The sequence below is a fragment of the Brucella sp. 22210 genome, assembly GCF_052045675.1.
Lineage (GTDB): Bacteria > Pseudomonadota > Alphaproteobacteria > Rhizobiales > Rhizobiaceae > Brucella.
The window spans coordinates 177,696-404,723 of record NZ_JBQEPD010000003.1 but is presented as its reverse complement, the minus strand read 5'-3'; the positions used below and the strand labels follow the sequence as shown (position 1 = coordinate 404,723).

Below are 227,028 nucleotides of genomic sequence, written 5' to 3'. Positions count from 1 at the left end.
CGCCGATGAAGAACGGAATGCGCCATGCGTAACCGGCAAGTTCCTCCGGGGTGAAAATCCAGTTGATGGCTGTTGCGATCAGCGAGCCGATCATGATGCCGAGCGTCAGGCCGGAACAGAGGAAGCCACAGGCCATGCCAACCCGATTGGCAGGCACATGCTCCGCCACAAAGGTCCACGCGCCGGGAACTTCGCCGCCAATGGCCGCGCCCTGCAACATGCGAAAAACGATCAGCAGGATCGGCGCGCCGACGCCCAGCGTCGCATAAGTCGGCAGGCAGGCCATGGCCAATGTCGAGATCGACATCAGAAACACCGAAAAGGCGAAAACCCGCTTGCGACCGAACTTGTCGCCGAAATGCGCCAGCACGATACCGCCGACCGGGCGCACCAGATAGCCAGCTGCGAAAATGCCGAAAGTCTGGATCATGACCAGCCAATCCGGCATGTCCGGCGGAAAAAACAGATGGCCGATCACACTGGCGAAAAATACGAAGATGATGAAATCATAAAACTCCAGCGCGCCGCCGAGGGCCGAAAGGCCAAGGGTGCGGAAATCCTGCCCATTGAGCGGACGGGGGCTATTGCCTTGCGCGTGTGTGTTCATCGATGCCATCGATCCTGTTCTTTCTGGCTTTTTCGTCTTGCCGTTGCTTGCAAACCCCCGTTTTACGGGGCCGAAATGTAATGCGCCAAACAGGACTGCATCGCAAGACTTGACTTTCAGCATGCTGATTATAAATTTAGAATAATTCTAAACTGATGGATTTGATTATGCTGAGTCGATTTTTCCGCAATGGTCGCCGCCCGTTCGATTCGCTTTCCGAACAGGAAGTACTGGCGCTTGCCATCTCGTCTGAAGAGGACGATGCGCGCATCTATCTCGCCTATGCCGATGGCCTGCGCGAAGAATTCCCGCAATCGGCCAAGATTTTCGAACAGATGGCGGAAGAAGAGCACGGGCACCGCGATGCGCTGATCGAACGGCACCGGGCGCGGTTTGGCGACCATATTCCGCTCATTCGCCGCGAACATGTCAGCGGCTATTACGACCGCAAGCCCGACTGGCTGGTGCGACCGCTCGGTATCGACAAGGTGCGCGACGCGGCGTCTGAAATGGAAGATCAGGCCTATCGTTTCTATGTCGAGGCGGCAAAGCACGTCACCGATGCGGGCACGCGCAAGCTTCTGGGCGATCTGGCGCTTCAGGAAAAGCAGCACGAGGTCAAAGCCGAATCGCTGGAACATGAACTGACACCCGAAAGCGTGCAGGACGAGGAACGCGCGCTTGAGCGCAAGCAGTTCATCCTCACCTATGTTCAGCCCGGCCTTGCGGGCCTGATGGACGGTTCGGTCTCGACCCTTGCGCCGATCTTCGCTGCCGCCTTTGCCACGCAGGATACCTGGCAGACGTTCCTCGTCGGCCTGTCAGCCTCGGTTGGTGCGGGTATTTCGATGGGCTTCACCGAAGCCATTCATGATGATGGCAAGCTGTCCGGCCGCGGATCGCCGATCAAGCGCGGCCTGTCCTGCGGTATCATGACGGCACTCGGCGGCCTCGGCCACGCATTGCCCTATCTGATCACAGATTTCTGGACGGCTACGTCTCTAGCGGTCGTTATCGTGTTCTTTGAACTCTGGGCCATCGCCTTCATCCAGAACCGTTTCATGGAAACGCCATTTTTCCGCTCGGTCCTGCAAGTTGTGCTGGGCGGCGCATTGGTTCTGGCAGCGGGTATTCTGATCGGCAACGCCTAGAGCGGTTCCAGTTAAAGCGGAATCGTGGAACCGCTCTATCTATTTGTTTCTACGCATTGTCCTACACAAAACCGCTACGCACTTTTGCTGGAAATGCTTTAGACCGTCGCAACACCTTGCGGGGGCGACATGGCCCCCTCAAAACCGTCAATGGCAATGCGGCCCTGCCGGGAGACAGTGACAAAACTGTTTGCCGGCACAGCCATCCAGTTGGCAGCTTCGCCATCCAGCGGCTCCGACACCACACAAATGCCGGACGACGCGCCAAGCGTCGCGGTATAAAGCGTGGGTGCAAAGGCGTCGGTGGCATAGCGGATTGCATAAAGCTGATTGCCGTCTGAAAAAGCCGCGGTCAGCCGCAGAAATGGCGGCACATCGGCCTTCCCGGCCTCGTCCACAATCGTGGCGACCATGCGCTTCATCGCCTGAACCGGATCGCTGTCGAGGCCGAATTCCAGCATCAGCAGAAAGATCAGTTCGGAATCGGTTGCGCCGTGCTTCTGCGCATAGACATGATCGCTCAGATGCGCTTCCAGCCTGCGGCGCAGCCGGTCGAAATTGCCGATCTGCCCGTTATGCATGAAGCTCCAGCGCCCGGAAACAAAGGGGTGGCAATTGGAGCGGCTGGTCAGCCCGCCTGTCGAGGCGCGCACATGCGCAAGAAAAAGGCGCGACCGGATTTGTCGCGCCAGGCTACCTAGGTTCTGATCGGACCAGGCGGGCAGAATATCCCGATACAGTCCAGGCTCGGTGCGATGCCCATACCAGGCGACACCGAAACCGTCGCCATTGGTGCGTGTTTTGGCTTCATGCGCATCGTGGCTCTGCGCCACGAGCGAATGACAGGGAGACGAAATAATGTCTTCCAGATAGGTCTCAGGTCCGAGATAGGCTGCCCAACGGCACATGTGCGATCCGATGCTTAAAAGCCAGTCTTAACGACCTCTGTTATGCGTCCGCTCATAGAGCTGACGAACAATGGTGCTTGCAGTCTTTTCGAACAAAAATGGCAAAAATGCATGGATCAAAGCAGCAAATGCTGCTCCGAACAGCTTGAATGAAAACCGCGATGCAAAAGCCATATGCTCGAAATAGGTCTCATCGACCGATGAGGGATGGTTGGTGAAAATGCGGGTAATACGCGTGGTCATTGCAAATGCTCCCGTTTGATTGAGAAATTCTTTCTCTTTTGCCCAGCGCTAAAGCGCCCTTCTGGAAAATCATTTTAGCAAGAATGAGAAAGATGAAATCTCAAAATATTCTTGAAATCCGCAAATAATTGGGACAATCATCCCACTATGATCGCTTCACTGGACGAGATAGACCGCAAAATATTGGGAGAACTGCAGATTGACGGCACGCTGTCTGTTGATTCTCTGTCGGAACGCGTCAACCTTTCGCGCAATGCCTGCTGGCGACGGGTGAAGCGCATGGAGGAAGAGGGCATCATCAAAGCGCGTGTCGCGCTGGTGGATGCCGAGATGGTGGGCTGCGGCCTGTCCGTTTTCATTCTGGTGCGCACATCCAGCCACGATCCGCAATGGCTGTCGAAGTTCCGCAACGCCACGGCGCGTTTTCCGGAAATCGTCGGCGTCTATCGCATGACCGGCGATCTGGATTACGTGCTGAAGGCGCGTGTCGCGGACGTGAAGGCCTATGACCGGCTTTACCAGCAGCTGATCGCCAGCGTTCCGCTGTCGGATGTTTCAGCGTCCTTCGTAATGGAGGAAATCAAGGAAACCACCGCCGTTCCGCTCGATATGCGCTAAAACCGTTGCTTCTCCCGTCAGCATGCCTACATGGCAAAATGCGCGCATTCTCGTTGACAGCGCATTGACGGAAGGAACCCTCATGAAAAGATTTGACGGAAAGCGGGTGCTCGTCACGGGCGGAACGAGCGGCATGGGGCTGGCTGGCGCCCGCCGCATCATTGCTGAAGGCGGCACGACCGTCATCACGGGACTGAATGACGAACGCCTCGCATCGGTCGCACAAGAACTGGGCGACAAGGCGCAGGTGTTGAAAAACGACGCTGCCGATCCGGCCTCGGCAGAAGCGCTGGCTGCAGCCATTCGCTCGAAGGGCGGACTGGACGGCTTGTGGCTGAATGCAGCCTTCGCAACCATCGGCGCTCCGGAACAGATCACGGTAGCCGCCTTCGATGAAATGATGGCTGCCAATGTGCGAGGGCCAGTGCTCCAGCTTGCAAGCCTGTCCGATCTTCTCAATCCCGGTTGTTCGGTGGTTCTGACCTCCTCCAGCTCCACATATGAAGGCGCTGCGGCGACGAGCCTTTATGCGGCCACCAAGGGTGCGGTTGTCGCCATGGCGCGATCCTGGGCTTCGGCGCTGGCCCCGCGCGGCATCCGGGTCAATGTTCTGGTGCCCGGCCCCATCGAAACCAACTTCCGGCATTTTCTGCCCGAGGAAGCCCGCACCGGTTTCGAGCGTTTCGTGCTGGATCAGGTGCCGCTCGGTCGCGCTGGCACCGCCGACGAGGCAGCCGCAGTGGCGCTGTTTTTGCTTTCCAACGACGCATCTTATGTGACGGGCAGTCAATATGCTGTGGATGGCGGCCTCATCATGCACTGACGGGGAGCACTCCATCCAGTAAAAACATGATCCTGTGCCGTACTATCATTGCAAAACGCCAAATAGGCGGTACACCTTTGATCTGTTTTCACGTATGAGCGTCGCCAATTTGAATCCCCGCAGGAAAGGCTCCCTCATGACCGCAGCATCCGCTCAAGCACCAACGCTCGGCATCATTCGCCTCGAACATGCGAATGGCCTTGATCTCCCCGCCTATGAAACCTCCGGTTCCGCAGGCATGGACTTGCGCGCGGCCGTTGCCGAAGACCGGCAGATCGTGCTGTTGCCCGGACGCCGGACGCTGGTGCCGACCGGCCTGATCTTCGAAATCCCGGAAGGCTATGAAGTGCAGATTCGCCCGCGCTCCGGCCTCGCCTTCAAAAACGGCATCACCTGCCTCAACACGCCGGGAACCATCGATTCCGATTATCGCGGCGAAGTGAAGGTCCTGCTGGTCAATCTGGGTGACGACGATTTCCGTATCGAACGTGGCATGCGCATCGCACAGGCGGTCTTTGCGCCGGTCGTGCAGCCAAAAATCGAGGAACGCGCCGAAGTGACCGAGACCGCACGCGGCGCTGGCGGCTTCGGCTCGACCGGCACGGCCTGATCGAGTGCGCAAAGACGATTGAAAAAGCCGGGTGAAATGCCCGGCTTTTTTGTCTGGAGTTTACTGTGTCAGCGCCGCCTGTTGGCAGATCACACCGGTAACCTGCACATCAGCTTCACCCAGCTTGACACCAAGGAGATCGAGTAGACCGAATAGAATACTATCAATGAGTCCAGACACCGGACTTAGAACTAGTCCTAGCAAATTCACTGCTTTGCCAAGCGGCAACGTGAAAAGTCCACTTATCAGCTTCACGTCGAGATCCATGCCTGCCATCAATGACGTCGTCAAAGATGAGACAACATTGTTCGAATAAGCGGTCTTCACCGTATGCTTATCTATATCGCTATAACTGAAACTGAGATTTGTTGCCTTATTATTGCCAAGAGATATATCCGCACGCGCAACTATATCAATCAGTGAGGGCAATCCTAATATTTCAAGAACGGAAACTTTGGCGATCCTCACTGCACTGACTGTCGGCTTAGCTTTAAACCCAAAAAAGTCATTCTCATTCAAACTTCCCAAGTAAACGTTGGCAAGACCTGGTATTGTTGCCACAGTGACTTGTGCACTTTTTGGGCCGGCCGGACAGCTTATGCTCTTTAACTGCCCTTCCGCGGAAGCGATATCGATATAGATTGGCAGTTCAACGCTTCCTATGGAGAGAATTCCATCGGCAGCCGATTTCAAAAGAGTGATGTACAGCTTAAGCCTGATTTGAGCAGTACGAACAAAAGACCCTTCAGCACCCACAGTGAAAAACGGAGTCTTTTGTGCTGGCTCTCCGATATAAAGCTTGAACGAAACCGTTATCAGTCCGAGCAAATTGATGGGCGCAGTGATCTCCGCTTGATGTTTCCCACCAAGCATCACGCTCGCCGAAATCATCTGCAAGACATTGGCCGTGATGCTGTAATTGCCAGCAGAGCCTATGCTGGCATTCGCCAGAGAACCAAGCCCCAACAGCTTACCCACAGGCAATTTGGCTGAAAGGGCGGCTGCATTTTTGCCCAAAACGTTTAGTGCTGCCTTAGCTGTGGCGTTGTTAGTCACGACATCAGCCATCACCTTTGCCAAAACGCCGACCGAGACGTCAGTGTTCAACAACTGATCATATGTCCCAGCGGTCAAGCCGACTTGCGGTGCAAGTTTGTCGAGAAAGCCCAGCAAGTTGATATCGGTGGCAGCAAGAGCGTTGTAGTCAACCAAACTCAGGTTCAGCGTTGTTCCCAGCAAGCCGCCCAATAGTCCATTGAGTACACTTTGATCCGTGTTCAGACTGGCCAGTCGCGAGCCGATGGAAAAGGCCGCTTCCGCATGCGACGCGGCCATGCCGCTCGCACTCACCGCAGGACGATCCATCAGCGCCTGACCAAAATAGAGGTTGCCGGGCTTTGCCAGCATCACCCGCACGGCATCGGGGTTCGTGCCGCCCGCCACGAAGCGCGACCCCACAGCCACCAATTTATCAGCGGTGTAATTGCCGGTCTCCACCCAGACACGTGTGAGATTGTCCGTCTTGCCCTTGACCACAGACGGGTCATACGTCCCCGTCATCATGACAGGATTGAGCCCATTGGCCAGCAATTGCTTTTTGACGGCATCACTGGCGGTTCCAATCGCGCTCGCACCGCTGATCGCGGCCAGATCGGCCATGTTCTGCAATTGTCGCCGCTCCAGATAGAGCGAGCTTGAATCGATGGTGAGCGCGGCAATTGCCAGAAATATCGGCGTGACAAGGGCCGCCATAGTGGCCAGATTGCCGTTGCGCGCCTGAAGAAAACGTAAGGCCCCCGCCCACATATCATGTTCCCCCGAGCCGGATTGTCGAAGCACGCGTGATCGTTTTGCCGGGTAACGGCAATCCGGTCATGAGATTCCAGATCGGCAGATTGGCCGCGTTATAGCTGATCGTAACCGTGAACTGGCTTGGATCCGACGCCGCATTGTCAATCGTGGTCTGTATCTGCGCCGGATTGATCAGCGAATATTTGGCCGCGTTTTTCTGGATGTAAGTCGCAGCCAGCGTCTGCCGCTCCGTCGCGTCGATCCCCGCAAGCGCCGTACGTGTTGCGTCCGCAGCAAGTTGCTGCACCGCGTTTGCCGCCCCCAGATAGATGCCGAAGGCGATGACGCCCATCAGCAGCAACAGAAAAACCGGTGCCAATATCGCAAACTCTACTGCCGCAGTTCCCGCTTTATTGCGGGAAAAAAGAACAGTCGTTTTTAAACTATCAGGAAGCCGTATTTTTCTTTTCAATAAGGGGAAAATAATCGTTCTAACTGTGCCCCCGCAGTCCATATGCCCTCCCGTCCAAGAGCAGATAAACTTAGTTGTATATACATGACGAATGAACGCGCTTCATGCACGCGCAATCAACTGTTCACCAGAAGAAATGCGTTCGATTTTATTATCGTAATTACTCATGATATCGCCGTCTACATCATATCAACATAAAATAATTTAATAAAAGCTAAATAGATAGAAGCAGAGAAACCTTATTCAACTCAAGGTAAATTATAACTACAGGTTGCATAAGAAAATAACTAAATAAGCGACAACCCTTGTCTTCCGGCTTCTGCTCCAAACGTCTCCCGCTTCCCGTTGCTGAGCGGGCGCAACGCCGACAATGGCTGGTTGCATGACAAATATTTAAGGTGAAATCTTGAGTGCGAAAGTTTAGATACCGCGAAGCAACAATTTGTTGGGAGGAACATTCGCGCGCACCAGTGATCAAGCGCTGCGGCTTTCATCCCTCAAGGGCGTTTTCAGGGACAAACGAGTGACTTCCCGCGTGGGTGGGGATTCAGAAATTCAGGGGGTTATCGTTGCGCACATCTTCCGCTTCATCCGGTTCTGGCCAGAAGGCTGCATCGCCGCAAAAGCGCGCATCCGTCAGGCGTCGCCGCTGGTGGCTGTGGCTGCCTGCTGCGGCAATTGCCGCAGGTGCTGGCTGGTATTTCTACGATGCACGGGCCGCCGTGAACGAAAAGGGCAGCTACCTCGCTGAAACGGTTACGCGTGGCGATATCGAGAACGCCATCACCGCCGTCGGCACACTCAGTGCCCTGCGCAGCATCAATGTCGGCGCACAGGTCTCGGGCCAGCTCAAAGCCGTGAAGGTGGAAATCGGCGATCAGGTCAAGGAAGGCCAGTTTATCGCCGAAATCGATCCCTCACCTTTCGAAAAGAAAGTCGAGATTGCCAGCGCGCAGCTCGACAATCTGAAAGCCCAGCTTCTCAGCAAGGAAGCCCAGCTCACGCTGAAAAAGCTCAGTGCGGCGCGGCAAAAATCCCTGCTTGCCACCCAGGGCGTGTCCCAATCGACAGTCGATCAGGCCGAAGCAGACCTTTCCATAGCCGATGCCGATGTGAAGGCGCTTGGCGCGCAGATTCGCCAGCAGCAGTCGCAATTGGCAAGCGACACGGTTGATCTCGGCTATACCAAGATCAACAGCCCCATGGAGGGCACGGTCGTCGACCAGTCCGCCAAGGAAGGCGAGACTCTGAACGCATCGCAGACAGCCCCAACCGTTGTGACGGTTGCCGACCTCAAGGTCATGACGGTTGAAGCACAGGTGTCCGAAGCCGATATTTCCAAGCTCAAGCCCGGTATGGAGGTTTATTTCACCCTGCTCGGCCAGCCGGAAAAGCGGTTCGCAGGCAAGCTGCGCCAGATCAAGCCGACACCCGCCACCGAAAACAATGTCGTGCTTTATTATGCACTGTTCGATGTGCCGAATCCGACCGGCGAACTCATGATCAACATGAGCGCGCAGGTCTATTTCGTGATCGATTCGGCCAAGGATGTGCTGCTCGTTCCCACCTCCGCGCTCAGCTTCAAGCGCCGCGATCCATCCGGCAGCCCGGAAGGCCAGCAAGCCGAACGCCCGCAGGGGCAGCGCAAGGGACCAGGCAACGGCGACCGCCCACGTGACGGTCAGCATCGCGGAAAGCCGCAAATCACCGTCAAGGTTGTCGACGCCAGCGGCACACTCACCGAGCGCACAGTTGAAATCGGCGTGCGGAACCGTGTGCAGGCCGAAGTGAAAAGCGGCTTGGAAGAAGGCGACAAGGTCGTCGTCACCAGCGCTTCCAGTGGCGGACCTGCCGGAAGTTCAAACGCGCGTGGCGGTCGTCGCCCCGGCGGCATGTCCTTCTTCTGATGGCTGCGCCCATGCAAGACGCGCCCCTCATCCGGCTTGAAAGCATCAGCAAGACCTATCACAACGGCGACCTCGCCGTTGAGGTCCTGCACGGTATCAGCCTCGACATCCATGCAGGCGAATTCGTCGCCATCATGGGTGCATCGGGTTCAGGTAAATCCACCCTCATGAATATTCTGGGCTGCCTCGACAGCCCAACCGGCGGGCAATATCTCCTCGACGGCGAGGATGTCTCGACACTCGATGCCGATGCACTGGCTGCCCTGCGCCGCCGCACATTCGGCTTCGTCTTCCAGAGCTATAATCTGATCTCGACATCAACCGCGCAGGAAAATGTCGAGGTTCCGGCGATCTATGCCGGAATGCCCGCTGCCGAACGTCATGAGCGCGCAGCCGAATTGTTGAACTCGCTGAAGCTCGGTGATCGTATCGACCACCGCCCCAACCAGCTGTCGGGCGGCCAGCAACAGCGCGTTTCCATCGCGCGCGCCTTGATGAATGGCGGGCGTATTATTCTCGCAGATGAACCGACAGGCGCGCTCGACAGCCAGAGCGGCGAGGATGTGATGGAACTGCTGCGCTCCATGCATCAGCAGGGCCACACCATTATCGTCATCACTCATGCCCGCGAAGTGGCGGAGCGCGCAGACCGGCTGATCGAGATCAAGGACGGCGAAATCCTTTCCGATACGACCAAGCGCGATATTCCCGACCGGCAGGCTCCGCAGCGTTTACAGCAGGCGGGCGACGGACATGCGGCGCGCATTGCCGATATTTCCGAAGCCGTGAAAATGGCCATGCGTGCCTTGCGGGCCAATATTTTCCGCACGGTGCTGACGCTTCTCGGCATCATCATCGGCGTCAGTTCGGTGGTGACGATGCTGGCCATCGGCACCGGCGCGCAAAACTCGATTCTCGACCGCATCAATGCCATGGGCACCGATCTGGTGCTCGTGCGCCCCTCCATGCCGGGCTTTCGCGGGGGCAGTATCGCAACGCTCGTGCCTGCCGATGCGGATGCGATTCTCGAACTGCCCAACATCAAATCGGCAGTGCCGGAAGTGACAGGCACGGTCACGCTCAGACGCGGCAATGTCGACTATCAGTCACAGGCCAACGGCACGGTCCCGGCTTTCTCGGAGGCCAAATCCTGGAAGCTCGCGACGGGCGATTTCATCACCCAGAACGATATGACGTCCTATGCGCCGGTCGCCGTTCTCGGAGCCACAGTGGTCAAGACGCTGTTTCCGGATGGCAGCAACCCGATCGGGCAACATATTCTGATCCAGAAAATCCCGTTCCAGGTCATCGGCACGCTGGAGCCGAAAGGTGCGGGCTTCGGTGGCACTGATCAGGACGATGTGGTTGTCGTTCCGCTTTCGACCGGCAATCTGCGGCTGTTCGGCCAGAAATATGTGCGCACCATCACCGTGCAGGTGAAGGATTCGGATCTGATCAACACAACGCAGGAACAGATTCAGGAATTGCTCGACCAGCGCCATAAGCAGCGTGACACGATGATCACCAACATGTCGTCGGTGCGTGACGATGCGGCGGCCATGGGCAGCACCATGACGCTGTTTCTCGGATCAGTCGCCGCCATCTCGCTTCTGGTCGGCGGCATTGGCGTGATGAACATCATGCTGGTCAGCGTGACGGAGCGCACCCGCGAAATCGGCGTGCGCATGGCGACCGGCGCGCGGCGGCGCGATATCCTCCTGCAATTCATCACGGAAGCGCTCACCGTCTCGGCCATTGGCGGCGCTTTCGGCGTGGTCATCGGCCTTGGAGCTGCTGCCATTGCCGGTTGGGCAGGCCTTTCGGTCGGTTACAGCATCGGCCCGGTTCTGCTGGCTTTCGCCTGCGCCTTCGCTACCGGCCTGGTCTTCGGCTTTCTACCGGCTCGCAAGGCATCGCGCCTGCTTCCAGCCGTGGCGCTATCGTCGGAATAGGCCAAAACAAAAGCCGGTCTGGAGAGAACCAGACCGGCTTTTCACTATCGATAATCTGACTGCTTTATTTGAACAGCATTGGCAAGCTGATCGATTTACGCGGCTCGGCAAGTGCGGGCGGAGGTGCTGGCACAGGCGAAGCACGACGCACCGCTTCCAGCGCCAGCTGATCAACCGCAGGATCACCTGACGAACCGGCGACACGGGCCGACAAAACGTTACCGGAAGGATCGATGACGAATGCCACCGTCACCAGCCCCTTGGCGTTCCGCATTTTGCGCTGCAAGTAACGAGCATTGCGGTTCATATGAGAAAAGAGCTTCGACTTCCACTTGTCGGAACTTACGCCAGCCGATGCGTTGTTTTCGCCACGACGGTTTGCAGCAGCGCGGGAACCATTGTCGGCATCCATGCGCGGTGCACTTGCCTGCCGGGTTTCCTGAGCCTTTTCAGCCTTCTTGGGCTTCGGCTTCTCAACCTTTTGCGGCTTTGGCTTTTCAACCTTCGGCTTTTCGACCTTCTTGGGTTCCGGCTTCGGCTCAGGCTTTGGTTCCGGCTTTTCAACCGGCATAGGCACGGCCACTTCCGGCTTTTCCGCCTCGACCACATCCGGAATGATCTCTTCCGGCTTCTCCTGAACTTCCGGCTCAGGTTGCAGCTCGGGTTCCGGTGGCGTCACCTGTTCTGGCTCCGGCGGCGTCGGTTCTTCAGGCTGCGGTTCCGGCTGAACAACGGGTTCAGGCTCGACTTCTTTCGGAGCTTCCGCCGTTTCCGGCTGCGCCTCATCGGCAACCTGCTCTTCCATCGGAGCCATAGGCTCCGGCGCAAGCTCAACCATCATGGCCGCAACTTGCCCGCCGTCCGGCTGATCTTCTTCCTGCGCCAGATGAATGGCGTAGGCTCCAGCCGCATGCACTGTCAGGACAAGAATGCCCGCGCCGATCCAGCGTCCCGCATCATGCCAAAAGGAATGATGATGGGCGTCGGCAGAAGCCACCTTCACGGGAGGATGATCGGGCGGAAGTGCATTCATTGGGCAACTCCGGGGGCAGCCCCAGGTGCGGTTCCTGCCGGGGCTGGCGTCTGAGCTGGCGCTTGCGCAGGGGCTGCCGCTGGTGCCGATGCACCGACTGTTTCAAGGCCGACCAGCGCGATCTTCAGAAAGCCCGCCTCACGCAGCAAATTCATGATGCGCATCAGTTCTTCATAAGGAACAGCTTTGTCGGCGCGCAGGAAAATGCGCGTTTCCTTGTTCTTTTCAGACAGGCCGTCCAGCGCAAGGCCGAGACGCTCACGTGCAACCACATCATTGCCGACGCTGATGCTCAGATCGTCCTTCAACGTCACATAAAGCGGCTTGTCGGGGCGCGGCGCAGCGGCAGCGGTCGACGCAGGCAGGTCGACCTTCACATCCACGGTCGCAAGCGGCGCTGCCACCATGAAGATGATCAGCAGAACCAGCATGACGTCGATGAAGGGCGTTACGTTGATCTCGTGATTAAGCTCGAGATCGTCACCGCCGCCTTCGCGAATTTTACTCGCCATGACGCCTACTCCGCTGCGTGCAGCGTGCCTTCACGCACGCCGGCTGCCCTGAAATCCAGATCGCGGCTGACCAAACGTTCAACGCCTGCCGATGCATCGGCCAAAAGCGAACGATAGCCGGTGATCGCGCGGGCAAAGACGTTGTAGATCACAACCGCCGGAATAGCGGCCACAAGGCCAATAGCGGTGGCGAGCAGTGCTTCAGCAATACCCGGAGCCACAACGGCCAGATTGGTCGTCTGCGCTTCACTGATATTGATGAACGAATTCATGATACCCCACACGGTGCCGAACAGACCGACAAATGGTCCGATGGAGCCGATGGTGGCCAGAATGCCCGTGCCCTTGGACAGGCGACGGCCAGCCTTGGCTTCGATACGCGACAGGCGCGACGAAACGCGCTCCTTGAGGCCTTCGCCGCCGGCACGTGCCAGCGCAGGGCTGGAGAGACGAACCTCATCTTCGGCAGCGCGCACCATGATGGCGCCCGGACCCTTGACACCATCGAGCGCACGGACAGCATCGGAAAGCGTTGCGGAATGACCGATCGTCTTCAGTGCCTTGTTGGCGCGGCGGCGTGCACCCGCCAGTTCGAGCGACTTGGCGACCCAGATGGTCCATGTTGCGAGCGAGGCAAGACCAAGACCGATCATCACAGCCTTCACAATCCAGTCGGCAGCCATGAACATGCCCCATGGCGACAGGTCATGCGGCAGGCTGGCATCTCTTTCTTCGACTGCTGGCTGGCCAGCGATGACGGGCTGCGGCTCTGCCTGTGGGGCCGGAGTTGAAGCGGGAGCCTGCGACTGTTGCTCTACAGGCGCTGGCTGCGCTGCCGGAGCGGATGGCGCAGACGCTGCTGGCGCTGGCTGGGTGGTCGGCTGAGCGGCTGCGGGAGCCGCTGAAGGATTGGGCTGCGTCGCCTCTTGAGCCAATACCGGACCAACGCCCAGCAAGACAATGCCCATCGCCGCAGCCATGAAGCCCTTCCGACAGAAACCAGTCATCTTGATCGCCTTTTGATTGTTCAACTCGGGCGCCAAGGACGACCCATCACGCAGGCCGTGGCGCTGCTTGTTGGCCTCTTTTTAACCCCCAATAATATGATGATGCAAGTCATGTTTTGTTGTGATTGCCTTTTTCTGCAACCTTTTGGGTAAGCGCGGCCTGTCAAACCCCTTATAAATAGCTGTTGCATAATGCGGGCAAATCAGACCTGATGATCGAGCCGGAAGCGTTCACCTCCCTCAAGAGGCGTATGGACCGGCAGGAGGAGCATGCACATGATGCACAAAGACATTCAGGCACTCGAACATGCGGCAAGAACCGCCATGGCGGGCAATGATGATCCGCTGCCGGCTCCGCAGCGCGCGCTGAAACCAGCCCATGTCGGCCTCGCCTTCCTGATGATCGCTGGCGCGGCCTATCTGTTTCTCGTCTGATACTGTCTGACAGGCCGCGATGAGCGCGAACGGACCTTGTTCTAAACAAGGCCTGTGGCGGACTTGCCCGTTTACCATGACGCATAAGAAGTGGTGCACGGCGTTGCCGCGATCCGCTATTGCGTGCAACCATTGGTGACGAAAAGCGTTGTTACAACGACAATCCGTTATGACAGGAGGCCAGATATGGCGCGTGCATCCGCGAAGACGAGCAAGATCGAAGAAAAGATCGAGGAAGCGTTGACCGATTCGACGACCGAAGACTTGCAGACGCAGGTCGAGCAGTTGAAGGAAGACATCGCAGCCATCGCCGCGACACTCGCCAATCTTGGCAACCAGACCGTCCGCGATGCCAAGCGCAGCGCGAAGGAAACCTATAAGAGCGCTTATCTGCAAGGCGGCGATGTCGTCGATGAACTATGCGGAAAGGCGCAGGATCTGGAAGCGCAATTGACAGCAACCGTGCGTGAACGTCCGATCACGTCGCTCGCAACCGCGCTCGGCATTGGCTATCTGCTCGCCCTTCTTTCCCGCCGCTGAGGCGTCCCATGCTTAAAGCTTTGGCCCCCATTCTGACCGCTCTGGCTGGCGAAGAAGTGAAATTTGCCGTCAGCCAGACGCGACGCGCAGCGATTTTCGGCGTGGCGATCGCCATTTTCGGCATTATCACGGTCACATTTCTCTGTGTTGCCGCCTTTCTGGCACTGGCGCAGGCCTATGGCGGCCCGCTTGCAGCGCTGATTCTCGCCGCGATTTCGTTGATTCTGGCGCTGCTTGTCCTCGCAGTTCTGAAAATTCAGGCCGCAGCCGAAGCCAAAAAGCGCAAGCAGCGGATCGAGGCTGACAAGTCGGCAATGATGGCGACAGCCGCACTGGCGACTATCCCTTCGATCCTGAAGCGGCCAATCCTGGCGGCAGCCCTGCCGCTTGCAGGCATAGCATTGGTGTCGCTGCTTTCAGACAAGAAGAAGCGCCCACCCAAGGCCTGATAACAGAGCCATGAAAACGAAAACACCGGAACATGTTCCGGTGTTTTTCTGTTTGCGACAAGAGTTCTTTTTACTGCGCAGCCGCGTCGGCGCTATCCACCAGTGAAGCAAGGCGTACCGATACACGTGAGCCGGGCCGACCTTCTGCCTCACCATAGACCGGCTTTTCACCGAACTGCATGCAAAGCTGCTCGACAACCAGCGTACCGAGACCGTTCTTGTCGCCGGGCTTCGCAGTCCCCTCCGCACCCCAGCCGACACCGTCATCTTCCACCGCCAGAACCGGCACACCATCCGCATCCGCCTGAAAACTGACGGCAATCTGCCCACCAGGTCTCCCCTTGAAAGCATGTTTGATGGCATTGGTGACCAGTTCGCCGACAATGATGCCGATGGTCGTCACATCGCGGGCTTTCAGATCAAGCTGCGCAAAATTCGTCACGATCTCGATCTGGCGATCCTGACCGATGGCGTTGCGGATATCGTTGATAACCGTGGTCAGAAACTCGTCGACACGAGCGGTTTCCATATCCTCACCCAGCCGCAAACGCCGGTGAGCCGTTGAAACCGTCTGAACCCGGTCGCGCGCTGCCGAAAGTGCCGCGCGCGCATCCTCGCTGCGCGCCTGTCGCATCTGCAAGCCCAGCAGGGACGAGACGGTCGCCAGCGAATTGCCGATACGGTGGTTGGTATCCTGAAGCAGAAGTTCGACGCGATAACGCTCGCGCTCCGCGATCCGGCGCTCCTCTTCCAGTTCGGCTGTGCGTTCGCGCACCCGTTGTTCGAGAATCTCGTTTTCAGACCGAAGGGCCGTCTGACCTTCGAACATGGTGCGCGCATAACGCTGCACACGGCTGAAAAGAAGCCAGCCCAGCACCGCTGCCGAAGCCAGCGCCACGATGGATGTCGCCGTCATCCAATAGCGCATCCGGTTGATACGATCATTGCGCTCGGCGAGCTGCTTTTCTTCCACATCGATGAAATCCGACACTGTGGTCGAAAGCTGGTCCATCAGGGCCTTGCCTTCGTCGCTACGCACCCGCTCCATCGCCGCCGCGACATTGCCGGACGACGCCAGCTCCACCGTCTCACGAACATCCGCCTCTTCCCGCTCGATCAAAGCGCGGATCTGCTTGACCCGCGCATCCTGCAACGGATTGGGGCCCGACAGGGCCTCCAGATCGGTCAATGTCTGATCGACGGAAAGGATCGAATTGCGATAGAGATCGAGATGCGCCTCGTCCAATGTAAGGAGATAGCCGCGACGGCTCATCTCGATATTGTTGGCCAGCCGCGCAACCTTGTCCACCTGCTGGCGCAGAGCATAATTGCGTGAAATATCGACAACCTGATGCGTAACGCTCGATGAAAGAAACAGCGTCATCACAGCCGAGAGCAGCACAAGTCCGAGTGAGACGATAACCGCTATCGGTTTCGGCGAAGACTGAAGCATTCTCTGCAACACGGCTGATGGCAAAACGCGCCCCAATACAAATTGATGACCCACCTCTGATAGCAAATATCAGTGACGGCTAACCTTCAAGTGGCTGGAGCAAAAAACTATCATTGCGAGCGAAAATAAATGTCGCCGGACGGCGGCATCGCGCTCTTTAGATCAAAACGGCACACAAACTGTGCTCTTTTGTCGAATTCTGGTCCCGTGACAGGGAAGCAGAACGCTAACCTTTTGTTTGAACCGCACTTATACCGCCGGATCAGAACGCCCGGCGGCAAAATAAATCAGGCAAAGCTTCTCAAGGTCACACGGGAAGAATCCGCATCCGGACCGTAATCGCCCTCACCCTCGATCTTGAGGATTTCCTGAAGACGGGTCCGCGCACGGCTGACACGGCTTTTGATCGTGCCGACGGCGCAACCGCAAATCTCGGCCGCTTCTTCATAAGCAAAGCCGGACGCACCGATCAGGATGATCGCTTCGCGCTGATCGTCGGGCAGTTGTTCCAGAGCCGCACGAAAATCCTGAAGGTCGAGCGTGCCATATTGCGACGGATGCACGGCAAGCTGTTCGCTGAATACGCCATCCGTATCCTGCACTTCGCGTCCGCGCTTGCGCATCTGGGTGTAGAACTCATTGCGCAGGATGGTGAAGAGCCAGGCCTTCATATTGGTGCCCATCTCGAAGGTTTCCTGTTTTGCCCAGGCCTTCATGATGGTGTCCTGCACCAGATCGTCTGCCTTGTCGTGCTGACCGATCAGCGACACGGCAAACGCACGCAAGCTCGGCAACGAAGCCAGAAGCTCGCGCTTGAACTGCGCCCCCTGCGGGGCATTGCCATCAACCGACGGACCGGGTGCTCTGTCCACGCATACTCTCCTGTTCAGCCTGATCGAGTTTTTCGAGAAGATCGAGGAAACGGTCCGGGATCGTCTCATCTTGAATCGAGGCGTATAACGCCTTGAGTTTCAATCCGACTTCACAATTGGGTCCTAATATGTCCTTCGGGACGCGCCGCGATACTGTGGCGCCATTCGTATGAAGGTTATCTTTATCTGTCATATTGTATCGTTCTAGGCGGGGAGCCCTGTCCTGTTTGTTACAAAGCTTCTGTTGGACGGGGAATGCACCAGCCCCAAGAAAGTTCCCGAAATTATGCCGTCACTTCGGAACTTTTTTCAAGCCGCGTCGTTTTGATCCGTAATGCCGCGCCCGATTGCGTGATGATCGCGCTTGGCCAAAAGCTGGTTCAAGCCGGTGATTCCAACCGGATTCATACGAATGTAAAACAAGGCGGCAGATGAGGAGTTCCATTATCATGACGTTATCGACGCGTATCGCGCCGCACCTTCCCTATCTTCGTCGTTTCTCCCGTGCCCTCACCGGTTCTCAGGCGTCAGGTGATGCCTATGTGGCTGCGGCGCTCGAAGCCCTGATCGCGGATGTGAGCATTTTCCCGGATACATCGTCGGACCGCATCGGGCTCTACCGCCTGTTCAGCGACCTTTATAAGACCGCATCGATCCGCGTACCGGAGCAATCGTCGGAGATCGGCTGGGAACAGCGGGCAAACCGCAATCTCGCACATATCGCACCTCTCCCGCGCCAGGCTTTCCTGCTGGTGGCCGTGGAAGGCTTCAATGACAAGGAAGCCGCCGAGGTTCTCAATGTCGACGACGCCGAACTCGGCCGTCTTCTTTCCTCTGCATCAACGGAAATCTCGCGTCAGGTCGCAACGCGCCTGATGATTATCGAAGACGAACCGCTGATCGCCATGGATATCGAGCAGATGGTCGAGAGCCTCGGTCACGAGGTCGTCGGCATTGCCCGGACCAAGGATGAGGCGGTTGCGCTTTATGAAAAAGAAAAGCCGCGCATGGTTCTGGCCGATATCCAGCTTGCCGACGGCAGCTCGGGCATCGATGCCGTGAACGAGATTCTGAAAGACGACACGATCCCGGTCATCTTCATCACGGCCTTTCCGGAACGCCTGCTCACTGGCGAACGTCCTGAGCCGACCTTCCTCGTTACCAAGCCGTTCAATCCTGACATGGTGAAGGCACTGATCAGTCAGGCACTGTTTTTCGAAGAGGCTTCTCAAGTCGCGGCTTGATATCGGTCCGCAATCAACAAGTTTGGTGAATTTAACCGTCTCCGGGAGTAGGAAAATCCCTCTCCCCGGAGCGGATTTTATTTCCTCTCTTGCAACCCAAAGGCAAACCCGCCTTCAACCTGAGATTATTCCTTTTTACACGCTGGGCAGGAACCGAATGCATAGCAAAGACGTTTATTCCTCACATACAAAAGAGGAGATTGAATATGCTTTACTACGCGCTCGTATTTCTCGTCGTGGCTCTGGTCGCAGGTGCGCTGGGCTTTGGCGGCATTGCCGGGGCATCGGCGGGTATAGCTCAGATTCTGTTCTTCGTGTTCCTCGCTTTGCTCGTGGTCTCGCTGATCGCCTCGGCAATCCGCAAGGCTTGATGAACCGACGAAAAGTCCAGCTCAAAACTGGTCTGTTTCTGGCCGCAAACCGGCCGCACCGATATGATCAACAGCATGCCGTCGCGCAAGAATGCGCGGCGGTTTGTCTTCTGAAGAGAAATGAGACCCACCGCATAGACCTTCAGTCAAAGCACGCCTTCCGGGCCAATCGACAGTCATCGAGACTATAATGAGCGCATCAGACCTGCCATTACGCGAAGCCGAACCGGATGCAGCCCGTCTGCGCGCGCTCCTTCGAGCTGTTCGTAACAGCAATGTCTGCGTGCTCTACCAGCGCCCCGATCTGGCCTATGCCTGGGGCGAAAATCTCCCCTCCTATTGGCAGAAGAGCTGGAAAGCCGGCGGCACGGATGATGATTTCATCGTTTCCACATCACTCGCCAAATTGAAGACCGCGAAGCAAATCGCGCTTGAAACCATGACAGCGCAAAATGTCGAACTCTCCGTCATGGATGGCAACAAGCTCCACTGGATGGAACTGCATATCGATTGTGACCGCGATACGGACGGCAATCTGCTCGGTCTGGTGACGACAGCGCTTGAAATCAGCGAGCTGAAGCGCCGCGAACAGGTGTTGAAAACCTTATTGCGCGAAGTCAGCCATCGTTCCAAAAACATGCTGGCCATCGTGCAGAGCATTGCCAGCCAGACGGCGCGCTTTACCGATACGATCGATGATTTTTTGCTGAAATTTCGCGGGCGCATCCAGTCGCTGTCCTATTCGCAGGATCTGGTGACGGATTCCAACTGGCGTGGCGCGCTCTTTCGCGATCTCGTCCATTCGCAGGTCGAAAAATATATCGATGTCACCGATGAGCGCCTGAGCCTCGAAGGCGACAATCCGTACCTGTTCCCCGGTGCGGCGCTCCATGTTGGCCTGGCGCTACATGAACTGGTGGTCAATGCCACGTCGTTTGGCGGGCTCTCCATACCCTACGGTCGTGTGGCAATCTCTGCGCATGTCATCCGGGCTGAAAACGAAGAAGAAAAACTGGTTTTTCTTTGGGAAGAAACCAATCCGGCTATGCCCGAAGTTTACCAGCACGACCCACGATTCGGCAGTGCTGTCCTGCAACGTATTGTGCCCGCCTCGGTCAACGGACAGGCGCAGTATCGCATCGATGGCACCGGCGCAGTCTATTCACTGACCATACCTGCCGAACAATTCGATTCCTGAGCTTCCAATCCGGCCAAATAAAAGCCGCCATGGGCGAACCATGACGGCTTATTAAAATGAGCGAAACGCCTGCTGGCACAACGGTTCACCGTTTGCGCGGCGTTCACGCCGTCCACCCTTTGGGGGAGTTCGGGCGAACTGTGAAGACCGTGTTGGGGGGCGGGGTCACGGCCTTCATGGATCAAAAACGCGACCGCCGAAAATTAGTTCCATCAGGATTTTATTTTTTTACAATAAAGTTCAAGACGATGATGAACGATCTCATAGCCAAGCGACCGGGCAATCTCTTCCTGCAATTTTTCAATCTTGTCAGAGCGAAATTCGACCACATCGCCGGAATCCATATCGATGATATGGTCGTGATGCGCACCGCTTGCCTGTTCGAAGCGTGACGGACCGCCGGCAAATGCATGACGATGAATGGCGCCGCGCTCTTCCAGAAGTTTCATGGTGCGATAAACGGTCGACAGGGAAATGCTGCTGTCGATCTCGACCGCCCTGCGGAAAATCTCCAGCGCATCCGGATGGTCTTCCGTTTCGGTCAAAATATTCAGGATGATCCGGCGCGGGCGCGTGATGCGCACGCCGGCCTGTCGCAGTTCCTGTTCGTAATCGGGCTTTTTGTATCGTTCGCTCATGCGGTGATTATGCACCTTCACGCCGCCAGTTGCAAATTTTCGCAACTGGAATGACGCCGATCTCCCCAACCCATTTTACCCCTACTCTTTGGTGCCCCACGCAGAAACACCTTGTTGAGCACCTTGTAATTTAAACTTGAGTATGCAAGACAACTTTTCGCATTTTGGGCGCGAAGGGGCTACCATGTACTGGTTCAATGTTGGGCTGACGTCATTTTTCGTCATGGTCATTCTGCCAGCTGTCATATTACTGGTTGTCGAGGAACTGCGCGGCAAGGAATAGCTCCGCCAGCGCGCGTTCGCATCAGTTGGACATGCGTCGAACCGCTGCTGTTGCTGCAGTGTAAACCTATCGGAAAAGTATCTCGGAGATGACTGGTACGCCCAAGGGGAATCGAACCCCTGTTTGCGCCGTTAGAGGGCGAGCGCTTTAAATTCCAGTATTTCATGATTCACCGCTGTTAACCGCCTTTGTTCCCTCCATGTTTTCATTGCGTTCACGGACTTGATAAATTATCTTCATGACTGATCGCCACTCTACGTGGCTGCTTATTTGACGGTTATTAGACGACTTTTACAAATCCATGTCCAAGACGCTGCAAGAATCTCCCCTCACCACGCCGAACGCCCGGAAAGGATTGCCGGTCGGTAATCACTGGCGCAGCGTGAGCGCAGACGTTCATCTTGGGTATCGCAAAGGCAAGCGCGCCGGGCGCTGGTTTGTGCGTTGGCGCCTGCCCGATGGCCGTTACAAGCAGGAGAGTATCGGCGCGGCTGATGACGGGCTATCGGCTGATGGTGTTGAAACGCTCAATTTCGAGCAAGCTAAGAGCAAAGCTGCCCAGCATGTCGAGCAAGAACGCCAACGTGAGCGGGATGCTGGCAAAGAACCTATCCCAACAGTGCGCGAAGTTGTCGAGACCTATGCAGCGAAGCGTAAGGCCAGAGCGGAAAGGCAAGAAGGCGCCCGCCCGCATGATGCTTCCGGCAGACTGACCTTGCATGTTCTCGAAAAGCCATTGGCCGATAAACGGCTAGACGCCCTATCGGATGAAGATTTGTCTGATTGGCGAGCCGATCTGCCGGAAACCTTAGCGACTTCAAGCGTTCAGCGAATCGTCAACGACCTCCGGGCGGCATTGAATGCAGTCCCTCCCCGTATTCTCAAGCGCTTACCCGCCTCTTATCTGACGATGATCAAGCTTGGCCTGAAAGCAGGTGAGGCTGAACCGGCAGCGGCCCGCGACGGCGCAGCACTCCCTGATGCTGATGTGCGACGTATCATTGAAGCTGCTCGAGCGATTGATGATATCGAAGATTGGTCAGGCGACTTGTTCCGGTTGGTGCTCGTTCTGGCTGCTACAGGAATGCGTTTTTCCCAGATCCGTAGAATTCAGGTTGGCGACGTGCAGCCGGAACAGTCGCGCCTTATGATTCCCACCTCTCGCAAGGGACGCGGCCAAAAGCGGACAACGCATATCGGTGTGAAGGTCGGCGGTGATGTTATCGAAGCGCTTAGGCCAGCCGTTGCGGGCCGCCGTCCTGCCGATCCGTTGCTAGAACGCTGGAAGCACAGACAGGAACGGCCAGCGGAAGGTGCAAAACCCATCTGGGTCAGAGACAAACGCGGCACATGGAACTCCCCAGCCGAACTTGCTCGGCCTTGGGCTTCCATAATTGAGCGTGCTGGTTTGCCCGCTGACACTGTACCGTATGCGCTGCGCCACTCATCCATTGTCCGTGGGTTACGTGCAGCCCTCCCCGTGCGGCTTGTTGCCCAGCTTCACGACACGTCGGATAAGATGATCGAACGCCATTATGCTTCAGCAATCGTCAACGCTCTCGATGACTTGGCTGCGCTCGCCGTTGTGCCACTAGTCGATACCGAGCGCGGCAAAGTGGTGAAGTTGAAGGCCGGAGAATAATCGAACACGCAGGGATAGGACGGCCATCCGATAAGCCGGAATGCACCTCCGGTTTCCCTGCGGTCCTCATAGGTGCTCAGCGCAGGTGCAGTGATGACTGAAGGACAAACGGAAGAAAACTGTCATACGACAAACGAGCAGTTCACTTTTATCCTGCGCTACGAAGATATCGAGAAAGGCCATTTTCTGTTTCTCGGACAGGCTATATTCTGGATCATGTCCCGTGGGCGATTGGTAAAATTCAACAATGCCGATGAAGAATGGGATAGATTCACAGAATGTGCCCACGAACTGTTTCGATTAATCGATCATATCAATCCTATCGTGGAGGGTTATCCAGATGGCGGTATCCGTAAATACGAACAAATTCCGAATGGAATATGGGACAGTATCGATTTAGAGCCCAACGGTTACAATGATCCATTTTTCTCACCAATAGATGAAAAACGCGAGGATGGAGGAAGCATCTATCTCGGAGATAAAGCGTGGGGGAGTGTACGTATACCGCGCTCGTTCGTCTTAGATCATTGGCCTTTAATTGAAGAAAGTCATTTTTTAGAGACAACCGTTTCACCACGCAAGGGAGCGCCTGCCCGTTACGATTGGGATGAGTTTGCGCGAATTGCAGCGGAAAAGCTGGAACTCGAAGGTTTCCCTGATCCGGCTGTAGATCCCAAATGGAACCAGTCCGCCCTCGAATTACACATGGCTGATTGGTGCTCTCGCGTCTGGGGCAAAGAGCCGAGTGAATCTACAATCCGCAAAAAGGTGGGTGAACAACTATCTCAATTCAAGAAAGGCCGAGAAAGCCGATAATTACTGGTTGGCCTTTTCGGCCTTATCGGCGGACCTAATTCCTACAATTAGCCATTCTTCGTCAGGTCAACCGCGCTCACTCACGGGCGCTGATGAAGAAAGGCAAAGAAGATGCCGGCAATTGCGCTGACGATTAAGGATGCTTCCGCAGCTTGTGGTCTTGGCCCCACCAAGATTTACGAACTGATCGGCAAAGGCAAAATCGACGCCCGCAAAGAGGGTCGTCGTACACTCATTCTCGCAGAAAGCCTCAAGCGATACGTTGAGAGCCTGCCTTCGGTGAAGGCGGCTTAGATGAGCGACAGAACAGAAACGCCGCACTTGCTGAACGGCAGCAAGAACGGCGGATCGGTAATTCATAATGCTTGGACAGCTTCTGAATACCGCAATCCGCCCCTCCCCGCAACAAATTTGACAGCATCGATCATCGCAAAGCGCTTTGGCCTTCCGATAGCGACGGCCCGCGTTGTGTGCGAACTCGCCGGAATTGGAGGCGCAGTATGAGTACCGATAAAGAACGTTGGGCATCTGCCGCATTCGCAGTCACGAACGGAACTTCGACCCCTTTCACCATTGCCGTTAAAGGCCGAGACCGTTGGGCGTTGGAAAGCCTCATCAATGCCGGTGATGCTGGTTGCACCCCGATTGACCATCCCGGCCCGCGCTGGTCGGCTTACGTGTTCAAGCTTCGCGGTTTCGGCGTCGATATTGAAACCATTCATGAAAAACATGAAGGCTCTTTCAGCGGGACTCATGCGCGGTATGTGCTGCACTCAGCGGTGACGCCCTTCGACAAAAAAGGCGCTGCGGCATGACGACCGGATCCAAAGCAACAGGGAGGCCTCGCGCCTCCCTACCTATCCGGGGAGGCGTTCATGGCGAAACATGACAGCCGTGGCCGTGGAAATAGTTCCCCGTATATTCAGCTTCACCGCTGGTTTCTCGATTGCGATGCCTGGCGCTCGCTGAGTGTCTATGCACGCTGCCTCTATGTCGAAATCAAGCGCCGCTATAACGGCAAGAATAACGGGGCAATTTCGATGAGCTATCGAGAGGCGCAGGAATTGGTGGGTTGCAGCAACAAGCCCATTCCAGCAGCGTTTCGCGACCTGATCGAGAAGGGTTTCATCAAGCAGGAACGCAGGGGAAGCTTCAAAGGCACTCCCTTTGCAACGACGTGGATTTTGACTGAGTTGCCACAGGATGAACCCGAACGCTCACTGGTTCCGTCGAAAGAATTCATGTCATGGAAACCCGACAGTACACCCGCGAAGAAAAAAACGCCGCACGCCCAGAGCGTACACGCAGCACGCTTAGAGCGTACAGCAAACGACACCACCGCACGCTTAGAGCGGGCTGTCAGCACGCCCAGAGCGTACAGTGAAGGCCCATTTTCGACCATTCCCTGCACGCCCATAGCGGGCACTATTAATATACCATATACAGGTAGCGAAAGCGGCCTTGAGCTAATCCCCACTCCGAGCCTCATTCGTAACCTTCAGCGCAGTGGCTGGAGTAAGCCCGGTCGCGAACAGCCAATCAAAAGGCAGGTGAGCGAACCGGGCGATAGCTCAAGCTTTCTCATTTCGAAAAAAGGTGGCTTCTGATGAGCGATCCAGTGAAACGGGCCGCTCTGTGGCTGGCAACAACGCCACAAGCTGAAAAGCCCCACCCCATCATTCCGCACCTTCGGAAACAATTCGGACTGACGCCACTGCAAGCAGTCGAGGCGATCAACGCCTCAAAGCTTCAAACTCAGAATGAGGCCGGCTGATATGACGAAGGAAAAAAAAGCGGGCGGCAAATGCTGCCAAGTTCCAAAGATTGCTGAAGGCGGCGCGATAGCTAAACCTGCTGCTGTCGATCCCTCAAAAGCTGCTATTTTTCATTATGACGAAACCGGCACACTGACCGTTCACCAGGAGCGAGCCGAGCAGGCATTCGGTTCATCCGATCCGAATTTCATTGTTGGCATCGCCAATCAGTTATTCGAAGCAGGCCAATCGTTGAGCGTTACCAGCCACGACGGAAGCGCTTTCACGGCGTCCATTGTGGCCGGAGTTCAGCCGAGGGATCCAGTCGAAGCGATGCTCGCGGCGCAGATGGCCGCAATCCATAACGCGACTATGAAATTGGCGAACCGGATCAATCGCACGGACACCATTCCGCAATATGACAGCGCGTCTCGGTCGCTCAATCAGCTTTCGCGCACATTCGCAGCCCAGGTCGAGGCGTTGACCCGATACAGATCCGGCGGGCAGCAAAAAATGACCGTCGAGCACGTTCATGTCCACGAAGGCGGACAGGCCATCGTCGGCAACGTGTCTCATGGCAAGAATGGAGGGGGTGACATTGGTCGATAACGTCACCCTCATGAATCTGGCACCTCGATGCCGTGCTAGAGCAAAGCACAGCGGCGTGCGGTGTAAGTCGCCAGCGGTGAAGGGATTTAACGTCTGCCGGATGCATGGCGCTCGGGGTGGAAATCGTTCCGGCACACAAAACAGCAATTACCGGCATGGCGCATATACCCGCGAAACCAAGGCCTTACTGGATGAGTACCGCAGCCTGATGAAGGTCTGCCGGGAAACAATCGAAGACTTGTAATCAGCACGAGGACGCAATGAGCGAGCAGACATTGAAAACTTCCTACGACGACGACCCGATCATGTTCGGCTTCTTTATGGGCTGCGTCCGCTGGGCGCTCGGAGAAAAACGGGTGATGGCCGAATATCGAAAACAAACTGGCGATGCATTTTCACCCGCCACCACAGCAGAGGCTCGCATGATTGACCAGGCGACTGGCGCAGACTTCGCATTCCTGCAAAGATTCTCGGATTGGGTGGAAGAGAACCTATTCGGCACACCAGATCAAATTTTCAGCGAGGACGCATGAATATTCACGCTGCGTCCAATTTGGACGTTGAGAAATTCCGCAAGGTTTATGCGCTGGTTACTGGCGGTGCGACAGATGGCGAGCGAGCGGCAGCTAAGGCGAGAGCCAGCAAGATTGCAGAGCGTGCCGGGATGACACTTTCCGAGGCTGCGTCGAAATTGGACACGCCAAAGAAGCCGAAAACTGCCAATTTCTTCGAAGGCTTCGATGATAGGATGGAAGCAAAATATCCGGGGGGGAAGGCGAGGGAAGCAGCAGCACGTGCAGAGCGGGAAAATGAACGGCTGCGGAAATGTCGAGAACTGTTGAAAGAATTCGGCAGTGAGGACGCCATATTTGCGGCAACAGAACAGGAGCACCTTTTACGAGCCATGCTCGAACCGCTGGCGGACCGATCTGAATATTCCAACAGCACTGATACCTATATCAGCGGCTATGCTGGCTGGATATGTCGCGAGCCAACGCCGAAGCTATGGGAAGCCTTGGAACGCGCGTATGCCCTACCACCCGATGTTCAAGGCGCATGGGCTGAGCATGAGCGCTGGCGACATCTGACTGATGCGCGCTATGTTTTCGACACCATGTATGAACCCCCGATCTGGGTCCGGGCGCGTGAGGCGGCACTCGAACATCTGCTTGGCACCCTGCCAGCGCGAAATGCCGATGATTTCCGCACCCGGCTTCTGTGGCTCGGAGAACTGAACGGCAGGGACTATTCGCGTGATGTTCACGAGGACGCTGCACTGATATCGACTTTGCGAGCCGACTTCGATGCTTTGTCCTCAGCGGGCAATCTTTTCACGACCGGTGCCCCGGATGCGTCATCGCGTGAGACTGTCCAAACTGGACGCCGTACCAATGCCGACAAGCGTGCAGCCGTCTTGTCCATGTTGGACACTCAGCCAGAACTGTCCGACCGAGAGATTTCACGGCGTACCGGCAGCAGCCCGCAGACCGTTGGGAATTGGCGTAGGCGTACCGGCGCCGCATGACAGATTGTCGCACCGTCATATTGCCCTGCTGTTTTACACAACCACGAACAGCCCTGAATGATGGCGAACGCAATATATAACTATCTGATTTAACTACATAATTATCGAAACGCGCCCTCTTTCGTGATACATTCGTATTAACGAAAGGAGACTGCAAATGCGCGCAAATGTTGCAATGGCCGATTACATTCTCATCCGCGTTTTCAGGGAAGAGAAGCAGGCCTTGAAGGAAGTCGCTCGAAAGAAGGGCACTTCGCTTTCCGAACTGGTTCGAGCCTCGGCATTGGCCGAAGCCGAACAGCGGATCGAGGCTTGAGCAGATGAACAAGCCCCTCATTCGCCCCTTCAGAACCAGCAACGGCTCTTACATTCTGCATCCCGCCTTCGTGCAAGGCTTGATCCAACAGCTATCGCTTCAGAATTTCGACAATGAGCGGAGTGTCGTTGACTGGGCAACGGCGCGGGAAGAAATCCAACTGGCGGTGCAAGCCTTTGAAGAAATCGCCGTAGCGGACGCGCAGTTCAATGGCGAGACAGAAGAAACAGCCCAAATCCAAGCGCTCGGCATTTTCGACAGCTTCGTCGCAGGCGCGACAGGCGTTCAGTGAAAGTGAAACCCATGGCAAATTTCGATCTACGTTTTCTCGGTATTCCAGACCTTCCGAATATGCTCGTGGCTCAGCCTAATCTGGTGCCACAAAATATGCTGACAGCCGCATCCGCTCAGCCAGCGCAGCCCGCCATCGATCTAACGACAACCGGCGCCACACCTTCGAAAGAGCAAATCCCAAAAGGTGGCATCATGGCCGCATTCGAGCCGCCGCAGGGCAATCTCAGCGCGCCAGTTGCGGTCAGTCAAAACGACCCCAACTATTATCCACCCGCACCGGATGCAAATCGTGCACCTGTCAACAATCGTCCATTTGTCCTGCCACAGCAGCAATCAGCGCCACAGGTCGCGCAGCAGCCCGCGCAGGGGCTGTTTAGCAACTCAGCAGGCTTAGATTTGGGAACTGTGTCCGCCTTCCTCCAAGGGTTGGGTCGCGGGAACGGCTTGCTCTCGGCTATTGGTGGTGGCCTCGGCGCTGTTCAGGAGCGCAAACAAGAAAACCAGACCATGAAGTATCTGACGGCACAGGGCTTTTCCGCGCCGGAAGCACAGATTATTTCCCGAAGCCCGCAGGCCGTCGTTCAGGTCATGCAGAATATCCGCAAGGGACAAGACCCCAAAGCCAATCTCGAATTGCAAAAGCTTGGTTATGAAGTCGATGCTGCGCGCCTCAAAGCTCAAGGCGGAGACCTAATCAATGTGGGCAACGGCAATATTTACAATCCTGCATCCGGCCAATGGCTGACTGCGCCGAATGGCGGCGGCAAGGATACGACCGAAATTCAGAACTATAAGTTTGCCAAAGAGAACGGTTATACCGGCTCTTTCACGGATTTTCAGACTGAAAAGACGCGCGCGGCGAAGCGGACAACCATTGGCGGGACAACGATCGATTTCGAAGGGCTGCCATTGATTTCGACGGACCCAAACACCGGCAGACCGGACGCCCTCGCTCAGGAGGAGTTCCTGAAAAGTCTGCCGCGTGAAACTGCTACTTTGGTGAAGAAGGTGGCGAATTATGAAATGCCTATCACCAGCGTTACATCATTACGTTCGGGAGAACGGCAGCAGCTAGCGCAGCTTGTCGGGATGTACGACCCGTCATTTGATGCCACGCAGTCCACTTCGCGGACCCAGACCCGTAAGGATTATTCCACCGGTGAAATGGCCAAGCTCGCTTCGTCAACCAATTTGGCTATTCAGCATATGGCCGGCATGGTGGACGAGCATAACAAGCTTGAAAACTCTTCCTATCCCGCATGGAATGCGATAGCGAACAGCTTCAGCCGCCAGACCGGCGAGAGCGCCCAGCAGGCATTTGAGACTTACAAGCTTGGGGTTGCCGAAGAACTTGGCAAGGCGTTTCATGGGACGGGCGCTGTGCCTGAAAGCGCAGTAAGGGAATGGAAGGACGCTATCAGCTCAAGCAGTTCACCTGAGCAGCTCAAAGCTGCGGTGAGTTCGGCTCTGCATATGCTGGCAGCACGCACTGAGACGTATAATCAGCGATATGAACAGAGCATGGGCGGTAATCAGGCTCCAGGTTTTCTGACAAAAAGTTCTGTCGCTGCACTCCAGAAAATGGGCATCGACCCCGCCCAACTGGATCCACGATTTGTAGACAAGCAGACGCCCTCTATCCCGATTAGTTCAGGCACGGGTCGGTCCGGCAATGTCAACGGCTACAAGATCGAGAGGGTGAACTAATGCCACAGTTTCGCATTACCGCGCCGGACGGCAGCGTTTACAATATCACTGGAGACAATGAGCAAGGTGCGTTTGATGCCTTGCAGATGTATTTGGGACAGCAACCCGCGTCTGACCAGCAGGACCAGAGTATAAGTGCCGACCAGATGACAGACGGCCTGTCCGACCTCTCTCGGCTTTCGCGGCCCGCTTATGACAACAATATCGCGGGCGCTGGTCAAACTTGGGTGGAAGGGGCTGGCAATATTCCGGTTGTCGGCCCGGCACTTCGTGGAGCATCGGATTTCATTGGCAGCAATCTTTATGGTGCGGCTACAGGCGAAGACCCAGCCCGTATTCGCCAACAAGTCGGCATTCGTCGTAAGGTTCGCGAAAACCAATATCCTATGTCGGCTCTATCTGGCGAGATAGCCGCCAATATCGCGCCTATGGCCGCAGGCGCTGCTGCATCACCAGCCATTGCCGAAGGCCTCGGCATGACGGGCGGATTAGGAACCCGTGCCGTGAATTCTGCTGTTTCCAATGCCGGTATTTCAGCGGCGGACACACTGGCTCGGGGCGGCGACGGTTATAACGCAGCTGCAAATGGTATCGTTTCGGGAATGGCCGGAGGTGCTATTCCGCTGGTTGGGGAGGCGCTCAGTCGCGGGGCCGGTGCGATTTACAATCGGTTTGCACCCACGGTGAATGCCATGCTTGATCCAGCAGATGAAGCCGCGCGCCGAGTAGGTGTAGCTTACGCTCGCGACATGGATATTGATCCGCGTCTCATGATGAACTCCACCGACGAAGCCGTGGCCCGCGCAAATAATCTGCCCATCGCCAATGTTGATCGGGGCGGTGAAACAACGCGTGCGCTGGCCCGATCCGTATCCAATCAGGCTCCAGAAGCAAGGGCAGCCTTCAATAGTCTTGCAGATGACCGTTTCGCGGCCCAAGGGGAGCGGGCATCATCATTCATCCGCAATCTGGTAACAGGGAGCGCTGACGATATCGGCCTGCATGAGGCAATTATCAAAGCATCGAGAGTATCCAATAAGCCAGCCTATGAGGCTGCCTATCGCAGCCCAAACGCCCAAGCGTTGTTTACAACCGACATTCAGGATTTGATGCAGTCGCCAACTTTCCGAAAGGCAATGGCAGACGTACCCGCAAAGAGCGCCGACCGAGCCGCCGTATCCGGAGGAAAGGCAATTCCGAACCCTTTCGAGCTTGATGGTGCGGGAAATTACGGGCTTCGCCAGAATGCGGACGGAACTGTTGTAAGCCCAAATCTCGAATTCTGGGACCATGTACAGCGTAATCTCCGCGAGATGCAGGAAAAAGCATTCAAAGGCGGATCTGATTATGACGGGGTGACAGTTAGACAGCTTCGTGACCGTTTGAATGGCGTTCTCGATCAGACAGTGCCGGAGTTCAGCACCGCTCGTCGAGGGGCGGCTGCATTCTTCGGAGCAGAAGATGCGCTGGAAGCGGGCAAGAAATTCGCCAATTCACCGCGGACGGTACCGGAAGCGCAGCGCGCTTTTGCATCCATGAAGGACGCTGAGAAGAAAGCATTCCAGACGGGGTACGCATCCGAACTTGTCGATAAAATCCGAGCCTCAAGTGACCGTGTGAACGTCATCAATAATGTTTTCAAATCCCCAGCGTCCCGCGACAGCATGGCCTTGGTTTTCGGTCCCGAAAAGATGAAACAGATCGAGGCGTATGTCAGGGTCGAAGACTTGGCCGACAAACTGCGCGGGGCAATGGGCAATTCCACAACCGCCCGCCAGCTTGTGGAGCTAGGACTGGGCGCGGGAGGCGGTGCAGGTGTCGGTTATCTGTTCGGTGGTGGCGATGGCGCTTGGAAAGGTGCCACGCTCGGTGCCGGGGCATCCATTGCCAAGAATGCGATTGGTGCCGCCAGTCGATCTGCCGATACGAAAACTATGATCCAAGTTGCAAAGCTGCTGACCAGCCGGGACAAGAACGCCATAAACATGACTGTTCAGCGGGCCTCGAAAACTCCCGCATTTATGCAGGCCATTGAGGACTTGGGCCGAGCGCTGGCCGTTCCGTCAAGGGCCGGGGTTTTGATGGCGAACTAGAAAATGCTGCGCAAATAATCGGCCAACGCAGGCGCATAAGTCACTTTGACCCACCAACCGAGCGGCAGCAATATCGCTGCCGCTATCAGATGGCCGAGAAACTGAAATGGATTATTCTCGTTCATGCCTGCGAACCCGCCTGTTTCCGTGAAGAGCGCAAGCGTAGCACAGCGGATGAATCCCGTGAATCCCTCCCGTATTAACGCGAAGAATGCGGGCAATCTCCCTCTGATAATACAGGGCGGAGCAGGGGAATTTCGCAGTCTATATTCCTAAGCCAGTAGTTGGCTCATCGGCATGTTTTGCTTTTTTTAAACGCGCCAATAGTGCAACAATCATTACGGTGCAGGCCATGAAAAAAACAGTCCTCTCGTCGTCTGTTGGGTTAGGCTTTTTTTTATAAGATTTCTCATAAATGCTCACTGCTTGGCTTCGTGTAGCAGTAGATGAAAGGGTAGCGCCCAACTCATGCGCCATGCTATTTCGAATTTTGCGAAGCGTGTCACAGCACTCCCGCTCAGTCTTTGTTAGAAGTCCAAGACTGAAGGCGACTTTAATTTTCTTGGAGAAAGCTCCCAAAGGCGCGCCATCACCTGAGAACAACTCCTTTTCATCGGCACCTTCGATCATGTTCATGTGAAGCAACCGTTGAAGGAGGTTGTCGACCATTGTAACTCCGACCAACACAAGAGCGCGGTCGCTACCATGGTCTTTTTCCTTAAGAACCTCATCGATGAAAACATCCGCTTCCGGCCAATGCTCTATCGCCATTCCGTAATCTCCCTTCCGACTTTAAGGCAAAATCTTCTAGCTGACGGGAGTTTAAGAACTGATTTGAATACAACTGTAAACGTCATTAGCTATAGATTCGACGCCGTTTTATAACGGCGGATAACGGGCCGCTTTTTAGCGGGGAATAGCGGGCCGGTTTCTACCGACGACAATCAGGGCATCGCCCTGAAAACAGCGGAGCAGCGTTTTTTTCTAGTCAGTCCTTGGCGAACATTTGCCGCTTTATTTCAGGCACCCTGCTCTCATTTTCAACACCGCTTCACACCTTTTCTTTTGAAAAGCGGGGTTATCGGTAATCCTTATTTTGCGGCGTTGAAGTCAAACAGCACCGCTGGTTGCATATCGCTCGGCGGGGATTTGTCCAATCGAGGAGCAAATCTATGTATCTGAGCGATTATTCACAGAACGCAAACCGAGCACAGCATGCCCGACGCCGTATCCGATATCTGGGTATTATGCCAAACGGCAGTCGGCTTTGGACGCCGGACGAGGACCAGATTTGCAGGCAATACGGCACGGATTACTCCGTTTTGATGGAAAAGCTGCCCCACAGAACATACCTCGCTTTGCGGAGCCGCTGCCAAAAGTTGGGGTTGCGCCCAAAGAGGCAGCTGATGACGGCAGCCGAACTGTCGAAGCTTCGACGCTTAGGCCCTACTGCGCCCGCCGAAAAGCTCTTGCAGGAGTTTCCTACACGAACATTGGCTCAGCTTCACGGTTTGAGGAAGCATTACAAAATTAGTCGCCCAAAGCCTCCGCTGGTGGCGACAGGTTATCCAATATTGGACGCTATTCGACAGCGCTGCGCCGAACTGAATTACACAATGGTCGATCTGGATGCATTGGCGCACACAAAACGCTACTTTCAGAACGGCGGATGGCATAGCGGAGGCATCAATTACAAGGCCGTGTGCAAGGCAATCGTCGCTCTCGACGGAGAAATCTCCGTGTGCTGGAGGGGCGAATGAAACTCGACCGTCTCTCTATCGCTGCCGAAATTGAACGCCTTATCGATATGCTTGACCAGCTAGACGACGATCCAGACCTCGAGCTGGAACCGCCGGAAGAACAGCACGATGCTGAAGCAGATCTGACCTGGACAAATGGCTACGCGCCTGACTGGTTCGTCATCGCTGAACGATCCAGACGAAAGGCGAAGGGCCTTCAGTGAGGCTTTATCTCGACAGCCTTCGACAATTTTGCTTTGATCCGCCTGAGGGTTGGGGGATCCAAGATTGTCGAAGGCGAAAAACTGGATATTCGGGGCTGCTGCGCTATTCGTTTTGGCCAAGGTTTTCGGAAATGACCAACCGTCACATGTGCCTCCGTCCACCCCTGTTGCGCCACAAGCTGCAACCAAACCCGCTGAGCGAGCGCCGCAGCCTTTAGGCTTCATTCAGGCAACGTCACCCCGACAGACAGACCAGCCCCCGCCCGCGGTTTATCGTCATCCCTTCATTGGAAAATGGCTTTATTCAACCGCAAAGGTAAACATGCGGTCCGAGCCTTCAACATCGGCGCCCATCGTCACAGCTATCGACCGAGGAAAAACAGCTAAGGTTTTAAACTACCGGTCAGGTTGGTTTAGCGTATCTTATGGCAATCGAACGGGATGGGTTTCTGAGCGCTATCTTACCGAAAACCCACCCCCTGCTCCGCCAAAAGCAATAACCACCCCTCGAACAGTCGCACCACCTGCCGCCGCCCGACTGGCTCCGGCGCGGCGTTCAGGGCAACCAGTCCGGTCTCCTTATGTTGGAACGTGTGATTGCCCGTACGACGTAATGCGAAATGGTCGGTTATGTGGAGGTCGGAGCGCTTACAGCCGCCCGGGTGGGCGCAACCCCGTTTGCTATTATTAGGGAATGGTTCGTGGTCGGTCCGATATGGAACATAGGCACCGACTCGCGATATGATTAGTCAAAATTCAGAGAATATTGGGAGGAATCATGCGGGGAATAATCGCGACGGGCATATTGTTGGTCGGCACATGCTGGCTTTACCCCTCTGAAGCGCAGACTTTCGGTGGGTACGATTGTACGCAAGATTGTTCTGGTCATAAGGCGGGATATGACTGGGCCGAAAGCAACGGCATATCAGACGAGGATGATTGCAGCGGCAATAGCAATTCTTTCGAAGAAGGCTGCAAAGCATATGTTGATGATTCTGATCGGGGTTCAGACGAAGACGATGACGGAAACGAGATTGATGAATGAAGGTACTGTCAGCCACCTTAACCGTTATAATCTTGGCTACCGTGCTGACGGGCTGCGCTAATCGCTCATGCCGCGATTGGCCGGGAACGTGCATGATTCAATGACCGATGGCGCGATTCCAAGCTGAAAATCACATCAACTCGTCTATTAAGAAGCTGTTATTCCTATTCTTTTACGGTGAAAGCCCCCTGAAATCGGACTGATCAAATCTTGCCCATCAAATAAGCGTATCAGCACCACAGAATAGACGGCTAAAACTCAGGAACGTTACTGCTTATCAATCAGTTCTATTTACAACATCAGTTAAAAAGTACAACGCCCAGAATACAGTCGTAGTGAAGGCTGAAAATATTATGAAAATACCGAGCGAAAATAACTGCCTCACTGTGTAGTAAATTACGTCTGAACCTTTCAGCATAGCCATGATGCTTGGGGCTGCGAAGCTCGAGAGTACAATGATTATAAAGGACACAAGCCCTAAAAAAGAAAGGTAGCCTAACAAATAGCATACGAACTGTCGCAACGAGAGCGCCCGACCATCCAAGAAAATTCCCACGCCAGCAGCGCGCTTATCTATCCGCTCTCCCGGACTTCCCATCGCTACGGATGCGAGCGCACCGATCAGGAAGGGAACAGCAAGCACCAAAAATACTTGCACGCTGGCAAGAATCCCGCTTGAGCCAAAAAGTGAGGGGCGAGGCGATAAGAAATTATATCCAGCCCATACCACTAACCCCACAGCAATAGGGATTATAAAATCGTATTTGGTTTTTTCTGGAGCGTGGATCGTCAAATAGCGTAAAGGTGCCAATATCCGAGCGCGATTTGGCCGCCTCGTTTCTTCCACATCCCCTAAAGTTATTTTGCGCGTTTCCATAAATCGTCCCGATCCAATAACTCCCGCATTCTATCGCGGATTTCTGGCTGTATTGTGCTCAACCAAAGTCCAGTAACTGTCGTGGTCTTTATGGTTTCTCGCGGACACATAAGCAAATCGGTGGCTCCTGCAACTGAGGGGCTTACTGCTCCACCCACTGTATTCCCATTGTTATGACGAAAATACAGTTTTGTTTTGTAACCCTTCATTTCATAGTGATTTTTAAGGGCCTGGAACCAACCTCTCTTCTCTTGAGGGTCTGCCGGCCCCTCTTTAGCGGAGACGCGTAGCTTTACCGAGGCAACGAAATCGTCATGAGCAAGAGACGTTTTGCCCGCAATGTTCTGCTTTTCATGTCTATGAGTAAATTCAAGATAGTTTAGCTCCTTGCCGCCATCCTCACCGAACATGCTCCGCCCGACGTCCGCGAAAAGCTCCAATCTTGGATGGTATTTGTAAGACTTGTTTCGGGTGCGCCCTTTTTCTTCGCGGACAACATCAAAAGTCCAGCCTTCGCTTTCGGCAACACGCCGAAGTTGCCTAGACAAAAGAAACTCAATATTGGCCCGTGACAAGTTTTGAATTGCTTCGATCGCACAACGATAACTTCCGTCATCATATTCTGTTTCGCTAGACGGCAGACGAACTACAACGTGTGCAGCGAATGAACCACGCTCTGTCGTACTTCCTGACAGATCCCTGCCGGAGAATGAAGACACGTCTTCAACTGGAAAACTTTTGATATTCTGGTCTACGTAACTCACCAGCATAGAAACGTATTCGCGTCCTTCGTGCTGATCACGAGAAAACGCGCTTATGCTAATAAGGTTTCTATCAGCGTTTATCTTCTTTCGATCGCCATCATCTAATGAATCACCATTTACATTAAAAAATTCAATGCAATTACCGCTTTTGAAGCGTTTTTCTAATATTTCGAACAGATGAGCACCAGAATGCAGCGGAGGCTTTTCGTCCTTTGCATGTGTGACATTTCGGCTGACCAAACGATTCAAAAGAATAATTCGATCAAAATATCTCTGCTTATGTTCAGTCATTTAAATCCCCACGCACCTTTAATGAGGTTTAAGCAGAACGTTCACCTCATGCGAGTCCCATTTTCTTCGTCGTAACCCTCACCTGCCGGAAGCCACCGGATGCTATTAGAATATTTTGTAATGAATCCAGTGACCTAATCGGACAACGCTTAGTTTGCGAATGAAATTCTAATCTGTGAATACAAATTGAGGGTTCGTTTAGATTCTTGCTTTCAGCGCGTTTGCGATTCTTGATAAGATGACTTCCTAAGCAATGATTCGCAGCAAGCTGTTGTTAGAGGTTTCTTATATTCCTCAACGCCACCCCCGGCCCGCTTGCCACCTGTCCATTCTCAAGAAATTGGACGCCTGCCGCTTCGAGAGCTTTGCTTATCGCCTCCAGATTGTTGACCACAGGCACATAACGACCGGCTTCACAAACTCAGAGATTTAAGTTCTCAAAGGCCCCAAATTCGTCTGAATACACAGAACGATGAAGTTCGGATCCCTTTTCTCTGAGAGCTTTCAAGTGACCATCGAGAAGATTGTGAGCCGCGGTAACTTTCTTATCGGCTTTCTTTTGCTTGAAATTTCGGTAGTGAAATCCTGGAGGATAAAAACCCAACTTCATTCCCCAAAAAGGTCCGCCGTGAACAATTAAGTTTCGCTCATTGGTAAGTGAAGCCAAACCACGAAGCGCTGCTATAATCCTCGCATAGGCCAGCGCGTCTTGTGCTTCCAATAAAGATATCAAAAACTGAATACGAGAATTCTCACCCGAGAATTGCGATAGTATTACGTCAGCTTGATCAGTGCTACATGCCAATCGTTTTGACGCTAATGAGCGCAATATATTACTTATTGTGCCCCAAAGTGTAACCGTTATACCTATTTTTATTATGAGAGATTCATCGCGTTCAAAGGGAGAGCTAAGATAATCGTCGTCCTTCGCTTCATATGGAGCATAGTTGGAATTGCTCATCGCTGTTCCTTCACGAGGAAAACTTCACCATCATTTATAGCCTATTTCCTCGCCTTGCCGCCTTCAGCGATAATTTTTATGCCTGATTGCATGTCGAGAACATAGAAAAAGCTGGCGGTTCCTGAAGCTTGCTTGTTTCGTCTTAAACTCTGAACTGCCCAGTCGTAGTCGCCAGCGACCACGCATTTCATATTCTGGCAGTCGGTACGGACGGAACTATCAATGATTTTGCTCACTCGGACTGGCCAGCGATTGAAGTATTCTCGCTTGTCTTGCAAAACAGCTTCATGGCTAAGAGTTTTTCCATAAAAATCCACCACAGAGCCATACGCTTTATCCGCAACAGTCAGCGCTGTAACCGTATCGTTCATGCTGCTGTTAACTACTAGTCTCACAAAGTCCGTTGCAACATTGGCCATTGATCCATTGTTTCGATCTGGTGAAGGCAGACTGGAAGGACTTTCCGACGCGGCAGCTGACGGCTCTGAGCGTGAAATCTGCTCTACCCCGTCTTTTCTCGCGGTAACATCGTTGAAGCACATCAACTGGAAGACAGAGGGTGACACCTTTGATGCCAGATCGGCGGAGCCTAGTGGCGGCTGGTCTTTGAGTGTCTCTGTTTCATACACGATATTTCGCGATTGCAAAAACAGCTCCAGAATGTTGCTCTTGATGGCGAAATTCACATTCTGCGGGATGCTGCCGGTATTTTTTATTGCGAATCCGTCATTGAGCCGCGCTGAGTTTATCCCAATTACCAACCCGTTTCGATCAACGAGCGGGCCACCCGAATTTCCAGGTTGAATCGGGGTTGAAACTTGTAAATATCGTGTGTCGTTCTCCAAGCCGATCAGAGAATTTACATTCCCCATCGTAATTTTGATGCCATCGGACAAAATCTGCGAAAGGGGATAACCAAGAGCGGCAACGTCTTCGCCTAGGCGAGCGGGAGAACCCCTCAGCTTCAATACTTGGCTGTTTGCGGGTAACGCAGCAATTCGCACCACTGCGAGGTCATTTTGCTTATCGGTCTGGATTTCCGATGCTTTACCCATGGAGGCCACAGTCACATAAGAGCAGCCATCAACAACATGGGCGTTTGTCACGATCCAGCCGTCCTTAGAAACAGCAAAACCTGTTCCCGAACTCGTAGCCTCATCCGCCTTTGCAGAAGACATGGCTATGCAAATGCCTATCGCAACGCTTCCGCTAAGAAAGCAAATTCGCCTCATACTGCCCCACCCCAAGACCTACCCTCGCAGGATCCATTAAACATAGGGCATACGCTAAAGTCTACAGAACTTGTCTCTCGATTTTCTTGCAGACGTAGCACTGGCCACGCAGTGGTGGAGACTAATCGTTCAAACGCACTCCGGCGCCGCCGCTCGTACTATCGCCTGCAGCGAGAAAAGTGACGCCTACGTCCTCAAGCGCTCTTTTGATTGCGGCCAAATTATTATGGGTCGGTATCCGCCTCCCCTTTTCAAAGTCGCGTATTGTTGAAAGCCCCAAATGAGAAGCCTGCGCAAGCTGCTCTTGAGACCATTCGATTAAGCCGCGAGCGGCGCGTGATTGTGCGGGTGTAATCATACGCGATAGATATCTCATTTAATTATTTTCATCAACCATCAACGAAAAGTGTTGACGCTTAACGTTAATAGATGGTAACCGTTAAAAATAAACGATAATCGTTAATCTCATGAAACGGATGACGATACAGATTTGACGATTCTGAAAATCAGGAGAAATCCAATGACGGAACATTCCATTCCGGCAAACGCCGAAGGCTTGTCCAACAGCAAGCAGAAAAAAGACACCCTGCTTGAGCAAGCAAAGAAGGCAAATGAAACCGCGAGCACGGTATACGCCATGATCGGCATTTGCCGCGCAGCGGTGGAATTTGCGGATGATCAGGAAGGCTACCTCTTGGCCCAGCATGTCCCTGCCAATCTCTCAAGAGTTCTGGAGACGGTAACTGAGATGGTGCTGGATATGGCCGAGGTTTTGGAGCGTGTCATTATTGAGGAAAGGGGGCGCGCATGATTACCCTTCCTGATATCTACGTTCCGGCTCAGACCAGATTACCCGTTGATCAAATGGATATTGGTTTGGATCTTCTACGCACCGTTCACGCAGGTTTGCAGGACCATACCTTTATCGACAACGATACGCTCCTTGCACTTAGCAAGACCATGTTCGTGGCGCTCGAAGCATTGGCGCCGGTACGCGATGTTTTGAACAAGGCCAATCGTGAAACGCCGCTAAAAACGCCAAATCACGAAAGTCTTGTCGAGGTTATTAAGGATTTCCATGCCGGAAACCTTGCATTCGCCGGATGGGAGCGCCGAGGCACGAATGAGGAAGAAGCTATAGAGGCCACTTATGGGCCTGCTCTATACAAGCTCGAAAACTGGCAAACGCCGTTGAGCAGCATTGTAGAGGTTCGTGAAGCCGTTCGGCTGGCCTTTAGCCCTGATGATGCAATCCTTAGCGATGCAGTCAAAGGACCGCTCCGGGCTGGGCTGATCTATCTCGAAAAGGTCACGGGCTGGAATGAGCCTGAAGGGCGCGCAGCATGAACCGCCGTTTCTTCCTCAAACTCTTGCCGGTTGCGAGTGCTGCCGTTGCACTTCCCGCCGTGGCTGTAGCTGCCGACAAAGCACCTCAGCCTAAGACCCCGGATGCTCTGCCCGCAAAGTGGCAGGGTGACGGCTATTATGAAGTGAAGGTCGGAAGTGACATGCAAGTGCAGAGCGTCGTTCGCTGGCAGGCATTCGACCACCCTGTAGATGGCCGTTGTTTTCGCTTCTCGCCGCGCATGCCGTTCTCAGGCGGGCAAATCGTCTACCGATATGACTGCGCCATCGATGATGTTCTCATTAAGAAAGTCGGGGAGTTTTAATCATGAAGCTCACCCGCATTTTTCTGGCATTCCTGCTTTTGCGCATCGCTCGCGGTGCGACCGAACTTTCAATCTGGGTGCTTCCAGCCCCGAATGGCGGTATGAAATGAGCAGTCCCGCCATATATCGCCTCCGCCGCCTTATGCTTGAGCAATGGATTGAGCAGGCTATTGCGCTTCTCGACCAGATTGACGGCGACCCGGATCTAGAGGACGGCGACGACGATTTCACAGACGAGCGCGAGAACCCGGAAAGGATGATGGGAGGGCAAGGACTATGAGCCAGCCAGCCAATTCATCCGCCGAGGTTCATGCCTTCCCCCGTCGCCATGGCTTCAATGCCTTCGAGCAGGCAAAGCAGGAACTGGCCGCGTTCAAGTTCTCATTGTTCGAAACGGTTGCTGCCGATCCGCTTTTGCGTGCGGGTCAGTGTCTCAATCTGATTATCGTCTATGCGTCCCTCGTAACTATCGACAAGAAGACGCTCCAGGCGACACCGGCTTATGCATCGAACGGACGAGTATTCGTTCGCGCTGGTGTTCGGTCGCATCACACAGCCGTCAAGGCGCGCAGGCTTCTCGAACAGCATGGTTATCTCATTCCGGTCAGCCGGAGGAATGGCATCACGGTCTACCGGATCGAGAACCCACATCATGAACGCGTTCAGATGCAAATTCAGGAATTGGAAGAGTGCCAACGTGAGATAAAAACCGAAAAAAATGTACGCAATAAGCCGCAATCCAGCATGGCAAATAATGCCCACCTTGACCGTACAGGGGTGGCAGAAAATGCCCACCCTGAAAATCGTAAGGATGGCAATAATTGCCCACCAAGGATGGCAGAAAGTGCCACCAATTACCTTAAAGGAATACCTTACAGGATTACCTGTAAAAGAGGGCTATGAAGAGAGCGACGGTTCTCCAGTTATGGGTGACGCCAAGGAGACGGTGAGCGAGGCCCCCAATGAGCCAGCGCGAACCGGCTCCGACTTCCCGGCAAACAAAAAAAACGGGTATGCACTCGCGGCAAATGGCGAAAATGAAAACACGCCTTTTGCGGTTCCAGCATCAAAGCAAGAGGCTGATAATTTTTTAGCGACCGTGTTCGGTTCGGATTTGAACCGGCTGCATGAGCGTGTTCTGGACGGATGCCGTAAGCGGCTCATGAATGGATTGCTCACCCCGGCATTTGTCCGCGCCCGTCTCGATGCACTGGAAAAGCCGCAGCCAGCTTTCGGAGGTGATTCCTATGCTCGATAAGCTCACGCGACCGCATGAAGGCTTTCCGCTCGCTGACCTTTCGCGACATCAATGCAAGTGGCCGGTTAATCGGGCGCAAGCTGGAGAGCTTCACCTGTTCTGTGGTGAGGCTGTCCAAGGTGGGCACCCCTACTGCGACGAGCATTGCCGGAAAGCCTACACTCGAAAGCTACTGGCGAAGTGATGCCTGTTGTCAAATGTTAACATTGAAAGCAGATTTGCGGCTTCTTGGTCAGTCGTAGCGAGCATAAAATAGGCTGTTTTACGGGAAAGCCGCAAAACTTCTCTCATTGCAGGATGCTATAGCCATGTGGCGAGGCGCTTGAACATCGTCTGGATTTGGGACGATGACATAGTACAGATTTGCACCATCAGCTTTCCACCAATGGTGAAAACCTCTATGCATACCTTAAGGCAGGTTCAGGTATGGTGACGAACCCCATGCCGTGCAGCGCTGGTGAATTGGCGCGACGTGATTGCGATTAAGGTCGTCCAGAGAGGAGGCTTTTTCATGGTTCGAGCCGGGTTTGTTCAAGTGCGGATAGTAGCCTTGGATAATTATTAATCCGCGTTGCGAGAACTGTGACTTAGCGGCATTCTGCCACACGTGCACATCGCCTCATGGCGAATCCCTGATAGTCGAAAACAGGACTATACAAATTGATACGCTTCGAGAGCATGGCAACCGTTCCTCTGACGCTGTATTTTCACGACATTCAATTATCAAAAGCGACGGGTTTTCTTTATCGCTTTGGTGCCGAGGTGGTTCTGGCCACTAACTGGCATGTGTTTTCTGGCTTGCATCCCGAAACGGGCGCGCATCTCAACTCCAGTGGCTTCACACCAAATCGAGTGGAATTCACCTACTTTGTGAAAAGCGAGACAGACGAGAACTCTGCTATTTGTTGTGAAGCAAATTTGACGCTCGCAGAAAACGGTCAAGCAACATGGTTTGAGCACGAAGGATACTCACTAGCCCCCCTCAAAATTCCAGATGTCGCTATGTTGCCATTGAACGATGCCTTGACGAATTTCGAAGAAATCGGGGGCAGAATTGTGACTTTTACGAGCGAGATGCTTATTCGAGTCGCGGGTAAACAGGAAGATTGGTATGCTGAGCACGCATACCCTATGGTCGCTAGCGACGTTTTTATTCTAGGGTTCCCAAAAGGTATTAGAGTGCAGGGGACTGTTCCAATATGGAAACGAGGCTCCGTTGCAACCGAACCACTACTATATGCACTGGACAACGCACCGGTCTTTTTGGTCGATGCAGTAACTCGAAGCGGAATGTCTGGTTCACCCGTCATTTTCCTAGGCGATAAGGTAACAAATAGATCAGGCGAAGTTACATCGGTCAGGAACGGCAAACAATCTGCATGGCTGATGGGCGTGTATGCCGGCCGCGAAGGCGTAAGTGCTGCTGAAATTGATATGGCACTTGGACGTGTTTGGCGCAGAGAAACCCTTGATGGAATTTTCTTCAAGCGTATCGTTGGAGCTTCACGAATTAGCGCCTTGGGAGCAAAGTCGTATCAAACAGGCTCGTGACCGTTATCCAAAGACCGAACAGTCGCCGAACTAGGCCATGACTGCGATGCAAATTGCGCCCATGCTCCAGCATAACAGATTGTTGCAGTCTGTTTTAATTCTAGGGGCTAAAACGCAACCGAAACTGCAAAGCCAGAAACCGTTTATTTGACGGTTATTAGACAAGTTTTTGTATGACATTGCTAAGTTATTGAAATGACTGGTACGCCCAAGGGGAATCGAACCCCTGTTTGCGCCGTGAGAGGGCGCCGTCCTAACCGCTAGACGATGGGCGCATAGGGTCTGTTGTTGGCTGATATAATCGCCCTTACAGAAAAGCGCAATCCGGGAATGTAAAAAGGCGGCCACTGGCCGCCTGTTTAAGTGCGCAACGCACCCCGATCTTACTCGACGCTGCCGAGCTTGATACGGCCGATCACGCGGGATTCGCGATAATCATAAATGATGAGTTCAGTGCCGCCGTCGGGCAGCAGCGTTTCCAGCGAAAGCTGATCGCCAGACAGGCTCTGCGACAGGAGGCGCGTGCCGGGAACGAGGTTGATCTGCGACTCGATCAGCTTCGGCGGTTCCGGCTTCACAGGCTGGGCTGCGGCCTGGCCTGGAATATCCGAGCGGGCTTCCTGCGTGGCAGGGGTTTCGGGCGCGCGATTGATCTTGTAGACAACGGCGGCGAGCACGGCCATAAGACCGATCAGCATGACGCCGATTGAAACGGCCAGAAGCCGGATCATCTTGCGGCGCACACGTTCCATAGCCGGATCAAGCACAGGCTCGGACGGTTGTTCGTCCTGATAATAGCCCTGCTGATAGTCCTGATATCCTGAATCCTGCTGATTCTGGTATCGCGGATAGTGTGGATCCTGCATTAAATGACTCCGGTTCATGCACCCGTGTGGCGCGTGATAACGAAGGGAAGAGACAATTGAAAGAACTAATTGCCGACACTGATGCTGCGGGCAAAAGATTGGACCAGTGGCTGGCCGCAGCATTAGGGCCGGAACTCTCCCGCAGTCGCGTTCAGTCCCTGATTGCCGACGGTCATGTGACCATCGACGGTGAACCTGCTCGTGAAACCAAGCAGAAGCTGCGCGAAGGCATGAAGATCGCCATCGTGCTGCCCGAGCCTGAACCTGCCGAACCGCAAGGCGAGAACATTCCCCTCGATATTCTTTACGAGGACGATGATCTCATCGTGATCAACAAGCCTGCTGGCCTTGTCGTTCACCCTGGCAACGGCAACTGGACGGGAACGCTTGTCAATGCCCTTATATATCATTGTGGCGATAGCTTGTCCGGCATAGGCGGAATCCGCCGTCCGGGCATTGTTCATCGTCTGGACAAGGATACGAGCGGCGTGATGGTCGTGGCCAAGAACGACCGTTCGCACCGGCATTTAAGCGAACAATTTGCAGACCATGGCCGCACCGGCGATCTGGAGCGCGCTTATCTTGCCCTCGTCTGGGGCATGACCGAGCGACCGCAAGGCGTCATTGATGCACATCTCGGACGCTCGCATCGCGACCGCACAAAGCAAGCCGTGGTCAATGAAGAGCGCGAAGACGCGCGCCATGCCGTCACCCATTATGCGACGGTGGAAAAATTCGGCCCCCGTGAGGATGCCACGGCACTGGCTTCTCTGGTGGAGTGCCGCCTTGAAACCGGCCGCACGCACCAGATTCGCGTCCATATGGCCCATATCGGCCACCCGCTGGTCGGTGACATGGATTATGGCAGTGCCTATAAAACCAAGGCCAACAAACTGCCGGAACCGCTGAAGGAAGCTGTGCGCGGCTTTCACAGACAGGCGCTTCACGCCTGGCTTCTCGCCTTCACGCATCCCGCAACCGATGAATTGATGCGATTTGAAGCGCCAGTGCCCGAAGATATGGAGCACCTACTGGAAAATTTCCGCGCGCACTCCATATAATACTGTCAGGTCTTCCGGTTCTTCCTCGCATCGCTGTGCATGTAAACATGGACCTTGAAGCGAATTGGAAAAAACCGAGCCAACACCAATCCGGGTGCAGTTGATGTCAAAACTGCGCCTGGATCATCAGGAACAGTCAAATCCAGCGCGCTTTACAGAATGCTTCTGCAACTTTTCACGCAGACGAGCGTTCACATTGCAGTGACAGATTGTTTCATGAGTTAAAGGATCGTGTTTTCGCCAAAATCATGCCTATATATGGAGGCTCGCGTGAGGGAAGTGCAGGAGGCAGCCCCCGCGACAGGTTCGCCAAATGGGGACCTGAAATTATAAAGGAGGGTGCTCTATGGCCCAGATGAATCTTCCCAGCATTACGTCCGGCGACGGTGGCCTTACCCGTTATCTGGAAGAAATCCGCCGTTTTCCCATGCTTGAGCCGCAAGAAGAATATATGCTGGCCAAGCGTTATCATGAACATACCGATCCGAAAGCCGCCCACAAGCTGGTGACGAGCCATCTGCGTCTCGTGGCCAAGATTGCCATGGGCTATCGCGGTTATGGCCTGCCCATCGGCGAAGTTATTTCCGAGGGTAATGTCGGCCTGATGCAGGCCGTCAAGCGCTTCGAGCCAGAACGCGGCTTCCGTCTTGCCACCTATGCCATGTGGTGGATCAAGGCTTCGATCCAGGAATATATCCTGCGCTCGTGGAGCCTTGTGAAGATGGGCACGACTGCCAACCAGAAGCGCCTGTTCTTCAATCTGCGTAAGATGAAGAGCAAGATTCAGGCGCTCGACGATGGCGATCTCCGTCCCGATCAGGTCAAGCAGATCGCGACCAAGCTGAATGTCAGCGAAGACGAAGTGGTTTCCATGAACCGCCGTCTGTCGGGTGACGCCTCGCTCAATGCGCCCCTGCGTGCAAGCGAAGGTGAATCCGGCGAATGGCAGGACTGGCTGGTCGATGACAGCAACAGCCAGGAACAGGTTCTGATCGAACAGGACGAGCTGGAAAACCGCCGCTCGATGCTTGAACAGGCCATGGACACGCTGAATGATCGCGAGCGTCGTATCTTCGAAGCCCGCCGCCTTTCCGACGATCCGATGACGCTGGAAGATCTGTCCAGTGAATTCGGCATCAGCCGTGAACGCGTACGCCAGATCGAAGTGCGTGCCTTTGAAAAGGTGCAGGCTGCCGTCAAGGCTGCTGCATTCAAGCAGCAAAAGGCGCTGAACCACGTCGAACCCGCTCACGCATAAAAGCGCATCCCGAAAAGTGTGAAGCGGTTTTCGGGTAAGATGCGCTTTTATGCAAAAGAATAGAGCGGTGTGAACTGTTTTCTGCCGCAGGATGCGTGAAGCGCCCTGCGGCAGACTTGTTTCTGGACGCGGCTATTCCCCCGCCTCCACCGTTGCGAGCGCAAAACCTTCATCGATCCAGCCGGTTATCCCGCCAGCCATGATTTTGACCGGTCTGCCAAGGTCGGCGAGCCGTAGAGCGCCACGCGCTGCGCCATTGCAATGCGGCCCCGCGCAATAGGTGATAAATACCGTCTCTTGCGGCCAATCCGCCATTTTCGAACCGATGATCTTGCCATGCGGCAGGTTGATCGCGCCCGGAATATGGCCTTTTGCAAACAGGCTCGGGCCGCGTACATCGAGAAGCACGAAATCGGCACCCTTCGAAAGCGCGTCGTGTACATCCCAGCAATCCGTCTCGAAGGCGAATTGCGCTGCAAAATGTTCCCGTGCCACAGCACTTGGCGCGGCTTCTATGGCAGTCACGGCGGATTTGGCCGCAGTCTTCATAGCGATGGTCATGGCGATCTCCTGTTGTGTTCGCCATTCTTTTGGCTCGAACGGCTGCCCGCTTGCAATTGGCGTGATTGACAATATACGTAAAGATCATGACAAACCCGAAGCCACAACTCACCGGCCCGCTGGTCGTCGCCCTTCTCTATGATGGCCTCTGCACATTCGAATTCGGCATCGTCGCCGAAATCTTCGGCCTGCCGCGCCCGGAAATGGGGCTGGACTGGTATCGCTTTGCCAGTTGCCCGATTGAGGACGGCCCGTTGCGTGCGCATGGCGGTTTCGTCATTACCCCGGACCATGGGCCCGAACTGATTGACGAGGCCGACATCATCATCGTGCCCGGTTGGAAAGGCGCAGATATTCCCGTGCCAGAGGCGATCTGCGAAAGACTGCGGCACGCACATCAACGGGGTGCGCGGCTGGCTTCGATCTGTTCCGGCGCATTCGTGCTGGCAGCGACGGGTCTGCTTGACGGAGGTCAGGCCACGACCCATTGGCGCTATGCGCAAGCCTTGCGCGACAGACACCCGGATATCGCAGTCGATGATGCATCGCTCTATCGCGAACATGACCGCATTCTAACGTCGGCCGGAAGTGCCGCCGGAATGGACCTGCTGATCGAAATCGTGCGGCAGGACTTTGGACCTGTGGCTGCCAATTCCGTCGCCCGCCGTCTGGTCATGCCAGCCCATCGCACAGGCGGACAGGCGCAGTTTCTGGAAAGACCGGTCGCCAAACGCGAAGGCACCGAAATCAGCCCCCTCCTCGACCGGATCAGGAGCAATCTCGCCTCGGAATGGACCATCGAACGGATGGCCAGCGAATGCCGTATGAGCGCCCGCACTTTTCTGCGGCGTTTTACAGAGGCGACCGCCACCACACCCGGCGACTGGCTGGTTGCCGAACGGGTGACGACGGCAAAGCAACTGCTCTGCCAGAGTCCGGCCAGCATCGACGATATCGCCGCTTCCGTGGGCTTTGGGAGCGCCTACACGCTGCGTCACCATTTCCGGCAGAAGATCGGGATCAGCCCTGCGGAATATCGCAGACGCTTCCTCGCGGAACCGTCATCCAACCGCAATAAAAGCTTCAAATAACTGCAATGGAAGGCCTTTAGGCACAAAGCGTGTTTCACCGATGCCTAAAGGACATCCCATGAAAAAGCTCCTGCTTGCCGCAGCCCTCGCCTTGACCGCTGCCACTGCCGCATCTGCTTCCGACTATGTTTCCTATCTCGACTATCCGCAGAAGGAACAGGACGGGAAGGAATTCTTCACGGCCATCGAAATCCCACAGGGCAGCTTCACCAAATACGAAATCGACGACAAGACCGGCCATATCGTTGTCGACCGCTATCAGTCGATGCCGGTCATCTATCCGGCCAATTACGGTTCGATCACCAGCACGGTGGCTGGCGACGGCGACCCGCTCGACGCGCTTGTTTACACGCGCGAGCCGATCGTACCGGGCGCCATCATCAAGGTTCGCCCGATTGGCGTTCTGAAGATGATCGACGGCGGTGAAAAGGACGACAAGATCGTGGCCGTTCCGACCTCGAAGATCGATCCGACCTACGACGATATCAAGGAAATCACCGACCTGCCGAAGATCGAGCAGCAGCGTCTGGAAGCATTCTTCCGCGTTTACAAGCAGCTGCCGGAAGGTCGCAAGGCCGTGGAACTCGGTGGCTTCGATACAGCTGAAGCCGCACAGAATGAAGTTGCCGGAGCCATCAAGGCTTTCGCGGAAAAGAACAAGAAATAAGCAGTTATTTTCTAGTGCGCATCGCGAGAGCTTCAGGATGCGTTCATCTGCAAACAAAAAGGCCGCTCAACGCGGCCTTTTTTCATTCTGCTGTCCGGCGCTTTAGTTAGCGCCCAGAACGTCGGTGAAGGCTTTCTCGCCCGGCACACCCTTTTCAAGGCTGATCAGCGCGCGGCGACCGTTGCGATAGGATACCGGAATATCAATCCATTGCAGACGGCGCATCAGCGACAGGTTGGTGTCCTGCGCGGTGCGGGCATCGTTGAGCCAGATGATGAAGAAATTATCCGCGATCTTGGACGGGACCGCGATCAGCGGGTTGCCCGCCGCCTGTTCCGTATCCTTGAAGGTGATGCGCTGGACATTGTCGATTGCGCCGCCGGAGAAACCATCCGGAACGGTGAACACCATCTCGATCAAATGGCTGGCCGGAATAGACTGATCCGTATTCTTGCGGATGGTCATTTTAAGCTGAACATTGCTCGTCGGCATTGTCACCGTGCCACGCACCGCCGGTTCTTCCGGCTGTCCGTCACCCGGGCTTTCCTGAATAACCGACCAGACGACGTTGCCCTTTTCCACGGAACCGGATTCGGTGCTGCCGCGCTCTTCATAGAGCAGCGCCTGCTGACCGACAGCCACAGCCTGCTGCGCAGCTGGCGTCTGTTCGCTTGGCGTCGCCGGAGTGCCAGCTTGTGAGCCAGCCGGAGAACCGGATGGCGTTGAAGCTGCCGTGGACTTGCCTTCGCCGAGGCCAGCCGCACCGCCAGCCGGACCTTCATCGGTCTCGCTGCCATCCGGCATCAAACGCTGGGTGAGCTTCTGCTCGCCAGCTGGTTGCTGCGGCTGCTGTTCAGGTGTCGGCGTGGTTTCATTATCTGCCGTATGGCTGTCAGCAGGAGGTGGCGTCGCAGTGCTGTCACCACCGCTGGCAGCCGGGGTCGACGGTGCATCATTGCGCCCGAGGCTCGATGCGAGTTCCTGAATCTTGTCCTTGTTGGCCCATACGCCATAACCTGCACCGCCCAGAACGAGTACGGCGATGAGACCAGCAATCAGGCCCTTATAGGAGCGCTTTTCCTTGACCGCACTGCGCTCGATATATTCGCTGCGGCGTGCTTGGGCCTTTTCCTTGGCGCGGTCGATTTTCCAGTCGCCGCTGCGTTCCGCGCTGAAAGACGCATCTTCATCATGTTCGGAGGCGCGCGTTTGGCGCTCTGCAGCCGGTGCAGCGGAAAAAGCGCTGTCGTCATCGTCTTCATGATGCACACGCGACGCGCTTACACCCTGATTCGCTTCCTGCAGGAAATCCTCAAGCGCATCATTGACCGGATCTGGGGCTGCTGCTTCAGCAGTGGCGGGAGGCGCATAAAAAGCTTCGACTTCGGCAATCGCATCTTCAAGAATGTTGCGCTGGCGTACCGCCACAGCCTGCGAGGCGTTTGCCGTCACAAGCTTCTGCTCGATCGTTGCGCGCGCCTTCGCGTAAACGCGCTGGCGCAATTCAGGCGATTTGTCCGCCTGTGCATCGATCGTCTTTTTCAGTACAGCTACAAAATCCGCCATTCCGTCTTACCCGGTTTATTGCCCGTTCAGATACCACAAGCACTGGATGCAATTAAATGTCCCAATAATCACAATAATCAAGGGAAAGCAAAGTGTCTGGCAGTAATTAAGCGAAGCTTTTCAAAACGATGAGGCGAAATAGCGGCAGATTTGACAAAGCTTCGAGCATTTTCTGGCCAATCTGAACCACCGGACACCGCTGCAACGCTTAAAAACTGAAAACCCGAAGCAGTTTATGCAAAACTGCTTCGGGTTGATCAATAGCGCGACCTTGAAAAGATCAATCCTGGAACGGATCGGTGACGAGGATGGTATCCTCGCGTTCCGGGCTGGTGGACAGCATAGCCACCGGAGCGCCGATCAGTTCTTCGATGTGGCGAACATATTTGACAGCCTGCGCTGGCAGATCGTTCCACGAACGTGCACCTGCGGTCGTTTCCGACCAGCCCGGCAGCGTTTCATAGATCGGCTTGACGCGAGCCTGCGCGCCCATGGAGGACGGCAGATAGTCGATGCGCTTGCCATCGAGTTCATAGGCAACGCAGATCTTGATTTCGTCCAGACCGTCGAGAACATCGAGCTTGGTCAGCGCGATGCCGGTGATGCCGGAAGTGCGAACCGTCTGACGCACGATCACGGCATCGAACCAGCCACAACGGCGCTTGCGGCCCGTCACCACGCCGAATTCATGGCCCTTGGTGCCGAGGAATTCGCCGATTTCATCATGGAGTTCCGTCGGGAACGGACCTTCGCCAACGCGGGTCGTGTAGGCCTTGGTGATGCCCAGCACATAGCCGATCGCCGTTGGGCCGAGACCCGAACCGGCAGCAGCCTGACCGGCAACAGTGTTCGACGAGGTCACGAACGGATAGGTGCCGTGGTCGTTGTCGAGCAGAGCGCCCTGTGCGCCTTCGAACAGGATGCGGTCGCCAGCCTTGCGGCGCTCGTCGAGCACGCGCCAGACCTGATCGATATAAGGCAGGATTTCATGGGCAACCGAAGTCAGTTCGTTGAGGATCGTCTCAACGGCGATTTCTTCAAGACCCATGCCGCGGCGCAGCAGATTGTGGTGCGACAGCAGGCGCTCGACCTTGGGCTCCAGCGTTTCCGGCTCGGCCAGATCGATGACGCGGATGGCGCGACGGCCGACCTTATCTTCGTAAGCAGGACCGATACCGCGCTTGGTGGTGCCGATCTTGAGGCCCGAATTGGAGCCTTCGCGCATGGCATCGAGATCGCGGTGGATCGACAGAATAAGCGGTGCATTTTCGGCAATGCGCAGCACGTCCGGAGAAATCTCGATGCCCTGCGCGCGCAGCTTCGCGACTTCAGAAACGAAATGATGCGGATCGACCACGACGCCATTACCGATGACGCTGAGCTTGCCGCGCACCAGACCGGAAGGCAGCAGCGAAAGCTTGTAGCTGACGCCATCGATAACAAGCGTATGACCGGCATTATGACCGCCCTGATAGCGCACGATGACATCGGCGCGTTCGGACAGCCAGTCCACGATCTTACCCTTGCCCTCGTCGCCCCATTGCGACCCGACGACAACCACATTTGCCATTTAAGAAAACTCCTCGGTCGGCATTACAGCCGTTGATAGCCCAAGGATCGCAAGCTTCCCCGAAAGGTCGACGGGGTGCTGATCCCTCGTCTCTATACAGACTGAATCCCGCTTACGCGACTCTTTCGTGCAAAAAAATCACGATTTTTGAGAACACGGTGGACAGAAGAGGCGCTTAGGTCGCTTGAGATTCCGTTTATGACGAGGCGAAAATGGTGGGATTTGAGAACCGGAGCGGAATGTAATTTTGGGTACATGAGCACCGGAAGCGAAAAATCACGCCATTTGCAGACCGTCAGAAGCGGAATATCTGCGAGTTTTTTCTCACGCACATCCAATCCGAAAACCGGTTCCCACTTTTCGGGATGTGCTCTATCCCGCGCGAACCATGTAGATGGCATCATCCGAATAGCTTTTCAGCTTTTCTTCCAGTGCAGGCAGGTCGCGGGAGACGAAGCCCTTCTTTTCCCAAAAACCTTCGGAATTATTCACAGCCACCAGTGACATGGTGAAAAAGCCGTCAGTCTCGGCCTGGGCGGCCATCAGTTCCAGCACGCGCGTGGCAGCGCCTGCGGAGCGGGCAGCGGGCAAAAGCGCAATATCGTGGATGTAATAGGTGCTGGTATCTTCCGGCAATTCGCCGAGAACGGAATTCAGCGCCGGAACCGTATCGAGCTTCCAGGGATGGCTGATACCATAGCCCAGAATGTCATTGTCACGGGCATAAACGAAACAACCCGCCGGGTAGAGCTTGAAGCGGTCCCGGAAGACCGCCTCATCCTCGAAAAAGTCGAGATGGACCACATTGGCTACCACAGTCACGCGCTCGATATCCTGCTCGTGCATGCGCCGCCATTCCGGCTGTGCCATCTCTTCAGTCATGTTTTCAAACTTCTCCGACGTTAAACTCAAGCGGTTTTGCCGCCTTGATTGCCTCCTGAGCTATCAGTTCGTCAAGTGCTGCATGCGGAATCTGTTCATCCACATAGAGCATGGCAATGGCGTCACCACCGGGATGGTCGCGTCCGAGCGAGAAATTTGCGATGTTGATATTGTGCTTGCCGCAGATCGTGCCGAGCAGGCCGATCATGCCCGGAACGTCCTTGTTGGTGACGTAGAGCATGTGCGGACCGACCTCGGCATCGAGGTTGATTCCCTTGATCTGGATGAAACGCGGCTTGCCATCCGAGAAGCAGGTTCCGGCAATCGAGCGCTCGCGCAGCGTCGTGCGGACGGTCAGCTTGATATAGCCGTCAAAAATGCCGGACTTGTCGCGCCTTACTTCCGAAACGATGATGCCGCGTTCCTTCACCATGATCGGTGCCGAAACCATGTTGACGTCGGCAACCTGCGGACGAATGAGACCAGCCAGAGCAGCACTCAAAAGCGCACGTGTGTTCATGCCGGAGGTGGAGCCGTCGAACAGCACTTCCACTTCCTCGATCGGCTCATCGGTCACCTGACCGACAAAAGCACCCAGAACTTCCGCAAGCTTCACAAACGGGCGCAAACGCGGCGCTTCTTCAGCCGTGATCGACGGCATGTTGATGGCGTTGGAAACCGCGCCCTTGACCAGATAGTCCGACATTTGTTCGGCCACCTGAAGCGCAACATTTTCCTGCGCTTCCGAGGTCGACGCACCCAGATGCGGCGTGCAAACGACATTCGGCAGGGAGAAAAGTTCATTCTCCGTCGCTGGCTCAACTTCGTAGACGTCGATACCCGCACCGGCCACATGGCCTGATTTCAGCGCGGCAATGAGGTCCTTTTCGACGATCAAACCGCCACGGGCGCAATTGACGATGCGAACACCCGGCTTGGTCTTGGCGAGGCTTTCCGCATTGATGAGGTTGCGGGTCTTGTCGGTCAGCGGCGTGTGCAGCGTGATGAAGTCGGCGCGGGCGAGCAGCTCGTCCAGCTCCACTTTCTCCACGCCCAGTTCCTGAGCGCGTGCTTCGGACAGGAACGGATCGAAAGCAACAACATGCATCTTGAGGCCGATGCCACGCGTGGCGACAATTGAACCAATATTGCCGCAACCGACGACGCCGAGCGTCTTGCCGGTGATCTCCACACCCATGAAGCGGTTCTTTTCCCACTTGCCTGCGCGGGTGGAAGCGTCTGCTTCCGGCAACTGACGCGCCACGGCGAACATCAGCGCAATGGCATGTTCTGCCGTGGTGATCGAATTGCCGAACGGCGTGTTCATCACGATGATACCGCGACGCGATGCAGCCGGAATATCGACATTGTCCACACCGATACCGGCGCGACCGACAACCTTGAGATTTTTGGCAGCAGCGATGAGCTTTTCCGTGACCTTGGTGGCCGAACGAATTGCTAGACCGTCATACTGACCGATGACTTCGAGAAGCTTTTCCTTATCCTTGCCGAGATCGGGCAAGTAATCGACTTCAACACCGCGATCCTTGAAAATCTGGACGGCAGTGGGTGAAAGCTTATCGGATACGAGAACGCGAGGTGCCATTTGGGCCTCCTTTTGTTTTGAGCACATCTTGTCCGAAAGCCGTTTCACACTTTTCGGGATGTGCTCGAACATGTCCTGACCAAGCATTTCAAGCAATGAGCTTGCAGATGCGCAACGCATTTGGCTCATTCTGGCTCATGCGAAATGCTGCAAATATTGGGGAATGCGAGCCGTGGCCTAACCGGTGGCCAGCCACGGCTTAAACAGGAGCGCGCCTCAGGCAGCAGCCTTGAGTGCAGCTTTCTGCGCTTCAAAAGCCCAGTCGAGCCAATGGGTCAGTGCTTCCAGATCGGACGTTTCGACCGTGGCGCCAGCCCAGATACGCAGGCCGGAAGGCGCATCGCGATAAGCGCCGATGTCATAGGCGACGCCTTCTTTTTCCAGCGCCGTGACGATGCCCTTGGCAAAAGCCGCCTGAGCTTCGGCAGAAAGCGCCGTCACTTCAGGATCAACGATGGTGAGGCACACGGAGGTGTTGGAACGATTTTCCGGTTTGGCGGCCAGATTGGCGATCCATGGCGTCTTGGCCACGAAAGCATCCAAAACGGCAAAATTGCTGTCGGCACGTCCGACAAGCCCCTCAAGACCGCCAATCGACTTCGCCCAGTTGAGCGCATCGAGATAGTCTTCCACGCAGAGCATGGACGGCGTGTTGATGGTTTCGCCGACGAAGATGCCTTCGATCAGCTTGCCGCCGGAAGTCATGCGGAAAATCTTGGGCAGCGGCCATGCCGGCTTGTAGCTTTCCAGACGCTCGACCGCACGCGGGCTGAGGATCAGCATGCCATGTGCGCCCTCGCCGCCCAGAACCTTCTGCCAGGAGAAGGTGACGACATCGAGCTTCGTGAAATCCAGACGCTGCGCAAAAGCTGCAGAGGTTGCATCGCAGAAGGTCAGGCCCTTGCGATCAGCCGGGATGAAATCGCCGTTCGGAACACGCGCGCCAGACGTGGTGCCGTTCCAGGTGAAGACGACATCGCGGTCGAAATCGACCTGCGAAAAATCGACAATCTCGCCGTAAGGCGCTGTGAAGGTGCGCACATCTTCGAGCTTGAGCTGCTTGGTCACATCCGTCACCCAGCCCGCACCGAAGCTTTCCCACGCGACCATATCGACGCCACGCGCGCCGAGCATGGACCACAGCGCCATTTCCACAGCGCCGGTATCGGATGCCGGAACAATGCCGATACGGTAATCGGCAGGCACCTGCAGGATTTCGCGGGTAAGGTCGATGGCGTCCTTCAGCTTGGTCTTGCCGATTTTCGCGCGATGCGAACGGCCAAGAGCGGCATCGACCAGCGCATTGAGCGACCAGCCGGGACGTTTTGCACAGGGACCGGATGAAAAATTAGGGTTAGCCGGGCGAACTACCGGCTTCGCAATCGTCGTCATGTTGTTTCTATCCTCTCAGATAGCACGCGTCTCGGTGGGGAGACGTGGCCCACTGATGGGAATAGCGGAAAGCGCATTTTTCCACAACATGGCTTTTCGGGAATATTTTACCCTGAAATTCGACCGGAAGCCGCCAGCCGTAGAACGGTCTTGCAAGAACGGAAAAAGGGCCCGGAGAGGCCCTGTCTTCAGTCAGCTTCTGACAACATGAATTACCAGGTCGTGAAGCGAATACCGGCGCGCAGCTGATGCGACTTGATATCCTTGTCGCTGATCGTGATGCCGTTGCCGCTGATCACATCGCCACTGCTGATGACACCGTAACGATAGCCGAGATCGAGCTTGATGTTGGAAGCAACGTCGATGCCGACACCTGCCATCAGCGCCCAGGCAAAGCGATAATCATCGTCGGACTTGAAGTCGCCAGCGCCCGTGTCGAAGCTGTAGCGCACATTGGCAAAGCCGAGGCCACCGCCGAGATAAGGCGTGAAGCCGGCGAAATTGCCGAGGTCCACATAGCCGTTCGCCATCATGTCCAAGATGCGGGCTTCGGCCGGGAAGCCGTCCAGATCCTGCTTGGAATAGCTGCCGGTCACGTCGGCGCGCAGATAATCGGTGAACTGATAACCGATACCGACCGAAGGCACGAAGTTCTTGTCCAGATCGAAGCTTTCGGAAACGCTGTTTCCAAACTGGTCTCTGGCCGTAAGTCCGGTTTTCGAAGAAATGTTATAACCAAGATCGCCGCGCAGATACCAGCCAGAGCCGACTTCCACAGGCTGTGCTTCGACGACAGGTTCGTAACCAACGGCATCGAGATCGGCCGCCGAGGCAACGGATGCAACACTGAAACCCGCCAGAGCAACAGCCGACAGGTTGAGAGCACGCCACTTCGCAAACATGATGAGATCCCCGCTCATAAGAATAGTCTCAATTATGAACGCCTATGGTTAATGCCTGATAAAAATCGGGAGATATTTAAGGAATGCCGCAAAGAAAAAGGCCCGGAGAACCGGGCCTTTGACGATCAGATAACAGAGGTCTTACTTGTAGACGGGGCCATCCACAATGGTCGAAACCTGCTGCGGCGCGTAAGGCGCGCTCGATCCGCCAAACATGTAACGCAGGCCGACGCGGACGTCGTGGATGTCCATGCCCTTGTCATAACCGTCGCCGAGATACTGACCGCCCTCGAACATCTTGCCGCCGTTGATATGGCGATAGCGATAACCCGCATCCAGCTTGAGGTTCTGCGTCAGATCGACGGAAGCACCAGCCATGAGGGCATAGGTGAAACGCCAGTTGGCCGCACCATCCACAGAACCGCCGTAACGTGCGTCCTCAATGTCGTTCCAGCGTACGCGGGTTCCACCGATACCGGCGCCGACATAAGGCGTGAAGCCAGCAAAGTTGCCGAGATCGACATAAGCATTGGCCAGGATGGACAGCGCCGAGAAATGGCTGCGTTCGTCGGAGGCGCAGGAAGCGTCGCCGTTACAGGCCGAACCGTAGGTATGGCCCTCGAATTTCGAACGGGTCATATAGTCGACCGTCAGATCGGTACGGAAGTAATCCGTCAGCTGATAGCCGACACCGCCGCCGATCAGGAACGAACCTTTCAGATCACCTGACAGCGTGTTGCTGCCGAATGTCGAAGGACCGCATTCGCAATTGTCGATGGTTGCATAATCCGCGTCCTTGAATTTCGGCTTCGAATAGCCGAGATCGCCGCGCAGATACCAGCCGCCAACAGCAGGCGGCGCTACAACCACTTCTGGAACCACTGGCGGTTCAATCAGATCCGCTGCCAGTGCGCCCGTAGCCATCATGGCGACAGATGCAGCCAAGCCGCCGAAAAAAGTTTTCACAAGACCGTTCATCGTCTGCCCCATAGAAATATCATAACGCCGGAGCGTTATCCTCGCTTTCAATAGGGACAATAGATTTTAAAAGTTAATTACAACTTAACCTTGTTTTTTAACGATACTTTTTAATAAATCTTAGAGATAGCTAAAATAAAAATGGCGCGTCAGAGGCGCGCCATTTTAACTATTAAGGTTATTATCAAATCACGCGGCGTTACCCACCGACGAAATAACATCAACGATATCGTTGACTACTTTTTCAACCAGAACGCGATCATCGCCTTCCGCCATTACGCGGATGAGCGGCTCGGTTCCCGATGGGCGGATCACGAGGCGACCTTGCACGCCAAGGCGCTCGCGCGCTTCATCGATGGCATGCTTTACATTCTTGTTTTCCAACGGTTTGCCGCCAGCAGTGCGCACATTCTTGAGCAATTGCGGCACCGGCTCGAACTTGCGGCAAATGTCGCTGAGCGGCTTTTGGGCTTCTTGCATGACAGCAAGAATCTGCAAGGCAGAAATCAGGCCGTCGCCCGTCGTCGCGAAATCCGACAGGACGATATGGCCGGACTGTTCGCCACCCACATTGAAGCCGTGTTCGCGCATATGCTCGACGACATAGCGGTCGCCAACCTTGGTGCGAGCAAGCGTCAGGTTGTGATCAGTCAGGAAGCGTTCCAGTCCGAGATTGGACATGATGGTCGCAACAATGCCGCCACCGGTCAGGCGGTCGGTATTGGCCCATGATTCGGCAATCACCGCCATCAGCTGGTCGCCGTCGATCACCGACCCGGTTTCATCGACCAGAAGTACGCGATCCGCGTCGCCATCGAGCGCGATGCCAACATCGGCGCGCAGTTCCTGAACCTTCTTCATCAGGCCAATCGGATGCGTCGAACCGCAATCCTCATTGATGTTGATGCCGTTCGGCTCGTTGTTGATGGTGATGACTTCAGCGCCAAGTTCCCAGAGTGCAGCCGGAGCCACCTTATAGCCAGCGCCATTGGCGCAATCGATCACCACACGCAGACCGTTGAGCGCGATGTTGCGCGGCATGGTGCGCTTGGCAAACTCGATATAGCGGTAAATATCGCCGTCAACGCGCTTGGCCTTGCCGATTGCGCCATGGCTTGCCAGCAGCGACGACAGATCGCCCTCAATCAGCTTTTCAATCTGGATTTCGATCTCATCCGACAGCTTGAAGCCATCAGGGCCGAACAGCTTGATACCGTTATCGTAATACGGATTGTGCGAGGCCGAAATCATCACGCCGATATCGGCGCGCAGCGAGCGGCAGAGCATGGCCACAGCGGGCGTCGGAATCGGTCCAAGCAGGAACACGTCCATGCCCGCCGCTGTTAAACCGGCAACCAGCGCGTTTTCCAGCATATAACCCGAACGGCGCGTATCCTTGCCGATCACCACCCGCGAAACCTGACCCGAACGACGGAAAATATGCCCCACCGCCATACCAACTTTCATGGCAATATCCGGCGTCATGGGGAAGCTGTTCGCCTGTCCGCGAATGCCATCAGTTCCGAAGTATTTCCGTGTCATATGTTTAGCCTTGCGTTGAGCCACGTCGCTATCCCGGTGCCGTCGATATATGCCGCTCATTTCAACCAGAGCGCAATAGTCGCGCAGGCCCGCAACTTTGACAGCTGTTTATGGGTTAGAGCGCATTCGATCTGAATAGATCAGATCGGCACTCTAACTGATTTTTTTCTCGCACATCTTATCCGAAAACCGTTTCACACTTTTCGGGATGTGCTCTGATAACCTAAAATGCCTGTTCTATGCAATTTCGTCTTTGGCAGGGTCAAAAGCGATCCCGGCTTCTAAAGTTGTATCCTTCAAAAGATCATGCGCCGAAATTGTTAACCGAGCCTTTGCGGCGGTTTGAAGTCGTCAGGACATAGACAAAAAGAAAGCCGGGCGAAACCCGGCTTCCGTCGTCTGTTTGGAATGAGCGCTTATTGCGGCTGCGGTTCCATGCCGGGCTCGTTGCCCGGTTCGCCACTGCTCTTGCGCTTGCGCGGGCTACCGGCCTTCGGAACACCCGAACCGCGCGACGGCGTATCATTGCCCTGATCGCGTGAAGGCTTGTTGCCTGCGATCAGTTCCTTGATCTCGTCGCCGCTCAGCGTTTCGTATTCCAGAAGACCTTCAGCGAGCGCAATCCAGTCCTTCTTCTTCTTGGTCAGGATACGGGTCGCTTCGGCATAAGCCTCGTCGATCAGGCGACGCACTTCGGCATCGATGATCTGCGCGGTTTCTTCCGAAATATTCTGCGTGCGCGACACCGAATGACCGAGGAAGACTTCTTCCTGATTGTCACCGTAAGCCACACGACCGAGCTTGTCGGAATAACCCCACTGGGTGACCATGGACCGGGCAAGCTTGGTTGCCTGCTGGATGTCCGACGATGCACCGGAAGTGATGTTTTCCTTGCCGAATTTCAGCTCTTCAGCCACACGACCGCCCATCATGATGGCAAGACGCGACACCATCCAGGTATAGGTGGCCGAATAACGGTCGCCTTCCGGAAGCTGCATCACCATGCCGAGCGCACGACCGCGCGGAATGATCGTCGCCTTATGGACCGGGTCGGATGCAGGCACATTGAGCGCAACAATGGCGTGGCCTGCTTCGTGATAGGCCGTATTGGCCTTTTCTTCCGGCGTCATGGCGGAGCGGCGTTCCGCACCCATCATGATCTTGTCCTTGGCGTCCTCGAATTCCTGCATGGTCACCAGGCGCTTGTTACGGCGCGCTGCCATGAGAGCGGCTTCGTTGACGAGGTTGGCCAGATCAGCACCGGAGAAGCCCGGCGTGCCGCGTGCGACAACCTTGAGATCGACATTCGGTGCGAGCGGCACATTGCGCACATGCACTTTCAGGATCTGTTCGCGACCGACGATATCCGGGTTCGGCACAACGACCTGACGGTCGAAACGACCCGGACGCAGCAGTGCCGGATCAAGAACGTCCGGACGGTTGGTCGCGGCGATCAGAATGATCGATTCGTTGGCTTCGAAACCATCCATCTCGACCAGAAGCTGGTTGAGGGTCTGTTCACGTTCGTCATTGCCACCGCCGAGACCGGCGCCACGATGACGACCGACAGCGTCGATTTCGTCGATGAAGATGATGCAAGGTGCATTCTTCTTCGCCTGCTCGAACATGTCGCGGACACGGCTTGCGCCGACACCAACGAACATTTCAACGAAGTCCGAACCGGAAATGGTGAAGAACGGCACATTGGCTTCACCCGCAACCGAGCGCGCCAGAAGGGTCTTACCGGTACCGGGAGGGCCAACGAGCAGCACGCCGCGCGGAATCTTGCCGCCGAGACGCTGGAACTTCTGCGGATCGCGCAGGAATTCAACGATTTCTTCGAGATCCTGCTTGGCTTCGTCAACGCCTGCAACGTCCTGGAAAGTAACGCGGCCATGCGCTTCCGTCAAAAGCTTCGCCTTTGACTTGCCAAAGCCCATCGCACCACGCGAACCACCCTGCATCTGGCGCATGAAGAAAATCCACACGCCAAGGATCAGGATCATCGGCAGCCACGACAGGAGAATGCCGATCAGCGAACTGGAGCCGTCGCTTTCAGGACGGGCAGTGATCGCGACATCCTTGCTTTCAAGCCGCGCAACCAGGCCCGTATCGCCAGGCGAATAGGTCTGGAACGTCGAGCCATTGTCGGCAAAGGTGCCGGTGATGCGCTCGCCGGTAATCGTGACCGATTTCACGCGACCATTGGATACGTCGTCAATAAATTGCGAATAGGAAACTTCACGGGAATTCGTGCGCTGACCAGGGCTCTGGAACAGGTTGAACAGCGCGATCAAAAGAAGAGCAATGATCGCCCAGAGGGCGAAGTTGCGATAGTTCGGATTCATATCGGGTCCAATCGATACCACGGCCATTCCGCAACCGCGGAACGATGTTTCGATCTAACATAGGATCGAAGGAAGGCGTTGCCAAGGCGCGTAACACGCCGCATGGGAGATTCTTCCCACTCTGGTTTATAAAAATTAGGAGTTTGGTGAAGATTGGCGACCAATTCGCTTCTCGATCGCCTCGGCCAAAGCGAAATCATATCCCGGCAGAACATGATCAAACAGCGCGAAATGCCGTTCCATGCGGATATGCGCTGGAAGATTCTGTCCGGGAAGGAAAGGCAAAGAGATAATCTTTCCATCCGCATAGATTGCGGGCAGCACCAGAAGCGTTTCGCGCCAGCGCGCATTTGTTTCAGAAGCGTTTTCTGGAAGAGACGTGGGAGAATCGGCCAGAAAGTCGATCAACGCCTGTCGTCCGGGCGCGGCGATTTCAAAATTACGGTCGCCTGAATTGAAGAAGCGAAAGCGCCCATCCCAGATGCAGCTGCCGCCAGCCTGCAACAGCACGGACGGCAAATTGCGCCGCTCCCGCCGGAAGCGATGCGGCAAGCCCTTCGCTCCGCGCTCGATCAGCGCGCCGAAAATGGTCAATCTTTCGTGTTTCTGGCTTTCGTGTTTTGGGCTTACGTGTTCTGCCTCGCCCGACAGAATGCGCTCGATGCGCAAACGCTCGGCATCACCTGGCAGGAATCGACGCCCGCCAGCCAGAGAAGCCACGAGGCCGGAAAAAAGCCGCCGAACTGTTTCGGGCAGAGCGGCATAAATGGCCGGATCGATTTCCATCCGGTCGCAATCATCAACCTGCAGACTTGCAGGATCGGCCAGTGCCGCAACGAGAGCAGCATTGTCGCGCTTGCGTGCCGCGCTCGCCAGAGCCACCTGCGCCAAAACGATCTGCGGATCGGCATCGGCAGCAGCGCCTTGCCGGACACGCGGGCGTTCATAATCGGTATTGGCGTTGCTCGGATCATCAACCCAGCGAATATCTTTCGCTGTCAGCTCATCCCGCAGGGCCTGCCGTGAAACCGAAAGCAGCGGGCGGATCAGCTGCACTGACCCTTCCAACCATGACTGGGGCGCCATGGCGGCCAGCCCCCTCGCCTCGGCGTGGTGGCTGCGCTCCTTGCGCATCAGGAAAGTCTCAATCTGGTCATCCTGCGTGTGGCCGGTCACGATCACGCTGGCACCCGTCTCATGCGCAGCCTGAACCAGAAGCCGGTAGCGTGCGCTACGCGCCGCTGCAGCCAGTCCCTGTGACGGCTTGGGATCGTCCCATGCCAGAATACGGTGCGCGATACCGTGCTCACGGCACAGCGCGCCGACATATTCAGCCTCCTCGGCTGATTCGGCGCGCAAGCGATGATCGATGGTCACTGCGAGAAGTGCAGGACGAGGATCGAGCGTCGCCAAATGATCCTTGAGCAGGAAGAGCATTGCCAGCGAATCGCTGCCGCCGGAAACGGCCGCAATGACGGCCTTTGCTTGATCCAGTTGAAAAGGTTTAAAAATATCAGCCGGGGAAAGCCCCACGAAATAACTCCGCAATCAGCACTTTACACGTGTGCGTTCTTCGGCAACGCGCTTCAGAATGGCGGGAGCCGCTTTGGGATAACGTTGCGGGATCTGCTCGAAAGTCGCGCAGGCAACGTCGTGATTGTCCATCTTCTCAAGCGTCATGCCGAGCTTGAACATGTTTTCCGGTGCGCGGCGCGAATCGGGATAATCGCGCTGCGTGTCGATGAACACGGTTGCAGCTTCCGGATAGCGACCCTGACCGTAAAGCGATTCGCCCAGCCAGAAGCGGGCTTCCGCGGTCTGCGGATCAGCCGGATAGCGCTTCACATGCTGGCGGAAACCGGATTCGGCCGCCTTGTAGTCGCCCGACATCAGATACTGATACGACGCCTGATAGAGCGTGTTCGGATTATCGCCCGATGGCAGCGAGGCCACAGCCGTGCCGTTCTGCGCATTGCCCTGCCCAGCGGAACCTTGACCACCGGGCAAGCCACCCTGTTCGACCGGGCGCGGAGCGGCATTGAGCGAATCGCCGATTACATTGCCACTGGAATCAAACCGGATGGAGCCCAGTGTCTGCGGCGGCTCGCCGCGCTGGGGGCCACCCTGCGTCAAGACGCCGGAACCAGTGGCAAGAGAATCGGCGCCAATTGCGCCCGATTGTGCAGTCTGCGGTGCTTCCTGTGCCGGCGTCCGGTCCGAGATGGAGCCGTCCTGACCGGCATCTGCGGAAACCCCGGCATCGGGATTACCAGTGGTGCCGCCATCATAGGTGTTCTGGCTCATATTGCCGGTTGAACCGGCGCTGGCGAGAGCGCTGCCATCGCCTGCACCACCGCCGTTGCGGTCGCCCGTGTCGGCGCGCGTGCCGGTTTCCAGGAACTGGAAGCGCTGCTCATATTCTTCCTGCATTTTCTGCATCTGATCCTGCATTTCGAGGATCTGGAAGTTCATGGCCTCGGCACGCATGCCCAGCGTATCGGCCATGCTGGCAGGATCGCCCGCGCCCTGTGCGCAAAGATCAGCGCCCGGGGCCGGGGCAACAGCAGGCTGGCCTGCCTTATTTGCAGCCGGTGACGCGACACCATTCTTCTTTTCGAGTTCCTCGAAGCGGAATTCGTTGTCTTCCTGCGATTTTTGCAGCTGATTGTCGGTGAATGCGATCTGGGCGTCGACATCCTCGATCTTGCCAGTGAGGTTGCGTACCAGCTCCTGCATCATGCCGGGGCTCTGGTAGCCGCCATTCTGCGCCGAAGCGGCGCCGCCACGCATGGCGTCATCGAGAATTGCGGTCGAGCCGACGCTGACGCGATTCTGTCCGCCGCCCTTGCCCTTTTCGAGAGCCTGAAAACGACCTTCATTATCGCGATGGATTTTCACCATCTTGTCGCGGAGCTGCAAGATCTTGCTGTAAGACTGCGCGTTCTGATGTGCGAGATTGCACACCTGCTGCGAATACTGGTTTGCACCCGGATCGCCAGTCTGCGCCAAAACCGGAGCACTCGCCAAAAGCGGCAGCATGGCAATTGCCAGTGTCACTTTCCTCATTGTTGTCCTCATTCCCTATTGCCCCTGCGAGTTTACAATGAACAGGATGATCGAGTGCCGCGCCTGAATGCTTGCTGAACATGCCATACCGCACGGCCAGTTCCGCTTTTAGAGCAAATCCGTGAAAAGCAAAGATGCTTTCCCTTAATCGTTCCCACTATGACAGGGGCGACTTCGGCCAAAGTTTGTCGAAATGCCTGATCAACAGACATGAAAACGAAAAAAGCGGCCCGAAGGCCGCTTTTCTCTGAACGCTGTTGTGCGTTTACAATTATTAGCTGCCAGCACCGTTGAGAACGGTGACTGCGCGGCGGTTCTGAGACCAGCACGAGTCGGCATCGCAAACTGCGACCGGACGTTCGTTACCATACGAGATCGTGCGCATACGGTTGGTCGGCACGCCACGCGAAGCGAGGAAGTCGCGGGTGGCGGCAGCGCGACGCTGGCCGAGAGCGAGGTTGTATTCGCGGGTACCGCGTTCGTCAGCATGACCTTCGACGGTGATCGAATACTGCGGGTAACGCTGCAGCCACTGGGCCTGCTTCGAAAGCGTCTGCTGTGCGTCTCCGCGGATCAGCGACGAGTCGAGATCGAAGAAGATGCGGTCGCCGACATTGACCGTGAAGTCCTGCGCCGAGCCGGGCGTTGCCGCGCCTGCACCGCCGAGGCCGAGATCACCGGCATTGTTCGGGAGATTCTTCTTGGATGCGCAACCGGCGACGGCGAGCGACATGAAAAGGGCAATAGCGATCGGGCTACGTGCAATCGACTGGATGCGGCGCATGGGCCGAGGCTCCTTAAGATTTGATGTTCCTGCGTAACCAACCAATAATCATATCGAGGTTAATGCAGGCTCAAGAAGTATGGTTAATATTGTCTTGAGACCAAATGCAACCGGCGTTTTCCGGCTGCCATTCTGTTTTTAGGCCTTGATGGCAAAATGCGGCAGAAACACGGCTTTTGAGGTCGATTGTGGCAATCGCCGCAAAGACAGGCCAAAAACATCGCATATCACGCGGTAAGCCGCCGCCAGCAGGCATGAAAAAGGCGCGGGACCAAAAATCCCGCGCCTTAATCTTTTTTTGATTCTTCGAAGCTCAGCCTATTCGAGCAGCGGCGACCAGGCCGGATCGGATGCGAAATTCGGCGTCTGGATCTGGCGTTCGTTACGACCCGTCAGGTCGATGGTGAACAGCTTCGGTCCACCTGCACCTGCCGCCTTGCGGAAGAACATCAGCACGCGACCGTTTGGAGCCCAGGTCGGACCTTCATTGTGGAAGCCCGACGTCAGAAGACGTTCGCCCGAACCGTCGGTCTTCATCACGCCAATCGAGAACTGGCCCTGCGACTGCTTCGTGAAGGCGATGAGATCGCCACGCGGAGACCAGACCGGCGTGGAGTAGCTGCCGTCGCCCATCGACAGGCGGCGAGGATTGGAACCGTCGGCACCGGCGATATAGAGCTGCGGGCGACCGCCGCGGTCGGACGAGAACACAATCTGCGAACCATCCGGCGAATAGGAAGCGCTGGTATCGATAGCCTGGCTGTTGGTCAGGCGGGTCGTGGTGCGCGAACGCAGATCCATCGCATAGACATTGGCGCTGCCGTCGTCCTGAAGCAGGCTCATGACGACCTTCTGCCCGTCCGGCGAGAAGCGCGGCGCGATGGTCATGCCGGGGAAGTTGCCGACCAGTTCACGCTGACCCGTTTCGAGCTGCAGCAGGTAAACCTTCGGCTGGCCGCCGGCAAACGACATATAGGTCACTTCCTGGCGGTTCGGCGAGAAGCGCGGGGTCAGCGCCATGTCGCGACCATCGGAGAGATAACGAATATTCGCGCCGTCCTGATCCATGATAGCGAGGCGCTTGATGCGCTTCTGGGCCGGGCCGGATTCATCGACGAAAACGATGCGGGTATCGAAGTAACCCTTTTCACCGGTCAGGCGCTCATAGATGGCGTCGGCGATGATATGGGCAACACGACGCCAGTTATCCGGCGAGGTGAAGAACTGCTGGCCGATCATCTGCTGACCGCCAAACGTGTCCCAGAGGCGGAATTCAGCTTTCAGCCTGCCGTCCGGTTGCTTGGTGATGCGACCGGTGACCAGAGCCTGTGCATTGATGACCTTCCAGTCCTCGAAGCGCGGAGCGGCATCCGGGTTGGAGATCTTTTCAATGAAAGCGCCCTTGTCGATGGGCGCAAACAGACCCGACCGCTCAAGATCGGCAGCGATGACCGACGTGATGTTGGGTCCAAGCTGGTCTGCGGACAGGAAATCCGTGATGGCGATCGGCAGAGGCTCGACCACACCCTTGTTAATGTTGATTTCCACCACAGCGCGTGCAGGCATGGTGCAGACAAGACTTGCGGCAATCATGCAGGCGAAAGCCGAGAGGACTGTCCGGATCTTAGTTGTCATGATGCCGGTTTTCATATCTTCTGGGACCTCTTTTGTCCTTTGCCCATAGTGGGCTTCATTTAGTCTGGTGACCGGGAAACCCCGATCAGAACATTTCGCTCGGGTCGAAGTTGACGATCACTTCCGACCATGAATCATATTTGTCGACTGGCAGATTGTACGGGGCGCAGCGTGCGACCGCGCGCTTGGCGCTTTCAGCCGCTGCACGACCAACACCATCGCCGCCACCGCCGGATGTCACTTCCGGAACGCCCTGGATGGAGCCGTCCTGGTTCAGTTTCATCTTCACGGTCACAACCAGTCCCGGCGCATCGGCCACACCGGCAGGCACGTTCCAGCACTTGGAAATCGCACCGCGCAGCGCATCCATTTCACTCTGGCTCAGCTTGGAGCCGCCGGTATTCTTCTTGCCGCCCAGCGATGCCTGATCGGTCGAGCGCTTTGCGCCGCCACCGGAAGCCTTCTGCTTGTTGAGCAGCGCCGACACTTCATCGGCAATCGCATCGTTTTTCGACTGCGATGTCTGCGATGCGGACTGCGTCGGCTTCTTTTCTTCCGTCGGCTTGCGATCCGGCGTCTTGGCGGTCTGCGCCTGCGGCGGCTTCGGCTTGGTCTGCGGAGCGGGAACATTGTCCGGCAGCTTCGGCGTGTTCGCATCCGGCGTTTCAGCCTGCTTTTCGATGGCTTCCGCCACCGGGTCAGGCTTCACTTCCTGCTTCGGCTCAGGCTTGGCCTGCATTTCGGTCGCAGGAACCGGCGTTGGCTTTTCTTCCGGCTTCGGTTCGGGCTTGGGCTCAGGCTTCGGTTCCGGTTTCTTCACCGGTTCCGGTTGTGCCTTGGGCTCTTCCGCGGCCTCGATTGGCTTTGCCTTGGTGTCGGGTTTCGGCGGGGTCGTGGTATCGACCTCCTGATCACCGACATTCTGGGCATTGGGAACGGTTTGCGGCTTGGTGGTCGGAATCGGCGCGGACTTCTCCTTCATCGGAGCCGTCTTTTCGCCTTGCTGAATTTGCGTGATGGATTCAATCGGCACGATGTCGACCGGGAACGATTCCGAATCCTGCACGTCGAAAGCCTTCGGCGAGGAAAAGGAAAAGAGCCCCAGCGCAATGACGATGGTATGGAGCGCTACAGAAGATGTCAGGCCAGCCTTCATGATGGCGTCAGCTATCCTGCTCCTGGAGGGTCACAAGGCCGATATTCTTGAAACCGGCGGCGGAAATACGGGCCATAACCTTCATGACAGTGCCGTAGTCGGCAGCCTTGTCACCGCGCACGAAAATGCGCTCCTCATAGCCCGTCTTGGAAATAGCCTGAAGCTTCGGCACGACCTCTTCGATCGGAATTTCGGTTTCCTGCAGATAAATCTTGCCTTCGTTGCTGACCGAAACCGTGATCGGCTGCGTATCGGCGTTCATCGCCTTGGCCTGCGTATCCGGCAGGTCAATCGGCACGCCAACCGTCAGCAGCGGCGCAGAAACCATGAAGATGATGAGCAGCACCAGCATCACGTCGACGAACGGCGTAACGTTGATTTCACTCATCAATGCCTTCTTGCGACCACGCCTGCGGCGTCCGCCCGACTGCATTCCATTTCCTACCGACATGCCCATTGCAAGATTCCCGAAAGCTCGATTTGCCGTATTCGCTGGAAGGCGCTCAACTGCGCGGCGTCAGCTTCTCATCAATTTGGCGCGACAGTATGGCGGAAAACTCATCCGCAAAGCCCTCGAGCCGTCCACCGATCTTGCCCGCATCGGACGAGAGCTTGTTGTAGGCGATAACGGCCGGAATAGCGGCCAGAAGACCAATGGCCGTCGCCAGAAGGGCTTCGGCGATACCCGGCGCCACAACCGCAAGGCTGGTATTCTTGGAGGCCGCGATGGCCTGGAACGAGGTCATGATACCGACGACCGTACCGAACAGACCGATAAACGGTGCGGCTGAACCGATGGTGGCAAGGAAGCCGAGGCGCGATTCCATCTTTTCGCTTTCACGCGCCAGCGCAACATCCATCGCCTTGTCGATACGCATCTGCAGACCGATGGGGGAACGTGCGCCCTTCTCGAAGGATTTCTTCCATTCGCGCATGGCGGCCATGAAGATCGACGCCATGCCGGTGGTGCGGCGTTCGCCAAGATTGCGATAGAGTTCTTCCAGAGACTGGCCCGACCAGAAAGCCTGTTCGAAGCGGTCGATGGCGCGGCGCGCGCGGCTATAGGCAATCACCTTGTCCACGACGATAGCCCAGGTCCAGACCGAAGCGCCAAGCAAGCCCAGCATGACCAGCTTGACCACCCAGTTCGCCTGCATGAACAGGCCCCAGAGGGTAACATCGGCGGCGGGGGCCGCTAACGCAACATTTTCCATCGATCCACCGTTTCGAGGCTCGTGTCGGTCTGGCGCGCAGACCGATGACCCCAACCTTCTCTGTCTTTAGGCATTTCCATCCGCAGAGCCGTTTCGTACTTCTGCTGGAAATATCCTGTTTTTGAATCCAAACGCCCGGCACGGGACCGGGCGGCATCGCAAATCGTCACGGATCGCCCCTAAACGCGGGTGACCCAAATCTGCGCAGCTTTACGTCTTGTTCGATGCAGTTCGACCAGGAAAAACGCTCGGCACTTTTCCCGAAACTGCTTCGCGCGCTGTTCGCACATCCAGGCAGGACATGCAGACATTCGCATCACAACCGCCCCAAAGCACACATGCCGGATTTGCAACTTTAAATCCCTACGGCGCTTGTTACGGTTAATTTTGGTGAAAGGAAGGCGCTGCGCTTCAGCCCGACCCTTCAACCGATTCCGTCAGGATGATTAATCGGAGATTATGGTTAAAGATGCGTTAGCATTTGCGCCTATATCGGCCCAACGCGCCAAAATCGGCCATCAAATGAGCCTGCGCTTTAAAATAAACGCGACAGGCGCACCCTCAATTCTTGGGAGCGCGCTGGAAATCAGCTTTGCTTCGTAAAAGCCTCGCGCCATTCATCCGGTATCCGGCGCGGGTGGCCTTCCTTGGTGATCATCACCGCTTCCACTTTCGCTTCCGAAAGCAAGCGGCCGTCGCAAGTGATCTTCTGTGCCATGATAACCCGTGCACCGCGAATTTCGCTGACACGCGTTTCAATCAGGATGAGGTCGTCCATTTTGGCCGGAGATTTGTAATCGATCTCCATGCGCCGCACGACCCAGACCATTTCTTCGCCAAGCGAACCTTCGGCAAGCTCGATATGGTGCACATCCTGCAAGCGCAGGAAATCGGTGCGTCCGCGCTCGTAAAACTCCAGATAGCGCCCGTGATAGACAAAGCCGGAAAAATCCGTGTCGGCATAATAGATGCGCGCATAAAGGTGATGCGCCCCGTCTTTCAGCGCACCTGATACGGCTTCAAGCGTTGAATTTTCGTTTCGATCAGTCCCGATAGTCTTAGTCATTGTCTTCCATGAAGAGGCCGAATTGCGCCTGCTGGATGATTTCCGCTGGCGCAGGCAATCCCAGATGCTGCCATGCAATCGCCGTCAGAACGCGACCGCGCGGCGTGCGCTGCAAAAAGCCCTGCTGAATGAGATAGGGTTCGATAATGTCTTCAATCGCATCACGCGGTTCGGAAAGCCCCGCCGCAATGGTTTCAATCCCGACCGGACCGCCACCAAAATTGCGCGCGATGATATTGAGGTAACGCCGGTCGAGCTGGTCCAGCCCGCGATTATCCACTTCAAGCCGCGACAGCGCCTCATCGGCAATCTTGCGGTCGATGACGTCGCTACCAGCGACCAGCGCGAAATCGCGCACGCGGCGCAACAGGCGTCCGGCGATACGCGGTGTGCCCCGCGACCGGCGCGCGACTTCCAGCGCACCATCCGGCGAAATGCCCATCTGCATGATGCGCGCGCCGCGGCGCACGATATATTCCAGTTCCTCAACCGTATAGAAATTGAGCCGGACCGGAATGCCAAAGCGATCGCGCAAAGGCGTGGTCAGAAGGCCGAGCCGCGTCGTCGCGGCAACCAGCGTGAATTTGGCAAGATCGATCTTCACCGAACGCGCCGCCGGGCCTTCACCGATGATCAGATCAAGCTGAAAATCTTCCATCGCCGGATAGAGAATTTCTTCCACTGCCGGGCTGAGGCGATGAATTTCATCGATGAAAAGCACGTCGCGCTCTTCGAGATTGGTAAGCAGAGCCGCCAGATCGCCAGCCTTGGCGATAACCGGGCCCGAAGTAGAGCGGAAATTGACGCCCAGTTCCTTGGCCATGATCTGCGCCAGCGTCGTCTTGCCGAGACCGGGAGGTCCGACGAACAGCACGTGATCGAGCGCTTCGCCGCGCACCTTGGCTGCTTCAATGAAGACCTTGAGATTGGCGCGCGCCGCCGCCTGCCCCACAAAATCGTCGAGCATCTGCGGACGCAACGTATTGTCTTCGTCTACGCGTCTGTCGGCATCTATGAGAGGGTTGCGGTCGCTCATGCCTTCCTCCTCGCATGAACACTCTGCCGAGACAAGCTAATCACCGCGACAATTCCTTCAAACCCAGACGGATGAGCTTCGCCGAATCGGCGTCCTCGCCCGCCTCTTTCAGCGCAGCCGCAACGGCATTCGCCGCCTGATCGCGCGAGTAACCGAGATTGGAAAGCGCCGACACGGCATCCGCGACGGGAGCCGGGGCCGCACCGGCTCCAAGCTCCTGCTTCAGCCCGATGGTGCCGCTCGCCTCACCGGCGAAAGCCGGGGCCTTGTTCTTCAATTCGGTGACGATGCGCTCCGCCACTTTCTTGCCGACGCCCGGGGCACGCGACACCATGGCAATGTCTCGCAGTGCAATCGCATTGGCCAGTTCCGACGGCGACAATGTGCCAAGCACCGCCAAAGCCACCTTGGCGCCGACGCCCTGCACGTTCTGCAACAGGCGGAACCATTCGCGCTCAAGCTGATTGGCAAAACCGTAAAGACGGATCATGTCCTCACGGACATAGGTTTCGATGAACAGAATGGCCGCTTCGCCCGCGCCGCCAAGATTGCCCAGCGTGCGCGGCGAACAAAACGCCACATAGCCAACACCATGTACGTCGATGACCGCATGATCATCGGCAATTTCATCGATCACGCCCTTAAGCTTGCCGATCATTCTGGTCCTACCCCGCTAACAACGCCTGCATCCGGCGGGCGCTTACAATGCTCTGACGATGATGGGCATGGCAAATGGCAATGGCCAACGCATCGGCGGCATCGCTCGTATCGAACGATGCGCGCGGCATCAGCACTTTGACCATCATGTGTATCTGTTGCTTTTCGCCGTGACCGACGCCGATCACCGCTTTCTTGACCGCGTTCGGCGCATATTCCGCAACGGGCAGGCCCGCCTGTGCAGGAGCCAGCAAGGCAATGCCGCGCGCCTGGCCGAGCTTGAGCGTTGCGGTCGCATCCTTGTTGACGAAGGTATGCTCGACCGCCGCCTCGTGCGGCATGAATTCATGCAGAACTTTGGAAAGCCCCTCATGCAACTGGCAAAGACGTGAAGCGAGATCCATCTCGGCATTCGACGTCACCGTGCCCGAGCCGATGAAGTGCAGTGAATTGCCCAGCGATTCGACAATGCCCCACCCCGTGCGGCGCAGGCCCGGATCGATGCCAATAATGCGAATCGTTTCTTTCATAAGCGAACCCTATCCTCAGACGGATTCACTTGACAGCAGAAAAGTGAACAAAAGAGAAACATGCGCATCCTTAGACGCACATGAAGAGATATTAAGAAGCGCCGAAAGCAGTCTTGAGCAACACAATCTGCTCGGAAACCGGGTTGCCGTGCGGGTTGGCCTGCAAGGAAACCACATCACCGTAAACTTCGCGGTCCATGCGGCGCACCCGCGCCTGCAGACGCATTGAGCGCTCCACCAATTCGGCAAAAGCGGCAGGCAGTTCGCTCCAGCCCGGAGCGCCTTCGCCAGCCGATGGCGTGTCGAGACGCACCTTGGCCTTTTCGGCAGACACCTGCTGGCGGTTCATCTCGCCGTTGCGGGCAGCGCGCTGCAGCAGAAGCCAGGAAGCGATCTGCATCAGACGGGTGGTGAGACGCATCGATTCGGCGGCATAAAGCGTCGCAGCAATCCGTGACAGATTGCGCGCTTCTTCACGGCCTTCGCCGTCGAGATAGCTCGCCGCTTCCTCGACCATATCCATGCCCTGGCTGTAGATCGGCTTGAACGAATCCGAGAAGACCATGCGCTCTGCGAGGCTGATCATATTGCTCGGCACCTGTCTCTGTTCGCTAATCACTGCTCTGTCACCCTGCATGACCGCCTGCATCGGCGGCCCATTCCGTTGATCGCATCCACTGGAGGATGAACGCGACTGAAAATTACTGAACCGCCGTTCGACCACGCGAGACGTTCGGACGGAACAGTCACATCAAACAAGTCCACGATAAACTGCACCTTCATGCACGGTCGCGCAAGATTATGTTTAACGTTCGGTTAACATTTTCAAGGGGTGGTTAACTGTCCCTGCAAGCAAAACGGGTCGAACCGGTTTCCGGTTCCCCTCATGCGTTCAAAACGCCAGTGACTAGTGAGGTTAAAGCCTTGCAGGCACAAAAAAAGAGCCGCGATGGCGGCTCTCAGGAGTTTAACAGGGAGGCGTCAAACAGAGTGGCTAAACCACTCGGTAAGAATCCAGCCGAACTGGATGTAAATGATTAAACCCTCTTAAGATTAATGAATGGTTAATTTCGGCCTCACCCTGTGGAAAATACCAGCAGGCCCAGGCCGCACAGAAAGAAAAAAGCCGCCCGAAGGCGGCTCATTGTCAATAGCGCTGCATGGCAGGCTGGGGTTTCGTCGCCGCTTGAACCTTGACCGGCTCGGCGGCAGGGACGGCAGGCTTGACTGCGCCCTGTTTGCCCCAGCCAATGGTCGGCAACCACTCCAGATAATAGGCCAGCGCGAACTGCACCACGATACCGGTTGCAATCAGCAGCGTGTCATAGGGAAGACCGCCCGGATTCACCAGCTTCATGACCTGCGCCACCATGGCAAGCAGCGTGCCTGCGATGAACACCGGCAACGAATGCTTGCCGAGGATCGCCAGCGGATTATCCGGCGCAGTGCGGGCGATATTATTCAGCGTCGGCACCACGGCAATGAGATAGGCCATAGCCAGAATGTGCAGGAGACGCGGACCCGACAGGAAGGTCTTGTCGAAGCCCGTGATGACCATCGGCATGCCCATCGAGGCGTCAATGCCCCAGAGCGGAATGCGGACCCAGGCCAGCGCCAGCACCAGATAGCCTACCGCAAGGCCGATCAGGGCCGGATGCGTCGGCAGCTGGCCGCCACGGCGCACATGCATCACACCTGCAATGCCAATGGCAAACAGGAACTGCCAGGAAAGCGGGTTCAGGAACCAGACGCCCTCCGTCGGATAATTGATCGGTGCGACCTGATAAAGACCGGACAGGAACCAGACCATCCCTGAAACGCCCAGCATCAGCGGCAGGCTGATGCGCGCCAGCAAAAGCAGGAGCGGCGTCAGGACCAGCATGACGGCATACATGGACAGGATGTTGTTATAGCCGAGCTGATGGCCAAGTGTGACGAGACCAAACAGCGATTCCACCGGATGCTTGAGCAGCGGCTCGATATTGATTTCCTTGAGCAGTTCGGAACGCTTCAGGAAGATCGCAGCGGAAGCGAAGATGGCAATTGTCGCCATGGTCGTCATGATATGGGTGGTATAAAGCACGCCTGCGCGACGCCACATCTTCAATGTCAGAAGAAGACGGTTGCCCGGGCCGAACTTGCTGCCATAGGCCAATGCCACAGCCATGCCGGAAATCAGCACGAAAGCTTCGGCCGAATCGGAAAAACCGAGGTTCTTATGCGTGAAATGCTCGTAGATGGTGCCCGGCACGTGGTTGATGAAAATGGTCAACAGGGCGAGCGCACGGAACACGTCAATGCGCGTGTCGCGCACTTTCACGTTCTGCGCGGGCATCGCTTCTCTAGCGGTCGCAATCGTCATTTACCAGCCTGTCTGTCTCTGCTGGAAAGCACCGGCGCTTGGGACCGCGACACTCTCCAATCTCTCAGTTGCAGCTCTCCGAATGGGAGATCGGATAAAAGCCACATGCTTCATCGGGGCGTTCATTGCCCGACGTTTGATGGGACCTATATACGCAATAATCCCGGCAGAACGGGGTTGGTTCCGATCAACTTTCGTTCCAGTGGATAACATAATGCCATACCGGGCGATGAACCGGAGGCTTAACAGCCCGCAAGTAAGACAAGACTTGCCGTCTGTCCGTCGGATCGCATAAATGCGCCGGAACAATTAGCCTGACGCATATCTGCGTCAAAACAATTAGATAGAGCGCGGCTTCCGTTTCGGATAAACAGAACTTCACTCTTGCCCGAATTCCATCATGTTTTTCTCGTTAGGCTTCGCCCCATGAACAAGTCCGCTCCCAAAACCGAACCCGAACGCTGCCGCATCGTGCTGGTCGCCCCGCCGATTGCCGATAGCGCGGTTTTGGCCAGGCTTTTGACGGAAGCGCTTTCCGGCGGTGATGTTGCTAGCGTGATTCTCGACACTGGCGATCTGGATGAAGCAACCTTTCAGGCCGTCGCCGCAAAGGCCGTGCCGATCATTCAGGAAAAGGGTGCAGCCGCGCTTATTTTGAACGATACGCGCATTGCTGGCCGCGTCGGCGCCGATGGCGTGCATATCGAAGGCAAGGCGGCTGAACTCGCCGACGCCATCGAAAAGCACACACCGAAGATGATTGTTGGCACCGGCAATCTGCGCGACCGCCATGGCGCGATGGAAATCGGCGAATTGCAGCCGGACTATATCTTCTTCGGCAAAGTCGGCGCGGACAACAAACCGGATGCGCATCCGCGTAATCTGGCACTTGCTGAATGGTGGGCGCAGATGGTCGAAATTCCCTCCATCGCGCAGGCTGGAAACACGCTCGAAAGCATCATCCCCGCAGCCGAAACCGGCGCGGATTTCGTGGCGCTCGGTCGTGCCGTATTTGACGCGGAAGATCCGGCGAAAGCCGTTGCGGAAGCAAACCGGCTGCTCGATGAACACGCGCCGCGTTTTGAAAACTAATCCTCCAGATTTGGTTCCCAAGGTCTTGTTGATGCCCATGAAGAGCAAACTTCTTCTCGCTGCCGCTTTGACATTCGCGCTGCCTGCCCTGCCGGCGGTCGCCGCTGGCGAGCCAGCGAAAAGCCAGAGCGACAGCGCCAAGGGCACCCACAAGGACAAGAAGAGCGACAAGCCTGCCAAGCAGCCGGTGATGCTGCCGCAGCCTGCGACAACCGCACCGATGCCGCCCATTGATCTCAGCCGGTTCGGTGACAAGCCTGCCGACGAGGCCTTCGGCGCTTTTCAGCGCGGACTTTACCTGACCGCATTCAATCTCGCGAAACCGCAGGCCGAAAAAGGCGATCCGGCATCGCAGGCGCTGATCGCTGAAATATATGCACGCGGCATGGGCATTCCTGCGGATCAGAAACTTGCAGCCGAGTGGTATGGCAAAGCTGCCGATAACGGTATCACCGAAGCGCAGTTCCGTTATGCGGCCCTGCTACTTCAGGGCACTTTTGTCAAAAAGGATCAGGCCAAGGCCGAAGCCCTGATGCAGAAGGCGGCAGAAGGCGGCAATGCCATGGCGCAGTTCAACTGGGGCCAGATGCTGATGGTGAAGCATCCCGGCAAGCCCGGCCTCGACCTTGCCTTCCCCTGGTTTGAAAAGGCAGCTGACGCCAAGCTGGCCGATGCTCAATATGCGATAAGCCAGATCTATGCCAATGGTACCGAAAAGATCGCTCGCGACGACAAGAAGGCGCGCGTCTATCTGATCCTTGCAGCCCGCAAGGGCTATGATACGGCCCAGTTTGATCTCGGACGCTGGCTGGTGGAAGGCCGCGGCGGCGACAAGGATTATGAACAGGGCTTCCGCTGGATGCAGCTTGCCGCCGGACGCGGCATGGTCATGGCGCAGGTCTGGCTCGCTCGCCTTTATCGCGACGGGATCGGCACCGACGGCGATACGGTGAAGGCTGCGGCATGGTATATCATTGCGCAGCGCGCCGGTTTTCGCTCTCCGGACCTCAACGACCTGATGGACGGACTGGCCGATGATCAGATCAAACAAGCCATTCAGACGGCTAACGATCTGCGCGTGCGCTAGCAATTCTGACGATTCTACGTCTCCAAAAGATTCTCTTTTCGTGCTCAGGCTTGCACAAAGCGCCGTTTTGTGGTCTTGGAGACGCCGATTATCGTGGTTCGAGTATAAGACGCTGACGCAATCCCCGTAACAGAGCGGGCGGTTGCCTTTCTGTCGTCATGCGCCGGACCGCAATTGGTTTCAATTCATTCCGGATCAAGCTCATGAAGATCAATGGTAACGAAATCCGTCCCGGCAACGTCATCGAACATGACGGCGGGCTCTGGGTTGCCGTCAAGACCAACGCCGTCAAGCCCGGCAAGGGCGGCGCCTACAATCAGGTCGAACTGAAGAACCTCATCAATGGCACCAAGCTCAACGAGCGTTTCCGTGCTGCTGAAACCGTCGAGCGCGTGCGCCTCGAGCAGAAGGACTTCTCGTTCCTCTATGAACAGGGCGAAGCGCTGATTTTCATGGACACGGAATCCTACGAACAGCTCGAACTCCAGAAGGATTTCGTGGGCGACCGCGCTGCCTTCCTTCAGGACGGCATGATGGTCACAGTTGAACTCTACGAAGACAAGCCAATCGGCATTCGTCTTCCGGATCAGGTCACGCTGACGATCACCGAAGCCGATCCGGTCGTCAAGGGCCAGACTGCTGCTTCGTCCTACAAGCCTGCCGTGCTTGAAAACGGCATCCGTATCCTCGTTCCGCCATTCATCGCTTCCGGTGAACGCGTGATCGTCGACACCAACGAACTGACCTACGTCAGCCGCGCTTAATCCAGCGCCGAACTTTTGCGATGCCCTCACGGGCATCGCAGCTTGTCGCGATTGAACCGCGACTGTTCTTTCTCAGATTGCTCAATTCCTCGAAAGTCTGTGCGCTCGCATGTGTTTGGCACATGGGCCGGATTTCAAGGATCTGTTTAACTGCATGGTCCACGCTCATATCCACGCCTTATCAATGGCCGTGGGATCATGCCAAAAAGGATAAAGAAATGGCCCGCTCAGCCCTTCTTAACGTTATGGTACAGGCCGCTATGAAAGCTGGTCGTAACCTTGCCCGCGACTTCGGCGAAGTCCAGAATCTTCAGGTATCCCTCAAGGGCCCCGGCGACTATGTCAGCCAGGCCGACCGCAAAGCGGAACAGATCATCTATACGGAATTGAGCCGCGCCCGCCCGGATTTCGGCTTCCTGATGGAAGAATCCGGCGAGGTGGAAGCCAAGGACGGACAGCATCGCTGGCTGATTGATCCGCTCGACGGCACGACAAATTTCCTGCACGGCATCCCGGTTTTCGCAGTCTCTATCGCTCTTGAGCGTCAGGGACAGATTGTGGCTGGCGTCATCTACAATCCGGCCATGGACGAGCTTTACACCGCTGAACGCGGCGGCGGCGCATTCCTCAACGATCGCCGTCTGCGCGTTGCAGCCCGTAACAAGCTGGTCGATACAGTGATCGGCACCGGCATCCCGCATCTGGGCCGCGGTCATCACGGCCATTATCTGGTTGAACTGCGCAATGTCATGGCTGAAACGGCCGGTGTGCGCCGCATGGGCGCTGCTGCGCTCGACCTCGCTTATGTCGCTGCCGGTCGCCTGGATGGTTTCTGGGAAGATGGCCTCAGCCCATGGGATATCGGCGCGGGCATTCTGATGGTGCGGGAAGCCGGTGGTTTCGTCTCCGACAAGGACGGCGGACAGGACATGTTCGACAAGAAGAACATTGTTGCTGGTAACGAAGCCATTCAGGGCGCGCTTCTCAAGACGCTGAAGAAGCCGATCTGATCCGGATCGCCCTCCTTCTCCCACAAACTGCCTTCAGCGCGCCCTTGGCGCGCTGAAGTTTTTTACAGCTCATTTTTTCCTGCTCAGACGATTCCGCTTCACATAATTATGAAGTAGGCTCCGCATCAAACAGCCGACGATGGAGCGGAGCGCATGAGTGACTTTAGGGAAACGAGAACACGTCTGGATGAGGGACGCGATTATGACCCCTATCGCCTGAGCAGCCCGCGTATTGTTATATTATCCATGGTGATTTTCCTGATCATCGTTGCCTTTCTGGCAGCGGTTCTGATGCGGCAGATCCATACATTCTTCGTCACCAATCCCGGCCTCAACGGCCTCATTCTCGGCGTTTTGCTGGTCGGTATCTTGCTGGCTTTCGGACAGGTTCTGCGCCTTCTGCCGGAGATCCGCTGGGTCAACTCCTTCCGCGATGGTGACCGCGACGGCACCACCCGCCCGCCGGTTCTGCTTGCGCCGATGCGCGCGCTGATCGGGCGTCGCCAGTCCATGGCGCTGTCGACCTCGTCTATGCGCTCAATCCTCGATTCCATCGCCACCCGCCTCGATGAAAGCCGCGACATCTCGCGCTATCTCATCGGACTTCTGGTTTTCCTCGGCCTGCTTGGCACGTTCTGGGGCCTGCTTGAAACGGTTGGCTCCATCGGGCGCACTATCCAGACACTGGACCCAAGCTCCGGTAGCACGGGCGATGTTCTGGATGCGCTGAAGGCCGGATTGCAGGCGCCACTGTCCGGCATGGGCACCGCCTTCTCGTCCTCGCTGTTCGGTCTGTCTGGCTCGCTCATTCTGGGCTTCCTCGACCTGCAGGCAGGTCGTGCGCAGAACCGCTTTTATACCGAGCTGGAAAACTGGCTTTCCTCCGTTACCGATCTAGGCTCCGACCTCAACGCCGAAAACGGACAGGCAGGCGAACTGCATGCGCTGGCCGACCGTCTGAAAACGCAAGGCGGCGACGCCTCAACCCAGCGGACGACCGCAGCCCTTGCCAATCTGGCCGAAGGCATTCAGGGGCTGGTGAAAAGCATGCGCAGCGAACAGCAGATCATGCGCGACTGGGTTGAAAAGCAGGCTGACGAGCAGAAGGCCATTCGCCAGACGCTCGACCGGCTATCCAAGGCGATTGGTACGCCACCACATGAGCGCAAATCTGACCGAACCGATTCCCATCCAAGCGACAAGGCGGAGTAAGCCCCATGGCTCTTGCCCGCAACCGCCGCCAGCAAAGGCATGTCGACTACTGGCCCGGCTTCGTCGATGCGCTGACCACGCTGCTTCTGGCGATCATGTTTCTGCTCACGGTTTTCGTGCTGGCGCAGTTTCTGCTCAGCCGAGAGGTGAACAACAAGGACAGCGTGCTGGCCCGCCTGAACAGCCAGATTCAGGAGCTGACGCAGCTTTTGTCGCTGGAGAAGAGCAATTCGCAGGACATGCAGGACACCATCGCCAATCTGCAAGCCTCGCTGTCCAACGTGGAGAGCGAACGCTCCCGCCTGCAAACGCTGCTGAGCGAAGGCAGTGGTGCTGGGGCAGCCGCTGAAAAGCGCGCCGGCGAACTGTCTGATAGTCTTGATGCGGAAAAGCAGGTCAGCGCCCGGGCGCTCAGCCAGGTGGAACTGTTGAACCAGCAGATTTCCGCCCTGCGTCGACAGATTGCCGCACTGGAAGATGCGCTCAACGCATCGGAAAGCCGTGACCGCGAATCGAACGCCAAAATTGCCGATCTCGGCAAGCGCCTCAATGTGGCGCTAGCCCAGCGCGTACAGGAATTGAACCGCTATCGCTCCGACTTCTTCGGAAGACTGCGTGAAATTCTCTCCGACAAGGACAATATCCGCATTGTCGGCGACCGTTTCGTCTTCCAATCGGAAGTGCTGTTCCCGACCGGATCGTCGGACATCAATCCGGCTGGCGAAGTGGAGATGAAGAAGCTCGCCGACGCCGTTATCGAGCTGAACAAGGAAATCCCGGACGATATCAACTGGGTGCTGCGTGTGGACGGGCACACAGATAATGTGCCGCTCGCCGGTACGGGACGCTTCCGCGACAACTGGGAGCTTTCCTCAGCCCGCGCTACGTCGGTCGTCAAATTCCTGATCGCCAATGGCGTTCCGGCCAACCGCCTCGTTGCGGCAGGCTTCGGCGAATACCAGCCGCTCGAAGCTTCGGATGCTCCAGACGCACGCGCCCGAAACCGTCGTATCGAGCTGAAACTAACCGAGAGATAAAGAAAGGGCGCAGAAGCGCCCTTTTTCTCTAACTCGTTGGATTAATTAATACACCCCTGCCCCGGCCTCGAATTGCAGCTTGGCCAGACGCGCATAGATGCCGCCGCGTTCCACAAGGCTTTGATGGGTGCCTTCTTCAACAATCCGGCCCTTGTCGAGCACGAGAATGCGGTCGGCTTTCAGAACCGTTGCAAGACGGTGCGCAACCACCAGCGTGGTGCGCCCCTGCATGAGACCATCAAGCGCCTTCTGCACCAGCATTTCGCTTTCCGCATCGAGCGCCGAGGTGGCCTCGTCCAGCAACAGGATCGGCGCAGCACGCAGGATGGCGCGGGCAATGGCAATGCGCTGGCGCTGACCGCCGGACAATGTCACGCCGCGCTCACCGACCTCAGTATCGTAGCCATTGGCGAGCGCCATGATGAAATCATGCGCCAGTGCAGCCTTGGCCGCAGCCTCGATTTCCGCATCGCTCGCGCCCGGTCTGCCGAACCCGATATTGTCCCGGATCGAGGTGGCAAAGATCGCCACATCCTGCGGCACCATCGCCACGCGCCCGCGCACGGCTGCGGGATCGGCTTCCGGCAAGGCAACGCCATCCATCAGTATCTTGCCGGACTGTGGATCGTAATAACGCATCACCAGCGAAAACACCGTGCTCTTTCCTGCACCTGACGGGCCAACAATGGCGACCGTTTCGCCGGGTTTGACCGCAAAGCTCACGCCATTGAGCGATGGCGCATCGGGACGCGTCGGATAGGAGAAATAAACGTCATCGAAGACGATCTCGCCACGCGCAGGCTCCGGCAAGGCGACCGGATTGCGAGGAGCGGAAATGTCCGGATCTTCGTCAAGAATTTCGGCAAGGCGCTCTGTGGCACCGGCAGCCTGCGCCAGTTCACCGCCGACCTCCGATAGCGCGCCAAAAGCACTGGCCGCGAAAACGGCATAGAGCACGAACTGGCCGAGCGTACCGGGCGATATGGTGCCGGACAGCACATCGCGCGAGCCGAACCACAGCACCGCCACCACGCTGGAAAAGATCAGGAAGATGGCGAAGGCCGTCAGCACCGCGCGTGCTTTGATCGACGAGCGCGCCGCCTGATAGGCATTTTCCACCGCACGGGCAAAACGCCCGACCACCATGTTTTCATTGGTGAAGGCCTGCAAGGTGCGCATCGCGCCAATCTGCTCGCTGGCATAGGCATTGGCATTGGCAAGCATGTCCTGCGTCAGGCGGGAACGGCGACGCACAGAGCGCCCGAAAGCGATCAGCGGCACGACGATCACCGGAATGGCTGCAATCACCAGCACGGACAGTATCGGGCTGGTGACGACCATCATGGCCAGCGCACCGACGCCCAGAATGACATTGCGCAGCGCCACCGACGCGGTCGCGCCCACCACCGACTTGATCTGCGTCGTATCGGCGGAAAGCCGCGACACGATTTCACCGGACTGCGAACGGTCGAAGAATTCCGGTGAAAGCGCCGTCACATGCGCGAAGACTGCATTGCGCAGATCGGCCACGACCCGCTCACCCAGAGAGATCACGAAGAAATAGCGCAGCCCCGATGCAACAGCCAGAACGAGCGCCAGCAGCACCAGCATTCCGAAATAGTTGTTCACGAAAACGGCGTTGGCGCCGGTGAAGCCGTGATCAATCATGCGGCGCAGCGCGACAGGCACTGCAAGCGTTGTGACCGCAGCCAGAACCAGCGAAAAAAGAGCGCCGATGACCAGCCGCTTGTAGCGGGCGACGAACGGAACCATTCGCCGGAGAGGCTTGAGGGAACGGCGCTTGCGCGCCTCTTCTGCATTCGATTCCGGATTCACACCAGTTGGATTATTATGATCGGCCATTCTTGAGATTGTGCCCTTGTTATTGCCGTGCGCCTGATGTATAGGCTCGGCAACCCTTTTGGAAGCCGTCGCTTGCGGGTGATGGGTCTTCATAAATGCCATTGGGCGAAAGTGCCGCAGTTTTGACATTCAGGCTGCGCTTTTCTTCCAGACTTTCAGGCCAGACTATCAGGATTGAGAAGATGAAAGCCAATATCCATCCCGACTACCACACCATCAAGGTCGTGATGACCGATGGCACCGAATACCAGACCCGTTCGACCTGGGGCAAAGAAGGCGATACGATGAACCTCGATATCGACCCGACCACCCATCCGGCCTGGACTGGCGGTTCGCAGACCCTGCTCGATCGCGGCGGTCGCGTTACGAAGTTCAAGAACCGTTTCGGCAACCTCGGCATCTAATACCGGGTTACCTATTCAAAGAACCCCGCTTCGGCGGGGTTTTTTATTGCCTGCTCTTTGCCGGAAGCGGGCATAAAAAAAACTCCCGGAAAAACTTGGGTTTTGGCCGGGAGTTTCGAGAATCCATGAGCGTTGAAAATCAGGCGCTCAGCTTTTCCATCACTTCGTCGCTGACTTCGAAGTTGGTGTAGACGTTCTGCACGTCGTCGTCATCTTCAAGCGTGTTGAGAAGCTTGAGAACGGAGCGGGCCTTTTCTTCGTCCAGCTCGGTATTGGTCTGTGGCTTCCAGATCGTCTTGATCGATTCGGCTTCGCCAAGGGCTGCTTCAAGCGCCTTCGACACTTCGCCGATATCTTCGAAAGCGCAGATGATGACGTGCTCTTCCTCACCGGACTGCACATCCTCGGCGCCAGCTTCGATGGCCGCTTCCATGACCTTGTCGGCATCGCCGACGGAGGACTTGTAAACGATTTCGCCAACGCGATCGAACATGAAGGAAACCGAGCCGGTTTCGCCCAGCGCGCCGCCAGACTTGGTGAAGGCTGCGCGGACGTTGGATGCGGTGCGATTGCGGTTGTCGGTCAGTGCTTCAACGATGACCGAAACGCCCCCGGGGCCGCGGCCCTCATAGCGCACTTCATCATAGTTTTCGCCGTCATTGCCGGCAGCCTTCTTGATAGCGCGCTCGATGTTGTCCTTGGGCATCGACTGCGCCTTGGCGTTCTGGATCGCCAGACGCAGGCGCGGATTCATCGTCGGGTCAGGCAGACCCTGCTTGGCGGCGACGGTAATTTCGCGTCCGAGCTTGGAAAACATTTTCGACCGCACGGCGTCCTGACGGCCCTTGCGGTGCATGATGTTCTTAAACTGTGAATGGCCAGCCATGGCACCCCTGTTCTGTTCTAATCAACGCGCACGGAAGAGCGTTACGCATGAACAGACAATCTCACGCAGAGAGTATCACGCAGGCGGGGCCGCAAGTCCGGCCACAATGCTTTCCGTGCAGAATGGCGGCGTTATAAGGAATTGAGCCTCATTCGTCCAGCAAAAGCGCGGATCGATGCCCGCACCTGTCAAAAAATTCAATAGTGCTCGACCGGCGCGACAAAGCAGCTTATCGATAAAACCATGAATCAACGCCCGCAAGACCCGTCCCCAAAGGCCCCGAACGAGACCATCGCTGCCCGCATCAGCCGTGTTCTGGCCGACCGCATCATCGAAGGGGAAATCGAGCCGGGCACCAAATTGCGGCAGGATCACATCGCCGAAGAGTTCCAGACCAGCCATGTGCCGGTGCGTGAGGCTTTTCGGCGGCTGGAGGCGCAAGGGCTTGCCGTTTCGGAGCCGCGCCGGGGCGTGCGGGTCGCATCCTTCGACATCAGCGAGATTCGGGAAGTGGCAGAAATGCGCGCAGCGCTTGAAGTGCTGGCCTTGCGGCACGCGGCCCCGCACATCACCCGCGCCACGCTCGATGCTGCGGAACGCGCGACGCTCGACGGCGACAAGTCACGGGATGTACGCAGCTGGGAAGACGCCAACCGGCGCTTTCACCGGCTCATTCTGGAACCCTGCCGGATGCCGCGTCTGCTCGCTGCCATTGACGACCTGCATGCGGCCAGCGCGCGGTTTCTGTTTGCGACCTGGCGGTCGGAATGGGAAGCCCGCACCGATCATGATCACCGGGCGATTCTCGATGCCCTTCGCAAGAATGACATAGACCACGCCGCCGCCATTCTCGCCCGTCATGTGCAATGGATCGGGCACCGCCCAGTCAGAACGGCTTCCGGCAAGGTGCGCGATTCTTTTGCGATTGTGGGCTAAAGCACATCCCGAAAAGTGCGAAGCGGTTTTCGGATAAGATGTGCGCCAAAAACAAGCAGCTAGAGCGATTGCGACGATTCAATCACCGCTGGAACCGCTCTAGCGCCAGAATTCGGGGATTGTTTCTTCCAGACGTGCGCCTATGCGGAGTGGTGCTGCTTTTTCGGCAAGGCCAGTGCGGTCAGATATCTCGATACCAACGCCGCAGATGGTTGCCGGACCATTGGCCGCTTCGAAACGTCCTTTCGGCACCTTGGACAGAAAACGGTTAAGCGGCTCTTCCTTGTCCATACCGAGCGAAGAATCGTAATCGCCGCACATGCCGGCATCCGACATATAGGCCGTGCCGTTGCGCAAGATCTGGCAATCGGCGGTCGGCACATGCGTATGCGTTCCAACGACAGCACTGGCGCGACCATCGACGAAATGGCCGAAGCACTGCTTCTCGCTGGTTGCCTCCGCATGGAAATCGAAGAAAACGGCATCCGCCTGCTCGCCCAGAGGGCAGGCTTCGAGGATTTTCTCCGCCGCGATGAACGGATCATCCAGATCAGGATGCATGAAGACGCGCCCCATGACATTGGAGACGAGCACGCGGGCGCCGTTCTTGGCAATGTAAAGCCCCTCGCCCTTGCCTGCCGTTCCTTTCGGAAAATTGGCTGGGCGCAGGAAGCGATCCTCGCGCTTGGAGAAATCGAGCGCCTCGCGCTGATCCCAGACGTGATTGCCCGTTGTCACGACATCCGCGCCAGCGCGGATCGTTTCATGGAAAATCTCTTCGGTAATGCCAAAACCGCCCGCGGCGTTCTCGCCGTTGACGATCACGAAGTCCAGCTTCAGATCGGAAATCAGCCCCGGCAGCTTTTCATACACTGCCGTGCGCCCCGACCGACCCACCATGTCACCAAGAAAAAGCAATCTCATGAGATGAGCCTTATAAGCCTGCGCCCAGCGAACGCAAGCCGCTCTCCGTCAGTATCTGATTGAGCGCGATATCGTGCGGCTCATCGGGCACACGCTCCAATTCCTGACAGTCATAGGCCATGCCGATAAGCAGCGGCTGCAAATCGCGCTCGGCAAAGCGCGCCAACGCGCGATCATAATGTCCAGCACCATAACCGAGGCGATGCCCGCGCCGGTCGAAACCGGCAAGCGGCATCAGCATGATGACCGGGTCGACCAGCGGCGCCCGCGCATCGGGGCCCATGGTGCCAAAGCCAGTTTGCACCAGCTGCGCATCGGGCAAAAACTCGCGAAAGGCAATCGTTTCCTTGTCCAGCACGACCGGCAGGCAGAGCCTTGCGCCCTTGCCCCGCAAGACGGACAAAAGCGGACGCGGATCGATTTCAGAGCGGATCGGCCAATAGCCCGCCACCAGCGTTCCCTTGGGAATGACCAGCGCCTCTTCGCCATGTTTTGCAGCGGCCAGCGATGCTTCATATTGAAAGCGCGGATCCAGCGCATCACGACGGGCAAGCACGGCACGCCGCAGCGCCTGTTTTTCCTGACTGCTTTCCGGTTTCGTTGCTGCCATCCCCAAAACCTCTCCGCTTGCATAATCCGACTATAACAGTGGAACCGCAATGAGACGATCCGTCAAGTGATGGATCAGACAGCCTCCGCAATCCGCTCCGACCGGTCACGGATGACCTTCAGCACCACGCCATGGAAATCGTTGAGAAACACCTTGCCCCACAGGTCGCAATAGAAGTCGATCGGGGTTGCAATGCGATAATGCGTGGTCAGCGTCAGACGGGTGCGGCCATCGGGCAAAGGTTCCAGCCGGTAATCGCCATTGGCCAGTTGCAGATAGCTGCTGTTCACCTTGATATGGGCTTCGACGGCAGAGGGAATGGAGCCCGGCGCGAAACGGAAATCCCAGGCCAGCAGGCGGTTTTCTTCCCACTGCGTCACGATCTCCTGAAAGTTCACCCCGCGCGTCCACTGCAACTGACGCACGGCGCCAACACCCTCGCCTTCAATACGCGCATCGACCGGCTGCGGGACGCCCAGAACGCCGTGACTGAACGTCCAGGACAGTTCATCCGCGCGCACAGTGCGGATTTCGACGGTTTGCTTCCACACCACTTCCGGCGGCGCGGCAATGTCGATCACAGTCGTGACCGACCCGTCATGTGGGGCATAGTTGACGTGAAGCTCGGCTGGAAAAACAACCAGCGGCAGGGCGATCACCAGCATCGTTGAGCGGCGCGAGCGCAGCTTGCGGATGATCCACAAGGTCAATGTCGAGCCCAGTGTCGAGAACACAACGAAGAAGGGCGCGGCCATGGCGACGCAGATGCCCGCTTCGCGAAACAGCACCATACTCACCACGACAAGCACACCGATGATGGCCCAACCCATGCGGACATGCCGCCACAGGTCTTTTTCGGCCCGCGGGTCCGCCAGACAGGACGCAAGGCTCGCAACCGCCATCGGCAGCAGCATGAGACCGGCGAAGAACGGCATCGCGTCGTCGGCCACACCGGACCAGATCAGCATGTATAAAATCAGGCCATAGATGAAAGCCACCGGCACGGCGACCGACAGTCTCTCAAACGGGCGAGGTGTATGGGGAGGCGTGGCTTGGGGCGTTTCCATCAGAACATGCGAATAATTGAATGTTATCGCATGTTTACGGTCAATACGCAGAGCAGATCAAGTCTTGGGGACTTAATTTGCATTAGTATTGCAAGATGAAAGGAAAGCGGCGACCACGACAACCGATGGTAGTGATTGATCCCGGGAACCTACAAAGTAGGTGGGCACCATATGCGAAAGCCCGCAAGCCTTCACAGGGACAGTTCCCTTAGAGATCAATAAGGCCCCGGGGATGCTGTTACACCTGTCGGGAAGCGCAGTACGCCGCTGATGAATATAGTCGCTCGTGACGGGCTGCGCCAGTGGTCCGCAAGCTTTCGCCACGAATTCTTTTCAGAAAATTCAGAAGGGGCTTATGAGCCAGCGCGCGGTGCGATGCGCGACGCCACCTGTTCCAGACGCGATGCGACATCCGACAGCATGCCGGTCAGCGCCGCATCGTTGCTGTCAGCGCGGCCAAGCGCTTCATCGCGCGCGCGGCGCAGCGTTTCAACTTCGCTCTCCAGACCATTGATGCGCTTCTGCATCTCGGCCATCTCGTCCATCACCATGATCCCGGCCATGACAGTCAGGCGCAGATCGCCGATCTCTCCGAAAGACGATTTGAGATGCGTGACATATTGATCGAAACGGTCGGCAAGTCCGCTGAGGTGCTCTTCCTGCCCCTCATCGCACGCCATGCGATAAGCCTTGCCATCGATGGTTACGGTAACGGTCGCTATGATAGCCTCCTATCGATCCAGAACGGCGCGGATGGTTTCCATCGCCGTGACAAGGCGCCGCGATACTTCGCGGTTGGCAGCTTCAAGCCGTTCAGCACGGGCTTCGGACTGGTCGAGTTCCTGAGCGAGACGGCTGCGGTCAGCATTCATGCGCTGCACCTCTTCCTCGGCCTCGGCGAAATCGCCTTCCTTGTCCAGCCGCAGATCAACCGCGCCTTCGAGCGTGTTGAGTGCTTTTTCCAGCCGTTCCAAAACGTGCCTGAGGGTCGCTTCGGGTGCCATCCATGTCCTTTCTGACGCCTTTTACCGGCATCGAATCGCGTCTGCCGGACAGGCCTCTTTGAAAAGATTGTAATAATCGACCGCCGGATAAGCAACAAATGAGGTGTCCATATGAGCTTTCATGCACCGTTAATCGGTGCAAAAATGGCATTTAAGGGATTGCCGCGTCGCTTTCCACAGAACTCAATCGATTAGTCGCAGACAGTTTATTACCCAAAAGCCACGCATTTATTGACTCCTCATGCGCAGGTGCTATGTGTCCCGGTGCCTTCTGGAGTACGGACCCGAAAAACGGAGGACGGTTTTCGGCGCCATTCGTGCTCAGCCAAAAGGCATCGCCGCAACCCCGTTAAACCCTCCCATGGAAAGACGGCTGAGACCATGAGCAATTCCGACAAACAGAACCAGTTGGCCAACGCGATCCGCTTCCTCTCGATGGATGCGGTTGAGAAAGCCAATTCCGGCCATCCCGGCCTGCCGATGGGCGCAGCTGACATAGCGACGACGCTTTACACCCGCTTCCTTTCGCACGACCCGCAGAACCCGCATTGGCCGGATCGCGACCGTTTCGTGCTTTCCGCCGGTCACGGCTCGATGCTGCTTTATTCGCTGCTCTATCTTTCGGGCTACGAAGACATCACCATCGATGAAATCAAGAATTTCCGCCAGCTCGGCGCGCGTACCGCCGGTCACCCGGAATACGGCCATGCAGCCGGCATCGAAACGACGACCGGCCCGCTCGGCCAGGGCATTGCCAATGCCGTCGGCATGGCGCTCTCCGAACGCATCCTGAACGCACAGTTCGGCGACAGCCTCGTCAACCACTACACCTATACGCTTGTCGGCGACGGCTGCCTCATGGAAGGCATCAGCCAGGAAGCCATTGCGCTTGCCGGTCACCTGAAGCTCAGCAAGCTGATCGTCTTCTGGGACGACAACAATATTTCCATCGACGGCCCGATCTCGATCGCCGACAACACCAACCAGCCTGCCCGTTTCGCCGCTTCCGGCTGGAACACGCTGGCCGTTGACGGTCACGATCAGGACGCCATTGCCAAGGCAATCGAACTGGCCAAGGTTTCCGACAAGCCGACCCTGATCGCCTGCAAGACGACCATCGGCTTCGGCGCACCGAACAAGGCCGGCACCAACAAGGTGCATGGTTCGCCGCTCGGCGCTGACGAAATCGCAGCCACCCGCAAGTCGCTTGGCTGGTCGGCAGAACCTTTCGTCGTTCCGGCTGAAATTCTGGACGCATGGCGCGTGGCTGGCCTCAACGCCGCCAAGAAGCGCCAGGAATGGGAAAAGCGCTTTGCCGCTGCCGATCCGGAAACCCGTGCGGAATTCGAACGCCGCATGCGTGGCGATCTGCCTGCCGGTTTCGATGCAGCCATCGTCGAATACAAGAAGAAGCTTTCCGCTGAGAAGCCGAAGGTCGCCACCCGCAAGTCTTCGGAAATGGCGCTGGAAGTCATCAACGGCATCGTACCGGAAACCATCGGCGGCTCTGCCGACCTTACCGGTTCGAACAACACCAAGACCAGCCAGACCAAGGCTGTCACGCCGGAAAATTACGGCGGCCGTTATGTCCATTACGGCATCCGCGAACTCGGCATGTCGGCTGCCATGAACGGTATCACGCTGCATGGCGGCCTGATCCCTTATTCCGGCACCTTCCTGACCTTCTCGGATTATGCACGTCCGGCCATGCGTCTGTCCTCGCTGATGGGCATTCGCGTCATCTATGTCATGACGCATGATTCCATCGGTCTGGGTGAAGATGGCCCGACCCATCAGCCAGTTGAACATCTGGCAGCACTGCGCGCCATTCCGAACCACAATGTCTTCCGTCCGGCTGACGCTGTGGAAACGGCGGAATGCTGGCAGATCGCCCTGCATTCGACCAAGACCCCGTCCACGCTGGCCCTGACCCGTCAGAACCTGCCGGTCGTCCGCACCGAGCATCGCGAAGAAAACCTCTCCGCTTACGGCGCTTACGAACTGGCGACCGCCAGCGACGAAGCCAAGGTGACGATCTTCGCCACCGGCTCGGAAGTGGAAATCGCGCTCAAGGCCCGCGACCTTCTCGAAGGCAAGGGCATTGCCACGCGCGTTGTCTCGGTACCGTGCTTCGAACTGTTCGAAGGCCAGAGCGATGCCTACAAGCAGGCAACCATCGGCAATGCGCCGGTCAAGCTTGCCATCGAAGCGGCAATCTCGCTCGGCTGGGAACGCTTCATCGGTGAAAACGGCGTGTTTATCGGCATGAAGGGCTTCGGCGCTTCGGGCGAGATCAACGATCTCTACAAGCATTTCGGCATCACGGCGGAACACGCCGCTGAAGCCGCGGAAAAGAAGCTTAACGCCGCAGCATGATTTTTGAACGCCGGCGTCTCAAAAACGCCGGCGTTTAAGTTTCCGGTCAGTGCCGCGCGGGATTCGTCCGAATGCCCCGCACCGGCTGAATTATGAAGCACTGCAAGTGCAGTATCCTATCGGGAGATTTACAGAAAATGGCAGTCCGCGTCGCAATCAACGGTTTTGGCCGCATTGGCCGCAATGTTCTCCGCGCCATCGTGGAATCGGGCCGCACCGACATTCAGGTCGTCGCGATCAACGATCTCGGCCCGGTGGAAACCAATGCGCATCTTCTGCGCTATGACAGCGTCCATGGCCGTTTCCCCAAGGAAGTAAAGGTCGCAGGCGACACCATCGACGTCGGCTATGGTCCGATCAAGGTACATGCCGTTCGCAACCCGACCGAACTGCCGTGGAAGGAAGAAGGCGTCGACATCGCGCTCGAATGCACCGGCATCTTCACAGCACGTGACAAGGCGGCCATGCATCTCGAAGCTGGCGCAAAGCGCGTCATCGTTTCGGCTCCTGCTGACGGCGCCGACCTCACGGTCGTTTACGGCGTCAACCACGACAAGCTCACCAAGGAACATCTAGTCATCTCCAACGCCTCCTGCACCACCAACTGCCTTGCACCGGTGGCACAGGTTCTCAACGACGCCATCGGCATCGAAAAAGGCTTCATGACCACGATCCACTCCTACACGGGCGACCAGCCGACGCTGGACACCATGCACAAGGATCTCTACCGCGCCCGCGCGGCTGCCCTGTCCATGATCCCGACCTCGACCGGTGCAGCCAAGGCTGTTGGTCTCGTTTTGCCGGAACTGAAGGGTAAGCTGGACGGCGTCGCCATCCGCGTACCGACCCCGAATGTCTCGGTTGTTGACCTGACCTTCATCGCCAAGCGTTCGACCACCGTGCAGGAAATCAACGACGCGATCCGCGCCGCTGCCAATGGCCGCCTCAAGGGCATCCTCGGCTACACGGACGAGCCGCTGGTTTCGCACGACTTCAACCACGATCCGCATTCCTCGGTCTTCCATATGGACCAGACCAAGGTCATGGACGGCACCATGGTTCGTATCCTGTCGTGGTACGACAATGAATGGGGCTTCTCCAACCGTATGGGCGACACTGCCGTCGCTCTCGGCAAGCTGATCTAAGCCTCGTGGCCTGACTATGTTTCGCGCCCTTCTCCCCACTGTCGCCCGCTGGCGTCCGCTGGAAGGAGAAGGGCTCGAACATTTGAATCTTGCGCCCTCGGGCCGCAATATTCACGCCGAAAGCGTGGTGATCGGCAATCGCGGCGGCGATGCTTACGGCGTCCGCTATAGCATTGACTGCGACAGCACCTGGCGCGTTCTTCATTTCCTTATCGAGACAACATCCGGCCAGAAGCTGGAACTTTCCTCCGATGGCGAAGGCCATTGGCACACGATGAACGGCGATTCTCTGCCGGAATTCGACGGTTGTATCGATATCGATCTGGCAGGAACGCCCTTCACCAACTCACTGCCAATACGCAGGCTTGGCCTGACACCGGAAAGCGGCACCGTTCAGCTCGACATGCTTTATGTGCCGTTCGACAGTTTTCAGCCGCTGCGCGACCGTCAGCGTTACAGCTGTCTGGAAGAAGGCAGACTCTATCGTTACGCGGCGGCGGACCGCACTTTCACCGCCGATCTGCCCGTCGATGAAGACGGGCTTGTGACCGATTATCCAACCCTTTTCCAGCGTCTGCCCGTTTAAGCCGTACGATCAAACAGATCGTTGCTTTGCGAAGCGCCGGAACAAGCCAGGGAGAAAACTTATGGGTTTCCGCACTCTCGACGATGCCGACGTCAAATCCAAACGCGTTCTGGTCCGCGTTGACCTCAACGTGCCGATGGCCGACGGACAGGTGACCGACCTCACCCGTATCGAGCGCATCGTTCCAACGATTGCCGAACTGTCAAAGAAGGGCGCAAAGGTCATTCTGCTCGCCCATTTCGGTCGCCCGAAAGGCGTTGCTTCCGACGAAAATTCGCTGAAGCATGTCGTGAAGCCGCTCGCCAAGGTTCTCGGCCACGGCGTTCATTTCGCGGAAGACAGCATCGGCGACAAGGCCAAGGCCGCTGTCGACGCGCTGAAGGACGGTGACGTTCTGCTGCTGGAAAACACCCGTTTCCACAAGGGCGAAGAAAAGAACGATCCCGAATTCGTCAATGCGCTGGCCGCCAATGGCGATCTCTATGTCAATGACGCCTTCTCGGCTGCCCACCGCGCCCATGCTTCGACCGAAGGTCTGGCCCATGTGCTGCCCGCTTTTGCCGGTCGCGCCATGCAGGCTGAACTTGAAGCACTGGAAAAAGGCCTCGGCAATCCGGCCCGTCCGGTTGTCGCCATTGTCGGCGGCGCCAAGGTCTCGACCAAGCTCGACCTCCTGTCGAACCTCATCGAAAAAGTCGATGCGCTGGTGATCGGCGGCGGCATGGCCAACACCTTCCTCGCGGCTCAGGGCCACGATGTCGGCAAGTCGCTCTGCGAACATGATCTCGCCCATACAGCGCGTGAAATCATGGCCAAGGCCGAAACGACCAAATGCGCCATCATCCTGCCGGTCGATGCGGTTGTGGGCTGGCACTTTGCTGCCGACACGCCAAACAAGACCTATGGCGTCGATGCTGTGCCAAGCGACGGCATGATTCTCGATGCAGGCGCATTGTCGACCGATCTGATTGCTTCGGCTATCGATGATGCGGCAACGCTGGTCTGGAACGGCCCGCTCGGCGCATTCGAGTTGCGCCCGTTCGATACGGCAACGGTCAAGACCGCGAAACACGTCGCGGCCCGCACCAAGGCTGGCAAGCTTGTTTCGGTCGGCGGCGGCGGCGATACGGTTGCAGCGCTGAACCATGCCGGTGTGGCCGACGACTTCACCTATATCTCGACAGCAGGCGGCGCTTTCCTCGAATGGATGGAAGGCAAGCCGCTTCCGGGTGTCGATGTACTCAAGAAGTAAAGCATTTCCAGCAAAAGTGCGAAGCGGTTTCGCGCGGGAAGTTGCGTATGAACAAATGAAAAGGCCCCGTTTCCGGGGCCTTTTCATTTCTGGATTTGGTCACAATTTCGGCGTCAGTTTCAAAAGGCGTCCGGGATTATCATCTTCGATCACCCAGATCGCTCCGTCTGGGCCAACAGTTACATCGCGGATGCGATTGCCCATATCGAAGCGCTGCGCCTCGTCGGGCTGGCCTTTACCATCGAATGACACTCGCACCAGTGCCATGGATGAAAGACCGGCAATCAGGGCCGAACCATCCCAGGATTTGAACATATCGCCCTTGTAGAAGACCAGACCGCCCGGTGAAATCACCGGCGTCCAGTACAGCAACGGCGCTTCGAATTCCGGTCGGGTACTATGACGCGGGATCGGCCTGCCGCTATAATTGTCGCCATTGGAAACAAGCGGCCAGCCATAATTGAGGCCGGGCTTGATCAGATTGAATTCATCACCGCCCCTTGGACCCATCTCGTTTTCCCAGAGCTTGCCGTCCGGCGCAAAGGCCAGCCCGTAGGGATTGCGGTGGCCGGTCGTCCAGGTCAGGCCGCGGATACCACCCTCGCTCGCATGGGGATTGTCTTCCGGCACAGACCCATCGAGATTCATGCGCAGGATCTTGCCCATGGGGGCTTTGGCATCCTGTGCGGTGGCAGGCTGCATGCGTTCACCGACCGAAAGGAACAAGTGCTTGCCGTCCGGCGCGAAGGCGATCTTTCCGCCCGGCTGCCCGCCCTTGGCAACCACATCCTGCTTCCACAGCGTGGTCACGTCTTCGAGCGCGGCCTTGCCGTCGCTCTCCGCCAGTATGGCCCGCGCCAGCACAACACTGCTTCCGCCTTCAGCCGGCTCGTTATAGGTAAAATAAAGCGCCTTGGTCTTCGCAAAATCTGGCGCTGGCTCCACATCCAGCAAACCGTTTTGTCCGCTATAGGCGACCTTGGGCACACCGGACACTTCAGTCTTTTTGCCCGCCTCGGTGGCGATAAACATCTTCCCGGGTTTTTCGGTCACAACCAGACGGCCATCGGGCAGGAAGGCAATTGCCCATGGCGTGTTGAACTCCGCAACGCTTGTGACGTTGAAGGGCAGTTCGGCCTCGGCTTTCCGGTCGCCCGCATTGATGCTGGCGGACCAGGCGGAATGGATCGGAACAGATGCCACCGATGCGGCGAGTGCAAACAGCAGACTGAGGTGAGCGGCGCGCATGTCTTCTCCTCGGAGGCTTTGACGATGAGAATGGCAGGTTATTGTTACATGGGGTCTTGTCGCCGAGATGAAACCCCTCATCGAAAAAACCTTGAACGGGCCTCGTCTGACAGACGGTAAGAAAACTTGTCCAATCTAAATCGTTTAAAAAAATTTCAATCGTTTCAATCGGTTGCGCTGCCATTTGTTTTACCGAACACTTCTGCTATCGGCGGTGAGCCATTAATTTCCGATGCCGGCGGAAGCCACTTCCGGTCGGCCTGGCCTGTAGAGGAGCTTTACGAATGACCGAACGTCTCGAAGATATTGCGATTGCCATGGTCGCTTCCGGAAAGGGCATTCTGGCCGCTGATGAAAGCTCCGGAACCATCAAGAAGCGCTTCGATTCGATCAATCTGACGTCCACGGAAGATGCGCGCCGCGATTATCGCGAGATGCTCTTCCGCGCCGACGATGCGATGAAGAACTACATTTCCGGCGTCATCCTTTACGATGAAACCATCCGCCAGAAAGCCAAGGACGGCACGCCGCTCGCAGAGATCATCCGCAATGCGGGTTCGATTCCGGGCATCAAGGTCGATGCTGGCGCAAAGGCGCTGGCCGGTTTCCCGGGTGAAACCATCACCGAAGGTCTGGACGGCCTGCGCGAACGCCTGAACGAATATTACGGTCTCGGCGCACGTTTCGCCAAATGGCGCGGCGTCATCGCCATTGCCAATGGCGTTCCGACCTGGGGCGCGATCAAGCAGAATGCACAGGCGCTGGCGCGCTATGCAGCGCTTTGCCAGGAAGCTGGCATTGTGCCAATCGTCGAGCCGGAAGTTCTGATGGACGGCAAGCCGGGCGATCACAACATCGACCGCTGCTATGAAGTAACCGAACTGGTTCTGAAGACCGTTTTCGCCGAGCTTTATGACGCCCGCGTCAAGCTAGAAGGCATGATCCTCAAGCCGAACATGGTCATCGACGGCAAGAATGCCCGCAAGGCATCGGTCGAGGAAGTTGCAGAAAAGACCGTGCGTTGCCTCAAGGCGACCGTACCGGCAACCGTTCCGGGCATCGCCTTCCTTTCGGGCGGTCAGTCCGACGAAGAAGCAACCGCGCATCTCTCGGCCATGAATGCCGGCTACGATATGCCCTGGCAGCTGACCTTCTCTTACGGTCGTGCTCTTCAGGCAGCAGCGCTTCAGGCATGGGGCGGCAAGCCGGAGAATGTTGCTGCTGGTCAGCGCGCCTTCACGCACCGCGCCCGCATGAACGGCCTTGCCGCAACCGGCGGCTGGAAAAAAGAACTCGAAAAGGCTGCCTGATCCATTTCAGAGCCAGAGACATGAAGAAAAGCCCGGTTTCAACCGGGCTTTTTTACGATTCGCGGAAATGAAAGCCGACAGCCAGCGCCATGACAAACAAGGCGATGACGGCAATTTTCCAGAAATCGCCGCGACGCTTCAATCCCGGCAAGCCGAGCGGTTTGATGATGTGCAGTCCCATCAGCAGGACAAGCAGCACAGGCAGAACTTTGGTCACGGCGACACCTCTCCCCTCCTTGTGACGCAGGTGCCTGCAAGCTGCAAGCACTCTTGCTGAAGCGCATCTCGAAAAATGCAAAGCGCCATTCGGTCAAGATGCGCGTAAAAACAAACAATTAGACCGCCCTCAAAATGCCGTCGCTTTATGTTCCGATCTTCATCTTAAGTCCCATGGACGAAGCTTTATGGCTCGGCGTAAATTAAGGATGGAGGAGATGAAAGCGCACCGTGAAATCCGGGAGGATTTCGGTCTGAGGAGGCCGCTAGCGCGCTGACATCTGATGAAAAATCGCACCATGAAACGCCCCTCATACGGGCGGTGACGGGCGCGTGTTTCTGGGAGGAACAGCATGACTTCGAAATATGCCGAAACCTATGCCGCCTGGCAGGCCGGTCCCGAGCGTTTCTGGGCGGAAGCCGCGCAGGCGATCGACTGGTTCAAGCCATGGAATCAGGTTTTTGCAGGAGACGAAGGCGTCTATGGCCGCTGGTTCACCGGCGCGGAATGCAACACCTGCTACAATACGCTCGACCGTCACGTCGCCAATGGGCGCGGCGATCAGCTTGCGCTAATCTATGAAAGCCCCGTCACCGGCAAGGTGCGCAAAATCACCTATAGCGAACTGCTGGAGGAAGTGGAGGCGCTCTCCGCTGTCATGCTCGACAACGGCGTGACGAAGGGCGACCGCGTCCTGATCTATATGCCGATGGTGCCTGAAGCTGCCGTCGCCATGCTCGCATCCGCGCGAATCGGCGCTGTGCATTCCGTCGTTTTTGGTGGTTTCGCCGCCAATGAACTCGCAACGCGCATCGACGACGCCAAGCCCGTGATGATCATTGCCGGTTCCTGCGGCATCGAGCCGACGCGCGTGGTGCCCTATCAGGATATGCTCGACAAGGCCATTGCAACCGCCCATCACAAGGTCGGCCATTGCATCATCTTGCAACGCGAACAATATGCGCACGCCCCCGTTGAAGGACGCGATATCGATTACAAAACCGCCGTTGACGCGGCGCGCGGCCGCCACATCCCCTGTACGCCAGTCGCCGCGACCGATCCTCTCTATGTGCTCTATACGTCCGGCACCACCGGCGAGCCGAAAGGCGTGGTGCGCGACAATGGCGGGCACATGGTGGCGCTGGCCTGGTCGCTCAAACACGTTTTCGGCGTGGAACCGGGGCAGGTTTTCTGGGCGGCCTCGGATGTCGGCTGGGTGGTCGGTCACTCCTATATCGTCTATGCGCCGCTGCTGGCTGGAGCCACGACGATCCTGTTCGAAGGCAAGCCCATCGGCACGCCGGATGCGGGCACCTATTGGCGCATTATCGCCGAACATGGTGTGGAGGTGATGTTCACCGCGCCAACGGCGCTGCGCGCCATCAAGAAGGAAGATGCCGACGGTCACTTCGTCCGCAAATATGACCTGTCGAAATTCCGCGCATTGTTTCTGGCGGGTGAACGCGCCGATCCGGACACGATCCACTGGGCGGAAAACCTGATCGGACGCCCGGTGATCGATCACTGGTGGCAGACCGAAAGCGGCTGGCCGATGGTCGCCAATCCGCTTGGCCTCGGTCTTCTGGAAACGAAATATGGATCGCCTGCGGTCTGTCTTCCGGGCTATGATATCCGTGTGCTGGACGATGAAGGTCACGAGGTCGAACGCGGCCAGCTCGGCAATATCCTGATCAAGCTGCCGCTGCCGCCCGGCTGCCTGCCGACACTGTGGAATGCCGATGAGCGCTTCAGATTAGCTTATCTCGCGGAGTTCCCCGGCTATTACAAAACCGCCGATGCCGGATATATGGATAGTGACGGCTATCTCTACATCATGAGCCGCACCGACGACATCATCAATGTCGCGGGCCATCGTCTGTCGACGGGCGCGATGGAAGAGGTCCTTTCCAGTCATCCCGATGTGGCGGAATGCGCGGTACTCGGCATCTCCGATCCGGTCAAGGGTCAGGCGCCTTGCGGCTTTCTGGTGCTGAAATCCAATATCGACCGCGATACTAGCGAGGTCGAAAAGGAATGTGTGGCCATGGTTCGCGATGCTATCGGCCCGGTCGCAGCCTTCCGGCTGGCCTTGACCGTCAAGCGCCTGCCCAAGACCCGTTCCGGCAAGATCCTGCGCTCGACCATCCAGAAAATCGCCGATGGCGAAACATGGAAAATGCCCGCCACCATCGAAGACCCGGCGGTTCTCGATGAAATCAGCACGATCCTGCGCGAACGTCACATCGGCATGGCCTTCGCCTGAGCCTTGTAGCGGCATCAGACCCAAACTATTGACCGGCGGTTTTCGCCGGTCCACTCTCCGCGCGAAACGGAGAACAGACCATGCAGCTTGAAGGCAAGGTAGCCATCGTCACCGGTGCTGCCCGCGGTATTGGCTATGCCATCGCAAAACGCTTCCTCATGGACGGCGCCAGCGTCGTTCTTTCAGATATCGACACCACGGCAACCTTGCAGGCGGTCAAGGACCTCGAACAATTCGGCGATGTGCGCGCCATGGCGGCGGATGTCGGCGACAAGCTCGATATCCATAATCTGATGACCTTCACCGTCACCAATCTCGGCGAGATCGATATTCTCGTCAACAATGCCGGTATCGTGCACAAGGCGGATTTTCTCGACCTCAAGGAAGAGGATTTCGACCGCGTCATGCGCGTCAATCTGAAGGGCGCATTCCTGTGCGGACAGGCTGTCGCCAAGCGCATGGTCGCCCGTGTGGAAGCCGGTGGCGAAGCAGGCACGATCATCAACATGTCATCGATCAACGCCATTTTCGGACTGCCAGAACAGCTCGCCTATTCCGTCTCCAAAGGCGGGCTGAGCCAGCTGACACGCACCATGGCCGTGGCACTCGCGAAATGGGGCATCCGCGTCAACGCCATCGGTCCCGGCTCCATCCAGACGGACATGCTGTCGGCAGTGAACACCGACGCCGAGGCGCGCAAAACGATTCTGTCACGCACGCCGCTTGGCCGAATCGGAGAACCGGCGGAAATTGCATCCATCGCCTCGTTTCTCGCATCGCGGGACGCCAGTTATATCACCGGCCAGACGATCTATGCCGATGGCGGACGTCTGCCGCTCAGCTATATGGCCGAACCACGTTTCAAACCGTAAGCGCTTGCGATGCGCTCGCACCGATACCTATATATTAGCGACATAATAATATCGCTTTGCTCCTGACAGAAAGCTGTCAGGAGGGGTGTGCGATAGTGTTTCCCTAAGGATGAGGGAGATCAACTATGGCACTCGCAATCGCACCGCTGATCGCAATCTTGAGGGAATACAGGCGCAGGCATGATGAGCGCCGCCGTTACGTCCGCACCGAACGCGCACTGGACGGTTTGCCGAAAGATTTGCGCAAGGATTTGGGCTGGCCGGATCGCTATCTGGAACAGCGCAAGACCAAATATTGCAACGGAGAGTAAACCCGGAATGCGCAGAGCAGACCGTCTTTTCCAGATCGTTCAGCACCTGCGCGGTGGCAGGCTTGTCACCGCGCGCCAGCTTGCCGAACGGCTGGAAGTCTCCGAACGAACCATCTATCGCGACATATCCGACCTGCAATCAACCGGTGTTCCGATCGATGGCGAGGCTGGTGTCGGCTATATATTGCGGCAGGGTTTCGAGCTGCCGCCGCTGATGTTCACGCGTGATGAAATCGTTGCGCTGGTAGCGGGTGCGCGCCTCATCCGCGCCTGGGGCGGTGTATCCATGGCGCGCGGCGCCGAAGAAGCTTTGGTCAAGATCGAGGCCGTGCTGCCCAAGGAAGAGCGCGCGCGGATCACCGGCACACAAATCCACGCCCCTACTGCCAGAATCAGTATCGACGAGCGCCGCATCATCGACGCTGTTGAGCGCGCGGTTGACGAAAGCAGCGTGCTCAATATCCGCTACCGTGATCTCGAAGCCCGCGAGAGTGAGCGCGATATTCGCCCGCTCGGCCTGTGGTTCTGGGGCAAGGTATGGACCGTGATCGGCTGGTGCGAGCTGCGCAATGCGTTCCGCACCTTCCGCACCGACCGCATTGTCGAGGCAAGCGAAGCTGGACGCCGGTTTCGGGCCGAGCGCGGCAAGACACTGGCCGACTTCTACCGCCTGATGGAAATGAGCGAGTACAACGCGTTCAAGGACTGAAACGCAGCATAATAAAAAACCCGCCGAACCGGCGGGTTTTTTGATCACTTGTTACGAAGATTATTCTTCGTCTTCGTCGGTGTTCGTGCCCTTGAGGGACGAGAGCTTCGCGAAAACCTTGTCCGCGTCGAGTTCTTCTTCTGCAGCTGGCTCGTCGCGATAATCGAAGTTTTCCGTTGCGGAAGCTGGCAACAGCGTGCTGTCGGATTCCGGTGCAGCCGGACGATTGCGCGCTGCGCGTTCGACTTCAATGTCGAGATCGATCTGCGAGCAAAGGCCGAGCGTGACCGGGTCCATCGCCGTCAGATTGGCGGAGTTCCAGTGCGAACGGTTGCGGATCTGTTCGATGGTCGACTTGGTCGTGCCGATCAGGCGCGAAATCTGCGCATCCTTCAGTTCAGGATGATTGCGCACCAGCCAGAGAATCGCGTTCGGGCGGTCCTGACGCTTCGACAGCGGCGTGTAGCGTGGGCCCTTGCGCTTGGCTTCAGGAACGCGAACCTTCGGGTCGGCAAGCTTCAGACGGTAGTACTGGTCCTTTTCGCCCTTCGCGATTTCCTCGCGCGAAAGCTGTCCTGTAATGACCGGATCGAGACCCTTGATACCCTGCGAGGCTTCGCCATCGGCAATCGCCTTCACTTCCAGCGGATGCAGCTTGCAGAAAGCTGCAATCTGATCAAACGACAGAGCCGTATTATCGACAAGCCAGACGGCCGTTGCCTTCGGCATAAGAAGCTGAGTGGCCATTAGATATAATCCTTCTGTTCGTCCGCTCCGGTGGCGCGGGACGTGGAAAAAACCACAATTTCCGGGAAATCACGGCCTATATATAGGTTTTTTGGCAGCAGGGCAAGAATGCGCTGAAGCCGTCACAACAATCTGTGCGTGATTTCCCAATTGCGGCCATGACGAGCCGAAAATGGCGGGGTTTGAGCAGCTGAAGCGCAAAACCACACCATTTGCAGGCCGTCAGAGCCGGAATTCTCAGGCTATATCGAGCACGATCTTCCCGATATTTCGCCCCTCTTCCATGCGCTCATGGGCACGCCAGGCATCCTTCAGGGAAAAGATCATGTCCATGACCGGCGCAACGCGGCGCTGGGCCAAAAGCGGCCAGACCTTGGCCTCCAGCTCGCGTGCAAGGCCTGCCTTGAACTCGACCGGGCGAGCACGCAAGGTCGATCCGGTATGGGTCAAACGCTTGGTCATCAGCAGCGCGAAATTGGCTGTTGCCTTGGCGCCATTCAAAAAGGCGATCTGCACGATGCGGCCATCTTCGGCGGCAACCTTATAATTACGGTCGACATAATCGCCGCCCACCATGTCGAGAATGACATCGGCGCCCTTGCCACCGGTCGCTTCCTTGACGGCGGTGACGAAATCCTCATCCCGATAGTTGATTGCCCGGTCTGCGCCAAGTTTCAAACAGGCGTCGCATTTGTCCTTTGAACCGGCGGTCACAATGACCTTTGCCCCAAACGCCTTGCCCAACTGGATGGCGGTCGTACCGATACCCGACGAACCACCGTGAATAAGCAGGGTCTCGCCTTCCTTCAGCCCACCGCGTTGAAAAACATTGTGCCAGACGGTGAAGAAGGTTTCCGGGATGGCGGCGGCCTCGATATAGCCATAGCCGGAAGGCAGCGGCAGTGCGTTGGTTTCATGCACCACGGCATATTCGGCATAGCCGCCGCCGGGCAACAGCGCCACGACCTGATCGCCTTTTTTGAAGCGCTTCACACCCGTACCGAGAGCGACGATATCGCCTGCGATTTCCAGTCCCGGAATATCGGATGCGCCGGGCGGCGGCGCATAGCTTCCCTGGCGTTGCAGCACGTCCGGGCGATTAACGCCCGCAGCCCGCACGCGCACCAGCACCTGCCCCTCTCCCGGCTCCGGCATGGACCGCTGAACGGGGCGCAGCATATGCGCGCCACCCGGTTCAGAAATCTCGATTGCAGTCATCCGGGAAGGTAAATCGGCCATCATCTTCAACTCCTGTTCGAACGCAGCCGGAATCTTGTGCACCTTGCAAAGCTTCGCACCGTCGCAGAAATGCCTCACATAGCGTCTGATCTGGTGCCTATCTGGGACACACGCAATTCCGTTAGAGAAATCGTAATCGATTTTCCCAAATATATATGCGAAGATTCAAGGTGTTAAATCTTTTCTCGGTGACTAAGCCATCATTGACCACGGAGGAAGGCCATGAGCGGTTTCGAAGAAGATGCGATAAAGCCACGCGACAGCGCGGTGCTCAGCGAAGATGAACTGTCGCTGCTTTCGGTCGCGGAGATCGATCAGCGCATTGTCTTGTTGCAATCGGAAATCGAGCGACTGAAAACCCAGAGACTGAAAAAAGGCGACAGCCGTGCTGCGGCCGAAGCCCTGTTTCGCTAGAATGGAAGCCTCCGGGCTTTGCCGGTTCGATAAGCTCTGACAGAGCTGAAGCGGCTTCAATCCGATCACACATATTGAAGCCGCCTCAACCAGACCACACCCCTTGATGCCCATCGATAGCCGCATAAGGCGGCTTCAGCCAGTTTCCGGGCATTCATCTACGGGGCAATCACATAGGAATGTCGTTGTGCGCGTTTACATTCAGGTCCTGTCCCTTCTCTGTGGTACAGCCTTTCTCCTGATGGCATCGGGTCTACACGGGTTGCTCCTGCCCTTGCGTGGTGGCGCCGAAGGCTTTTCGGTCGCATCGCTCGGCATGCTGGGCACCACCTGGGCAGGCGGCTTCGTGGCAGGTTGCCTCTTTGCCCCGCGCCTTGTGCGCCGTGTCGGCCATGTGCGCGCCTTCGGCTGTTTCGCAGCATCGGCGGCTGTCATTGCGCTTCTTTCCGGCATCTTCGTAGACGCAACCATATGGGTCATCCTGCGCGCCTTCACCGGCTTCTCAATGGCGGGCGCCTTCATGGTCATCGAAAGCTGGCTCAACGAACGCGCCACCAATGAATCACGCGGCAAGATTTTCGGCCTCTATATGATGGTCAATTACGGGGCCACCATGTCCGGCCAGATGCTGGTTGCAGGCGGCGATGTGCACTCCGACCACCTGTTTATGATCTGCGGCATTCTCTTCTGTCTGGCGCTCATTCCGACCGCCATTTCCACAGCCGTCAGCCCAAGACCGCTCACCGAAGTCCAGCTCGACCTCAAGGCGCTTTACCGCAATTCACCCGCCGCCTTCGTCGGCTGCATATTGATCGGCATCGCCAATGGCGCATGGGGCACGCTCGGCGCTGTCTTTGGCGCGAAATCCGGCATATCGACCACCGAAATCGCTCTCATGGTCAGCGTGACCATCGCTGCGGGCGCTTTGATGCAGATCCCCATCGGACGTATTTCCGATCTGGTGGATCGCCGTTTTGTGCTGGCAGGCGTCGCAGCGCTGGCCGCCTTCGTCGGCCTGATCGCATTTCTCGTCGGACCATCAAGCGGGCCAGTCATCATCGTCATGACAGGCTGCTACGGCGCGCTTGCCTATGCGCTCTATCCCGTTGCCGTTGCTCACGCCAACGACCATGCAACGGCGGAGAGCTTTGTGAAGGTTTCCAGCGGCCTGCTGCTGCTTTACGGCTTCGGCACCATGCTCGGGCCGCTTCTGGCCGCTGCCGCGATGGATATTTTCTGGCCATCCGGGCTCTTTGCCATCACCATGCTCGCGCATATTTCCATTACCGGATACGCGCTGTTCCGCTCGCGCCAGCGTGCTGCTGTGCCGAAAGAAGAAAAAGATCAGTTTAAAAGCATGCCTTCCGAACGTGGTGCAACACCGGAAGCGATGAACCTCGATCCGAGAGCTGAAGCAGAAAGCTGATGTGACAGGTTAGGTCGCCAAAGCATGTCTCCCGAAAGTGGGAACTGGTTTCGGGATAAAGACATGCGGAAAAACAAAAGCTTAAAGCGCGTCGTGTAAATACGATTGAACGCGACATGTTCTAGAAGCGCGAAAGCACCGAAAATACGCTAATAAAATATATGAATCAAAATGTTTGGCGGCTGAGGCACAGCCGCCAACTCCAGCCCCAGATACAGCCATCAAAAGCCCGACCGCCATTCGACCGTTCTGGCCGAGATGCTTAACGCGATATCAGGGCAGCAACACCCGGCTTTCACCGGTCTGTTCCGCGTCTGATATGAAATGGCTTGAAGCGCCTTTTGCGGCTTTCCCTGTCTGCGCGCCCGGCGGGCGCTAGCGTCAGTGACGCGTTACCTGAGATCTAAGCTTCTCAATCTGGTCCTTCAGCATAAGCTTCTTGCGCTTGAGAGACGCGACGTGAAGATCATCCATTGCCGGTGACGCCAAAGCATCGGAAATTTCCTGCTCCAGAGCGCCGTGCTTCTTTTCAAGCGTGGCAAGATGGGACTCGATAGCCATCATCAGTTCTCCTTGGTTGATTTCCACACAATAATGGAACAGCCAGACCAACCTCCGTGGCAGGTGCTGTTGCTCCATTTGCTTAACTACATGAACGCCCGGCACACCTCCTGTTTATCCGGGCCAGACACACAGTCCCGGCTGTCAGGGACGCGGTTTTGATTTGTCGCCTTCGACAGCCGCTATCCATGACAGAACCATGACAGTTTGGCATGAGTTTGGTGCAAAGTCGATTTTGTCGTGGTAGCATTTTCCAATCGCGAAAAATGTGATAAGGGCTTGCCCGAAACGGGCTTGTGACGTGCCTTGACCAAGGTTCGACGCAGCCCGTAAAACTATTCAACAGAATGGGGTTCCGCATGTCCGATCAGGAACAGGCCGAGATCAGGTTGGCCGTCGCACGTCTGAAACAGGAACACGCGGATTTCGATGCAGCCATCAATGCGATGATAGCTGTCGGCTGCGACCAGTTGCGCGTCCAGCGCATGAAGAAGAAAAAACTCGCAATCAAGGACAAGCTTCAGGAAATGGAAGATCAGGTCATTCCTGACATCATTGCCTGATTGCGTCTCATATTGAAAACAAAGCCGGGGTTCGCCCGGCTTTATCATTTTTATCCACGCAACATCTCATCCGCGAACGCATGAAACAGAGCAGGACAGATCAATGAGCGTTACAGCCGACGTCGCCATTATCATGGGCAGCCAATCTGATTGGGAAACCATGCGCCATGCCGCAGACACGCTGGAGGCGCTGGGTATCGGCTTCGACGCCCGTATCGTTTCCGCTCACCGCACGCCGGACCGGCTGGTCGCCTTCGCCAAGGGCGCGAAAGCTGAAGGCTTCAAGGTCGTGATCGCCGGTGCAGGCGGCGCGGCGCATCTTCCCGGCATGACCGCCGCCATGACGCCCCTGCCGGTCTTCGGCGTGCCGGTCCAGTCGAAGACGATGTCGGGACAGGACTCGCTCCTGTCCATCGTGCAGATGCCCGCAGGCATTCCCGTCGGCACGCTGGCCATTGGACGCGCCGGCGCCGTCAATGCCGCCCTGCTCGCAGCCGCCGTGCTGGCGCTCCACGACGATGCCCTTGCCGCACGTCTCGATGAGTGGCGCAGCGCCCAGACCGAGAGCGTGGCTGAACGTCCTACCAACGAGGTCTGATATGGAAAAATCCGCACTTCAATCCGGAGCAACGATCGGGATCATCGGCGGCGGACAGCTGGGCCGCATGCTCGCCATGGCCGCCGCACGCCTCGGCTTCCAGACGGTCATTCTCGAACCGCAGGCAGATTGCCCGGCGGCGCAGGTTGCAAACCGCCAAATCGTCGCCGCCTATGACGATCCAAAAGCACTGGCCGAACTCGCCGCTGCTTCCGACGTCATTACCTATGAATTCGAAAACGTGCCGGTCAGCGCCGCCGACAAGCTCGCCGAGACCGCAATTGTGCTTCCGCCGCCGGCAGCGCTTGAAATTTCGCAGGATCGCTTCAACGAAAAGCAGTTCCTTAACGAAAGCGGCATTGAAACCGCGCCATGGCGTTTGGTCGACGATGAGGAAACGCTGATCGCAGCGCTCGGTGCGCTTGGCGAACGCGGCATCCTGAAAACCCGCCGCCTCGGCTATGACGGCAAGGGACAGGTACGCCTGACATCGCTGGACGAAACCGCGGCCCATGCCGCACTCGTCGCCATCAACAATGCCCCGGCCATCCTCGAAGGTTTTGTCGATTTCGAACGTGAAGTCTCTGTCATTGCCGCCCGTGACCGCAGCGGCAATGTCGCCATCTATGACATTGCCGAAAACGTGCACAAGGACGGCATTCTTTCGACATCGACCGTTCCTGCCCACATCACCGCACAGACGGCTGACGCAGCGCGGAAGGCCGCAGAGAAGCTCTTGCACGCACTCGATTATGTCGGCGTTCTGGGGCTTGAATTCTTCGTCTTGAAGGATGGCTCGCTGCTCGCCAATGAATTTGCACCGCGCGTGCACAATTCCGGCCACTGGACGGAAGCCGCCTGCGCAATCTCGCAGTTTGAACAGCATATCCGTGCGGTTGCCGGACTGCCGCTCGGCAATACGGACAGGCATTCCGATTGCGTGATGGAAAACCTGATCGGTAATGATGTCGACAAGGTGCCAGCGATTCTCTTGGAACCCAATGCCGTGCTGCATCTCTACGGCAAAAAGGAAGCCCGCGAAGGCCGGAAAATGGGCCATGTGACCCATATCAAGCCCCGCGCGAGCTAAGCTTTGTCGGGAATCTTGACGATTCCCGATAACTCCGCCGTCTGCGACAAGATTTTCGGCCCCTCACCCGTGAATCTGCCGCGCAGGAGTTGACATTTACCCGAAACCTTGTGTATTTCGGCCAACCCTTCAGGCACATATACCGTGTCTGTAATCAATTGGCGCCTTGGGCGCTGTTTTTATGAAGCCCGGCGGCGTGTTCATGTCGATGGGCCAACCAGACCGGTGATTGACATGAAGATCAAGAACTCGCTTAAAGCGCTTAAGGGCCGTCATCGCGACTGCCAGCTGGTCCGCCGCAAGGGCCGCGTTTACATCATCAATAAGACTGCTCCGCGCTACAAGGCTCGTCAGGGCTAATCTTATTTTTGATTTTGCATTTGACGTTCCGCCGTGCATAGGGAAATCTATGCATATGCGGAACGTTTTTGCATGTCTGAAGATTTTTGCGACGGTTGCCGCATTCGGTGCGGCGACATTGGTTGTCGATGGCGCACGCGCCGAGATGACGCCTGATAAGGCACCTCTGAATTCCCCGCTGATCGCTCCGCTCACGCCCGTGCAAATTGGCGCAGACAGCGAGCAGAAGCCAGATTCGACGCAGCCAGCCCCTGCCAAAGCTGCCGAGCCCCAGACGCCGGAAGAACGGCTCGACAAGCTGTTCGCCGAATTGCGCAAAACGACAGACGAAGCCAAGGCACGACGCATTGCTTCGCAGATCAATACGCTCTGGTCACAATCCGGCAGCGCCACGATTGACCTTCTGGTGCAATGGGCGAATGCTGCCCTGCTCGAACGTCGCTATACGTCGGCACTCGATTTCCTGAATGAGGCCATCGCTCTCAATCCGGATTATGCTGAAGCATGGAATCGCCGCGCGACCGTCTATTTCCTGCAAAAAGACTATGCCCACGCCATGTACGACATCAATCGTACGCTTGAGCTGGAGCCGCGCCATTACGGCGCCCTGACGGGCATGGCGGCCATTCTGCGCGCCCGTGGCCTTAAGGAGCAGGCGATGAAGGCTTATGAGCAGGCGCTGATCGTTTATCCGATGATGCGCGATGCCCAGAAGAGCTTCAACGACCTTGCCGACGAGCTGGCCGACACCCGCACCTGACACTACAGCTGCATTCTTCGTGATGCCGGTCTGCAACGAGCGATTTCCTGTGCTCCGGTGCTCACGTACGTAGAAGTACGCTCCGCTCCGGTACTCGAAAATCACTCGTTTCGCCACGGCCTGACGAATTTGCAACTGTAGTACTGATCTGCAAACAGAACTATCCCACAAAGCAAAACGCGCCCCGAAAGGAGCGCGTTTTTCTGACTTTTGCGGATGAGCACCCGAAACTGGATGAGATTCGGGATGATGGTGTGCCGAAAATGGTGGGGCTTTGAGACCCGGAGCGGAATGTACTTAACGTACATGAGCACCGGAAGCTCAAAGACGCGCCATTTGCAGGCCACCAGAGCCCGAATATCGGCAGTTTAGACGCCGGACTTTCCGTCCGCGCCTATATAGGCGATGCGCAGCATGTTGGTCGCGCCTGGCGTACCGAAGGGCACACCGGCGGTGATGATGATGCGCGAACCGGCCTTGCCAAATTCTTCTTCGAAGACGATCTGGCAGGCGTGGTCGACCATGTCTTCCAGATCATGCGCATCGGCGGTCACGACGCAATGCAGGCCCCAGACGAGCGAAAGCTTGCGGGCGGTATCAACGACCGGCGACAGCGCGATGATCGGCGTGCGTGGACGCTCGCGAGCGGCACGCAGACCGGTTGTGCCGGAAGCCGTGTAGGTCACGATGGCCGACAGCTTCAGCGTTTCGGCGATCTGGCGGGCTGCGAGCGAAATCGCATCGGCACCGGTTGGCTCAGGTGCTGCACGCTGCGCATCGATGATGGTCGAATAGGTCTGTTCCTGCTCAACCTGCTCGGCAATGCGGTTCATGGTGGCGACCGCTTCGACCGGATACTGGCCCGATGCGGATTCAGCAGAAAGCATGATGGCATCCGCGCCTTCGAACACAGCCGTTGCAACGTCCGACACTTCGGCGCGGGTTGGCACCGGCGCGGTGATCATGGATTCGAGCATCTGCGTGGCCACCACGACCGGCTTGCCAGCGCGGCGGGCACGACGGGTGATCTGCTTTTGAATGCCGGGAACGCTTTCAAGCGGCATTTCCACGCCGAGATCGCCACGGGCAACCATCAGCGCGTCGGAAAGCTCGATAATCTCATCAAGACGCGTGACAGCCTGCGGCTTTTCGATCTTCGACATGATACCGACCTTACCGCGCGAAACCTTGCGCACTTCGGCCAGATCTTCGGGACGCTGAATGAAGGACAGCGCAACCCAGTCGATTTCTTCCTTCAGCACGGCATCAAGGTCCTTGCGGTCCTTTTCGGTCAGAGCGCCGACACCCAGCGTGGTGTCCGGCAGGCTGACGCCCTTGCGGTCGGAAATGCGGGTGCCGGAAATGACCTTGCAGCGGATGGACTTGCCGTCGGTGGCTTCCGCGACCAGATGCAGCTTGCCGTCATCGATCAGCAGGCGGTGGCCCGGCTCGACCGCTTCCAGAATTTCCGGATGCGGGAGGAAAACGCGGGTTTCGTCGCCAGGCGCTTCGTTATTGTCGAGCGTGAAGGTCTGGCCGGGAACGAGATCGACCTTTCCGTCCTTGAACTTGCCGACGCGCAGCTTCGGGCCCTGAAGGTCGGCGAGAATGCCGATCGGGCGGCCAATGGCCTTTTCCACATTGCGGATGCGCTTCACGAGGGTGCGCATCAGGTCATGGTCGGCATGGCTCATATTGATGCGGAAAACATCGGCACCGGCTTCAAAGAGCTTGCGGATGACGGCTTCCTCGCCAGACGCCGGACCCAGCGTTGCGAGAATCTTGACCTTGCGGTTGCGCTTCATTGACTATTCGTTCCTGTAACAGTGGGGGTTTCCGGCGGTGTTTCGTCTGCAAGCTGAACCATCCAGCTCGACTGTTCCCCGGTATCATATTCCTGGAAGCCATTGCGCTGGAAGCCGCGCGCAAAGCAATCCTGTACGCCTGAAATGCGGAATTCCTTTTCCGCGACGCACATATTCACATTACCCTGCCAGCGACCGTCGCCCTGGGCGTCCTCGGCATAAAGGTAATAATAGCGCGAAGTCAGCGGGCCTTCGATCAGCGTTTTGCAGGTCGAGCCTTCGATATGCCACCAGCCTTCCGTTACCCAGCCGGTCTTGGCCCGGTAACCGATGGCGACGCCAACAAGATTCTGCGTCGAATTACATACGCGGAAATCGGCACGCGCCTCCACAGATGTCATGCCGAGTGCGCCAAGCAACACAGCGGAAAATACAGCTAGGAAGTGTGGAAGTCGCATCCGCCGAACCCCTTCAGCCCGCAATCGCTTTTGTTTCACGTCTGGAAATCCCATTTCGGTCGCTCTCTTTTCGGCAGTTTCGCCGGTGATGTCAACGCAGTCCCAGCGAGAAGAAAGAACATGACGAAAGAATGATCGTTGCAATCCCGGCTTTCTCATGACAGAGCTGAAACAGCTTCCCGCGCCCGATGAAAATCAATCCCGAATTGTTCCTGGGAATTCAATCCGTGTCGTTCGCCAAACCGTCAGTCACTTCGTTCTCGCCTGTTTACAGGGTTGAAGGCGATTTTCGCCTCGGCCTGCTTCTGACCGCCGACCATGCACGGCGCGACGTGCCTGCCGAATACGGTAGTTTGGGTCTGGAAGAAAGCGAATTCGACCGTCATATCGCTTATGACATCGGTGTCGAAGCCCTGACGCGGGAACTGGCTGCCCGACTGGGAGCGCCAGCGGTGCTGGGCGGTTTCTCCCGCCTGCTGATCGATCCCAATCGCGGTGAGGACGACCCGACGCTCATCATGCAGCTCTCGGATGGCGCGGTTATCACCGGCAATTATCCGATGTCGGCCGGCGAGCGGGAAGACCGGCTGACCCGTTTCTATCGTCCCTATCATGATGCTGTGACAGAAATGAGCGCCCGCGTCGCAAGTGAAAGCGGCCATGCGCCTTTCATCGTCTCGATCCATTCATTCACCCCACGCTGGAAGGACAAGGCCCGCCCCTGGCATATCGGCCTGCTCTGGGACAAGGACGACCGCGCCACCGTCCCGCTTCTCTCGCTGCTGCGCGCCGAACCGGGCTTGGTGGTTGGTGACAACGAGCCTTATGACGGCGCACTGCGCAACGATGCCATGTATCGCCACGCCACGGCCAAGGGCTTTGCCCATGTGCTGATCGAAGTGCGGCAGGACCTGATTGCCGACGCGGCCGGAGCGATGGAATGGGCGGAACGGCTTGCTCCGATGCTACAGCAGATCAACAGGCTCGAAGGCATTCACGAGGTCCGACACTTCGGCTCGCGCACCGGCGCAGTGGCGTAAGCCGCCGCTTTTCCACAGTGTTCCACAGGGTTTGACCCTATAAATCGTGCCGGGCATCGAAAAGGCTCTTAATTTTGCCCGCGACTCGCGGGAAAACCGGTCCAGAGTTTCAGACATGCGAAATCGTGCATCTGCGCCATTCGCATCCATCAAAAATGAGAATTGGAGAAACCGCGTGAGCGACGACATTACCAGCGAAGCCCAAACCATTGCCGTCGGCCAGTTGCGTGCCTTTATTGAGCGCATCGAGCGCCTCGAAGAAGAAAAAAAGACCATCGCAGACGATATCAAGGAAGTTTACGCTGAATTGAAGGGTTCAGGGTTTGACAGCAAGGTCGTGAGGACCATTATTCGTCTGCGTAAAAAAGAAGACCATGAACGTCAGGAAGAAGAAGCGATGCTCCAGCTCTATATGGACGCGCTTGGCATGGGCTGACCGAAAGCTCTTCCCGGAGCTTTTACCCCTTCTTCCTGAAATCGGAACCCGGCGGATCAAGCCTGATTCGTATTCAGAGGAAGGGGATTGGGTCCATGGAGTTTAAGAAGCTCGGACGTACCGAACTAAAAGTCTCGCCGCTCTGCTTCGGCGGCAACGTATTTGGATGGACGGTCGATGAAGCGACTTCGTTTTCGCTGCTCGACCGTTTTGTCGATGCAGGCCTGAATTTCATCGACACGGCGGATGTCTACTCCGCCTGGGCCAACGGCAATGTCGGTGGCGAATCCGAAACCATCATCGGCAACTGGCTGAAATCCCGGGGCCTGCGCGACAAGGTGGTTATCGCGACCAAGGTGGGCTCGGAAATGGGGCCTAACGAAAAAGGCCTTTCTCCCGCTTATATCCGCAAAGCCGTCGACGCCTCTCTCAAGCGGCTGCAAACCGACTATATCGACCTCTATCAGTCGCATTGGGATGATCCCGAAACACCGTTCGAAGACACGCTCGGCACCTATAAAGAGCTGATCGACGCCGGGAAAGTGCGCGTCATCGGCGCTTCCAACCTGACGCCGGAACGCCTGACGGAAGCGCTGGACGTTGCGAAGAAACACAACCTCCCGCGCTACGAAACCTTGCAGCCGCTCTATAATCTTTATGACCGGTCGGGTTTTGAGGACGGGCTGGAAGCAATCTGCCGCGACAACGAGATTGGCGTCATCCCCTATTACGCATTGGCTGCGGGCTTCCTGACCGGCAAATACCGGTCTGCCGATGATCTTGGCCAGAGCGCTCGCGGCAAGTCGGTTGAGAAATATCTGACGGATCGCGGTTCGCGGATCATTGCCGCACTGGACGAAGTGGCCCGCAATGTCGACGCTACGCAGGCACAGGTGGCTATCGCCTGGCTGATCGCCCACCCGTCGATCACCGCCCCGATTGCCAGCGCCACACGCCTGACCCAATTGGGAGAGCTGATCACTGCCGCCGAGCTGAAGTTGCGTGACAGCGATATTGCTCTGCTCAACAAGGCAAGCGCCTAAATCTACAGAAACCCGCCGAGATATCGGCGGGTTCGTTTATCCCTCAATCTCTTCCCGCAGCATTTCGAGTTCCAGCCATTCTTCTTCCATGGCGGCGTTCTCGGTGCGCTTCTTTTCCAGAAGATCGGCAGTCTTGGCAAAAAGCGTCGGGTCCTTGGCATAGAGCTGCGGATCGGCAAGCTTGCCTTCAAGGACAGTGATTTCCTTGCCCAGAGCATCCATCTTGCCCGGCAGTGTTTCCAGCGCAAATTTCTGCTTGAAGGAGAGCTTGCGCTTTTCCTCACGCTTTGGCTGCGAAGCCTCCTCGCTGCTATCGCCGCCCTTATCGCCAGCGCGGGCATTCGCCATCTTCACGTTGCGACGTTCCAGCGCCTGTTCCTTGCGCTGCGCCATCATGTCGGCATAGCCGCCCGCATATTCCAGCCAACGCCCGTCACCTTCCGGCGCGATCACAGACGTCACCGTGCGGTCGAGAAAATCGCGATCATGGCTGACCAGAATAACCGTGCCCGGAAAACCTGCGACCAGTTCCTGCAACAGATCCAGCGTTTCCATGTCGAGATCGTTGGTCGGCTCGTCGAGGATCAGGAGATTGGCGGGGCGAGCCAGCACGCGGGCCAGCATCAGACGCGCCCTTTCGCCACCGGAAAGCTCGCGGATCGGCGTGCGCGCCTGTTCCGGCTGGAACAGAAAGTCCTTCATATAGGAAACAACATGGCGCTGCTCGCCATTGATGACGAGGTTTTCCCCGCGCCCGTCGGTCAGATAATGCGACAGCGTCTCATCCAGATTGAGGCTGTCACGCTTTTGATCAAGCTCGGCCATTTCCAGATTGACGCCCAGCCGAAGCGTGCCGGAATCCGGCGCCAGCTTGTCGGTCAGGAGCGAGAGCAGTGTGGTTTTTCCCGCACCGTTCGGGCCGACCAGACCGATCCGGTCGCCACGCTGCACGCGCGTGGAGAAATCCTTGACCAGAACACGGTCGCCATAGGCTTTGTTCAGCAACTTGGCTTCGATCACCAGTTTGCCGGATTCCTTGGAATCGCTGGCCGTCAAAACCGCCGACCCTTGCGCCTTTCGGTGATTGCGGAAATCCGCGCGCATGGAATGCAATTCGCCGAGGCGGCGCATGTTGCGCTTGCGGCGCGCCGTCACGCCATAGCGCAGCCAATGCTCCTCGCGGGCAATCTGGCGGCCAAGCTTGTGATGATCGCGCTCTTCCTCTTCCAGAACCTTGTCGCGCCATTCCTCGAAATGGCCGAAACCCTGCTCCAGACGGCGTGTGATACCACGGTCGAGCCAGACAGTCGCGCGGCTGACATTTTCAAGAAAGCGACGGTCATGCGAGATCAGCACGATGGCCGAACGGATCTGGCGCAATTCGCCTTCCAGCCATTCGATGGTTGTCAGATCGAGATGGTTGGTCGGCTCGTCGAGCAAAAGCACATCGGGCTGCGGCGCGATCACACGCGCCAGCGCCGCACGGCGCGCTTCACCGCCCGAAAGATGATCCGGATTTTCGTCGCCGGTGAGGCCCAGATGCTCCAGAAGATAGGTCACGCGATGCGGATCGTCGGTCGGTCCCAGCCCGGCTTCGACATAGGCGCGCACGCTGGCAAAGCCGTCCATGTCCGGCACCTGCGGCAGATAGCGAACCGTCGCGCCCGGATGCTTGAACACTTCGCCTGAGGTCGGCTCGACCATGCCTGCGGCGATCTTCAAAAGCGTGGATTTGCCAGAACCATTGCGCCCGACCAGCGCGATGCGGTCGCCCTCGCTCACCGAAAGGCTCGCATCCTCCAGAAGCGGCGTACCGCCGAAGGTGAGCTTGATCTGGTCTAGGCGAAGGAGCGGTGGTGCCATGGTGTCTTCTGAGGCTTTCTGGGCGGTTCTCGGGATGTGCTTTGAAATTCCGCCCTGCTTGTCCGCGACAAAAGCCGTTCTGTCAAATGGATCGATAGGAAAGAGGCACGAAAAACAAACAGGCCGGGTTTCCCCGGCCTGTCCGCGATACGATTTTAAGCTTCAAGCTTACTGGCAGCGTGCTTCGTAGACGCGGCCGTAGTTGTCGCGATAGCGGCAGTACTGCACGCCATTACGCGTCTGGGCAGCGCCAACCAACGTACCGGCAACAGCACCGATAGCAGCACCCGTGAGAGCGCCACGGCCGTTACCGCCGATTGCACCACCGGCGAGAGCACCGATTGCTGCACCGCCAACACCGTAACCAGCCGTGCGCTGTTCGTTGGTCGTGCATGCTGCTGTCGACAATGCGAGCACCCCGGCAACCGCAATCATGGAAAGACGTGACTTCATCAAACAATCTCCTGTCAAAGTTGACACTTCAGGTGCCGATTTTGCGTCCCCAATTTCGGCGCTAACTAATAACCCGCTTACCGCATTTGAAATACGTTTCGCTGTCGAGCGTCAAGCCTTTTCAATCGGTAAGGTTAGCGACACGCCGTCAGCATGCTCCGAATTTAAGTTTGCAACAAGTATCGCTAAGCCAGAACGCACAGTAATGCGAAGTGTTCCACGCACTATATTGGAAACTGTCCACGAAGAACCAAAAGGAAGGGTCACGTTGTCTAACGGCCACTCCGCATTTGTGATTGAAAGCCCCTCTACAGAGGCGAAACTAATGACGCTGAACAGCGTGCCTTCTGGGAAATCATAGGCAAATACACCGGATGTCACCGGCCAGGCTTCTTCCACACCGCTGGACAGGAGGACATTCCGCCCCTTGTTGGCCTGCGCCGTCGCCATTGTGAGATGCAGCAGCGTGTGGTCGGTGCGCTGCCCGCCGAAAGCACCGCACAAAATGGCGCGTGTCGCGCCACGGGCAAAAGCTTCCTCGAAAGCCAGTTCGCCGTCTGTCATGTCCTTGGCGCGCGGAAATGTCTTTTGCGGCACATGGGCATATTGATCGAGCAGGTCTTGCGGCGTGGAATCAAAATCACCGAGCCACAGTTCCGGCTCGACGCCCAGAGCGGCTGCATGACGAATACCACCATCGGCGGCCAGAATGCGCGCGCCGGCTATCTGCTGACGCAGCCGTTCGGTTACGACGAGGTCGCCGCCAAGAAGGATGACGAATGTGCTCATAAGCCGCTCTTATCATGGGCAAATCCCAGCAGGAAGTCCGCTCTGTCCCAGTTTGTATCGCTTTTGCCTCTCTTGCCCTTCATGGCCTGACATATTAATGTCGCAACGCTCTAACGGGGTGCCATTTGTTCCCATGAATGGCTGAGAGGTTTTTCAAAAAACCAACCCGCTGAACCTGATCCGGTTTGCACCGGCGGAGGGATTAGATGCTGCTCTGCGGCACGATCCCGAAAAGTAGCAGCTTTTCGGTTATTGTTGTGCTCCAGACCCCAAGCGGCGCTAAATCCTTTTAACTTTATGAAAGGACGTGCCGTTATGCGGCTGTTATCTTTGCTGGCCTTCTCTTTCGCGGCAGCCGTTAGTCTGGCCCCTGCGGCACAGGCCAAAGACAAGCTCACCATCTATACCTATGACAGTTTCATTTCCGAATGGGGTCCCGGCCCCAAAGTGAAGGAAAACTTCGAGAAGGAATGCGACTGCGAGATCAACTGGGTCGCTTCCGCCGATGGCGTGGCTCTGCTCAACCGGCTGAAGCTTGAAGGCGGCAACACCAAGGCCGATATCGTGCTTGGCCTCGACACCAACCTGACCACGGAAGCGCGCGCCACTGGCTTCTTCGCGCCAAGCGGCATTGATCTTGGCAATGTCAGCGTGCCGGGTGACTTCAAGGACGACATTTTCGTGCCCTATGACTATGGCTATTTCGCCATGGTCTATGATTCGGAAAAGCTGCCCAATCCGCCCAAGAGCCTGAAGGAACTGGTCGAAGGCGACCCGTCGCAGAAGATCGTGCTTCAGGATCCGCGCACCTCGACACCCGGTCTTGGTTTGCTGCTTTGGATGAAAGCCGTCTATGGCGATCAGGCAGGCGATGCCTGGCAGAAATTGCAGAAGCGCATTCTCACCGTCACGCCGGGCTGGTCGGAAGCCTATGGCCTCTTCACCAAGGGTGAAGCGCCGATGGTACTCTCCTATACCAGTTCGCCCGCCTATCATGTCATTGCGGAGAAGACGGATCGCTACAAGGCGCTGGCCTATCCGGAAGGCAATTACCTCCAGATTGAGCTTGCCGCCCAAACGACGACCGGCGCCAAGAACCCGCTGGCGCAGAAATTCCTGTCTTTCATGACCGGCCCGGGCTTTCAGGATGTAATTCCGGAAACCAACTGGATGTTCCCGGCAGGCAAGACATCAACACCGCTTCCCGCCGTTTTCGATGCTTTGCCGAAACCGGAAAAGACCTTGCTCATTCCATCCGACGAGGTTGCGAAGAACCGCAAGGCCTGGGTCGATGAATGGCTGGCAGCTACCAGCAAATGATCGGCACTCCAGCAGGCAAAAACACCAGCTCCACCCCCGCGATGAAACCCGTCGCGGGGGCTTTGGCGCTGGCCTTCCTTGCCGTGCTTGCCGGTGGCGCGCTTGTCGCTCTTGCCTTTGAAGCCAGCGGCGGCTTCGATGCCGCCGCAAATTTCGATGCCTATCTCTGGCGAACCGCCCGTTTCACCATCGCACAGGCTATCGCGTCGAGCCTGCTTTCGGTCGCCTTTGCGATCCCCGTTGCGCGCGCCTTGCATTCGGAAGCGCATTTTCCCGGGCGGGGTTTCATTCTGCGGCTGTTCGCCCTGCCGCTCGCGCTGCCTGCTCTTGTGGCCGTGCTGGGCGTTACCAGCATTTACGGTCGAAACGGCCTCATCGCCCATATGTCGAATGCCGCGGGCCATTCGTTCCAGCCGGATATCTATGGCATTACGGGCATTTTGATCGCGCATGTGTTCTTCAACATGCCGTTGGCAGTGCGGCTCATCCTCGCCACCTATGAATCGATACCCGCCGACTATTGGAAACTCGCGGCCCAGCTTGGCATGGGCAACCGCGCCCGTTTCCGGCTGATCGAATGGCCGGTTATCCGCCGCAGCCTGCCCGGCATGGCGGGGCTCATCTTCATGTTGTGCGTGACGAGCTTCACCACCGTGCTGACGCTCGGCGGCGGTCCACGAGCGACAACGCTGGAAGTGGCGATCTATCAAAGCCTGCATTTCGATTTCGACCCGGCGCGCGCGGTGGCGCTCACCGTCACCCAGCTCGGGCTGACCCTGCTGATCCTGCTCGCCCTGCGCCTGACCGGACGTCCTTCCGAAGAAGGTTTTACCCACACGGCAACACCACGCCGCTACGGCAGGCCGCAGCGTGGCGAACGCCTGTTCAACATCATCGCCATTCTCATCGGCTTTCTTTATGTCGCCCTGCCGATTACAGGCGTGGTCGTATCAGGTCTTGCCGCCGAACTCACGCGCCTGCTTAGCGAAAAGACGGTCTGGCGCGCCATCGGCACCAGCCTGGCGCTCGGCTTTTCAGCGGCAACGCTCTCGGTGCTTCTCTCGCTGGCGCTCGTTTCGGCCCGGGAAGCGGTAAAAAACAACAAAATAGCCAGCCTGTTCGATACGGGCGCGAGCCTGATACTCGTCATGCCGCCCGTCGTAATCGGCGCGGGATGGTTCATCCTGCTGCGCCATTTCACCAATCCTTTCGCCATCGCACCGGTGATGGTGGTCACGGTCAACGCAGCCATGGCCATGCCTTTCGCAGTCCGGCTGTTGCGCCCGGCCTGGGACACGGCAGCCGCACGCCACAATAGGCTCTGTGCCCAGCTCGGCATTCATGGCCTCAACCGGCTGCGGCTCATTGACTGGCCGTCGATCCGCAGACCCTTTGGCATGGCCTTCGCCTTTGCCATGGCGCTTTCCATTGGCGACCTTGGCACAATCGCGCTGTTCGGCAGCGATGCGCTTCTAACCCTGCCCTATCTTCTCTTGCAGCGCATGGGCAGTTACCGCACATTCGATGCTGCTGGTCTCGCGTTTATTCTGGGGCTTCTCTGCCTCGGTCTGATGATGCTTGCCGACCGCGCCGCCACATCCCGGAAAGAGAATTCCGCCTCATGACTGCATCCGCCGACATCCGCCTGACCGACGTGCGCTTCAGCTATGGCGAAACCGCAATGCGCTTCGATCTGACTATTGCGGGCGGCGCCATCGCTGCCATTGTCGGCCCAAGCGGCTCGGGCAAGTCCACGCTCCTGAACCTCATTGCCGGTTTCGAGACGCCTTCATCTGGCACCATTGCCATCGGCGGCGCTGATGTAACCCGCCTGCCGCCGCCGGAACGGCCGGTTTCGATGGTGTTTCAGGAAAACAATCTGTTTGCCCATTTGACCGTGGCGCAAAATGTCGGCCTCGGTCGCGCGCCCAACCTGAAACTGACGGATAGCGACCGCGCCGCCATTGCCGACGCGCTGACCCGTGTTGGCCTCAAGGACAAGGAACAGCGCAAGCCCGAAGCCCTGTCCGGCGGTGAACGCCAGCGGGTGGCGATTGCCCGCGCGCTTGTTCGCGAACGCCCGGTGCTGTTGCTAGATGAAGCCTTCGCCTCGCTTGGACCCGCATTGCGGCATCAGATGCTTGATCTCGTCAATGAACTGCGCCGTGAAACCGGCATGAGCGTGTTGATGGTCACCCATACACCGGAAGATGCGCTCTATCTCGATGCGCAATTGCTGTTTATCGAAAACGGTGAGGTCGTGGCGCAGGGACAGGCGAAGGACCTTTTGTCGGAGACTGGACCTGAAGCGCTCCGGCGCTATATCGGTGATAAAAGACGATAGAGCGGCTTCTGTTGTGATGTAATCGTTGAAACCGCTCTATCTTTTTTTACGCCGCATTGTCCGACGCAAAACCGCTTCGCACTTTTGCTGGAAATGCTCTAATCTCAAATAGAGTTACGGTAACGGACATATTTTGTTCGCAATCCACCGGAAGAACCGTATTCAACTTTACTGGGCCGCTTGTACGTCTGCTGGTCTGTGACTAGATTTGCGGACGACCTGATGATGTATGAATCGCGAGGATAAAATACTGTTCCGTCACAAGACCCTTTTCCGGGCCTCCCTGTGTCTTCCAGTCTCCCTGCCAGAACGGACGCAGCGCAATTGGCGGAAAACAGCCGTGGGTTTTGGCTTGTTTGCTGTCGCCCTGATTTCCGGGTGCCAGTCGATCAATTCCAGCAAGGATCTCGGCTTGCAGCCATCGGATAATCCGGTGACGGTTGATAATGTGACGCGCAACGACAAGCTGGCGCAGATCGGTGCGCAGCAGCATCCGCGCATTCTCGCCACCTATGGCGGCGAATACAAGGATCAGCGGCTGGAGCGCATGGTCGCGAAGATCGTGGGCAAGCTCACGACCGTTTCCGACAAGCCGGATCAGACCTACCGCATCACCATCCTCGATTCGCCCAACATCAACGCCTTCGCCCTGCCCGGCGGCTATCTCTATGTGACGCGCGGCCTGCTTGCGCTCGCCAATGATTCCTCGGAAGTCGCAGCGGTGATCGCCCATGAAATGGGCCACGTCGTCGCCAATCACGGCATTCTGCGGCAGGAAAAAGAAGCAGAAACAGAAATCGCCGGTCGTGTGGCCAGCGAAGTGTTGCACAACGAATCCGCCAGCCGTGAAGCGCTTATTCGCGGCAAGCTGCGCCTTGCCCAGTTCTCGCGCAATCAGGAACTGCAAGCCGACGCTATCGGCATCAAGATGATCGGCGAAGCGGGTTATGACCCATTCGCCTCAGCGCGTTTCCTGCAATCGATGGAGGCCTATACCGGTTTCCGTTCGGTGTCGGGTGCGACCGATGCCAGCCTCGACTTCCTCGCCAGCCACCCCGCCACCCCGCAACGCATCGAACTGGCGCTGGGCCATGCCCGCCGCATTGGCGCGCCGGGTGTGGGCACAACCGACCGCGATTCCTTCCTCGATGGCATTGACGGGCTGCTCTATGGCGACTCGCCCACTGAAGGCTATATTCGCGAGCAGACCTTCATTCATCCGAAACTCGGCGTGACGTTCCGCGCGCCCGAAGGCTTCACTATCGACAATTCCGCTACCGCCGTCATGGCGAGCGGTCCCGGTGAAGTGGCAATCCGTTTCGACGGCGCTTCCCTGCCATCCGGTTCCAGCCTTACCGATTATATCAAGTCGGGCTGGGTGACGGGTCTGGACGAAAGCTCCATTCAGGCAACCACCATCAACGGATTGCCTGCCGCAACCGCGCGCGCTGCTGCCGACCGCTGGCAGTTCGACATCGTGGTGATTGGCGCAAACGGCAAGGTCTATCGCTTCCTGACTGCGGCACCGAAAGGCAGCAACGCTCTGCTGCCCGCCTCGCAGACCGTAACGCAGTCCTTCCGCCTTCTCACGCCCGCCGAACAGAACGCCATCAAGCCACTGCGCATCCGCGTTGTGACGGTGAAGCCGGGCGACACCATGGCAAGCCTGTCGTCACGTGTTCAGGGGACGACACGCAAGCTTGAACTGTTCCGCCTGCTCAACGCCATGCCAGCCGGAGCCACTGTCTCGGTCGGTGACCGCGTGAAGATAATCAGTGAATAATATGGAAACCCGTATCGACGCATTGCTTGCAGGCCAGATCGCTCCACTCGGTCCACGTAATGCGCCGAGCGCGATCGACAAGCGCCCTGTTACCGGCAAGGCCCGCGTGACTTTGGTCGGTCTCGATTGCGATGAGCAAGGCGACCGCAAGGTGCATGGCGGGCCAGAGAAGGCGCTGCATCACTATCCTTACGATCACTACGCTGTCTGGCGCAAGGACATTGGCGACAATCATCGGCTTGGTGCGGCGGGTGCTTTCGGCGAAAACATTTCTACCACCGGTCTCGATGAGCACAATGTCGCTGTCGGCGACCGTTTCCGCTTCGGCACGGCGCTGATCGAAGTTTCGCAAGGGCGTCAGCCGTGCTGGAAGCTCAATGCACGCTTCGAGACGCCCGATATGGCAATCCGTGTCCAGAAGACCGGAAGAACCGGCTGGTATTATCGCGTACTGGAAGAAGGTGAAGCGCAGACCGGCGACAGTATGGTGCTTGTTGACCGTCTTTCGCCCGAATGGTCGCTGCACCGCGTCTGGCATCTGCTTTATGTCGATATGCTCAATTACGACGAGCTGGCACTTATGGCCACAATTCCGCATCTGGCGGATGGCTGGAAGCGCTATGCCATTCGTCGTCTGGAAAACCGTAAGGTTGAGGATTGGTCAAACCGCCTCGAAGGCGACAAGTCCTGATTGCCAAAAAGAAAGGGCGGTCCGACCGCCCTTTTCTTGTGCTGCCCAAGTGTTGTGAATGTCTGGCCGTCAGGCCTGATAAGCTGCCAGTTCGTGCTGGCTGAGCAGCGCGATCTTGAGCTTTTCCAGCGCACGGCTTTCGATCTGTCGTACACGTTCCTTCGAAATACCGAGCTTTTCGCCAAGCGCTTCCAGTGTCACGCCATCATCGTCCAGACGGCGTTCACGGATGATGTGCAATTCGCGCTCGTTGAGCGAGTGCAGCGCAACATGCAGCCACTGGTTCCGGCGTTCCATATCGATGGAGCTTTCGGCGACTTCATCCTGAAGCGGATGATCGTCGACAAGAAAATCCATGCGCCGCGACGCCCCGGATTCATCATTGTTGACCGGCGCAGACAAGGAGCTGTCGGGGCCGGACAGGCGACTGTCCATGAACTCCACATCGGTGGCCGAAACGCCCAGCTGATCTGAAATCTCGCGATAGATTTCCGCCTTGCTCATGGTGTCGTCGGCCTGAGCCAGCTTGGAACGCAGACGACGGAGATTGAAGAATAAAGCTTTCTGGGCAGAGCTTGTACCACCGCGAACGATGGACCAGTTGCGAAGAATATAGTCCTGCATGGATGCGCGGATCCACCAGGATGCATAGGTCGAGAAACGGACCTCACGTTCCGGGTCGAAACGGGCGGCTGCTTCCAGAAGGCCGACATAGCCCTCCTGAATGAGATCATTCATCGGCAGCTTGAACTTGCGAAAACGCCCGGCCATGGAAATCACAAGGCGCATATGCGCCGAGGTGATGCGATGCAGGGCATCCTGGTCTTTCAACTCTTTCCAGCGAATGGCGAGGTCCCGCTCCTCTTCGCGCTCCAGATAGGGAGCCGACATTGCGCTGCGGATCATGGATTGGGAAGACGAGGCTGGCGTTGGGAGATTACGCGCAGCCGGAGGCATGCGATGTGCGGGAACTGCGGAAGAACTGCTTATTGATGACGGCTTCATCTGGTTCTCCTGTTCTGAACTGACACCCTTCTGGACGCCAGGCTGAAGGATATGCCAGTTACGCGAAGAACAATTGAACACTAACAAAAGTCGTTCAGAACGCCCTCTTTGGACAGTCTTGAGGCACACGTTCGAACGCCGCAAAACAAACCCATTACGAACTGGTGTCTTGCACAACGCGCGAAAAGCGATCCGGTTCCCTTCGAAAAGTATAAATCTCTGACAACGCTGACAAAAGTGGACTGGGGTAAATGATTGATTTAGAAAATCATTCAAATTTGAAGCAAGTCACTGTAGCCGGCAGCAGCATCCGACCGGAGTGATACGCGCTTTAAACAGCACAAATAAAAAACCCGGCTTTCGCCGGGCTTTTTAAAACATCGAGAAAAGTGAAACTTATGCAGCTTCAACTTCATCATCTTCAAGGTCGGCTTCGGCATCGGCTTTGCCGCGCTTCGGTCCCTTGGCGAGATTGGCTTCGATGAGACGGACAGCCTCGGTATCCGACAGCTTGTTGACGGCTGCGATTTCGCGAGCCATGCGGTCGAGAGCAGCTTCATAAAGCTGGCGTTCGGAATAGGACTGTTCCGGCTGGTTTTCTGCACGATAGAGATCGCGCACAACTTCCGAAATAGAGATCAGGTCGCCAGAATTGATCTTCGCATCATATTCCTGCGCGCGGCGCGACCACATGGTACGCTTTACACGGGCACGACCTTGCACCACCTTCAGAGCACGCTCCACATAATCCGTTTCAGACAGCTTGCGCATACCGATGGTTGCGGCCTTGGCGACCGGTACCTTCAGACGCATCTTGTCTTTTTCGAAATCGATCACGAAAAGTTCAAGCTTGTGACCAGCCACTTCCTGCTCTTCGATCGCTACGATCTGACCAACGCCATGAGCCGGATACACAATCGACTCACCGGTCTTGAAACCACCACGGATTGCGGGTTTTTTCTGCTGGGATGACATACGCTTCAATACTCCCTGTTGTGCCCGGCGCGACCCGCCGGTTGACACATGATCTTCGACCGCGCTTCTACAAAGCACGGAAGCTGTTGTCGGCACTGGAGCCTATGTCGATCTGACAAAAGCAGACCGGCGCTCCAAGCCGCTGTTAAGGCGCATTTATGCGGCGTCGGATGTTTTCCATCCGACTGCAAAATGCGATGACTGGAAACGCCTCTAACGGCAGATTTTCTCTATCGGGCGAGAAAAGGGGCAGAAACGGAATGATGTTGCGGCGCATAAAACCGTCCTGAGAAGCCAAGAACTTTTCAGGACCTTGCGTTTGATCGCAATCATCCACCCCGGTGCCAATTTTAGCCCGGTAAAAAACATCAGCCTTTCTGAGAAAAACGCATTTGCGCCACGAATTGACGTCCAGTCACCGAAATTATTGGTGCAGGCTAACACAATTTCGCGAAAGAATCAACAAATTGCCAGATATGTCCCGTCTGGCAACTTAATACACCTGTTTTGCCGGTGCTTTCCCGTGATTTTATTCGTCTTTTGCCGCCTTAATGTAGAAAAAGCAAGTGAAAGGCGATGCTAATCTACATGCGATGACAAGACGATAGGCAGGTCGGAACTCAGTCGCCGCTGCCTGGCTCCGGGGAGAAATGGTTTTCGAGCTTACCCGTGACGCCGTCCATTTCCTTGGCTTCCGGCAAGGCATCCTTCTTGACGGTGATATTCGGCCACTTCGCCGCATATTCCGTGTTGAGTTCCAGCCACTTGTCGAGGCCAGGCTCAGTATCCGGGCTGATGGCTTCAGCAGGACATTCCGGCTCGCACACGCCGCAGTCGATGCACTCGTCAGGATTGATGACGAGCATGTTCTCGCCTTCATAGAAGCAATCGACCGGACAGACCTCGACGCAGTCCGTATATTTGCAGCGAATGCAATTATCGGTCACGACATAGGTCATCGTCGAACTCCTGTTACCGCCCCTCTTTCCGAGAGGTGGTTTATCCATCCTGGTGTTTTGCGCCGATATCCGACAGGCCTATGGAAATGGCTGTGTCATGAAATATCTCGCCACGACGTCACGGTCCATGGAAACGATAGTGGATCGGATGACCCATTTTATCGCCATGTCCTGCGTGACACAGCGTGAGGTAACGATTTTATTGCGCTCTGACAAGGGTGCAATCGCCGCATTATAAGCATCGCGCAAATAGCGGAAACCGCATTTCGTCTCAACCTGAAAGCGTAGAAAACACTTTCGTCAAAGTGCCTTACAGAGCAATTTCCATCGCGGCCACTTTTACGGCTGCGGCAACACGTCCGGATCAAATCCCGCGCAGGCGGTCCGTATCGCGACGTTCTTTCTTGGTGGGGCGTCCAGCGCCGCTCTCACGCTGCGGCAAGGCTGTGACTGTCGGATCGCTCGACGATACCGGAGCTGGCGAAATATCTTGGTAGAGAAGCTGGGCTTCGGGTGCGGGGCCGCGACGCTCGCCGGGCAGAAGCACCTTGTAAACGAGGATGCGGCGATCAAGTGTAACGGTCAGTACATCGCCGACTTTCACCTGATGTGCTGCCTGATCAATCTTGTCGCGGTTAACCCGGACTTTGCCGCCGACGGCGAGTTTCGCCGCCAGCGATCTTGATTTGACCACGCGCGCGAAAAACAGCCACTTGTCGATACGCTGTCTTCCGCTCGGTTCACCGGTCATCTTACTTCTTCATCTGCTCCTTGAGAGCCAGAAGCTTGGCGAAAGGCGAATCGGGATCGATCCGTGCGGGGCGTTCCTGCTCGAAGCGCTTGTTGCCCTGCGATGCGCCATGAGGGGCACCATGCTCGCGCTTTGGCTGGCGGTCACGACCGCCGCCATCACGGGGCTTGCCCTTAAAGCCTTCGCGCTTGCCCTGACCTTCGCCGTCATGATTGTGACGCTTGTTCTTGTCGAAACGCTTGCCGCCACGTGCATTCTGCTCGTCGCCGCCTTCGGACTTGCGCGCCTCGCCCTGCTGACCACGATTGTTCTGGCCACCATGACGCTGACGGTTGTTCTGGTCCTGATTGCGGTTACGACCTTCGAAACGGCCCTGACGCCACAGGAGAACCGGCTTCGGCTCTTCCGCAACCGCGTCACCGGCAGGTGCAGCGGCTTCGGCGACTGGAGCTTCCGCAGCTGGTGCAGGCTCTTCAGCCTTCACCTCAACAGCGACAACCGGTGCTGGCACTGGTTCAGCTGCAGGCACGGCAGGCTTTTCAGCTTCCGCTGCAACAGCGGAAACGGCAGCGCCTGCATCCTTGGCAGCAGCTTCGGCAGCAAAGGCATCCAGTTCTGCAAGCTTGGCCGCAACATCGGCTGCTTCCATCGCCTCATGGCGATAGCCCAGGCTCTTGAGGATTTCTTCCATGTCTTCGGTGGTCGCACCGAGGATCGACATCATGGCAGGCGTGACGATGAAACGTCCGCCGTCATAAGCGCCATCCGGACGAACACCCGAACCCGGACGCCAGGCCAGAGCCGGACGGATGAGATCGGCAAGACGTTCCAGAATATCGATACGAACCGCACGACGGCCAAGCACCCGATAGCCTGCCAGACGGTAGAACATCGGATCGAAAGCCGGATCGACGACGACAGACGTACGACCGGCAGCCAGAACATTGACCACATCGCCGTAACCGGCACGCTCGCGGCCATCGTTCTTCAAGGCCCAGAGCAGCGTGATGAGACCGGCAGGAGCCGGCTTCAGCAGCATGGGCATGAAGACGTGATAGGCACCGAAACGCACGCCGAGACGACGGAGCGCCGCACGCGAGTCCTGATCGAGACCGCGTACTTCCTCCACCACCTCACGGCGCTGGAGAATACCGAGGTTCTCGACGATCTGGAAAGCCAGACCGCGCGTCATGCCGGTCAGCGCGTCAGCGCCAGCCAGATCGGTCAGGGGCTTCAGAACGGTTTCGATGTGATGCGCTACGAAACGGTCGATGCGCGCAGCGACCTTGTCCCGTGCGGGACCGGTGAGCTGTTCGTCGGCAAGGATCACCGTGCGCGGCTTCAGAATGTCGTCACCTGCAACCAAAGTTGCGACGGTCGCACCGACCCAGCGCAAGACGCCGTCCGAACCAAGCGCGAAGTCTCCGTTGGGAGCAGCCGCAAAGCGCTCCGCACGGCGATCGAACTCGGCGGCCAGCGCCTTTTGCGCAGCCGTCTTCACTGCCTTCGCGTCCGGCCCCTCGGCCTGGACGTCGGCGGTGAAACGGAATCCTTCCAGTTGCCCAACATTGTGGCCTTCGACACTCACGTCTCCGGCCGGGCTGATTTCTGCTTCAAGCATGGCATTCTCTCTCAGGCGCCTCATAAGCACGCTTGTCCTGCGGTCTACAAAGCGTTTCGTCAACCTTTCATGCAGCGCGTCGGACAATCTGTCCTCTATTTCGCGCGTCTTTTCCTGCCAGTGTGTCGGATCGGCAAGCCAACCGGGCCTATGCGACACAAAAGTCCAGGTTCGAATTTGCGCCACGCGGTGCGACAGAGTGTCGATTTCCCCCTCTGTACTGTCGGCGCGGCGCACCTGTTCGCTCATATAATCTTCATCGACGCTCCCTCGGCGCACTAGATCCTGATAGATAGACGCAATGATATCGGCATGTTGTGCCGGTGCGATCTTACGATAATCGGGAAGCGCACAGGCATCCCACAAAAGTTCAATTCGCGCCGGCGTTGTCGCAAGGCGCACAATCTCTCCGTCTTTCGACAGATTTTCAAGCGCCTGCTGGTCAACAGCCGGCAAAGCCTTGGCAAGCCCCTCGACCGGGGCCGGGGTTTCCAGTGATCGGCGAAGCGCCTCAATCGACGAGAAGTCGAAACGCTCCGTGCGCCATTGCAGCACTTTCACCGGATCGAAATTATGCGCTTCCACCCGCTCGACCAGTTCGTCGTCGAAGGGCTGCACCTGCCCCGTCACGCCAAATGTGCCGTCACGCAGATGGCGACCGGCGCGACCGGCGATCTGCCCCACTTCGGCAGGCGTGAGATCACGGAACTGATAGCCGTCAAACTTGCGGTTCTGCGCGAAGGCCGCATGATCGACATCGAGATTGAGGCCCATGCCGATGGCATCTGTCGCCACCAGAAAATCCACGTCGCCCGACTGGTAAAGCTCGACCTGCGCATTGCGCGTGCGCGGCGACAAAGCGCCCATGACCACAGCAGCCCCGCCACGCTGGCGACGGATCAGCTCGGCAATCGCGTACACCTCATCGGCGGAAAAAGCGACAATGGCAGACCGGTTCGGCAGGCGCGTGATCTTCTTGGAACCGGCATAGGCCAGATGCGACAGGCGCGGGCGTGTCACCACATTAATGCCGCGCAGGAGCTTTTCCAGAATGGTGCGCATGGTGGCAGCACCGAGCAGAAGTGTTTCCTGGCGTCCACGCAGATGCAAAATACGGTCTGTGAAAATATGTCCGCGTTCGAGATCGCCAGCGAGTTGCACTTCGTCGATAGCGACGAATGCCACATCGGTGCGGCGCGGCATGGCTTCCACAGTGCAAACGGAATAACGCGCAGTGGGCGGGACGATCTTTTCCTCGCCGGTGACCAGCGCGACATTGGCCACGCCGACCCGTTCGACGACACGATTGTAGACCTCGCGCGCCAGAAGGCGCAGCGGCAGGCCGATCATGCCGCTCCCGTGCGACAGCATACGCTCGATTGCGAGATGGGTTTTGCCGGTATTGGTTGGCCCCAGCACCGCAGTCACGTCGCGGCCGCTCAGGGTCAGCGGCAAATCATGGGCAGGGCGTTGGTTCATGCCAATAATAGAATTCCCGGTGCAGGCACCCCAACATGCGATTGGGAGGCCGATTGTCGTGTCTTGCGATAGCACTATACGACCTTGGCCGAAAGCGCTCCTGTTAAGTTTGAACCACCCGCGATTTTAAAATAGGCAGCCCGACATTTTTTTCAAATGGCCGATCTCAGCGAACGACCCGATTTAACGAATAGAACGACTCTGGAACGAATCGGCTACGAATCGCTGACTCTGATTCCTTCGCCTTTTGTTCACGGCAACATATGGTAACCGGATTGTCGATAGCCACCATATGCTGAATCTCATAGATGCGACGTTCCAACATAAACAGAACAGAACGCGATTGGCGTTAACTTTTGCCAGAAGCGCGTCAACAGCTTATGACAGCACTTTGAGCAGTTTAAAGAAAACTTAACAATTCCTAATAGTTGGTTATCGAAAATCAAGTCGCGAAAGCCATTTTCATTAACCTTCAGGCCAAAGCCGGAACGAATCGGCGACGAATCGGTGATTGATCAATTTTCACTCTTTGTTCTCACCACATCTGGTAGGCTTTCGCCAAAGCGCACCATATTGGAACATCGATTACCGCAACGATACACCCGAAAACCGGACAGAGAAGCCATTTGGCGTTAACCTTTGAACGCTCAAGCGGAACCCTCCCCGTCTGCATTCGCCATCAAGCCTGTCATTGCGGGCATAAAAAGGCAGGCTGCGGAAACCCGCAGCCTGCCCGAAAGATAAAGCCTGATCGGAAGCAGATCAGTCCCGCTCGACACACATGGCAACACCCATGCCACCACCAATGCAAAGTGTCGCGAGACCGCGCTTGGCATCACGGCGCTTCATTTCATAAAGCAGCGTGGTCAACACGCGCGCGCCTGACGCGCCAATCGGATGACCGATGGCAATTGCGCCGCCATTGACGTTGACGATCTCCGGGTTCAGGCCAAGATCGCGAACAACCGCGCAGGATTGTGCGGCGAAAGCTTCATTCGCTTCCACCAGTTCCAGATCGTCAATCGTCCAGCCCGCCTTTTCCAGCGCCTTGCGCGTTGCCGGGATCGGACCTGTACCCATGATTGACGGATCAACGCCAGCCGTTGCCCAGGAAACAATACGCGCCAGCGGCTTCACGCCACGCTTGCTGGCTTCCTCAGCCTCCATCAGTACGACTGCCGCAGCGCCGTCATTCAAACCGGAGGCATTGCCCGCCGTCACTGTGCCTTCCTTGTCGAAGGCGGGCTTCAGCTTGGTCAGCGCTTCGATGGTCGTGCCCGGACGAATATACTCGTCGGACGAAACGACAACGTCGCCCTTGCGCGTCTTGACAGTGAACGGGACGATTTCATCCTCGAACTTTCCGGCCTTCTGCGCGGCTTCCGCCTTCTGCTGGGAGCCGAGCGCGAATTCATCCTGATCGGCACGGGTTAACTGCCACTGGCGTGCAATGTTTTCTGCGGTGATCCCCATGTGATAGCCGTGGAACGCATCGGTCAGGCCATCCTTGAGCATGGTGTCAATCATCTTGAAGTCGCCCATTTTCACGCCGCCGCGCAAATGCGCGCAATGCGGCGCCATGGACATGGATTCCTGACCGCCAGCCACAATGACTTTAGCATCGCCGGACTGGATCTGCTGCATGCCGAGCGCAACGGCGCGCAGGCCGGAGCCGCAAAGCTGGTTGATCGCAAAACCGGTTGCTTCTTTCGGGCAACCCGCCGCCATTGCGGCCTGACGCGCCGGGTTCTGCCCCTCGCCTGCCGTCAGCACCTGTCCAAGAATAACCTCATCCACGTCGTCAGCCGCAACGCCCGCTCGTTCCAGCGCCGCCTTGATCACGGTTGCGCCCAGTTCATGGGCAGGCACAGTAGCGAAAGCACCGTTGAACGACCCCACTGCCGTGCGAGCGGCGCTGGCGATGACGATGGCTTTCGGATCGGTTGCGGCAGTCATGCTATTCCTCCGTGACAAACTGTTGCGACAGAGAAAAACCAAAAAGCCCGGCTTGGCAAGGATTACATCATAAACCTTCGGTAAAGCGAAAAGCTGTTTCTCCGGAAGAGAGGTACTTTAGCGGATGCGGATCATCCCCCAGACGCTAAAATGGCAGCATTGAAACAGGAGGTTCCTATGGTCCAACTCACGCTCGATCAGGCCAATTCCATCATCGCAACAGCCTTTGCCAAAGCCGCCGATCTGAAGCTCAAGCCGCTTGCCGTCTCGGTTTTCGATGCAGGCGGCAATCTCAAGGCGTTTCAGCGCCAGGACGGCACGTCAATCCTCCGCTTCGAGATTGCATCCGGTAAAGCCTTTGGCGCTCTGGCAGTCGGGACCGGCTCGCGCTGGCTGCACAATCAGGCAAAGGATCGCCCGCATTTTCTGGAAGGCCTCTCCGGCGTTTCCGGCGGCAAAATCGTTCCAGTACCTGGCGGCGTCATTATCAAGAATAGTGATGGAGAAATTGTTGGCGCGGTCGGCATTTCGGGAGATACGTCAGAAAATGATGAAGCTGTCGCCATCGCTGGCATAGAAAAGGCCGGTTTCACCGCAGACGCTGGTTGAACTGAAAAAGAAGAAGGCCGCCAAATAATAGCGGCCTTCTCATCGTATCAGTTATCCCAAATTATTAAGCGCGAAATGCGTAATGGCCGTGGCGCCATCTTCGTCCAAACGCCCATTCAAACTGGGTGTATCAGACATATTCATCGAATGAAATTCATTATAGTTCGCATTGTCAATTACATTGAACAATGAAACGACGCAACTTAACGAAATTCCAGAGTTTAAAATTGCAGATTTGAAATATTCTTCCATGTTCAGACCTAATAAATTTATTAATACAAATCATACACTTGATATAAGTGACCTTAAATGCCGCCTAAATTTGTTTTTTTATCAAAAGGTAAAAGTAAACGTCATCTATATTACGAATCTCCAATTTTCTCAAAAGATAATAAAAGAAAACGCCGCTCCCGGTTTCCCGGAAACGGCGTTTTTGAAACGTGTCTGCTAGGCTGCGGTAACCGCAGCGTCAGACCTATTCCTTAGCTTCGAGGACCTGACGGCCGCGATACATACCGCTCTTCAGATCGATATGATGCGGACGACGAAGTTCGCCCGAGTTCTTGTCCTCGACATAGGTCGGGGCCTTCAGAGCGTCAGCCGAACGGCGCATGCCGCGCTTCGACGGAGACGTTTTTCTTTTAGGTACTGCCATGGATCCAGCTCCACTGATCGGTCAATAAACGTCCGGCACGGCCCCGGTGGAGCCTGTCACAGCGGACAAAATTCCGGAAAGTCAGGTGCCTATACACGCTCTTGCGGGCTTTGACCAGTCGGAGTCTGATCTTTTTTTCATGACTCGCATTTATTGTACGCAGGTCACATAGGGACCGGAGCGTACCGCGCGACCGGCAACGATCCGTGCGATGCGCTGCATGTTGCGGGTCGGCTTGGCCGGATTGCGCAGTGCCGGATTGGGTAATGTCACGGCCAGAAGCGCTGCCTGCTGCGCATTGAGCTTTGCCGCCGGTCGCTTGAAATAATGCTGGGCTGCGGCTTCGATGCCGTAGATGCCCGGCCCCCATTCGGCGATGTTCAGATAGATCTCCATGATCCGGCGCTTGGACAGGATCGCATCGGCGGCCAGCGCCAGCGGAAATTCCAGCCCCTTGCGGATGAAAGAACGCCCATTCCACAGGAAGAGATTCTTCACCGTCTGCATGGTGATGGTGGAAGCGCCCCGGCTTGGACCGCCTTCGCCGGCATCATCCAGCACAATGCTGAGCTGATGCCAGTCCACACCGCCATGGCTGCAAAACTGGCCGTCCTCCGCCATCATCACCGCATTGATTACATTCGGCGAAATATCATCGATGCTCACCCAGCGCCGGTCGACATTCTGAAACAGGACATAGTCCTTCACCATCAGCATCGAGACCGGGCGCACGAAGGGGATCGAATAGACGAGGAGGAGAAAGAGCGGCAACACCGCCAGCACCAGCAAAACCCGGAACGCCAGAATGATCCGGCGTCCCCACACGGGATCGGCCAGATAACTGCGCCCGTTTTTGCTCTTTAAGATGATTTTGGCCACGTCCACCGCCTGATGTACTCCCCCAGCGACATAAACCATTCTTTAATAATATAGAACCCGATTCCATAATCCTGTGTTGGAAACAAGCCGGAAACATATCGTTTGATGACCGTCTGATGAAAAAGCCTGTGCTGATCGATATGCCCAGTTGACCAAATTAGCGCTTTCGTCCATGCCGATCATCATGGAACATGTGACTGTCGAATTCACCGATGCCCTGAACCATCGCGCCCACGAAGTGGAAGCGATGCTGATCGGGCTTCTTGACGAGCGCCTGCGCAGCGGTGAGATCGCCCGCCCGGAACGGCTGATTGCCGCCATGCGTCACGGTGTGCTGAATGGTGGCAAACGGCTGCGTCCGTTCCTGGTTGTGGAAAGTGCTGCACTATTCGGCAAGAGCGGCGACGCCGTGCTGCGGGTCGCGGCAGCGCTGGAATGCATCCATTGCTATTCGCTGGTTCACGACGATCTTCCCGCCATGGACGATGATGATCTGCGCCGCGGCCAGCCAACGGTGCACAAAGCCTTTGACGAAGCGGCTGCGATTCTCGCGGGCGACAGCCTTCTTACCTACGCTTTCGACATTGTCGCCTCTGACGAGACCGATCTCGATTCGTCCGTGCGCGTACAACTGGTTTCCGCCCTCGCCCGTGCCTCGGGCCTTGGCGGCATGGCGGGCGGGCAGGCCCTCGATTTGATGGCCGAGACAAAGAAGCCGGACGAAGCTGGCATCATAACGCTTCAGGCGATGAAAACCGGCGCGCTGATCCGCTTTGCCTGCGAGGCAGGGGCAATCATCGCCGACGCCTCCCGCGAAGATCGCGAACGGATGGCGGAATTCGGCTCGGCCATCGGTCTTGCTTTCCAGCTTGCCGACGACCTTCTGGATGTGACGGCAGATGCCGCTGCAATGGGAAAGGCGACCGGCAAGGATGCTGCTGCTGGCAAGGCGACGCTTGTGGCGCTGCATGGCATCGACTGGACGCGCAAGCAATTGTCAGGCCTTGTCGCTCAGGCGGAAAGCCTGCTTGCTCCTTTCGGCAAGGATGCCGATATTCTCAAGCAGGCTGCGCGCTTCATCGCCGAACGCCAGAGCTAATACTCAAAGATCGTCTTCTCGGACCTTGATCAGAACGACATCATCGACAGAAAGTATGCGCCCATCCTGCGCGCGCACGTCAAGCTTTGCAATGTTCTGACCCGACACGCTGTCGACCAGCCGTGAATGCGGCTCCTCCGGCGCGAAGAGATGCTTCTCGCCCCATTGCCGCAAGGCGACCACGACCGGCAGAAGATCGCGCCCTTTCGCAGTCAGCACATATTCCTGATGCGCACCGCCATTGGGATCAGGCACGCTTTCCAGAATACCCTCGCTCGTCAGCTTACGCAGACGCTCGGCCAGAATATTGCGCGCAATGCCCAGATTTTTCTGAAAGGCGCTGAAGCGTGTCACGCCGTCAAAGGCCTCGCGCACGATCAGCAGCGACCACCAGTCCCCAATCACATCCAGCGCCCGCGCACTGGGGCAATAGTCGCCTTTCAGGCTCTTCTTGCGAACCATCTTCACTCCATTCATTCAATCTGGTTGCAATATAAAACTTCTTTCGCTACAAGCAAAATGGTTTCATATTAAAACCAAATTTGCTGGAGTTCATCATGCAGATCTCTCCCGACGCGGCAGCGCAAACTGCCGCGAACAGTGATGCGCGCCCATCGCTCTCCACCACCACCCTTCTTCTGTTTGCCATTGCGAGCGGTCTTGCCGTTGCCAATGTCTATTTTGCGCATCCGCTTCTGGATGTGATGGTCGACGATATCGGACTGGACCGCTCCACAGCGGGACTGATCGTCGGTGCGAGCCAGATTGGCTACGGACTTGGCCTCATCTTTCTGGTGCCGCTTGGCGACCTCTTCGACCGGCGCAAACTGATCGTCGCGCATTTCCTGCTGTCCTCACTGACACTGGCAGCCGTCGGTATTGCTGGACAACCCGCCCTGCTCTTTCTCGCCATGGCAGCGACCGGCCTTCTTGCCGTGGTTACACAAGCACTCGTGGCCTATGCGGCAAGCCTTGCGGAGCCGATGCGGCGCGGCCATGTCGTGGGGATTGTGACGAGCGGTATCGTGCTTGGCATATTGCTCGCCCGCGCGGTTGCAGGCGCGCTGACCGACATTGGCGGCTGGCGCAGTGTCTATTTGAGTTCGGCAGCCGTTACCTTGCTGATCGGTCTCATGCTCTGGCGCAGCCTGCCGCGACAAAAGCGACAAGCCGCAAGCGTTTCCTATCCGGCGCTGATCCTGTCACTCGCAACCCTGTTCAAAGAAGAACCTGTGCTGCGCATTCGCGCGATCATCGCCATGCTGATCTTTGCCGATATCACCACCCTGCTCGCACCGTTGGTGATGCCGCTGAGTGCACCACCCTTTGAATTGAGCCATGCGGAGATCGGCCTGTTTGGCCTTGCGGGCGCTGCCGGTGCACTGGCGGCCTCACGGGCCGGGAGCGCTGCGGATCGCGGCCATGCACAGCGTATGACCGGCATAGCACTCGCGCTGATGCTGGTGGCATGGGCGCCCATTGCCCTGCTCGGGCAATCCTTGTTGTGGCTGATCGTCGGTGTGCTGATTATCGATTTCGGGCTTCAGGCGGTCCATGTGACCAATCAGGCGATGATCTATCGTGTGCGTCCGGACGCGCAGAACCGGCTCACCGCCGCCTATATGGTTTTCTATTCCATAGGAAGCGCGAGTGGTTCAGCGATTTCAACCTGGGTCTATGCCCATGCGGGCTGGAACGGCGTGTGCCTGCTTGGCGCTGGCATCAGCCTCGTCACGCTCGTCTTCTGGGCAGCGACACTGAAAACAACACCGGAGGCCGCAACCCAAGCAGTGAGCTGCTCCGCTTAGTTTTGTCCGGCAGCTACCTTCTGACCAAGCCCAAAGCGGTTCTCGATATAATCGGCAACCATCTTCTGGAAATCCGCGGCAATGGCGGGACCGCGCAGCGTCGTCACCTTCTTGCCATCGACAAAGACCGGTGCGGACGGCGTTTCGCCCGTACCGGGAAGTGAAATACCGATATCGGCATGTTTCGATTCGCCCGGACCGTTAACGATGCAGCCCATGACCGCAACGGAAAGCGCTTCCACGCCCGGATATTTCTCACGCCAGACCGGCATGTTGCGGCGGATGTCGTCCTGAATGGTCTGCGCCAGTTCCTGAAACACTGTCGACGTCGTGCGTCCGCAACCGGGGCACGCCGCAACAATCGGGATGAACTGACGGAAGCCCATGGTCTGCAAAAGTTCCTGCGACACCTGCACTTCGCGGGTGCGGTCGCCGCCCGGTTCCGGGGTCAGCGAAATGCGGATCGTGTCGCCAATGCCCTGCTGCAACAGAATACCCATGGCCGCCGACGAGGCGACAATGCCCTTGGTACCCATGCCAGCTTCGGTGAGCCCCAGATGCAGCGCATGATTGGAACGCTGCGCCAGCATCGTATAGACGGCGATCAGATCCTGCACCTGACTGACCTTGGCCGACAGAATGATCTTGTCGCGAGCAAGGCCAATCTCTTCCGCAAGATTGGCGGAAATCAGGGCCGACTGCACGATGGCCTCGCGCATGACTTCCTGCGCGCTCAGTGGTGCGCCTGCATCCTGATTGCGGTCCATCAGCGTGGTCAGAAGCTCCTGATCGAGCGAACCCCAGTTCACGCCGATGCGGACAGGCTTGTCATAGCGGATCGCCATTTCGACGATGTCGGCGAACTGCTTGTCCTTCTTGTCCTTGAAACCGACATTGCCCGGATTAATGCGATATTTCGCAAGCGCTTCCGCGCAGGCAGGATAATCCGCGAGCAGCTTGTGACCGATATAATGAAAGTCGCCGACCAGCGGCACGTCATGTCCCAGACGCTCCAGCCTTTCGCGAATTTTCGGCACGGCAGCAGCGGATTCATCGCGATCCACTGTGATGCGCACAATCTCGGACCCCGCGCGGTGCAAGGCTGCGACCTGCGCGACGGTGGCATCCACATCCGCCGTATCCGTATTGGTCATCGACTGCACGACGACTGGCGCACTGCCGCCGACGATGACGCCACCGACGCTAACACCAACCGATTGGCGGCGAGGGAAAGGATGCGAGAAATAGCTGACGGTCTCGGAAGACATTTTGCTCTGTTCTTAACTGGGTCTGCGCTTATAAGGATTTCGATCTATATAATCACTTGCCGACGCATTGTCGCCCTCTCATTATGCGCGTCATCATAAACGAGGACGCCCACCCATGACCGACGCAACTGCCCGTAAAACCGCTATTGTCACCGGCTCCAATTCCGGAATCGGCCTTGGCATCGCCCATGCATTGGCGGCCGCGGGACACAACGTTGTGATCAACTCCTTTACCGACCGCGACGAAGATCATGCGCTTGCCCGCATGCTGGGCGAAGAACATGGCGCCAGCGTGGTCTATATCGCAGCCGATATGTCGAAGGGCGACGACTGCCGCAGGCTGGTCACCGACAGCGTCAAGGCGTTCGGCAGCGCCGATATTCTGGTCAACAATGCAGGCATCCAGCATGTTGCGCCGGTGGAAGAATTTCCGACCGAGCAATGGGACCGCATTATCGCGATCAACCTGACCTCGGCCTTCCATACATCCGCTGCCGCCATCCCGCATATGCGTGCGGGCGGTTGGGGACGTATCATCAATATCGCGTCGGCCCACGGAATGGTCGCCTCACCGTTCAAGTCGGCCTATGTCGCTGCCAAGCACGGCATTGTGGGCTTTACCAAGACACTGGCGCTGGAACTGGCGACAGCCAAGATCACCGCCAATTCCATCTGCCCCGGCTATGTGCTGACACCGCTTGTTGAGGCGCAGATTCCAGACCAGATGAAGGCCCACAACATGGATCGTGAAACGGTGATCCGCGAAGTGATGCTCGATAAACAGCCGACGAAGGAATTCGTCACCACCGCACAGATCGGAGCGCTTGCAGCCTTCCTCGCCACCGATGCAGCCGCGCAGATCAATGGCGCGGCCCTGCCGGTTGAAGGTGGCTGGACCGCGGAATAAACAGGTCTATTCATTTGTTTTCACGCATTATCCTACGCATCGAAGCGGGATTCGAAATCAGTCCAGTGAACTGATTTCCCCGCGTAGGCGCTACGCACTTTTGCTGGAAATGCCCTAGTGCTTCTGGTCTGCGTAGCGAGCGAGACTGGAAAAGGCGAGCACGACCAGAAGCAGTGCTGGCAGCGCGATAAACACCACGCCGAAGCCGCTATGGCTGGCGACAAAGCCGATCAGTGACGGGGCCACCAGCATGCCGGAATAGCCAAGCGTCGTTGCAATCGACAGGCCGACACTTGGGTTTACGCCCGGCATGTTACCAGCCATCGAAAAGGCGATCGGCACCATGTTGGAAATGCCGATGCCGCAAATGGCAAAACCGACCAGCGACACATAAGGATCGGTGGAAAAGCCGACGATCAACATGCCGATAATGGCAATCACCGTGCAGGCGCGGAGCGTCCGCACTGCGCCGAAACGGTCGCGCACGAGATCGCCCGCAAAGCGCATTACCGCCATGGAGAAGGAGAAGGCCGCAAAGCCGAAGCCCGCCAGCGTCACCGACGCGCCCAGATCCTGGCGCATATGATAGGCGCTCCAGTCGATGATCGCACCTTCCGGCACCATCGAAAACAAAGCCATCACGCCGACAAGCCAGGGTAGCGGATTGCGTGGCAAGGTCAGCTTCTGCTTCTCGCCGCTCGGGTGATGGAACTTGTCGGCGATGACCGATGGCCACGCGACAGCGATCAGCCCCGCCGCAACAACGGTCGACACCAGCGCATGAACGGTCGAGCCGAACTGCGCGATGAGAAAGCCGCCGCTTGCCGCGCCGATAAGCCCACCGAGGCTCCAGAAGGCATGACAGGACGACATGATGGCGCGGCGCATGGATTTCTCCACAGCGACCGCATTGGCATTCATCGCCACATCCATCGCAGCCATCGTGCCACCGAAATAGAACATCACGATCACGGCAGTGACCACATTCGGCACCAGAGCAATGATCAGCAGAGCCGGAATGAAGGCGAGCGCGAAAATGCGCACCACAGCACCGGAACCGCGCTGCGCCGACAAAGCCCCGGCCACCGGCATCATGGATAGCGAGCCGATGCCGAAGACGAGGATCATCAGTCCCATGCCTGCGCTATCCAGCCCAAGGCGTGCGGCGAATTCCGGAATTTTCGGTGCCCAGCCACCGAAAATATAGCCATTTGCCAGAAAGAGCAGCGCAACAGCAATACGCTCTTTGGTGATCATCGGCGCGCGTGACAGCGCGGTATCTTCCCGTCCGGAAACCTGTTCCATGTATCCCTCAGCCACGGCCTGCTGCCGCGCGTAGTATATTCACGCTCGCCGCTACAAAGGGCGCGAGCAATTCTTCATCAGCATCCTGTTCAACAGCCATGACGCCGATATCGTCCAGTGAGACGACATCGTGCGCTGCGACAGTGCCAAGCTTGTCATTGGTGATTGCCAGTACGACAGACCGACTGCGGCTGGCAATGGTGCGCTTGAACTCGGCATCGTCCAGAAAAAGCGCCGTGACGCCGATTTCCGCCGCAACACCGCAGGCGCCCAGCACACAAAGATCGGGACGCAACAACTCCGCATCACGCAGGGCGCGTGCGCCGACCGCAGCGCTAACACGGCGATCAATCGGCCCGCCGATCATGATCAAATCAATATCGGGAGCAGCAAGCAGAATAGTGGCAATCGACGGCGTATTCGTGACAATTGTCAGCGCCTGGCCGCGTTCCACCAAAAGACGCGCCAAAGCCGTATTGACCGAGGAAGCATCCAGAAACACCGTCATGCCCGGCTTAATCAGGCCGAGCAGTACATCCGCCAGCGCTGCCTTGGCCTCCGTGCGTTCCACATCGCGCTCAGCCAGCGACAGCGATGACGGTGCAGCTTTCAGAGCACCGCCGTAAACACGCTTGCATAGCCCCGCAGCCGCCATTTCGCGCAAGTCGCGCCGGATCGTATCTTCCGACACGCCAAAGCTCTCGGCCAGCTCAGCCGCCAGCACGCGGCCCGACAGTTGCAACAGGTCCTGAATGCGCGCCTGTCTTTCATGAAGCAGAAGCTCCGTCGCCACTTATCTCTCCTAACACGCATAAACATGCATAAATCGGCACAAACATGCATATCAGAATTTGCGCACACTGCAAGCGCAAACAAAATGCCGCGCCTTTTAAGGGGCGCGGCATTTTCAATATCGGTGGTCAGAGGAATAGGCTTCTCTCTCCCTCATCCTGAGGAGCCGTTGAAAACGGCGTCTCGAAGGGCGAGGGAAACACACAGCGCCTGCCCTCGTCCTTCGACAAGCTCAGGATGAGGGGGAAGCGTGGTGCACATGGAGCTTGAAATCATCCGGCTCGGGCTGAACGCAAACTATTCCGAATACACAATCAGCAGGTCCTTCGCGTCGATCTGCTCGCCAGGCCGTACCAGCACTTCGGCAATCACACCGTCGCGCTCGGCATGAATGGCCGTTTCCATCTTCATCGCCTCGATGGAGAGCAGCACGTCGCCCTGCGAAACCTTCTGGCCACTGGCGACGGCAACCGTCGAGATGACACCCGGCATCGGCGCGCCGACCTGATTTTCATTACCGGTTTCCACCTTGCGACGGACACCACCTGAAGCGCCCTTGGCGCGGTTCGGCACCTTGATACGGCGCGGCTGACCGTTCAGTTCGAAGAACACGGTGACCATGCCCTTTTCGTCGGTCTCGCTCATCGCCTGATTGACAATCACCAGCGTCTTGCCGCGTTCCAGATCGACAAAGACTTCTTCCTCCGGCTTGAGGCCGTAGAAATAAACCGGCGTCGGCAGAACACTTGTCGGACCGTAGGTTTCCTGTGCGGCAGCGAAATCCGTGAAGACTTTCGGATACATCAGCGCGGATGCAAACTCCTGATCGTCGATCTTGCGACCCACGGTTTCCTCAAACCCGTTGCGCTCCGCATCGAGATCGGCGGCAGGCAGTAGCGAGCCGGGACGCACAGTGAACGGCTTTTCGCCCTTCAGTACTTTCTTCTGAAGCGCTGCCGGCCAACCCGAAGGCGGCTGTCCGAGATCGCCGCGCATCATCGACACCACGGAATCCGGGAAGGCGATATCCTTGTCCGGGTTCTCGACATCGCTGACGTCCATATCCTGGCTGACCATCATCAGCGCCATATCGCCCACCACCTTGGAGGACGGCGTGACCTTGACGATATCGCCAAACATGCGGTTCACATCGGCATAGGCCTGCGCCACTTCATGCCAGCGGGTTTCAAGCCCAAGCGAACGCGCCTGTTCCTTGAGATTGGTGAACTGACCGCCCGGCATTTCGTGCAGATAGACTTCCGAAGCCGGTCCCTTGAGGTCACTTTCAAAGCCCGCATATTGATTGCGCACGGCTTCCCAATAGAACGAAATGCGGCGGATTGATTCCGGATCGAGACCCGGATCACGCTCGGCACCGTGCAGTGCTTCCACGATGGAGCCAAGGCAAGGCTGCGATGTGTTGCCGGACAAGGCATCCATGGCCGCATCGACCACATCGACACCCGCATCCACCGCCGCCAGCACCGTCGCGGCAGAAATGCCGGACGTGTCATGGGTGTGGAAGTGGATCGGCAGATCGGTTTCCTCACGCAGCGCCTTGAACAGCACCCGCGCCGCAGCAGGCTTCAACAGGCCAGCCATATCCTTGACGGCGATGATATGCGCGCCTGCTTTTTCAACCTCTTTCGCCAGATTGACGTAATATTTGAGGTCATATTTGGCGCGTTCCGGGTTCAGAATATCGCCGGTGTAGCAGATGGCCGCTTCACAGAGCTTGTTTTCCTCCAGCACCGCATCCATCGAGACGCGCATGTTCTCAACCCAGTTGAGGCTGTCGAACACGCGGAACAGGTCGATGCCGCCACGCGCGGCTTCCCGCACGAAATATTTCACCACATTGTCCGGATAGGACTTGTAGCCAACGCCATTGGCACCGCGCAGCAGCATTTGCAGAAGCAGATTCGGTGCGCCTTCGCGCACCTGCGCCAGACGTTCCCACGGATCTTCCGTCAGGAAGCGCATCGACACGTCGAAAGTCGCCCCACCCCAGCATTCCAGCGAGAACAGGTTCGGCAATGCCTGCGCATAGGTATTGGCAATGCGCGCAATGTCATAGGTGCGTACACGCGTGGCCAGCAGCGACTGATGGCCGTCACGCATGGTCGTATCGGTGACGAGAACGCGCTTTTCATTGCGCACCCATTCGGCAAACTTCTTCGGTCCGAGACTGTCCAGAAGCTGCTTGGTGCCATCCGCAACCGGCGTGTCGCCAAACCACGGCACGCGCGGCTTTGCGGCATCCTTAGCCGGCTTGGCACGTCCCTTGGTTTCCGGATGACCGTTGACGGTCACATCGGCAATATAGGTCAGAAGCTTGGTGGCGCGGTCCTGTCGCTTTACCTGCTCGAACAGTTCCGGCGTCGTATCAATGAAGCGCGTCGTATAGTCGTTCGACAAGAACTTCGGATGATTGATGATCGCTTCAAGGAAAGTGAGATTCGTCGCCACACCGCGAATACGGAATTCACGCAGCGCACGATCCATGCGGCGAATGGCTTCCAGCGGCGTCGCGCCCGAAGCTGTGACCTTCACCAGCAGCGGATCGTAATAGCGCGTGATGAACGCGCCCGAATAGGCCGTGCCGCCATCAAGACGAATGCCGAAGCCCGACGCCGAACGGTAAGCCTGAATGCGCCCGTAATCGGGGATAAAATTCTGTTCCGGATCTTCCGTCGTGATACGGCACTGGAGGGCATGGCCGTTGAGACGAATATCTTCCTGACGCGGCACGCCTGATTCCGGCGTGCCGATGGCAAAACCTTCCAGAATGTGGATCTGCGCCTTGACGATATCGATGCCAGTCACCTGCTCGGTGACGGTATGCTCAACCTGAATGCGCGGATTGACCTCGATGAAATAGAACTTGCCGCTATCGGCATCCATCAGGAATTCCACCGTGCCTGCGCCGATATAATCGGTCGCATGCGCGATCTTCAGGCCGTAATCTGCCAGTTCCTGACGCTGCGCGTCGTTGAGATAAGGAGCTGGCGCGCGCTCCACGACTTTCTGGTTGCGCCGCTGGATGGAACAGTCGCGCTCGAAAAGATGCACGGCATTGCCATGCGTATCGCCCAGAATCTGCACCTCAACATGGCGCGCGCGTTCAATGAGCTTTTCGAGATAGACCTCATCCTTACCGAAGGCCGCCTTGGCTTCGCGCTTGGCTTCCGTGACCTCGCGGGCAATATCGGCTTCGGAGCGAATGGCGCGCATGCCGCGACCGCCGCCGCCCCAGCTTGCCTTGAGCATGACCGGGTAGCCGACCTGCGCTGCGAGCTTCTTGACCTCTTCCATATCATCCGGCAACGGATCGGTGGCTGGCACCACCGGCACGCCAATTTCGATGGCCAGATTGCGCGCAGCCACCTTGTTGCCAAGACGGCGCATGGTTTCCGGCTTCGGTCCGATGAAGATGATACCGTTTTCGGCACAGGCTTCGGCGAATTCCGGGCTTTCCGACAGAAGGCCATAGCCCGGATGAATAGCATCTGCCCCCGAAAGCTTGGCGACGCGGATGATCTCATCGATCGACAGATAGCTTTCGATGGGCCCCAGATCGCGAGGCAGATGCGGCCCGCGCCCGACCTGATAGCTCTCGTCCGCTTTAAAGCGATGCAGGGAAAGTTTGTCCTCCTCAGCCCATATGGCCACCGTTTTGAGCCCTAGCTCGTTGGCGGCGCGGAATACGCGAATTGCGATTTCGGATCGATTGGCGACCAGAATTTTCCTGATAGGCAAGGCAGATCTCCCTTACTGCAATGACGAAGGCGCCATTGCTTACCTTGCAATATGATCAAGCGCAAACAAACTGTGCAACCACCAATTAAAAACAGAATGCCCGACCAAAAGCCGGGCATTCTGATTAATTTTATAGCAATTTATGCCAATATATCAGGCAAAAGAGCAGTTCCTATTATGAAGCAATCATCAGAACTACTCTATGCATTGTCCAACGCATCGAAGCGGGATCAGAAATCAGTCCAGTGAACTGATTTCCTCGCGTAGACGCTTCGCAGTTTTGCTGGAAATGCTCCATTACTTCTGGAAGTAGTTATACTTGCCGTCTTCACCCTTGCGCCACTCGAACATGACATAAGGCGAAAGGCTCGGATCGCCCTTCTTGTCGAAGGAGATTTCACCCAGAACAGTCTTGAACGGACCCTTGTCCTTCATTGCGGTTGCAACTTCCTGCGGATCGTTGCTGCCAGCTGCATTGGCGGCGCTGACAAGCGACTGCACACCGGCATAGGCGTAGAAGGTGTAAGCTTCCGGCTCAAAACCCTTGTCGCGGAACGCCTTGATGAGTTCAGCGTTCGACTTGTCGTCGCGCGGGTCCGGACCGAAGGTGTTCATGACGCCGGCCACTGCATCACCGGCAATCGAAGCCAGTTCGTTGGAGACGATACCATCACCCGAAATGAACTGCGCCTTGAGGCCCTGATCGGCCATCTGACGGATCAAAAGACCGGCTTCCGGATGCATGCCACCCCAATAGACAGCGGTAATGCCTGCAGCCTTCATCTTGGAAATCAGCGCCGAGAAATCCTTGTCGCCCTGGTTCACACCTTCATAAAGCGTTTCCTTCATGCCGTTCTCGTTGAGCGACTTCTTGGTCTCATCGGCGAGGCCCTGACCATAAGGCGTCTTATCGTGCAGGATGGCAACCTTGCCGTCCTTGTAATGGTCGGCCATGTACTTGCCGGCAACGATACCCTGCTGGTCATCACGACGGCAGGTGCGGAAGGTGTTCCACAGTTCACGCTCGGTGAAGGTCGGGTTGGTGGTGCCCGGCGCGATCATCAACACGCCGTTTTCGGCATAGATGTCCGAGGTCGGAATGCTGACGCCGGAATTGAAGTGACCGATGACAAACTGAACGCCATCGCCAACGAACTTGTTGGCAACCGAAATGCCCTGCTTCGGGTCGGCGGCATCATCGCCATAGACGATGCTGATCTTTTCGCCATTCATGCCGCCCTTGGCATTTGCTTCCGCGACAGCGGCTTCAACGCCGCGCTTGATCTGTTCGCCAAAGGCTGCCTGGCTGCCTGTCAAAGGTGCGCCAACACCAACCATCACATCGGCAAAGGCTGCGCCGCCAAAAGCGACCAGAGCCGAAAGGCAAACGCCGCAGAACAAAGACTTTTTCATTTCGATTACTCCCACTTCAAACGCATCCAGTGAAAACCAAGCCACTGGCACCGCTCTGTCTCATTGTTATCGCGCATTATCCGACGCAATACCGCTGCGCAGTTTTGCTGGAAATGCTCCAGGCACCCTGCCGCCAGACAACAATCCCGGCGACCAAATGCGAATTAGAATGCGCACTGCCGGCAGGGATCGCAGCAGACGCTGCAAACCGCATGAGAAAACCGATATTCCATATGCCCGTTGCCGGGCGCAGTTTGGGGGAAATAAAACACCTCCGCCCGAATGACCGGCCTCCTCCCCAGAAGGCGAGATTAAACGTAGAGAATCACGCTACGCAAAATCACATAGGCAGGTAAATTCGCATAGCCATAAAAGTAAAGCATAGAAATCAACTACTTTCGGCGTTTTCCGCATGAGTTTATGCGTCCGCGGCGACTCCCGTGAAATCACCCCCGCCATAATCGATCCAACGCATTGTTTTAAATAGATATTTCATTCGCCAGACCGCACACGCCTATCAACACAATGCGGTATCACCCTTCAATAAGAGTCAGCTACTTTTTACAGACCTATATTAGCTGCCAGAAAGCAAAAATGCCCGGCACGATGGCCGGGCATTTTCCAATTGCGCAATAATGCTGCGTTATTACTTCTGCTGAATGTAGGTATATTTCCCGTCAGCGCCCTTTTCCCACTTGTACATGACGTAACCTGGGAGCTTCGGATCGCCCTTTTCATCATAGGAAATATCGCCGAGCACGGTCTTGAACGGACCCTTTGCCTTCAGCGCCTTCGCAACTTCCTGCGGGTCGTTGCTGGCTGCAGCCTTGGCGGCCTGAGCAAGCGACTGAACGGCCGCGTAGGAATAGAGCGTGTAGGCTTCCGGCTCAAAACCGGCGTCGCGGAACTTCTTGACGAGTTCAGCATTGTCCGGGTTGTTGCGCGGATCTGGACCGAAGGTGTTCAGCGTACCGGCAACAGCATCGCCAGCGATGGAAGCCAGTTCATTCGACACGATACCGTCGCCCGAGATGAACTGAGCCTTGAGGCCCTGGTCAGCCATCTGACGGATGATCAGGCCAGCTTCCGGATGCAAGCCACCCCAATATACGACAGTGACACCAGCCTGCTTGAGCTTGGCGATCAGAGCCGAGAAATCCTTTTCGCCGACGTTTACGCCTTCATAAAGGGTTTCCTTGGTGCCGAGCTCGTTCAGCTTCTTCTTGGTTTCGTCGGCAAGGCCCTGACCATAAGGGGTCTTGTCGTGAATGACGGCGATCTTCGCGTCCTTGAAGTTGTCGAAGATGTACTGGCCGGCAACGATACCCTGCTGGTCATCACGGCCGCAGGTACGGAACGTGTTCCAGAGCTGACGCTCGGTATAAACCGGGTTGGTTGCAGCAGGCGAAATTTCGAGAATGCCGTTTTCAGCATAGACTTCCGAAGCCGGAATCGAAACGCCCGAGTTGAAGTGGCCGACAACATACTTCACGCCATCGGCAGCGAACTTGTTGGCAACCGAAATGCCCTGCTTCGGATCCGAAACGTCGTCGCCGAGCGTAATCGCGATCTTCTCGCCGTTGATGCCGCCAGCATCGTTGATTTCCTTGATGGCGGCTTCGGCGCCTTTCTGGATCTGCGCACCGTAAACGGCATTCGGGCCGGTCAGCGGCGCACCGATGCCCAGAAGTACATCAGCCCATGCAGAGCCGCCAAAAGCCATCACAGCAGCAAGAGCCACGCCCGAAAAAAGATACTTCTTCATTTTTGGAACTCCCATCCTTGTATTTACCCCGAAGCGATGTTTTAGCACCGCCTTATTATCTTGCTGAATACTCAGCAATATCTACGCTGAATCATAATACTGTCAACGTGATCTTTTAAAAAAAGCTCCGCCGCGAACGGCGAAGCTTCGAATTATTTTGCTTTCCAGCTCAGCGGCGAAGCTTTTTCATAAAGCCAGCCATACTGCCGCACCATTTGTTTGGTGCGCGTGAACTGGAAGCCGATCGACCCAACGATCATCAGAACGATCGTGTCCACCAGATAATAGTGGAAGGAAAGCAGCGTTCCTTCAAACAGCGCGAAGTGGATGAAACGCACAGCAGCGCCCAGCGGGATCAGATAGACCAGAAGCTGCGGCAAGCTGCGCCAGGTCTGCGCGCAGGCGCGACCTGTCATCCAGGCAGCCCAGCCGCCCAGCACGCACGTGATGAGGAAAAACAGCCAGAAAGACGGTTCTTCGTAGAGAATACCTTGCATGACTTTCTCCTTAATGCCTTCCGCCTTCGAGATAGGCGGCGCGCACTTCCGGATCGGCCAGAAGATCACGGCCAGAGCCGCTCATCGTGATCGATCCGTTGACCATCACATAGCCGCGGTCGGCGAGCTTGAGCGCACCGAATGCGTTCTGCTCGACGAGAAATACCGTCAGGCCCTGTGTGCGGTTCAGTTCCTTGATCGCCTCGAAGATCTGCTTGACGATCAGCGGTGCAAGACCAAGCGAAGGCTCATCGAGAAGCAAAAGCTTCGGACGCGCCATCAACGCGCGAGCGATGGCCAGCATCTGCTGTTCGCCGCCTGACAGTGTACCGCCACGCTGGCTGATGCGTTCCTTGAGACGCGGGAACAGGTCGAACATCAGCTTCACGTCTTCTTCGAAGTACTTCTGATGATCGAGGCTCGCGCCCATCTGAAGATTTTCGAGAACCGTCATGCGCGGGAAGATACGGCGACCTTCCGGCGACTGCGCGATACGCAGCTTGGCAATCTCATGTGGCGGCATGGACGTGATGTCCTTGCCGTTGAAGAGAACGCGACCGGTGCGCGCCTTCGGCGAACCGAAAATCGTCATCATCAGCGTGGACTTGCCAGCGCCGTTGGCACCGATCAGCGCCACGATTTCGCCCTCGTCGACTGTCAGGTCGATGCCCTTCAGCGCACAGATATTACCGTAATAGGTTTCAACCTTTTCAACGGCCAGAAGCGGTTGCTTTTTCTGCATGGGATCAGCCTGCATCATTCGCCTCCCTTCTTCGGCTTGGCCGGAGCTTTTCGGCTTCGCGGCGCCTTTGCGGGAGCGGTCTTGTGGCTCGTCGGAACATCACCGGCTTCGACGCGGCTCGAGAATTCGGTCACCTGGCCAGCAGCCAGTTGCTTGGCCTGCCCCACCCAGTCTTCACGGGCGATGCGGCCATCGAATTCCAGATAGGTTTCGGCCTGCTTGATGTCAGCTTCGGACCATGCGGCGATCTGGTCGAAATGATAGATGCCGTGCTCGTTCAGCTTCTTTTCGTTAACCGCACCGATGCCCTTCACGAGCGTCAGATTGTCGGCCTTGCCATCGCGAGCCGCTTCCAATCCACCGGCAAGACGGGACACTTCCGCAGCCTTTTCCTGTTCGATCGCTTCTTCGGCAAGCTGCGTCGTAACAAGATCGATGGCATCGGTCACACCAGGCTTATCCGCCTCGTCGATCAGATCGGCGATTTCCTCGTCGTCGACGCCGAGATAAGCAGCGATAACGCGCGGATCGTTGCGGACTTCTTCCGGCGTGCCGTCGGAAATCTTCGTTCCATATTCCAGCACGATCACGTGGTCGGAAATTTCCATAACCACCGACATATCGTGCTCGATCAGCAGGAGCGACGTTCCGGTATCCTTGCGGATATCAAGCAGAAGCTTGTTCAACTCAGCCGACTCGCGCGGATTGAGACCTGCTGCCGGTTCATCGAGGCAGAGAATTTCCGGCTCAGTGCACATGGCGCGGGCGATTTCCAGACGGCGCTGATCGCCATAAGGCAGATCGCCAGCCGGATCGTCTGCGCGTGCAGTCAGATTGATCTTGTCCAGCCAGTAACGCGCCTTTTCGATGGCTTCCTTGGCGGCCTTCTTATAGCCCGGCAGGCCCAGAAGGCCGAGGATCGTGAAACCGGACGACCGCATCAGCGTGTTGTGCTGGGCGACGAGCAGGTTTTCCAGAACGGTCAGGCCTGAGAACAGGCGAATATTCTGGAAGGTACGTGCCACCTTGGCCTGTTTGGTGATCTGGAAATCCGGAAGACGTTCCAGAAGGAAAGTGTCGCCCGTGTTCCGATGCATGGTCAACATGCCGCCCGTTGGCTTGTAGAAGCCGGTGATGCAGTTGAAGACCGTCGTTTTACCGGCACCGTTCGGGCCGATGAGCGCGGTAATGTCACCACGCTTCACATCGAAGCTCAGATCGTTGATGGCGACGAGGCCACCAAAGCGCATCGACAGATGCTCAACCTGAAGAACGGTGTCTTTCTGAACCAGGTTTTTCTGAACATTGTCAGACATTGTCGCTGTCTCCGCCATCAGCCGTGCCCTTCCTTGGTAAAGGCACCCGACACCATCTTCTTTGCATGCAGGAACGCGCTTGGTTCTCGGCTTCCGACAAAGCCACGCGGTTTCCAGACCATGACGACCACCATAGCGAGGCCGAAGATCAGCATGCGATAGAGTTCCGGCGTAAAGTCGGGACCGAAGATTACCTTCAGGAAGCCCATTTCGCGCAGGATTTCCGTGCCGCCGATCATGACGACTGCAGCGATGGCGATACCGACGAGCGATCCCATACCGCCGAGAACGACGATGGCGAGGATAACTGCGGATTCAAGGAACACGAAGGATTCCGGGCTCACGAAGCCCTGACGTGCAGCGAAGAAGGAGCCCGCAAAACCACCGAACATTGCGCCCGTGGCAAAAGCCGTGAGCTTGGTGGTCGTGGTGTTGATGCCGAGCGAACGGCAGGCGATTTCGTCTTCACGCAGCGCTTCCCATGCACGGCCAACCGGCATGCGGCGCAGACGGATCGTAACCCATGCAGTCAGAAGCGCCAGCAGCAGAATGACGTAATAAAGGAAGAACTTGTAATGCGCCGGCGAGAAAGCAATTCCCATATGGGCGGCAAAACCATCCGGACCGGCCTTGAACGGCAGACCGAAGAAGGTTGCCTTGGCAATGCCCGAAATACCGAAGGTGCCCTTGGTGAGATCGGTCCAGTTGATGAGCACCAGACGGATGATTTCACCGAAAGCGAGTGTCACGATGGCGAGATAATCACCGCGCAGACGCAAGACCGGGAAGCCCAGAATGACGCCCCATGTTGCCGCCAGAATGCCTGCGATGGGCAGCAACATCCAGAACGACAGACCGAAATAGCTCGACAGGATCGCGTAGGAATATGCGCCGACAGCGTAGAAGGCCACATAGCCGAGATCGAGAAGACCGGCGAGACCAACGACGATATTGAGGCCCCAGGCCAGCATCACATAGATGAGGATCTGGACGCCGAAATTATCCACCCACTTGAGCGAGCCCTGCCAGCCCAGAGCCATGACGATCAGGATCGGATAGGCAAAGAGGAAGGCAACGCCAAGCTTGGAGAATTGGGTGCGGAAGAAGGACTGGCCTTCCGAGGCATCCACCGTACGCTTGCTCTTGGCGAGCTTACGCGCCTCGAGCTGCGGCTGCAGGAAGGCGACGAACAGGAAGCGTCCCGCTGCTGCCAGCGCAACCATAACGGCCAATGCGCCCCAGCGCTGTACCAGCACCAGTTCATTGTTGATGTTCTGCTCGGTCTTGAAACCGATGATCAGGACGAAGAGACCCAGCGCCAGAAGACCGGCGATGATACCTTCACGAATGGCCCGGCCAAAAAGGGAATCCGGGCGTGAACTCGACTGTACAGCCATGATTACACCTTTTCGACTTCAGGACGGCCAAGAATACCCGACGGCATGAAGATCAGCACGATGGCCAGGATCGAGAACGCCGCGACATCCTTGTAGTCGATCGAGAAATATGCCGACCAGAGCGCTTCGATCAGACCGATCAGCAGACCGCCGACAACCGCGCCCGGAAGCGAACCGATACCGCCCAGAACTGCAGCGGTGAACGCCTTGACGCCGGGGATGAACCCGTCGGCGAAGGAAATCACACCATAGAAGGACAGGTAAAGCGTACCGGCAACGGCTGCGAGCATGGCGCCCATCACGAAGGTGAGCGAAATCACGCGGTCGACATTGATGCCGAGAAGTGCGGCCATCTTGCGGTCCTGCTCACAGGCACGCTGCGCACGACCGAGCGATGTGCGATTGACGATGTACCAGAAGATCGCCAGCAGCACCGCCGTTACCACAATGACCACGATCTGCTTGAGCGAAATCGTGACACTGGAACCGAACAGGCTGTACGAGCCGTTCAGGAGCTGCGGAACCGGCTTGTTGCGCGGACCCTGCGTCACCTGGACGAAGTTGGACAAGACGATCGACATGCCGATTGCCGTGATCAGCGGTGCAAGGCGGAACGAACCGCGCAGCGGCCGATAAGCCACGCGCTCGATCGTCCAGCTCCACAAGCCGGTCATGAGCATAGCAACCACCATCATCAGAAGCAGAAGCAGCGCAATCGGCAGTGCTCCGATGAAGGTTGTGATGATTAGAAAAACAATCAGCGCCATAAAGGCGCCGAGCATAAAAACATCGCCATGAGCAAAGTTGATCATGCCAATGATACCATAGACCATCGTGTAGCCGATGGCGATCAGGCCATAGATCGAACCGAGCGCGAGCCCGTTGATCACCTGCTGGAGGAAATATTCCATCGAAAAGCCACCCATTTAACAAGCCGGAATCTTATTGGCGCATCATTATTTCGTGCACCCTCATTTTTTTCCCGGTCGATTACACCTAACGGCTGCATCAAGGAATGCAAGCCCCTTTCGTCTTAAACAAAAGACTAATTGCTTCATCCTTCTGCAAACCAGTTATGTCCCCTACTAAACGCCCCTTTCGCGTCCTTTTCTACCGAAACGGACGCCTTATCCCATGTTTTCCCCGAAGCCTCAAAGGGCAAGAAATTGGGTGGTTGGCCGCTTTTGGCTAACCGTACCCGTTTTACGCAACTGTGAAACCGTGAGCAAACGGATCCCGGTCATCGATGAAGATGGTATTATAACCTGTCATGCGTGCCCAGCCCGCAATTGACGGGATAATTCCCGGCAGGACGGTATCCTGGCCCGTTGCAGGGCCCGTGACTTCCACCGCACGCTCGACGCGACCATGGAACAGTGAACCGATGATGGATTCATGCACGAATTCGTCGCCCGGCTTCAGCTTGCCCTTGGCGGTGAGCTGCGCCATGCGTGCCGAGGTGCCAGTGCCGCAAGGCGAACGGTCAATGGCCTTGTCCCCATAGAAGACGGCGTTGCGGGCATGGGCTTCCGGCTTGGTCGGTTTGCCGGTCCAAAGGATATGCGTCAGACGGTTGATATCGGCCAGCAGTGGGTGCTGGAACTTGTATTTCTCGTTGAGACGCTGGCGCAGAACCGGGCTCCAGGCGATCAGCTGCAAGGCGCTGTAATCGGCCATGTCGGTGTAATTGTCCTGCGGCTCGACGATGGCATAGAAATTACCGCCATAGGCCACATCGACCTTGAGCGTACCGAGATCAGGGCATTCCACTTCCATGCCCTCGGCATAGAGGAAAGCCGGAACATTGGTGAGGCGCACGCGCTCCACATACTGGCCGTTCTGCTCATATTCGATGGCAACCAGACCGGCTGGCGTGTCGAGGTTGAGTTTGCCGGGCGTCTTTGGCGTGACGAGGCCCTGTTCAATCGCCATGGTCACCGTACCGATGGTGCCGTGACCGCACATGGGCAGGCAACCGGAGGTCTCGATGAATAGCACCGCCACATCGCAATCCGGGCGCGTCGGCGGATAGAGGATCGATCCCGACATCATGTCGTGGCCACGCGGTTCGAACATCAGGCCGGTGCGGATCCAGTCAAACTCGCGCAGAAAATGCGCGCGCTTTTCCATCATGGTCGAACCTTCGAGGTTCGGGCCGCCGCCAGCCACCAGACGCACAGGGTTACCGCATGTATGTCCGTCGACGCAGAAAAAGGAATGTCTTGCCATGATGGTCAGTTCCGAAAACGTTGAGGCTTGAATGGTTCGATGTCGATTGCGGGCTTCGCGCCGGTGATCAAATCGCGGATGAGGCGCCCGGTCGCTGCCGATTGCGTGAGGCCAAGATGGCCATGGCCGAAACCGTAGAAAATATTTCCGCCCGACGATGCGCGGCCGATAACAGGCACTGAGTCCGGAATGGACGGACGATAGCCCATCCACTCGCGTCCGCCTTCGGTTTTCAGGCCGGGCAGTAAGCGGGAAGCCTTGGTCAGCATCGCTTTGGAGCGCGCATAATTCGGCGGCAGATCAAGCCCGCCGAACTCGACCGCTCCGCCAACGCGCAATCCTGTCGCCATTGGTGTGACGACGAAACCATGACTTGGGAAGGTGAGCTGGCGCTTCACGTCGAAAGCACCCACCGGCAATGTGGTGTTGTAACCGCGTTCGGTGTCGAGCGGCACCGCGTCGCCGAACCCTTTGGCGAAATCACGCGAGAAAGCGCCGGTCATCACGATCAGGTTCTTCGCGCTGATTTCGGTGCCGTCCTCAAGACGCACACGCGCGCCGCCATCTGCCGGTTTCGCGCTCGTCACTTTCGCTTTCAGGAAGCGTGCGCCAAGGCGCTCCGCATAGGCCCAGACAGCCTGTCCGAACAGTTTCGGGTCGCTGACATTTTTCCAACCCGGCACGAAGGTTCCGGCCACGATGCGCGGGCTCAAACCCGGCTGCAATTCGGCCAGCCTTGCGCCGTGGACATGTTCATGCGCAATGCCAGCCTTCTCGCGAATGTCCCAGCTTGGCAGAGCAGCGCTCAGCTCGGCTTCGCTTTCATAGAGTTCCAGATTGCCGTTTTCCTGCAAACGGTCGCGCAACTCGGCACGGTCGATCAGCGCCAGCATTTCGCTTGCCGCAAGACGCATGATATTGGCCTGCGTGACAGCAGTTTTCTCCAGCGCTTGAGCGCTGCTGGAGCGCCAGAACTGATAGAGCCACGGCACCATTTTCGGGAAATAGGACGGGCGAATGGAGAACGGTCCCAGCGGGTCCATCAGCCAGCCCGGTACCTTGCGCATGACACCCTTTGAAGCCAGCGGCAGAATTTCGGAAAAGGCGAGCGCCGCAGCATTGCCGGAACTCGTTTCCTCGCAAATGCCCGTGCGATCAATGACCAGCACATCGCGTCCGGCTTCGGTCAGGAGAGCTGCCGTCACAGAACCGACAATGCCGCCGCCGATGATAACAATATCCTGCTGTCCCATTTTTTGCTGCTTGTTGGGATCAGATTTCATTCTTGTGCGGCTCCCCACCGATCCTTATGAGAGGCGTCATCACGGATGGAGCCCCTTGTCTTTGTCAATACCGGTTACCCGGTGCCCGAATTTCGTGCTTGCAATCCATGCCTGTCTGGAACAATGCGGGTTCGAAATCAGAGCGACTTTGAAATCGGAGCGCCAGCCCGTCTAACAAAATTTTGGAATAACACTATGCCGAAACCCGGTTAAAGCAAGCGGAGGCCCGGCATAGCTGCACCCTTGGTCCGTATTGATATATCAGAGATATATTTGTAGGATTGTTTCATGTCAATTGCCATCATGCAGGACACTGGACCCGATGACACAGACGAGCCTCCGCGAGCGGTCGATGAAAAGCGCCACCGGCAAACTGACAACAGCCATTGACGGTCTGGGCGGCGAAAGCCTTGCCGATCAGGCCTATCGCACGCTTGAACGCATGATCGTGACACTCGAACTGGAGCCGGGAGCTGTCGTCAACGAACGCACGCTCATCGAGCTGACAGGAATGGGGCGCACACCGCTGCGTGAAGCCATTCAGCGGCTTGCCTGGGAAGGACTGATGGAAGTCCGCCCCCGTTCCGGCATTGCGATCGCGCCGATTGACCCGAAGGATTTCGCCAAGGTGCTGGATGCCCGCGAAGGCGTCGAACGTGTACTGGCGCGCGATGCGGCCCGCTTTGGTAGCCCGCGCGATTATCAACGGCTGGAGGCGGCCGCCGCTGCCATGCGGAAGGCCATCCCAGATGAGGACGTGCAGTCATTTCTCGATGCCGACAAGGCCTTCGATATCGTTCTCGGCACCGCGGCCAACAATCCCTATGCGACCCGTCTGGCAGCCCCGCTTCAGACGCATAGCCGTCGCTTCTGGTTCCGCTTGCGCCCATCGGCCAGCATTACCGGCTCCGCCCATGCCCATGCCGCGCTCATCGAAGCCATTGTGTCCCGAGAACCGGAGCGCGCCAGCAATACGGCAAGTGAACTGATGGAATATCTGCGCACTCTTGCACCCTAACGCATACGGGAACTTCTACGCGAGCGCTCAGTCGTTCTCACGCCGTAAGAGGCCGATGCATTGGTATCGAAAACCATGCCGTCATCCGTATTCACATCGTTGAGCGCCCGCGCATAGGAATGCCGGGTGCCATGGCGCATATCCTTCGCCTGCACCGAAACGATGGAAACAATGGCCATGAGGCCCACCAGGGTCTGGGTCGAATAACGCATTTCCGACGCTCCCGTCAGGCAAAACACCACGGCACTTGTTCGATCCGTTCAACGGCGCTTTGTGTGTTGGTTTGAACGCACATCTTTTCGAAAGCCGACTCGCGTCTTTCTGGACATGCGTTCCGTCCGCAAAATTGTGGGACCAGTGAACGGTGAACTGGCGACCGAAAGATGGCGCAAGCCGACCGGCTTCGCGGCAGATTTTCACAAAACCGTGATTGAAATAAAAAAGCCGGAGCGAAGGCTCCGGCCGATTTCTCATGAACTGAGACGTTCGTTTAATGCGTCTTGTTCATCGATTCCGACATTTTGCGCAGTACGTTCAGTGCAACGCTCAATTCTTCATCGGTGACGCCTTCAAGCAGGTCCTCGCGCACGTCACCGGCGAGTTTCTCAACCTGCTCCGCCAGAACCTTGCCCTCTTCGGTCATCACGACACGCTTGGCGCGCCGGTCACCTTCGACCGTCTGGCGCTCGATGAACGACTGACGCTCCAGACCATCGAGCAGGCGAACCATGGTCGCATTCTCGATCTCCAGCGTTTCAGCCAGTTCCTTTTGATAAAGACCTTCCTGTTCAATCAGTGCCAGCAGCGTGCGCGCGCGCGCCAGTGTCAGGCCGCGCTCCTTTACCCTGGCGTCAAAAACGGTGCGAAGCTTGCGGTTCACCTTCGCCATGGCATCAATCATTTCTGCTCTGAGATCTGTCGTGCTCATATCCGATGCCTTATATATTAGTAAACTAACGATTGTGTTTCTGGATAAATGGCTCACGGTTCATTTTCAATGGTCACACGCGCAAGTCACGCAAGCGTGAAGTTTTTCCCTCAGCCAAGGGAGTAAAACCAAATAAGTTGTGCCTGAAGCCTGGATTTAAGAACCGAAATAACTTGAAAAAAGAATAGTCGTTAAAAAGAAAAATATGCGCTGCAAATGAAACCAAAAAGAAAAGCGGACCAAAGTCCGCTTCTCCATAAAATCTGTGAATTTCTTAGCCGATCAGCCCGGTATAACCGCGCCCTGCAGCGTCATCAGCTGGTGCAGGAAGATTTCGGCCTTGGTGCGATGCTCCGGCGACGTCGCATCATCGAGCGCCTTGCGGGCTTCATCGATGCGGCGCGTAATGTCCGACGGCTCAATGGCGTCGACATGCGTTGCGGATTCGGCCAGCACGGTGCAGCTCTGCGGGGTAATATCGGCAAAACCACCGAAAACCACATAAGAGTCGGACTTGCCGTCGGCAAGCTTCACCGAAACGACTCCCGGCATGATCGTCGACATCAGCGGCGAATGACCGGCGAGAGCCGTCAGATAGCCTTCGCTACCCGGAATGACGACTTCCGTCACCTGCGCGGAAAGCAGGAGGCGTTCAGGCGACACGAGTTCGAATTGGAAAGCTTGAGCCATGGTTCTCACTTAAATCTCAAGAGCGCGATCCCGAAACTGGAAACCGGTTTTCGAAAAAATCGTGCTCAAACAAATGAAGAGGTCGTCTCGGTGGGCCTATCGGCCCACCGGGAAACTCAATTCATCAAGCGGCTTCGGCAGCCAGCTTCTTCGCCTTTTCGATCGCTTCTTCAATCGAGCCGACCATGTAGAAGGCCGGTTCTGGAAGATGATCGTATTCACCTGCGCAAAGGCCCTTGAAGCCCTTGATGGTGTCGGCGAGGTCAACCAGCTTGCCTGGCGAACCGGTGAAGACTTCAGCAACGAAGAACGGCTGCGACAGGAAGCGTTCGATCTTACGAGCGCGCGCAACGGTCAGCTTGTCGTCTTCCGACAATTCGTCCATGCCAAGGATGGCGATGATGTCCTGAAGCGACTTGTAGCGCTGAAGGATCGACTGAACCTGACGGGCGACAGCGTAGTGTTCTTCACCAACGATCATCGGATCGAGCATGCGCGACGTGGATTCCAGCGGATCCACAGCCGGGTAAATACCCTTTTCAGCGATCGAACGGTTCAGCGTGGTGGTCGCGTCCAAGTGAGCGAACGACGTTGCCGGTGCAGGGTCGGTCAAATCGTCGGCAGGAACGTAAATTGCCTGAACCGAGGTAATCGAACCCTTGGTCGTCGTGGTGATGCGTTCCTGCATCGCGCCCATGTCGGTTGCCAGCGTCGGCTGATAACCCACAGCGGAAGGAATACGGCCGAGAAGAGCCGAAAGTTCCGAACCAGCCTGCGTGAAGCGGAAGATGTTGTCCACGAAGAACAGAACGTCCTGGCCCTTGTCACGGAAGTTTTCAGCAACCGTCAGACCCGACAGAGCAACGCGAGCGCGCGCACCCGGAGGCTCGTTCATCTGACCGTAGACGAGTGCGGCCTTGGAGCCTTCACCGCCACCGAGCTTGTTAACGCCCGATTCGATCATTTCGTGGTAAAGATCGTTACCTTCACGGGTACGTTCACCAACGCCAGCGAATACCGAGTAACCGCCGTGCGCCTTGGCGACGTTGTTGATCAGTTCCATGATGAGAACGGTCTTGCCGACGCCGGCACCCCCGAACAGACCAATCTTACCACCCTTGGCGTAAGGAGCGAGAAGGTCGACGACCTTGATGCCCGTTACGAGGATTTCAGCTTCGGTCGACTGTTCGATATACTCAGGAGCTTCCTGGTGGATCGCACGACGGGCAGTGGTCTTGATCGGACCAGCTTCGTCAACCGGCTCGCCGATGACGTTCATGATGCGGCCGAGGGTTTCCTCGCCAACCGGAACCATGATCGGGTTGCCGGTGTCGCGCACTTCGTGACCGCGAACCAGACCTTCAGTCGAGTCCATGGCGATGGTGCGAACGGTGTTTTCGCCCAGATGCTGCGCAACTTCGAGAACCAGGCGGTTGCCCAGATTGTCGGTTTCCAGAGCGTTGAGGATCAGCGGAAGCTGACCGTCTTCGAACTGTACGTCGACAACAGCGCCGATGACCTGAGTGATCTTGCCGACTGCGCCGGTCGTTGCAGCCTTGGGAGCTGCAGGAGACTTGCTTGCCGGAGATTTGGCGGCAGCCGCCTTAGCCGGTGTAGCCTTGGCCGGAGCCTTCTTCGCCGCTGCCGGCTTTGCTTCGGCCGCGGCGGTAGTTTTCGGGGTCGCTGCTTTTGCCATCGATCCTTACCTTCCGTTAGCATGGTCCCGGAAAGTTGCAGACTTCCCGGATAGACCCTGCGGTAAACCCTAGAGCGCTTCCGCGCCCGAAATGATTTCGATCAGTTCCTTGGTGATCTGAGCCTGACGCTGACGGTTATACGTGATCGACAACTTGTTGATCATGTCACCGGCATTACGCGTCGCATTGTCCATCGCGCTCATCTTCGCGCCCATTTCGCCCGCCACATTTTCCAAGAGAGCGCGGAAAATCTGGACCGAAATATTGCGCGGGATCAGCGTGCTCAGGATCGCCGCAGGATCAGGTTCGTACTCATAAATCGCATCGCCTGCAGTGTCCGCCTGCGCAACATCGCCAGTCGAAGCCGGAATGATCTGCTGTGCAGTCGGGATCTGTGCAATCACCGACTTGAATTCGGAATAGAACAGCGTGCAGACATCAAAGGCGCCTTGTTCGAACAGCTCGATCACCTTGTGGCCGATCTGGTCGGCATGCACAAAAGCGAGCTGCTTGACTTCGCGCAAATTGACGTGGTCGATGATCAGAGAGGCAAATTCGCGACGCAGAATATCTGCGCCCTTCTTGCCGACCGTGATGATCTTGACCGTCTTGCCTTCAGCGAGGAGCTTGCGGGTATGATCGCGCGCCAGGCGTGCGATCTGCGAGTTGAAACCGCCGCAAAGGCCACGTTCTGCAGTGCAGACGACGAGCAGATGCACGTCGTCCTTACCCGTACCGGCCATCAATGCCGGTGCATCTTCGCCGCTGACATTCTGCGCGATATTCGCGAGAACGGCACCCATGCGCTGCGAGTAAGGCCGTGCGGCCTCCGCAGCTTCCTGGGCACGGCGCAGCTTCGCCGCGGCGACCATTTGCATCGCCTTGGTGATTTTCTGCGTCGCCTTGACCGAGGCGATACGGTTTCTCAGATCCTTTAGTGAAGGCATCCGTTCATCCCGTCACAAAATTCAAGCAAAAGACTTGGCGAACGCGTCGACCGCTGCCTTGAGCTTTGCTTTGATGTTGTCGGTGAGCGCCTTTTCATCGCGGATCGCATCCAGCACATCCTTGTGCTCGGTGCGCAGCGAAGAAAGAAGACCTGCTTCGAACTTGCCAACCTGGTTGACGGCGATCTTGTCGAGATAGCCATTCACGCCGGCGAAAATCACGGCAACCTGTTCTTCCGTCTTGAGCGGCGAGAACTGCGGCTGCTTGAGAAGCTCGGTCAGACGTGCGCCACGGTTCAGCAAACGCTGGGTCGAGGCATCGAGATCCGAACCGAACTGTGCGAAAGCGGCCATTTCACGATACTGGGCGAGCTCGCCCTTGATCGAACCGGCAACCTGCTTCATGGCCTTGACCTGAGCCGAAGAACCAACGCGCGAAACCGACAGACCGACGTTAACAGCCGGACGGATACCCTGATAGAACAGGTTGGTTTCGAGGAAGATCTGGCCGTCGGTGATCGAGATCACGTTGGTCGGAATGAAGGCCGAAACGTCGTTGCCCTGGGTTTCGATGACCGGCAGAGCCGTCAACGAGCCAGCGCCGTTTTCGTCGTTGAGCTTTGCAGCACGTTCCAGAAGACGCGAGTGCAGATAGAAAACGTCGCCCGGATAAGCTTCACGGCCCGGAGGACGACGAAGCAGAAGGGACATCTGACGGTAAGCAACAGCCTGCTTGGACAGATCGTCGTAACCGATGAGAGCGTGCTGACCATTGTCACGGAAGTATTCGCCCATTGCGCAACCTGCGAACGGAGCGAGGTACTGCATCGGAGCCGGATCGGAAGCGGTCGCAGCGATAACGATCGAATATTCGAGAGCGCCGCGTTCTTCGAGAACCTTGACGAACTGAGCAACAGTCGAACGCTTCTGGCCGATAGCAACGTAAACGCAATAAAGCTTTTCGCTGTCCGGGCCGTTGTCGTGGATCGGCTTCTGGTTCAGGAAGGTGTCGAGAATGATGGCGGTCTTGCCGGTCTGACGGTCACCGATGACCAGCTCGCGCTGACCACGACCAACCGGGATTAGAGCGTCAACCGCCTTGAGGCCGGTCGACATTGGCTCATGAACCGACTTGCGCGGGATGATGCCCGGTGCCTTCACGTCGACGCGGCGACGCTCGGTAGCAACGATTGGGCCTTTGCCGTCGATCGGGTTGCCGAGAGCGTCAACGACGCGGCCCAGCAGGCCCGGACCAACCGGCACGTCAACGATGGCGCCGGTACGCTTAACGACGTCGCCTTCCTTGATGTCACGGTCGGCACCGAAGATAACGACACCAACGTTGTCGTTTTCAAGGTTGAGCGCCATGCCGCGAATGCCGCCGGGGAATTCGACCATTTCACCAGCCTGAACATTGTCCAGACCATAGACGCGAGCAATACCGTCGCCGACGGACAGAACCTGACCGACCTCGGAGACCTCAGCCTCCTTGCCGAAGTTCTTGATTTGCTCTTTCAGGATAGCGGAAATTTCCGCAGCGCGGATGTCCATCAGCCGACCTCTTTCAGTGCAAGCTTGAGAGAAGATAGTTTGGTGCGAAGGGACGTGTCGATCTGACGCGAACCCATCTTGACGATAAGACCGCCGAGGATCGACGGATCGACGGTGACGTTAATCGTCACGTCCTTGCCGGCCACGCTCTTCAGCGTTGCCTTCAATTCGTTTTCCTGCGCAGCGGTGAGCGCATGCGCGGAAGTGACATCGGCGGAAACTTCTCCGCGATGTTCAGCAGCAATCTTGTGGAATGCGGCGATGATGCCCGGCAGGGCGAAAAGGCGGCGGTTCGCTGCGACGACGCGCAGGAGATTTCCGACCAGACCCGTGATGCCCGCCTTGTCGGCAATGGCGCCGATCGCATGGAGCTGGTCTTCCGAAGAAAATACCGGACTGGAGATCAGACGCTTGAGGTCCTCGCTTCCGCTCAGAAGCGCCTCGAAACGAACAAGATCTTTCTCCACAGCAGCAACGGACTTGGCTTCGAGCGCCAGCTCGAAAAGCGATCCGGCGTAACGCTGTGCCACACCTGAAATGAGCGAAGACGTTTCAGCCACGAACAACCTGCTCTCTACGTTGAAACCATCCTTTTGGGGCCCATTATTGCTCAGGACGCCAAGCCGATGATTTTATTGAATGTTTCCGGAAAACCACTGACGCGCGAGCACGTCAACACCGAAATGTGATTGCCGTCTAGCATAGACGAACAGGACTCGCAACACGCGAATCCCGCACTTTTGTGTAAGTTTTGTCGCGTTTTCAGATCAAAAAAGTCGCAGGGTTAACCGATGAAGCCAAAAGCGTAGAGCAATGGCCCGGCGGCCAGAAGGAATTCTACAATTCCTGCCAACCAGTTATAGATGGTGCCGCCCCTATCCGACATCATCGAGACGAAGCGACCGAACAGCGCAAAGCCCCATGCCACACCCAAAACGATCCACAGGTAGGGCTGTGCAAAGATGAGAGCGCCAAGACCGAGAGCGAGATAAGGACCAGCCAGCACCGCGCGGATGGAGCTGAAGGCTTCCGGACGGGCATTAATCGGCTGCAACCGCAACAGCTTCATGGTGATGCCGGGCGCAAACAGCATGACAATGCCCGCAAAAGCAGTCACGGCTGCCGAGCTCCAGGCGAGCCATTCGCCGGTCGTGGTGGGAAGATAGAATTCCATCGTATTCACCTTCTTCGTTTTAGGCCCTATAGCGGATAATTCTCCGCGATTCCATGTCGCTTCCGGTCACAAGAAACTCTGGGGATCTATGTCCACTTGAACGCGGATAGACCCTCGCTCCTTTGGCGAAGCCGCTAGTAAAGCGCGGATAAAGGATTGAATATCCGCGCGTTTTGTCCCGTGGATCAATATCCGGAAACGATGCCGTCCGCGCACCAGCGCCAGCGGCGCTTCGGCTGGACCGAGCACCGAAATCTCCGAAGAGGACGGTGCTGCACGACGAAGAGCGCGGGCGTGGTTTTCAGCATCCGGACGATTATCGGCAGAGATGATCAGCGCGGCCAGCCGCCCGAATGGCGGCAGCGCGCTACGCTCCCGCTCCTCGATCTCGCGAGCATAAAACGCCTCGGTATCGCCGCTGACGATGGCGCGCATAACCGGATGGTCCGGTTGGTAAGTCTGGATCAGACCGAGACTCTTGCGGCCCGTTCGGCCTGCGCGCCCGGTCACCTGATTGAGAAGCTGGAAGGTGCGTTCGGCGGCGCGCGGGTCGCCATTGGCCAGCCCCAGATCGGCATCCACCACGCCCACCAGCGTCATATTGGGGAAATTGTGCCCCTTGGCGACAAGCTGGGTGCCAATGACGATATCCGCCTCGCCCTTCGCAATGGCATCGAGTTCCAGACGCAGCCGCTTCACGCCTCCCGCCATATCAGACGAAAGCACTATGATTCGCGCGTCGGTGAAGGTCGCCGCAACTTCTTCCGCGATGCGTTCCACGCCTGGACCGCAGGCGACCAGATGATCAAGCGTGCCGCATTCCGGACAGGCTTCGGGCGTCGGCTCGTGATAGCCGCATTGATGGCACATCAACTGGCCGCGAAAGCGATGCTCGACCAGCCAGCTTGAGCATTGCGGACACTGGAAACGATGGCCACAGACGCGGCACAAGGTCAGCGGCGCGTAACCGCGACGGTTGAGGAACAGCAGCGCCTGTTCGCCGCGTTCCACGGTCTTGCCGACGGCTTCGGTGAGCGCAGGCGACAGAAAGCGCCCCGGTGGCGGCGGTGATCGCCGCATGTCGATGGTCTTCAGATCGGGAAGTGCAGCTTCCGCATAGCGCCCATAAAGCTTGATTCGCTTGTAACGGCCCTGATCCGCATTGACCTGACTTTCGATCGAGGGCGTGGCCGAGGCAAGCACCACCGGAAAGCCGCCGATGTGGCCGCGCACGACAGCCATGTCGCGAGCATTGTAGAAGACCCGGTCTTCCTGTTTGTAAGCCGGATCATGTTCCTCGTCGACGACGATCAGGCCCAGCTCCTTGAAGGGCAGAAACAGCGCCGAACGGGCACCAGCAACCACGCGCACCGTGCCTTCCGTGACCTGCCGCCAGACGCGCTCACGCGTGCGCGGCGCGAGGTCGGAGTGCCATTCGGCGGGCTTGGCTCCAAACCTGTTGTGGAAGCGGTCGAGAAACTGCTGCGTCAGGGCGATTTCCGGCAGGAGAATCAGCACCTGCTTGCCCTGCTCCAATGCCTTGGCGACGGCTTCGAAATAAACTTCGGTCTTGCCAGAGCCAGTGACACCATCAAGAAGCGAAACAGAAAAACAGTCTGCCGCGACGGAATCAGAGAGCATTTCGGCGGCTGCCTGCTGGTCTTCCGAAAGCGTGGCGCGGGCATAATCCGTATCCGGCTTCGCCACCACGGCGGGCGGCGGCAGCATCACTTCCTCGAAGATGCCTTGCGCCTTCAACCCTTCCACGACCGTCGTCGAAACACCAGCCGCATGGGCCAGACCGGATCGCGTCCAGGCAAGCCCGTCGCGAGCAAGCTCCATCACTCGCGCACGGGCATCCGTCATGCGTTCCGGCTCGCCGCCTGAATAGCGCAAGCCCGGTACCGATGGCTCGGGATCGAAGGCCGCAGGCACGCGCAACACCATGCGCGCCACCATGCCGGGCGGAGAAAGCGTGTAGTCCGCAGCCCAGCGCATGAAACGAAGCATCTCGCTATCCACCGGCGGACAATCGAAAACTTCAGAAATAGATCGCAATTTTTTGGCATCGACCGCATCGGTTTCGCCTTCGCAGACGATACCCGCAACTTCACGCGGTCCGAGCGGGACGCGCACGATCGACCCGGGCTGGACGTTCATGCCCTCCGGGACCATATAAGAATAAGGCCGTTCTGCTGGCATAGGCACCAGCACCGGAACCACGCGCGGCGCGAGGCTCGGAAAGAGGCCTTGAACGGGGTTAGCAATATCGTGCGAATCTTTCGACATGATCGCGTGACCTTGGCGCGGCTTTGCGCTAAAGAAAAGCCACCTTCCGGGACTTAAATGGATTTAGCTCCCAAAAACCACCCGCGCTCATTATGGAGGAACGCTGTTATGAAGTTTTTCGTGGACACTGCGGACGTCAAGGAAATCCGCGAACTGAACGACCTCGGACTGGTCGATGGCGTGACCACCAACCCGTCCCTCATCCTGAAGTCGGGTCGTGATATCATTGAAGTTACCAAGGAAATCTGCTCCTTCGTCAAGGGCCCGGTTTCGGCTGAGGTTGCTGCGACCGAGTATGAGCAGATCATGAAGGAAGCGGCCGTCATCTCCAAGATCGCAGACAATATCTGCATCAAGCTGCCGCTGACGCTCGACGGCCTCAAGGCTTGTAAGGCCCTGACCTCGGACGGCCACAAGACCAACGTGACCCTCTGCTTCTCGGCCAATCAGGCACTGCTTGCCGCCAAGGCTGGCGCGACCTTCGTTTCGCCGTTCATCGGCCGTATCGACGATATGGGCGTCAACGGCATGGAACTGATCGCCGAAATCCGCACGATCTTCGACAATTACGATTTCCGCACCGAAATTCTTGCCGCTTCGGTTCGTACCGTCAATCACGTCAAGGAAGCAGCGCTTATCGGCGCCGATGTCGTGACCGCACCTCCGGCAACGCTGAAGGCGCTCGTCAAGCATCCGCTGACCGACAAGGGCCTCGAAACCTTCCTCGCCGATTGGGCGAAGACCGGCCAGAAGATCGCCTAATCAGCGACCTTTCCAGACAGATGGAAGGCGGGCTTATGGCCCGCCTTTTTTATTGCGGCTCACTATTCCAGAACCGTCTCGCCATCCTGCTTGCTCACGCGGATCGGCCTGCTGCCGCATTGCTCGGCAATGGCATGGGCGAGCGCGCTGGAATGGGTCACCACCCAGATCTGGCTGCGTTCGGATGCCTGCGCGATCATTCTGGCCAGCGACGGGATCATATCCGGGTGCAGGCTCGCCTCGGGCTCGTTCAACGCGACCAGCGGCGGCAGACGATAGGACAGAAGCGCGCCTGCCAGCGCCAGCAGGCGAATCTGCCCGTCCGACAATTCGCCCGGCCGAAAAATACGGGGCGGGAAAGCCGGGAAATTCAGACCAAAACTGGCGGTTTCTTCCGGATAGGGAACGACCAGTTTAGCGCCATCCAGCGCCTCTGCGATAAAACGGTCGAGATCGACCGTATCCTGACGGATATGAGCAAGCGTGGCGAAGACTGAGGCGAGATTGCCGCCATCCTCGTCCAGCATGGCCGCTGTGGCAGCGATGGAAGGCTGACGCGCCGGTGCGTCGCGATCGCTTCTGAAGCCGTGATAAAAGCGCCACCCGCGCATTTGCGCCGAGAGGTCGCCGATTTCCGGATAATGCCCCGACTGGCCGAGCACCGCCAGCCCGCTTTCCGATGTCAGAAGCCGCGCGGGATGCTCCATGCGCCGCCCCGCCCCGTCGCGGGCAAAAACCGCCGGGCCGCGCCGATCCATGAGATCGACCGGGCGGCGACCTGTATCGAGATTGAGCTGCTCTTCCTTGATCTGCGGCTCGAACGGAAAGGCGCCGGACACTGGTGGTGGCAAACCCGCCTCGATCCGATAGGACAGGCGCGATGCCAGCCTTTCATCTTCGAAATCCGCTTCCAGAATAATCCGCGCCGATTCGTGCTTGCGACGACCGCCGCTCCACATGGCCGACTGCATGCCGCCTTCCCGGACAATCTCTGTCGAAAAATTGCCTTCAGCAGCCGCCTTGATCAGTTGCAAAGCCCGATAGAGGTTGGATTTGCCAGCGCCGTTTTCACCGACGAACACCGTCACCTGCCCAAGATCAAACCGGACAGAACGCAGCGAACGATAGCCTTTGGCCGAAAAGGAAACGAGGCGCATGATCTCCGCAACAGGCTGACACAATAAAGGGCGGCACAAACCGTGCCGCCCTTTATATCGATCTTGATACGAACCACAAATTCCAATCAACCAGCCAAGGCTGTTAGGGGCAGTCCGGGCTGAGAGCCGATTGTGTTTTACCGGCGCATTATTCCCATTTCATCTCGCCCTTGATGACCTTGGCTCCCAGTTCCAGGCTGCTTTCGCCGCCCAGATCCGGATAGCGCTTCTTCATCGCGGCGATAAGCTCTGCGCTGTCCTTGGCCTTCGCGGCCTCTTCATCGAACGCAGCGATATAATCACGGGTGAATTTGATCGCAGAAACATCGGTTGCAGAACCAGCCTTAATGTGGGCGGGGACAACGACTTCAGGATTGCGTGCGGCAATCGCATCCAGCGTCTTGATCCAAGCTTCGCGCTGCGCCAGGTCTGGCGTATCGGCCAGCCAGATATGTTCGCCTGCGCCGATCAGGACGCCACCGAACACGGCCTTCAGCGATGGCACCCAGAGATAGCGACGATTCTTCATGCCTTCAGCCGGAACGACCTCGATCTCGTTGCCTTCCAGCGTGAGTGTCTTCTCATCCGATGCCTGCGGCAAAACAAGGTCAGACAAGCTCTGCGGACCATTCTCCTTGAGTTGCGGTCCCCAGACCTTCAGCTTTGTCTCGACATTGCCGTTGATGGCTGCAACGGCCTCAGGGGCAGCAATGATTTTGACATCGGGGAAAGCCGACTTGATTTCACGCAGATTGAAATAATAGTCGGGATCGCTCTGGCTGACATAGACCGTGGTGAGCTTCTTACCGGTTTCCTTGATCTTCTCGGCAACCGCCTTGCCATCGGAGAAGGTGAAACCACCATCGAGAAGAATGGCCTCTTTCTCTCCGGTCAACAGAACCGGTGTCCGGTTGAAGCCATTCTCGTCGGCCTGAAAAAACTGCCACTTCAGCGGTGCCGCTTTTTCCTGTGCGGCTGCCGGGCCAGCAACGGCCAGCCCTGCCACGCCTATTGCCGCAAAGACCGCGCCTCGCAAAACATCTGAAAATCGCATCATCTGAATACTCCTGAAATTATGATTGAACCGACGGCAATACCGAGCGGCTTTCATGCGTGACGCTTCGGGCAAGTCCCTTCCCATTTTTCGCGTCACGCCTCGGGCAATATGCAAATTGTAAATTAGTTCATTTGAAACAAGGAGTTATAAAAATGTTTGCAGGGAACAGCGATGTTACCTTGCTGAATTCCTTGAGCCTTTTTGCAATAAAAGAAATAAAAAAAGCGGCGCTCGGAAGCGCCGCTTTTTGGACTTCAGACCAAAGAACCGATCAGAGCTTCGAGAGCTTCTGCGCCAGTGCTAGGAAAACCTGCTCGGCCAGCTCTTCCGCAGCGCGCTTGCGCGCATCGCGTTCTGCACGAAGGTTTGCGAATTCCTGACGCGGACGATCAAAGGAAGCGCCCGTCGTGCGTGTACCGGTGGCAAGCGGCTTGCCGTCCTTATCACGCAGCACGAAATTCGACGTCGCCTTGACAATACCAGCCGATGGACGGCCCGTACGGTCGGTCTGATCGCCGATATCCACGCTCACGGCGGAAATCGTGCTCGTGCTCAGGCCGAGGCTGAGACGATACATCGGATTGGCTGGCTCGCCAGCGCCACCACCTAACAGGAAGATGAGGCGATTGCGAACCTGCTGACCATATACGTCATGAGCCGCATCAACGGACACGGAAGCAAGCTTGGTACGCATATCCGGCGTCACGCTGCCGCCGATCGAACCACCAGCGCCGCCGCCCGACGAATAGAGCGGCTGTACCGTGCAGGCAGCCAGAAGAGCCGCAGCTCCCACAGCCACAAAAGCGACGCGGAAAGTCTTGATTGCGGAGAGGAAACGATCAGGCAACGACATTGACGATCCTTTGCGGCACCACGATAATCTTCTTCGGCGAGCCCCCGTTGAGCGCAGCCTTGACGAAGTCAAGTTCGAGCACCGCCTGCTGAATGCTAGCTTGATCAGCGTCGCGGGCGATTGTCAAATCCCCACGCTTCTTGCCGTTGATCTGTACGGGCATCACAATCTCGTTTTCCACCACCAATGCGGCATCGAATGCCGGCCATGGCGCGCGGGCGACCAACGTTTCCTGTCCGGCGATCTTGCCGCCCAGTTCCGTCAGGCACTGTTCGGCCAGATGCGGCATCATCGGCGCGAGCATCTGGATGAGCTTTTCCGTGGCATCACGAACGGCGCCCTTCAACTCGTCATCGGCCTTGTCCGAGGCGACAAGCTGCAACGGTGCTGCAAGCGCATTCACCAGCTCATAAAGACGCGCAACGCCGCGATTGAAGGCGAGCTTTTCAATATCGTCGCCAACAGCGTTGACCGTCTTGTGCACGGCCTTGGAAACGGCAAGGGCTTCGCCCTGCGAACCGGTCTTGGGCGCAACATCTTTCAGATGCTCGGCCGCTTCCGATACCAGACGCCAGACGCGCTGCACGAAGCGATGCGCACCTTCAGCACCGGCTTCCGTCCAGATCACGTCACGCTCAGGCGGCGAATCGGACAGCATGAACCAGCGCGCAGTATCTGCACCATAAGAAGAGATGATATCGTCGGGATCGACGACATTCTTCTTCGACTTCGACATCTTCTCGATGGACCCGATTTCGACCGGCGCGCCGCTATCCAGCATGGATGCCGTGCGCTTGCCGTCAATGTCCTCGATGCGGATATCGGCAGGCGCAACCCACTGGCCATCGGCCTTGTAGGTTTCATGCACGACCATGCCCTGCGTGAACAGGCCCTTGAAGGGCTCGTCCAGACCGACATGACCTGTGGCCTTCATGGCGCGGGTGAAGAAGCGCGAATAGAGCAGATGCAGGATCGCGTGTTCAACACCGCCGATATACTGGTCGACCGGCAGCCAGCGATCAGCAATCGCACGATCCGTCGGCTCATTTTCCCAAGGAGCCGTGAAGCGCGCATAGTACCAGGACGAATCGACGAACGTATCCATCGTGTCCGTCTCGCGACGGGCTTCGCCACCGCATTTCGGGCACTTCACATGACGCCATGTGGCGTGACGGTCCAGCGGATTGCCCGGACGGTCGAAATCGACATCATCCGGCAGCTTGACCGGCAGGTCGGCGCGCGGCACCGGATTGACGCCACAGCTCTCGCAATGGATCATCGGGATCGGGCAGCCCCAATAGCGCTGGCGCGAAATGCCCCAGTCGCGCAGACGGAACTGCACCTTGCGCGCGGCTTGCGGCTGATTGCCGAGCGTGGACTGCTCCAGGCGGTTTGTGACCTCGTTGAAGGCTGCTTCCGGCGTCATACCATCAAGGAAGCGCGAATTGATCATCACACCGTCATCGGTATAGGCCGTGTCGGTGATGGCAAAAGTCGCAGCATCGTCGCCCTTCGGCAGAACGACCGGCGTTACCTTCAGCGCATATTTGTTCGCGAAATCCAGATCGCGCTGGTCATGCGCAGGACAGCCGAACACAGCGCCCGTGCCATATTCCATCAACACGAAGTTGGCGACATAGACCGGCAGCTCCCAGTTATCGTCGAACGGATGCTTGACCTTGACGCCGGTATCGAAGCCCTTCTTTTCAGCGGTTTCAAGCGCTGCAAGCGAGGTGCCATGCTGGTGGCATTCTTCGATGAAGCCGGTGAGCGGCGCATTGTTTTCTGCAAGCTTCTTGGCGAGCGGATGGTCAGCGGAAATAGCGACAAAAGCCGCACCGAACAGCGTGTCGGGACGCGTCGTGTAAACCTCGATTTCCGAAAAGCCTTCCGGCGCGGTCTTTCCATCGAGCGCGAAACGAACCTGCAAGCCTTCCGACTTGCCGATCCAGTTGCGCTGCATCAGGCGGACTTTTTCCGGCCATTGGTCAAGCGTGTCGAGACCGGCCAGCAATTCTTCGCTGAAATCGGTGATCTTGAAGAACCACTGCGTCAGTTCGCGCTGTTCGACCAGCGCGCCAGAGCGCCAGCCGCGGCCATCGACCACCTGCTCATTGGCGAGCACGGTATTGTCGACCGGATCCCAGTTGACCTTGGAGGTCTTGCGCGTCACCAGACCTTTTTCGAACAGGTCGATGAACAGCATCTGCTGACGGTGATAATATTCCACATCGCAGGTCGCGAATTCGCGCGACCAGTCGAGCGACAGGCCCATGGACTTGAGCTGACGCTTCATCGTGTCGATGTTCTGGTAGGTCCATTCCTTCGGATGCACCTTGTTCTGCATCGCCGCGTTTTCCGCAGGCATGCCGAACGCGTCCCAGCCCATCGGATGGAGCACGTTGAACCCCTTGGCGCGCTTGTAGCGGGCGACGACATCGCCCATCGCATAGTTGCGCACATGGCCCATATGGATGCGCCCCGATGGATAGGGGAACATCTCAAGCACATAATACTTCTCGCGCGGATCGCTGTTGTCCGTTTCGAAAGTCCGGTTTTCTTCCCAGACTTTCTGCCAGTGAGCTTCCGCCACGCGCGGATTATAACGTTCGGCTGCCATGTCCGTATTTACTCGTACGAAGGTGATGCAATAAGGAGAGTCGATATTTAATGGCGACCTTCACCACGTATTGGCGAAAGCGTCAACCTTTTGCGGATGAAAAGCCTGAAAGCGAGAGTTTCATGTCAGATATCGTCACGAACCTGAACACGGTCAAGGCCGCAATCGCCACTGCCGAAAAGGAAGCGCATCGCAACAAAGGCTCGGTCACGCTCGTCGCCGTGTCGAAAACCTTCGATGCGGATGCGATCCGCCCGGCGCTCTATGCCGGACAGCGCGTCTTCGGCGAAAACCGCGTGCAGGAAGCGCAAGCCAAATGGCCTGAACTGCGCGATGATTATTCCGGCGTTGAACTGCATCTGATCGGCCCGCTGCAATCGAACAAGGCCGCCGATGCCGTTGCCCTGTTCGACGTCATCGAAACCGTCGACCGCGAGAAGATCGCAGCCGCCCTTGCCGACGAAATCAACAAGCAGGGCAAGAGCCCGAAACTCTACGTGCAGGTCAATACAGGTCTGGAAGAGCAGAAGGCCGGCATTGCACCGAAGGATGCCGTTGCCTTTGTCGCGCGCTGCCGCAGCGAACATGGCCTCGCCATCGAAGGACTGATGTGCATTCCACCGGCAGATGAAAACCCGGGACCGCATTTTGCCCTGCTGGAAAAGCTCGCCCGCGAGGCTGGCGTTGAAAAGCTCTCCATGGGCATGTCGGGCGATTATGAAACCGCCATCGGCTTCGGCGCAACTTCGGTTCGTGTCGGCTCGGCGATTTTTGGCCACAGGTAAAGCGCAGTAACTACCAGTATTATTTTGATATTATTGTAATATTCTGTGAATTCTATTTAATAAGGAGAAATATGATGATCAGAAATGTTACTATAAGAAGTTTTCGCACAGGACGTTATTTAACTGCGACGGGAGGACAATTCGGCCCTAATTCTTACAATGTTTCTATGCAAACAGAATTTAACTCTGATAAAAATGTCTGGACTGTACCAACATATATCAGTAGAGATCCATCATATATACAAATAAAATCAACTTTAAACACACAAAACTCCCCGGCTTACCTTGGATTTGAATCAAATACATCTGTATTAAACGAAAACAAAGTTCACTATACGGCTGCATATACTGAATATTATCAAGAGATAATACTTTATAAATTTACAAAATTTGAATCTATTTTAGAGATAAATTTAATAGAATTTACATCAGATAGAATCTATAGTCTTTATGCCCCTGAAAACAGTGTACAGGATTCTTTTTTTAAAGAAAAAACGAAACCTGGAGAAATTATGTCAGCAGAAGATCTCTTTATATTCGCTGATTATAATGGTTAACCGGCAGCACCCCATCGTGCAATAAAATGGTGTTCAACACATTGCCGTATCACCGTATACGCTCACACCAGCGCAATCCACACCGTGCATCCGAGTGTTAGTTCGACATGCAGTGAAAAGGCAAACAGAAACTCCTTGTAGCCCTTAAGTATAACCTCCCGCAACCATGACAATCTCCATGGTTGCGGGCGCTAGTATTTTGATACCAACATGTGATGTTTCGGATTGACAACAAAAACTTCCGGCCTTGATTTCCAACGTTCCTGAAAGACTTGATAGGAGGAGATTCAAAGCCCTGAGTTGTATGCGGTCAACCAATCGCGAGCATGGAAGTGCATTTGGTTGATGGAAATATAGTGGAAGAACTTAACTGGCGCTTTCTTGATCGTCCGCACAATCCGATCTGCGTGACTATTGGTCTTTAAACTACTTCGGTTTCTCCCGGTCACCTGTAGTCAGACGAGATATGCCATGCGCTGTATTCGCTGGTGGCGACAAGCTCTCCCTAGGCATGTCAGGTGATTATGAAACAGCCATCGGCTTTGACGCAACATCGGTTCGTGGTCGGCTCGGTGATTTTCGGCGGACATCCTATACGTCCCTATACGTCGCCATCATAGTGCTACGATGCGCGCTTTAATGTGACCAATGATCAGCGCATCCAAGCGCGGTTTTTACACCCACGCGCGCGCCCGAAAAGCAAATGTCAGTATCAGCAAATTTTTGGCCCGAAATGACAGTTCCAATTCCGTCCGGTTCATTGCATCTATTAATATATGAAAATAAATTGAGGAGTAAAATAATTGCCTAAGATTACAATACAGAGCATTCTAACCGGTGAATATTTAAAACTTGGTAGTAAAATCGGTCCAGATTTATGGGTCGTTAATATGATGCCAAAAATAGATCCAATCAGAAGCTACTGGGAATTAACTTCTGATTTGAATGAATTCCCACAGCCGATCTCAATAAGCACAAATCCTGGTATAAACGATGAATATGCTACATTGGGAATACTTAATGGTCAGATATCTTTTGATGGAATATTGGTAAATCAATGTATAGCTCACGGTGAGAATTTCGGCGACAACATGGTATTTAATTTTGTTAAATTCGACCCGAACAAGCAATTCTATTTTATAGAATACACCGAAGGGCGTAAACTTATAGTTTTCGATCCCAGAGAAGGGGACGATGCATACCATCAAATTTATTTAGAAAATACCGAGATTGGTAATGACCTTGAGATAAAGGGAGAGAAATTCTTTATCACTGAACACTTCTAATGAGGAATGTGGATCGAAAAATTCTTACAAAAAAGAATAACAAAAAATGCCAGCGTGGCTTATTTATTAAGCGTAGAAACAGCTAGATATACCATCTCAAAGGGATCTGCCCTCATTGGGCAGACTCCCATCTTGGCCCCTGTATCTGTGGACTATAACATCCCCGCCAACTGCTCGCATCATGCCAAGATCACGACTGAATACTCCAACAGCAAATAAGGCAACCGAGCAATGTCTTCGAGGCATAAAGCAGTGCCTTGCCCGGATTGGTCAGATGCGGAAGCGTCATATGGCCTCGGTTGCCTGTTTGCTCACATTATCGATCAGTGCAGAACGATCTCCCCTTGCACATTCCTCCAGTCCGATGGGCCGAGCAAGCGGCAATGCGTATAGGTCACCGAATGCAGCGGCCCGTCGATCTCCCGTTTCCAGAACTCAATAAAATGGTGCAGCACCGGAAATTCCGGCGCGACATCATATTCCTGCCAGACAAACAACTGAAGCAGATGCGGATGATCCGGCATGTGGTAGAAGAGTTTTGCCGTCGTCAAACCATAACCGGCGAGTTGCAGTTCGAAGGCCGATTTCGCGTGAAAAGCGGACGTCGTCATGGCGATTTCCCCTTTTTGTGAAGAGCCATATATTCGGCTCCTGGATTTGAGATAATCACTCCAAATGGTTTTTAAAGTGTAAAAACAATATGTTAGCAACAAATGGCTATGAGTGCTGCCAATTCAAAGATTTAGCCTGCGTCATTGTGGACGGGAGACGCACCAATCGTCTAATTTACCTTCACAGCTTAGGAAGCTAGATAAGACCCAACAGTGGTTACGAACCACGCACTGACGAGAGGACGTTGGTGAAACTTGGAGGAAATGATGTCGGAAAAGCTTTACCCCGTACTGCCGGAGGCAAAGAAGAACACGCTCATTGACAATGAGACCTACCTCGAATGGTACAAGGAAAGCGTGAGCGATCCGGATGGCTTCTGGGCCAAGCACGGTCGCCGCATCGACTGGTTCAAACCTTTCACCAAGGTCAAGAACACCGATTTCAACGGCGACGTATCCATCAAGTGGTATGAGGACGGCGTTACCAACGTCTCCTACAACTGTATCGACCGTCACCTGAAGAGCCGTGGCGACACGGTTGCCATCATCTGGGAAGGCGACAACCCCTATATCGACAAGAAGATCACCTATCGCGAGCTTTATGAAAACGTTTGCCGCTTGGCGAATGTGCTCAAGAAGCACGGCGTCAAGAAGGGCGACCGCGTTACGATCTATCTGCCGATGATCCCGGAAGCCGCCTATGCCATGCTCGCCTGCGCGCGCATCGGCGCGGTGCATTCTGTGGTTTTCGCAGGCTTCTCGCCGGAAGCGCTGGCCGGTCGTATCGTCGATTGTGAGTCCACTTTCGTCATCACCGCCGATGAAGGCGTGCGTGGCGGCAAGCCGGTTCCGCTGAAGGAAAACACCGACACCGCCATCGACATTGCCGCCAAGCAATATGTCATGGTCAACAAGGTGCTGGTCGTACGCCGCACCGGCGGTAAGGTCAGCTGGGGCCGTGGCCGCGATCTTTGGTATCATCAGGAGGTCGCCAGCGTCGAACCGCATTGCGAACCAGAACCGATGAATGCGGAAGATCCGCTGTTCATCCTCTACACCTCCGGCTCCACTGGCAAGCCGAAGGGCGTGCTGCACACCACTGGCGGTTATCTCGTCTATGCCTCGATGACCCACCAATATGTCTTCGACTATCATGACGGCGACACCTATTGGTGCACGGCGGATGTGGGTTGGGTCACCGGCCATTCCTATATCGTCTATGGTCCACTGGCCAACGGCGCCACGACGCTGATGTTTGAAGGCGTGCCGAATTTCCCCGATCAGGGCCGATTCTGGGAAGTCATCGACAAGCACCACGTCAACATTTTCTATACCGCACCGACGGCCATCCGCGCATTGATGGGCGCTGGCGATGAATTCGTCACGCGTTCTTCCCGCTCATCACTGCGCCTGCTCGGCTCGGTTGGCGAGCCGATCAATCCGGAAGCCTGGGAATGGTATTATCACGTGGTCGGCGATGAAAAGTCGCCCATCGTCGATACCTGGTGGCAGACGGAAACCGGTGGCATTCTGATCACGCCGCTGCCTGGCGCAACCGATCTCAAGCCCGGCTCCGCCACGCGTCCGTTCTTCGGCGTCAAGCCGCAGCTCGTGGATAATGAGGGCAATGTGGTCGATGGCGCGACCGACGGCAATCTCTGCATCACCGACAGCTGGCCGGGCCAGATGCGCACGCTTTATGGCGACCACAAGCGCTTCATCGAGGCTTACTTCTCCACCTATAAGGGCAAGTATTTCACCGGTGACGGCTGCCGCCGCGATGAGGACGGTTATTACTGGATTACCGGTCGCGTCGATGACGTGCTGAATATTTCCGGCCACCGTCTTGGCACGGCGGAAATCGAATCGGCACTCGTCTCGCACCATTCGGTTTCGGAAGCAGCCGTTGTCGGCTATCCGCACCCGATCAAGGGACAGGGCATTTATTGCTACGTCACTTTGATGACAGGCGCTGAGGCGCAGGACGCTGATGAGCTGCGCAAGGAACTGACCCAGCATGTGCGCAAGGAAATCGGCCCTATCGCCACGCCGGACAAGATTCAGTTCGCACCCGGCCTGCCGAAGACCCGCTCGGGCAAGATCATGCGCCGTATCCTGCGCAAGATCGCCGAGGACGATTTCGGCTCACTGGGCGACACATCGACTCTCGCCGATCCGGGCGTCGTGGACGATCTGATCGCCAACCGTCAGAACAAGAAGTAAAGCAAGAAGGCCGGGAATTTCCCGGCCTTTCTTTTTGAGAAGCGCCCTCCTCATCCTAAGGAAGCATCCTGAGCTTGTCGAAGGGCGCTGTCTCGAAGGATCTAGGAGGGAAGCACACCCTCGTCCTTCGACACGGTGCCGCGCACCGGCTCAGGATGAGGGGACACAAGCCGCAGGAGCGAAAATATCCCACGCTTAGAAATCGATGGTTCTACCCTTGATCTCCCAATCGCCGAAACGCGCCGGGTCCTTACCGCCGCGCCCGCCGATTTCACGCGGGGCTTTGGCATTCGTTTCGGCGGCGCGGCGTTCTTCCGCCTCCTTGAGGGCGCGCTGGGCAGCCGGAGGCAGATCGTCAAAATTGCGCGGCGCAGCGTTCTCGTCGATGTCGGTTTCGTTGAGTTTATCGGTCATCCGCTGAAGTCCTATTATTGAAGCGCAGGCTTTTGATACCCATCATATAGGCAGGAATAGTAGGGACGCAAAACCCTGTTTGAGATAAACTCTCGCTGAATTGGAGACCACGACGCATGAATATGACGAAAACTGCCATGCTGATTGCTCTCATGACAGTCATGTTCATGAGCATCGGTTATTTGCTGGGCGGCGGCGGCGGCATGATGATCGCGCTGGTGTTTGCGATCGGCATGAACCTGTTCGGCTATTGGAACTCCGACAAAATGGTGCTGCGCATGTACAATGCGCAGCAGGTGGATGAGCGCACAGCCCCGGATTATTACCGCATGGTGAGCGGGCTTGCCGCCAATGCCGGTTTGCCCATGCCCAAGGTCTTCATCATCCACGAAGACCAGCCCAATGCTTTTGCCACCGGGCGCAACCCCGAAAATGCAGCCGTTGCCGCCACGACAGGTCTTCTCCAGCGCCTGACGCCGGAAGAAGTCGCAGGCGTCATGGCGCACGAGCTGGCGCATGTGCAGAACCGCGACACGCTCACCATGACCATCGTGGCGACGCTGGCCGGTGCCATTTCGATGCTCGGCAACTTCGCTTTCTTTCTTGGCGGCAACCGTGAAAATGGCAATGGCGTCATTGGTGTCATCGGCACTATTCTGGCGATGATTGTCGCGCCCTTTGCCGCAATGATCGTTCAGATGGCCGTCAGCCGTACCCGCGAATACGCTGCCGACAAGCGCGGCGCGGAAATCTGCGGCAATCCGCTGTGGCTGTCTTCTGCGCTTAACAAGATCGCGCGCAGCGCCAAGGTTACCGTCAATGAAAATGCCGAACACAACCCGGCAACCGCGCATATGTTCATCATCAATCCGTTGAGCGGACGCGGTGCTGACAATCTTTTCTCAACCCACCCGGACACCGATAATCGTATCGCAGCGCTTGAACAGCTGGCCGGAGAAATGGGTATTCGCTCAGCCGGAATGGCTCCCCGCGCTGCTGCCCCTTCCCAAAGTAGTGGTCCATGGGGTAATGCAGGCGATAACAACAGTGGCGGTTCCGGCTATCGGGGCCCATGGTCCTAAAAGCGTATCCCAAAAAGCGCCAAGCGGTTTTTGGATGAGATCCGCGCCAGATAAAGTAGAACAGCGTGAACGATAAGAAACCCGCGCCAAAACGCGGAAACAACAAGCCGTTAGTACAGAGCAATGTGGTGGATCGTCCTGGCTTGCCGGCGCGCCAATGTGCGGCGCGTCTGCTGGGTGCAGTGATTGAAAAGAACACTTCGCTCGATGGACTGACCGACAACAGCCATGGCCACCCGCAATATCTGGCGCTGGAACCGCGTGACCGCGCGCTGGTACGCGCTATTTTGGGCGCAAGCCTGCGCAATCGCGGCGCCATCGAACGGGCTATTTCCAAACGTCTCGACCGGCCATTGCCGGAAAACGCCGTCGCACTGAAGCATTTGCTGCATGTCGCCGTCGCGCAGATTTTCTATCTCGACCTTCCCGACCATTCGGCGGTGGATCTGGCGGTGGAAGCCGCCAATGGCGATCCGCGCAATCGGAAATATGCTGGTCTGGTCAACGCGTTGCTGCGCCGTTTGTCGCGCAACAAGGAACGCGCGCTCGCACACACATTGCTACCGGAAGGCAATGTGCCCGAATGGTTTTCCAAGAGCATTGTCGATGCTTACGGCGCGGAAAAAGCCGCAGCCATCTTCGCCATGCATGCCTATGAGCCGCCGATCGATTTCACCGTGAAGGGTGATCCCAAAGTCTGGGCTGAGAAACTCGGCGGCATTGCGTTGCCGAGCGGCTCCGTTCGCGTACAGACCGTTGAAGGCGCACTGACCGATCTTCCCGGCTTTGCCGAAGGCGACTGGTGGGTGCAGGATGTAGCGGCAAGTCTGCCTGCGCGCCTGATGGGCGACATCAAAGGCAAACGCGTCGCCGATCTTTGCGCAGCACCGGGCGGCAAAACGGCCCAGCTCGTGCAGCAAGGCGCCGATGTAACCGCGCTCGATCTGTCTGAAAACCGGCTGAAACGCCTGCGCGGCAATCTGGAACGCCTCGGCTTTGAGGCGAAGACAGTTGCGACCAATCTGATGGATTTCGCGCCGGAAGAGCTTTTTGATGCTGTTCTTCTTGATGCGCCCTGCTCGTCCACCGGCACAGTGCGTCGTCATCCCGACGTTCCTTGGACAAAGACGCCGCAAGATATCACCAAGCTCGCCGATCTTCAGGGCAAGCTGCTGGCCCAGGCCGCAACTTTAGTGAAGCCGGGCGGCGTGATCGTCTTTTCCAATTGCTCGCTGCATCCGCTTGAAGGCGAGGAAATGGCTCGCAAGGCGGCGGAAAATCCGCTGCTGGAACCCTTCCCGATCACATTGGATGATTGTCCCGGTCTTGAAGGGCTGATCACCAGCGAAGGCTATCTGCGCTCCACGCCAGCCGATCTGCCAGCGGACCGTTTCGACGGCGATCCGCATATGGCGGGCATGGACGGTTTCTTCGCAGCACGCTTCAAGCGGCGCTCGTGAGCCTGATCTAGCCCGCTTCAAGCCGAGCAAATCGTAAAAATTGTCATAACGGGCAGCGATACCCGTTATGGTTAACGCTCGATTCACCATTCTATAGAATTGTAAAGAAGGCTGGGATTCTGATCCGGCCTGAAGGATTAGAGCATTTCCAGCAAAAGTGCGAAGCGGTTTTGCGTTGGATAATGCGTAAACACAATGACAAACGATACGGAGAAAGACCGGGTGGCAGTCGCCCTCAGCGAAACCCCTCACCTTTGGGGACTGGCCGTTGCACAGGCGTGGCGCAAGTTCAGCCGCCGCCTGCGTATGGGGCCGCTTTACAGCTGGCGCTTCACCGGCTTTACGCCCGACCGTATCCTGATTGCACCGCCGGATCTGCGCGTCGCCGACCCGCAGCTGGCGCAGGAATTTTATCACGGGCGCTTTGCGCTTGCGGGCCGCCTTGTCGAAACCGGCGGGCTATCGCCCTTTGCCGTTGAGCCGCCGACACCCGAATGGGAAGCAGCGCTGCAAAGTTTCGGCTGGCTGCGTCATCTGAAAAGCGCAAACAGCGAACTGGCAACTGCCAATGCGCGGGCGCTTGTCGATGACTGGATGCGCATGTTCGGCAAGCGGATCGGCGGTCTTGCCTGGGCGCCCGAAGTAACGGCGCAGCGCATCATCGCCTGGTTGCAGCACTCCAATCTTATCCTTTCCGGCGCAGAAATGCCCGCCTATCGCAAGTTCATGCGCTCTCTCGCCATGCAGGTTCGCTATCTGCGCACGGTGGCAGGTGCAATGGACGACGGCGAAGAGCGGCTGCGCGCGCGCATCGCGCTGGCTTTCGCGGCCCTCGCATTGCCGGTTTCGCCACCGACCGCGCGTGCGGCCCGCCGCAATCTCGAATATGAGCTGAAGCGCCAGATTTTGCCCGATGGCGGGCATATTTCGCGCAATCCGGTTACGGTTCTGGAGCTGCTGGCCGATCTTCTGCCACTGCGCCAGACCTATGCCAACGGCACAGAATCACCGCCAAAGGCCCTGATCGAGGCAGTTGAGCGCATGCTACCCGCATTGCGCTTCTTCCGGCATCAGGATGGCAGCCTTGCGCTGTTCAACGGCGTCGGACCGACCATGCCGGAACGCATCATTTCCGTGCTGCGCCATGATGAAACGGCTGGGTCACCACTGACCCATGCGCCCTATTCCGGCTATGAACGTCTTTCCATGGGGTCGACGACAATCATCGCCGATACGGGCCTGCCGCCGCCGGTGACCGCTTCGCGGGACGCCCATGCGGGCTGTCTCGCTTTTGAAATGTCCTCCGGACGCCAGCGCTATATCGTCAATTCCGGCATCGACCGTTTCGGCCCGCCGGAATTTCGTCCATTGGGACGTTCGACCGCTGCCCATTCGACAGCGACCATCAACGACACATCGTCATGCCGGTTTAGTCTCAATGCAGGCCTTTCCAATATGATCGGCACGCCGATCATTGCCGGGCCAACGCGCGTGCAGCGCGACCGTATCGAAGAAATGGGCCGTCAGGGTTTTGTGGCAAGCCATGACGGCTATGCGCGCCTGTTCGGCATTTATCACGAACGCCGGCTGGTACTCTCGCACAATGGCAGCGTCATTCAGGGTGCCGACCGCTTCTATCGCGGCGACGGGCGACCGCTGAAATCCAATGGACGTGACAATATTGCGGTGCGGTTCCATCTGCACCCCACGGTCGATATTTCCTATGACGAGAATGGCCTGATCGTCCTGTCTGCTGACCGGGACGACACATGGGTTTTCTCCTGTTTCGAAGTCGCGCCGCAACTGGAAGATACGATCTTCTTCGCCGGTTTCCGCGGGCCCGTCACATCCAAGCAGATCGTGTTGTCTTTCCCGGCTTCTGAACTTCCGGAAATCAACTGGCAGTTCAGCCGCGTGGCGCTGGGCAGCTACGTCTAAGCCGATTTCCTTTTGGTCACGGATGCGGGGCAGCGGGAAACCGTGCCGCTCCGTCAAAGCGGCCAGAATTTTGTGCGGATCGGCAATCAGCGAGCGCCCCTGATAAGTGCCCGTTTCGAATGGCGAGCGGTCGCAGTCCTTCAAAACCAGCAATGGCAGCGACTGATTTTCCTCACCTGCAAGCTGGATCACCGTCTCGCGCGGTCTGGCAAATGCGATGCGCTCGATCTTCAAATCTCCACCGAGTGACGGAAACGACGCCAGAACGCCCTCGATCAACGCGCAATGCCAGCAGTAGAATTCCTGTCCGGGATAGGCCGGATCTTTGAAACCCGGCGTCAGAAGAAACAACGTATCTTGGATCATTTTGCTTTGGCCTCAGAACGAATGGATTTACAAATACCTGCTTACATCATCCCTTAGCATTTCTGCATCAAAACGTCTTCAAAAGTGAGTAACTGTTGCGGAACCGGATGCATAGCATACCGTTCCGGTTTAACGCCGGTCCTCAACAACAGGAGTTACCCCATGGGCGAAAAGATCAACCAGCGCATCGTGCTTGCATCCCGTCCCGACGGACGCCCCACGGCAGAAAACTTCCGGCTTGAGGAAGCGGCAATTCCGAGCGCTGGCGAAGGCGAAGTGCTTCTGAAGCTGCGTCATCTTTCGCTCGATCCTTATATGCGCGGTCGCATGAGTGCCGCCAAATCCTATGCCGCTCCGGTGGAGATCGGTTCAGTTATGGAAGGCGGCACGGTGGGCGAAGTGGTGGAAAGCCAAAGCGCAGGCTTCGCGCCGGGCGACTTCGTACTGTCCCATTCCGGCTGGCAAAGCTATGCGGTGGCCAATGCTTCAACCTTGCGCAAACTTGATCCTGAGCAAGCGCCGCTGACCACAGCGCTAGGCGTTCTCGGCATGCCGGGCTTCACCGCCTATTCCGGCCTCTTGACCATCGGCCAGCCCAAGGAAGGCGAAACCGTTGTCGTTGCAGCGGCTACCGGTCCCGTTGGTTCCGCTGTCGGGCAGATCGCCAAGCTGAAGGGTGCACGGGCGGTCGGCATTGCGGGCGGCGCGGACAAGTGCAAGGCGCTGATGGACGAATTCGGTTTCGACGTTGCCGTTGACCATCACAGCCCGAACTTTGCGCAAGAGTTGGCGCTGGCCTGCCCGGACGGTATCGACGTCTATTTCGAGAATGTCGGCGGCAAGGTTTTTGCAGCGGTCTTGCCGTTGCTGAATTCTTTTGCCCGTGTGCCGGTTTGCGGGCTCATTGCGCAATATAACCAGAGCGGTCCATTTGACGGTCCCGACCGCTTGCCAGTGCTGATGCGCGATATCCTGTCAAAGAGCCTGACCATTCGCGGTTTCATCCAGCGCGACTTTGCCGACCAGCGCCCCGCCTTCTATCACGATATGGCAAAATGGATCGCCGATGGCCAAATCCGCTATCGCGAAGACATTGTGGAAGGGCTCGAAAATGCACCGAAAGCCTTTATTTCCATGCTTGAAGGCGGCAATTTCGGCAAACTCGTCGTAAAGCTCTCATAGAATGCAACTATTCCGCTTGCAGAACCACGTTGCAAGCATAATGCTACGCCGGGTTTTGCGAGTCACTTCGGCGAGGCAGGCAGATCATGGGTGAACGCCAGCAGGCTGGCATTGGCGAGGATGCCGGCGGTCCGGGACGCGAGCGCCAGGAAGAAGCGCGCCGTATTCTGGATCGGCTGGAGCGCGAACAGATCGGGGCGGACGGCCTCGTCCGTCGCGGTTTTGCCCGCACCGCCAATCACCTTGCCGCCGGGGACGCGCCGGAAAACGACCGTATCGAAATCTGGGCCACCCGCATCGGACGCACCCTCGGCCTTCTCATCACGCTGGCGATCATCGTCTGGCTCCTCATTTATCTCATGCAAAGCTAGGTCTAACATGACGCTTTCTGCGCCTTCGGACGCGACAACCGTTATTGTCATTTCAAGCCATGTCGTGCGCGGTTCGGTGGGCAACCGGGCCGCTGTCTTCGCATTGGAAACACTGGGATTTCCAGTCTGGGCCGTGCCAACCGTGGTCCTGCCCTGGCACCCCGGCCATGGGCCTGCCGGGCGCATCGTGCCGCCGCCGGAAGAGTTTTTGCGCCTGATGCAGGATCTTCAGCGTGCTCCTTGGCTTGGTGAAGTCGGCGCAATCCTGACCGGCTATCTTGGCCACCCGGAACAGGCGGCAGCTGTCGCCGAGTTGGTCAAAGGCGTCAAGGCCCAAAACCCGAACGCAGTCTATCTCTGCGATCCGGTGATTGGTGACGAGAAAGGCCTCTATGTGCCGGAGGCAACCGCTATCGGCATCCGCGACAAGCTCATGCCGCTTGCCGATATAGCAACACCCAACCGGTTCGAACTGTCCTGGCTGACCGGCGTGCCGCTGGAAGACAACAAATCGCTGATGGAAGCTGCACTGGACGCCGGACCGGCCACCATGCTGGTCACGTCCGCCTTCCCGCTGATGGCGGGCAGCATAGGCAATATATTGCTGACGCCAACCATGGCTCTGATGGCGGAGCATCGCCGTGTGGATGGTCCGACAAACGGGCTTGGCGACCTGACTTCGGCTGTGTTTCTCGCACGCCGCCTTTCCGGCCAGTCGGAAGAAAAGACCTTGCAGAGCACAACAGCTGCCGTTTTCGAAATCATGGCGCGGTCGGCAAAACGCGGCGCCGATGAGCTGATGCTGGAAGCCGACGCCTCCAGCCTAGCGACACCCATGGCCATGGTGCAGACGCGTCGTCTTGTGCATCCAACCAAGGGCTTGCGCGCTTGACGCGTGAAGCGACGCCTGTTGCTGGCGTCGATGGCTGCCCGGGCGGCTGGATCGTTGTGTCGGGCGAAGGCAGCAGCATGCGTGCCGACGTCTTCCGTAGCTTTGCGGCATTGATTGCCGCGCTGCCGGACAATGCCACTATAGCGGTCGACATGCCGATCGGACTGCCAGAAACAGGCACACGGGCAGCCGAACGCGCAGCGCGGGTGCATCTTGGCGCGAGACAGTCGAGCCTCTTTTCCATTCCGCCACGCGAAGCCGTTTATGCCGAAGACTATCGCGAAAGCTGCGCGCGTTCGCTGGAGCGGTCCGATCCGCCACGCAAGGTTTCTTGGCAAGCTTTCGGGCTGTTCCCGAAAATCCGCGAACTCGACACAGTTCTGCGCGGCGAGCCACGCTTGCGCGAACGTGTGATCGAATCTCACCCCGAACTCGCCTTCGCCATGCTGAACGGCGGACCCGGTGTTCCCAGCGCCATGACGCTGCCCAAGAAAATCAAAGGCCGTGTCAATCCGGAAGGCATGGCGGAACGCCAAGCCTTGCTTGTTCGCTGTGGCCTGCCGGAAAATTTTGTCAGTCTGCGCGCTCCGCGAGGCGCGAAAGATGATGACTTTCTCGACGCCTGCGCCATGTTTCTCGTGGCCAGACGTTATACGCACGGCGAAGCCCGAGCACATCCTGCCCATGCCGAGCATGATGCACACGGTCTGCGAATGACGATATGGGCCTGATCATTTTGATTGATCTCGGTTTTCGATAAGGATATTGGAACGCCATGGCTGATCTTCCGGACACACTCCTCTCGGGTTACAAAACCTTCATGACGGAGCATTTCGCACGGGAAACCGCGCGCTATCGCGAACTGGCGGAAAAAGGACAATCACCGGAAACTCTGGTTATTGCCTGCTGCGATTCCCGTGCTGCTCCCGAAACAATCTTCAACTCTGCGCCCGGCGAAATCTTCGTCCTGCGCAATGTTGCCAATCTCATCCCCCCCTACGAGCCCGATGGCGAGTTTCATGCGGCATCGGCTGCGCTGGAATTTGCTGTGCAAAGCCTCAAGGTGAAGCACATCGTGGTCATGGGCCACGGACGATGCGGCGGCATCAAGGCTGCGCTCGATACGGAAAGCGCGCCTCTGTCGCCCGGCGACTTCATCGGCAAGTGGATGAGCCTGATTGCGCCAGCGGCTGAAGCCGTCGGCGGCAACAGCCTGATGACGCCGACCGAGCGCCAGACAGCGCTGGAGCGCATTTCGATCCGCTATTCGCTCAATAATCTGCGCACCTTCCCTTGCGTCGATATTCTGGAAAAGAAGGGCAAGCTCAGCCTGCATGGCGCATGGTTCGATATTTCGACCGGTGAGCTTTGGGTGATGGATCACCAGACGGGCGACTTCAAACGTCCTGAAGCTGGCGAACCCATTCTGTAAATCTTGCCAGATGGCAATAAAAAGCCCCGGTTTGACCGGGGCTTTTTTAGTTCCAGAATATGCGGAGCGCTTCAGCAGCGCTCCGTCGTTATTCTTAATTCCCGTCGATAGCCTTGCCCATGACGGCGATAGCACGCTGGTAAACCTGCGCTGCATTCCAGCCCTGGATCGCGCCGTAATTCGGCTCACCCGGCTGATAGCCAGCACCGCGGCTCCAGCCGTGACCGACCAGGAAGTTGGCGGTCGAATGAAGAGCGTCCGCCTTGTTCTTCAGGTCGAAATGGGCACTGCCCGAACCGCTGACGCCGTATTTCAGGACGTTTGCCGGCATGAACTGGGTCTGGCCAACTTCACCATGCATGGCGCCGACAGCCTGCGGGCTGAGATCGCCCTGATCGACGAGCTTGAGAGCAGCATAGAGCTGTTCGGTGAAATAATCCGAACGGCGGCAGTCATAAGCCAGCGTTGCAACGGCCGAAACCGTGTGCTGCTTGCCCAGATAGTTGCCAAAGCCGGTTTCCATGCCCCAGATCGCGATCAGCGGACCAGCAGGAACGCCGTAGCGCTTTTCGATATTGGCGAAGAGGGCCGCATTCTGCGCCTTCATGGCCTTGCCGCGCTTGATGATCGTATCCGCGCCGCGCTTCTTCATGAAGTCTTCGAAGGAGAGCTTGAAGCTCTTCTGGTTGCGGTCGGCATTGATGGTGGCCTGCGCATATTTGGTGCTGGCCAGCGCGCTGATGCCCGCCTTGCCAACGCCGCGCGACGGCGCTTCCTTCAGGGTTTGCTGCAGCCACGCATTGTAACCGGCAGCATTATTGCCGCATTGTGCAGCTTCCGCCGCACCTGCACCCGCAAACATGCCCGCTGCAAGAACTGTCGCCGCCCAAATCCGGCCCTTGGCAGTCAACGCCATTCTTCTCTCCTTAGTGAGTGATCTGCTGTGAACTGTTCCGCGAAATTGATTCGCCTTATGCGGGAATTTGCCATTCCCACACTGTAATGTCATCGGCGGATATGCGCTAAATCGGGTGAAAGAACGGCAAAATGACCGAGTTTTGCTTGACATTCAGCGTTTCGAGCCCTAATCCACCCCTCAATCTATCCGCGATCTTCAGAACGCGAGCCACCGACCGGGACCCATTATGGTATAAAGCGATCCCGGAGGTCCACATCCGACAGCGCGTTGCGCCCTCGGGTGCTGTATCGCTTTGGGTGCTTCTTGAACTGGCAGACACGCGGGACGATCTATCCCGGATAAGCCTCCCGCCTACTCCCGGATATAAGGAAACGCGATGTTTGAATCACTTCAGGAGCGTCTTGGCTCCATCCTGAACGGCCTCACCGGACGCGGCGCTCTCTCTGAAAGCGACGTGACGGCAGCGCTGCGCGAAGTGCGTCGTGCGCTCATCGAAGCCGACGTTTCGCTGGAAGTGGTTCGCTCGTTTACCGACCGCGTTCGCGAGAAGGCTGTCGGCGCTGAAATCCTGAAAAGCATCAAGCCCGGCCAGATGGTCGTTAAGATCGTCCATGACGAGCTTATCGAAATGCTCGGCACCGAAGGCGTCTCCATCGATCTGAATGCGCCAGCGCCAGTCGTCATCATGATGGTCGGCTTGCAGGGCTCGGGTAAGACGACAACCACCGGCAAGCTCGCCAAGCGCCTGACCGAGCGCCAGCGCAAGAAAGTGCTGATGGCCTCGCTCGATACGCGCCGTCCGGCCGCGCAGGAGCAGCTTCGCCAGCTCGGCATCCAGACCAGTGTTGACACGCTGCCGATCATTGCCGGTCAGTCGCCGGTTGAAATCGCCAGGCGCGCCGTTCAGGCCGCCAAGCTTGGCGCGCATGACGTCGTCATTCTCGACACCGCCGGTCGCACGCATATTGACGAGCCGCTGATGGTGGAAATGGCGGATATCCGCAAGGCCGCCAATCCGCATGAAATCCTGCTCGTTGCCGACAGCCTGACCGGTCAGGACGCTGTCAATCTGGCGCGCAATTTTGATGAACGCGTCGGCATTACCGGTATCGTTCTGACCCGTATGGACGGTGACGGTCGTGGCGGTGCAGCCCTTTCGATGCGCGCCATCACCGGCAAGCCGATCAAGCTGATCGCCACCGGCGAAAAGATGGATGCGCTTGAGGAATTCTATCCCAAGCGTATTGCCGACCGCATTCTCGGCATGGGCGACATTGTTTCGCTCGTCGAAAAGGCTGCTGAAAACATCGATGCGGAAAAAGCCGCTGCGATGGCCAAGAAGATGCAGTCCGGCAAGTTCGATCTCAACGATCTCGCCGACCAGCTGGGCCAGATGAAGAAGCTCGGCGGCATGGGCGGCATCATGGGCATGATGCCCGGCATGGGCAAGATGAAGGATCAGGTTGCTGCAGCCGGCCTCGATGACAAGGTCTTTGACCGCCAGCTCGCCATTATCGGTTCAATGACCAAGGCTGAGCGCGCCAATCCGGACCTTCTGAAGCACAGCCGCAAGCAGCGCATTGCCAAGGGTTCGGGCACCAACGCCGCCGACATCAACAAGCTTCTCAAGATGCACCGCCAGATGGCCGACATGATGAAAGTCATGGGCAAAGGCAAGGGCGGAATGATGAAGCAGATGATGGGCGGTCTTGCCAGCAAGATGGGCCTTGGCGGTCTGGGTGGTGGCATGGGCGGCCTCGGCGGCATGCCGGATCTGTCGAAGATGGACCCGAAGCAGCTTGAAGCGCTTGCCAAGCAGGCGGAAGCAGCCGGTCTGACGAAAGGCGGCGGCTTGCCTGGACTTTCTGGCGGCGGCCTCCCCGGTTTGGGCGGACCCAAGCTTCCGGGTCTTGGTGGCGGCCTTCCAGGTCTGCCGAAGAAGAAGTGAGCATTATGAGCGACGAACAGAACACTGCACCCGCCGAACTTCTGTCACTGCGTGCCTCCATCGACAATATCGATGCGGCGCTGATCCATATGCTGGCCGAACGCTTCCGCTGCACAAAGGCAGTGGGCGTGCTGAAGGCCGAACGGGGCCTCGCCCCGGCTGACCCGGCTCGCGAAAAGCGTCAGGTCGAGCGTCTTCGCGCTCTGGCTGTCGATGCCCATCTCGACCCCGATTTCGCCGAAAAATTCCTGAACTTCATCGTGAAGGAAGTCATTCGGCATCATGAGCATGCCGCTGCCAACCACAGCGGAAAATGAATAGCCGATAACGGCTCGATCCATTGCCCTGACGGGCAGAACCACCGATAGCCCTGTCAGGGCCGAACAATTTGTCTAAAGGAAAGAAAAAATGTCCCTCAAGATTCGTCTCGCCCGCGCTGGCTCCAAGAAGCGTCCTTACTACCACGTCGTCGTTGCCGACGTCCGCAGCCCGCGTGACGGCCGTTTCATCGAAACCGTTGGCGCATGGAACCCGATGCTGGCCAAGGACGCTGAACGCGTAAAGCTCGACGCCGACCGCATCCAGCATTGGATCGCTCAGGGCGCACAGCCGACCGATCGCGTTCTGCGCTTCCTCGACCAGGCTGGCATTGCCAAGCGTCCGGCTCGCAGCAACCCGACCAAGGGTGAGCCAGGCAAGAAGGCTCAGGAGCGTCTGGCTCTGGCCAAGCAGGCTGAAGAAGAAGCTGCTGCCAAGGCTGCAGAAGCCGCTGCTGCTGCAGCTGCTCCGGCTGAAGAAGCTGCTGCAAGCGAATAATCTTTCGCGCAATTTGCGTTTTGAGAAAGCGGCGGAGTAATCCGCCGCTTTTCTTTTATGCACTGGCCTTCATTTGTCCGGAAAGACTTGCCGTGAGGTCTAACTCCCACGTCTGGCCAATCAGATCGACACCGAAGGAATGGTGCGGTGCTTCTTCGACAAGCCTGAATCCGGCGCGCTCATAAAGACGCCGTGCAGCCGTCAGAACACTATTCGTCCAAAGTGTGAGGCGCTCATCGCCGACAGCACATGCACGCTCAATGCAGGCGTTGACGAGCTTCGCTCCGACACCTGCGCCCCGCGCATCCGGCTCGACATAGAGCAGACGCAGCTTGCCAAGTTTGGGCTGGTCGCCCTTGACCAGAAAGACCGAGCCGACGATGCGACCGTCGATTTCCGCCACCCATGCCGCATCATGGGCAGGGTCGAAAGCCTGCATGAAATCGGCAAGAATGCGGGAGACGAGCGCTTCGTAATCATTGTTCCAGCCATATTCTCCCGTGTAGAGAACGGCTTGGCGATGAATGATCCAGCCGAGATCACCGGCTTTGAGATCACGCAGGAGCACCTGCCCGGTTTGACCTTCGTCGAAAACGCGCATGATCGCACCGGTAGCTGTCAGCAGATCGTGGCGGCGGTCGGTTTCTAAACCATCCAGAAGTTCGCCCACGGCATCGCAGGTATTGCGCTCCAGAGCGCTGAATGTCTTGCGGCCAGCTTCAGTTAGCAAAATGGGGCGGCTGCGACCGCCTTCCGGATGCGGTTCCGTCTCGATCAATCCGCGCTCGGTGAAGCGTTTCAATGTCCTGCTCAACTGGCCGCGATCAAGTCCCAGCGCTCGCATGATGTCCGCCGCCGTCGGCGCGGAACGGTGCGCGATTTCGTAAAGAATACGCGCCTCGGTCAAGGTGAACGGGCTTTTGTCGAGATGCGCGTTCAACAGGCCAAGACGGCGTGTATAGACACGGTTGAAAGCGCGCAATGCGTCAATGTCATCTCGTTTTTCCGGTTTCGTCATCCCTGCATACGCCATGGCACGGCGCCTCCCTATGTTGACTCTATCAATATCTAAAGTGTTGACTAAGTCAACATAGAGTTGACGTGCATGGCATGCTCTCACCAAACAGACTGGACGAGGCGCGAAATTACGCTATCTTATTGATTTGACGGCTCGCATTTGCGTGATTGCGAATATTCGGGCTACGACATCAGTGTTCGGGCGCTTGGCAAAGCGTCCTTTTTCAGGAGAAACCCATGTCGGCTGCGACGGTTGCCTCTTCTTTTTCTTTCCGCCGTATTTTCGTTGCTCTTGGTCTTGCCGTTCTTGTTCCGCTGCTCTCCGCATGCGGTTTCAACACGATCCCGACCAATGAGGAAAAGGCCAAGGCCGCCTGGAGCGAGGTGCAGAACCAGTACCAGCGCCGCGCCGATCTCGTGCCCAATCTGGTCGAGACCGTGAAGGGTTATGCCGCCCATGAAAAGGACACGCTGCAGGCTGTGATCGATGCGCGCGCCAAGGCGACGCAAGTGCAGATCACGCCGGAAACGCTCAACAATCCTGAACTCTTCAAGCAATTCCAGGACAATCAGGCCAATCTCACCAGCGCCCTGTCGCGCCTGATGGTGGTGGTCGAGCGCTATCCGGACCTCAAGGCCAATCAGAACTTCCTCGCGCTGCAATCGCAGCTCGAAGGCACGGAAAACCGCATCGCCGTGGCGCGCCGCGACTATATCGAAGCGGTTCGCGTCTACAACACGACGCTTCGGACCATGCCAACCATGATCTGGACCTGGATCTGGTATCGCGACGCCCAGCCGATGCAAACCTTCAGCGCTGATGCTGGCAGCCAAGCAGCACCGCAAGTCAAGTTTAACTGACGGTCGCTTCCGTGGCGGCGGGCACAGCATTTTCGCGTGATCATCGCGGCCTTCACTGGCCGCGATACCTGTTTGCATGCATCGTTCTGCTGTTTTCCGCTGTCCTGACACTGCAACCGACCTCGGTTGCCTATGCGCAGGATGCTGCCAAGCAGACACCGGCCCTCACGGGTCGCGTGGTGGACAATGCGGGCATCATCGACCCGGCAGAGCGTCAGCAACTGACCCAGAAACTGGCGGACTTCGAAGCCAAGTCGTCCGATCAGGTGGTGGTGGTAACGGTGCCTAGCCTCAATGGCGAGGATATCGAATCCTATTCAAACCGCCTGTTCCGCAGCTGGGCTCTCGGCCAGAAGCAGGAAAACAACGGTATCCTGCTCGTTGTCGCGCCGAACGACCGCAAGGTGCGCATCGAGGTCGGTTACGGGCTTGAGGGCACAATGACCGATGCGCTTTCAAGCGTTATCATCAACGGCACCATTATTCCCGCCTTCCGTACTGGCGATTATAGCGGCGGCATCGTGCAGGGCGTGGACGGCATTCTCTCCGTTCTCTCCGGCGACGCTGCCGAGCTTGAAGCCCGAGCGAAGCGCAATGCGCAAACCAGTTCGGACGATGTGGACTGGGTTGCCGTCATCTTCATCACCTTCTGGTGCCTGATTTTCTTTGGCGGTTTCGGTTTCGCCGTGCTTGCCCCGATCTTCGGACGCAAGCTCGGCCCCGGTCGCTATGAATGGCTGGGCATGACGATCAACACCAATTCAAGCGGCGGCTCCGGTGGTCGTGGCGGCGGCTGGGGCGGCGGCGGTGGCTGGTCATCCGGCGGTGGCGGCGGCGGCTTTGGCGGAGGCGGCGGCTCATCTGGTGGCGGCGGCGCCTCGGGTAGCTGGTAGGGAGACGCGACGATGAAGCATCACACGCTAATTGGCGCTGAAGACCATACCCGCATTGCCGAGGCAATCCGGCAAGCGGAAGCCGAGACGAGCGGCGAAATCTATGCCGTGCTGGCGCGCAGCAGCGACGACTATTTCTTTGCAGCCGGTTTTGTCGCGACTTGCGGTATTCTGCTTGCTTCGGTCATCGCCGCCTTGCTCGCGCATTGGTACTGGTTTGATATCAGCCTGCCGATGTTCGGCCTTGCCATTCTTGCCGCCTTCATTTCGGCGATGCTGGTTCTCTGGCTCCTGCCATCGATCCGCATGTTGCTGGTGCCCCGCCGTATCCGCTACAAGCGCGCCCATCTCAACGCACTGCAACAATTCCTGGCGCGCAACGTCCACATCACGGAAAACCGCACCGGCATTCTGCTCTTCGTTTCCATGGCTGAGCACTATGCCGAAGTCATCGCGGATGCGGGTATTCATGCGCGTGTCGAGCAGGATGAATGGAACGCCATTGTCGTAACGCTGATCCATCACGCATCGCGCTCGCAGATGGCGGAAGGCTTCGTCATGGCGATTGGTCAGGCGGGCACGCTTCTGGAAAAACACTTCCCCGCAGGCACTGACAATATTAACGAATTGGACGATCACCTGATCGAACTTTGACGGCTCCAGAGCATTTCCAGCAAAAGTGCGTAGCGGTTTTGCGTAGGATAATGCGTAAAAAATGGATGGAGCGGTTCCACGATTCCGTTCCAACTGGAACCGCTCCAGCATCTCAGAATCATCTACGACTTTGGTCTGAATTGTGGCGAGGCAGAGCCATTTCCGACGCCAGCGGACGCCGTTTTATAGCGTACGGTGAATTTCTCCGGTATTTTTAGAAAAATTGCCCGAAGTTTTCGATATTTTGTTCCAAATTAAATGGATTAGATGCCATTTTTCTGACTTTTCGGGAAATTTTTCGTTATTCGCAGCGATTTGTCATCGAAACAAATGTCTAATCTGCTAGTTTGGCGCGCATTGCCATCATGACAGGAGTATCCGACGTGACTGCAAAGCAGGATCGGTCGAGCAAAGTTAAGAATTCCAAGGCAAGCAAAGAGGAAAAAAAGGGGGGGAAGCCGAAGGCGCTGGCAGCCTTCTCACAGCTCCTCTTCGAGTGGGCCCCGCCAGAAGATCTGGCTGCTTACGACGCCGAAGCTCTCGACAGTTCTGCCCGCCACGGCTATGCGGCGCTTGAGTCCTACCGCAAGGGCAAGAGCATCATCAGCGTCGATAATGGTATCGAACGTCACGATCGCCCGGTAAGCGTCATCACCATCGTCAACGACAACATGCCGTTCCTGCTCGATTCCATTCTGGGCGAGCTGAACAATCACGTCAGCCAGATTTTCATGGTCGTGCACCCGGTTCTCGATATTGCTCGGGAAAAGGATGGACTGGTCATTCTCGGCGAAGCATCGCAGCTCGCACCCGCCAAGGGCGTTGAGCGCGTCAGCCTTGTGCAAATTCACCTCCCCGCGCTTGGCAAGCAGGCCAAGGCCGATCTGACGGACGGGCTGAAGCGCGTTCTCGGTCAGGTGCGTTTTGCCGTCGGCGACTGGAAGCCTATGTTGAAGCGTCTTGATGACGCCATTGTGGATTACAAGCGCGCTTACGAGCTGAACGGCAATGCCGCCATGCCCGAAGCCATCGCCTTCCTCGAATGGCTGCGCGACGATCATTTCATCTTCCTCGGCATGCGTGAACTGGCCTTTGAAGGTTCGGGCAAGAAGCGCAGCCTCGTCGCCGTCAAGGAGCCGCTTGGCGTCCTTGGCGACAATGAAGTCCGTGTTTTGCGTAAGGATGACGACGACACAGTGACGCCGCGCGAAGTCACGGAATTCCTCGACAGCAGCGAGCCGCTGATCGTCACCAAGGCGAACACGCTGTCACTGGTGCATCGCCGCTCCTATCTCGATTATATCGGTGTGAAGATTTTCGGACCGAAGGGCGAAGCCGTGGGCGAACTGCGCCTCGTCGGCCTGTTCACCTCGGTCGCTTACATCAGCTCGGTTGCCAGCATCCCGTTCATTCGCTCAAAAGCCGATGCGGTCATCAAGCATCTGGGCTTCAACCGCGAAGACCATTCGGGCAAGGCATTGATCAACGTGCTGGAAGAATATCCGCGCGATGAGCTTTTCCAGATCGACACGGAAAGCCTGACGGCTAATGCCGAACTCATCCTCGCGCTTGGCGAGCGTCCGCGTGTCCGTGCCATTCCCCGTCTCGACCGTTTCGGCCGTTTCGCGACTGTGCTCGTCTATATCCCGCGTGATCGTTACGACTCGGTCGTGCGTGAAAAGATCGGTCGCTATCTCGTCGACGTCTATGGCGGCGACAGCTTTGAGTTCCACCCGGTTTTCCTGCAGAACGGCCTGACGCGCGTTCAGTTCGTCATTCGCCGTCACGAACGATCCACCCCGCATATCGACCGCGAAGCGCTGGAAGCGGAAGTCCGCGCCATGGTCCGCACCTGGGAAGATGCGGTGCGTGAAAGCGTGGAAAATGCCGATGCAGGCGTCGTGGCGCTGGCCGCCAGTTTCCCGCCATCCTATCGCGAAATCTTCACCGCACCGGAAGCACTGGTCGATGCCGAGCGCATTGCCGGTCTCAGCCCGGAAGCGCCGCTTTTCGTGGATTTCTACCGCTATCGCACCGATGGACCAGATGCGGTTTCACTGAAGCTCTATCATCACGGTGCACCGGTCGTGCTGTCGCAGCGCGTGCCGCTTTTGGAAAATATGGGCTTCCGCGTCGTCAGCGAACAGACCATCGACTTGCCGCAAGCCGGTAAAGACGGTGCGCCGGTCTATGTTCACGACATGCAGCTCGTCAACGCCTATGGCGCTCCTGTCGATCTAACCGATGACGGCGAAATGCTGGAAGACGTATTCCGCACCGTCTGGGACGGCTTTGCCGACAATGACGGCTATAATGCGCTGGTGCAGACGGCACGCCTCACCGCGCGCCAGATCATGATCCTGCGCTCCTATGGCCGTTATCTGCAACAGGCGGGTATCGCCTATTCGCAGGGCTTCATCGCAGCCGCGCTCAACCGTTATCCGGAAATCGCCAGCGATCTCTATTCGCTGTTCGATCTGCGCTTCAACCCAGCGGCGAAGCGCCGTGATACGGCTGAAAAGAAGCTAATTGACGCCATCGAAACAGCACTTCTTGGCGTGCCGAGCATCGATGACGACCAGATCCTGCGCCGGTTCCGCAATCTGATTGAAGCGACACTGCGCACCAATGCCTATACGCTGGATGGTGACGGCAAGCCGCGCGTGACCTTTGCCTTCAAGCTCAATCCGCGTCTCGTTGACGGGCTGCCTGATCCGCGCCCGTATCGCGAAATCTTCGTCTACGGCCCGGAAGTCGAAGGCGTGCATCTTCGTTTCGGCGCGGTCGCACGTGGCGGTCTGCGCTGGTCGGACCGCGCACAGGATTACCGCACCGAAGTGCTGGGCCTTGTGAAGGCGCAGCAGGTCAAGAATGCCGTGATCGTGCCGGTCGGCGCCAAGGGCGGTTTCTATCCGAAGCGCCTGCCAGTGGGCGGCGACCGCAACGCCGTCTTTGAAGCGGGCCGTGACGCCTACAAGGTGTTCATCTCGACGCTTCTTTCGGTCACCGACAATATCCACGACAACGATGTGGTACCGCCGCAAAATGTCGTGCGTCACGACAATGACGATCCTTATTTCGTCGTCGCCGCCGACAAGGGCACGGCCACCTTCTCCGATACGGCTAATGCCATCAGCCAGGCGCATGATTTCTGGCTGGACGACGCTTTCGCATCGGGCGGCTCCGCCGGTTACGACCATAAGGGCATGGGCATCACCGCCCGTGGCGGTTGGGAAGCCGTGAAACGGCATTTCCGTGAATTCGACATGGATATCCAGACCGAGCCGTTTACGGTTGTCGGCGTGGGCGACATGTCGGGTGACGTGTTCGGTAACGGCATGCTGCTTTCCGAGCAGATCAAGCTGGTTGCCGCCTTCGACCATCGCGACATCTTCATCGATCCGAACCCGGTTCCGGCTGACGGCTTTGCCGAGCGCAAGCGCCTATTCGAACTGCCGCGCTCCAGCTGGCAGGATTATGATCGCTCCAAGCTGTCGTCCGGTGGCGGCGTCTATAGCCGCAGCCAGAAGACCATCACATTGTCTGCCGAAGCAGCAGCCGCAATCGGCCTTGCCAAGACCACGGCAACGCCGCAGGAAATCATGACGACCATCCTGAAAGCTCAGGTTGATCTTCTTTGGTTCGGCGGTATCGGCACCTATATCCGCGCCTCCAGTGAAACGGATGCGCAGGTCGGTGACCGCGCCAATGATGCCATTCGCATCACCGGTTCGGACGTGCGGGCCCGTGTGATCGGCGAAGGCGCTAATCTCGGCATGACCCAGCGCGGACGCATCGAATATGCGCTCGCTGGCGGCCGCAGCAATACTGACGCCATCGATAATTCCGCTGGCGTCAACTGCTCGGACGTTGAGGTCAACATCAAGATTGCGCTGGCTGCAGCCATGCGTTCAGGCAAGCTGAAGCGCCCCGCCCGCAACAAGCTTCTGGTCAGCATGACCGACGATGTTTCGGAACTGGTGCTGCGCAACAACTATCTCCAGCCGCTGGCGCTTTCGCTGAGCGAGCGTCAGGGTTTGGCCGAGCTGCCTTATCAGGCACGCTTCATGGCGGAGCTGGAAAACCGGAAGCTTCTGGACCGCAAGGTCGAGTATCTTCCATCGGATGCGCTGTTGACTGAGCGCCAGAAGGCTGGCCAGCCGCTGACCCGTCCGGAACTGGCTGTTTTGCTGGCCTATGCCAAGCTGTCGCTCTCCGACGATCTGGTGGCAAGCGCACTTCCTGACGAGCCTTACTTCCAGTCGCTGCTGTTCGGCTATTTCCCGAAGCGCATGGCCAAAACCTATGCCGAGGAAATCTCCGGCCACCGCCTGAAGCGGGAAATTGTTGCAACATTGCTGGCAAATGATGTCATCAATCGCGGCGGCATCACCTTCATCAGCCGTCTGGCCGATACGACGGGCAAGTCGCCTTCGGATATCGTTCGTGCCTATGTCGCCGTGCGTGACGGCTTCGAGATTGATGCGATCTACGACGCCATCGACGCGTTGGACAACAAGGTGCCAGGCGATGTGCAGAACCAGTTCTACCATCTCGTCGGCGAAATGTTGCAGGCGACGACAGCTTGGGTTCTGCGCAACGATACGACCCGCGCAAACCTCACCGAGCTGGTTGGCACCATCGTCAAGGCGCGTGCCGAACTGGAACCGCGTTTCGAAGGCCTGATGCCGGAATTCCTGCGCAACGCTGTGCGTGCCGACAAGGCCGCCTTCGTTGAAAAGGGTGCGCCGGAAAAGCTGGCCCAGCGTCTCGCCAATCTCCAGCTTGCGGGCATCATGCCGGATATCGCGCTGATCGCGCATCTGGCGGAAGCCGATCTGGTGGCAACGGCCAAGGCCTATTTCGGCGTGTCGGAAGCCTTCCGCATCGGACGTATCGAAGATGCGGCACGGTCCATTCCCGTCACCGACTATTATGACGGATTGGCTCTGTCGCGTGCCAGCGAGACCATCACGCAGGCCGCGCGCGGGATCACCATCGCCGCTCTGAAGCGCTTCGCCAAGGAGAAAGACCCGGCTGTGGCATGGCTCGATGCGGACGGCGTCCGGATCGAGCAGGTGAGAAACCGCATGGTCGCGCTCACCGAAGGTGGAGACCTCACCGTCTCGCGCCTGGCCGTTGCGGCGGGACTGATGTCGGATCTGGCGCAGTAATCCGCACCGACAACAAAAAATAAGAGGGCAGCTTAGAGCTGCCCTTTTCATTTCTTGTCGGGCAACCATGGTCCGTATAAGCTCCGGCCACATTCGCAAGGGAGTGGCATTTGACCGATCAGGCAGTCAGCGAACGCAGCTACGCATCTCGTCGCGGCATATGGGGCTGGATGCTGTTCGACTGGGCGGCACAACCGTTTTTTACCGTCGTCACGACCTTCGTTTTTGGCCCCTACTTCATCTCCCGCATGGCGGCGAACCCGGAAGCCGGTCAGGTTGCATGGGGCTATGGCATCGCTGCGGCAGGCTTTGTCATCGCCATTCTGTCACCAGTTCTGGGTGCTGTTTCGGACCGTACAGGGGCACGCAAACCCTGGATCGGCTTCTTTGCCGTTTTGAAGATCGTCAGCCTCTCGCTCCTCTGGTTCGCCGCACCGGGTGCGAGCCTGTTCTGGGTGTTGCTGGCCTTTGCAATCGCCTCGATTGCTGCCGAGTTCTCCATCGTCTTCAATGATTCCATGATGCCGCGCCTCGTGCCGCACGCGGATATCGGACGTATCTCCAACATTGCATGGGGACTTGGCTATCTCGGCGGCATGATCGTGCTGATCTTCGTCGTGCTGTTTCTTGCCGGATCGCCGCAAACCGGCAAAACGATCATCGGCATTGCCCCGCTCTTCGGCCTTGATCCGGCAACCGGCGAAGATGCGCGGATCACCGGCCCGCTTGCTACACTCTGGTATCTGGTCTTCGTTTTGCCGATGTTCCTCTTCACGCCGGATTCGGCGCGGAGCGAGCCTCTGTTCAAGGCGATGCGGCACGGTCTTTCGGAACTGAAAGCCACGCTACGCGAAGTGCGCCAGCGTTCCGGCATCATGCGTTTTCTCATTGCCCGCATGGTCTATCAGGACGGCGTCAATGCTTTGCTGGCGCTGGGCGGAGGCTATGCCGCCGCCATGTTTCGCTGGTCTATTACCGAGATCGGCCTGTTCGGCATGATCCTCAATGTGATGGCGATCTTCAGTTGCCTTGCCGCCAGCCGCGTGGATACGCGCTTCGGCTCAAAAGCCGTGGTCATCGGGTCGCTGGTGCTGCTGCTGCTCGCGACGCTCGGCATCGTATCGACAGGGCGCGATCACACATTCTTCGGACTGCTTCCCTTTGCGGAAAGTACAGCACAGGGGCTTTTCTCGACGCCAGCAGAACATGCCTATCTGATTTATGGCCTGATGATCGGCGCAGCCTTTGGCCCGGTACAGGCATCGTCGCGCTCATGGTTTGCGCGTAGCATTCAGCCGGAAGAATCGGGCCGCTATTTCGGCATTTATGCGCTGGCGGGTCGTGCGACCAGCTTTCTGGCCCCGTTTCTGGTCGCCACCGTTACGGCTATCAGCGGATCGGCGGCAATTGGAATGGCGGTGCTGGTGATCTTCTTCGCCGCCGGTCTCTATCTTACCAAAATGACGCCCTATCCAGCCGAGCGCCCATCGTGAAAACTGGCGCGAGAATGATCGCGCCAGCTCTGTGATTTCATTCACATCATGCCAACCGCGCTGGCCGCACCGATGGCCAGCAGAGCGCCGACGATCGGTGCCGCAACAGGCACCCAGGCATAAGACCAGTCTGATCCGCCCTTGCCTGGGATAGGCAACAAGGCATGCGCGATGCGCGGGCCAAGATCACGTGCCGGGTTGATGGCATAGCCTGTCGGTCCGCCAAGCGACACGCCAAGCGCCCAGACGAGAAGACCGACCATCAGAGGACCGAGAACCCCATCGGCTCCAACAGCCTTGGCGCCGATGGCGATGACGACAAAAACGAGCACGAAAGTGCCGATGATTTCGGTCACGCAATTGGCCGGAATGTTGCGAATTGCCGGGGCTGTGCAAAACACGCCAAGCTTTAGCGCCTTATCCGTGGTCGGCTTCCAGTGCGGCAGATAGGCAAGATAGACGAGCACTGCCCCGACAAAAGCGCCCAGCAATTGCGCGGCGATATAGGGAGCGACTTCCGCCGCCGGAAAACTCCCCGCCGCATAAAAAGCGAGCGTGACGGCAGGATTGAGATGGCCAGCAGCGCCCGCCGCAACTGCGACCATCACGCCGCACAACACGGCCAGCCCCCAGCCAACCGAAATAACGATCCAGCCGGAATTCTGTCCCTTGGATTGCGCCAGAAGCACATTTGCGACGACCCCGTCGCCAAGCACGATCAGCACCATCGTGCCGAGAAATTCCCCTAAAAAGCCACTTGTCATAATCTTATCCCGAAAAATCAATGTGCAGAAATCCATCCGGCGGACGCGTAATGCCCACCGGTCTGCCAAAAAAGTTTTGTAATTCTCTGTTCTGCCTGGCCTCAAAGACCGAGCTTCAGCTTCAATCCACCCAATTCAGGGAACGCTGCACCGCTTTTTCCCAGGAGGCGAAAAGGCTTTCGCGCTCCTTCTTCGGCATCTTCGGATGCCAGCGATAACCAACTTGCCAGTTTTCCACGACATCTTCCGTGGATTTCCAGTAGCCAACGGCAAGACCAGCCGAGTAAGCAGCACCCAGCGCCGTGGTTTCCACGATCTTGGGGCGAACCACAGGCACGTGCAGAATATCGGCCTGAAACTGCATGACGAAATCGTTGACCGTCATGCCGCCATCGGCGCGAAGTTCACTGATCTTGACGCCGGAATCCTTCACCATGGCTTCCAGCACCTCGCGCACCTGATAGCAGCAGGCCTCCAGCGCGGCGCGGGCAATATGGCCCTTATTGGCAAAGCGGGTCAGCCCAGCAATAACGCCACGCGCAGAGGATTCCCAATGCGGTGCGTAAAGGCCTGAAAATGCAGGCACGAAATAGACGTCGCCATTATCGTCAACGGTGCGGGCAAGCGTTTCGATATCGCTGCTGTTGCGAATGATGCCAAGATTGTCGCGCAGCCACTGCACCAGCGCGCCGGTGATAGCGATGGAACCTTCCAGCGCGTAAGAGGGAGGCGCATCGCCAAGCTTGTAGGCGACGGTTGTCAGCAGGCCATAATTGGACGAAACGAGCTTGTCGCCCGTATTCATCAGCATGAAGCAGCCCGTGCCATAGGTGTTCTTGGCCGCACCGGGCTCAAGACAGGCCTGACCGAAAAGCGCCGCCTGCTGATCGCCCAGAATACCGGCCAGTTTCACGCCATTCAGGGATCGAACGGTAATCTCGCCATAAACTTCACTTGAGGAGCGTATCTCCGGCAGACAGGCACGGGGAATATGGAAAAGGTCCAGAATTTCCTGATCCCATTGCAGGCTGGCAATATCCATCAGCTGCGTGCGCGAGGCATTGGTGACATCGGTGATGTGAATGCCGCCCTTCGGGCCGCCGGTCAGGTTCCAGGCCAGCCATGTATCGATGGTGCCAAACAACGCCTCGCCTGCCTCGGCCTTTTCGCGGGCGCCCGGAACATTGTCGAGAATCCAGCGCAGTTTCAGCCCGGAAAAATAGGTGGCGATCGGCAGTCCTGTTCTGGCGCGCAGCCGGTCAGCGCCTCTTTCCTTGGTATATTGTGCCACGAGGTCGGCAGTGCGCGTATCCATCCAGACCAGCGCATTGTAAAGCGGCTGACCGGTGGCCTTGTCCCAGAGCAATGTCGTCTCGCGCTGATTGGTAATGCCGACAGCGGCAATGTCTGCTGCCGTCAGCTTGGCCTTCTTCAGCGCCTCGGCGACGACATGCTGCGTGTTGCGCCAGATCTCAAGCGGGTTGTGCTCAACCCAGCCAGCCTTGGGATAGATCTGTTCATGCTCGCGCTGATCCATGGCGATGATATCGCCTTGCTGATCGAAAATGATGCAGCGTGTGCTGGTAGTTCCCTGATCAATGGAACCGATAAATTGCTTCGTACTCACGGTATCCTCCCGTCGAATATCTTTCTGTAAAACCTATTCAGTTTACATCAGGTGATGAAACGCTCCGCCTGTGCCGTGGGCACCCTCCTTCTGATGCAAAGCATGCCCGCATTTGCGCGGTCGCTTACAAACGAATGTAAAACGAAACAATTCGAAACTCAATGAAAACAAAAAGCCCCGAAATTTTTCGTTTCGGGGCTCGTTTTCAGATTGTAAACCAATGAATTAATGGCGGAAATGACGCATCCCGGTCATCACCATGGCAATGCCATGCTCATCGGCAGCAGCGATCACTTCTTCGTCACGCATCGAACCACCGGGCTGAATCACAGCCGTGGCGCCCGCCTGAACAGCCGAAAGCAAACCATCCGCAAACGGGAAGAACGCGTCGGAAGCGACCACACAGCCCTTGGTCAGGGGTTCTGCGAGACCGGCAGCTTCTGCCGCATCTTCCGCCTTGCGGGCAGCGATGCGCGCGGAGTCGACACGGCTCATCTGGCCTGCGCCAATACCAACCGTTGCGCCGTCCTTCACATAGACGATGGCGTTCGACTTCACGTGCTTGGCGATGCGGAAGGCGAACTTCATGTCGTTCAGTTCGGCTTCACTCGGGCTGCGCTTGGTCACGACCTTGAGGTCGAGATCGTCGACAACGCCGTTGTCGCGCGACTGAACCAGCAAGCCACCGGCAACCGTCTTCGCGGCAATGCCCTTTGCGCGCGGATCAGGAAGGCCGCCCGTCACCAGCAGGCGCAGGTTCTTCTTGGCGGCAACGATGGCCTGTGCGCCCGGCGTTGCATCGGGAGCGATGATGACTTCCGTGAAAATCTTGACGATTTCCTCGGCGGCCTCTTCATCCAGCGTCTTGTTGAGCGCAACAATACCGCCAAAAGCCGACACCGGATCGCAGGCCAATGCCTTCAGATAGGCATCCTTGATCGATGCGCCTTCCGCCACGCCGCACGGATTGGCGTGTTTGATGATGGCGACGGCAGCCGTGCGCGCTGGGTCGAACTCGGCGACGAGTTCGAAAGCTGCATCGGTATCGTTGATGTTGTTGTAGGAAAGCTGCTTGCCCTGAAGCTGGGTTGCCGTGGCAACGCCCGGACGCTTTTCACCGGAGAGATAGAAACCAGCGGTCTGATGCGGGTTTTCGCCATAACGCATGACCGAATGCAGCTTGCCTGCAACCGAGCGCCAAACCGGCGTTTCTTCTTCAATGGCTTCAGCGAACCAATTGGAAATCGCCGCATCATAAGCCGCAGTGCGCGAGAATGCCTTGGCAGCAAGCTTCTTGCGGAAAGCGAGCGGCAGCGAACCGCCATGCTTCTCAAGCTCGGTGACCACTTCGTCATAATCTGTCGGATCAACGACAGTTGCGACATAAGCGTGGTTCTTGGCCGAAGCACGGATCATCGCCGGGCCACCAATATCGATATTCTCGACCGTGGTGTCGTAATCGCCGCCCTGGAAGCGGACTTCCTCAAACGGGTAGAGATTGATCACGGCGAGATCGATGCCGCCGATCTTGTGCTCTTCCATTGCGGCAACATGTTCCGGGTCGTTACGCACGGCGAGCAGACCGCCATGGACTGCCGGATGCAGCGTCTTGACGCGCCCATCCATGATTTCGGGAAAGCCGGTGATTTCGGAAACGTCACGAACCGGAATGCCTTCTGCGGCAATGGACTTGGCCGTGCCGCCGGTCGAGAGTATCTCGACGCCATGCGCATGAAGCGCCTTGGCGAATTCGATCAGACCGGTTTTGTCGGAAACGGAAAGGAGGGCGCGGCGCACCCGATGAAGATCGGGAGCGGGAATATGCTTTGAGCTGACAGCCATAGGAAACGGTCTCTTCGTTGCTGAAGCGTTTTGCGTTCAGGAAAGGGGACAGCGTCGCCGTAGCACAGTCGGACAAGGAATCCTACCGCAAAAGACCGGAAACCACCGGCGAAAGAAAAACCCCGCCTTGAAGGCGGGGTTTCCTGTGAGACATTGCGACTATTAAGGCGCCTTACTTCATCGTCGGGATGACGAACTCGGCTCCATCCTTAACCCCAGACGGCCAGCGCGAGGTGACAGTCTTGGTCTTTGTATAGAAGCGGAATGCATCCGGGCCGTGCTGGTTGAGATCGCCGAAGCCGGAAGCCTTCCAGCCGCCGAAGGTGTAGTAAGCGATCGGAACCGGGATCGGCACATTGATACCGACCATGCCGACCTGAACGCGGCTTGCGAAATCGCGAGCCGCATCGCCGTCGCGCGTGAAGATGGCGACGCCGTTGCCATATTCATGATCGTTCGGCAGAGCCAGCGCTTCCTCGTAGTTCTTGGCGCGAACGACCGAAAGAACCGGACCGAAGATTTCTTCCTTATAGATGCGCATGTCGCGCGTCACATTGTCGAACAGGCAGCCGCCCATGTAGAAGCCATTTTCATAGCCCTGCATCTTGAAGTTACGGCCATCGACGACCAGCTTCGCGCCTTCTTCGACGCCAAGATCGACATAGCCGCGAATGCGATCAAGGGCGGCCTGCGTGACGACCGGGCCGTAGTCGGCGGAATTGTCGGTGGACGGGCCGATCTTGAGCGATTCCACACGCGGGATGAGCTTTTCCATCAGGCGGTTGGCGGTGTCTTCACCGACCGGAACAGCCACGGAAATGGCCATGCAGCGCTCGCCTGCCGAGCCGTAACCAGCGCCGATGAGCGCATCGACGGTCTGGTCCATATCGGCGTCGGGCATGATGAGCATGTGGTTCTTCGCGCCGCCGAAGCACTGAACGCGCTTGCCGTTCGAGCAGCCACGACCATAGATATACTGGGCAATCGGCGTGGAACCGACAAAGCCGATGGCCTGTACATCCGGATCGTCGAGCAGGGCATCGACAGAATCCTTGTCGCCATTGACGACGTTGAAGATACCGGCAGGCAGGCCTGCTTCCATGAACAGTTCAGCCAGACGCATCGGGACGCCCGGGTCACGCTCAGATGGCTTCAGAACGAAGGCATTGCCGCAGGCAATCGCCGGACCAGCCTTCCAGAGCGGGATCATGGCCGGGAAGTTGAACGGCGTGATGCCGGCAACGACGCCGAGCGGCTGGCGCATGGAATAGGTGTCGATGCCCGTACCGGCATTGTCGGTGAATTCGCCTTTCAGCATATGTGCGGAGCCAAGGCAGACTTCCACCACTTCAAGACCGCGCTGAATATCACCCTTGGCGTCAGCAATCGTCTTACCATGCTCACGTGCCAGCAGTTCGGCCAGGCTGTCATATTCGGCTTCGACGAGTTCCAGAAACTTGCGCAGGATGCGGACGCGGCGCTGCGGGTTGGTCGCGCCCCACGCAGGCTGCGCAGCCTTTGCGTTTTCGACGGCGGCGCGCACTTCAGCCTTGGTGGCAAGCGCGACTTTGGCCTGTACCGTGCCGTCGAGCGGCTGGAAAACGTCGGCGGTGCGACCGCTATTACCAGCAACATGCTTGCCGCCGATGAAATGTCCGATATTGCGCATCGAGAAACCTCCCTGATTACCATTTATGAGGACACACCCTGCCCTCATCGTTGTACCTATCCTGACTCTGCAAATTCATGATTGCAAGGCGCTGAAAAGCGTATCCGTTGTGCATTTTTTATAGTACGAAACATGATCCCGAAAAGTGCGAAACGGTTTTCGGACAAGATCATGTTCAAGCGAAGTACATTATGAACTGGGATGATATTCGCATATTCCTCGCGGTCGCGCGCTCTGGCCAGATTCTGGGCGCGGCCAAGCGGCTTGGCCTGAACCACACCACTGTGGCGCGGCGGCTGACGGCGCTTGAAACCGCGCTTTCCACCACGCTTCTGACACGCCGCACCAATGGCTCGACACTAACGCAGGCGGGTGAGGAATTTCTGCTTGCCGCCGAGCGCATGGAAGCGGAAATGCTGTCCGCCCGCGCGCAGGTTGGCAATGCGGATGTCGCGGTTTCAGGCACGGTGCGCATAGGCGCGCCAGACGGTTTCGGCGTCACCTTTCTGGCGCCGCGCCTCGCCCGGCTGACACAGCAATATCCAGACCTCACCATCCAGCTGGTACCCGTACCGCGCTCCTTTTCGCTGTCCCGGCGCGAGGCCGATATCGCCATCACCGTCGAACGTCCGGATCAGGGGCGGCTTATTGCGCGCAGGCTGGTCGATTATACGCTCGGCCTCTATGCCCACCGCAGCTATCTGGAAGCCAATGGCACGCCTGAAAATTCAGACGACCTCAACCACCATCGCCTGATCGGCTATGTGGAAGATCTGGTCATCAACCCGTCGCTTGCCTATGCGCCGGAAATCAGCCGTGACTGGAAACCGGCATTCGAGGTGTCAAGCGCCCTGGGACAGGTGGAAGCGGTGCGCGCAGGTGCAGGCATCGGCATTCTGCATTCGTTCATCGCCCGCGCAGACCCCGATCTCGTACCGGTTCTGCCCGACCGGGTGATCCGGCGCGCCTATTGGCTCGCCTATCATGAATCCGCCCGCACATTGCGACGCGTGACAGCCGTATCGGCTCTCATCTCCGAACTGGTGGAAGGCGAAAAATCGCTGTTCAGTTGAGGGCAGGCTTGCTCAATTAAGCCGCATATAGGCGATCATAACGCCAACAATCATCGCAGCCGGAACGAACAATGCGTCAAGGCCGATGAACGCATGGCCGAGGCCACCGGCAACAGCGCCGAGCATCAAGGCCAGCCAGACGGAAACATGTTGCAACCAGCGCCACTTTGGTGTTTCGCCGCGCAGCGAACAGGCAAGGTCGGCGGCGGCATTGAAAAGCGTTCCAGTCACATAGGTCACACCGAGACGCGCCGCGCCTATGGGCTGTACGGCTGCATTCTGCGCGCCCATCGCGGCGGCGAGCAGCAGCACCGGCTGGATGAACATTGAGCCCTCGCGCCGCAGCACGCCCACTGCCAGCAAGATCACCACGACGCTGGCCATTACATAGAGACTACCCCAGCGCCCATAGGCGCGCACGATCAGCGTGCCGAAAAACGCGCCAAGGAAGAACAATATGATCAGGATGGCAGGAAACCAAACCAGCACGGAGCCTTGAACGCCGGGTTGCCCCGCGAGTGCGACGCCGAGCTGCGTGGTATTGCCGCTCATGAAGGAAGCGAAGAAACCGCCCAGTTGCAGAAAGGCTATCGCATCAACGAAACCAGCCGATGCGGTAAGAACCAGACCGAGCGACAGTTTGGAATTCGGTGTCATTTCACTGGACTTCGGGAAAGGAAACGACCCGGCTTCGACAAAGCCGGGTCTTGCAAGAAATGGAACTGATCCTCAGACGCGTTTGACGATGCGCAGAATGATCAGCAGTATTGCCGCGCCGATGAATGCATTGATGATCGAGGCAATGATACCGCCGCCAACGGAAAAGCCGAGGCGCGGTAAAAGCCAGCCTGCAAAGAACGCGCCGATCACGCCGACAATGATATTGCCGATCATGCCAAAACCGCCGCCCTGCACGACCTTGCCGGCCAGCCAGCCAGCGACGAGACCGACAAAAAGAAATACGATTAGACTTCCAACATCCATGCGCTTTTCTCCCTCCAGAGCACATCCCGAAAAGTGTGAAACGGTTTTCGGGCGAGATGTGCGTCAAAACAAACGGTTAGAGCGCCGCCACCCGGCGCATCTGGAGTGAGTTGACAATATGTTGGTCGAGCACACAAGAGGGGTGCGAAAATTTGAGCACATCCTGAAACAGCCTCACATTTTTCAGGATGTGCCTGAAAATTACGGCGCCAGATGCCGGAATGCGGCGACGACTTCCTCGTAAACCTTGCGCTTGAATGGCACGATCAGTTCCGGCAGCTGCTGCATAGGCTTCCAGTCCCAGCTGTCGAATTCAGCCGTGTGACCACCGGGCGGCGGATTGATCGCGATCTCGCTTTCATCGCCCTCGAACCGATAGGCAAACCATTTCTGCGTCTGGCCGCGATATTTGCCCTTGAGGGCCTGCCCCACCAGATGCGGCGGCAGATCATAATTGATCCAGTCCGGCGCTTCGGCAAGCAGCGAGACCGACTTCATGCCGGTTTCTTCGTAAAGCTCGCGCAATGCAGCTTCGACCGGGTCTTCGCCTTTGTCGATACCGCCCTGCGGCATCTGCCAGAGTTGCGTTGCGCCATCCATCTCATCGCCCGGAATGACGATGCGATGTCCGGCCCAGACCAGACCGGCCTTGTTCAGCACCATCAGCCCAACACAGGGGCGGTAGGGCAAGCTTTCAGGATCGACGGGGCCTTTGTGCTTCGACATGACATTCTCCATGATATGCAGCATTTCCAGCAAAAGTGCGTAGCGGTTTTGCGTAGGATAATGCGTAAAAACAACTAGTGCCGTTCCGGGTCGCGGACCAGCGCCGAAACGGGAACGATTTCGATGCCGCGCTTCTTGACCTCATTCGCCCAATCCCGCACCGCATCGACAGTCACGCCGAAGGCGGAGCCGGTGCCAATCGCGCTGCCATTGGCGCGCGCAATGCGTTCCAGCTCATTGAGACGGTCGAGCACTGCCGAACGGTCCTGCAAAGCATCAATCAGCACATCGGCTGCCGCATAGGGCACGGCGTCCTTTTGCGCGATCTGATCAGCCTGACTGCGCGCCGAAGTGCCGTCATCCAGATAATAAAGACCGCGCCTGCCGATCTCGCCCAGCACCGGCGCGAAAGCATCCGCCTCGCCGGTGAAGCGTGCACCCATATAATTCATCACACCGGCATAGTTGGTCATGCGCGACAATGCCCACAAAAGCGACGTCTGGTTCTTGGCGGCTCCGTCATCCACCGTCAATGTGTTGCGTCCCGGATTGATGCGCGGATAGTCGAATGGCTCCATCGGCAATTGCAACAGAAGCTCGTGGCCGTTCTGACGCGCCGCCTGCATCCAGCGTTGCAGGCTGTTGCCCTGCGGCGCGAAGGCCAGCGTCACTTCTGATGGCAGCTTCTCTACAGCTTCCATGCTACCGGTCTGTGACAGGCCAAGCCCGCCAATGACCAGCGCGATCCTTGCGCCCCGCGCGCCCGACCAGCCGACGGCATAGGCATCCATCGGCCTCAAGCCGTCAGAGCCGCGCACTGGCAATGGTCCGGTCGCGCTTTGCTCGACCAGTTCTTTTTCCGGCAAATGCGCAACACGCGGATCCTGCCCCGTCTTGCGCTGGTTCTGCACGACGACGACATTGCCATCCGCTGAACCGGCGGTGACATTTGGCATATCAGGCGTGACCTTGATGATTGCCGGGCCAGTTTGCTGCCCCCCGGTTCCGCGCAGCGCGGTGCCCGGCGCGGGTGTGTTACCGGTCGCAGTCGATGCCTGCTGCCCAGTTTTGACCGCGGCGTCGGGCGGCGTTTGCGCCTCGGCAATTACCGCCTTTTCAGGCTTGCGAAAAGCATCGCGGTTGGTCTGCCAGACGGTGAACATCATACCGCCTGCGACACCCAGTACGATTGCCGCGCCCAAGCCTAGCAAAGACCAACGAAAAGCGCGGGAGCGTTCGCCCCCGCGCTTTCGCGGTTTCTTATCCAGTCCTAACGGGCTGTTCAGATCCAGCATGGAATGATCAGTTCAACACGCCCTTCTTCGGATCCGGCGGGAATGCGGCATTCGCCACTTCACCACGCAGGAGCTTCAGAGCTTCATTGAGCTGGATATCGTCCTTCGCCTCCGCTGGCACATAGGCCGACGAGCCGGAGCCATTGTCATCTTCGGCGTTGCCCTTGATATGGCCCTTGAGTTCGGATTCGCCGCGAACGACGTCCTCACCCTTCAGTTCCGGCGGCAGCGGCTGCTCAACCTTGATATCTGGCGTGATGCCCTTGCCTTGGATCGACTTGCCCGACGGCGTGTAATAAAGCGCCGTGGTCAGACGCAGCGATCCGTTTTCGCCAAGCGGAATGATCGTCTGCACAGAACCCTTGCCGAAGGACTGCGTGCCGAGCACCGTTGCACGGCGATGATCCTGAAGCGCGCCTGCAACGATTTCCGAAGCGCTGGCCGAACCGCCATTGATGAGCACGATCACCGGCTTGCCGTCAGTCAGATCGCCCTTGCGGGCATCGAAGCGGGTCACATCCTGCGGATCGCGGCCACGAGTCGAAACCACTTCGCCCTTGTCGAGGAAGGCATCGGAGACAGCGACGGCCTGATCGAGCAGACCACCCGGATTGAGGCGCAGATCGAGCACGAAGCCCTTCAGCTTGTCGCCCGGGATCTTGCTCTGAATATCCTTGATCGCCTTGCCGAGATCGTCAGCCGTCTGTTCGGTGAACGAAATCACGCGCACATAACCGACATCGTTTTCGACACGGTAACGAACGGCCTTCACCTTGATGACGGCACGCGCAATCTTGAGCGTGATCGGCTTGTCGACGCCCTGACGCATCAGCGTCAGCTCAATCGAGGAACCGATTTCGCCGCGCATCTTGTCGACCGCATCGTTGAGGCTGAGACCGCGCACTTCCTGACCGTCGATTTTGGTGATCAGGTCGCCTGCGAGAACACCGGCCTTCGAGGCAGGCGTATCATCAATCGGCGCAATCACCTTCACAAGGTCATTGTCCATAGTGACTTCAATGCCGAGGCCGCCGAATTCACCCTTGGTCTGTACGCGCATATCCTGCGCGGCTTCCGGATTGAGATAAGACGAATGCGGATCAAGCGAGGTCAGCATGCCGTTGATGGCGCTTTCCGTCAGCTTCTTGTCATCCGGCGGCGTCACATATTGCGCACGCACACGTTCGAAAATATCGCCGAAAAGCGCCAGGTCCTTATAGACGTCAGCATCCTTGGCGGCTGCGAAAGCCGTCGAAGCTGGAGCGCCTTGCACCATCACCATGGCAGATGCCCCCATCAGGGCTCCGGCGAACAGCAGCGACAGTTTACGTATCATTTTGTGTCCTTCCAGAAAGCCGTTCGGTCCACCATGGGGCCGGATCGACGGGTTTTCCATCTTTTCGAAACTCAATGTAAAGCAACGGCGCACCATTGCCCACCTCTATCGGCGCAACACTCGCGAGAAGTTTATCTCCCATCGCCCCGACCGGTTCACCTGCCAGTACAAACTGGCCCTGCGCCACGTCGATTCGCCCCATGCCTGCCATCACAATATGATATCCATTGCCCGCATCGAGGATCAAGAGTTGCCCGTAAGATCTAAACGGTCCCGCATAAAGCACAACGCCATCGGAAGGTGACGTAATCGTGGCAGACGGCAAGGTTTCCAGCACCTGGCCCATCATGGCGCCGCCAGCACCATCCTTGTCGCCGAAGCGGCGCGACGTCTTGCCCGCTGCCGGTAAAACCAGCTTTCCCTGCAGGGAGGCGAAATTTGTCTGCGCGCGCAGATGATTGTCATCCGGCGTCGCTTCGCCCGCACGTTCGCGGGCCGATGCCAGACGATCGGCCTCGGCCTTGCGCGCCGCATCGGCGGCATCGCGTACACCAGCCATCTGCTTGTCGAGCCCGTCGATCAGGTCCTTGAGGCTACCTGCCTTGGCGGCCAGTTCTTCGGAGCGCTTGCGCTGCGCTTCCATTTCCTGTTCCGACTGGGCCTGCAGCTTCTTTTTTTCATCGAGCAAAAGTGACTGGCGCTTCTGTTCTTCCGCCTGCGTGGTGCGAGTCTGCTGCAGCTTCTCGCGTTCCTGCGAGATAGACGCAGTCACTGTCTGCATATCTTTCAGGTCGCCCGTCAGCTCTTCTACCTGCTCGCGCATTTCCGGCACCACGGCCCCAAGCAGCACGGCGCTACGCACCGAGGCAAGCGCATCATCGGGGCGGACCAGTATGGCAGGCGGCGGGTTAAGGCCCATGCGCTGCAACGCAGCCAGCACTTCGGCCAGAACCCCGCGCCGCGCCCGCAATGATGTGCGAATACCAGCTTCCTGCTCATGCAGAGAGACCAGCTTTTCGGCAATATCGGCGATGTCCTGCTGCAATTTCTTGTCGGTCTTGGCTGACTGGATCAGGGCTGCAGTAATCGTGTCCTGGTCCTTCTTGAGGCTCGCAACCTCGCTTTCGAGCTGCTTGAGCTTGTCTCCGGTAACGGTCATCTCACCGGTCAGCTTTTCATACTCGCCAGCCGCCTGATCGCGTTGCTGCTGCAAGGCATCCTGCGCCAAGCCGAGTTGCGGCGAGGCCACCGCGCCCAAAAAGGCGCAGGTCGCAAAAAAGCCCGCCCGCGCTAGAGCGAGCAGCCGGGGCTTGCTGAAAAGACGTACAGGACTCATGCGTGTTCTATCAGGGCGAAACAAGGCTAAAATCAGGGCCAAAAATCAGGCTCCAATCAACCTATCCCGATACCGTTAACGAAACATCAACCATAAGTCCCGCGATCCCAAACATTGGCTCGCGAAACTTTATCCAACCGGTGCGGACCAGTTCAAGATGACGGAGCCGTCGGCTCCATTAACTCTATGCGGTTTCCAAATGGATCGGAAACGTAGCAGCTATAGCCCGCCAGAGGTTTATCTTCTGTCGCCGCATATCCGGCATCGGTCAACGCCTGCACGAGCGCCTTTAACGCGCCGACAATAAAAGCCGGATGCGCCTTACGCGCCGGGATGAAATCGGGATCGACGCCCAAGTGAATTTTCAAAGCGCCGCTTTCAAACCAGCAGCCGCCTCTTGCGGCCAGATTCTGCGGCTTGGCGACTTCCGGTATGCCGAGAAGACCACCATAAAAAGCACGCGCCTTGTCTTCCCCGCCTTGCGGCATGGCCAGTTGAACGTGATCGAGTTGCTTGATCCACATGGTCCCGTTCTCCCGCTTTCGCGAACGGCCCGGTTCATGATCTGTGATAAGGATGCCCCGCCAGAATGGTTGCGGCGCGATAGAGCTGTTCGGCAATCAGAATGCGGGCGATCTGATGCGGCCAGGTCAGTTCTCCCAGCGCAAGAACCAGATCGGCGCGTGATCGCAACGCTGGATCGTGCCCATCCGGGCCACCGATGGCAACAATCAGCTGCCGTTTGCCGTCATCGCGCATGCGTCCAATGCGCTCGGCAAAGGCTTCGGAACCCAACGCCTTGCCGCGCTCGTCGAGCAGAATAAGGGCCGCGCCATTATCCAGCGCTTCATTGATGCGCTGTGCTTCTTCCGCCTTGCGCAATTCTGCCGTCTGGCCGCGACTTTCCGGGATTTCGCTCACACCGGCGAATTCAAGCCCCAAAGGCGGGCCCGCTTTGGAAAAACGGTCGAAATAGCGCTCGACCAGCTCCCGTTCGGGGCCGGCTTTCATCCGGCCCACGGCAAAAACACTCACACGCATCACGCCCTCAATATGGCAGGGGTCCAAAGCGCTTCCGACCTGATTGCGTCGGATCAACGCTCCAAACGTTTACTTTACGCACATCCTATCCGAAAACCGTTTCACACTTTCCGGGATGTGCGCAACGCCTACCAGACCTTAGCGGCGACGGATCAATGGACGGTTTCCAACGCTCGTTCGTCGTCGAAATCGTCATCGAGCCATATCTTCTCGATATTGTAGAAGTCACGGACTTCCGGACGGAAGATGTGCACGATGATATCGCCCGTGTCGATCAGGACCCAATCGCCACTGTCTAGCCCCTCGACCCGCACATTCTTGCAGCCCGCTTCATTGAGCGCCTGCAAAAGATGGTCGGCCACAGCCGTCACATGACGGTGCGAACGGCCCGACGCGACGATCATATAATCGCCGATCGTTGATCTTCCGCGAATGTCGATGGGGATGATGGATTCTGCCTTGGAGTTTTCGAGACTGGCCAAGGCCGCGTCGAAGGTCTGGGACACGAGATCGGTCTCGTTCATCCTGACCAGTGAAGGCGCGTGGAGAGCCTTCTTCTCAAGTGCTGTTCTCAGTGTATTGCCTTTCTAACAAGAACAACCCGATACGGCAGTAAAAGCACCGTACGAACCTAAGATAGGCAGAGTCCCTGTTTTGTTTCAAGAGTCACGACCTGACAGGACCGTTCACTTTTTCGATTATCTCGCATTTTTCGCATATATCTTGTTTAAACCGTCACCAAACTATCAAGATCGTGTGCCGGACTTGCGAATGGCGCTTGATGACAGCGATGAGCGCGGCCCGTGGATGAAGGTCCATGCTGGTGGCGTGCGACGGGCCAGCATCGGCGCATATTGCTCATCAAGACGGCTGTGCGAAAAAGTCTGCGCCATGCGCGACGACAGATATGCCAGCGTCGAGCCGGGACGGTCGATCACTGCAATCGGGAAATTATTGGCGATTTCGCGCCAGCGCTGCCAGCGATGGAACGACGCCAGATTGTCCGCGCCCATCACCCAGACAAAATGCACGCCGGGATTGGCGTCGCGGATCAGGGCCAGTGTGTCGGCGGTGTAGCGCACATTGAAGGCAGCTTCGAGCGCCGTCACCTTGATACGCGGATCGCTGGCGATTTCTTCGCTCCATCGCAGCCTGTTCGCCAGAGGCGCCAGTTCGCGGGTGTCTTTCAGCGGATTGCCGGGCGTCACCATCCACCAGAGCTGATCCAGTTTCAGCCGCCTAATGGCGATCTCCGCGACCAGAGCGTGACCGCCATGTGGCGGGTTGAACGAACCGCCGAACAGGCCGACCGCCATGCCTTTCTCGGCATGCGGCATGCGCAAATATTTTGCGTCAACGTCCGGATACTGTTCTTTCAGTGCGGAAAGCCCGAAACCAAAGCGCATCAGCTTCGAATCTGCCCGTTACCGCGAACACGATATTTGAACGAAGTGAGCTGTTCGACACCGACGGGGCCGCGTGCATGCATCTTGCCCGTGGCAATGCCGATTTCCGCACCCATGCCGAACTCACCCCCATCCGCAAACTGCGTCGAGGCATTGTGCAGCAAAATGGCCGAGTCGATTTCATTGAAGAAACGGGCAACTGCTTCCGCATCCTCGGCGACGATGGCTTCGGTGTGATGCGAGGAATAGCGGTTGATGTGCCGGATCGCGCCATCAACGCCATCGACAAGCGTGACTGAAATGATCGCGTCGAGATATTCGGTGGACCAGTCTTCTTCACTCGCCGCAATGGCTGCCGGATAAAGCGCCTTCACCTCTTCGCTGCCACGGATTTCGCAACCCTTGGCGGCCAGATCATCAAGGATCGGCACGAGATACGTCGAGGTGACCGCGCGATCCACCAGCAGCGTTTCTGCCGATCCGCAAATGCCTGTGCGTCGCATCTTGGCGTTGACCGCAATCTTGCGCGCCATGTCGAGATCGGCGGTCTTGTTGATATAAAGATGGCAGATGCCTTCCAGATGCGCGAAAACCGGCACGCGCGCTTCCGACTGAACGCGCGCGACGAGGCTTTTGCCGCCGCGTGGCACAATCACGTCGATAGCGCCGTCTAACCCTTTGAGCATTTCACCAACCGCGGCGCGATCCGTCACCGGCACGATCTGGATGGAATCGGCAGGCAAGCCGCCAGCTTCCAATCCAGCCACCAGTGCCTTGTGAATGGCCGCAGACGAATGGGCCGAATCCGAACCACCGCGCAGGATCACCGCATTGCCAGCCTTGAGGCAGAGCGCACCGGCATCCGCCGTTACATTGGGACGACTTTCATAAATGACGCCGATAACACCAAGCGGCGTGCGCACGCGCTCGATATGCAGACCGTTGGGGCGATCCCATTCCGCAATCACCGCACCGACCGGATCGGGCAATGCTGCAATGGCGCGAATGCCCTCCGCGATTCCCTCAATGCGCGTGTCATCGAGCGTCAGGCGATCCACGAAGGAAGCGGCCATTCCGCTCGCGGCGGCATTGGCCAGATCAAGCTTGTTGGCTTCGAGGATGGCGTCGCGGCTTTCGAGAATGGCATCGGCTGCAGCCAGAAGCGCCTTGTTCTTCTGTTCCGTGCCAGCAATCGCCAGTGGTGCTGCGGCGGCTTTCGCCTTGCGGCCCACTTCGGCCATGATCCCGGCTATGTCGCTTCCAGCTTCCACTTTATTCAGCATCCTCTCCCCGCCCTTCCCTGTTCAGGCATTTTCGGTCTCGGCTGCCACGGCTGCGCCGCGCACCACGAGATCATTGCGATGGATCATTGCCGCGCGGGCATCATACCCAAGAATGGTGCTGATCTCATCGCTTTTATGCCCGGCAATCTTGCGTGCATCCTCGGCATCGTAAGCGATCAGCCCACGTGCAATCTCACGACCGTCTTCATTGAGCACAGCCACCGTATCACCGCGCTCGAAATGACCGTCGACATCCTTCACGCCTGCAGGCAAAAGCGACTTGCCCGATTTCAGCGCCTTGGCAGCGCCTGCATCGATCGTGAGACGGCCCGCCGGTTCCAGATTACCGGAAATCCATGTTTTCCAGGCATTGACCGGGGCACGCGCAGCTTCGAACAAGGTGGCGCGCTCACCGCGATCAATCGCCGAAAGCGGTCCCATACGGATACCCGAGGTGATGATCATCGCCGTTCCAGCCGCATTGGCGATCTTGCCGGCATCGAGCTTCGTCTTCATGCCGCCGCGCGACAGTTCGGAAGCCGCAGCGCCTGCCATAGCCTCGATCTGCGGCGTGATGGTTTCCACCAGCGGCAGAAACGCGGCATCCGGGTTCTTATGCGGCGGTGCGGTATAAAGCCCGTCAATGTCGGAAAGCAGGATCAGCAGGTCAGCGCCCATCATCGTCGCCACGCGGGCGGCCAGACGATCATTGTCGCCATAGCGAATTTCCGTCGTCGCCACCGTGTCATTTTCATTGATGACCGGCACGGCCTTCAGTTTCAAAAGCGTTTCGATGGTCGCGCGTGCATTGAGATAACGGCGACGCTCTTCAGTGTCGGAAAGCGTCACCAAAATCTGGCCCGACTTGATGCCGTGGCCACCGAGCACGTCGGCATAGGCCTTGGCAAGCGCGATCTGGCCAGCAGCGGCGGCTGCCTGACTTTCCTCGAGCTTCAACGCCTTTTTCGGCAGGCCGAGCACGGTGCGCCCCAGAGCGATAGCGCCCGACGACACCACCAGCACCTCGACGCCTGCGTGATGCAGGGCGGCAATGTCCTGCCCCAGACTTTCCAGCCATTCGCGCTTCAGCCCCTTGGCGCGATCCACCAGAAGAGCGGAACCAATTTTTACAACAATGCGGCGATAGTCTTTCAGTTGCTTCAGCATGCTCTCATTCCTCTCGCCGCATTCAGCCTTATTCTTCGACTTGCGCCGTTCCGGCTTCCTGCGCACGACTTGCGTCGATAACAGCGCCAAGCTGGCGCAGCGCATCGTTCAGTCCTTCATGGCTGACAGCGGAAAGCAGCAGCGGATCGCGTCCGCAAGCTTTCTTCAGCGCCTTGACCTTGACCTTGCGCGCATCGGGATCGAGCGTATCGATCTGCGACAGCGCGACGATTTCCGTTTTGTCGGCAAGACCATGCTCATAGGCTTCCAACTCGCCGCGAATGACCTTATAGGCCTTCGCCACATCTTCTTCCTGCGCCGAAACGAGATGCAACAGAACCCGTGTGCGCTCGACATGACCAAGGAAACGGTCGCCAAGGCCAACGCCTTCGCTGGCGCCTTCGATCAGACCCGGAATATCCGCGATCACGAATTCACGCGCATCCACGCGCGCAACACCGAGATTAGGGTGCAGCGTGGTGAACGGATAATCGGCAATCTTTGGCTTGGCTGCTGTCACACTGGCCAGGAAGGTGGACTTGCCTGCATTGGGCAGACCGACCAGACCGGCATCGGCGATCAGCTTCAGACGCAGCCAGATTGTGCGTTCGATGCCTTCCTGCCCGGGATTGGCACGGCGCGGCGCGCGATTGGTCGATGTCGTGAAATGCAGATTACCGAAACCGCCATTGCCGCCCTTGGCCAGACGATAGCGCTGGCCGACTTCTGTGATGTCACAGATCAGCGTTTCATCATCTTCTTCAAAAACCTGCGTTCCAACCGGCACCTTGAGAATGACATCGTCACCCTTGCCGCCGGTCATGTTGCGGCCCATGCCATGCATGCCGGTCTTGGCCCGGAAATGCTGCTGATAGCGATAGTCGATCAGCGTGTTGAGGCCGTCGACCGCTTCAACCCAGACATTGCCGCCACGTCCGCCGTCGCCGCCATCGGGACCACCGAATTCAAGAAACTTCTCGCGGCGAAACGATACGGCCCCCGCCCCGCCATCGCCGGAGCGAATATAGATCTTGGCCTGATCGAGAAATTTCATTGAACCTTACCTCTTGCGGCGCAAACGCGCCTTAAACCCGGGCCCGCGCATCATCTTGCGCGAGCCAAATTGCAATTACAGCAAAACCCGTTTCCTGCAAACAGTTGCAGTGCTTGGATTTCATCAGAACTTGTCTTTCCAGACAGGTTCGCTGAAGTCGATATAGAGCAGTTCCTGATCCAGATACTGCCCCTGCACAAAAAGCGACTTCGGCTCAAGCCCGTAGGTCTTGAAGCCGAGCGCATGATAGATCCGCTTTGCCGGTTCGTTCGTCGACACCACCTTGGCATCGAGAAGCACAACCTGCGCCGCGGAATGTTCGATCACTTTGCGAACCAGAGCCTTGCCCAGTTCCAGCCCGCGCGCTTCCGGCGCTACAAACACGCCCCAAAGCGTTCCGCGATGGCGCTCGGATTTGCGGTCATGGCGAAACATACCTGCCGTGCCCAGCAGATTTTCACCGTCGAATGCACCGAAGATAATATTGCCATCCACCTGCTCCAGACGGCGCGCAAAGACGCTGTCGGAATAGGCATTTTCTTCCTCGAAGCTCGATCCGAAGGACATCGGCGCGCGGCTCAGCGCACTCAATCTGATAGCGCGATAGCGATGCAGGTCGCCCTTATCGAGGGCGCGCACCACAATCTTTTCGGGTGCACTCACATAAGCGTCGTTCATTGCATTCCCCATTCTCGTTCTTGCTTTCCCGACCATCTGCCGAAAACCGCTTCATGCTTTTCGGGATGTGTTCAAGGCGGCCCTGCGAAACACGCAGGGCCTTATGTTCTTATGACTGCCAGCTTCTCAGGCCGATCCAAGTGCGCCGGTCGAGAACATAGCGTTCAACCGGCACGTTTCCGGCGGCAAGCGTATCCGACATGCCCATATTGCTGAACTGGAAACCGCACTTGTGGATCACACGACGCGATCCATTGTTGGTCGCCCGGCAGGAAATATGCAGCCGGTCGATTGCGGTCGCCCGAAACACCAGATCAATCAACGAATGGGCGGCTTCGGTGGCAAAGCCATGCCCCCAATAGGGCTCGCCCAGCCAGTAGCCGATCTCCAAGCCATCGCCATGTTTATTCGCATGAATGCCGCAACAGCCCATAAATATGCCGGTCTCGGCTTGCGTAATGGCGTAGATGCAATTGCCCATCTCGCCTTTTCGCACGCGTTCGACAAAGTCGACGGCATTCTCACGCGTGTATGGATGCGGCATGCGAGTGAGCATGCCAGAGACGTGAAGATTGTTGGCAAGATAGGAAATGGCATCTACGTCTTCGACATGCGGCGGGCGCAGAACCAGCCTTTCGGTGACCAAGACGGGGCAATCTAACTCAGGAGCCAATTCAGGCTCCAGATCAGCTGCCAGACCGGGAGAGAAATCGGCGAAACGCTCTCTCCGGCTCGTACAGCTTTCTGCGTAACTATCTTCTTCTAAAACGTCGACAACCATTTGTCTGTCCTCCAGATGCAAAAAAGGGAAGATGGTGGCCCCATCTTCCCTTCGATCTTTTGGCTAGGCTGCCATATACACCGGGTCCGATGGGACGCCGGTGGTTTTAAGAGGCCCGGCTTACTCTGCTGCTTCCGCGATCGGGTCTACCGATACGTACGTGCGGCCGTTGGCTTTCGTACGGAAAGATACGGAACCGTTCGTGGTTGCAAAAATAGTGTGGTCCTTGCCGAGGCCAACATTGGCGCCCGGATGCCACTTCGTGCCGCGTTGACGCACGATGATGTTGCCAGCGAGCACAGCTTCGCCGCCAAACTTCTTCACGCCAAGGCGTTTGGATTCTGAATCGCGACCGTTACGCGAGGAACCGCCAGCTTTTTTGTGTGCCATTGGTGTTCTCCTTTAATCTCTCTACTTACTCAGCCGACTCGGCCTTGGCTGCAGCCTTCTTAGGCGCTGCCTTCTTCGGCTTTGCGGCTTCGCCTTCAGCGGCTTCTGCCTTCGGAGCCTTCTTCTCAGCGGCCTTCTTCGAAGGCTTTGCGCCGTCGGTGAGGATCTCCGAGATGCGGATGGTCGTCAGTTCCTGACGATGACCACGGGTGCGCTTCGAGTTCTGACGACGACGCTTCTTGAACGCGATGACCTTGCGAGCACGGCCCTGTTCAACAACTTCGGCGGTTACGAGAGCGCCTGCGACGACTGGTGCGCCAATGGTCGTGCCGACCATCAGAACTTCTGCGAATTCTACGATGTCACCGGCTTCGCCAGCAACTTTTTCGACCTTGATCAGGTCGTTTGCGGCAACGCGATACTGCTTGCCACCGGTCTTGATGACTGCGAACATTTGTTGTCCTTTCGGTTGTTCGGTCCGGCTCTCATTTCCACGACATTAGCGCCGAAGTGATGGGCCGTCTTTTTATCAGTCGGTTAAGTGAAGGGCTTAAGCCCCTTGATTGACGCCCCGGAAACCCGGAAATCCTCAATCAAAACAATAGGCGCGGACTGCCCCACGCCTAAGGTCTGGTGCTTATAGGTTCGGAACGTGGGAAAAGTCAAGAATTTTCACGAGAGAATGCAAATTAGGTCTTGTCTAATTGCTATCAGCCCGCTATTGAGCCGCTACACACTTAGCATTCGCTTTTGATGCTGTTTGACGGTGCGATTAAATAGATCGTTTTACCGGATTGCACAATGCGGAGAGGTGGCTGAGTGGTCGAAAGTACCGCACTCGAAATGCGGCGTGGGGGTAACTCCACCGTGGGTTCGAATCCCACCCTCTCCGCCATTTTTTTCCTGGCAAAATCCATCTCCTACCAGAGCTGCAACACTTCTATGTGTCGGCTGAACCATGCTAGAAGGCAGCATGAGTGAGTTGTCATCCGTAGCCCCTATTTATAATCCGCCGCTGGAGCCATATGTCTCCATTACTCATCGCGATGCGGATCTTCTGGTATTGGACAAGCCAAGCGGGCTTTTGTCCGTTCCCGGTCGTCACCCAGCCCTTTCCGATAGCCTTGCCACGCGGGTGCAAAAGCAGTTTCCGCAGGCGCTGATGATCAACCGGCTGGACAAGGACACGTCGGGTCTCGTCCTGATGTCGTTGAACCGGAAAGCCCATGCTCATATCGCTGCGCAGTTCGAGGCTCGCACCACCGAGAAATCCTACATAGCCGAAGTCTGGGGCCGTATGGATAGTGATGAAGGCTTTATCGAGCTACCACTGGCTATCGATCCCGACAACAAGCCGCGCCATCGCGTGGACCATGCGCACGGCAAACCGGCACAGACGCGTTGGCAGGTTCTGAGCCATGGTGAAAACAGCACGCGTTTGCGCCTCTTTCCCCTGACTGGCCGCACCCATCAGCTGCGCGTCCACATGCTGGCGATAGGACATGTCATTCTCGGTGACGAATTCTATGCGGAAGGCGCAGCACTGGCAGCAGCAGACCGCTTGCTTCTCCACGCCGAAAAGCTAGCCTTTCACCATCCTGACGGGCGTGACGTGACATTCATCGCGCCCTGCCCTTTCTAACTCGGCCCTGAGATCAATGATGTCGCAGAAACTAGATACATCGGAGCTGGTTGTCGATTTCGTTGGCGGTGCGGTCGGTCACCGGTTTCGCTCCGGCGAAGGACGCGGACAGGCGCTTGCCAAAGCGGTAGGCCTCACGCGCGGAGTCACGCCTGAGATTGTTGATGCGACGGCGGGTCTGGGCCGTGACGCCTTTTTGCTCGCATCGCTCGGCGCTCGCGTCACCTTAATTGAACGTTCCGAAAAGATGCATGCATTGCTGGCCGATGGCCTGGCGCGCGCCGCTGCGGAAGGCGGCCAATATGCCGAAACCGTTGCGCGAATGACCTTGCTGCATGGCGATTCCTGCGAACTGCTGCCGGACTTGAAGCCGCAGGCAATTCTGGTTGACCCCATGCATCCGCCACGCGGCAACACGGCGCTCGTCAAAAAGGAAATGCGACAGATCCGCGAGATCGTCGGTACAGACCCGGATGCGGAAAAGCTAATGCAGGTCGCGCTGGAAGCTGCACTCAATCGCGTAGTGCTGAAATGGCCGTTGCGCGCCGAGCCAATGGCGGGCCTGCGTACACCATCACATCAAATTCTTGGCAAAAGCACCCGCTATGACGTGTTCGTCAAAGCCAAGATTGCATAAAACTCTTTTTGAAGACTTTCAAAGTTAGACAGCGCGTTGCAAGCCAAACGCGCAAAAAATATAGAAATTTTGGTAATTCGGTTTAATTTGAGAACGCTGCATTTCGCAAAACGTAATTCATAATATTACTGAGGGCGTATGAAGACACAGATGGATCTGACGACGGCGCCAATCAATCAAGCGCTGTTGCTCTTCGCCTTACCGACGCTTGGATCGTCGATCCTGCAATCGGCAAACGGTTCCATAGACACGATCTGGATCGGCCATTTGCTGGGAACGAATGCGCTGGCCGCCACGACCAACGGCAATCTTGTCATGTTCCTGCTGACTGCCTTTGTCTTCGGCTTCGGCATGGCATCGACCATTCTGATCGGACAGTCTTTCGGACGCCGCGAAATCGAAACTGCGCGCGCTATTACCGGCACGACGCTGGGAGCTTTCGTGCCGATCAGCATTCTTGTTTCCATTGCAGGCTGGTTTCTGGCGCCACATGTGCTGACTTTGCTTGGTACCCCGGAGACAATCGAGCCTCTGGCTCGCGCCTTCCTGCAAGTCACCTTCGTCGCCATGCCTGCCATCCTCATGCAGACCATCCTGATGATGGCCCTGCGCGGCAGTGGAGATTCGATCACCCCGCTGATTTTCATGGGGCTGGCAGTTATCCTGGATATTGCCTTCAATCCCCTGCTCATCCTCGGGATCGGCCCTATTCCTCCACTGGGCATATCTGGTTCAGCGCTCGCTACTGCGGTCGCAAACTATATCAGCCTCGCCGCCATGCTGTTTTACATCTACCAAAAGGACCTTCCCTTACGCTTGAAGGGTCAGGAACTCCGGTTTCTGATACCGGACCTCAAAGTGCTGAAGCTCATCTTCAGCAAGGGGCTGCCGATGGGAATCCAGATGATCGTGGTTTCGAGCGCAATGCTGACCATGATGCGGCTCGTCAATCGGGAGGGCGTCGACACAACAGCAGCGTTCGGCGCAACACAGCAGTTGTGGACCTATGTGCAGATGCCCGCCATGGCGCTTGGCGCGGCGGTCAGTGCCATGGCGGCGCAGAACATCGGCGCCGGCAACTGGGACCGCGTCAGCAGCATCACCCGCATCGGTGTGCTCTATGCGATCCTGATGACCGGCATTCTTGTCGTTGTGCTGCTCATTGCCGACCGGCAAGCGATGGAAATATTTCTCGGCGCTGAAAGCCCCGCGATACCGATTGGCCAGCATATCGGCAAAATGGCGACCTGGGGTTTCATCGCCTTTGGCGTCTCAATGGTCCTGTTCGGAACAGTTCGCGCTAACGGACAGGTGATATGGCCTCTCATTATCCTTTTCGTATCAATGTATCCGGTTCGGCTGGGCGTTGCGCTCGGCTTGCGGGAATGGCTAGGCGTTGACGCGCTGTGGCTGAGTTTTCCAGTTGCCATGCTGTCCACCATGCTCATGGCGGGCGTTCTTTACCTCCGCGGCAACTGGCGCGACAACAAATCAATGAATGTCGATAAATACGAGCAGGACAATGTTGTCGCTTCGACGTCTCAGACGGCGGAAGCTGCCCCATCCTGTAATGCACTCGCGCCCAATGCGCCTGCTGTGATGGAGGGAAGTGCAACGGTCGCGCGGTGAAACAGGCGAAATCGCCCGCAATCTGAATGTCCGCACGCGCCGGTTCGCTTCATTGAAAACAATGCAAAATTACCAATGTAGACCTGTTGCAATCTGCCCGGCCTTGGTTCATATAGCGCGGGCCTAACAGAATCGGTTCTTTATAGAATCGACTGGCGCGAGCGGGTGTAGCTCAGGGGTAGAGCACAACCTTGCCAAGGTTGGGGTCGAGGGTTCGAATCCCTTCGCCCGCTCCAGTTTTCTGATCAGTACAGCTTTCAAAATCCCGGCTTCGTCCGGGATTTTTGCTTATCTGGCTTCCAATCCGCTTCGAACCGCAGACAATGTCCTCAGTTGTTTCTCAGGAACTTGAACGGAACGCCGGAGATGAGCGCCTTCACATAGCGCGGTTTTTGATAATAGCCGTTCAGCGATACACGCGGCAATCTCATAAGGGACTGAAGACTATTGCAGTCGAGTACACCCGGCTGGGTCGTGACTCCGACAGCAAACCCCGCATCTGCAATCGCTGACGTCTCACGCTTCCCGACCGCAGTCGGCCAGCCATACGGATAGGAAAACGAACGCGGCTTCTGCCCGACATAGCGTTCAATCGCGGCGGCGGACTGCTCGATCTCTTGATGCAACCGGTCTTCATCGACGCGGCGCAGATTGAGGTGATTCATTGTGTGCGCACCAAAATGAACCAAAGGGTCTTGCGCCAATTGGCGTAGTTCCGCCTTATCCATCACCAGCTTTTCAATAATAGCAATTGGTGAAACGCCGTGCGCCTGCGCTGCCGCATCGATGCGCGCTACAGCTTGGTCTTCGTCTATGGCCTTAACAAAGGCAGTGAACCGATCGAAGGCTGATAGCTTTTCGTGCAACGTCCCGCAGCGAATGGGCTCACTTCCATCGCCGAAATCGAATTCAAAGCTGGACGCTTTCCGTGCCAAGGCTTCCACTGTTTCCCACCAAGCGCTCCGCTTACGCTCCACAAACCCCGGATTGACGAAGATTGTGTAGGGGACAGAAAATTGCCGGAATATAGGTGCTGCGAACTCGGCGTTATTGCGATAACCGTCATCGAGGGTGAAAGCAACGAAGTTGCGTCTGTCTGCCTTGTCTGCAAGCAGGCGCGGCAAATCATGCAAGTGAACTGGAGTGAGCCCTTCGTTGATCGCGACGCTGATAGCTTCTTCCAGAAACTCTGGCGTAACCGACAGATGTGCATTGGGTGAGAAGCGCTCCGCATGTGCAGGGCGAACATGATGCAGGGTAAAGATTACACCTCGCCCCGAAGCACCCGAGAATAGCGAGCGTACAAAGGGAACAGCCGCCAGCTCCAGCCCGGCTCTGATCAAGCCGTAGCGCAGAGAGGAGCATATCCCCTGAAACGATCGCATTGCACCCCGCGCTATTCAAGCGCGTCCCTTATTAAGTAAAAATCAAAAATGTCATTACACTATGGTTCGTCAACAAGTCATTGACGAATTCTGTTAGGTACTACTTCTTGCTGACTCGATGGCTTTATAGAACTACGGCACCAATAGCATCCGAGCCATAAGGCGACCAACACCGCCGCACGAATGATTGTATCATCCGCTGCATTGGCTTGTCATGGGCTGCACTCAGCCAGTTCGCAAAAGCCAAGTTCTATATGCGGAATTTTCCCTTATGGGCATCGGTTTGCCTGACGCTTGGGCTCACACCCGCCTCTCCCCTATTTTCCAGATATTTCCCCAAAACTCCAACAGCCCCGGTTCTCATGCGCTGGGGCTTTTCTGTATTTGTTGTGGTCTGGCTATTTCCAAGTTTGGGGATTGTTTTGCGTGAGGGACGCTGCGTTGAGCC

At 57.1% G+C, this 227,028-nt stretch carries 226 protein-coding genes, 3 tRNA genes, 1 other RNA gene, 4 pseudogenes and 1 riboswitch (1 of these 235 cut by a window edge); of the genes and pseudogenes, 108 read left to right on the top strand and 126 right to left on the bottom strand.

What is annotated here, in order from left to right; genetic code table 11:
- Positions 1-616, bottom strand: partial view of an MFS transporter gene (locus ACTJKP_RS06935; protein ID WP_440630119.1) — the 5' end (the start) only. Its footprint begins 740 nt before the window's first position; the window shows 616 of its 1,356 coding nt (coding positions 1-616); it begins with the start codon at positions 614-616; its stop codon lies beyond the left edge, outside the window.
- A 158-nt stretch (positions 617-774) separates the two neighbouring features.
- Here ACTJKP_RS06935 and mbfA point away from each other — a divergent pair, with 158 nt between their 5' ends.
- Positions 775-1,758, top strand: coding sequence for an iron exporter MbfA (mbfA, locus tag ACTJKP_RS06930; protein ID WP_440630118.1), 984 nt, complete (start codon positions 775-777; stop codon positions 1,756-1,758).
- Between the two features lie 98 nt (positions 1,759-1,856).
- On the opposite strand, the gene ACTJKP_RS06925 is transcribed toward mbfA, so the two are convergent.
- Positions 1,857-2,666, bottom strand: coding sequence for a class II glutamine amidotransferase (locus ACTJKP_RS06925; protein WP_440630117.1), 810 nt, complete (start codon positions 2,664-2,666; stop codon positions 1,857-1,859).
- A gap of 27 nt (positions 2,667-2,693) precedes the next feature.
- Positions 2,694-2,909: a DUF6356 family protein gene (locus ACTJKP_RS06920; protein WP_440630116.1), complete on the bottom strand. Its 216-nt coding sequence runs from the start codon at positions 2,907-2,909 to the stop codon at positions 2,694-2,696.
- 147 nt (positions 2,910-3,056) lie between these two features.
- Between ACTJKP_RS06920 and ACTJKP_RS06915 the strand changes: the two genes are divergently transcribed.
- The 3 genes from ACTJKP_RS06915 to dut all read left to right on the top strand — a co-directional run bounded on the left by ACTJKP_RS06915 (position 3,057) and on the right by dut (position 4,960).
- Complete coding sequence (locus ACTJKP_RS06915) at positions 3,057-3,527, top strand: Lrp/AsnC family transcriptional regulator (RefSeq protein WP_138787344.1); 471 nt, start codon at positions 3,057-3,059, stop codon at positions 3,525-3,527.
- Between the two features lie 82 nt (positions 3,528-3,609).
- Entirely contained in the window at positions 3,610-4,350 is a 741-nt protein-coding gene (locus ACTJKP_RS06910; protein WP_440630115.1) for an SDR family oxidoreductase, read from the top strand.
- A gap of 136 nt (positions 4,351-4,486) precedes the next feature.
- Positions 4,487-4,960 (top strand): dUTP diphosphatase, encoded by a 474-nt coding sequence (gene dut, locus ACTJKP_RS06905; protein ID WP_078339446.1) that lies wholly within the window; start codon positions 4,487-4,489, stop codon positions 4,958-4,960.
- A 60-nt stretch (positions 4,961-5,020) separates the two neighbouring features.
- On the opposite strand, the gene ACTJKP_RS06900 is transcribed toward dut, so the two are convergent.
- Positions 5,021-6,766, bottom strand: a complete 1,746-nt coding sequence (locus tag ACTJKP_RS06900) for a pilus assembly protein TadG-related protein (RefSeq protein WP_440630114.1) — start codon at positions 6,764-6,766, stop codon at positions 5,021-5,023.
- Between the two features lies 1 nt (position 6,767).
- Entirely contained in the window at positions 6,768-7,265 is a 498-nt protein-coding gene (locus ACTJKP_RS06895) for a TadE/TadG family type IV pilus assembly protein (RefSeq protein ID WP_440630113.1), read from the bottom strand.
- A 527-nt stretch (positions 7,266-7,792) separates the two neighbouring features.
- Here ACTJKP_RS06895 and ACTJKP_RS06890 point away from each other — a divergent pair.
- Both ACTJKP_RS06890 and ACTJKP_RS06885 read left to right on the top strand, forming a co-directional pair.
- Entirely contained in the window at positions 7,793-9,130 is a 1,338-nt protein-coding gene (locus tag ACTJKP_RS06890; protein ID WP_440630112.1) for an efflux RND transporter periplasmic adaptor subunit, read from the top strand.
- Positions 9,131-9,141: 11 nt separating this feature from the next.
- Entirely contained in the window at positions 9,142-11,082 is a 1,941-nt protein-coding gene (locus ACTJKP_RS06885; RefSeq protein WP_440630111.1) for a MacB family efflux pump subunit, read from the top strand.
- A gap of 64 nt (positions 11,083-11,146) precedes the next feature.
- On the opposite strand, the gene ACTJKP_RS06880 is transcribed toward ACTJKP_RS06885, so the two are convergent.
- The 3 genes from ACTJKP_RS06880 to exbB are packed head-to-tail and all read right to left on the bottom strand — an operon-like array spanning position 11,147 to position 13,670.
- Positions 11,147-12,115, bottom strand: a complete 969-nt coding sequence (locus ACTJKP_RS06880) for an energy transducer TonB family protein (RefSeq protein WP_440630110.1) — start codon at positions 12,113-12,115, stop codon at positions 11,147-11,149.
- Positions 12,112-12,627: a TonB system transport protein ExbD gene (exbD, locus tag ACTJKP_RS06875; protein ID WP_440630109.1), complete on the bottom strand. Its 516-nt coding sequence runs from the start codon at positions 12,625-12,627 to the stop codon at positions 12,112-12,114. The genes ACTJKP_RS06880 and exbD overlap by 4 nt, the downstream gene beginning before the upstream one ends.
- A gap of 5 nt (positions 12,628-12,632) precedes the next feature.
- Entirely contained in the window at positions 12,633-13,670 is a 1,038-nt protein-coding gene (gene exbB, locus ACTJKP_RS06870; RefSeq protein WP_440630108.1) for a tonB-system energizer ExbB, read from the bottom strand.
- 240 nt (positions 13,671-13,910) lie between these two features.
- Between exbB and ACTJKP_RS06865 the strand changes: the two genes are divergently transcribed.
- From ACTJKP_RS06865 to ACTJKP_RS06855, 3 genes are all read left to right on the top strand, one after another.
- Positions 13,911-14,069, top strand: a complete 159-nt coding sequence (locus tag ACTJKP_RS06865) for a hypothetical protein (protein ID WP_167836095.1) — start codon at positions 13,911-13,913, stop codon at positions 14,067-14,069.
- 186 nt (positions 14,070-14,255) lie between these two features.
- The gene (locus ACTJKP_RS06860) at positions 14,256-14,609 is read left to right on the top strand and encodes a DUF883 family protein (RefSeq protein ID WP_078339454.1); all 354 of its coding nucleotides are present in this window, start codon (positions 14,256-14,258) and stop codon (positions 14,607-14,609) included.
- 8 nt (positions 14,610-14,617) lie between these two features.
- Positions 14,618-15,058, top strand: a complete 441-nt coding sequence (locus ACTJKP_RS06855) for a phage holin family protein (protein WP_078339455.1) — start codon at positions 14,618-14,620, stop codon at positions 15,056-15,058.
- A 70-nt stretch (positions 15,059-15,128) separates the two neighbouring features.
- On the opposite strand, the gene ACTJKP_RS06850 is transcribed toward ACTJKP_RS06855, so the two are convergent.
- The 3 genes from ACTJKP_RS06850 to ACTJKP_RS06840 form a co-directional block, all read right to left on the bottom strand.
- A complete protein-coding gene (locus ACTJKP_RS06850) occupies positions 15,129-16,535 on the bottom strand; it encodes a sensor histidine kinase (RefSeq protein ID WP_440630107.1) in 1,407 nt (468 codons plus the stop codon).
- A 263-nt stretch (positions 16,536-16,798) separates the two neighbouring features.
- Positions 16,799-17,383, bottom strand: coding sequence for an RNA polymerase sigma factor (locus tag ACTJKP_RS06845; protein ID WP_078339456.1), 585 nt, complete (start codon positions 17,381-17,383; stop codon positions 16,799-16,801).
- Positions 17,355-17,576, bottom strand: a complete 222-nt coding sequence (locus tag ACTJKP_RS06840; protein ID WP_078339457.1) for a NepR family anti-sigma factor — start codon at positions 17,574-17,576, stop codon at positions 17,355-17,357. The genes ACTJKP_RS06845 and ACTJKP_RS06840 overlap by 29 nt, the downstream gene beginning before the upstream one ends.
- Positions 17,577-17,832: 256 nt before the next feature.
- Here ACTJKP_RS06840 and ACTJKP_RS06835 point away from each other — a divergent pair, with 256 nt between their 5' ends.
- The 3 genes from ACTJKP_RS06835 (at position 17,833) to ACTJKP_RS06825 (ending at position 20,196) form a co-directional block, all read left to right on the top strand.
- On the top strand, positions 17,833-18,627 hold the full coding sequence (locus ACTJKP_RS06835) for a response regulator (protein ID WP_078339458.1): 795 nt from the start codon (positions 17,833-17,835) through the stop codon (positions 18,625-18,627).
- 206 nt (positions 18,628-18,833) lie between these two features.
- A complete protein-coding gene (locus ACTJKP_RS06830; protein ID WP_007876538.1) occupies positions 18,834-18,998 on the top strand; it encodes a DUF1328 domain-containing protein in 165 nt (54 codons plus the stop codon).
- Positions 18,999-19,188: 190 nt separating this feature from the next.
- On the top strand, positions 19,189-20,196 hold the full coding sequence (locus ACTJKP_RS06825) for a sensor histidine kinase (RefSeq protein ID WP_440630106.1): 1,008 nt from the start codon (positions 19,189-19,191) through the stop codon (positions 20,194-20,196).
- 212 nt (positions 20,197-20,408) lie between these two features.
- On the opposite strand, the gene ACTJKP_RS06820 is transcribed toward ACTJKP_RS06825, so the two are convergent.
- Positions 20,409-20,834 carry a transcriptional repressor gene (locus ACTJKP_RS06820; protein WP_078339581.1) on the bottom strand — a complete coding sequence of 142 codons (426 nt, stop codon included), beginning with the start codon at positions 20,832-20,834 and terminating at the stop codon, positions 20,409-20,411.
- Positions 20,835-21,418: 584 nt separating this feature from the next.
- Here ACTJKP_RS06820 and ACTJKP_RS06815 point away from each other — a divergent pair.
- The 15 genes from ACTJKP_RS06815 (at position 21,419) to ACTJKP_RS06745 (ending at position 31,873) form a co-directional block, all read left to right on the top strand.
- The gene (locus tag ACTJKP_RS06815; RefSeq protein WP_440630105.1) at positions 21,419-22,759 is read left to right on the top strand and encodes a tyrosine-type recombinase/integrase; all 1,341 of its coding nucleotides are present in this window, start codon (positions 21,419-21,421) and stop codon (positions 22,757-22,759) included.
- A 93-nt stretch (positions 22,760-22,852) separates the two neighbouring features.
- Positions 22,853-23,575: a hypothetical protein gene (locus ACTJKP_RS06810; RefSeq protein WP_440630104.1), complete on the top strand. Its 723-nt coding sequence runs from the start codon at positions 22,853-22,855 to the stop codon at positions 23,573-23,575.
- A 111-nt stretch (positions 23,576-23,686) separates the two neighbouring features.
- The gene (locus ACTJKP_RS06805) at positions 23,687-23,869 is read left to right on the top strand and encodes a helix-turn-helix domain-containing protein (RefSeq protein WP_122241779.1); all 183 of its coding nucleotides are present in this window, start codon (positions 23,687-23,689) and stop codon (positions 23,867-23,869) included.
- Positions 23,870-24,079, top strand: a complete 210-nt coding sequence (locus tag ACTJKP_RS06800) for a hypothetical protein (protein ID WP_440630103.1) — start codon at positions 23,870-23,872, stop codon at positions 24,077-24,079. It abuts the gene before it with no gap.
- Positions 24,076-24,390 carry a winged helix domain-containing protein gene (locus ACTJKP_RS06795; protein WP_440630102.1) on the top strand — a complete coding sequence of 105 codons (315 nt, stop codon included), beginning with the start codon at positions 24,076-24,078 and terminating at the stop codon, positions 24,388-24,390. Before ACTJKP_RS06800 ends, ACTJKP_RS06795 begins: the two co-directional genes overlap by 4 nt.
- A 60-nt stretch (positions 24,391-24,450) precedes the next feature.
- On the top strand, positions 24,451-25,182 hold the full coding sequence (locus ACTJKP_RS06790) for a hypothetical protein (RefSeq protein ID WP_440630101.1): 732 nt from the start codon (positions 24,451-24,453) through the stop codon (positions 25,180-25,182).
- On the top strand, positions 25,182-25,349 hold the full coding sequence (locus tag ACTJKP_RS06785) for a hypothetical protein (protein WP_440630100.1): 168 nt from the start codon (positions 25,182-25,184) through the stop codon (positions 25,347-25,349). Before ACTJKP_RS06790 ends, ACTJKP_RS06785 begins: the two co-directional genes overlap by 1 nt.
- Position 25,350: 1 nt before the next feature.
- On the top strand, positions 25,351-25,938 hold the full coding sequence (locus ACTJKP_RS06780; RefSeq protein ID WP_440630099.1) for a hypothetical protein: 588 nt from the start codon (positions 25,351-25,353) through the stop codon (positions 25,936-25,938).
- Positions 25,928-26,182, top strand: a complete 255-nt coding sequence (locus tag ACTJKP_RS06775) for an HGGxSTG domain-containing protein (protein ID WP_440630098.1) — start codon at positions 25,928-25,930, stop codon at positions 26,180-26,182. The genes ACTJKP_RS06780 and ACTJKP_RS06775 overlap by 11 nt, the downstream gene beginning before the upstream one ends.
- 16 nt (positions 26,183-26,198) lie before the next feature.
- Positions 26,199-26,471: a hypothetical protein gene (locus tag ACTJKP_RS06770; RefSeq protein WP_440630097.1), complete on the top strand. Its 273-nt coding sequence runs from the start codon at positions 26,199-26,201 to the stop codon at positions 26,469-26,471.
- A complete protein-coding gene (locus ACTJKP_RS06765) occupies positions 26,468-27,463 on the top strand; it encodes a winged helix-turn-helix domain-containing protein (RefSeq protein ID WP_440630096.1) in 996 nt (331 codons plus the stop codon). The genes ACTJKP_RS06770 and ACTJKP_RS06765 overlap by 4 nt, the downstream gene beginning before the upstream one ends.
- A 157-nt stretch (positions 27,464-27,620) precedes the next feature.
- On the top strand, positions 27,621-27,779 hold the full coding sequence (locus tag ACTJKP_RS06760; protein WP_440630095.1) for a plasmid mobilization protein: 159 nt from the start codon (positions 27,621-27,623) through the stop codon (positions 27,777-27,779).
- Between the two features lie 4 nt (positions 27,780-27,783).
- The gene (locus tag ACTJKP_RS06755; RefSeq protein ID WP_440630094.1) at positions 27,784-28,071 is read left to right on the top strand and encodes a hypothetical protein; all 288 of its coding nucleotides are present in this window, start codon (positions 27,784-27,786) and stop codon (positions 28,069-28,071) included.
- A gap of 11 nt (positions 28,072-28,082) precedes the next feature.
- Positions 28,083-29,780, top strand: a complete 1,698-nt coding sequence (locus tag ACTJKP_RS06750) for a hypothetical protein (protein WP_440630093.1) — start codon at positions 28,083-28,085, stop codon at positions 29,778-29,780.
- Entirely contained in the window at positions 29,780-31,873 is a 2,094-nt protein-coding gene (locus tag ACTJKP_RS06745; RefSeq protein ID WP_440630092.1) for a hypothetical protein, read from the top strand. Before ACTJKP_RS06750 ends, ACTJKP_RS06745 begins: the two co-directional genes overlap by 1 nt.
- Here the strand turns inward: ACTJKP_RS06745 and ACTJKP_RS06740 are convergent.
- Positions 31,870-31,998, bottom strand: coding sequence for a hypothetical protein (locus ACTJKP_RS06740; RefSeq protein ID WP_440630091.1), 129 nt, complete (start codon positions 31,996-31,998; stop codon positions 31,870-31,872). The two genes, ACTJKP_RS06745 and ACTJKP_RS06740, sit on opposite strands and share 4 nt — an antisense overlap.
- 139 nt (positions 31,999-32,137) lie before the next feature.
- Positions 32,138-32,644: a hypothetical protein gene (locus ACTJKP_RS06735; RefSeq protein ID WP_440630090.1), complete on the bottom strand. Its 507-nt coding sequence runs from the start codon at positions 32,642-32,644 to the stop codon at positions 32,138-32,140.
- A gap of 635 nt (positions 32,645-33,279) precedes the next feature.
- Between ACTJKP_RS06735 and ACTJKP_RS06730 the strand changes: the two genes are divergently transcribed.
- The 3 genes and pseudogenes from ACTJKP_RS06730 to ACTJKP_RS06720 all read left to right on the top strand — a co-directional run.
- Positions 33,280-33,633 (top strand): hypothetical protein, encoded by a 354-nt coding sequence (locus tag ACTJKP_RS06730; RefSeq protein ID WP_440630089.1) that lies wholly within the window; start codon positions 33,280-33,282, stop codon positions 33,631-33,633.
- The gene (locus ACTJKP_RS06725) at positions 33,630-33,836 is read left to right on the top strand and encodes a hypothetical protein (RefSeq protein WP_122241791.1); all 207 of its coding nucleotides are present in this window, start codon (positions 33,630-33,632) and stop codon (positions 33,834-33,836) included. Before ACTJKP_RS06730 ends, ACTJKP_RS06725 begins: the two co-directional genes overlap by 4 nt.
- A gap of 322 nt (positions 33,837-34,158) precedes the next feature.
- Positions 34,159-34,239: pseudogene (locus ACTJKP_RS06720) on the top strand (SH3 domain-containing protein); the annotation flags it as partial.
- 58 nt (positions 34,240-34,297) lie between these two features.
- On the opposite strand, the gene ACTJKP_RS06715 reads toward ACTJKP_RS06720, so the two are convergent.
- Positions 34,298-34,579: a hypothetical protein gene (locus ACTJKP_RS06715; protein ID WP_440630143.1), complete on the bottom strand. Its 282-nt coding sequence runs from the start codon at positions 34,577-34,579 to the stop codon at positions 34,298-34,300.
- Between the two features lie 35 nt (positions 34,580-34,614).
- On the opposite strand from ACTJKP_RS06715, the gene ACTJKP_RS06710 reads away from it, so the two are divergent.
- Positions 34,615-34,881 (top strand): hypothetical protein, encoded by a 267-nt coding sequence (locus tag ACTJKP_RS06710; RefSeq protein WP_440630088.1) that lies wholly within the window; start codon positions 34,615-34,617, stop codon positions 34,879-34,881.
- A gap of 277 nt (positions 34,882-35,158) precedes the next feature.
- On the opposite strand, the gene ACTJKP_RS06705 is transcribed toward ACTJKP_RS06710, so the two are convergent.
- The 5 genes from ACTJKP_RS06705 to ACTJKP_RS06685 all read right to left on the bottom strand — a co-directional run bounded on the left by ACTJKP_RS06705 (position 35,159) and on the right by ACTJKP_RS06685 (position 39,364).
- Positions 35,159-35,758, bottom strand: a complete 600-nt coding sequence (locus ACTJKP_RS06705; RefSeq protein WP_440630087.1) for a hypothetical protein — start codon at positions 35,756-35,758, stop codon at positions 35,159-35,161.
- A complete protein-coding gene (locus ACTJKP_RS06700) occupies positions 35,740-36,813 on the bottom strand; it encodes a hypothetical protein (protein WP_440630086.1) in 1,074 nt (357 codons plus the stop codon). The genes ACTJKP_RS06705 and ACTJKP_RS06700 overlap by 19 nt, the downstream gene beginning before the upstream one ends.
- Positions 36,814-37,234: 421 nt before the next feature.
- On the bottom strand, positions 37,235-37,774 hold the full coding sequence (locus ACTJKP_RS06695) for a hypothetical protein (protein WP_440630085.1): 540 nt from the start codon (positions 37,772-37,774) through the stop codon (positions 37,235-37,237).
- A gap of 41 nt (positions 37,775-37,815) precedes the next feature.
- Positions 37,816-38,952: a S1C family serine protease gene (locus tag ACTJKP_RS06690; RefSeq protein WP_440630084.1), complete on the bottom strand. Its 1,137-nt coding sequence runs from the start codon at positions 38,950-38,952 to the stop codon at positions 37,816-37,818.
- A gap of 175 nt (positions 38,953-39,127) precedes the next feature.
- Positions 39,128-39,364 carry a helix-turn-helix domain-containing protein gene (locus ACTJKP_RS06685; protein WP_122241805.1) on the bottom strand — a complete coding sequence of 79 codons (237 nt, stop codon included), beginning with the start codon at positions 39,362-39,364 and terminating at the stop codon, positions 39,128-39,130.
- A 162-nt stretch (positions 39,365-39,526) separates the two neighbouring features.
- Between ACTJKP_RS06685 and ACTJKP_RS06680 the strand changes: the two genes are divergently transcribed.
- The 8 genes and pseudogenes from ACTJKP_RS06680 to ACTJKP_RS06645 all read left to right on the top strand — a co-directional run bounded on the left by ACTJKP_RS06680 (position 39,527) and on the right by ACTJKP_RS06645 (position 43,485).
- A complete protein-coding gene (locus ACTJKP_RS06680) occupies positions 39,527-39,817 on the top strand; it encodes a hypothetical protein (RefSeq protein ID WP_440630083.1) in 291 nt (96 codons plus the stop codon).
- Complete coding sequence (locus ACTJKP_RS06675) at positions 39,814-40,353, top strand: hypothetical protein (protein ID WP_440630082.1); 540 nt, start codon at positions 39,814-39,816, stop codon at positions 40,351-40,353. The genes ACTJKP_RS06680 and ACTJKP_RS06675 overlap by 4 nt, the downstream gene beginning before the upstream one ends.
- Positions 40,350-40,676 carry a hypothetical protein gene (locus ACTJKP_RS06670; RefSeq protein ID WP_440630081.1) on the top strand — a complete coding sequence of 109 codons (327 nt, stop codon included), beginning with the start codon at positions 40,350-40,352 and terminating at the stop codon, positions 40,674-40,676. The genes ACTJKP_RS06675 and ACTJKP_RS06670 overlap by 4 nt, the downstream gene beginning before the upstream one ends.
- A gap of 106 nt (positions 40,677-40,782) precedes the next feature.
- Complete coding sequence (locus ACTJKP_RS06665; RefSeq protein ID WP_002965525.1) at positions 40,783-40,956, top strand: hypothetical protein; 174 nt, start codon at positions 40,783-40,785, stop codon at positions 40,954-40,956.
- A pseudogene (locus tag ACTJKP_RS06660) lies at positions 40,953-41,526 on the top strand (hypothetical protein); the annotation flags it as partial. The gene ACTJKP_RS06665 and the pseudogene ACTJKP_RS06660, both read left to right, overlap by 4 nt.
- Positions 41,521-41,934, top strand: a complete 414-nt coding sequence (locus tag ACTJKP_RS06655; RefSeq protein ID WP_440630142.1) for a hypothetical protein — start codon at positions 41,521-41,523, stop codon at positions 41,932-41,934. The pseudogene ACTJKP_RS06660 and the gene ACTJKP_RS06655, both read left to right, overlap by 6 nt.
- Positions 41,924-42,118 (top strand): GcrA family cell cycle regulator, encoded by a 195-nt coding sequence (locus tag ACTJKP_RS06650; RefSeq protein ID WP_440630080.1) that lies wholly within the window; start codon positions 41,924-41,926, stop codon positions 42,116-42,118. The genes ACTJKP_RS06655 and ACTJKP_RS06650 overlap by 11 nt, the downstream gene beginning before the upstream one ends.
- A gap of 494 nt (positions 42,119-42,612) precedes the next feature.
- Positions 42,613-43,485, top strand: a complete 873-nt coding sequence (locus ACTJKP_RS06645; RefSeq protein ID WP_440630079.1) for a hypothetical protein — start codon at positions 42,613-42,615, stop codon at positions 43,483-43,485.
- A 200-nt stretch (positions 43,486-43,685) separates the two neighbouring features.
- Here ACTJKP_RS06645 and ACTJKP_RS06640 read toward each other — a convergent pair.
- Together ACTJKP_RS06640 and ACTJKP_RS06635 are read right to left on the bottom strand one after the other, a co-directional pair.
- Positions 43,686-43,760, bottom strand: a tRNA-Glu gene (locus tag ACTJKP_RS06640).
- A gap of 108 nt (positions 43,761-43,868) precedes the next feature.
- A complete protein-coding gene (locus ACTJKP_RS06635) occupies positions 43,869-44,351 on the bottom strand; it encodes a hypothetical protein (RefSeq protein WP_078339460.1) in 483 nt (160 codons plus the stop codon).
- Between the two features lie 26 nt (positions 44,352-44,377).
- On the opposite strand from ACTJKP_RS06635, the gene ACTJKP_RS06630 reads away from it, so the two are divergent.
- Positions 44,378-45,412 (top strand): RluA family pseudouridine synthase, encoded by a 1,035-nt coding sequence (locus ACTJKP_RS06630; protein WP_440630078.1) that lies wholly within the window; start codon positions 44,378-44,380, stop codon positions 45,410-45,412.
- A 346-nt stretch (positions 45,413-45,758) separates the two neighbouring features.
- A complete protein-coding gene (gene rpoH / locus ACTJKP_RS06625) occupies positions 45,759-46,670 on the top strand; it encodes an RNA polymerase sigma factor RpoH (RefSeq protein WP_078339462.1) in 912 nt (303 codons plus the stop codon).
- A gap of 132 nt (positions 46,671-46,802) precedes the next feature.
- On the opposite strand, the gene ACTJKP_RS06620 is transcribed toward rpoH, so the two are convergent.
- Entirely contained in the window at positions 46,803-47,231 is a 429-nt protein-coding gene (locus ACTJKP_RS06620; protein WP_440630077.1) for a rhodanese-like domain-containing protein, read from the bottom strand.
- 86 nt (positions 47,232-47,317) lie between these two features.
- On the opposite strand from ACTJKP_RS06620, the gene ftrA reads away from it, so the two are divergent.
- Positions 47,318-48,322 (top strand): transcriptional regulator FtrA, encoded by a 1,005-nt coding sequence (ftrA, locus tag ACTJKP_RS06615; protein ID WP_440630076.1) that lies wholly within the window; start codon positions 47,318-47,320, stop codon positions 48,320-48,322.
- A 58-nt stretch (positions 48,323-48,380) separates the two neighbouring features.
- Positions 48,381-48,989, top strand: a complete 609-nt coding sequence (locus ACTJKP_RS06610) for an inorganic diphosphatase (RefSeq protein WP_078339465.1) — start codon at positions 48,381-48,383, stop codon at positions 48,987-48,989.
- A 102-nt stretch (positions 48,990-49,091) separates the two neighbouring features.
- Here ACTJKP_RS06610 and ACTJKP_RS06605 read toward each other — a convergent pair whose 3' ends face one another.
- The 22 genes from ACTJKP_RS06605 to ACTJKP_RS06500 all read right to left on the bottom strand — a co-directional run bounded on the left by ACTJKP_RS06605 (position 49,092) and on the right by ACTJKP_RS06500 (position 75,254).
- Positions 49,092-50,555: a transcriptional regulator gene (locus tag ACTJKP_RS06605; RefSeq protein ID WP_440630075.1), complete on the bottom strand. Its 1,464-nt coding sequence runs from the start codon at positions 50,553-50,555 to the stop codon at positions 49,092-49,094.
- 280 nt (positions 50,556-50,835) lie between these two features.
- Positions 50,836-52,125, bottom strand: coding sequence for an adenylosuccinate synthase (locus tag ACTJKP_RS06600; protein ID WP_440630074.1), 1,290 nt, complete (start codon positions 52,123-52,125; stop codon positions 50,836-50,838).
- 372 nt (positions 52,126-52,497) lie between these two features.
- Positions 52,498-53,007 carry a GNAT family N-acetyltransferase gene (locus ACTJKP_RS06595; RefSeq protein ID WP_078339468.1) on the bottom strand — a complete coding sequence of 170 codons (510 nt, stop codon included), beginning with the start codon at positions 53,005-53,007 and terminating at the stop codon, positions 52,498-52,500.
- A gap of 4 nt (positions 53,008-53,011) precedes the next feature.
- The gene (gene serA, locus ACTJKP_RS06590) at positions 53,012-54,613 is read right to left on the bottom strand and encodes a phosphoglycerate dehydrogenase (protein ID WP_440630073.1); all 1,602 of its coding nucleotides are present in this window, start codon (positions 54,611-54,613) and stop codon (positions 53,012-53,014) included.
- Positions 54,614-54,829: 216 nt separating this feature from the next.
- The gene (locus ACTJKP_RS06585; RefSeq protein WP_440630072.1) at positions 54,830-56,005 is read right to left on the bottom strand and encodes a phosphoserine transaminase; all 1,176 of its coding nucleotides are present in this window, start codon (positions 56,003-56,005) and stop codon (positions 54,830-54,832) included.
- Positions 56,006-56,217: 212 nt separating this feature from the next.
- Entirely contained in the window at positions 56,218-56,907 is a 690-nt protein-coding gene (locus ACTJKP_RS06580; RefSeq protein WP_440630071.1) for an outer membrane protein, read from the bottom strand.
- A gap of 141 nt (positions 56,908-57,048) precedes the next feature.
- The gene (locus tag ACTJKP_RS06575) at positions 57,049-57,897 is read right to left on the bottom strand and encodes an outer membrane protein (RefSeq protein ID WP_440630070.1); all 849 of its coding nucleotides are present in this window, start codon (positions 57,895-57,897) and stop codon (positions 57,049-57,051) included.
- 177 nt (positions 57,898-58,074) lie between these two features.
- On the bottom strand, positions 58,075-59,427 hold the full coding sequence (glmM, locus tag ACTJKP_RS06570) for a phosphoglucosamine mutase (protein ID WP_440630069.1): 1,353 nt from the start codon (positions 59,425-59,427) through the stop codon (positions 58,075-58,077).
- Positions 59,428-59,843: 416 nt separating this feature from the next.
- Positions 59,844-61,775, bottom strand: coding sequence for an ATP-dependent zinc metalloprotease FtsH (ftsH, locus tag ACTJKP_RS06565; RefSeq protein ID WP_078339584.1), 1,932 nt, complete (start codon positions 61,773-61,775; stop codon positions 59,844-59,846).
- A gap of 135 nt (positions 61,776-61,910) precedes the next feature.
- On the bottom strand, positions 61,911-63,308 hold the full coding sequence (tilS, locus tag ACTJKP_RS06560) for a tRNA lysidine(34) synthetase TilS (RefSeq protein ID WP_440630068.1): 1,398 nt from the start codon (positions 63,306-63,308) through the stop codon (positions 61,911-61,913).
- Between the two features lie 15 nt (positions 63,309-63,323).
- Complete coding sequence (gene ybgF, locus ACTJKP_RS06555) at positions 63,324-64,853, bottom strand: tol-pal system protein YbgF (protein WP_440630067.1); 1,530 nt, start codon at positions 64,851-64,853, stop codon at positions 63,324-63,326.
- Positions 64,854-65,115: 262 nt separating this feature from the next.
- Positions 65,116-65,625: a peptidoglycan-associated lipoprotein Pal gene (gene pal, locus ACTJKP_RS06550; RefSeq protein WP_078339475.1), complete on the bottom strand. Its 510-nt coding sequence runs from the start codon at positions 65,623-65,625 to the stop codon at positions 65,116-65,118.
- A 318-nt stretch (positions 65,626-65,943) separates the two neighbouring features.
- Entirely contained in the window at positions 65,944-67,275 is a 1,332-nt protein-coding gene (gene tolB / locus ACTJKP_RS06545) for a Tol-Pal system beta propeller repeat protein TolB (protein WP_078339477.1), read from the bottom strand.
- A 70-nt stretch (positions 67,276-67,345) separates the two neighbouring features.
- The gene (locus tag ACTJKP_RS06540) at positions 67,346-68,416 is read right to left on the bottom strand and encodes a cell envelope integrity protein TolA (RefSeq protein ID WP_078339478.1); all 1,071 of its coding nucleotides are present in this window, start codon (positions 68,414-68,416) and stop codon (positions 67,346-67,348) included.
- 7 nt (positions 68,417-68,423) lie between these two features.
- A complete protein-coding gene (gene tolR / locus ACTJKP_RS06535; protein ID WP_078339479.1) occupies positions 68,424-68,873 on the bottom strand; it encodes a protein TolR in 450 nt (149 codons plus the stop codon).
- Between the two features lie 46 nt (positions 68,874-68,919).
- A complete protein-coding gene (gene tolQ, locus ACTJKP_RS06530; protein ID WP_078339480.1) occupies positions 68,920-69,630 on the bottom strand; it encodes a protein TolQ in 711 nt (236 codons plus the stop codon).
- Between the two features lie 586 nt (positions 69,631-70,216).
- Entirely contained in the window at positions 70,217-70,696 is a 480-nt protein-coding gene (locus tag ACTJKP_RS06525; RefSeq protein WP_440630066.1) for a YbgC/FadM family acyl-CoA thioesterase, read from the bottom strand.
- Positions 70,689-71,732, bottom strand: coding sequence for a Holliday junction branch migration DNA helicase RuvB (gene ruvB / locus ACTJKP_RS06520; RefSeq protein WP_078339482.1), 1,044 nt, complete (start codon positions 71,730-71,732; stop codon positions 70,689-70,691). The genes ACTJKP_RS06525 and ruvB overlap by 8 nt, the downstream gene beginning before the upstream one ends.
- A gap of 40 nt (positions 71,733-71,772) precedes the next feature.
- Positions 71,773-72,390, bottom strand: coding sequence for a Holliday junction branch migration protein RuvA (ruvA, locus tag ACTJKP_RS06515; RefSeq protein WP_078339483.1), 618 nt, complete (start codon positions 72,388-72,390; stop codon positions 71,773-71,775).
- A 7-nt stretch (positions 72,391-72,397) separates the two neighbouring features.
- On the bottom strand, positions 72,398-72,919 hold the full coding sequence (gene ruvC / locus ACTJKP_RS06510) for a crossover junction endodeoxyribonuclease RuvC (protein ID WP_002964793.1): 522 nt from the start codon (positions 72,917-72,919) through the stop codon (positions 72,398-72,400).
- A gap of 91 nt (positions 72,920-73,010) precedes the next feature.
- Positions 73,011-73,517 carry a protease adaptor protein RcdA gene (gene rcdA / locus ACTJKP_RS06505; RefSeq protein ID WP_078339585.1) on the bottom strand — a complete coding sequence of 169 codons (507 nt, stop codon included), beginning with the start codon at positions 73,515-73,517 and terminating at the stop codon, positions 73,011-73,013.
- 549 nt (positions 73,518-74,066) lie between these two features.
- Positions 74,067-75,254: an OpgC family protein gene (locus tag ACTJKP_RS06500; protein WP_440630141.1), complete on the bottom strand. Its 1,188-nt coding sequence runs from the start codon at positions 75,252-75,254 to the stop codon at positions 74,067-74,069.
- 453 nt (positions 75,255-75,707) lie between these two features.
- Here ACTJKP_RS06500 and ACTJKP_RS06495 point away from each other — a divergent pair, with 453 nt between their 5' ends.
- The 6 genes from ACTJKP_RS06495 to ACTJKP_RS06470 all read left to right on the top strand — a co-directional run bounded on the left by ACTJKP_RS06495 (position 75,708) and on the right by ACTJKP_RS06470 (position 81,483).
- Positions 75,708-76,373 carry a thiamine phosphate synthase gene (locus ACTJKP_RS06495; protein ID WP_078339486.1) on the top strand — a complete coding sequence of 222 codons (666 nt, stop codon included), beginning with the start codon at positions 75,708-75,710 and terminating at the stop codon, positions 76,371-76,373.
- Between the two features lie 37 nt (positions 76,374-76,410).
- A complete protein-coding gene (locus ACTJKP_RS06490; RefSeq protein WP_440630065.1) occupies positions 76,411-77,460 on the top strand; it encodes a tetratricopeptide repeat protein in 1,050 nt (349 codons plus the stop codon).
- A gap of 203 nt (positions 77,461-77,663) precedes the next feature.
- Entirely contained in the window at positions 77,664-78,224 is a 561-nt protein-coding gene (gene efp, locus ACTJKP_RS06485) for an elongation factor P (protein ID WP_440630064.1), read from the top strand.
- A gap of 218 nt (positions 78,225-78,442) precedes the next feature.
- Entirely contained in the window at positions 78,443-79,234 is a 792-nt protein-coding gene (locus tag ACTJKP_RS06480) for an inositol monophosphatase family protein (RefSeq protein WP_078339487.1), read from the top strand.
- A 153-nt stretch (positions 79,235-79,387) separates the two neighbouring features.
- A complete protein-coding gene (locus ACTJKP_RS06475; RefSeq protein ID WP_078339488.1) occupies positions 79,388-80,446 on the top strand; it encodes a MotA/TolQ/ExbB proton channel family protein in 1,059 nt (352 codons plus the stop codon).
- Positions 80,447-80,451: 5 nt separating this feature from the next.
- A complete protein-coding gene (locus ACTJKP_RS06470; RefSeq protein ID WP_078339489.1) occupies positions 80,452-81,483 on the top strand; it encodes a peptidoglycan -binding protein in 1,032 nt (343 codons plus the stop codon).
- A 45-nt stretch (positions 81,484-81,528) separates the two neighbouring features.
- On the opposite strand, the gene ACTJKP_RS06465 is transcribed toward ACTJKP_RS06470, so the two are convergent.
- On the bottom strand, positions 81,529-83,448 hold the full coding sequence (locus ACTJKP_RS06465) for an ABC transporter transmembrane domain-containing protein (protein ID WP_440630063.1): 1,920 nt from the start codon (positions 83,446-83,448) through the stop codon (positions 81,529-81,531).
- Positions 83,449-83,528: 80 nt separating this feature from the next.
- Between ACTJKP_RS06465 and rpmE the strand changes: the two genes are divergently transcribed.
- Positions 83,529-83,750 (top strand): 50S ribosomal protein L31, encoded by a 222-nt coding sequence (rpmE, locus tag ACTJKP_RS06460; protein ID WP_078339491.1) that lies wholly within the window; start codon positions 83,529-83,531, stop codon positions 83,748-83,750.
- Positions 83,751-83,889: 139 nt separating this feature from the next.
- Here the strand turns inward: rpmE and ACTJKP_RS06455 are convergent, their stop codons facing one another.
- Positions 83,890-84,636 (bottom strand): YebC/PmpR family DNA-binding transcriptional regulator, encoded by a 747-nt coding sequence (locus ACTJKP_RS06455; protein ID WP_078339492.1) that lies wholly within the window; start codon positions 84,634-84,636, stop codon positions 83,890-83,892.
- A 243-nt stretch (positions 84,637-84,879) separates the two neighbouring features.
- On the opposite strand from ACTJKP_RS06455, the gene ACTJKP_RS06450 reads away from it, so the two are divergent.
- A complete protein-coding gene (locus ACTJKP_RS06450; protein ID WP_078339493.1) occupies positions 84,880-85,572 on the top strand; it encodes a GntR family transcriptional regulator in 693 nt (230 codons plus the stop codon).
- A 99-nt stretch (positions 85,573-85,671) separates the two neighbouring features.
- On the opposite strand, the gene ACTJKP_RS06445 is transcribed toward ACTJKP_RS06450, so the two are convergent.
- The 6 genes from ACTJKP_RS06445 to ACTJKP_RS06420 form a co-directional block, all read right to left on the bottom strand.
- Positions 85,672-86,496 (bottom strand): TIGR00282 family metallophosphoesterase, encoded by an 825-nt coding sequence (locus tag ACTJKP_RS06445; protein WP_078339494.1) that lies wholly within the window; start codon positions 86,494-86,496, stop codon positions 85,672-85,674.
- A 10-nt stretch (positions 86,497-86,506) separates the two neighbouring features.
- On the bottom strand, positions 86,507-87,106 hold the full coding sequence (locus tag ACTJKP_RS06440; RefSeq protein ID WP_138786410.1) for a 5-formyltetrahydrofolate cyclo-ligase: 600 nt from the start codon (positions 87,104-87,106) through the stop codon (positions 86,507-86,509).
- A gap of 74 nt (positions 87,107-87,180) precedes the next feature.
- Positions 87,181-88,173 carry an SRPBCC family protein gene (locus ACTJKP_RS06435; protein WP_440630062.1) on the bottom strand — a complete coding sequence of 331 codons (993 nt, stop codon included), beginning with the start codon at positions 88,171-88,173 and terminating at the stop codon, positions 87,181-87,183.
- 107 nt (positions 88,174-88,280) lie between these two features.
- Positions 88,281-88,439: non-coding RNA, 6S RNA (gene ssrS, locus ACTJKP_RS06430), on the bottom strand.
- Between the two features lie 87 nt (positions 88,440-88,526).
- Positions 88,527-88,895: a cell division protein ZapA gene (locus ACTJKP_RS06425; RefSeq protein WP_078339497.1), complete on the bottom strand. Its 369-nt coding sequence runs from the start codon at positions 88,893-88,895 to the stop codon at positions 88,527-88,529.
- A gap of 9 nt (positions 88,896-88,904) precedes the next feature.
- On the bottom strand, positions 88,905-89,177 hold the full coding sequence (locus ACTJKP_RS06420) for a DUF4164 domain-containing protein (RefSeq protein ID WP_078339498.1): 273 nt from the start codon (positions 89,175-89,177) through the stop codon (positions 88,905-88,907).
- 381 nt (positions 89,178-89,558) lie between these two features.
- Here ACTJKP_RS06420 and tkt point away from each other — a divergent pair, with 381 nt between their 5' ends.
- From tkt to ACTJKP_RS06400, 4 genes are all read left to right on the top strand, one after another.
- Positions 89,559-91,553: a transketolase gene (gene tkt, locus ACTJKP_RS06415; protein ID WP_151590124.1), complete on the top strand. Its 1,995-nt coding sequence runs from the start codon at positions 89,559-89,561 to the stop codon at positions 91,551-91,553.
- A 137-nt stretch (positions 91,554-91,690) separates the two neighbouring features.
- Complete coding sequence (gene gap, locus ACTJKP_RS06410) at positions 91,691-92,698, top strand: type I glyceraldehyde-3-phosphate dehydrogenase (protein WP_440630061.1); 1,008 nt, start codon at positions 91,691-91,693, stop codon at positions 92,696-92,698.
- A 16-nt stretch (positions 92,699-92,714) separates the two neighbouring features.
- A complete protein-coding gene (locus tag ACTJKP_RS06405) occupies positions 92,715-93,284 on the top strand; it encodes a putative glycolipid-binding domain-containing protein (RefSeq protein WP_440630060.1) in 570 nt (189 codons plus the stop codon).
- A 61-nt stretch (positions 93,285-93,345) separates the two neighbouring features.
- A complete protein-coding gene (locus ACTJKP_RS06400) occupies positions 93,346-94,536 on the top strand; it encodes a phosphoglycerate kinase (protein ID WP_440630059.1) in 1,191 nt (396 codons plus the stop codon).
- A 99-nt stretch (positions 94,537-94,635) separates the two neighbouring features.
- Here ACTJKP_RS06400 and ACTJKP_RS06395 read toward each other — a convergent pair whose 3' ends face one another.
- Positions 94,636-95,784, bottom strand: a complete 1,149-nt coding sequence (locus tag ACTJKP_RS06395) for a PQQ-dependent sugar dehydrogenase (protein ID WP_440630058.1) — start codon at positions 95,782-95,784, stop codon at positions 94,636-94,638.
- 284 nt (positions 95,785-96,068) lie between these two features.
- On the opposite strand from ACTJKP_RS06395, the gene ACTJKP_RS06390 reads away from it, so the two are divergent.
- Positions 96,069-97,094, top strand: a complete 1,026-nt coding sequence (locus ACTJKP_RS06390) for a class I fructose-bisphosphate aldolase (protein WP_138786417.1) — start codon at positions 96,069-96,071, stop codon at positions 97,092-97,094.
- A gap of 52 nt (positions 97,095-97,146) precedes the next feature.
- Here the strand turns inward: ACTJKP_RS06390 and ACTJKP_RS06385 are convergent, their stop codons facing one another.
- Positions 97,147-97,311 carry a hypothetical protein gene (locus tag ACTJKP_RS06385; protein WP_171058803.1) on the bottom strand — a complete coding sequence of 55 codons (165 nt, stop codon included), beginning with the start codon at positions 97,309-97,311 and terminating at the stop codon, positions 97,147-97,149.
- 352 nt (positions 97,312-97,663) lie between these two features.
- Here ACTJKP_RS06385 and ACTJKP_RS06380 point away from each other — a divergent pair, with 352 nt between their 5' ends.
- The 4 genes from ACTJKP_RS06380 to ACTJKP_RS06365 all read left to right on the top strand — a co-directional run bounded on the left by ACTJKP_RS06380 (position 97,664) and on the right by ACTJKP_RS06365 (position 101,466).
- Positions 97,664-99,574 carry a propionyl-CoA synthetase gene (locus ACTJKP_RS06380; protein WP_440630057.1) on the top strand — a complete coding sequence of 637 codons (1,911 nt, stop codon included), beginning with the start codon at positions 97,664-97,666 and terminating at the stop codon, positions 99,572-99,574.
- Between the two features lie 80 nt (positions 99,575-99,654).
- On the top strand, positions 99,655-100,446 hold the full coding sequence (locus ACTJKP_RS06375) for an SDR family NAD(P)-dependent oxidoreductase (RefSeq protein ID WP_078339505.1): 792 nt from the start codon (positions 99,655-99,657) through the stop codon (positions 100,444-100,446).
- A 125-nt stretch (positions 100,447-100,571) separates the two neighbouring features.
- Entirely contained in the window at positions 100,572-100,757 is a 186-nt protein-coding gene (locus tag ACTJKP_RS06370; protein WP_078339506.1) for a hypothetical protein, read from the top strand.
- Positions 100,758-100,764: 7 nt separating this feature from the next.
- A complete protein-coding gene (locus ACTJKP_RS06365) occupies positions 100,765-101,466 on the top strand; it encodes a helix-turn-helix transcriptional regulator (RefSeq protein WP_078339507.1) in 702 nt (233 codons plus the stop codon).
- Positions 101,467-101,526: 60 nt separating this feature from the next.
- On the opposite strand, the gene ACTJKP_RS06360 is transcribed toward ACTJKP_RS06365, so the two are convergent.
- Complete coding sequence (locus ACTJKP_RS06360; RefSeq protein WP_078339508.1) at positions 101,527-102,213, bottom strand: DUF1013 domain-containing protein; 687 nt, start codon at positions 102,211-102,213, stop codon at positions 101,527-101,529.
- Positions 102,214-102,450: 237 nt separating this feature from the next.
- Positions 102,451-103,455: an NAD(P)H-quinone oxidoreductase gene (locus ACTJKP_RS06355; RefSeq protein WP_440630056.1), complete on the bottom strand. Its 1,005-nt coding sequence runs from the start codon at positions 103,453-103,455 to the stop codon at positions 102,451-102,453.
- A gap of 219 nt (positions 103,456-103,674) precedes the next feature.
- Between ACTJKP_RS06355 and ACTJKP_RS06350 the strand changes: the two genes are divergently transcribed.
- Together ACTJKP_RS06350 and ACTJKP_RS06345 are read left to right on the top strand one after the other, a co-directional pair.
- Entirely contained in the window at positions 103,675-103,866 is a 192-nt protein-coding gene (locus tag ACTJKP_RS06350) for a DUF1192 domain-containing protein (protein WP_078339509.1), read from the top strand.
- A 187-nt stretch (positions 103,867-104,053) separates the two neighbouring features.
- Positions 104,054-105,292, top strand: coding sequence for an MFS transporter (locus ACTJKP_RS06345; protein WP_078339510.1), 1,239 nt, complete (start codon positions 104,054-104,056; stop codon positions 105,290-105,292).
- Positions 105,293-105,673: 381 nt separating this feature from the next.
- On the opposite strand, the gene ACTJKP_RS06340 is transcribed toward ACTJKP_RS06345, so the two are convergent.
- Positions 105,674-105,856 carry a YdcH family protein gene (locus ACTJKP_RS06340; RefSeq protein ID WP_171058804.1) on the bottom strand — a complete coding sequence of 61 codons (183 nt, stop codon included), beginning with the start codon at positions 105,854-105,856 and terminating at the stop codon, positions 105,674-105,676.
- Between the two features lie 356 nt (positions 105,857-106,212).
- On the opposite strand from ACTJKP_RS06340, the gene ACTJKP_RS06335 reads away from it, so the two are divergent.
- The 5 genes from ACTJKP_RS06335 to ACTJKP_RS06315 all read left to right on the top strand — a co-directional run bounded on the left by ACTJKP_RS06335 (position 106,213) and on the right by ACTJKP_RS06315 (position 109,224).
- Positions 106,213-106,416 carry a YdcH family protein gene (locus ACTJKP_RS06335; RefSeq protein ID WP_078339590.1) on the top strand — a complete coding sequence of 68 codons (204 nt, stop codon included), beginning with the start codon at positions 106,213-106,215 and terminating at the stop codon, positions 106,414-106,416.
- A gap of 103 nt (positions 106,417-106,519) precedes the next feature.
- Positions 106,520-107,014, top strand: a complete 495-nt coding sequence (purE, locus tag ACTJKP_RS06330) for a 5-(carboxyamino)imidazole ribonucleotide mutase (protein WP_078339511.1) — start codon at positions 106,520-106,522, stop codon at positions 107,012-107,014.
- A 1-nt stretch (position 107,015) separates the two neighbouring features.
- Entirely contained in the window at positions 107,016-108,104 is a 1,089-nt protein-coding gene (locus tag ACTJKP_RS06325) for a 5-(carboxyamino)imidazole ribonucleotide synthase (protein ID WP_440630055.1), read from the top strand.
- A gap of 234 nt (positions 108,105-108,338) precedes the next feature.
- A complete protein-coding gene (gene ykgO, locus ACTJKP_RS06320) occupies positions 108,339-108,464 on the top strand; it encodes a type B 50S ribosomal protein L36 (protein WP_010661422.1) in 126 nt (41 codons plus the stop codon).
- Between the two features lie 37 nt (positions 108,465-108,501).
- A complete protein-coding gene (locus ACTJKP_RS06315; RefSeq protein ID WP_440630140.1) occupies positions 108,502-109,224 on the top strand; it encodes a tetratricopeptide repeat protein in 723 nt (240 codons plus the stop codon).
- A gap of 368 nt (positions 109,225-109,592) precedes the next feature.
- On the opposite strand, the gene pyk is transcribed toward ACTJKP_RS06315, so the two are convergent.
- Together pyk and ACTJKP_RS06305 are read right to left on the bottom strand one after the other, a co-directional pair.
- On the bottom strand, positions 109,593-111,029 hold the full coding sequence (gene pyk, locus ACTJKP_RS06310) for a pyruvate kinase (RefSeq protein ID WP_078339514.1): 1,437 nt from the start codon (positions 111,027-111,029) through the stop codon (positions 109,593-109,595).
- Positions 111,026-111,487 (bottom strand): DUF1036 domain-containing protein, encoded by a 462-nt coding sequence (locus ACTJKP_RS06305; protein WP_078339515.1) that lies wholly within the window; start codon positions 111,485-111,487, stop codon positions 111,026-111,028. Before ACTJKP_RS06305 ends, pyk begins: the two co-directional genes overlap by 4 nt.
- Positions 111,488-111,675: 188 nt before the next feature.
- On the opposite strand from ACTJKP_RS06305, the gene ACTJKP_RS06300 reads away from it, so the two are divergent.
- The 3 genes from ACTJKP_RS06300 to ACTJKP_RS06290 all read left to right on the top strand — a co-directional run bounded on the left by ACTJKP_RS06300 (position 111,676) and on the right by ACTJKP_RS06290 (position 114,006).
- Positions 111,676-112,527, top strand: a complete 852-nt coding sequence (locus ACTJKP_RS06300; protein WP_078339516.1) for an N-formylglutamate amidohydrolase — start codon at positions 111,676-111,678, stop codon at positions 112,525-112,527.
- Positions 112,528-112,702: 175 nt separating this feature from the next.
- Positions 112,703-112,963 carry a DUF2312 domain-containing protein gene (locus ACTJKP_RS06295; protein ID WP_061348000.1) on the top strand — a complete coding sequence of 87 codons (261 nt, stop codon included), beginning with the start codon at positions 112,703-112,705 and terminating at the stop codon, positions 112,961-112,963.
- A gap of 95 nt (positions 112,964-113,058) precedes the next feature.
- A complete protein-coding gene (locus tag ACTJKP_RS06290; RefSeq protein ID WP_440630054.1) occupies positions 113,059-114,006 on the top strand; it encodes an aldo/keto reductase in 948 nt (315 codons plus the stop codon).
- Between the two features lie 36 nt (positions 114,007-114,042).
- Here the strand turns inward: ACTJKP_RS06290 and ACTJKP_RS06285 are convergent, their stop codons facing one another.
- The 3 genes from ACTJKP_RS06285 to ACTJKP_RS06275 all read right to left on the bottom strand — a co-directional run bounded on the left by ACTJKP_RS06285 (position 114,043) and on the right by ACTJKP_RS06275 (position 117,111).
- A complete protein-coding gene (locus tag ACTJKP_RS06285; RefSeq protein WP_440630053.1) occupies positions 114,043-115,869 on the bottom strand; it encodes an ABC-F family ATP-binding cassette domain-containing protein in 1,827 nt (608 codons plus the stop codon).
- Between the two features lie 168 nt (positions 115,870-116,037).
- Positions 116,038-116,322 carry a glycine zipper domain-containing protein gene (locus ACTJKP_RS06280; protein ID WP_078339519.1) on the bottom strand — a complete coding sequence of 95 codons (285 nt, stop codon included), beginning with the start codon at positions 116,320-116,322 and terminating at the stop codon, positions 116,038-116,040.
- A gap of 111 nt (positions 116,323-116,433) precedes the next feature.
- Positions 116,434-117,111 carry a thiamine diphosphokinase gene (locus tag ACTJKP_RS06275; RefSeq protein ID WP_440630052.1) on the bottom strand — a complete coding sequence of 226 codons (678 nt, stop codon included), beginning with the start codon at positions 117,109-117,111 and terminating at the stop codon, positions 116,434-116,436.
- A gap of 104 nt (positions 117,112-117,215) precedes the next feature.
- A riboswitch (TPP riboswitch) is annotated at positions 117,216-117,330 on the top strand.
- A gap of 96 nt (positions 117,331-117,426) precedes the next feature.
- Here ACTJKP_RS06275 and thiB point away from each other — a divergent pair.
- The 5 genes from thiB to ACTJKP_RS06250 all read left to right on the top strand — a co-directional run bounded on the left by thiB (position 117,427) and on the right by ACTJKP_RS06250 (position 123,249).
- A complete protein-coding gene (gene thiB, locus ACTJKP_RS06270; protein WP_440630051.1) occupies positions 117,427-118,431 on the top strand; it encodes a thiamine ABC transporter substrate binding subunit in 1,005 nt (334 codons plus the stop codon).
- Complete coding sequence (gene thiP, locus ACTJKP_RS06265; RefSeq protein WP_440630139.1) at positions 118,428-120,056, top strand: thiamine/thiamine pyrophosphate ABC transporter permease ThiP; 1,629 nt, start codon at positions 118,428-118,430, stop codon at positions 120,054-120,056. Before thiB ends, thiP begins: the two co-directional genes overlap by 4 nt.
- Positions 120,053-120,775 (top strand): thiamine ABC transporter ATP-binding protein, encoded by a 723-nt coding sequence (gene thiQ / locus ACTJKP_RS06260; RefSeq protein ID WP_440630050.1) that lies wholly within the window; start codon positions 120,053-120,055, stop codon positions 120,773-120,775. Before thiP ends, thiQ begins: the two co-directional genes overlap by 4 nt.
- A gap of 301 nt (positions 120,776-121,076) precedes the next feature.
- Complete coding sequence (gene cdlP / locus ACTJKP_RS06255) at positions 121,077-122,558, top strand: cell division protease CdlP (RefSeq protein WP_113534762.1); 1,482 nt, start codon at positions 121,077-121,079, stop codon at positions 122,556-122,558.
- 1 nt (position 122,559) lies between these two features.
- Positions 122,560-123,249 carry an MOSC domain-containing protein gene (locus ACTJKP_RS06250; RefSeq protein ID WP_440630138.1) on the top strand — a complete coding sequence of 230 codons (690 nt, stop codon included), beginning with the start codon at positions 122,560-122,562 and terminating at the stop codon, positions 123,247-123,249.
- A gap of 69 nt (positions 123,250-123,318) precedes the next feature.
- Here ACTJKP_RS06250 and ACTJKP_RS06245 read toward each other — a convergent pair whose 3' ends face one another.
- The 6 genes from ACTJKP_RS06245 to ACTJKP_RS06220 form a co-directional block, all read right to left on the bottom strand.
- Entirely contained in the window at positions 123,319-124,254 is a 936-nt protein-coding gene (locus tag ACTJKP_RS06245) for an RNA polymerase factor sigma-32 (protein WP_440630049.1), read from the bottom strand.
- Between the two features lie 396 nt (positions 124,255-124,650).
- Complete coding sequence (locus ACTJKP_RS06240) at positions 124,651-125,229, bottom strand: CarD family transcriptional regulator (protein WP_078339525.1); 579 nt, start codon at positions 125,227-125,229, stop codon at positions 124,651-124,653.
- Positions 125,230-125,849: 620 nt separating this feature from the next.
- A complete protein-coding gene (fdxA, locus tag ACTJKP_RS06235; protein WP_078339526.1) occupies positions 125,850-126,188 on the bottom strand; it encodes a ferredoxin FdxA in 339 nt (112 codons plus the stop codon).
- Between the two features lie 364 nt (positions 126,189-126,552).
- Positions 126,553-126,939 carry an RNA-binding S4 domain-containing protein gene (locus ACTJKP_RS06230; RefSeq protein ID WP_440630048.1) on the bottom strand — a complete coding sequence of 129 codons (387 nt, stop codon included), beginning with the start codon at positions 126,937-126,939 and terminating at the stop codon, positions 126,553-126,555.
- Position 126,940: 1 nt separating this feature from the next.
- The gene (locus ACTJKP_RS06225) at positions 126,941-130,039 is read right to left on the bottom strand and encodes a helicase-related protein (RefSeq protein ID WP_440630047.1); all 3,099 of its coding nucleotides are present in this window, start codon (positions 130,037-130,039) and stop codon (positions 126,941-126,943) included.
- A gap of 762 nt (positions 130,040-130,801) precedes the next feature.
- Positions 130,802-131,995, bottom strand: coding sequence for an acetyl-CoA C-acetyltransferase (locus ACTJKP_RS06220; RefSeq protein ID WP_078339529.1), 1,194 nt, complete (start codon positions 131,993-131,995; stop codon positions 130,802-130,804).
- A gap of 177 nt (positions 131,996-132,172) precedes the next feature.
- Between ACTJKP_RS06220 and ACTJKP_RS06215 the strand changes: the two genes are divergently transcribed.
- Positions 132,173-132,604 (top strand): GlcG/HbpS family heme-binding protein, encoded by a 432-nt coding sequence (locus ACTJKP_RS06215; protein ID WP_440630046.1) that lies wholly within the window; start codon positions 132,173-132,175, stop codon positions 132,602-132,604.
- A 475-nt stretch (positions 132,605-133,079) separates the two neighbouring features.
- On the opposite strand, the gene rpmF is transcribed toward ACTJKP_RS06215, so the two are convergent.
- Together rpmF and mtgA are read right to left on the bottom strand one after the other, a co-directional pair.
- Positions 133,080-133,259 carry a 50S ribosomal protein L32 gene (gene rpmF / locus ACTJKP_RS06210; RefSeq protein ID WP_006467787.1) on the bottom strand — a complete coding sequence of 60 codons (180 nt, stop codon included), beginning with the start codon at positions 133,257-133,259 and terminating at the stop codon, positions 133,080-133,082.
- 150 nt (positions 133,260-133,409) lie between these two features.
- Entirely contained in the window at positions 133,410-134,138 is a 729-nt protein-coding gene (gene mtgA / locus ACTJKP_RS06205) for a monofunctional biosynthetic peptidoglycan transglycosylase (RefSeq protein ID WP_440630045.1), read from the bottom strand.
- A 184-nt stretch (positions 134,139-134,322) separates the two neighbouring features.
- Here mtgA and ACTJKP_RS06200 point away from each other — a divergent pair, with 184 nt between their 5' ends.
- A complete protein-coding gene (locus ACTJKP_RS06200) occupies positions 134,323-135,237 on the top strand; it encodes a polyprenyl synthetase family protein (protein ID WP_078339592.1) in 915 nt (304 codons plus the stop codon).
- Between the two features lie 3 nt (positions 135,238-135,240).
- On the opposite strand, the gene ACTJKP_RS06195 is transcribed toward ACTJKP_RS06200, so the two are convergent.
- The gene (locus ACTJKP_RS06195) at positions 135,241-135,699 is read right to left on the bottom strand and encodes a winged helix-turn-helix transcriptional regulator (protein WP_440630044.1); all 459 of its coding nucleotides are present in this window, start codon (positions 135,697-135,699) and stop codon (positions 135,241-135,243) included.
- Between the two features lie 95 nt (positions 135,700-135,794).
- Between ACTJKP_RS06195 and ACTJKP_RS06190 the strand changes: the two genes are divergently transcribed.
- Entirely contained in the window at positions 135,795-137,045 is a 1,251-nt protein-coding gene (locus tag ACTJKP_RS06190; RefSeq protein ID WP_440630043.1) for an MFS transporter, read from the top strand.
- On the opposite strand, the gene ispG is transcribed toward ACTJKP_RS06190, so the two are convergent.
- Positions 137,042-138,313 carry a flavodoxin-dependent (E)-4-hydroxy-3-methylbut-2-enyl-diphosphate synthase gene (gene ispG, locus ACTJKP_RS06185; protein WP_440630042.1) on the bottom strand — a complete coding sequence of 424 codons (1,272 nt, stop codon included), beginning with the start codon at positions 138,311-138,313 and terminating at the stop codon, positions 137,042-137,044. The two genes, ACTJKP_RS06190 and ispG, sit on opposite strands and share 4 nt — an antisense overlap.
- Positions 138,314-138,428: 115 nt before the next feature.
- Here ispG and ACTJKP_RS06180 point away from each other — a divergent pair, with 115 nt between their 5' ends.
- Positions 138,429-139,220, top strand: a complete 792-nt coding sequence (locus tag ACTJKP_RS06180) for a 3-hydroxybutyrate dehydrogenase (RefSeq protein WP_440630041.1) — start codon at positions 138,429-138,431, stop codon at positions 139,218-139,220.
- Between the two features lie 114 nt (positions 139,221-139,334).
- On the opposite strand, the gene ACTJKP_RS06175 is transcribed toward ACTJKP_RS06180, so the two are convergent.
- From ACTJKP_RS06175 to ACTJKP_RS06120, 12 genes are all read right to left on the bottom strand, one after another.
- Positions 139,335-140,525, bottom strand: a complete 1,191-nt coding sequence (locus ACTJKP_RS06175; RefSeq protein ID WP_440630040.1) for an MFS transporter — start codon at positions 140,523-140,525, stop codon at positions 139,335-139,337.
- Between the two features lie 7 nt (positions 140,526-140,532).
- Positions 140,533-141,318 carry a DeoR/GlpR family DNA-binding transcription regulator gene (locus ACTJKP_RS06170; protein WP_440630039.1) on the bottom strand — a complete coding sequence of 262 codons (786 nt, stop codon included), beginning with the start codon at positions 141,316-141,318 and terminating at the stop codon, positions 140,533-140,535.
- Between the two features lie 296 nt (positions 141,319-141,614).
- A complete protein-coding gene (gene pyc / locus ACTJKP_RS06165) occupies positions 141,615-145,076 on the bottom strand; it encodes a pyruvate carboxylase (protein ID WP_440630038.1) in 3,462 nt (1,153 codons plus the stop codon).
- Between the two features lie 297 nt (positions 145,077-145,373).
- A complete protein-coding gene (locus tag ACTJKP_RS06160) occupies positions 145,374-146,489 on the bottom strand; it encodes a branched-chain amino acid ABC transporter substrate-binding protein (RefSeq protein ID WP_113534751.1) in 1,116 nt (371 codons plus the stop codon).
- 646 nt (positions 146,490-147,135) lie between these two features.
- Complete coding sequence (locus ACTJKP_RS06155; RefSeq protein ID WP_113534752.1) at positions 147,136-148,254, bottom strand: branched-chain amino acid ABC transporter substrate-binding protein; 1,119 nt, start codon at positions 148,252-148,254, stop codon at positions 147,136-147,138.
- A gap of 152 nt (positions 148,255-148,406) precedes the next feature.
- Positions 148,407-148,751: a DUF6867 family protein gene (locus ACTJKP_RS06150; RefSeq protein WP_182521713.1), complete on the bottom strand. Its 345-nt coding sequence runs from the start codon at positions 148,749-148,751 to the stop codon at positions 148,407-148,409.
- A gap of 10 nt (positions 148,752-148,761) precedes the next feature.
- On the bottom strand, positions 148,762-149,508 hold the full coding sequence (locus ACTJKP_RS06145; protein WP_078339540.1) for an ABC transporter ATP-binding protein: 747 nt from the start codon (positions 149,506-149,508) through the stop codon (positions 148,762-148,764).
- Positions 149,508-150,827, bottom strand: coding sequence for an ATP-binding cassette domain-containing protein (locus ACTJKP_RS06140; protein WP_440630037.1), 1,320 nt, complete (start codon positions 150,825-150,827; stop codon positions 149,508-149,510). Before ACTJKP_RS06140 ends, ACTJKP_RS06145 begins: the two co-directional genes overlap by 1 nt.
- Positions 150,827-152,206, bottom strand: a complete 1,380-nt coding sequence (gene livM, locus ACTJKP_RS06135; RefSeq protein WP_440630036.1) for a high-affinity branched-chain amino acid ABC transporter permease LivM — start codon at positions 152,204-152,206, stop codon at positions 150,827-150,829. The genes ACTJKP_RS06140 and livM overlap by 1 nt, the downstream gene beginning before the upstream one ends.
- Positions 152,207-152,208: 2 nt before the next feature.
- A complete protein-coding gene (locus tag ACTJKP_RS06130; RefSeq protein ID WP_078339595.1) occupies positions 152,209-153,117 on the bottom strand; it encodes a branched-chain amino acid ABC transporter permease in 909 nt (302 codons plus the stop codon).
- 292 nt (positions 153,118-153,409) lie between these two features.
- Positions 153,410-154,435: a 4-hydroxyproline epimerase gene (locus tag ACTJKP_RS06125; RefSeq protein WP_182521716.1), complete on the bottom strand. Its 1,026-nt coding sequence runs from the start codon at positions 154,433-154,435 to the stop codon at positions 153,410-153,412.
- 5 nt (positions 154,436-154,440) lie between these two features.
- Positions 154,441-155,718, bottom strand: a complete 1,278-nt coding sequence (locus tag ACTJKP_RS06120) for an NAD(P)/FAD-dependent oxidoreductase (RefSeq protein WP_440630035.1) — start codon at positions 155,716-155,718, stop codon at positions 154,441-154,443.
- Positions 155,719-156,070: 352 nt separating this feature from the next.
- Between ACTJKP_RS06120 and ACTJKP_RS06115 the strand changes: the two genes are divergently transcribed.
- Positions 156,071-156,736: a GntR family transcriptional regulator gene (locus ACTJKP_RS06115; protein WP_440630136.1), complete on the top strand. Its 666-nt coding sequence runs from the start codon at positions 156,071-156,073 to the stop codon at positions 156,734-156,736.
- Here ACTJKP_RS06115 and ACTJKP_RS06110 read toward each other — a convergent pair.
- The 9 genes from ACTJKP_RS06110 to ACTJKP_RS06070 all read right to left on the bottom strand — a co-directional run bounded on the left by ACTJKP_RS06110 (position 156,733) and on the right by ACTJKP_RS06070 (position 166,012).
- Positions 156,733-156,948 (bottom strand): hypothetical protein, encoded by a 216-nt coding sequence (locus ACTJKP_RS06110; RefSeq protein ID WP_078339545.1) that lies wholly within the window; start codon positions 156,946-156,948, stop codon positions 156,733-156,735. The two genes, ACTJKP_RS06115 and ACTJKP_RS06110, sit on opposite strands and share 4 nt — an antisense overlap.
- Positions 156,949-157,226: 278 nt before the next feature.
- Entirely contained in the window at positions 157,227-157,664 is a 438-nt protein-coding gene (locus tag ACTJKP_RS06105) for a MarR family winged helix-turn-helix transcriptional regulator (RefSeq protein ID WP_078339546.1), read from the bottom strand.
- 282 nt (positions 157,665-157,946) lie between these two features.
- Positions 157,947-158,354, bottom strand: coding sequence for a F0F1 ATP synthase subunit epsilon (locus ACTJKP_RS06100; RefSeq protein ID WP_078339547.1), 408 nt, complete (start codon positions 158,352-158,354; stop codon positions 157,947-157,949).
- A 124-nt stretch (positions 158,355-158,478) separates the two neighbouring features.
- Positions 158,479-160,050, bottom strand: coding sequence for a F0F1 ATP synthase subunit beta (gene atpD / locus ACTJKP_RS06095; protein ID WP_078339548.1), 1,572 nt, complete (start codon positions 160,048-160,050; stop codon positions 158,479-158,481).
- A 69-nt stretch (positions 160,051-160,119) separates the two neighbouring features.
- Positions 160,120-160,998, bottom strand: coding sequence for a F0F1 ATP synthase subunit gamma (locus ACTJKP_RS06090; RefSeq protein WP_440630034.1), 879 nt, complete (start codon positions 160,996-160,998; stop codon positions 160,120-160,122).
- A 21-nt stretch (positions 160,999-161,019) separates the two neighbouring features.
- Positions 161,020-162,549 carry a F0F1 ATP synthase subunit alpha gene (atpA, locus tag ACTJKP_RS06085; RefSeq protein WP_440630033.1) on the bottom strand — a complete coding sequence of 510 codons (1,530 nt, stop codon included), beginning with the start codon at positions 162,547-162,549 and terminating at the stop codon, positions 161,020-161,022.
- The gene (locus tag ACTJKP_RS06080) at positions 162,549-163,109 is read right to left on the bottom strand and encodes a F0F1 ATP synthase subunit delta (protein WP_078339551.1); all 561 of its coding nucleotides are present in this window, start codon (positions 163,107-163,109) and stop codon (positions 162,549-162,551) included. The genes atpA and ACTJKP_RS06080 overlap by 1 nt, the downstream gene beginning before the upstream one ends.
- A 224-nt stretch (positions 163,110-163,333) precedes the next feature.
- Positions 163,334-163,723 (bottom strand): AGROH133_08824 family phage infection protein, encoded by a 390-nt coding sequence (locus tag ACTJKP_RS06075; RefSeq protein WP_440630032.1) that lies wholly within the window; start codon positions 163,721-163,723, stop codon positions 163,334-163,336.
- A gap of 66 nt (positions 163,724-163,789) precedes the next feature.
- Positions 163,790-166,012 carry a primosomal protein N' gene (locus tag ACTJKP_RS06070; protein ID WP_440630031.1) on the bottom strand — a complete coding sequence of 741 codons (2,223 nt, stop codon included), beginning with the start codon at positions 166,010-166,012 and terminating at the stop codon, positions 163,790-163,792.
- Positions 166,013-166,120: 108 nt separating this feature from the next.
- On the opposite strand from ACTJKP_RS06070, the gene fsa reads away from it, so the two are divergent.
- Positions 166,121-166,774: a fructose-6-phosphate aldolase gene (gene fsa / locus ACTJKP_RS06065; protein ID WP_078339553.1), complete on the top strand. Its 654-nt coding sequence runs from the start codon at positions 166,121-166,123 to the stop codon at positions 166,772-166,774.
- Positions 166,775-166,836: 62 nt separating this feature from the next.
- On the opposite strand, the gene ACTJKP_RS06060 is transcribed toward fsa, so the two are convergent.
- From ACTJKP_RS06060 to leuS, 4 genes are all read right to left on the bottom strand, one after another.
- Complete coding sequence (locus ACTJKP_RS06060) at positions 166,837-167,931, bottom strand: AAA family ATPase (RefSeq protein ID WP_440630030.1); 1,095 nt, start codon at positions 167,929-167,931, stop codon at positions 166,837-166,839.
- A 148-nt stretch (positions 167,932-168,079) separates the two neighbouring features.
- Complete coding sequence (locus ACTJKP_RS06055) at positions 168,080-168,985, bottom strand: MBL fold metallo-hydrolase (RefSeq protein ID WP_440630135.1); 906 nt, start codon at positions 168,983-168,985, stop codon at positions 168,080-168,082.
- Between the two features lie 274 nt (positions 168,986-169,259).
- Positions 169,260-169,841: an LPS assembly lipoprotein LptE gene (lptE, locus tag ACTJKP_RS06050; RefSeq protein ID WP_440630029.1), complete on the bottom strand. Its 582-nt coding sequence runs from the start codon at positions 169,839-169,841 to the stop codon at positions 169,260-169,262.
- Positions 169,828-172,461, bottom strand: coding sequence for a leucine--tRNA ligase (gene leuS / locus ACTJKP_RS06045; RefSeq protein ID WP_440630028.1), 2,634 nt, complete (start codon positions 172,459-172,461; stop codon positions 169,828-169,830). The genes lptE and leuS overlap by 14 nt, the downstream gene beginning before the upstream one ends.
- A 122-nt stretch (positions 172,462-172,583) precedes the next feature.
- Between leuS and ACTJKP_RS06040 the strand changes: the two genes are divergently transcribed.
- The 4 genes and pseudogenes from ACTJKP_RS06040 (at position 172,584) to ACTJKP_RS06025 (ending at position 175,089) form a co-directional block, all read left to right on the top strand.
- Complete coding sequence (locus tag ACTJKP_RS06040) at positions 172,584-173,246, top strand: YggS family pyridoxal phosphate-dependent enzyme (protein ID WP_440630027.1); 663 nt, start codon at positions 172,584-172,586, stop codon at positions 173,244-173,246.
- 74 nt (positions 173,247-173,320) lie between these two features.
- On the top strand, positions 173,321-173,803 hold the full coding sequence (locus ACTJKP_RS06035; RefSeq protein WP_440630026.1) for a hypothetical protein: 483 nt from the start codon (positions 173,321-173,323) through the stop codon (positions 173,801-173,803).
- Positions 173,804-174,296: 493 nt separating this feature from the next.
- Positions 174,297-174,423 (top strand): annotated as a pseudogene (locus tag ACTJKP_RS06030) (YggS family pyridoxal phosphate-dependent enzyme); the annotation flags it as partial.
- Between the two features lie 183 nt (positions 174,424-174,606).
- On the top strand, positions 174,607-175,089 hold the full coding sequence (locus tag ACTJKP_RS06025; RefSeq protein ID WP_440630025.1) for a hypothetical protein: 483 nt from the start codon (positions 174,607-174,609) through the stop codon (positions 175,087-175,089).
- Positions 175,090-175,412: 323 nt separating this feature from the next.
- On the opposite strand, the gene ACTJKP_RS06020 is transcribed toward ACTJKP_RS06025, so the two are convergent.
- Positions 175,413-175,700 carry an usg protein gene (locus tag ACTJKP_RS06020; protein WP_078339559.1) on the bottom strand — a complete coding sequence of 96 codons (288 nt, stop codon included), beginning with the start codon at positions 175,698-175,700 and terminating at the stop codon, positions 175,413-175,415.
- A 267-nt stretch (positions 175,701-175,967) separates the two neighbouring features.
- On the opposite strand from ACTJKP_RS06020, the gene acs reads away from it, so the two are divergent.
- On the top strand, positions 175,968-177,923 hold the full coding sequence (gene acs / locus ACTJKP_RS06015; RefSeq protein ID WP_440630024.1) for an acetate--CoA ligase: 1,956 nt from the start codon (positions 175,968-175,970) through the stop codon (positions 177,921-177,923).
- Positions 177,924-178,118: 195 nt separating this feature from the next.
- On the opposite strand, the gene ACTJKP_RS06010 is transcribed toward acs, so the two are convergent.
- Positions 178,119-178,337 (bottom strand): DUF1674 domain-containing protein, encoded by a 219-nt coding sequence (locus ACTJKP_RS06010; RefSeq protein WP_440630023.1) that lies wholly within the window; start codon positions 178,335-178,337, stop codon positions 178,119-178,121.
- A 116-nt stretch (positions 178,338-178,453) separates the two neighbouring features.
- Here ACTJKP_RS06010 and htpX point away from each other — a divergent pair, with 116 nt between their 5' ends.
- The 3 genes from htpX (at position 178,454) to ACTJKP_RS05995 (ending at position 182,817) form a co-directional block, all read left to right on the top strand.
- Complete coding sequence (gene htpX, locus ACTJKP_RS06005) at positions 178,454-179,419, top strand: zinc metalloprotease HtpX (protein ID WP_078339562.1); 966 nt, start codon at positions 178,454-178,456, stop codon at positions 179,417-179,419.
- 65 nt (positions 179,420-179,484) lie between these two features.
- Positions 179,485-180,879: an RsmB/NOP family class I SAM-dependent RNA methyltransferase gene (locus tag ACTJKP_RS06000; RefSeq protein ID WP_440630022.1), complete on the top strand. Its 1,395-nt coding sequence runs from the start codon at positions 179,485-179,487 to the stop codon at positions 180,877-180,879.
- Between the two features lie 195 nt (positions 180,880-181,074).
- The gene (locus tag ACTJKP_RS05995; RefSeq protein WP_078339564.1) at positions 181,075-182,817 is read left to right on the top strand and encodes a heparinase II/III family protein; all 1,743 of its coding nucleotides are present in this window, start codon (positions 181,075-181,077) and stop codon (positions 182,815-182,817) included.
- Between the two features lie 27 nt (positions 182,818-182,844).
- On the opposite strand, the pseudogene ACTJKP_RS05990 reads toward ACTJKP_RS05995, so the two are convergent.
- Positions 182,845-183,183, bottom strand: a pseudogene (locus ACTJKP_RS05990) (DUF3088 domain-containing protein); the annotation flags it as partial.
- A 162-nt stretch (positions 183,184-183,345) separates the two neighbouring features.
- Between ACTJKP_RS05990 and ACTJKP_RS05985 the strand changes: the two are divergent.
- The 5 genes from ACTJKP_RS05985 to ACTJKP_RS05965 all read left to right on the top strand — a co-directional run bounded on the left by ACTJKP_RS05985 (position 183,346) and on the right by ACTJKP_RS05965 (position 187,060).
- Positions 183,346-184,365: an NADP-dependent oxidoreductase gene (locus ACTJKP_RS05985; RefSeq protein WP_440630021.1), complete on the top strand. Its 1,020-nt coding sequence runs from the start codon at positions 183,346-183,348 to the stop codon at positions 184,363-184,365.
- 86 nt (positions 184,366-184,451) lie between these two features.
- Positions 184,452-184,736, top strand: coding sequence for a hypothetical protein (locus ACTJKP_RS05980; RefSeq protein WP_078339567.1), 285 nt, complete (start codon positions 184,452-184,454; stop codon positions 184,734-184,736).
- A gap of 7 nt (positions 184,737-184,743) precedes the next feature.
- Positions 184,744-185,628, top strand: a complete 885-nt coding sequence (pdxY, locus tag ACTJKP_RS05975) for a pyridoxal kinase PdxY (protein WP_078339568.1) — start codon at positions 184,744-184,746, stop codon at positions 185,626-185,628.
- Positions 185,625-186,359, top strand: a complete 735-nt coding sequence (locus tag ACTJKP_RS05970; protein ID WP_440630020.1) for a DUF429 domain-containing protein — start codon at positions 185,625-185,627, stop codon at positions 186,357-186,359. The genes pdxY and ACTJKP_RS05970 overlap by 4 nt, the downstream gene beginning before the upstream one ends.
- Before the next feature lie 44 nt (positions 186,360-186,403).
- Positions 186,404-187,060 (top strand): carbonic anhydrase, encoded by a 657-nt coding sequence (locus tag ACTJKP_RS05965; RefSeq protein WP_078339570.1) that lies wholly within the window; start codon positions 186,404-186,406, stop codon positions 187,058-187,060.
- 94 nt (positions 187,061-187,154) lie between these two features.
- Here ACTJKP_RS05965 and ACTJKP_RS05960 read toward each other — a convergent pair whose 3' ends face one another.
- Positions 187,155-187,976: a lytic murein transglycosylase gene (locus ACTJKP_RS05960; RefSeq protein ID WP_078339571.1), complete on the bottom strand. Its 822-nt coding sequence runs from the start codon at positions 187,974-187,976 to the stop codon at positions 187,155-187,157.
- A gap of 379 nt (positions 187,977-188,355) precedes the next feature.
- Between ACTJKP_RS05960 and ffh the strand changes: the two genes are divergently transcribed.
- The 3 genes from ffh to rpsP all read left to right on the top strand — a co-directional run bounded on the left by ffh (position 188,356) and on the right by rpsP (position 190,743).
- A complete protein-coding gene (gene ffh / locus ACTJKP_RS05955) occupies positions 188,356-189,927 on the top strand; it encodes a signal recognition particle protein (protein ID WP_440630019.1) in 1,572 nt (523 codons plus the stop codon).
- 5 nt (positions 189,928-189,932) lie between these two features.
- A complete protein-coding gene (locus ACTJKP_RS05950) occupies positions 189,933-190,244 on the top strand; it encodes a chorismate mutase (RefSeq protein ID WP_078339573.1) in 312 nt (103 codons plus the stop codon).
- 91 nt (positions 190,245-190,335) lie between these two features.
- Entirely contained in the window at positions 190,336-190,743 is a 408-nt protein-coding gene (rpsP, locus tag ACTJKP_RS05945; protein WP_151590216.1) for a 30S ribosomal protein S16, read from the top strand.
- A 55-nt stretch (positions 190,744-190,798) separates the two neighbouring features.
- Here the strand turns inward: rpsP and ACTJKP_RS05940 are convergent, their stop codons facing one another.
- A complete protein-coding gene (locus tag ACTJKP_RS05940; RefSeq protein ID WP_440630018.1) occupies positions 190,799-191,776 on the bottom strand; it encodes a bifunctional helix-turn-helix transcriptional regulator/GNAT family N-acetyltransferase in 978 nt (325 codons plus the stop codon).
- A gap of 221 nt (positions 191,777-191,997) precedes the next feature.
- Between ACTJKP_RS05940 and ACTJKP_RS05935 the strand changes: the two genes are divergently transcribed.
- The 5 genes from ACTJKP_RS05935 (at position 191,998) to ACTJKP_RS05915 (ending at position 200,835) form a co-directional block, all read left to right on the top strand.
- Positions 191,998-192,621 carry a LemA family protein gene (locus ACTJKP_RS05935; RefSeq protein WP_440630017.1) on the top strand — a complete coding sequence of 208 codons (624 nt, stop codon included), beginning with the start codon at positions 191,998-192,000 and terminating at the stop codon, positions 192,619-192,621.
- An 80-nt stretch (positions 192,622-192,701) separates the two neighbouring features.
- Complete coding sequence (locus ACTJKP_RS05930; RefSeq protein ID WP_182514667.1) at positions 192,702-193,514, top strand: TPM domain-containing protein; 813 nt, start codon at positions 192,702-192,704, stop codon at positions 193,512-193,514.
- A 12-nt stretch (positions 193,515-193,526) separates the two neighbouring features.
- Positions 193,527-194,168 (top strand): TPM domain-containing protein, encoded by a 642-nt coding sequence (locus tag ACTJKP_RS05925; RefSeq protein WP_440630016.1) that lies wholly within the window; start codon positions 193,527-193,529, stop codon positions 194,166-194,168.
- A 383-nt stretch (positions 194,169-194,551) separates the two neighbouring features.
- Positions 194,552-199,342 carry an NAD-glutamate dehydrogenase gene (locus ACTJKP_RS05920; protein ID WP_440630134.1) on the top strand — a complete coding sequence of 1,597 codons (4,791 nt, stop codon included), beginning with the start codon at positions 194,552-194,554 and terminating at the stop codon, positions 199,340-199,342.
- Positions 199,343-199,512: 170 nt separating this feature from the next.
- Complete coding sequence (locus ACTJKP_RS05915; RefSeq protein WP_440630133.1) at positions 199,513-200,835, top strand: MFS transporter; 1,323 nt, start codon at positions 199,513-199,515, stop codon at positions 200,833-200,835.
- 41 nt (positions 200,836-200,876) lie between these two features.
- On the opposite strand, the gene ACTJKP_RS05910 is transcribed toward ACTJKP_RS05915, so the two are convergent.
- The 4 genes from ACTJKP_RS05910 to ACTJKP_RS05895 all read right to left on the bottom strand — a co-directional run bounded on the left by ACTJKP_RS05910 (position 200,877) and on the right by ACTJKP_RS05895 (position 206,737).
- Positions 200,877-201,599: an MIP/aquaporin family protein gene (locus tag ACTJKP_RS05910; protein WP_440630015.1), complete on the bottom strand. Its 723-nt coding sequence runs from the start codon at positions 201,597-201,599 to the stop codon at positions 200,877-200,879.
- 121 nt (positions 201,600-201,720) lie between these two features.
- The gene (gene glpK / locus ACTJKP_RS05905) at positions 201,721-203,226 is read right to left on the bottom strand and encodes a glycerol kinase GlpK (RefSeq protein WP_440630014.1); all 1,506 of its coding nucleotides are present in this window, start codon (positions 203,224-203,226) and stop codon (positions 201,721-201,723) included.
- A 225-nt stretch (positions 203,227-203,451) separates the two neighbouring features.
- The gene (gene purH, locus ACTJKP_RS05900; RefSeq protein WP_440630013.1) at positions 203,452-205,068 is read right to left on the bottom strand and encodes a bifunctional phosphoribosylaminoimidazolecarboxamide formyltransferase/IMP cyclohydrolase; all 1,617 of its coding nucleotides are present in this window, start codon (positions 205,066-205,068) and stop codon (positions 203,452-203,454) included.
- Positions 205,069-205,240: 172 nt separating this feature from the next.
- Positions 205,241-206,737: a CoA-acylating methylmalonate-semialdehyde dehydrogenase gene (locus ACTJKP_RS05895; protein WP_078340903.1), complete on the bottom strand. Its 1,497-nt coding sequence runs from the start codon at positions 206,735-206,737 to the stop codon at positions 205,241-205,243.
- Positions 206,738-206,928: 191 nt separating this feature from the next.
- Here ACTJKP_RS05895 and ACTJKP_RS05890 point away from each other — a divergent pair, with 191 nt between their 5' ends.
- The gene (locus ACTJKP_RS05890; RefSeq protein ID WP_078340930.1) at positions 206,929-207,810 is read left to right on the top strand and encodes a LysR family transcriptional regulator; all 882 of its coding nucleotides are present in this window, start codon (positions 206,929-206,931) and stop codon (positions 207,808-207,810) included.
- Positions 207,811-207,822: 12 nt separating this feature from the next.
- On the opposite strand, the gene ACTJKP_RS05885 is transcribed toward ACTJKP_RS05890, so the two are convergent.
- The 17 genes from ACTJKP_RS05885 to rplU all read right to left on the bottom strand — a co-directional run bounded on the left by ACTJKP_RS05885 (position 207,823) and on the right by rplU (position 221,741).
- Positions 207,823-208,467 (bottom strand): YoaK family protein, encoded by a 645-nt coding sequence (locus ACTJKP_RS05885; protein WP_440630012.1) that lies wholly within the window; start codon positions 208,465-208,467, stop codon positions 207,823-207,825.
- A gap of 72 nt (positions 208,468-208,539) precedes the next feature.
- On the bottom strand, positions 208,540-208,794 hold the full coding sequence (locus ACTJKP_RS05880) for a GlsB/YeaQ/YmgE family stress response membrane protein (protein WP_078340905.1): 255 nt from the start codon (positions 208,792-208,794) through the stop codon (positions 208,540-208,542).
- 201 nt (positions 208,795-208,995) lie between these two features.
- The gene (locus tag ACTJKP_RS05875) at positions 208,996-209,520 is read right to left on the bottom strand and encodes an RNA pyrophosphohydrolase (RefSeq protein WP_078340931.1); all 525 of its coding nucleotides are present in this window, start codon (positions 209,518-209,520) and stop codon (positions 208,996-208,998) included.
- Between the two features lie 74 nt (positions 209,521-209,594).
- Positions 209,595-210,815, bottom strand: a complete 1,221-nt coding sequence (locus tag ACTJKP_RS05870; protein WP_440630011.1) for a divergent polysaccharide deacetylase family protein — start codon at positions 210,813-210,815, stop codon at positions 209,595-209,597.
- A 7-nt stretch (positions 210,816-210,822) separates the two neighbouring features.
- Positions 210,823-212,151 carry a S41 family peptidase gene (locus ACTJKP_RS05865; RefSeq protein ID WP_440630010.1) on the bottom strand — a complete coding sequence of 443 codons (1,329 nt, stop codon included), beginning with the start codon at positions 212,149-212,151 and terminating at the stop codon, positions 210,823-210,825.
- Entirely contained in the window at positions 212,141-213,487 is a 1,347-nt protein-coding gene (locus ACTJKP_RS05860; RefSeq protein ID WP_440630009.1) for a murein hydrolase activator EnvC family protein, read from the bottom strand. The genes ACTJKP_RS05865 and ACTJKP_RS05860 overlap by 11 nt, the downstream gene beginning before the upstream one ends.
- A gap of 152 nt (positions 213,488-213,639) precedes the next feature.
- Complete coding sequence (locus tag ACTJKP_RS05855; RefSeq protein WP_440630008.1) at positions 213,640-214,011, bottom strand: glyoxalase; 372 nt, start codon at positions 214,009-214,011, stop codon at positions 213,640-213,642.
- Positions 214,012-214,045: 34 nt separating this feature from the next.
- Entirely contained in the window at positions 214,046-214,528 is a 483-nt protein-coding gene (gene rlmH, locus ACTJKP_RS05850; protein WP_138786489.1) for a 23S rRNA (pseudouridine(1915)-N(3))-methyltransferase RlmH, read from the bottom strand.
- A gap of 152 nt (positions 214,529-214,680) precedes the next feature.
- Positions 214,681-215,052 (bottom strand): ribosome silencing factor, encoded by a 372-nt coding sequence (gene rsfS / locus ACTJKP_RS05845; RefSeq protein ID WP_078340911.1) that lies wholly within the window; start codon positions 215,050-215,052, stop codon positions 214,681-214,683.
- A 222-nt stretch (positions 215,053-215,274) separates the two neighbouring features.
- Positions 215,275-215,934, bottom strand: a complete 660-nt coding sequence (locus ACTJKP_RS05840; RefSeq protein WP_078340912.1) for a nicotinate-nucleotide adenylyltransferase — start codon at positions 215,932-215,934, stop codon at positions 215,275-215,277.
- Positions 215,934-217,217: a glutamate-5-semialdehyde dehydrogenase gene (locus ACTJKP_RS05835; protein WP_440630007.1), complete on the bottom strand. Its 1,284-nt coding sequence runs from the start codon at positions 217,215-217,217 to the stop codon at positions 215,934-215,936. The genes ACTJKP_RS05840 and ACTJKP_RS05835 overlap by 1 nt, the downstream gene beginning before the upstream one ends.
- 21 nt (positions 217,218-217,238) lie before the next feature.
- A complete protein-coding gene (proB, locus tag ACTJKP_RS05830; RefSeq protein WP_440630006.1) occupies positions 217,239-218,384 on the bottom strand; it encodes a glutamate 5-kinase in 1,146 nt (381 codons plus the stop codon).
- Positions 218,385-218,412: 28 nt separating this feature from the next.
- The gene (obgE, locus tag ACTJKP_RS05825; RefSeq protein ID WP_440630005.1) at positions 218,413-219,438 is read right to left on the bottom strand and encodes a GTPase ObgE; all 1,026 of its coding nucleotides are present in this window, start codon (positions 219,436-219,438) and stop codon (positions 218,413-218,415) included.
- Between the two features lie 123 nt (positions 219,439-219,561).
- On the bottom strand, positions 219,562-220,116 hold the full coding sequence (locus tag ACTJKP_RS05820) for a GNAT family N-acetyltransferase (RefSeq protein ID WP_440630004.1): 555 nt from the start codon (positions 220,114-220,116) through the stop codon (positions 219,562-219,564).
- Positions 220,117-220,225: 109 nt separating this feature from the next.
- Positions 220,226-220,897: a GNAT family N-acetyltransferase gene (locus tag ACTJKP_RS05815; protein WP_440630003.1), complete on the bottom strand. Its 672-nt coding sequence runs from the start codon at positions 220,895-220,897 to the stop codon at positions 220,226-220,228.
- A gap of 120 nt (positions 220,898-221,017) precedes the next feature.
- Positions 221,018-221,287: a 50S ribosomal protein L27 gene (gene rpmA / locus ACTJKP_RS05810; protein WP_010661520.1), complete on the bottom strand. Its 270-nt coding sequence runs from the start codon at positions 221,285-221,287 to the stop codon at positions 221,018-221,020.
- Between the two features lie 25 nt (positions 221,288-221,312).
- Complete coding sequence (gene rplU / locus ACTJKP_RS05805) at positions 221,313-221,741, bottom strand: 50S ribosomal protein L21 (RefSeq protein ID WP_078340917.1); 429 nt, start codon at positions 221,739-221,741, stop codon at positions 221,313-221,315.
- 351 nt (positions 221,742-222,092) lie between these two features.
- On the opposite strand from rplU, the gene ACTJKP_RS05800 reads away from it, so the two are divergent.
- From ACTJKP_RS05800 to ACTJKP_RS05780, 5 genes are all read left to right on the top strand, one after another.
- Positions 222,093-222,182, top strand: a tRNA-Ser gene (locus tag ACTJKP_RS05800).
- Between the two features lie 78 nt (positions 222,183-222,260).
- On the top strand, positions 222,261-222,929 hold the full coding sequence (locus ACTJKP_RS05795; RefSeq protein ID WP_440630002.1) for a pseudouridine synthase: 669 nt from the start codon (positions 222,261-222,263) through the stop codon (positions 222,927-222,929).
- 19 nt (positions 222,930-222,948) lie between these two features.
- Positions 222,949-223,566, top strand: a complete 618-nt coding sequence (locus ACTJKP_RS05790; protein WP_440630001.1) for a class I SAM-dependent methyltransferase — start codon at positions 222,949-222,951, stop codon at positions 223,564-223,566.
- 138 nt (positions 223,567-223,704) lie between these two features.
- Entirely contained in the window at positions 223,705-225,195 is a 1,491-nt protein-coding gene (locus ACTJKP_RS05785) for an MATE family efflux transporter (RefSeq protein ID WP_440630000.1), read from the top strand.
- A gap of 161 nt (positions 225,196-225,356) precedes the next feature.
- Positions 225,357-225,431: transfer RNA gene (locus ACTJKP_RS05780), tRNA-Gly, on the top strand.
- Positions 225,432-225,524: 93 nt separating this feature from the next.
- Here the strand turns inward: ACTJKP_RS05780 and ACTJKP_RS05775 are convergent.
- Positions 225,525-226,580: a polysaccharide deacetylase family protein gene (locus ACTJKP_RS05775; protein ID WP_440629999.1), complete on the bottom strand. Its 1,056-nt coding sequence runs from the start codon at positions 226,578-226,580 to the stop codon at positions 225,525-225,527.
- A 250-nt stretch (positions 226,581-226,830) separates the two neighbouring features.
- On the bottom strand, positions 226,831-227,028 hold a 198-nt coding region (locus tag ACTJKP_RS05770), incomplete at its 5' end, for a hypothetical protein (protein WP_440629998.1).

Bases quoted from the DNA above. Each gene is read 5' to 3' on its own strand.
- ACTJKP_RS05890 (WP_078340930.1), top strand. From the start codon at position 206,929: ATGAACTGGGATGATATTCGCATATTCCTCGCGGTCGCGCGCTCTGGC.
- ACTJKP_RS06290 (WP_440630054.1), top strand. From the start codon at position 113,059: ATGGAGTTTAAGAAGCTCGGACGTACCGAACTAAAAGTCTCGCCGCTC.
- ACTJKP_RS06400 (WP_440630059.1), top strand. From the start codon at position 93,346: ATGGGTTTCCGCACTCTCGACGATGCCGACGTCAAATCCAAACGCGTT.
- ACTJKP_RS06680 (WP_440630083.1), top strand. From the start codon at position 39,527: ATGACGGAACATTCCATTCCGGCAAACGCCGAAGGCTTGTCCAACAGC.
- ACTJKP_RS06145 (WP_078339540.1), bottom strand. From the start codon at position 149,508: ATGCAGGCTGATCCCATGCAGAAAAAGCAACCGCTTCTGGCCGTTGAA.
- ACTJKP_RS06915 (WP_138787344.1), top strand. From the start codon at position 3,057: ATGATCGCTTCACTGGACGAGATAGACCGCAAAATATTGGGAGAACTG.
- ACTJKP_RS06710 (WP_440630088.1), top strand. From the start codon at position 34,615: ATGCGGGGAATAATCGCGACGGGCATATTGTTGGTCGGCACATGCTGG.
- ACTJKP_RS06445 (WP_078339494.1), bottom strand. From the start codon at position 86,496: ATGAGATTGCTTTTTCTTGGTGACATGGTGGGTCGGTCGGGGCGCACG.
- ACTJKP_RS06885 (WP_440630111.1), top strand. From the start codon at position 9,142: ATGCAAGACGCGCCCCTCATCCGGCTTGAAAGCATCAGCAAGACCTAT.
- ACTJKP_RS05885 (WP_440630012.1), bottom strand. From the start codon at position 208,467: ATGACACCGAATTCCAAACTGTCGCTCGGTCTGGTTCTTACCGCATCG.
- ACTJKP_RS06865 (WP_167836095.1), top strand. From the start codon at position 13,911: ATGATGCACAAAGACATTCAGGCACTCGAACATGCGGCAAGAACCGCC.
- ACTJKP_RS06825 (WP_440630106.1), top strand. From the start codon at position 19,189: ATGAGCGCATCAGACCTGCCATTACGCGAAGCCGAACCGGATGCAGCC.
- leuS (WP_440630028.1), bottom strand. From the start codon at position 172,461: ATGGCAGCCGAACGTTATAATCCGCGCGTGGCGGAAGCTCACTGGCAG.
- ACTJKP_RS06200 (WP_078339592.1), top strand. From the start codon at position 134,323: ATGGAACATGTGACTGTCGAATTCACCGATGCCCTGAACCATCGCGCC.
- ACTJKP_RS06125 (WP_182521716.1), bottom strand. From the start codon at position 154,435: ATGGCAAGACATTCCTTTTTCTGCGTCGACGGACATACATGCGGTAAC.
- ACTJKP_RS06495 (WP_078339486.1), top strand. From the start codon at position 75,708: ATGAACAAGTCCGCTCCCAAAACCGAACCCGAACGCTGCCGCATCGTG.
- ACTJKP_RS06240 (WP_078339525.1), bottom strand. From the start codon at position 125,229: ATGTCATCCCAGCAGAAAAAACCCGCAATCCGTGGTGGTTTCAAGACC.
- ACTJKP_RS06620 (WP_440630077.1), bottom strand. From the start codon at position 47,231: ATGACCATCGCTATGAAGACTGCGGCCAAATCCGCCGTGACTGCCATA.
- ACTJKP_RS06690 (WP_440630084.1), bottom strand. From the start codon at position 38,952: ATGTCTTCTGCAAAGGCGGATGAGGCTACGAGTTCGGGAACAGGTTTT.
- atpA (WP_440630033.1), bottom strand. From the start codon at position 162,549: ATGGACATCCGCGCTGCGGAAATTTCCGCTATCCTGAAAGAGCAAATC.
- ACTJKP_RS06245 (WP_440630049.1), bottom strand. From the start codon at position 124,254: ATGAAGCCGTCATCAATAAGCAGTTCTTCCGCAGTTCCCGCACATCGC.
- ACTJKP_RS05950 (WP_078339573.1), top strand. From the start codon at position 189,933: ATGAGCGACGAACAGAACACTGCACCCGCCGAACTTCTGTCACTGCGT.
- ACTJKP_RS06835 (WP_078339458.1), top strand. From the start codon at position 17,833: ATGACGTTATCGACGCGTATCGCGCCGCACCTTCCCTATCTTCGTCGT.
- ACTJKP_RS06470 (WP_078339489.1), top strand. From the start codon at position 80,452: ATGGCTCTTGCCCGCAACCGCCGCCAGCAAAGGCATGTCGACTACTGG.
- ACTJKP_RS06325 (WP_440630055.1), top strand. From the start codon at position 107,016: ATGGAAAAATCCGCACTTCAATCCGGAGCAACGATCGGGATCATCGGC.
- ACTJKP_RS06350 (WP_078339509.1), top strand. From the start codon at position 103,675: ATGAGCGGTTTCGAAGAAGATGCGATAAAGCCACGCGACAGCGCGGTG.
- ACTJKP_RS06540 (WP_078339478.1), bottom strand. From the start codon at position 68,416: ATGAAGGCTGGCCTGACATCTTCTGTAGCGCTCCATACCATCGTCATT.
- ACTJKP_RS06610 (WP_078339465.1), top strand. From the start codon at position 48,381: ATGAAAAAGCTCCTGCTTGCCGCAGCCCTCGCCTTGACCGCTGCCACT.
- rsfS (WP_078340911.1), bottom strand. From the start codon at position 215,052: ATGAACGAGACCGATCTCGTGTCCCAGACCTTCGACGCGGCCTTGGCC.
- ACTJKP_RS06140 (WP_440630037.1), bottom strand. From the start codon at position 150,827: ATGGCGGAGACAGCGACAATGTCTGACAATGTTCAGAAAAACCTGGTT.
- ACTJKP_RS06465 (WP_440630063.1), bottom strand. From the start codon at position 83,448: ATGGCATTTATGAAGACCCATCACCCGCAAGCGACGGCTTCCAAAAGG.
- ACTJKP_RS06340 (WP_171058804.1), bottom strand. From the start codon at position 105,856: ATGATGGCTATCGAGTCCCATCTTGCCACGCTTGAAAAGAAGCACGGC.
- ACTJKP_RS06480 (WP_078339487.1), top strand. From the start codon at position 78,443: ATGGCCCGCTCAGCCCTTCTTAACGTTATGGTACAGGCCGCTATGAAA.
- ACTJKP_RS06830 (WP_007876538.1), top strand. From the start codon at position 18,834: ATGCTTTACTACGCGCTCGTATTTCTCGTCGTGGCTCTGGTCGCAGGT.
- pal (WP_078339475.1), bottom strand. From the start codon at position 65,625: ATGCGCCGCATCCAGTCGATTGCACGTAGCCCGATCGCTATTGCCCTT.
- ACTJKP_RS05875 (WP_078340931.1), bottom strand. From the start codon at position 209,520: ATGTCGAAGCACAAAGGCCCCGTCGATCCTGAAAGCTTGCCCTACCGC.
- ACTJKP_RS06300 (WP_078339516.1), top strand. From the start codon at position 111,676: ATGAAAATCAATCCCGAATTGTTCCTGGGAATTCAATCCGTGTCGTTC.
- ACTJKP_RS05785 (WP_440630000.1), top strand. From the start codon at position 223,705: ATGAAGACACAGATGGATCTGACGACGGCGCCAATCAATCAAGCGCTG.
- ACTJKP_RS06175 (WP_440630040.1), bottom strand. From the start codon at position 140,525: ATGGAACAGGTTTCCGGACGGGAAGATACCGCGCTGTCACGCGCGCCG.
- ACTJKP_RS06805 (WP_122241779.1), top strand. From the start codon at position 23,687: ATGCCGGCAATTGCGCTGACGATTAAGGATGCTTCCGCAGCTTGTGGT.
- rpmF (WP_006467787.1), bottom strand. From the start codon at position 133,259: ATGGCAGTACCTAAAAGAAAAACGTCTCCGTCGAAGCGCGGCATGCGC.
- ACTJKP_RS06285 (WP_440630053.1), bottom strand. From the start codon at position 115,869: ATGGCACCACCGCTCCTTCGCCTAGACCAGATCAAGCTCACCTTCGGC.
- ACTJKP_RS06395 (WP_440630058.1), bottom strand. From the start codon at position 95,784: ATGCGCGCCGCTCACCTCAGTCTGCTGTTTGCACTCGCCGCATCGGTG.
- ACTJKP_RS06120 (WP_440630035.1), bottom strand. From the start codon at position 155,718: ATGAAATCTGATCCCAACAAGCAGCAAAAAATGGGACAGCAGGATATT.
- ruvA (WP_078339483.1), bottom strand. From the start codon at position 72,390: ATGATCGGCAAGCTTAAGGGCGTGATCGATGAAATTGCCGATGATCAT.
- livM (WP_440630036.1), bottom strand. From the start codon at position 152,206: ATGGCTGTACAGTCGAGTTCACGCCCGGATTCCCTTTTTGGCCGGGCC.
- obgE (WP_440630005.1), bottom strand. From the start codon at position 219,438: ATGAAATTTCTCGATCAGGCCAAGATCTATATTCGCTCCGGCGATGGC.
- ACTJKP_RS06280 (WP_078339519.1), bottom strand. From the start codon at position 116,322: ATGAAGTCACGTCTTTCCATGATTGCGGTTGCCGGGGTGCTCGCATTG.
- dut (WP_078339446.1), top strand. From the start codon at position 4,487: ATGACCGCAGCATCCGCTCAAGCACCAACGCTCGGCATCATTCGCCTC.
- ACTJKP_RS05775 (WP_440629999.1), bottom strand. From the start codon at position 226,580: ATGCGATCGTTTCAGGGGATATGCTCCTCTCTGCGCTACGGCTTGATC.
- ruvC (WP_002964793.1), bottom strand. From the start codon at position 72,919: ATGAAAGAAACGATTCGCATTATTGGCATCGATCCGGGCCTGCGCCGC.
- ACTJKP_RS06755 (WP_440630094.1), top strand. From the start codon at position 27,784: ATGAACAAGCCCCTCATTCGCCCCTTCAGAACCAGCAACGGCTCTTAC.
- fsa (WP_078339553.1), top strand. From the start codon at position 166,121: ATGAAGTTTTTCGTGGACACTGCGGACGTCAAGGAAATCCGCGAACTG.
- ACTJKP_RS05985 (WP_440630021.1), top strand. From the start codon at position 183,346: ATGGGCGAAAAGATCAACCAGCGCATCGTGCTTGCATCCCGTCCCGAC.
- ACTJKP_RS06780 (WP_440630099.1), top strand. From the start codon at position 25,351: ATGACGAAGGAAAAAAAAGCGGGCGGCAAATGCTGCCAAGTTCCAAAG.
- ACTJKP_RS05815 (WP_440630003.1), bottom strand. From the start codon at position 220,897: ATGGTTGTCGACGTTTTAGAAGAAGATAGTTACGCAGAAAGCTGTACG.
- ACTJKP_RS06725 (WP_122241791.1), top strand. From the start codon at position 33,630: ATGAAACTCGACCGTCTCTCTATCGCTGCCGAAATTGAACGCCTTATC.
- ACTJKP_RS06840 (WP_078339457.1), bottom strand. From the start codon at position 17,576: ATGACAGATAAAGATAACCTTCATACGAATGGCGCCACAGTATCGCGG.
- ACTJKP_RS06595 (WP_078339468.1), bottom strand. From the start codon at position 53,007: ATGACTGAAGAGATGGCACAGCCGGAATGGCGGCGCATGCACGAGCAG.
- rpsP (WP_151590216.1), top strand. From the start codon at position 190,336: ATGTCCCTCAAGATTCGTCTCGCCCGCGCTGGCTCCAAGAAGCGTCCT.
- rpmA (WP_010661520.1), bottom strand. From the start codon at position 221,287: ATGGCACACAAAAAAGCTGGCGGTTCCTCGCGTAACGGTCGCGATTCA.
- rpoH (WP_078339462.1), top strand. From the start codon at position 45,759: ATGGCCCAGATGAATCTTCCCAGCATTACGTCCGGCGACGGTGGCCTT.
- ACTJKP_RS06215 (WP_440630046.1), top strand. From the start codon at position 132,173: ATGGTCCAACTCACGCTCGATCAGGCCAATTCCATCATCGCAACAGCC.
- ACTJKP_RS06075 (WP_440630032.1), bottom strand. From the start codon at position 163,723: ATGGAATTCTATCTTCCCACCACGACCGGCGAATGGCTCGCCTGGAGC.
- ACTJKP_RS05865 (WP_440630010.1), bottom strand. From the start codon at position 212,151: ATGATACGTAAACTGTCGCTGCTGTTCGCCGGAGCCCTGATGGGGGCA.
- tkt (WP_151590124.1), top strand. From the start codon at position 89,559: ATGAGCAATTCCGACAAACAGAACCAGTTGGCCAACGCGATCCGCTTC.
- ACTJKP_RS06735 (WP_440630090.1), bottom strand. From the start codon at position 32,644: ATGGCGATAGAGCATTGGCCGGAAGCGGATGTTTTCATCGATGAGGTT.
- ACTJKP_RS06700 (WP_440630086.1), bottom strand. From the start codon at position 36,813: ATGACTGAACATAAGCAGAGATATTTTGATCGAATTATTCTTTTGAAT.
- ACTJKP_RS06090 (WP_440630034.1), bottom strand. From the start codon at position 160,998: ATGCCTTCACTAAAGGATCTGAGAAACCGTATCGCCTCGGTCAAGGCG.
- tolR (WP_078339479.1), bottom strand. From the start codon at position 68,873: ATGGGCATGTCGGTAGGAAATGGAATGCAGTCGGGCGGACGCCGCAGG.
- ACTJKP_RS05855 (WP_440630008.1), bottom strand. From the start codon at position 214,011: ATGTGGATCAAGCAACTCGATCACGTTCAACTGGCCATGCCGCAAGGC.
- thiB (WP_440630051.1), top strand. From the start codon at position 117,427: ATGCGGCTGTTATCTTTGCTGGCCTTCTCTTTCGCGGCAGCCGTTAGT.
- rlmH (WP_138786489.1), bottom strand. From the start codon at position 214,528: ATGCGTGTGAGTGTTTTTGCCGTGGGCCGGATGAAAGCCGGCCCCGAA.
- ACTJKP_RS06855 (WP_078339455.1), top strand. From the start codon at position 14,618: ATGCTTAAAGCTTTGGCCCCCATTCTGACCGCTCTGGCTGGCGAAGAA.
- ACTJKP_RS06490 (WP_440630065.1), top strand. From the start codon at position 76,411: ATGAAGAGCAAACTTCTTCTCGCTGCCGCTTTGACATTCGCGCTGCCT.
- ACTJKP_RS06800 (WP_440630103.1), top strand. From the start codon at position 23,870: ATGAGCGACAGAACAGAAACGCCGCACTTGCTGAACGGCAGCAAGAAC.
- ACTJKP_RS06440 (WP_138786410.1), bottom strand. From the start codon at position 87,106: ATGGCAGCAACGAAACCGGAAAGCAGTCAGGAAAAACAGGCGCTGCGG.
- ACTJKP_RS06685 (WP_122241805.1), bottom strand. From the start codon at position 39,364: ATGATTACACCCGCACAATCACGCGCCGCTCGCGGCTTAATCGAATGG.
- ACTJKP_RS06195 (WP_440630044.1), bottom strand. From the start codon at position 135,699: ATGGTTCGCAAGAAGAGCCTGAAAGGCGACTATTGCCCCAGTGCGCGG.
- ACTJKP_RS06370 (WP_078339506.1), top strand. From the start codon at position 100,572: ATGGCACTCGCAATCGCACCGCTGATCGCAATCTTGAGGGAATACAGG.
- ACTJKP_RS06455 (WP_078339492.1), bottom strand. From the start codon at position 84,636: ATGGCTGGCCATTCACAGTTTAAGAACATCATGCACCGCAAGGGCCGT.
- ACTJKP_RS06880 (WP_440630110.1), bottom strand. From the start codon at position 12,115: ATGAATGCACTTCCGCCCGATCATCCTCCCGTGAAGGTGGCTTCTGCC.
- ACTJKP_RS06600 (WP_440630074.1), bottom strand. From the start codon at position 52,125: ATGGCAAATGTGGTTGTCGTCGGGTCGCAATGGGGCGACGAGGGCAAG.
- ACTJKP_RS06305 (WP_078339515.1), bottom strand. From the start codon at position 111,487: ATGCGACTTCCACACTTCCTAGCTGTATTTTCCGCTGTGTTGCTTGGC.
- ACTJKP_RS06745 (WP_440630092.1), top strand. From the start codon at position 29,780: ATGCCACAGTTTCGCATTACCGCGCCGGACGGCAGCGTTTACAATATC.
- ACTJKP_RS06645 (WP_440630079.1), top strand. From the start codon at position 42,613: ATGGCAACCGTTCCTCTGACGCTGTATTTTCACGACATTCAATTATCA.
- ACTJKP_RS06380 (WP_440630057.1), top strand. From the start codon at position 97,664: ATGACTTCGAAATATGCCGAAACCTATGCCGCCTGGCAGGCCGGTCCC.
- ACTJKP_RS06060 (WP_440630030.1), bottom strand. From the start codon at position 167,931: ATGCGCCTCGTTTCCTTTTCGGCCAAAGGCTATCGTTCGCTGCGTTCT.
- ACTJKP_RS06585 (WP_440630072.1), bottom strand. From the start codon at position 56,005: ATGACGACGATTGCGAAGCCGGTAGTTCGCCCGGCTAACCCTAATTTT.
- ACTJKP_RS06650 (WP_440630080.1), top strand. From the start codon at position 41,924: ATGCTCGATAAGCTCACGCGACCGCATGAAGGCTTTCCGCTCGCTGAC.
- ACTJKP_RS06375 (WP_078339505.1), top strand. From the start codon at position 99,655: ATGCAGCTTGAAGGCAAGGTAGCCATCGTCACCGGTGCTGCCCGCGGT.
- ACTJKP_RS06110 (WP_078339545.1), bottom strand. From the start codon at position 156,948: ATGCGTTATTCGACCCAGACCCTGGTGGGCCTCATGGCCATTGTTTCC.
- ACTJKP_RS05980 (WP_078339567.1), top strand. From the start codon at position 184,452: ATGGGTGAACGCCAGCAGGCTGGCATTGGCGAGGATGCCGGCGGTCCG.
- ACTJKP_RS06635 (WP_078339460.1), bottom strand. From the start codon at position 44,351: ATGCAGGATCCACACTATCCGCGATACCAGAATCAGCAGGATTCAGGA.
- ACTJKP_RS06130 (WP_078339595.1), bottom strand. From the start codon at position 153,117: ATGGAATATTTCCTCCAGCAGGTGATCAACGGGCTCGCGCTCGGTTCG.
- ACTJKP_RS06115 (WP_440630136.1), top strand. From the start codon at position 156,071: ATGAAAAGCGCCACCGGCAAACTGACAACAGCCATTGACGGTCTGGGC.
- ACTJKP_RS06900 (WP_440630114.1), bottom strand. From the start codon at position 6,766: ATGTGGGCGGGGGCCTTACGTTTTCTTCAGGCGCGCAACGGCAATCTG.
- ffh (WP_440630019.1), top strand. From the start codon at position 188,356: ATGTTTGAATCACTTCAGGAGCGTCTTGGCTCCATCCTGAACGGCCTC.
- ACTJKP_RS05925 (WP_440630016.1), top strand. From the start codon at position 193,527: ATGAAGCATCACACGCTAATTGGCGCTGAAGACCATACCCGCATTGCC.
- ACTJKP_RS06040 (WP_440630027.1), top strand. From the start codon at position 172,584: ATGTCAGATATCGTCACGAACCTGAACACGGTCAAGGCCGCAATCGCC.
- ACTJKP_RS06820 (WP_078339581.1), bottom strand. From the start codon at position 20,834: ATGAGCGAACGATACAAAAAGCCCGATTACGAACAGGAACTGCGACAG.
- ACTJKP_RS06605 (WP_440630075.1), bottom strand. From the start codon at position 50,555: ATGGCGGATTTTGTAGCTGTACTGAAAAAGACGATCGATGCACAGGCG.
- ACTJKP_RS06250 (WP_440630138.1), top strand. From the start codon at position 122,560: ATGGAAACCCGTATCGACGCATTGCTTGCAGGCCAGATCGCTCCACTC.
- rpmE (WP_078339491.1), top strand. From the start codon at position 83,529: ATGAAAGCCAATATCCATCCCGACTACCACACCATCAAGGTCGTGATG.
- ACTJKP_RS05870 (WP_440630011.1), bottom strand. From the start codon at position 210,815: ATGCTGGATCTGAACAGCCCGTTAGGACTGGATAAGAAACCGCGAAAG.
- ACTJKP_RS06035 (WP_440630026.1), top strand. From the start codon at position 173,321: ATGATCAGAAATGTTACTATAAGAAGTTTTCGCACAGGACGTTATTTA.
- ACTJKP_RS06220 (WP_078339529.1), bottom strand. From the start codon at position 131,995: ATGACTGCCGCAACCGATCCGAAAGCCATCGTCATCGCCAGCGCCGCT.
- ACTJKP_RS06055 (WP_440630135.1), bottom strand. From the start codon at position 168,985: ATGCGATTTTCAGATGTTTTGCGAGGCGCGGTCTTTGCGGCAATAGGC.
- ACTJKP_RS06790 (WP_440630101.1), top strand. From the start codon at position 24,451: ATGGCGAAACATGACAGCCGTGGCCGTGGAAATAGTTCCCCGTATATT.
- ACTJKP_RS05795 (WP_440630002.1), top strand. From the start codon at position 222,261: ATGAGTGAGTTGTCATCCGTAGCCCCTATTTATAATCCGCCGCTGGAG.
- acs (WP_440630024.1), top strand. From the start codon at position 175,968: ATGTCGGAAAAGCTTTACCCCGTACTGCCGGAGGCAAAGAAGAACACG.
- ACTJKP_RS05880 (WP_078340905.1), bottom strand. From the start codon at position 208,794: ATGGATGTTGGAAGTCTAATCGTATTTCTTTTTGTCGGTCTCGTCGCT.
- ACTJKP_RS06475 (WP_078339488.1), top strand. From the start codon at position 79,388: ATGAGTGACTTTAGGGAAACGAGAACACGTCTGGATGAGGGACGCGAT.
- tolQ (WP_078339480.1), bottom strand. From the start codon at position 69,630: ATGGAAAATGTTGCGTTAGCGGCCCCCGCCGCCGATGTTACCCTCTGG.
- ACTJKP_RS06335 (WP_078339590.1), top strand. From the start codon at position 106,213: ATGTCCGATCAGGAACAGGCCGAGATCAGGTTGGCCGTCGCACGTCTG.
- ACTJKP_RS06895 (WP_440630113.1), bottom strand. From the start codon at position 7,265: ATGGACTGCGGGGGCACAGTTAGAACGATTATTTTCCCCTTATTGAAA.
- ACTJKP_RS06230 (WP_440630048.1), bottom strand. From the start codon at position 126,939: ATGACCGGTGAACCGAGCGGAAGACAGCGTATCGACAAGTGGCTGTTT.
- ACTJKP_RS06105 (WP_078339546.1), bottom strand. From the start codon at position 157,664: ATGAGCACGACAGATCTCAGAGCAGAAATGATTGATGCCATGGCGAAG.
- serA (WP_440630073.1), bottom strand. From the start codon at position 54,613: ATGGCACCTCGCGTTCTCGTATCCGATAAGCTTTCACCCACTGCCGTC.
- ACTJKP_RS06190 (WP_440630043.1), top strand. From the start codon at position 135,795: ATGCAGATCTCTCCCGACGCGGCAGCGCAAACTGCCGCGAACAGTGAT.
- ACTJKP_RS06020 (WP_078339559.1), bottom strand. From the start codon at position 175,700: ATGACGACGTCCGCTTTTCACGCGAAATCGGCCTTCGAACTGCAACTC.
- ACTJKP_RS06450 (WP_078339493.1), top strand. From the start codon at position 84,880: ATGAATCAACGCCCGCAAGACCCGTCCCCAAAGGCCCCGAACGAGACC.
- ACTJKP_RS06160 (WP_113534751.1), bottom strand. From the start codon at position 146,489: ATGAAAAAGTCTTTGTTCTGCGGCGTTTGCCTTTCGGCTCTGGTCGCT.
- ACTJKP_RS06795 (WP_440630102.1), top strand. From the start codon at position 24,076: ATGAGTACCGATAAAGAACGTTGGGCATCTGCCGCATTCGCAGTCACG.
- mbfA (WP_440630118.1), top strand. From the start codon at position 775: ATGCTGAGTCGATTTTTCCGCAATGGTCGCCGCCCGTTCGATTCGCTT.
- ACTJKP_RS06920 (WP_440630116.1), bottom strand. From the start codon at position 2,909: ATGACCACGCGTATTACCCGCATTTTCACCAACCATCCCTCATCGGTC.
- ispG (WP_440630042.1), bottom strand. From the start codon at position 138,313: ATGTCTTCCGAGACCGTCAGCTATTTCTCGCATCCTTTCCCTCGCCGC.
- ACTJKP_RS06580 (WP_440630071.1), bottom strand. From the start codon at position 56,907: ATGTTTGCGAAGTGGCGTGCTCTCAACCTGTCGGCTGTTGCTCTGGCG.
- ACTJKP_RS06575 (WP_440630070.1), bottom strand. From the start codon at position 57,897: ATGGGGCAGACGATGAACGGTCTTGTGAAAACTTTTTTCGGCGGCTTG.
- ACTJKP_RS06910 (WP_440630115.1), top strand. From the start codon at position 3,610: ATGAAAAGATTTGACGGAAAGCGGGTGCTCGTCACGGGCGGAACGAGC.
- ACTJKP_RS06675 (WP_440630082.1), top strand. From the start codon at position 39,814: ATGATTACCCTTCCTGATATCTACGTTCCGGCTCAGACCAGATTACCC.
- thiP (WP_440630139.1), top strand. From the start codon at position 118,428: ATGATCGGCACTCCAGCAGGCAAAAACACCAGCTCCACCCCCGCGATG.
- ACTJKP_RS06525 (WP_440630066.1), bottom strand. From the start codon at position 70,696: ATGACTAAGACTATCGGGACTGATCGAAACGAAAATTCAACGCTTGAA.
- ACTJKP_RS06275 (WP_440630052.1), bottom strand. From the start codon at position 117,111: ATGAGCACATTCGTCATCCTTCTTGGCGGCGACCTCGTCGTAACCGAA.
- ACTJKP_RS05960 (WP_078339571.1), bottom strand. From the start codon at position 187,976: ATGGCGTTGACTGCCAAGGGCCGGATTTGGGCGGCGACAGTTCTTGCA.
- lptE (WP_440630029.1), bottom strand. From the start codon at position 169,841: ATGTCGTTGCCTGATCGTTTCCTCTCCGCAATCAAGACTTTCCGCGTC.
- ACTJKP_RS06705 (WP_440630087.1), bottom strand. From the start codon at position 35,758: ATGGAAACGCGCAAAATAACTTTAGGGGATGTGGAAGAAACGAGGCGG.
- ACTJKP_RS05915 (WP_440630133.1), top strand. From the start codon at position 199,513: ATGCTGTTCGACTGGGCGGCACAACCGTTTTTTACCGTCGTCACGACC.
- purH (WP_440630013.1), bottom strand. From the start codon at position 205,068: ATGGCTGTCAGCTCAAAGCATATTCCCGCTCCCGATCTTCATCGGGTG.
- pdxY (WP_078339568.1), top strand. From the start codon at position 184,744: ATGACGCTTTCTGCGCCTTCGGACGCGACAACCGTTATTGTCATTTCA.
- ACTJKP_RS06670 (WP_440630081.1), top strand. From the start codon at position 40,350: ATGAACCGCCGTTTCTTCCTCAAACTCTTGCCGGTTGCGAGTGCTGCC.
- ACTJKP_RS05965 (WP_078339570.1), top strand. From the start codon at position 186,404: ATGGCTGATCTTCCGGACACACTCCTCTCGGGTTACAAAACCTTCATG.
- ACTJKP_RS06225 (WP_440630047.1), bottom strand. From the start codon at position 130,039: ATGAACCAACGCCCTGCCCATGATTTGCCGCTGACCCTGAGCGGCCGC.
- gap (WP_440630061.1), top strand. From the start codon at position 91,691: ATGGCAGTCCGCGTCGCAATCAACGGTTTTGGCCGCATTGGCCGCAAT.
- ACTJKP_RS05840 (WP_078340912.1), bottom strand. From the start codon at position 215,934: ATGCGCTTTGGTTTCGGGCTTTCCGCACTGAAAGAACAGTATCCGGAC.
- ACTJKP_RS06435 (WP_440630062.1), bottom strand. From the start codon at position 88,173: ATGGAAACGCCCCAAGCCACGCCTCCCCATACACCTCGCCCGTTTGAG.
- htpX (WP_078339562.1), top strand. From the start codon at position 178,454: ATGAATATGACGAAAACTGCCATGCTGATTGCTCTCATGACAGTCATG.
- ACTJKP_RS06405 (WP_440630060.1), top strand. From the start codon at position 92,715: ATGTTTCGCGCCCTTCTCCCCACTGTCGCCCGCTGGCGTCCGCTGGAA.
- ACTJKP_RS06750 (WP_440630093.1), top strand. From the start codon at position 28,083: ATGGCAAATTTCGATCTACGTTTTCTCGGTATTCCAGACCTTCCGAAT.
- ACTJKP_RS06420 (WP_078339498.1), bottom strand. From the start codon at position 89,177: ATGGCACCCGAAGCGACCCTCAGGCACGTTTTGGAACGGCTGGAAAAA.
- glmM (WP_440630069.1), bottom strand. From the start codon at position 59,427: ATGACACGGAAATACTTCGGAACTGATGGCATTCGCGGACAGGCGAAC.
- ACTJKP_RS05935 (WP_440630017.1), top strand. From the start codon at position 191,998: ATGTCGGCTGCGACGGTTGCCTCTTCTTTTTCTTTCCGCCGTATTTTC.
- ACTJKP_RS06390 (WP_138786417.1), top strand. From the start codon at position 96,069: ATGACCGAACGTCTCGAAGATATTGCGATTGCCATGGTCGCTTCCGGA.
- ACTJKP_RS05895 (WP_078340903.1), bottom strand. From the start codon at position 206,737: ATGCGCAATATCGGACATTTCATCGGCGGCAAGCATGTTGCTGGTAAT.
- ACTJKP_RS06355 (WP_440630056.1), bottom strand. From the start codon at position 103,455: ATGATGGCCGATTTACCTTCCCGGATGACTGCAATCGAGATTTCTGAA.
- ACTJKP_RS06500 (WP_440630141.1), bottom strand. From the start codon at position 75,254: ATGCCCGCGCAGAACGTGAAAGTGCGCGACACGCGCATTGACGTGTTC.
- thiQ (WP_440630050.1), top strand. From the start codon at position 120,053: ATGACTGCATCCGCCGACATCCGCCTGACCGACGTGCGCTTCAGCTAT.
- ruvB (WP_078339482.1), bottom strand. From the start codon at position 71,732: ATGAGCGACCGCAACCCTCTCATAGATGCCGACAGACGCGTAGACGAA.
- ACTJKP_RS06770 (WP_440630097.1), top strand. From the start codon at position 26,199: ATGAGCGAGCAGACATTGAAAACTTCCTACGACGACGACCCGATCATG.
- ykgO (WP_010661422.1), top strand. From the start codon at position 108,339: ATGAAGATCAAGAACTCGCTTAAAGCGCTTAAGGGCCGTCATCGCGAC.
- ACTJKP_RS06695 (WP_440630085.1), bottom strand. From the start codon at position 37,774: ATGAGCAATTCCAACTATGCTCCATATGAAGCGAAGGACGACGATTAT.
- ACTJKP_RS05835 (WP_440630007.1), bottom strand. From the start codon at position 217,217: ATGCTGAATAAAGTGGAAGCTGGAAGCGACATAGCCGGGATCATGGCC.
- ACTJKP_RS06740 (WP_440630091.1), bottom strand. From the start codon at position 31,998: ATGAACGAGAATAATCCATTTCAGTTTCTCGGCCATCTGATAGCGGCA.
- ACTJKP_RS06155 (WP_113534752.1), bottom strand. From the start codon at position 148,254: ATGAAGAAGTATCTTTTTTCGGGCGTGGCTCTTGCTGCTGTGATGGCT.
- ACTJKP_RS06785 (WP_440630100.1), top strand. From the start codon at position 25,182: ATGAGCGATCCAGTGAAACGGGCCGCTCTGTGGCTGGCAACAACGCCA.
- ACTJKP_RS05940 (WP_440630018.1), bottom strand. From the start codon at position 191,776: ATGGCGTATGCAGGGATGACGAAACCGGAAAAACGAGATGACATTGAC.
- ACTJKP_RS06070 (WP_440630031.1), bottom strand. From the start codon at position 166,012: ATGTCGAAAGATTCGCACGATATTGCTAACCCCGTTCAAGGCCTCTTT.
- ACTJKP_RS06180 (WP_440630041.1), top strand. From the start codon at position 138,429: ATGACCGACGCAACTGCCCGTAAAACCGCTATTGTCACCGGCTCCAAT.
- ACTJKP_RS05860 (WP_440630009.1), bottom strand. From the start codon at position 213,487: ATGAGTCCTGTACGTCTTTTCAGCAAGCCCCGGCTGCTCGCTCTAGCG.
- ACTJKP_RS06665 (WP_002965525.1), top strand. From the start codon at position 40,783: ATGAGCAGTCCCGCCATATATCGCCTCCGCCGCCTTATGCTTGAGCAA.
- rplU (WP_078340917.1), bottom strand. From the start codon at position 221,741: ATGTTCGCAGTCATCAAGACCGGTGGCAAGCAGTATCGCGTTGCCGCA.
- ACTJKP_RS06760 (WP_440630095.1), top strand. From the start codon at position 27,621: ATGCGCGCAAATGTTGCAATGGCCGATTACATTCTCATCCGCGTTTTC.
- ACTJKP_RS05910 (WP_440630015.1), bottom strand. From the start codon at position 201,599: ATGACAAGTGGCTTTTTAGGGGAATTTCTCGGCACGATGGTGCTGATC.
- ACTJKP_RS06365 (WP_078339507.1), top strand. From the start codon at position 100,765: ATGCGCAGAGCAGACCGTCTTTTCCAGATCGTTCAGCACCTGCGCGGT.
- ACTJKP_RS06360 (WP_078339508.1), bottom strand. From the start codon at position 102,213: ATGGCCACTCAGCTTCTTATGCCGAAGGCAACGGCCGTCTGGCTTGTC.
- ACTJKP_RS06730 (WP_440630089.1), top strand. From the start codon at position 33,280: ATGACGGCAGCCGAACTGTCGAAGCTTCGACGCTTAGGCCCTACTGCG.
- atpD (WP_078339548.1), bottom strand. From the start codon at position 160,050: ATGGCAAAAGCAGCGACCCCGAAAACTACCGCCGCGGCCGAAGCAAAG.
- proB (WP_440630006.1), bottom strand. From the start codon at position 218,384: ATGCTGAAGCAACTGAAAGACTATCGCCGCATTGTTGTAAAAATTGGT.
- ftsH (WP_078339584.1), bottom strand. From the start codon at position 61,775: ATGAATCCGAACTATCGCAACTTCGCCCTCTGGGCGATCATTGCTCTT.
- ACTJKP_RS05820 (WP_440630004.1), bottom strand. From the start codon at position 220,116: ATGAACGACGCTTATGTGAGTGCACCCGAAAAGATTGTGGTGCGCGCC.
- efp (WP_440630064.1), top strand. From the start codon at position 77,664: ATGAAGATCAATGGTAACGAAATCCGTCCCGGCAACGTCATCGAACAT.
- ACTJKP_RS06925 (WP_440630117.1), bottom strand. From the start codon at position 2,666: ATGTGCCGTTGGGCAGCCTATCTCGGACCTGAGACCTATCTGGAAGAC.
- ybgF (WP_440630067.1), bottom strand. From the start codon at position 64,853: ATGAGGACAACAATGAGGAAAGTGACACTGGCAATTGCCATGCTGCCG.
- ftrA (WP_440630076.1), top strand. From the start codon at position 47,318: ATGACAAACCCGAAGCCACAACTCACCGGCCCGCTGGTCGTCGCCCTT.
- ACTJKP_RS05995 (WP_078339564.1), top strand. From the start codon at position 181,075: ATGACAAACGATACGGAGAAAGACCGGGTGGCAGTCGCCCTCAGCGAA.
- ACTJKP_RS06815 (WP_440630105.1), top strand. From the start codon at position 21,419: ATGTCCAAGACGCTGCAAGAATCTCCCCTCACCACGCCGAACGCCCGG.
- fdxA (WP_078339526.1), bottom strand. From the start codon at position 126,188: ATGACCTATGTCGTGACCGATAATTGCATTCGCTGCAAATATACGGAC.
- ACTJKP_RS06810 (WP_440630104.1), top strand. From the start codon at position 22,853: ATGACTGAAGGACAAACGGAAGAAAACTGTCATACGACAAACGAGCAG.
- purE (WP_078339511.1), top strand. From the start codon at position 106,520: ATGAGCGTTACAGCCGACGTCGCCATTATCATGGGCAGCCAATCTGAT.
- ACTJKP_RS05790 (WP_440630001.1), top strand. From the start codon at position 222,949: ATGTCGCAGAAACTAGATACATCGGAGCTGGTTGTCGATTTCGTTGGC.
- ACTJKP_RS06765 (WP_440630096.1), top strand. From the start codon at position 26,468: ATGAATATTCACGCTGCGTCCAATTTGGACGTTGAGAAATTCCGCAAG.
- pyk (WP_078339514.1), bottom strand. From the start codon at position 111,029: ATGAAGCGCAACCGCAAGGTCAAGATTCTCGCAACGCTGGGTCCGGCG.
- ACTJKP_RS06100 (WP_078339547.1), bottom strand. From the start codon at position 158,354: ATGGCTCAAGCTTTCCAATTCGAACTCGTGTCGCCTGAACGCCTCCTG.
- ACTJKP_RS06010 (WP_440630023.1), bottom strand. From the start codon at position 178,337: ATGACCGATAAACTCAACGAAACCGACATCGACGAGAACGCTGCGCCG.
- tolB (WP_078339477.1), bottom strand. From the start codon at position 67,275: ATGAAAACCGGCATCATGACAACTAAGATCCGGACAGTCCTCTCGGCT.
- ACTJKP_RS06150 (WP_182521713.1), bottom strand. From the start codon at position 148,751: ATGCAAGGTATTCTCTACGAAGAACCGTCTTTCTGGCTGTTTTTCCTC.
- exbD (WP_440630109.1), bottom strand. From the start codon at position 12,627: ATGGCGAGTAAAATTCGCGAAGGCGGCGGTGACGATCTCGAGCTTAAT.
- ACTJKP_RS06860 (WP_078339454.1), top strand. From the start codon at position 14,256: ATGGCGCGTGCATCCGCGAAGACGAGCAAGATCGAAGAAAAGATCGAG.